Source organism: Pelomonas parva (assembly GCF_043555835.1).
GTDB classification, from domain to species: Bacteria; Pseudomonadota; Gammaproteobacteria; order Burkholderiales; family Burkholderiaceae_C; genus Pelomonas; species Pelomonas parva.
Genome location: NZ_JBIGHV010000006.1, coordinates 1 through 217,564, shown reverse-complemented (window position 1 = coordinate 217,564; position 217,564 = coordinate 1). Strand labels below are relative to the sequence as shown.

221 protein-coding genes, 7 tRNA genes, 1 pseudogene and 1 riboswitch (1 of these 230 cut by a window edge) are annotated in these 217,564 nt (G+C 69.5%); of the genes and pseudogenes, 98 read left to right on the top strand and 131 right to left on the bottom strand.

From position 1 onward, the window contains the following. A protein-coding gene (locus ACG00Y_RS17570) for an ABC transporter substrate-binding protein (protein WP_394481020.1) crosses the window boundary here: on the bottom strand, window positions 1-1,077 show its 5' portion. 708 nt of this gene lie to the left of the window's left edge; 1,077 of the gene's 1,785 nt are visible here — the first part of the coding sequence; it begins with the start codon at window positions 1,075-1,077; its stop codon lies off the left edge, out of view. A gap of 2 nt (window positions 1,078-1,079) precedes the next feature. Next, window positions 1,080-2,882, bottom strand: a complete 1,803-nt coding sequence (locus tag ACG00Y_RS17565) for an ABC transporter substrate-binding protein (RefSeq protein WP_394481018.1) — start codon at window positions 2,880-2,882, stop codon at window positions 1,080-1,082. A gap of 274 nt (window positions 2,883-3,156) precedes the next feature. On the opposite strand from ACG00Y_RS17565, the gene ACG00Y_RS17560 reads away from it, so the two are divergent. From ACG00Y_RS17560 to gshA, 8 genes are all read left to right on the top strand, one after another. Next, complete coding sequence (locus tag ACG00Y_RS17560; RefSeq protein ID WP_394481016.1) at window positions 3,157-4,095, top strand: ABC transporter permease; 939 nt, start codon at window positions 3,157-3,159, stop codon at window positions 4,093-4,095. Then, entirely contained in the window at window positions 4,092-5,117 is a 1,026-nt protein-coding gene (locus tag ACG00Y_RS17555; protein ID WP_394481014.1) for an ABC transporter permease, read from the top strand. Before ACG00Y_RS17560 ends, ACG00Y_RS17555 begins: the two co-directional genes overlap by 4 nt. 4 nt (window positions 5,118-5,121) lie before the next feature. Next, complete coding sequence (locus tag ACG00Y_RS17550) at window positions 5,122-6,792, top strand: ABC transporter ATP-binding protein (RefSeq protein ID WP_394481012.1); 1,671 nt, start codon at window positions 5,122-5,124, stop codon at window positions 6,790-6,792. A gap of 117 nt (window positions 6,793-6,909) precedes the next feature. After that, window positions 6,910-8,997 (top strand): GGDEF domain-containing protein, encoded by a 2,088-nt coding sequence (locus ACG00Y_RS17545; protein ID WP_394481010.1) that lies wholly within the window; start codon window positions 6,910-6,912, stop codon window positions 8,995-8,997. Then, window positions 8,994-11,030 carry a tetratricopeptide repeat-containing diguanylate cyclase gene (locus tag ACG00Y_RS17540; protein ID WP_394481007.1) on the top strand — a complete coding sequence of 679 codons (2,037 nt, stop codon included), beginning with the start codon at window positions 8,994-8,996 and terminating at the stop codon, window positions 11,028-11,030. The genes ACG00Y_RS17545 and ACG00Y_RS17540 overlap by 4 nt, the downstream gene beginning before the upstream one ends. Continuing rightward, window positions 11,027-11,998, top strand: coding sequence for a tripartite tricarboxylate transporter substrate-binding protein (locus ACG00Y_RS17535; protein ID WP_394481005.1), 972 nt, complete (start codon window positions 11,027-11,029; stop codon window positions 11,996-11,998). Before ACG00Y_RS17540 ends, ACG00Y_RS17535 begins: the two co-directional genes overlap by 4 nt. Before the next feature lie 4 nt (window positions 11,999-12,002). Then, complete coding sequence (locus ACG00Y_RS17530; RefSeq protein WP_394481003.1) at window positions 12,003-13,664, top strand: SulP family inorganic anion transporter; 1,662 nt, start codon at window positions 12,003-12,005, stop codon at window positions 13,662-13,664. Window positions 13,665-13,710: 46 nt separating this feature from the next. After that, window positions 13,711-15,204, top strand: a complete 1,494-nt coding sequence (gshA, locus tag ACG00Y_RS17525) for a glutamate--cysteine ligase (RefSeq protein ID WP_394481001.1) — start codon at window positions 13,711-13,713, stop codon at window positions 15,202-15,204. On the opposite strand, the gene ACG00Y_RS17520 is transcribed toward gshA, so the two are convergent. Both ACG00Y_RS17520 and ACG00Y_RS17515 read right to left on the bottom strand, forming a co-directional pair. Beyond that, window positions 15,201-16,730: a putative bifunctional diguanylate cyclase/phosphodiesterase gene (locus ACG00Y_RS17520; RefSeq protein WP_394480999.1), complete on the bottom strand. Its 1,530-nt coding sequence runs from the start codon at window positions 16,728-16,730 to the stop codon at window positions 15,201-15,203. The two genes, gshA and ACG00Y_RS17520, sit on opposite strands and share 4 nt — an antisense overlap. 184 nt (window positions 16,731-16,914) lie before the next feature. Beyond that, window positions 16,915-19,179 carry a diguanylate cyclase domain-containing protein gene (locus ACG00Y_RS17515; RefSeq protein WP_394480998.1) on the bottom strand — a complete coding sequence of 755 codons (2,265 nt, stop codon included), beginning with the start codon at window positions 19,177-19,179 and terminating at the stop codon, window positions 16,915-16,917. Window positions 19,180-19,266: 87 nt separating this feature from the next. Between ACG00Y_RS17515 and ACG00Y_RS17510 the strand changes: the two genes are divergently transcribed. Further along, window positions 19,267-19,926 (top strand): YecA/YgfB family protein, encoded by a 660-nt coding sequence (locus ACG00Y_RS17510; RefSeq protein ID WP_394480996.1) that lies wholly within the window; start codon window positions 19,267-19,269, stop codon window positions 19,924-19,926. Here the strand turns inward: ACG00Y_RS17510 and ACG00Y_RS17505 are convergent. After that, window positions 19,847-21,127, bottom strand: coding sequence for an Hsp70 family protein (locus ACG00Y_RS17505; RefSeq protein ID WP_394480994.1), 1,281 nt, complete (start codon window positions 21,125-21,127; stop codon window positions 19,847-19,849). The two genes, ACG00Y_RS17510 and ACG00Y_RS17505, sit on opposite strands and share 80 nt — an antisense overlap. Before the next feature lie 82 nt (window positions 21,128-21,209). Between ACG00Y_RS17505 and prsT the strand changes: the two genes are divergently transcribed. After that, on the top strand, window positions 21,210-23,996 hold the full coding sequence (gene prsT / locus ACG00Y_RS17500) for an XrtA/PEP-CTERM system TPR-repeat protein PrsT (RefSeq protein ID WP_394480992.1): 2,787 nt from the start codon (window positions 21,210-21,212) through the stop codon (window positions 23,994-23,996). On the opposite strand, the gene ACG00Y_RS17495 is transcribed toward prsT, so the two are convergent. Both ACG00Y_RS17495 and ACG00Y_RS17490 read right to left on the bottom strand, forming a co-directional pair. Further along, window positions 23,993-25,264, bottom strand: a complete 1,272-nt coding sequence (locus ACG00Y_RS17495; protein WP_394480990.1) for a D-amino acid dehydrogenase — start codon at window positions 25,262-25,264, stop codon at window positions 23,993-23,995. The genes prsT and ACG00Y_RS17495 overlap by 4 nt on opposite strands. A gap of 9 nt (window positions 25,265-25,273) precedes the next feature. Next, window positions 25,274-25,912 (bottom strand): LysE/ArgO family amino acid transporter, encoded by a 639-nt coding sequence (locus ACG00Y_RS17490; RefSeq protein ID WP_394480988.1) that lies wholly within the window; start codon window positions 25,910-25,912, stop codon window positions 25,274-25,276. 73 nt (window positions 25,913-25,985) lie between these two features. On the opposite strand from ACG00Y_RS17490, the gene ACG00Y_RS17485 reads away from it, so the two are divergent. After that, on the top strand, window positions 25,986-26,903 hold the full coding sequence (locus tag ACG00Y_RS17485; RefSeq protein WP_394480986.1) for a LysR family transcriptional regulator ArgP: 918 nt from the start codon (window positions 25,986-25,988) through the stop codon (window positions 26,901-26,903). A 174-nt stretch (window positions 26,904-27,077) separates the two neighbouring features. Next, window positions 27,078-27,299, top strand: a complete 222-nt coding sequence (locus tag ACG00Y_RS17480; RefSeq protein WP_394480985.1) for a hypothetical protein — start codon at window positions 27,078-27,080, stop codon at window positions 27,297-27,299. 141 nt (window positions 27,300-27,440) lie between these two features. Here the strand turns inward: ACG00Y_RS17480 and ACG00Y_RS17475 are convergent, their stop codons facing one another. From ACG00Y_RS17475 to ypfJ, 5 genes are all read right to left on the bottom strand, one after another. Further along, window positions 27,441-28,526 (bottom strand): nucleotidyltransferase domain-containing protein, encoded by a 1,086-nt coding sequence (locus ACG00Y_RS17475; protein ID WP_394480983.1) that lies wholly within the window; start codon window positions 28,524-28,526, stop codon window positions 27,441-27,443. Continuing rightward, complete coding sequence (locus ACG00Y_RS17470) at window positions 28,523-29,440, bottom strand: HprK-related kinase A (RefSeq protein WP_394480982.1); 918 nt, start codon at window positions 29,438-29,440, stop codon at window positions 28,523-28,525. The genes ACG00Y_RS17475 and ACG00Y_RS17470 overlap by 4 nt, the downstream gene beginning before the upstream one ends. Beyond that, the gene (locus ACG00Y_RS17465; RefSeq protein ID WP_394480980.1) at window positions 29,437-29,697 is read right to left on the bottom strand and encodes a hypothetical protein; all 261 of its coding nucleotides are present in this window, start codon (window positions 29,695-29,697) and stop codon (window positions 29,437-29,439) included. The genes ACG00Y_RS17470 and ACG00Y_RS17465 overlap by 4 nt, the downstream gene beginning before the upstream one ends. A 64-nt stretch (window positions 29,698-29,761) precedes the next feature. After that, complete coding sequence (locus ACG00Y_RS17460) at window positions 29,762-30,412, bottom strand: hypothetical protein (protein WP_394480979.1); 651 nt, start codon at window positions 30,410-30,412, stop codon at window positions 29,762-29,764. A gap of 160 nt (window positions 30,413-30,572) precedes the next feature. After that, window positions 30,573-31,448, bottom strand: coding sequence for a KPN_02809 family neutral zinc metallopeptidase (gene ypfJ, locus ACG00Y_RS17455; RefSeq protein WP_394480977.1), 876 nt, complete (start codon window positions 31,446-31,448; stop codon window positions 30,573-30,575). Window positions 31,449-31,575: 127 nt separating this feature from the next. On the opposite strand from ypfJ, the gene ACG00Y_RS17450 reads away from it, so the two are divergent. After that, the gene (locus ACG00Y_RS17450; RefSeq protein WP_394480975.1) at window positions 31,576-32,373 is read left to right on the top strand and encodes a head GIN domain-containing protein; all 798 of its coding nucleotides are present in this window, start codon (window positions 31,576-31,578) and stop codon (window positions 32,371-32,373) included. A 23-nt stretch (window positions 32,374-32,396) separates the two neighbouring features. Next, complete coding sequence (locus tag ACG00Y_RS17445) at window positions 32,397-33,038, top strand: hypothetical protein (protein ID WP_394480974.1); 642 nt, start codon at window positions 32,397-32,399, stop codon at window positions 33,036-33,038. Here the strand turns inward: ACG00Y_RS17445 and ACG00Y_RS17440 are convergent. Continuing rightward, window positions 33,013-34,677, bottom strand: coding sequence for an alkaline phosphatase family protein (locus ACG00Y_RS17440; RefSeq protein ID WP_394480972.1), 1,665 nt, complete (start codon window positions 34,675-34,677; stop codon window positions 33,013-33,015). The two genes, ACG00Y_RS17445 and ACG00Y_RS17440, sit on opposite strands and share 26 nt — an antisense overlap. Before the next feature lie 66 nt (window positions 34,678-34,743). On the opposite strand from ACG00Y_RS17440, the gene ACG00Y_RS17435 reads away from it, so the two are divergent. The 5 genes from ACG00Y_RS17435 to ACG00Y_RS17415 all read left to right on the top strand — a co-directional run bounded on the left by ACG00Y_RS17435 (window position 34,744) and on the right by ACG00Y_RS17415 (window position 38,576). Continuing rightward, window positions 34,744-35,457 carry a hypothetical protein gene (locus ACG00Y_RS17435; RefSeq protein ID WP_394480970.1) on the top strand — a complete coding sequence of 238 codons (714 nt, stop codon included), beginning with the start codon at window positions 34,744-34,746 and terminating at the stop codon, window positions 35,455-35,457. Continuing rightward, window positions 35,454-36,212 carry an enoyl-CoA hydratase/isomerase family protein gene (locus ACG00Y_RS17430; RefSeq protein ID WP_394480969.1) on the top strand — a complete coding sequence of 253 codons (759 nt, stop codon included), beginning with the start codon at window positions 35,454-35,456 and terminating at the stop codon, window positions 36,210-36,212. Before ACG00Y_RS17435 ends, ACG00Y_RS17430 begins: the two co-directional genes overlap by 4 nt. Window positions 36,213-36,306: 94 nt before the next feature. Further along, window positions 36,307-36,543: a hypothetical protein gene (locus ACG00Y_RS17425; protein WP_056266878.1), complete on the top strand. Its 237-nt coding sequence runs from the start codon at window positions 36,307-36,309 to the stop codon at window positions 36,541-36,543. Window positions 36,544-36,696: 153 nt separating this feature from the next. Further along, window positions 36,697-37,410 (top strand): 16S rRNA (uracil(1498)-N(3))-methyltransferase, encoded by a 714-nt coding sequence (locus ACG00Y_RS17420; protein ID WP_394480968.1) that lies wholly within the window; start codon window positions 36,697-36,699, stop codon window positions 37,408-37,410. Then, window positions 37,407-38,576, top strand: coding sequence for an MFS transporter (locus tag ACG00Y_RS17415; RefSeq protein WP_394480967.1), 1,170 nt, complete (start codon window positions 37,407-37,409; stop codon window positions 38,574-38,576). Before ACG00Y_RS17420 ends, ACG00Y_RS17415 begins: the two co-directional genes overlap by 4 nt. Here ACG00Y_RS17415 and ACG00Y_RS17410 read toward each other — a convergent pair. Further along, window positions 38,552-39,832, bottom strand: a complete 1,281-nt coding sequence (locus ACG00Y_RS17410) for a THUMP domain-containing class I SAM-dependent RNA methyltransferase (protein ID WP_394480965.1) — start codon at window positions 39,830-39,832, stop codon at window positions 38,552-38,554. The two genes, ACG00Y_RS17415 and ACG00Y_RS17410, sit on opposite strands and share 25 nt — an antisense overlap. A 58-nt stretch (window positions 39,833-39,890) precedes the next feature. On the opposite strand from ACG00Y_RS17410, the gene ACG00Y_RS17405 reads away from it, so the two are divergent. Next, window positions 39,891-40,760, top strand: coding sequence for an alpha/beta hydrolase (locus ACG00Y_RS17405; RefSeq protein ID WP_394480963.1), 870 nt, complete (start codon window positions 39,891-39,893; stop codon window positions 40,758-40,760). Window positions 40,761-40,795: 35 nt separating this feature from the next. Here the strand turns inward: ACG00Y_RS17405 and ACG00Y_RS17400 are convergent, their stop codons facing one another. Both ACG00Y_RS17400 and ACG00Y_RS17395 read right to left on the bottom strand, forming a co-directional pair. Continuing rightward, window positions 40,796-41,737 (bottom strand): alpha/beta fold hydrolase, encoded by a 942-nt coding sequence (locus ACG00Y_RS17400; protein WP_394480961.1) that lies wholly within the window; start codon window positions 41,735-41,737, stop codon window positions 40,796-40,798. 47 nt (window positions 41,738-41,784) lie between these two features. Continuing rightward, complete coding sequence (locus ACG00Y_RS17395; RefSeq protein WP_394480959.1) at window positions 41,785-42,141, bottom strand: hypothetical protein; 357 nt, start codon at window positions 42,139-42,141, stop codon at window positions 41,785-41,787. A 125-nt stretch (window positions 42,142-42,266) separates the two neighbouring features. Between ACG00Y_RS17395 and ACG00Y_RS17390 the strand changes: the two genes are divergently transcribed. Next, entirely contained in the window at window positions 42,267-43,097 is an 831-nt protein-coding gene (locus ACG00Y_RS17390; RefSeq protein ID WP_394480957.1) for an AraC family transcriptional regulator, read from the top strand. Here ACG00Y_RS17390 and ACG00Y_RS17385 read toward each other — a convergent pair. The 7 genes from ACG00Y_RS17385 to argS form a co-directional block, all read right to left on the bottom strand. Next, the gene (locus ACG00Y_RS17385; protein WP_394480955.1) at window positions 43,084-43,557 is read right to left on the bottom strand and encodes a hypothetical protein; all 474 of its coding nucleotides are present in this window, start codon (window positions 43,555-43,557) and stop codon (window positions 43,084-43,086) included. The genes ACG00Y_RS17390 and ACG00Y_RS17385 overlap by 14 nt on opposite strands. A gap of 12 nt (window positions 43,558-43,569) precedes the next feature. Continuing rightward, on the bottom strand, window positions 43,570-45,066 hold the full coding sequence (locus tag ACG00Y_RS17380; RefSeq protein ID WP_394480953.1) for an RNA polymerase factor sigma-54: 1,497 nt from the start codon (window positions 45,064-45,066) through the stop codon (window positions 43,570-43,572). Between the two features lie 8 nt (window positions 45,067-45,074). Next, window positions 45,075-45,845, bottom strand: a complete 771-nt coding sequence (gene lptB / locus ACG00Y_RS17375) for an LPS export ABC transporter ATP-binding protein (protein ID WP_394480951.1) — start codon at window positions 45,843-45,845, stop codon at window positions 45,075-45,077. Continuing rightward, the gene (lptA, locus tag ACG00Y_RS17370) at window positions 45,845-46,453 is read right to left on the bottom strand and encodes a lipopolysaccharide transport periplasmic protein LptA (protein WP_394480949.1); all 609 of its coding nucleotides are present in this window, start codon (window positions 46,451-46,453) and stop codon (window positions 45,845-45,847) included. The genes lptB and lptA overlap by 1 nt, the downstream gene beginning before the upstream one ends. 105 nt (window positions 46,454-46,558) lie before the next feature. After that, window positions 46,559-47,221 carry a thiol:disulfide interchange protein DsbA/DsbL gene (locus tag ACG00Y_RS17365; protein ID WP_394480947.1) on the bottom strand — a complete coding sequence of 221 codons (663 nt, stop codon included), beginning with the start codon at window positions 47,219-47,221 and terminating at the stop codon, window positions 46,559-46,561. 25 nt (window positions 47,222-47,246) lie between these two features. Further along, window positions 47,247-47,897 carry an SPOR domain-containing protein gene (locus ACG00Y_RS17360; protein WP_394480945.1) on the bottom strand — a complete coding sequence of 217 codons (651 nt, stop codon included), beginning with the start codon at window positions 47,895-47,897 and terminating at the stop codon, window positions 47,247-47,249. Continuing rightward, a complete protein-coding gene (gene argS, locus ACG00Y_RS17355; RefSeq protein WP_394480943.1) occupies window positions 47,894-49,600 on the bottom strand; it encodes an arginine--tRNA ligase in 1,707 nt (568 codons plus the stop codon). Before argS ends, ACG00Y_RS17360 begins: the two co-directional genes overlap by 4 nt. 71 nt (window positions 49,601-49,671) lie before the next feature. On the opposite strand from argS, the gene ACG00Y_RS17350 reads away from it, so the two are divergent. From ACG00Y_RS17350 to ACG00Y_RS17340, 3 genes are all read left to right on the top strand, one after another. Continuing rightward, window positions 49,672-51,009: a serine/threonine-protein kinase gene (locus ACG00Y_RS17350; protein WP_394480942.1), complete on the top strand. Its 1,338-nt coding sequence runs from the start codon at window positions 49,672-49,674 to the stop codon at window positions 51,007-51,009. 95 nt (window positions 51,010-51,104) lie between these two features. Further along, window positions 51,105-51,413 (top strand): PsiF family protein, encoded by a 309-nt coding sequence (locus ACG00Y_RS17345; protein WP_394480940.1) that lies wholly within the window; start codon window positions 51,105-51,107, stop codon window positions 51,411-51,413. A gap of 156 nt (window positions 51,414-51,569) precedes the next feature. Further along, complete coding sequence (locus ACG00Y_RS17340; protein WP_394480938.1) at window positions 51,570-51,824, top strand: glycine zipper domain-containing protein; 255 nt, start codon at window positions 51,570-51,572, stop codon at window positions 51,822-51,824. A gap of 222 nt (window positions 51,825-52,046) precedes the next feature. Here ACG00Y_RS17340 and ACG00Y_RS17335 read toward each other — a convergent pair whose 3' ends face one another. The 13 genes from ACG00Y_RS17335 to infA (ACG00Y_RS17275) all read right to left on the bottom strand — a co-directional run bounded on the left by ACG00Y_RS17335 (window position 52,047) and on the right by infA (ACG00Y_RS17275) (window position 63,975). Then, window positions 52,047-53,045 (bottom strand): peptide ABC transporter ATP-binding protein, encoded by a 999-nt coding sequence (locus ACG00Y_RS17335; protein ID WP_394480936.1) that lies wholly within the window; start codon window positions 53,043-53,045, stop codon window positions 52,047-52,049. Continuing rightward, the gene (locus ACG00Y_RS17330) at window positions 52,999-53,949 is read right to left on the bottom strand and encodes an ABC transporter ATP-binding protein (RefSeq protein ID WP_394480935.1); all 951 of its coding nucleotides are present in this window, start codon (window positions 53,947-53,949) and stop codon (window positions 52,999-53,001) included. The genes ACG00Y_RS17335 and ACG00Y_RS17330 overlap by 47 nt, the downstream gene beginning before the upstream one ends. Window position 53,950: 1 nt before the next feature. Then, on the bottom strand, window positions 53,951-54,865 hold the full coding sequence (locus tag ACG00Y_RS17325; RefSeq protein ID WP_394480933.1) for an ABC transporter permease subunit: 915 nt from the start codon (window positions 54,863-54,865) through the stop codon (window positions 53,951-53,953). 22 nt (window positions 54,866-54,887) lie between these two features. Next, on the bottom strand, window positions 54,888-55,208 hold the full coding sequence (locus ACG00Y_RS17320; protein ID WP_394480931.1) for a hypothetical protein: 321 nt from the start codon (window positions 55,206-55,208) through the stop codon (window positions 54,888-54,890). A 22-nt stretch (window positions 55,209-55,230) separates the two neighbouring features. Beyond that, a complete protein-coding gene (locus ACG00Y_RS17315; RefSeq protein WP_394480929.1) occupies window positions 55,231-56,244 on the bottom strand; it encodes an ABC transporter permease in 1,014 nt (337 codons plus the stop codon). Beyond that, window positions 56,244-57,176 carry an N-acetylmuramoyl-L-alanine amidase gene (locus tag ACG00Y_RS17310; protein WP_394480927.1) on the bottom strand — a complete coding sequence of 311 codons (933 nt, stop codon included), beginning with the start codon at window positions 57,174-57,176 and terminating at the stop codon, window positions 56,244-56,246. Before ACG00Y_RS17310 ends, ACG00Y_RS17315 begins: the two co-directional genes overlap by 1 nt. A gap of 116 nt (window positions 57,177-57,292) precedes the next feature. Further along, the gene (locus tag ACG00Y_RS17305) at window positions 57,293-58,081 is read right to left on the bottom strand and encodes a hypothetical protein (protein ID WP_394480926.1); all 789 of its coding nucleotides are present in this window, start codon (window positions 58,079-58,081) and stop codon (window positions 57,293-57,295) included. Then, on the bottom strand, window positions 58,078-58,914 hold the full coding sequence (locus ACG00Y_RS17300) for a pectate lyase (RefSeq protein ID WP_394480924.1): 837 nt from the start codon (window positions 58,912-58,914) through the stop codon (window positions 58,078-58,080). Before ACG00Y_RS17300 ends, ACG00Y_RS17305 begins: the two co-directional genes overlap by 4 nt. 257 nt (window positions 58,915-59,171) lie before the next feature. Beyond that, entirely contained in the window at window positions 59,172-59,720 is a 549-nt protein-coding gene (locus ACG00Y_RS17295; RefSeq protein WP_394480922.1) for a DUF2894 domain-containing protein, read from the bottom strand. Beyond that, complete coding sequence (locus ACG00Y_RS17290; RefSeq protein ID WP_394480921.1) at window positions 59,720-60,364, bottom strand: OmpA family protein; 645 nt, start codon at window positions 60,362-60,364, stop codon at window positions 59,720-59,722. Before ACG00Y_RS17290 ends, ACG00Y_RS17295 begins: the two co-directional genes overlap by 1 nt. Continuing rightward, window positions 60,357-62,906, bottom strand: a complete 2,550-nt coding sequence (locus ACG00Y_RS17285) for a coiled-coil domain-containing protein (RefSeq protein ID WP_394480920.1) — start codon at window positions 62,904-62,906, stop codon at window positions 60,357-60,359. The genes ACG00Y_RS17290 and ACG00Y_RS17285 overlap by 8 nt, the downstream gene beginning before the upstream one ends. After that, the gene (locus ACG00Y_RS17280; RefSeq protein ID WP_394480918.1) at window positions 62,906-63,580 is read right to left on the bottom strand and encodes a DUF3348 family protein; all 675 of its coding nucleotides are present in this window, start codon (window positions 63,578-63,580) and stop codon (window positions 62,906-62,908) included. The genes ACG00Y_RS17285 and ACG00Y_RS17280 overlap by 1 nt, the downstream gene beginning before the upstream one ends. 143 nt (window positions 63,581-63,723) lie before the next feature. Then, complete coding sequence (infA, locus tag ACG00Y_RS17275) at window positions 63,724-63,975, bottom strand: translation initiation factor IF-1 (RefSeq protein ID WP_394480916.1); 252 nt, start codon at window positions 63,973-63,975, stop codon at window positions 63,724-63,726. 248 nt (window positions 63,976-64,223) lie between these two features. Between infA (ACG00Y_RS17275) and ACG00Y_RS17270 the strand changes: the two genes are divergently transcribed. Together ACG00Y_RS17270 and ACG00Y_RS17265 are read left to right on the top strand one after the other, a co-directional pair. After that, on the top strand, window positions 64,224-65,762 hold the full coding sequence (locus ACG00Y_RS17270) for a DUF4331 domain-containing protein (RefSeq protein ID WP_394480914.1): 1,539 nt from the start codon (window positions 64,224-64,226) through the stop codon (window positions 65,760-65,762). A 20-nt stretch (window positions 65,763-65,782) separates the two neighbouring features. Next, window positions 65,783-66,337 (top strand): PEP-CTERM sorting domain-containing protein, encoded by a 555-nt coding sequence (locus tag ACG00Y_RS17265; RefSeq protein WP_394480913.1) that lies wholly within the window; start codon window positions 65,783-65,785, stop codon window positions 66,335-66,337. Window positions 66,338-66,514: 177 nt separating this feature from the next. Here ACG00Y_RS17265 and infA (ACG00Y_RS17260) read toward each other — a convergent pair whose 3' ends face one another. The 3 genes from infA (ACG00Y_RS17260) to ACG00Y_RS17250 all read right to left on the bottom strand — a co-directional run bounded on the left by infA (ACG00Y_RS17260) (window position 66,515) and on the right by ACG00Y_RS17250 (window position 67,362). Beyond that, window positions 66,515-66,781, bottom strand: a complete 267-nt coding sequence (gene infA, locus ACG00Y_RS17260) for a translation initiation factor IF-1 (RefSeq protein WP_394480911.1) — start codon at window positions 66,779-66,781, stop codon at window positions 66,515-66,517. Between the two features lie 75 nt (window positions 66,782-66,856). After that, on the bottom strand, window positions 66,857-67,081 hold the full coding sequence (locus ACG00Y_RS17255; protein ID WP_394480909.1) for a hypothetical protein: 225 nt from the start codon (window positions 67,079-67,081) through the stop codon (window positions 66,857-66,859). A 68-nt stretch (window positions 67,082-67,149) separates the two neighbouring features. Then, on the bottom strand, window positions 67,150-67,362 hold the full coding sequence (locus ACG00Y_RS17250) for a cold-shock protein (protein ID WP_394480907.1): 213 nt from the start codon (window positions 67,360-67,362) through the stop codon (window positions 67,150-67,152). Window positions 67,363-67,652: 290 nt separating this feature from the next. Between ACG00Y_RS17250 and ACG00Y_RS17245 the strand changes: the two genes are divergently transcribed. After that, a complete protein-coding gene (locus ACG00Y_RS17245; protein WP_394480905.1) occupies window positions 67,653-69,173 on the top strand; it encodes a GGDEF domain-containing protein in 1,521 nt (506 codons plus the stop codon). A gap of 8 nt (window positions 69,174-69,181) precedes the next feature. Here ACG00Y_RS17245 and ACG00Y_RS17240 read toward each other — a convergent pair whose 3' ends face one another. From ACG00Y_RS17240 to ACG00Y_RS17215, 6 genes are all read right to left on the bottom strand, one after another. Then, window positions 69,182-69,661, bottom strand: coding sequence for a DUF1203 domain-containing protein (locus ACG00Y_RS17240; protein ID WP_394480904.1), 480 nt, complete (start codon window positions 69,659-69,661; stop codon window positions 69,182-69,184). 90 nt (window positions 69,662-69,751) lie between these two features. Beyond that, the gene (locus ACG00Y_RS17235; protein WP_394480903.1) at window positions 69,752-70,633 is read right to left on the bottom strand and encodes an alpha/beta hydrolase; all 882 of its coding nucleotides are present in this window, start codon (window positions 70,631-70,633) and stop codon (window positions 69,752-69,754) included. A 61-nt stretch (window positions 70,634-70,694) separates the two neighbouring features. Beyond that, a complete protein-coding gene (locus tag ACG00Y_RS17230; RefSeq protein ID WP_394480902.1) occupies window positions 70,695-71,360 on the bottom strand; it encodes a type 1 glutamine amidotransferase domain-containing protein in 666 nt (221 codons plus the stop codon). A 130-nt stretch (window positions 71,361-71,490) separates the two neighbouring features. Beyond that, the gene (locus tag ACG00Y_RS17225) at window positions 71,491-72,780 is read right to left on the bottom strand and encodes a phospholipase D-like domain-containing protein (RefSeq protein ID WP_394480900.1); all 1,290 of its coding nucleotides are present in this window, start codon (window positions 72,778-72,780) and stop codon (window positions 71,491-71,493) included. Window positions 72,781-72,924: 144 nt separating this feature from the next. Next, a complete protein-coding gene (locus ACG00Y_RS17220) occupies window positions 72,925-74,151 on the bottom strand; it encodes a DUF418 domain-containing protein (RefSeq protein ID WP_394480898.1) in 1,227 nt (408 codons plus the stop codon). A 169-nt stretch (window positions 74,152-74,320) separates the two neighbouring features. Beyond that, window positions 74,321-75,238 (bottom strand): alpha/beta hydrolase, encoded by a 918-nt coding sequence (locus ACG00Y_RS17215; RefSeq protein WP_394480896.1) that lies wholly within the window; start codon window positions 75,236-75,238, stop codon window positions 74,321-74,323. Between the two features lie 96 nt (window positions 75,239-75,334). Here ACG00Y_RS17215 and ACG00Y_RS17210 point away from each other — a divergent pair, with 96 nt between their 5' ends. Continuing rightward, the gene (locus tag ACG00Y_RS17210) at window positions 75,335-76,276 is read left to right on the top strand and encodes an alpha/beta hydrolase (RefSeq protein WP_394480894.1); all 942 of its coding nucleotides are present in this window, start codon (window positions 75,335-75,337) and stop codon (window positions 76,274-76,276) included. A 25-nt stretch (window positions 76,277-76,301) separates the two neighbouring features. On the opposite strand, the gene ACG00Y_RS17205 is transcribed toward ACG00Y_RS17210, so the two are convergent. The 4 genes from ACG00Y_RS17205 to ACG00Y_RS17190 form a co-directional block, all read right to left on the bottom strand. Beyond that, the gene (locus ACG00Y_RS17205) at window positions 76,302-77,036 is read right to left on the bottom strand and encodes an HvfC family RiPP maturation protein (RefSeq protein ID WP_394480892.1); all 735 of its coding nucleotides are present in this window, start codon (window positions 77,034-77,036) and stop codon (window positions 76,302-76,304) included. Between the two features lies 1 nt (window position 77,037). Next, window positions 77,038-77,877: an HvfB family MNIO-type RiPP peptide maturase gene (locus ACG00Y_RS17200; protein WP_394480890.1), complete on the bottom strand. Its 840-nt coding sequence runs from the start codon at window positions 77,875-77,877 to the stop codon at window positions 77,038-77,040. Continuing rightward, window positions 77,874-78,098 carry a hypothetical protein gene (locus ACG00Y_RS17195; RefSeq protein WP_394480888.1) on the bottom strand — a complete coding sequence of 75 codons (225 nt, stop codon included), beginning with the start codon at window positions 78,096-78,098 and terminating at the stop codon, window positions 77,874-77,876. The genes ACG00Y_RS17200 and ACG00Y_RS17195 overlap by 4 nt, the downstream gene beginning before the upstream one ends. A gap of 78 nt (window positions 78,099-78,176) precedes the next feature. Continuing rightward, entirely contained in the window at window positions 78,177-79,286 is a 1,110-nt protein-coding gene (locus ACG00Y_RS17190; RefSeq protein WP_394480886.1) for a helix-turn-helix domain-containing protein, read from the bottom strand. Window positions 79,287-79,473: 187 nt separating this feature from the next. Here ACG00Y_RS17190 and ACG00Y_RS17185 point away from each other — a divergent pair, with 187 nt between their 5' ends. Continuing rightward, window positions 79,474-79,755 carry a hypothetical protein gene (locus tag ACG00Y_RS17185; protein ID WP_394480884.1) on the top strand — a complete coding sequence of 94 codons (282 nt, stop codon included), beginning with the start codon at window positions 79,474-79,476 and terminating at the stop codon, window positions 79,753-79,755. A 23-nt stretch (window positions 79,756-79,778) separates the two neighbouring features. On the opposite strand, the gene zwf is transcribed toward ACG00Y_RS17185, so the two are convergent. From zwf to ACG00Y_RS17145, 8 genes and pseudogenes are all read right to left on the bottom strand, one after another. Then, entirely contained in the window at window positions 79,779-81,242 is a 1,464-nt protein-coding gene (gene zwf / locus ACG00Y_RS17180; RefSeq protein ID WP_394480882.1) for a glucose-6-phosphate dehydrogenase, read from the bottom strand. A gap of 248 nt (window positions 81,243-81,490) precedes the next feature. Continuing rightward, window positions 81,491-82,162 carry a hypothetical protein gene (locus tag ACG00Y_RS17175; RefSeq protein ID WP_394480880.1) on the bottom strand — a complete coding sequence of 224 codons (672 nt, stop codon included), beginning with the start codon at window positions 82,160-82,162 and terminating at the stop codon, window positions 81,491-81,493. 186 nt (window positions 82,163-82,348) lie between these two features. Next, window positions 82,349-82,516, bottom strand: coding sequence for a putative toxin-antitoxin system toxin component, PIN family (locus tag ACG00Y_RS17170; RefSeq protein WP_394480878.1), 168 nt, complete (start codon window positions 82,514-82,516; stop codon window positions 82,349-82,351). A 100-nt stretch (window positions 82,517-82,616) separates the two neighbouring features. Continuing rightward, window positions 82,617-82,676: pseudogene (locus tag ACG00Y_RS17165) on the bottom strand (hypothetical protein); the annotation flags it as partial. A 7-nt stretch (window positions 82,677-82,683) separates the two neighbouring features. Then, window positions 82,684-83,004 (bottom strand): hypothetical protein, encoded by a 321-nt coding sequence (locus ACG00Y_RS17160; protein ID WP_394480876.1) that lies wholly within the window; start codon window positions 83,002-83,004, stop codon window positions 82,684-82,686. 262 nt (window positions 83,005-83,266) lie between these two features. After that, window positions 83,267-83,713: a putative toxin-antitoxin system toxin component, PIN family gene (locus ACG00Y_RS17155; RefSeq protein WP_394480874.1), complete on the bottom strand. Its 447-nt coding sequence runs from the start codon at window positions 83,711-83,713 to the stop codon at window positions 83,267-83,269. After that, on the bottom strand, window positions 83,697-83,939 hold the full coding sequence (locus ACG00Y_RS17150; protein ID WP_394480872.1) for a hypothetical protein: 243 nt from the start codon (window positions 83,937-83,939) through the stop codon (window positions 83,697-83,699). Before ACG00Y_RS17150 ends, ACG00Y_RS17155 begins: the two co-directional genes overlap by 17 nt. A gap of 167 nt (window positions 83,940-84,106) precedes the next feature. Continuing rightward, a complete protein-coding gene (locus ACG00Y_RS17145; protein WP_394480870.1) occupies window positions 84,107-86,035 on the bottom strand; it encodes a sigma-54-dependent Fis family transcriptional regulator in 1,929 nt (642 codons plus the stop codon). 279 nt (window positions 86,036-86,314) lie between these two features. Here ACG00Y_RS17145 and exaC point away from each other — a divergent pair, with 279 nt between their 5' ends. Beyond that, the gene (gene exaC, locus ACG00Y_RS17140; RefSeq protein ID WP_394480868.1) at window positions 86,315-87,838 is read left to right on the top strand and encodes an acetaldehyde dehydrogenase ExaC; all 1,524 of its coding nucleotides are present in this window, start codon (window positions 86,315-86,317) and stop codon (window positions 87,836-87,838) included. Between the two features lie 81 nt (window positions 87,839-87,919). After that, entirely contained in the window at window positions 87,920-88,303 is a 384-nt protein-coding gene (locus ACG00Y_RS17135; RefSeq protein WP_394480867.1) for a DUF779 domain-containing protein, read from the top strand. Between the two features lie 9 nt (window positions 88,304-88,312). On the opposite strand, the gene ACG00Y_RS17130 is transcribed toward ACG00Y_RS17135, so the two are convergent. The 9 genes from ACG00Y_RS17130 to ACG00Y_RS17090 form a co-directional block, all read right to left on the bottom strand. Then, entirely contained in the window at window positions 88,313-90,328 is a 2,016-nt protein-coding gene (locus ACG00Y_RS17130; RefSeq protein ID WP_394480865.1) for an alpha/beta hydrolase family protein, read from the bottom strand. A gap of 154 nt (window positions 90,329-90,482) precedes the next feature. Then, complete coding sequence (locus ACG00Y_RS17125) at window positions 90,483-91,133, bottom strand: hypothetical protein (protein WP_394480863.1); 651 nt, start codon at window positions 91,131-91,133, stop codon at window positions 90,483-90,485. 130 nt (window positions 91,134-91,263) lie between these two features. Further along, entirely contained in the window at window positions 91,264-93,207 is a 1,944-nt protein-coding gene (locus tag ACG00Y_RS17120) for a phosphatase PAP2 family protein (RefSeq protein WP_394480861.1), read from the bottom strand. A gap of 101 nt (window positions 93,208-93,308) precedes the next feature. Beyond that, on the bottom strand, window positions 93,309-94,586 hold the full coding sequence (locus tag ACG00Y_RS17115) for a glycerophosphodiester phosphodiesterase family protein (RefSeq protein WP_394480859.1): 1,278 nt from the start codon (window positions 94,584-94,586) through the stop codon (window positions 93,309-93,311). A gap of 80 nt (window positions 94,587-94,666) precedes the next feature. Continuing rightward, window positions 94,667-95,968 carry an MFS transporter gene (locus ACG00Y_RS17110; RefSeq protein WP_394480857.1) on the bottom strand — a complete coding sequence of 434 codons (1,302 nt, stop codon included), beginning with the start codon at window positions 95,966-95,968 and terminating at the stop codon, window positions 94,667-94,669. Between the two features lie 253 nt (window positions 95,969-96,221). Then, on the bottom strand, window positions 96,222-96,728 hold the full coding sequence (locus ACG00Y_RS17105; RefSeq protein WP_394480856.1) for a GrpB family protein: 507 nt from the start codon (window positions 96,726-96,728) through the stop codon (window positions 96,222-96,224). Further along, window positions 96,725-97,987 (bottom strand): glycoside hydrolase family 10-like protein, encoded by a 1,263-nt coding sequence (locus ACG00Y_RS17100; RefSeq protein ID WP_394480855.1) that lies wholly within the window; start codon window positions 97,985-97,987, stop codon window positions 96,725-96,727. Before ACG00Y_RS17100 ends, ACG00Y_RS17105 begins: the two co-directional genes overlap by 4 nt. After that, window positions 97,984-99,264 (bottom strand): MFS transporter, encoded by a 1,281-nt coding sequence (locus tag ACG00Y_RS17095; RefSeq protein ID WP_394480854.1) that lies wholly within the window; start codon window positions 99,262-99,264, stop codon window positions 97,984-97,986. Before ACG00Y_RS17095 ends, ACG00Y_RS17100 begins: the two co-directional genes overlap by 4 nt. Further along, window positions 99,261-100,142, bottom strand: a complete 882-nt coding sequence (locus ACG00Y_RS17090; RefSeq protein WP_394480852.1) for an N-acetylmuramic acid 6-phosphate etherase — start codon at window positions 100,140-100,142, stop codon at window positions 99,261-99,263. Before ACG00Y_RS17090 ends, ACG00Y_RS17095 begins: the two co-directional genes overlap by 4 nt. A 187-nt stretch (window positions 100,143-100,329) precedes the next feature. Between ACG00Y_RS17090 and bufA2 the strand changes: the two genes are divergently transcribed. From bufA2 to ACG00Y_RS17065, 5 genes are all read left to right on the top strand, one after another. Beyond that, window positions 100,330-100,584 (top strand): BufA2 family periplasmic bufferin-type metallophore, encoded by a 255-nt coding sequence (bufA2, locus tag ACG00Y_RS17085; protein WP_394480850.1) that lies wholly within the window; start codon window positions 100,330-100,332, stop codon window positions 100,582-100,584. A gap of 159 nt (window positions 100,585-100,743) precedes the next feature. Further along, window positions 100,744-101,565 carry an MNIO family bufferin maturase gene (gene bufB / locus ACG00Y_RS17080; protein WP_394480849.1) on the top strand — a complete coding sequence of 274 codons (822 nt, stop codon included), beginning with the start codon at window positions 100,744-100,746 and terminating at the stop codon, window positions 101,563-101,565. Continuing rightward, a complete protein-coding gene (locus ACG00Y_RS17075; protein WP_394480847.1) occupies window positions 101,562-102,341 on the top strand; it encodes an HvfC/BufC family peptide modification chaperone in 780 nt (259 codons plus the stop codon). The genes bufB and ACG00Y_RS17075 overlap by 4 nt, the downstream gene beginning before the upstream one ends. A 66-nt stretch (window positions 102,342-102,407) precedes the next feature. Continuing rightward, window positions 102,408-102,935 (top strand): peroxiredoxin, encoded by a 528-nt coding sequence (locus ACG00Y_RS17070; protein WP_394480845.1) that lies wholly within the window; start codon window positions 102,408-102,410, stop codon window positions 102,933-102,935. Continuing rightward, complete coding sequence (locus ACG00Y_RS17065; RefSeq protein ID WP_394481334.1) at window positions 102,935-104,311, top strand: amidase; 1,377 nt, start codon at window positions 102,935-102,937, stop codon at window positions 104,309-104,311. Before ACG00Y_RS17070 ends, ACG00Y_RS17065 begins: the two co-directional genes overlap by 1 nt. Here ACG00Y_RS17065 and ACG00Y_RS17060 read toward each other — a convergent pair. Beyond that, a complete protein-coding gene (locus tag ACG00Y_RS17060) occupies window positions 104,301-104,753 on the bottom strand; it encodes a hypothetical protein (protein WP_394480843.1) in 453 nt (150 codons plus the stop codon). The genes ACG00Y_RS17065 and ACG00Y_RS17060 overlap by 11 nt on opposite strands. 189 nt (window positions 104,754-104,942) lie before the next feature. On the opposite strand from ACG00Y_RS17060, the gene ACG00Y_RS17055 reads away from it, so the two are divergent. From ACG00Y_RS17055 to metW, 3 genes are all read left to right on the top strand, one after another. Beyond that, the gene (locus ACG00Y_RS17055) at window positions 104,943-106,502 is read left to right on the top strand and encodes a methyl-accepting chemotaxis protein (RefSeq protein ID WP_394480841.1); all 1,560 of its coding nucleotides are present in this window, start codon (window positions 104,943-104,945) and stop codon (window positions 106,500-106,502) included. A 4-nt stretch (window positions 106,503-106,506) separates the two neighbouring features. After that, a riboswitch (SAM riboswitch) is annotated at window positions 106,507-106,582 on the top strand. A 43-nt stretch (window positions 106,583-106,625) separates the two neighbouring features. Then, entirely contained in the window at window positions 106,626-107,792 is a 1,167-nt protein-coding gene (gene metX / locus ACG00Y_RS17050; RefSeq protein WP_394480839.1) for a homoserine O-succinyltransferase MetX, read from the top strand. Beyond that, a complete protein-coding gene (metW, locus tag ACG00Y_RS17045; protein ID WP_394480837.1) occupies window positions 107,789-108,364 on the top strand; it encodes a methionine biosynthesis protein MetW in 576 nt (191 codons plus the stop codon). Before metX ends, metW begins: the two co-directional genes overlap by 4 nt. Before the next feature lie 101 nt (window positions 108,365-108,465). Here metW and ACG00Y_RS17040 read toward each other — a convergent pair whose 3' ends face one another. Both ACG00Y_RS17040 and ACG00Y_RS17035 read right to left on the bottom strand, forming a co-directional pair. After that, window positions 108,466-109,284, bottom strand: coding sequence for an HDOD domain-containing protein (locus ACG00Y_RS17040; RefSeq protein WP_394480836.1), 819 nt, complete (start codon window positions 109,282-109,284; stop codon window positions 108,466-108,468). A gap of 37 nt (window positions 109,285-109,321) precedes the next feature. After that, window positions 109,322-110,083 carry a sulfite exporter TauE/SafE family protein gene (locus ACG00Y_RS17035; protein WP_394480834.1) on the bottom strand — a complete coding sequence of 254 codons (762 nt, stop codon included), beginning with the start codon at window positions 110,081-110,083 and terminating at the stop codon, window positions 109,322-109,324. Window positions 110,084-110,513: 430 nt separating this feature from the next. Between ACG00Y_RS17035 and ACG00Y_RS17030 the strand changes: the two genes are divergently transcribed. Further along, on the top strand, window positions 110,514-111,908 hold the full coding sequence (locus ACG00Y_RS17030) for a TIGR03790 family protein (protein ID WP_394480832.1): 1,395 nt from the start codon (window positions 110,514-110,516) through the stop codon (window positions 111,906-111,908). Between the two features lie 16 nt (window positions 111,909-111,924). Here ACG00Y_RS17030 and ACG00Y_RS17025 read toward each other — a convergent pair whose 3' ends face one another. After that, a complete protein-coding gene (locus ACG00Y_RS17025) occupies window positions 111,925-112,326 on the bottom strand; it encodes a hypothetical protein (RefSeq protein ID WP_394480830.1) in 402 nt (133 codons plus the stop codon). Window positions 112,327-112,376: 50 nt separating this feature from the next. On the opposite strand from ACG00Y_RS17025, the gene ACG00Y_RS17020 reads away from it, so the two are divergent. Further along, a complete protein-coding gene (locus ACG00Y_RS17020; RefSeq protein WP_394480828.1) occupies window positions 112,377-112,880 on the top strand; it encodes a CAP domain-containing protein in 504 nt (167 codons plus the stop codon). Here ACG00Y_RS17020 and ACG00Y_RS17015 read toward each other — a convergent pair. The 3 genes from ACG00Y_RS17015 to mnmA are packed head-to-tail and all read right to left on the bottom strand — an operon-like array spanning window position 112,858 to window position 115,828. Next, window positions 112,858-113,511: a response regulator gene (locus tag ACG00Y_RS17015; RefSeq protein ID WP_394480827.1), complete on the bottom strand. Its 654-nt coding sequence runs from the start codon at window positions 113,509-113,511 to the stop codon at window positions 112,858-112,860. The two genes, ACG00Y_RS17020 and ACG00Y_RS17015, sit on opposite strands and share 23 nt — an antisense overlap. Next, the gene (locus ACG00Y_RS17010) at window positions 113,502-114,713 is read right to left on the bottom strand and encodes a sensor histidine kinase (RefSeq protein WP_394480826.1); all 1,212 of its coding nucleotides are present in this window, start codon (window positions 114,711-114,713) and stop codon (window positions 113,502-113,504) included. Before ACG00Y_RS17010 ends, ACG00Y_RS17015 begins: the two co-directional genes overlap by 10 nt. After that, window positions 114,710-115,828 carry a tRNA 2-thiouridine(34) synthase MnmA gene (gene mnmA / locus ACG00Y_RS17005; RefSeq protein ID WP_394480824.1) on the bottom strand — a complete coding sequence of 373 codons (1,119 nt, stop codon included), beginning with the start codon at window positions 115,826-115,828 and terminating at the stop codon, window positions 114,710-114,712. The genes ACG00Y_RS17010 and mnmA overlap by 4 nt, the downstream gene beginning before the upstream one ends. A gap of 133 nt (window positions 115,829-115,961) precedes the next feature. Between mnmA and ACG00Y_RS17000 the strand changes: the two genes are divergently transcribed. Together ACG00Y_RS17000 and ACG00Y_RS16995 are read left to right on the top strand one after the other, a co-directional pair. Continuing rightward, entirely contained in the window at window positions 115,962-116,204 is a 243-nt protein-coding gene (locus tag ACG00Y_RS17000) for an AbrB/MazE/SpoVT family DNA-binding domain-containing protein (protein WP_394480822.1), read from the top strand. Further along, entirely contained in the window at window positions 116,201-116,602 is a 402-nt protein-coding gene (locus ACG00Y_RS16995; RefSeq protein WP_394480821.1) for a type II toxin-antitoxin system VapC family toxin, read from the top strand. The genes ACG00Y_RS17000 and ACG00Y_RS16995 overlap by 4 nt, the downstream gene beginning before the upstream one ends. On the opposite strand, the gene ACG00Y_RS16990 is transcribed toward ACG00Y_RS16995, so the two are convergent. Next, window positions 116,592-117,089 carry an NUDIX domain-containing protein gene (locus ACG00Y_RS16990; RefSeq protein WP_394480820.1) on the bottom strand — a complete coding sequence of 166 codons (498 nt, stop codon included), beginning with the start codon at window positions 117,087-117,089 and terminating at the stop codon, window positions 116,592-116,594. The two genes, ACG00Y_RS16995 and ACG00Y_RS16990, sit on opposite strands and share 11 nt — an antisense overlap. A gap of 85 nt (window positions 117,090-117,174) precedes the next feature. Here ACG00Y_RS16990 and ACG00Y_RS16985 point away from each other — a divergent pair, with 85 nt between their 5' ends. The 6 genes from ACG00Y_RS16985 (at window position 117,175) to ACG00Y_RS16960 (ending at window position 123,698) form a co-directional block, all read left to right on the top strand. Then, window positions 117,175-118,290, top strand: coding sequence for a Re/Si-specific NAD(P)(+) transhydrogenase subunit alpha (locus ACG00Y_RS16985; RefSeq protein WP_394480818.1), 1,116 nt, complete (start codon window positions 117,175-117,177; stop codon window positions 118,288-118,290). A gap of 2 nt (window positions 118,291-118,292) precedes the next feature. Continuing rightward, complete coding sequence (locus ACG00Y_RS16980; protein ID WP_394480817.1) at window positions 118,293-118,616, top strand: NAD(P) transhydrogenase subunit alpha part 2; 324 nt, start codon at window positions 118,293-118,295, stop codon at window positions 118,614-118,616. Beyond that, complete coding sequence (locus ACG00Y_RS16975; protein WP_394480815.1) at window positions 118,613-120,043, top strand: NAD(P)(+) transhydrogenase (Re/Si-specific) subunit beta; 1,431 nt, start codon at window positions 118,613-118,615, stop codon at window positions 120,041-120,043. The genes ACG00Y_RS16980 and ACG00Y_RS16975 overlap by 4 nt, the downstream gene beginning before the upstream one ends. Window positions 120,044-120,153: 110 nt before the next feature. Then, window positions 120,154-121,350 (top strand): Fic family protein, encoded by a 1,197-nt coding sequence (locus tag ACG00Y_RS16970; protein ID WP_394480813.1) that lies wholly within the window; start codon window positions 120,154-120,156, stop codon window positions 121,348-121,350. 93 nt (window positions 121,351-121,443) lie between these two features. Then, on the top strand, window positions 121,444-123,117 hold the full coding sequence (locus ACG00Y_RS16965; protein ID WP_394480811.1) for a long-chain-fatty-acid--CoA ligase: 1,674 nt from the start codon (window positions 121,444-121,446) through the stop codon (window positions 123,115-123,117). Between the two features lie 119 nt (window positions 123,118-123,236). Continuing rightward, complete coding sequence (locus ACG00Y_RS16960; protein WP_394480809.1) at window positions 123,237-123,698, top strand: hypothetical protein; 462 nt, start codon at window positions 123,237-123,239, stop codon at window positions 123,696-123,698. 15 nt (window positions 123,699-123,713) lie between these two features. Here ACG00Y_RS16960 and ACG00Y_RS16955 read toward each other — a convergent pair whose 3' ends face one another. Further along, window positions 123,714-124,274, bottom strand: a complete 561-nt coding sequence (locus tag ACG00Y_RS16955) for a thymidine kinase (RefSeq protein ID WP_394480807.1) — start codon at window positions 124,272-124,274, stop codon at window positions 123,714-123,716. A 157-nt stretch (window positions 124,275-124,431) separates the two neighbouring features. Between ACG00Y_RS16955 and ACG00Y_RS16950 the strand changes: the two genes are divergently transcribed. Continuing rightward, window positions 124,432-124,635 carry a hypothetical protein gene (locus tag ACG00Y_RS16950; protein ID WP_394480805.1) on the top strand — a complete coding sequence of 68 codons (204 nt, stop codon included), beginning with the start codon at window positions 124,432-124,434 and terminating at the stop codon, window positions 124,633-124,635. On the opposite strand, the gene ACG00Y_RS16945 is transcribed toward ACG00Y_RS16950, so the two are convergent. The 4 genes from ACG00Y_RS16945 to ACG00Y_RS16930 form a co-directional block, all read right to left on the bottom strand. After that, the gene (locus ACG00Y_RS16945) at window positions 124,632-125,996 is read right to left on the bottom strand and encodes an efflux transporter outer membrane subunit (protein ID WP_394480804.1); all 1,365 of its coding nucleotides are present in this window, start codon (window positions 125,994-125,996) and stop codon (window positions 124,632-124,634) included. The genes ACG00Y_RS16950 and ACG00Y_RS16945 overlap by 4 nt on opposite strands. 3 nt (window positions 125,997-125,999) lie before the next feature. Further along, window positions 126,000-129,191 (bottom strand): efflux RND transporter permease subunit, encoded by a 3,192-nt coding sequence (locus ACG00Y_RS16940; protein WP_394480802.1) that lies wholly within the window; start codon window positions 129,189-129,191, stop codon window positions 126,000-126,002. A gap of 88 nt (window positions 129,192-129,279) precedes the next feature. Next, window positions 129,280-130,494, bottom strand: coding sequence for an efflux RND transporter periplasmic adaptor subunit (locus ACG00Y_RS16935; RefSeq protein ID WP_394480800.1), 1,215 nt, complete (start codon window positions 130,492-130,494; stop codon window positions 129,280-129,282). 20 nt (window positions 130,495-130,514) lie between these two features. Beyond that, the gene (locus ACG00Y_RS16930) at window positions 130,515-131,303 is read right to left on the bottom strand and encodes an alpha/beta hydrolase fold domain-containing protein (protein WP_394480799.1); all 789 of its coding nucleotides are present in this window, start codon (window positions 131,301-131,303) and stop codon (window positions 130,515-130,517) included. 106 nt (window positions 131,304-131,409) lie between these two features. Between ACG00Y_RS16930 and ACG00Y_RS16925 the strand changes: the two genes are divergently transcribed. Beyond that, a complete protein-coding gene (locus ACG00Y_RS16925) occupies window positions 131,410-132,342 on the top strand; it encodes a LysR family transcriptional regulator (RefSeq protein ID WP_394480798.1) in 933 nt (310 codons plus the stop codon). A gap of 241 nt (window positions 132,343-132,583) precedes the next feature. Here the strand turns inward: ACG00Y_RS16925 and ACG00Y_RS16920 are convergent, their stop codons facing one another. Beyond that, on the bottom strand, window positions 132,584-132,742 hold the full coding sequence (locus tag ACG00Y_RS16920) for a hypothetical protein (protein ID WP_394480796.1): 159 nt from the start codon (window positions 132,740-132,742) through the stop codon (window positions 132,584-132,586). A gap of 136 nt (window positions 132,743-132,878) precedes the next feature. On the opposite strand from ACG00Y_RS16920, the gene ACG00Y_RS16915 reads away from it, so the two are divergent. Continuing rightward, the gene (locus ACG00Y_RS16915; protein WP_394480794.1) at window positions 132,879-133,625 is read left to right on the top strand and encodes a ubiquinone/menaquinone biosynthesis methyltransferase; all 747 of its coding nucleotides are present in this window, start codon (window positions 132,879-132,881) and stop codon (window positions 133,623-133,625) included. A 6-nt stretch (window positions 133,626-133,631) separates the two neighbouring features. Here the strand turns inward: ACG00Y_RS16915 and ACG00Y_RS16910 are convergent, their stop codons facing one another. The 6 genes from ACG00Y_RS16910 to trpE are packed head-to-tail and all read right to left on the bottom strand — an operon-like array spanning window position 133,632 to window position 139,274. Beyond that, window positions 133,632-134,333 (bottom strand): uracil-DNA glycosylase, encoded by a 702-nt coding sequence (locus ACG00Y_RS16910; protein WP_394480792.1) that lies wholly within the window; start codon window positions 134,331-134,333, stop codon window positions 133,632-133,634. Further along, the gene (gene trpC / locus ACG00Y_RS16905; RefSeq protein WP_394480790.1) at window positions 134,330-135,121 is read right to left on the bottom strand and encodes an indole-3-glycerol phosphate synthase TrpC; all 792 of its coding nucleotides are present in this window, start codon (window positions 135,119-135,121) and stop codon (window positions 134,330-134,332) included. The genes ACG00Y_RS16910 and trpC overlap by 4 nt, the downstream gene beginning before the upstream one ends. Next, window positions 135,121-136,155: an anthranilate phosphoribosyltransferase gene (trpD, locus tag ACG00Y_RS16900; RefSeq protein WP_394480788.1), complete on the bottom strand. Its 1,035-nt coding sequence runs from the start codon at window positions 136,153-136,155 to the stop codon at window positions 135,121-135,123. Before trpD ends, trpC begins: the two co-directional genes overlap by 1 nt. A gap of 3 nt (window positions 136,156-136,158) precedes the next feature. Then, a complete protein-coding gene (ltaE, locus tag ACG00Y_RS16895; protein WP_394480787.1) occupies window positions 136,159-137,205 on the bottom strand; it encodes a low-specificity L-threonine aldolase in 1,047 nt (348 codons plus the stop codon). Further along, window positions 137,202-137,786, bottom strand: a complete 585-nt coding sequence (locus tag ACG00Y_RS16890; protein ID WP_394480785.1) for an anthranilate synthase component II — start codon at window positions 137,784-137,786, stop codon at window positions 137,202-137,204. Before ACG00Y_RS16890 ends, ltaE begins: the two co-directional genes overlap by 4 nt. Then, the gene (gene trpE, locus ACG00Y_RS16885) at window positions 137,787-139,274 is read right to left on the bottom strand and encodes an anthranilate synthase component I (protein ID WP_394480783.1); all 1,488 of its coding nucleotides are present in this window, start codon (window positions 139,272-139,274) and stop codon (window positions 137,787-137,789) included. A 255-nt stretch (window positions 139,275-139,529) separates the two neighbouring features. On the opposite strand from trpE, the gene ACG00Y_RS16880 reads away from it, so the two are divergent. Then, a complete protein-coding gene (locus ACG00Y_RS16880) occupies window positions 139,530-140,129 on the top strand; it encodes a chalcone isomerase family protein (protein ID WP_394480781.1) in 600 nt (199 codons plus the stop codon). On the opposite strand, the gene gph is transcribed toward ACG00Y_RS16880, so the two are convergent. Further along, window positions 140,107-140,796 carry a phosphoglycolate phosphatase gene (gene gph, locus ACG00Y_RS16875; RefSeq protein WP_394480780.1) on the bottom strand — a complete coding sequence of 230 codons (690 nt, stop codon included), beginning with the start codon at window positions 140,794-140,796 and terminating at the stop codon, window positions 140,107-140,109. The two genes, ACG00Y_RS16880 and gph, sit on opposite strands and share 23 nt — an antisense overlap. 74 nt (window positions 140,797-140,870) lie before the next feature. Here gph and ACG00Y_RS16870 point away from each other — a divergent pair, with 74 nt between their 5' ends. Beyond that, window positions 140,871-141,365: a heme-binding protein gene (locus ACG00Y_RS16870; RefSeq protein ID WP_394480778.1), complete on the top strand. Its 495-nt coding sequence runs from the start codon at window positions 140,871-140,873 to the stop codon at window positions 141,363-141,365. Here the strand turns inward: ACG00Y_RS16870 and ACG00Y_RS16865 are convergent, their stop codons facing one another. Together ACG00Y_RS16865 and alaC are read right to left on the bottom strand one after the other, a co-directional pair. Further along, complete coding sequence (locus ACG00Y_RS16865; RefSeq protein WP_394480776.1) at window positions 141,366-142,322, bottom strand: TolB-like translocation protein; 957 nt, start codon at window positions 142,320-142,322, stop codon at window positions 141,366-141,368. It lies immediately after the preceding gene. A 55-nt stretch (window positions 142,323-142,377) separates the two neighbouring features. Further along, window positions 142,378-143,601, bottom strand: coding sequence for an alanine transaminase (gene alaC, locus ACG00Y_RS16860; RefSeq protein ID WP_394480774.1), 1,224 nt, complete (start codon window positions 143,599-143,601; stop codon window positions 142,378-142,380). A 94-nt stretch (window positions 143,602-143,695) separates the two neighbouring features. On the opposite strand from alaC, the gene ACG00Y_RS16855 reads away from it, so the two are divergent. Continuing rightward, on the top strand, window positions 143,696-144,604 hold the full coding sequence (locus tag ACG00Y_RS16855) for a carbohydrate kinase family protein (RefSeq protein ID WP_394480773.1): 909 nt from the start codon (window positions 143,696-143,698) through the stop codon (window positions 144,602-144,604). 7 nt (window positions 144,605-144,611) lie between these two features. Then, entirely contained in the window at window positions 144,612-145,535 is a 924-nt protein-coding gene (locus ACG00Y_RS16850) for a pseudouridine-5'-phosphate glycosidase (protein WP_394480771.1), read from the top strand. Here ACG00Y_RS16850 and ACG00Y_RS16845 read toward each other — a convergent pair whose 3' ends face one another. The 3 genes from ACG00Y_RS16845 to ACG00Y_RS16835 form a co-directional block, all read right to left on the bottom strand. After that, window positions 145,536-146,009, bottom strand: a complete 474-nt coding sequence (locus ACG00Y_RS16845) for a low molecular weight protein-tyrosine-phosphatase (RefSeq protein ID WP_394480769.1) — start codon at window positions 146,007-146,009, stop codon at window positions 145,536-145,538. It lies immediately after the preceding gene. A 3-nt stretch (window positions 146,010-146,012) separates the two neighbouring features. Beyond that, on the bottom strand, window positions 146,013-146,705 hold the full coding sequence (gene rpe / locus ACG00Y_RS16840; protein WP_394480767.1) for a ribulose-phosphate 3-epimerase: 693 nt from the start codon (window positions 146,703-146,705) through the stop codon (window positions 146,013-146,015). A 66-nt stretch (window positions 146,706-146,771) separates the two neighbouring features. Further along, window positions 146,772-147,380, bottom strand: coding sequence for a TetR/AcrR family transcriptional regulator (locus ACG00Y_RS16835; RefSeq protein ID WP_394480766.1), 609 nt, complete (start codon window positions 147,378-147,380; stop codon window positions 146,772-146,774). Between the two features lie 142 nt (window positions 147,381-147,522). Between ACG00Y_RS16835 and ACG00Y_RS16830 the strand changes: the two genes are divergently transcribed. From ACG00Y_RS16830 to ACG00Y_RS16820, 3 genes are all read left to right on the top strand, one after another. Beyond that, window positions 147,523-148,386: a fasciclin domain-containing protein gene (locus tag ACG00Y_RS16830; protein ID WP_394480765.1), complete on the top strand. Its 864-nt coding sequence runs from the start codon at window positions 147,523-147,525 to the stop codon at window positions 148,384-148,386. 89 nt (window positions 148,387-148,475) lie between these two features. Then, on the top strand, window positions 148,476-149,405 hold the full coding sequence (locus ACG00Y_RS16825) for a fasciclin domain-containing protein (RefSeq protein WP_394480763.1): 930 nt from the start codon (window positions 148,476-148,478) through the stop codon (window positions 149,403-149,405). A 59-nt stretch (window positions 149,406-149,464) separates the two neighbouring features. Continuing rightward, a complete protein-coding gene (locus ACG00Y_RS16820) occupies window positions 149,465-149,917 on the top strand; it encodes a fasciclin domain-containing protein (RefSeq protein ID WP_394480761.1) in 453 nt (150 codons plus the stop codon). A gap of 7 nt (window positions 149,918-149,924) precedes the next feature. Here ACG00Y_RS16820 and ACG00Y_RS16815 read toward each other — a convergent pair whose 3' ends face one another. Continuing rightward, on the bottom strand, window positions 149,925-150,536 hold the full coding sequence (locus ACG00Y_RS16815; RefSeq protein WP_394480759.1) for a DNA-3-methyladenine glycosylase I: 612 nt from the start codon (window positions 150,534-150,536) through the stop codon (window positions 149,925-149,927). Further along, window positions 150,533-151,258 (bottom strand): substrate-binding periplasmic protein, encoded by a 726-nt coding sequence (locus tag ACG00Y_RS16810; RefSeq protein WP_394480757.1) that lies wholly within the window; start codon window positions 151,256-151,258, stop codon window positions 150,533-150,535. The genes ACG00Y_RS16815 and ACG00Y_RS16810 overlap by 4 nt, the downstream gene beginning before the upstream one ends. Before the next feature lie 70 nt (window positions 151,259-151,328). Here ACG00Y_RS16810 and apaG point away from each other — a divergent pair, with 70 nt between their 5' ends. The 3 genes from apaG (at window position 151,329) to mltA (ending at window position 155,027) form a co-directional block, all read left to right on the top strand. Continuing rightward, a complete protein-coding gene (apaG, locus tag ACG00Y_RS16805) occupies window positions 151,329-151,703 on the top strand; it encodes a Co2+/Mg2+ efflux protein ApaG (RefSeq protein WP_394480755.1) in 375 nt (124 codons plus the stop codon). A 159-nt stretch (window positions 151,704-151,862) separates the two neighbouring features. After that, window positions 151,863-153,845, top strand: a complete 1,983-nt coding sequence (locus ACG00Y_RS16800) for a site-specific recombinase (RefSeq protein ID WP_394480754.1) — start codon at window positions 151,863-151,865, stop codon at window positions 153,843-153,845. A 189-nt stretch (window positions 153,846-154,034) separates the two neighbouring features. Beyond that, entirely contained in the window at window positions 154,035-155,027 is a 993-nt protein-coding gene (mltA, locus tag ACG00Y_RS16795; protein WP_394480752.1) for a murein transglycosylase A, read from the top strand. On the opposite strand, the gene ACG00Y_RS16790 is transcribed toward mltA, so the two are convergent. Further along, window positions 155,017-155,298 carry a DUF427 domain-containing protein gene (locus tag ACG00Y_RS16790; RefSeq protein WP_394480750.1) on the bottom strand — a complete coding sequence of 94 codons (282 nt, stop codon included), beginning with the start codon at window positions 155,296-155,298 and terminating at the stop codon, window positions 155,017-155,019. The two genes, mltA and ACG00Y_RS16790, sit on opposite strands and share 11 nt — an antisense overlap. Window positions 155,299-155,324: 26 nt before the next feature. Between ACG00Y_RS16790 and ACG00Y_RS16785 the strand changes: the two genes are divergently transcribed. The 4 genes from ACG00Y_RS16785 to ACG00Y_RS16770 are packed head-to-tail and all read left to right on the top strand — an operon-like array spanning window position 155,325 to window position 156,840. Beyond that, complete coding sequence (locus ACG00Y_RS16785) at window positions 155,325-155,576, top strand: hypothetical protein (RefSeq protein ID WP_394480749.1); 252 nt, start codon at window positions 155,325-155,327, stop codon at window positions 155,574-155,576. Further along, entirely contained in the window at window positions 155,573-155,953 is a 381-nt protein-coding gene (locus ACG00Y_RS16780) for a c-type cytochrome (protein WP_394480747.1), read from the top strand. The genes ACG00Y_RS16785 and ACG00Y_RS16780 overlap by 4 nt, the downstream gene beginning before the upstream one ends. Before the next feature lie 13 nt (window positions 155,954-155,966). Next, the gene (locus ACG00Y_RS16775) at window positions 155,967-156,614 is read left to right on the top strand and encodes a glutathione S-transferase family protein (RefSeq protein ID WP_394480745.1); all 648 of its coding nucleotides are present in this window, start codon (window positions 155,967-155,969) and stop codon (window positions 156,612-156,614) included. Between the two features lie 4 nt (window positions 156,615-156,618). Further along, window positions 156,619-156,840, top strand: a complete 222-nt coding sequence (locus ACG00Y_RS16770; protein WP_394480743.1) for a DUF7661 family protein — start codon at window positions 156,619-156,621, stop codon at window positions 156,838-156,840. A 1-nt stretch (window position 156,841) separates the two neighbouring features. Here ACG00Y_RS16770 and ACG00Y_RS16765 read toward each other — a convergent pair whose 3' ends face one another. The 11 genes from ACG00Y_RS16765 to ACG00Y_RS16715 all read right to left on the bottom strand — a co-directional run bounded on the left by ACG00Y_RS16765 (window position 156,842) and on the right by ACG00Y_RS16715 (window position 166,734). Then, window positions 156,842-158,542, bottom strand: coding sequence for an NAD(P)/FAD-dependent oxidoreductase (locus tag ACG00Y_RS16765; protein WP_394480742.1), 1,701 nt, complete (start codon window positions 158,540-158,542; stop codon window positions 156,842-156,844). An 82-nt stretch (window positions 158,543-158,624) separates the two neighbouring features. Continuing rightward, window positions 158,625-158,789 (bottom strand): hypothetical protein, encoded by a 165-nt coding sequence (locus ACG00Y_RS16760; protein WP_394480740.1) that lies wholly within the window; start codon window positions 158,787-158,789, stop codon window positions 158,625-158,627. Window positions 158,790-158,845: 56 nt separating this feature from the next. Next, a complete protein-coding gene (locus ACG00Y_RS16755; protein WP_394480738.1) occupies window positions 158,846-160,933 on the bottom strand; it encodes a putative bifunctional diguanylate cyclase/phosphodiesterase in 2,088 nt (695 codons plus the stop codon). Window positions 160,934-160,949: 16 nt separating this feature from the next. Continuing rightward, window positions 160,950-161,318, bottom strand: a complete 369-nt coding sequence (locus ACG00Y_RS16750; RefSeq protein ID WP_394480736.1) for a methylglyoxal synthase — start codon at window positions 161,316-161,318, stop codon at window positions 160,950-160,952. A gap of 106 nt (window positions 161,319-161,424) precedes the next feature. Then, entirely contained in the window at window positions 161,425-162,051 is a 627-nt protein-coding gene (locus tag ACG00Y_RS16745) for a hypothetical protein (RefSeq protein WP_394480735.1), read from the bottom strand. 22 nt (window positions 162,052-162,073) lie between these two features. Then, on the bottom strand, window positions 162,074-162,520 hold the full coding sequence (locus tag ACG00Y_RS16740; protein ID WP_394480733.1) for a DUF6326 family protein: 447 nt from the start codon (window positions 162,518-162,520) through the stop codon (window positions 162,074-162,076). 25 nt (window positions 162,521-162,545) lie between these two features. Next, window positions 162,546-163,175, bottom strand: a complete 630-nt coding sequence (locus ACG00Y_RS16735) for a class I SAM-dependent methyltransferase (RefSeq protein ID WP_394480731.1) — start codon at window positions 163,173-163,175, stop codon at window positions 162,546-162,548. Between the two features lie 32 nt (window positions 163,176-163,207). Continuing rightward, a complete protein-coding gene (locus ACG00Y_RS16730; RefSeq protein ID WP_394480729.1) occupies window positions 163,208-164,134 on the bottom strand; it encodes a LysR family transcriptional regulator in 927 nt (308 codons plus the stop codon). Between the two features lie 10 nt (window positions 164,135-164,144). Next, window positions 164,145-165,029, bottom strand: coding sequence for an EamA family transporter (locus tag ACG00Y_RS16725; RefSeq protein ID WP_419964750.1), 885 nt, complete (start codon window positions 165,027-165,029; stop codon window positions 164,145-164,147). Window positions 165,030-165,070: 41 nt separating this feature from the next. Further along, window positions 165,071-166,189: a diguanylate cyclase gene (locus ACG00Y_RS16720; RefSeq protein WP_394480728.1), complete on the bottom strand. Its 1,119-nt coding sequence runs from the start codon at window positions 166,187-166,189 to the stop codon at window positions 165,071-165,073. Window positions 166,190-166,251: 62 nt separating this feature from the next. Next, window positions 166,252-166,734, bottom strand: a complete 483-nt coding sequence (locus ACG00Y_RS16715; protein WP_394480726.1) for an Lrp/AsnC family transcriptional regulator — start codon at window positions 166,732-166,734, stop codon at window positions 166,252-166,254. A 217-nt stretch (window positions 166,735-166,951) separates the two neighbouring features. Between ACG00Y_RS16715 and ACG00Y_RS16710 the strand changes: the two genes are divergently transcribed. The 4 genes from ACG00Y_RS16710 to ACG00Y_RS16695 all read left to right on the top strand — a co-directional run bounded on the left by ACG00Y_RS16710 (window position 166,952) and on the right by ACG00Y_RS16695 (window position 173,138). After that, complete coding sequence (locus ACG00Y_RS16710; protein ID WP_394480725.1) at window positions 166,952-170,491, top strand: indolepyruvate ferredoxin oxidoreductase family protein; 3,540 nt, start codon at window positions 166,952-166,954, stop codon at window positions 170,489-170,491. 55 nt (window positions 170,492-170,546) lie between these two features. Continuing rightward, window positions 170,547-171,320 (top strand): substrate-binding periplasmic protein, encoded by a 774-nt coding sequence (locus ACG00Y_RS16705; RefSeq protein WP_394480723.1) that lies wholly within the window; start codon window positions 170,547-170,549, stop codon window positions 171,318-171,320. 34 nt (window positions 171,321-171,354) lie between these two features. Continuing rightward, a complete protein-coding gene (locus ACG00Y_RS16700; RefSeq protein ID WP_394480722.1) occupies window positions 171,355-172,155 on the top strand; it encodes a substrate-binding periplasmic protein in 801 nt (266 codons plus the stop codon). A 71-nt stretch (window positions 172,156-172,226) separates the two neighbouring features. Then, window positions 172,227-173,138, top strand: a complete 912-nt coding sequence (locus tag ACG00Y_RS16695) for a DMT family transporter (protein ID WP_394480720.1) — start codon at window positions 172,227-172,229, stop codon at window positions 173,136-173,138. Here the strand turns inward: ACG00Y_RS16695 and ACG00Y_RS16690 are convergent. The 3 genes from ACG00Y_RS16690 to ACG00Y_RS16680 are packed head-to-tail and all read right to left on the bottom strand — an operon-like array spanning window position 173,119 to window position 176,968. Beyond that, window positions 173,119-175,224, bottom strand: a complete 2,106-nt coding sequence (locus tag ACG00Y_RS16690; protein ID WP_394480719.1) for a TRAP transporter large permease — start codon at window positions 175,222-175,224, stop codon at window positions 173,119-173,121. The two genes, ACG00Y_RS16695 and ACG00Y_RS16690, sit on opposite strands and share 20 nt — an antisense overlap. Further along, window positions 175,221-175,799 carry a TRAP transporter small permease subunit gene (locus tag ACG00Y_RS16685; RefSeq protein WP_394480717.1) on the bottom strand — a complete coding sequence of 193 codons (579 nt, stop codon included), beginning with the start codon at window positions 175,797-175,799 and terminating at the stop codon, window positions 175,221-175,223. Before ACG00Y_RS16685 ends, ACG00Y_RS16690 begins: the two co-directional genes overlap by 4 nt. Window positions 175,800-175,846: 47 nt before the next feature. Continuing rightward, window positions 175,847-176,968, bottom strand: a complete 1,122-nt coding sequence (locus tag ACG00Y_RS16680; RefSeq protein WP_394480715.1) for a TRAP transporter substrate-binding protein — start codon at window positions 176,966-176,968, stop codon at window positions 175,847-175,849. A gap of 238 nt (window positions 176,969-177,206) precedes the next feature. On the opposite strand from ACG00Y_RS16680, the gene ACG00Y_RS16675 reads away from it, so the two are divergent. The 6 genes from ACG00Y_RS16675 (at window position 177,207) to ACG00Y_RS16650 (ending at window position 181,759) form a co-directional block, all read left to right on the top strand. Beyond that, window positions 177,207-177,743 carry a cytochrome b gene (locus ACG00Y_RS16675; RefSeq protein WP_394480714.1) on the top strand — a complete coding sequence of 179 codons (537 nt, stop codon included), beginning with the start codon at window positions 177,207-177,209 and terminating at the stop codon, window positions 177,741-177,743. A 13-nt stretch (window positions 177,744-177,756) separates the two neighbouring features. Next, the gene (locus ACG00Y_RS16670) at window positions 177,757-178,290 is read left to right on the top strand and encodes a YceI family protein (RefSeq protein ID WP_394480712.1); all 534 of its coding nucleotides are present in this window, start codon (window positions 177,757-177,759) and stop codon (window positions 178,288-178,290) included. A gap of 45 nt (window positions 178,291-178,335) precedes the next feature. Next, window positions 178,336-178,902, top strand: coding sequence for a YceI family protein (locus tag ACG00Y_RS16665; protein ID WP_394480710.1), 567 nt, complete (start codon window positions 178,336-178,338; stop codon window positions 178,900-178,902). 224 nt (window positions 178,903-179,126) lie between these two features. Beyond that, complete coding sequence (locus tag ACG00Y_RS16660; RefSeq protein WP_394480708.1) at window positions 179,127-180,518, top strand: sensor histidine kinase; 1,392 nt, start codon at window positions 179,127-179,129, stop codon at window positions 180,516-180,518. After that, window positions 180,515-180,919, top strand: coding sequence for a hypothetical protein (locus ACG00Y_RS16655; RefSeq protein WP_394480706.1), 405 nt, complete (start codon window positions 180,515-180,517; stop codon window positions 180,917-180,919). The genes ACG00Y_RS16660 and ACG00Y_RS16655 overlap by 4 nt, the downstream gene beginning before the upstream one ends. A gap of 18 nt (window positions 180,920-180,937) precedes the next feature. Further along, window positions 180,938-181,759 carry a LytR/AlgR family response regulator transcription factor gene (locus ACG00Y_RS16650; protein WP_394480705.1) on the top strand — a complete coding sequence of 274 codons (822 nt, stop codon included), beginning with the start codon at window positions 180,938-180,940 and terminating at the stop codon, window positions 181,757-181,759. 148 nt (window positions 181,760-181,907) lie between these two features. On the opposite strand, the gene ACG00Y_RS16645 is transcribed toward ACG00Y_RS16650, so the two are convergent. Together ACG00Y_RS16645 and soxR are read right to left on the bottom strand one after the other, a co-directional pair. After that, window positions 181,908-182,684: a ferredoxin--NADP reductase gene (locus tag ACG00Y_RS16645; protein ID WP_394480703.1), complete on the bottom strand. Its 777-nt coding sequence runs from the start codon at window positions 182,682-182,684 to the stop codon at window positions 181,908-181,910. 70 nt (window positions 182,685-182,754) lie between these two features. Next, window positions 182,755-183,210 carry a redox-sensitive transcriptional activator SoxR gene (gene soxR / locus ACG00Y_RS16640; RefSeq protein WP_394480702.1) on the bottom strand — a complete coding sequence of 152 codons (456 nt, stop codon included), beginning with the start codon at window positions 183,208-183,210 and terminating at the stop codon, window positions 182,755-182,757. A gap of 57 nt (window positions 183,211-183,267) precedes the next feature. On the opposite strand from soxR, the gene ACG00Y_RS16635 reads away from it, so the two are divergent. The 4 genes from ACG00Y_RS16635 to ACG00Y_RS16620 are packed head-to-tail and all read left to right on the top strand — an operon-like array spanning window position 183,268 to window position 185,835. Then, window positions 183,268-184,254, top strand: coding sequence for a questin oxidase family protein (locus ACG00Y_RS16635; protein WP_394480700.1), 987 nt, complete (start codon window positions 183,268-183,270; stop codon window positions 184,252-184,254). Window positions 184,255-184,284: 30 nt separating this feature from the next. Continuing rightward, a complete protein-coding gene (locus ACG00Y_RS16630) occupies window positions 184,285-184,860 on the top strand; it encodes a helix-turn-helix domain-containing protein (protein WP_394480698.1) in 576 nt (191 codons plus the stop codon). Further along, window positions 184,857-185,381 (top strand): GNAT family N-acetyltransferase, encoded by a 525-nt coding sequence (locus ACG00Y_RS16625; RefSeq protein ID WP_394480697.1) that lies wholly within the window; start codon window positions 184,857-184,859, stop codon window positions 185,379-185,381. The genes ACG00Y_RS16630 and ACG00Y_RS16625 overlap by 4 nt, the downstream gene beginning before the upstream one ends. 19 nt (window positions 185,382-185,400) lie before the next feature. Next, window positions 185,401-185,835 carry a DUF4265 domain-containing protein gene (locus tag ACG00Y_RS16620; protein ID WP_394480696.1) on the top strand — a complete coding sequence of 145 codons (435 nt, stop codon included), beginning with the start codon at window positions 185,401-185,403 and terminating at the stop codon, window positions 185,833-185,835. Between the two features lie 18 nt (window positions 185,836-185,853). On the opposite strand, the gene ACG00Y_RS16615 is transcribed toward ACG00Y_RS16620, so the two are convergent. The 3 genes from ACG00Y_RS16615 to ACG00Y_RS16605 all read right to left on the bottom strand — a co-directional run bounded on the left by ACG00Y_RS16615 (window position 185,854) and on the right by ACG00Y_RS16605 (window position 189,545). After that, window positions 185,854-188,157: an ATP-binding protein gene (locus ACG00Y_RS16615; RefSeq protein WP_394480695.1), complete on the bottom strand. Its 2,304-nt coding sequence runs from the start codon at window positions 188,155-188,157 to the stop codon at window positions 185,854-185,856. A 95-nt stretch (window positions 188,158-188,252) separates the two neighbouring features. After that, on the bottom strand, window positions 188,253-188,534 hold the full coding sequence (locus ACG00Y_RS16610) for a BTH_I0359 family protein (protein ID WP_394480694.1): 282 nt from the start codon (window positions 188,532-188,534) through the stop codon (window positions 188,253-188,255). Between the two features lie 123 nt (window positions 188,535-188,657). After that, window positions 188,658-189,545 carry a DUF3108 domain-containing protein gene (locus tag ACG00Y_RS16605; RefSeq protein ID WP_394480693.1) on the bottom strand — a complete coding sequence of 296 codons (888 nt, stop codon included), beginning with the start codon at window positions 189,543-189,545 and terminating at the stop codon, window positions 188,658-188,660. 33 nt (window positions 189,546-189,578) lie between these two features. Between ACG00Y_RS16605 and ACG00Y_RS16600 the strand changes: the two genes are divergently transcribed. The 5 genes from ACG00Y_RS16600 to ACG00Y_RS16580 all read left to right on the top strand — a co-directional run bounded on the left by ACG00Y_RS16600 (window position 189,579) and on the right by ACG00Y_RS16580 (window position 194,189). Next, window positions 189,579-190,352 (top strand): fumarylacetoacetate hydrolase, encoded by a 774-nt coding sequence (locus ACG00Y_RS16600; RefSeq protein WP_394480692.1) that lies wholly within the window; start codon window positions 189,579-189,581, stop codon window positions 190,350-190,352. Then, the gene (locus tag ACG00Y_RS16595; RefSeq protein WP_394480690.1) at window positions 190,349-191,290 is read left to right on the top strand and encodes a nucleoside hydrolase; all 942 of its coding nucleotides are present in this window, start codon (window positions 190,349-190,351) and stop codon (window positions 191,288-191,290) included. The genes ACG00Y_RS16600 and ACG00Y_RS16595 overlap by 4 nt, the downstream gene beginning before the upstream one ends. A gap of 116 nt (window positions 191,291-191,406) precedes the next feature. After that, the gene (locus ACG00Y_RS16590; RefSeq protein WP_394480688.1) at window positions 191,407-192,399 is read left to right on the top strand and encodes a diguanylate cyclase domain-containing protein; all 993 of its coding nucleotides are present in this window, start codon (window positions 191,407-191,409) and stop codon (window positions 192,397-192,399) included. Between the two features lie 44 nt (window positions 192,400-192,443). After that, complete coding sequence (locus ACG00Y_RS16585) at window positions 192,444-193,121, top strand: DUF4197 domain-containing protein (protein WP_394480686.1); 678 nt, start codon at window positions 192,444-192,446, stop codon at window positions 193,119-193,121. A 93-nt stretch (window positions 193,122-193,214) separates the two neighbouring features. Further along, complete coding sequence (locus tag ACG00Y_RS16580; RefSeq protein WP_394480684.1) at window positions 193,215-194,189, top strand: ProQ/FINO family protein; 975 nt, start codon at window positions 193,215-193,217, stop codon at window positions 194,187-194,189. Here ACG00Y_RS16580 and ACG00Y_RS16575 read toward each other — a convergent pair whose 3' ends face one another. Then, entirely contained in the window at window positions 194,190-195,569 is a 1,380-nt protein-coding gene (locus ACG00Y_RS16575) for a leucyl aminopeptidase family protein (protein WP_394480682.1), read from the bottom strand. It abuts the gene before it with no gap. A gap of 152 nt (window positions 195,570-195,721) precedes the next feature. On the opposite strand from ACG00Y_RS16575, the gene ACG00Y_RS16570 reads away from it, so the two are divergent. The 5 genes from ACG00Y_RS16570 (at window position 195,722) to ACG00Y_RS16550 (ending at window position 199,858) form a co-directional block, all read left to right on the top strand. Next, window positions 195,722-195,904 (top strand): hypothetical protein, encoded by a 183-nt coding sequence (locus ACG00Y_RS16570; RefSeq protein ID WP_394480681.1) that lies wholly within the window; start codon window positions 195,722-195,724, stop codon window positions 195,902-195,904. A gap of 137 nt (window positions 195,905-196,041) precedes the next feature. Beyond that, window positions 196,042-196,617 carry a hypothetical protein gene (locus ACG00Y_RS16565; RefSeq protein ID WP_394480679.1) on the top strand — a complete coding sequence of 192 codons (576 nt, stop codon included), beginning with the start codon at window positions 196,042-196,044 and terminating at the stop codon, window positions 196,615-196,617. Then, window positions 196,614-197,159 (top strand): tRNA-uridine aminocarboxypropyltransferase, encoded by a 546-nt coding sequence (locus ACG00Y_RS16560; RefSeq protein ID WP_394480678.1) that lies wholly within the window; start codon window positions 196,614-196,616, stop codon window positions 197,157-197,159. Before ACG00Y_RS16565 ends, ACG00Y_RS16560 begins: the two co-directional genes overlap by 4 nt. A 9-nt stretch (window positions 197,160-197,168) precedes the next feature. Then, window positions 197,169-199,250: a protein-disulfide reductase DsbD family protein gene (locus tag ACG00Y_RS16555; protein WP_394480676.1), complete on the top strand. Its 2,082-nt coding sequence runs from the start codon at window positions 197,169-197,171 to the stop codon at window positions 199,248-199,250. 2 nt (window positions 199,251-199,252) lie between these two features. Then, window positions 199,253-199,858 carry a redoxin domain-containing protein gene (locus ACG00Y_RS16550; RefSeq protein ID WP_394480674.1) on the top strand — a complete coding sequence of 202 codons (606 nt, stop codon included), beginning with the start codon at window positions 199,253-199,255 and terminating at the stop codon, window positions 199,856-199,858. Between the two features lie 3 nt (window positions 199,859-199,861). On the opposite strand, the gene ACG00Y_RS16545 is transcribed toward ACG00Y_RS16550, so the two are convergent. Then, a complete protein-coding gene (locus tag ACG00Y_RS16545) occupies window positions 199,862-200,569 on the bottom strand; it encodes a PEP-CTERM sorting domain-containing protein (protein WP_394480672.1) in 708 nt (235 codons plus the stop codon). Between the two features lie 96 nt (window positions 200,570-200,665). Continuing rightward, complete coding sequence (locus ACG00Y_RS16540; protein ID WP_394480670.1) at window positions 200,666-201,580, bottom strand: glutaminase; 915 nt, start codon at window positions 201,578-201,580, stop codon at window positions 200,666-200,668. Window positions 201,581-201,613: 33 nt separating this feature from the next. Here ACG00Y_RS16540 and ACG00Y_RS16535 point away from each other — a divergent pair, with 33 nt between their 5' ends. The 8 genes from ACG00Y_RS16535 to ACG00Y_RS16500 all read left to right on the top strand — a co-directional run bounded on the left by ACG00Y_RS16535 (window position 201,614) and on the right by ACG00Y_RS16500 (window position 209,634). Beyond that, window positions 201,614-202,507, top strand: coding sequence for a class I SAM-dependent methyltransferase (locus tag ACG00Y_RS16535; protein ID WP_394480668.1), 894 nt, complete (start codon window positions 201,614-201,616; stop codon window positions 202,505-202,507). Between the two features lie 31 nt (window positions 202,508-202,538). Further along, complete coding sequence (locus ACG00Y_RS16530) at window positions 202,539-203,069, top strand: RNA polymerase sigma factor (RefSeq protein ID WP_394480666.1); 531 nt, start codon at window positions 202,539-202,541, stop codon at window positions 203,067-203,069. Then, complete coding sequence (locus ACG00Y_RS16525; protein WP_394480664.1) at window positions 203,066-203,644, top strand: hypothetical protein; 579 nt, start codon at window positions 203,066-203,068, stop codon at window positions 203,642-203,644. Before ACG00Y_RS16530 ends, ACG00Y_RS16525 begins: the two co-directional genes overlap by 4 nt. Then, window positions 203,641-205,263 carry a serine hydrolase domain-containing protein gene (locus ACG00Y_RS16520; protein WP_394480662.1) on the top strand — a complete coding sequence of 541 codons (1,623 nt, stop codon included), beginning with the start codon at window positions 203,641-203,643 and terminating at the stop codon, window positions 205,261-205,263. Before ACG00Y_RS16525 ends, ACG00Y_RS16520 begins: the two co-directional genes overlap by 4 nt. 69 nt (window positions 205,264-205,332) lie before the next feature. Then, a complete protein-coding gene (locus ACG00Y_RS16515) occupies window positions 205,333-205,785 on the top strand; it encodes a (2Fe-2S)-binding protein (RefSeq protein WP_394480660.1) in 453 nt (150 codons plus the stop codon). Then, on the top strand, window positions 205,782-207,833 hold the full coding sequence (locus ACG00Y_RS16510; RefSeq protein ID WP_394480658.1) for a xanthine dehydrogenase family protein molybdopterin-binding subunit: 2,052 nt from the start codon (window positions 205,782-205,784) through the stop codon (window positions 207,831-207,833). The genes ACG00Y_RS16515 and ACG00Y_RS16510 overlap by 4 nt, the downstream gene beginning before the upstream one ends. Continuing rightward, window positions 207,830-208,786: a helix-turn-helix transcriptional regulator gene (locus tag ACG00Y_RS16505; protein ID WP_394480656.1), complete on the top strand. Its 957-nt coding sequence runs from the start codon at window positions 207,830-207,832 to the stop codon at window positions 208,784-208,786. Before ACG00Y_RS16510 ends, ACG00Y_RS16505 begins: the two co-directional genes overlap by 4 nt. Before the next feature lie 80 nt (window positions 208,787-208,866). Continuing rightward, window positions 208,867-209,634, top strand: a complete 768-nt coding sequence (locus tag ACG00Y_RS16500) for a hypothetical protein (RefSeq protein ID WP_394480655.1) — start codon at window positions 208,867-208,869, stop codon at window positions 209,632-209,634. Window positions 209,635-209,637: 3 nt separating this feature from the next. On the opposite strand, the gene ACG00Y_RS16495 is transcribed toward ACG00Y_RS16500, so the two are convergent. The 14 genes from ACG00Y_RS16495 to ACG00Y_RS16430 all read right to left on the bottom strand — a co-directional run bounded on the left by ACG00Y_RS16495 (window position 209,638) and on the right by ACG00Y_RS16430 (window position 217,219). Then, on the bottom strand, window positions 209,638-211,086 hold the full coding sequence (locus ACG00Y_RS16495; protein WP_394480653.1) for a serine/threonine-protein kinase: 1,449 nt from the start codon (window positions 211,084-211,086) through the stop codon (window positions 209,638-209,640). Between the two features lie 19 nt (window positions 211,087-211,105). Next, window positions 211,106-211,978 carry a c-type heme family protein gene (locus ACG00Y_RS16490; RefSeq protein ID WP_394480651.1) on the bottom strand — a complete coding sequence of 291 codons (873 nt, stop codon included), beginning with the start codon at window positions 211,976-211,978 and terminating at the stop codon, window positions 211,106-211,108. Window positions 211,979-212,126: 148 nt separating this feature from the next. After that, window positions 212,127-213,344, bottom strand: a complete 1,218-nt coding sequence (locus ACG00Y_RS16485; protein WP_394480650.1) for an RtcB family protein — start codon at window positions 213,342-213,344, stop codon at window positions 212,127-212,129. Between the two features lie 50 nt (window positions 213,345-213,394). Further along, window positions 213,395-214,531: a slipin family protein gene (locus ACG00Y_RS16480; protein ID WP_394480648.1), complete on the bottom strand. Its 1,137-nt coding sequence runs from the start codon at window positions 214,529-214,531 to the stop codon at window positions 213,395-213,397. A 424-nt stretch (window positions 214,532-214,955) separates the two neighbouring features. Next, a tRNA-Ala gene (locus tag ACG00Y_RS16475) sits at window positions 214,956-215,023 on the bottom strand. A gap of 193 nt (window positions 215,024-215,216) precedes the next feature. Continuing rightward, on the bottom strand, window positions 215,217-215,777 hold the full coding sequence (locus ACG00Y_RS16470) for an HNH endonuclease (RefSeq protein ID WP_394480646.1): 561 nt from the start codon (window positions 215,775-215,777) through the stop codon (window positions 215,217-215,219). A gap of 46 nt (window positions 215,778-215,823) precedes the next feature. Beyond that, window positions 215,824-215,896 (bottom strand) — tRNA-Gln (locus ACG00Y_RS16465). A 39-nt stretch (window positions 215,897-215,935) separates the two neighbouring features. Next, a complete protein-coding gene (locus tag ACG00Y_RS16460; RefSeq protein ID WP_394480645.1) occupies window positions 215,936-216,112 on the bottom strand; it encodes an SEC-C metal-binding domain-containing protein in 177 nt (58 codons plus the stop codon). A gap of 57 nt (window positions 216,113-216,169) precedes the next feature. Next, window positions 216,170-216,245 (bottom strand) — tRNA-Asp (locus ACG00Y_RS16455). A 101-nt stretch (window positions 216,246-216,346) separates the two neighbouring features. Further along, window positions 216,347-216,422 (bottom strand) — tRNA-Trp (locus ACG00Y_RS16450). Between the two features lie 9 nt (window positions 216,423-216,431). Next, a tRNA-Glu gene (locus ACG00Y_RS16445) sits at window positions 216,432-216,506 on the bottom strand. A 12-nt stretch (window positions 216,507-216,518) separates the two neighbouring features. Further along, window positions 216,519-216,604 (bottom strand) — tRNA-Cys (locus ACG00Y_RS16440). Window positions 216,605-216,609: 5 nt separating this feature from the next. Further along, window positions 216,610-216,686 (bottom strand) — tRNA-Arg (locus ACG00Y_RS16435). Between the two features lie 353 nt (window positions 216,687-217,039). Then, window positions 217,040-217,219 (bottom strand): hypothetical protein, encoded by a 180-nt coding sequence (locus tag ACG00Y_RS16430; RefSeq protein WP_394480644.1) that lies wholly within the window; start codon window positions 217,217-217,219, stop codon window positions 217,040-217,042. Window positions 217,220-217,564 lie beyond the last annotated feature (345 nt).

Here is a 217,564-nt window from a genome sequence, read left to right as displayed (position 1 = left end):
CAGGCCGATGGCGCGGCGCAGCGCGACCTGGTGCGGCGCCAGGCCGCCGACGATGGCGTCTTCCATGTTGAAGAACAGCAGGAAGACTTCCGAGCCCAGCGTGCGGTGCAGTTTCATGTCCTGCTGGGCGAGGTTGGGCGCCAGCTGGCTGTTCGGCGCGGCGATGCCGACGAAGGGCTCGGGAATGCGCTCCAGGAAGTCGTGCTCGCCGCCGACGAAGCTCAGCCAGCGCGGCTGGTCCTCGGCCAGGATGCTGATCTCCACGCGGTCGATCATCGGCAGGCGCCGGCCCTTGAAGCGGGCCAGCAAGGCCTGACCCTCGGCGTCGTCGGGCAGCGGGTTGGCGTCGTAGGTGCGCTCGCGGTAGCCGGGGTTCTTCTCCAGCACGATGAGGCTGCCGCGCCGCCATTGCTTGAGCATGAAGGGGCCGGTGCCGACCGGGCGGGCCATGGTCTGGTCGCCTGCGGCCTCAATGACCTCGCGCGCCACGGCGCCGAACAGGTCGGACAGCGCGATCTCCTGCAGGAAGCGCGGGTTGGGCTTATCGAGCTGGAAGCGCAGCGTGTAGCGGTCCAGCAGCTGCAGGCCGGCGATGGGCTTGTCGTAGTCGAAGTCCTGCTTGGCCTTCATCGCCGTTTCGCGCGCCGCCTTCAGGCCCGTGATGTGCGAGCCCTCCACCGTGCTCCAGGCCGGGCTGGCCACCTTGGGGTCGGCAAAGCGCTTGAAGCTGTAGATGTAGTCGGCGGCGGTCAGCTCGCGCTTCTTGCCGCCGAAGGCCGGGTCATCCTGGAAGTAAATGCCCGGCTGTACGCGCGCCGTCCACTGCGTGTAGTCGGCGTTGGGCGTGGGCAGCTCGACGGCGGTCAGGGGTTTGAGCTGGACCGGTCGCTGCAGGTAGTCGTAGGTGACCAGGGCCTCGAACAAGTGCCCCGTGACCGTGCGCGAATAGAGGTCCAGGATTTTGGCCGGGTCGAAGCCGGTCTCGGCGACGCGGAAGGCGTAGCGCAGCGTCTTGGGCGCTGGGTCTGCCTGCGCCGCGCTAACCGTCAGACAGAGTGCAATCAGAAGCGCGCGCATGTTCAACGCTCCGCCGCGTTCTTCGCGGCCATGTCCACGTCCACGTACTGCCAGAAATCGCGGCGGAAGATGTTGCGCTCGGCGCCGATGACCCAGGGGTGGCTCAGGTCCGTCCAGATGCGGTGGCCGCTGACCTTGTAGGGCATGTAGGCCACGGCCAGCCGGTTGGCTGCGTCCATGGCCTGCTGGCGCTCGGGGCCGTTGGGCAGCACGGCCTGCAGCTCGTACAGGCGGTTGAACTCAGGCAGGTCGAAGCGGCTGTGGTTGGCCTGGCCGGCGTTGGGGCCGTAGCCCAGGGCCAGGTGGTAGGCGGCGTCCGGCATGGTCGCCACCCAGGCCAGGTTCCACATCTGCAGCTTGCCGCTGCGGCTGGCCTTGACGTTCTCGGGGAACTTGGCCTGCTTGAAGGCGATGCGGATGCCGACGGCGCGCATCGCCTTCTCCATCAGCTCGTCGAGCACGCGGTAGTCGGCCGTGGGCTGGGTGGCGCGCACCAGGCTCAGCGGGCTGCCGTCGGGGCGCTCGCGCCAGCCGTCGCCGTCTCGGTCCTTGAAGCCGTGCAGGTCCAGCAACGCCTTGGCCTTGGCGACGCTGTGCTCGCTCATCTCGGTCTTAAGGTCGGCCCGGTAGCCCCAGGTGCCGGGCGGCATCAGGCCCTGGGCCGGCACCATCTGCCCCTTGCGCGCCAGGCGGATCTCGCGGTCCACGTCATAAGCCAGGCCGATGGCGCGGCGCAGCGCCACCTGGGCTGGCTCGTAGCCGCCCACGACCGGGTCGGTCATGTTGAAGAAGGTGAAGCCGATGTCCGGGTTCGGGTAGCGGTTCATGTGGATGTTGCGCTTGGCCAGATTCGGGGCCAGCTGGCCGTTGGGCGCGGCGACGCTGGTGAACTCGAGCGGCACCTCCTGCATGTAGTCAGCCTCCTCGTTCAGGAAGGACAGCCAGCGCGGCTGCGGCTCTTCGATGATGGCGACCTCCAGCCGGTCGATCATCGGCAGCTTGCGGCCCTTGAACTTGGCCGCTGCGGCCTGCAGGTGCGGGCGGTTCGCGGGGGCTTCCTCGTTGTAGAACTCGTCGCGGTAGGCCGGGTTCTTCACCAGCACGATGCGGCTGGAGCGCCGCCATTCGTCGCGCTTGAGCATGAAGGCCGCCGTGCCCACGGGATGCTCGCCGACCCGGTCGCCGTAGAACTCCGCCACTTCCCGGGCCAGCGCCGCCGCCATCGGATTGGCGAGGTTGTTGATGAAGCGCGGGTCGGGCTTGGCGAGCTTGATCTGCCAGGTGTATTTGTCCAGCACCTTCAGGCCCTCGACCGGCGTGTCGTAGTCGAAGGCGGTCTTGTTCTTCAGCGCCTTCTGGCGCAGTTCGCTCAGGCCCAGCAGGCCGGCGTTCTCCAGGATGTAGAGGTTGGGGCTCTTGGTCTGCGGGTCGTAGTGGCGCTTGAGCGAGTAGACGTAGTCGGCCGCCACCAGTTCGCGCTTGGCGCCCTTGAAGGCCGGGTCGTCGTGGAAGTACAGGCCCGGGCGCACCTTGAGAGTGAGGGTCTTGAAGTCGGCCGAGATCTCAGGCAGCTCGCAGCCCGAGGGCTCCAGCTTGTAGGGCCGGGCCAGGTACGCCCAGCGCACCGGAGCGTCGAACATGCCGGTGATCAGCGTGTTGGAGTAGCTGTCGGAGACCTTCGCGGGGTCGAAGCTGGTGATGTCGCTGCGGAAGGCATAGCGCAACACCTTGGCCTCGGTGCTCGACTGCACCGGCGACACCGCCAGCAAACCCGCGGCCAGCGCCGCAACCATGACCTTTTTCATCCCGACTCCAGAACCAAGCAAACGCGCCGCAGCCCGGTGTGGGCCTGCGGCGCAGCGGGGCTGAGTGTAGGCAAAGGCGGCCAGGCTTCGCCGCCGGAATAGCCCGGGTGCCCGGCTCGCGCATTGACAAATTCCGCGGCATCTCTGGCTAACCCCAGCCGGGCGAGGCCTTCATGTCGCCTAGACTCCGGTACCGCGTGCCCTGCGTTACGCATTCATGAACCCCGCCCAGGCGGGGTTTGCTTTGTAGGTTGTTTGAAGAAGGGGCCGCCCGATGACGGCTTATCTGATCCGGCGCCTGTGGCAAATGGTTCCCACCTTGCTGGGGGTCGTGCTGCTGGTGTTCTTCCTGTTCAAGTTCTTCGGCGGCGACCCCGCCGAGATCCTGGGCGGCCTGGCTGCCACCGAGGAGCAGATCAACGCGATCCGCGACCAGCTCGGCCTGAACGAGCCCTGGTGGGTGCAGCTGGGGATCTTCCTCAAGCAGATCGTCACCTTCGACTGGGGCAAGAGCTGGGCCACCAACGAGCCGGTCGCGCAGCTCTTCATGAGCCGCATGCCGGCCACGCTGACGGTGATGGTGCCCATCCTGCTGCTGGAAGTGCTGCTGGCCATCCCGCTGGCCATGGGCGTGGCCTATGTGCGCGGCAGCCTGACCGACCGCGCGGTGATGATCTCCACCACCATCGCGGTGTCGATCTCGCTGCTGGTCTACGTCATCGTCTTCCAGTACTTCTTCGCCTTCCGCCTGGGCTGGTTCCCGGTGCAGGGCTGGAGCGACTCGTTCTGGACCAACCTGACGACCTACACGCCGCTGCCGGTCATCGTCGTCTCGCTGGTGGCGCTGGCGCCGCAGACGCGGCTGTACCGCAGCTTTTTCCTGGATGAGCTGGGCCACGACTACGTGCGCACCGCGCGCGCCAAGGGCCTGCCCGAGAAGACCGTGCTGATGAAGCATGTGCTGCGCAATGCGTTGATCCCGATCATGACCAACGTCTCGGTGCTGCTGCCGGGCGTCTTCGTCGGCAGCTTCCTGATCGAGGTGTTCTTCTCCATCCCGGGCCTGGGCCGCGAGATCCTGCTGGCCGTCAACCGCAGCGACTACCCCGTCATCCAGGCCTTCGCCATCTACCTTGCCGCCATCACGATGCTGGTGAACCTGATCACCGACCTGCTCTACAGCCTGGTCGACCCCCGCGTGGTGCTCAAGTGAGCGCCGCCGCCAAGCAATCCCGGGGCGTCTGGGCCCTGGCCTGGACGCGGCTGAAGGCCGACCGTGTCGGCATGGTCTGCCTGTGGATCGTCGCCGCCTTCATGGTGCTGGTCGCGCTGACGGCCATGGACGTCGTGGCCGGCAACTGGCAGAAGGAGATCGGCGTGCCGAATGCGCCGCCGCATGTCGTCGGCCCCATGCCGGCGGAGGCGGTCGGTGCCATCGAGGCGCCCAAGGGCCCGAACGTGGACCTGTCCGACATCGACCCGCTGGCGCCCCGCTACGCCGAGTGGGAGGCCGCCGCCAGCAAGTACAAGACCGAGGAGATCACCCGCGCCGAGACGCTGCCGCTGGGCGCCGACCGCCTGGGCCGGGACATCCTGCAGAAGGTGCTCAAGGGCGCCGAGGTCAGCATCGTCGTCGGCCTGCTGGCCGCCCTGGTGGCCACATTCATCGGCACGCTGCTGGGCGCCGTCTCCGGCTTCTTCGGCGGCAAGATCGGCGACCTGCTGGAGTGGGTCTACAACGTCTTCACCGCCATCCCGTCCATCCTGCTGATCTTTGCGTTCGCGGTGATCTTCGGCCGTGGCGTGATGTCGGTGGTGCTCATCCTCGGCCTAACCGGCTGGACCGGCATCTACCGCCTGGTGCGCGCCGAGTTCATGAAGCACCGCCAGCGCGACTATGTGCGCTCCGCCGAGGCCATCGGCGCCAGCAGCGCGTCGCGCATGTTCAAGCACATCCTGCCCAACGTCTCGCACGTGGCGCTGGTGCAGCTCAGCCTGCATGTGGTGAGCTTCATCAAGAGCGAAGTGATCCTGTCGTACCTGGGCCTGGGCGTCAGCGTCGACCAGGTGTCCTGGGGCACTATGCTGTCGGAGGCGCAGAGCGAGCTGATCCTGGGCTACTGGTGGCAGCTGGCGGCGGTGACGGTGACGATGGCGGTGTTCGTGACGGCGTTTGCGCTGTTCACCGATGCGTTGCGCGACGCCCTCGATCCCAAGTTGCGCGGTCTGGAGTAAAGCGATGTTGTTGTCCATCCAAGACCTCAAGGTCGCCTTCCGCCTCGGCAAGGAACACGGCGAGCAGCAGCGCGCGCTGGCCGTCAAGGGCGTCAGCTTCGACATCCCCGAGAACAGCACGGTCGCCCTGGTCGGCGAGTCGGGCTCGGGCAAGTCGGTGACGGCCATGTCCATCCTCAACCTGCTGCCGACGAATGCCGAGCGCAGCGGCCGCATCCTGTTCCAGGGCCGCGACCTGCTGCAGGCGTCCCAGAGCGAGCTGCTGGCCGTGCGCGGCAAGGAGATTGCCTGCGTCTTCCAGGACCCGATGAGCTCGCTGAACCCGGTCTTCACCGTGGGCCAGCAGCTGGTCGAGCCGCTGATCACGCACCTGCGCATGTCGGCCAAACAAGCCATGGTGCGCGCCGAGGAGCTGCTGCACGAGGTCGGCATCCCTGAGCCCAAGCGCCGGCTCAAGGCCTACCCGCACGAGATGAGCGGCGGCCAGCAGCAGCGCGTGATGATCGCCATGGCGTTGGCCTGCGAGCCCAAGCTGCTGATCGCCGACGAGCCCACCACCGCGCTGGACGTGACCATCCAGCGCCAGGTCATGGAGCTGATGGGCAAGCTCAAGGACAAGCACCGCATGTCCATGCTCTTCATCAGCCACGACCTGGGCGTGGTGGGCGAGATCTCCGACCATGTCGTCGTCATGCGCCACGGCGAGATCCGCGAGAAGGCGCCCGTCGCCGACATCTTCAACGCGCCGCAGGACGGCTACACCAAGGCCTTGCTGGCCTGCCGCCCGTCGCTGAGCGAGAACCCGGCGCGGCTGATGGTCATCGACGACCACATCGCCGGCAAGGCGGCCGACAACGACCACCGCGCCAAGGACACCGACGCGCCCGTGATCCTGCAGGTGCGCGGCCTGCGCAAGAGCTTCTGGCTCAAGGACGGCCTGTTCGGCAAGAAGGAGTTCAAGGCCGTCAAGGGCGTGAACTTCGACCTGCGCAAGGGCTACACGCTGGGCGTGGTGGGCGAGTCCGGCTCGGGCAAGACCACCATGGGCCTGACGCTGCTGCGCCTGCACGAACCTACGGGCGGCCAGGTGATGTTCGACGGCCGCGACCTGCTGACCCTGGGCCGCGCCGACTGGCTGCAGATGCGCCGGCGCATCCAGGTCGTGTTCCAGAACCCCTATGCCTCGCTGAACCCGCGCTTCACCATCGGCCAGACGCTGCGCGAGCCGATGGAGATCCACGGCATCGGCAGCAGCACCGCCGACCGCGAGGCCCGCGCCGTGGCGCTGCTGAACAAGGTGGGCCTGGACGAGACCGCGATGCACAAGTACCCGCACGAGTTCTCCGGCGGCCAGCGCCAGCGCATCGCCATCGCGCGCTGCCTGACGCTGCAGCCCGAGGTGCTGGTGCTGGACGAGGCCGTGTCGGCGCTGGACGTGTCGGTGCAGGCCCAGGTGCTCAACCTGCTGAAGGATTTGCAGGACGAGTTCGGCCTGAGCTACATCTTCATCAGCCACGACCTGGCCGTCGTCAAGTTCATCTCCGACGAGGTGCTGGTCATGCAGAACGGCGATGTCGTCGAGCAGGCGGCCACGGCCGAGCTGATTGCCGCGCCGCGCGAGGACTACACGCGCAAGCTGCTCGGCGCCGTGCCGCGCGGCTACATCGCCAGCTGAGCGCAGCGCCGCAGCGTGTAATCTGACCGCTCCTGGGCGAGGGCGGGTCCCCGGGTGACCCGAACCGCGCTGAAATGAGCGGCTTCGGGACCACGAACTCCCGTGTTTGCCGCTGCGATGCACCCCCTTCCGGCCCTTCGTTCCATGCTCTGCTCGGCGCTGGCCGTGCTGTGGCTGGCCGCTTGTTCACCGGGCGGCGATGGCGGCCCGGCGGCGCCGGCCGGTGCGACGGCGGACGACGGCCTGACCCTTGAGCTGGACCGCGTCGAACGCGCTGCCCGCGCCAAGCCGGCCGAGCTGGAACAGGCGCTGCGCGCCCGCGGCGACGCGTTGCCGCCGGGCAGCGCCGCGCGGCTGGATGTCGTCGCCCTGCGCGGCATCCTGGCGGCGCTGTCGCGCGACCGGGCGCTCGGCGACCAGCTGGCCCAGCAGTTGCGCGACTGGCCGGCGCCCGCGCTGCGCGCCAATGCCGCCGTGGCGGCCGCCACCGTCAGCGCCGAGTACCTGCGCTCGCACGGCGACCTGCGCGAAGCGCGCAAGCTGCTGACCGGTGTCGACACCGCGCTGCTCAACACCGCCGGCCCGGTGCACCGCTGGCGCCACCACCTGCTGCTGGCCGCCGTTCACAGCGACGCCGGCGAGCTGGATGCCTCGCTGACCGAAGGGCATCTCGCGCTGCGGCTGGCGCAGCAGACCGGTCAGCCCTGGCGCATCGCGCTGACCCTCGTCGACCTGGCCTTCACGACGCTGCGCGCCGACACGCCGGCGCGCGCCAGCCAGCTCGCCGACCAGGCGCTGGCCGAGGCCGGGAAAGACCCCGACCCGATGACGCTGACCCAGGCCCACACGATGCGCGGCATCGTCCATGCGGACGACCCGGACAGCGGCATCACGCTGCAGGCCTATGCCGACGCGCTGGACTACGCGGCCAAGGCCGGCGCCGACTCGGTGCGCGCCCTGGGCTTGATGAACTTTGCCGACTACCACCTGCGCCAGGGCCGCGCCGCCCGCGCGCTGGAGCTGGCCGAGCAGGCGCTGCCGCTGGCGCGCGCCACGCGCCACACCAGCGTCGAGAGCGGCGCGTTGCTGAACATCGGCCTGGCCAAGATCGCCCTGGGCCGCGTGGCCGATGGCCGCGCCCAGGCGCGCGCGGCCATCACGCGGGACGAGGAGCTGGGCGCCGCCGCCTACGCCTCCGACGGCTGGAAGGAGCTGGCCGGCTACCTGGAGCGCGCCGGCGACCTGGGCGGCGCTGTGGCGGCCTGGCGCGAGCACCGCCGGCTGGTCGACCGCGTGCTGCGCGACGAGACGCGCCAACTGCTGCTGGAGGCGCAGGAGCGCCAGGACGCCGAGCAGCGCGCGCGCGACATCGAGCTGCTCAACCGCGACAACGCGCTGAAGGCCGAGGAGGTCCACCAGCGCAACCTCGCGCTGACGCTGTGGGCCGCGCTGGGCGGCTGCGCGGCCGTGTCGCTGGGCCTGCTGTACCAGGCCTTCCGCCGCGTGCGCCGCACCAACCAGGCGCTGGCGCGCAGCAACGCCTCGCTGAAGCGCCAGAGCGAGACCGACACGCTGACCGGCCTGTCTAACCGCCGGCACTTCCTGAGCGCCATCGGGCGGCTGAGCGGCCCGCAGGGGCTGTCGGCCACCGTGCTGCTCATCGATGTCGACCACTTCAAGCGCATCAACGACAGCCTGGGCCATGCGGCCGGCGACGCCGTGCTCGTCGAGCTGTCGCGGCGGCTGCGCGAGGCGGTGCGCGACGACGACCTCGTCGTGCGCTGGGGCGGCGAGGAGTTCCTCATCGTCGCCCAGGCGCGCGAAGGCGTCGCCGCGCCGCAGCTGGCGCGCCGGCTGCTGGACCTGGCCGGCAGCGCGCCCGTGCTGCATGAGGGCCGGCGCATCGCCGTCACCGTGTCCATCGGCTTCGTCAGCCTGCCGCTGGCGCCGCACGGCCTGTGCCTGCCTTGGGAGCGCGCCATCGACCTGGTCGACACCGTGCTGTACCTCGCCAAGGCGCATGGCCGCAACAAGGCCTACGGCGTCGAGCGCCTCGAGGCCCGGGACGTGCTGGCCGCCGCCGAGCTGACAGCCCGGCTCGAAGCCGCCTGGAGCGACGGTCTGGTCGGCCTGACGGCGATCGCCGGGCCGGGCGCCGGTGCTGTCGCCACCGTTGCCGGGCCGCTGCGGCCCGCTCCCGCATGAAGGCCGCGCTGCTGGCCTGGCTGCTGGCGGCGGGCGCGGCCTTCGCCGAGCCGCCTGCCGAGCCGGCGAACGAGGATGCGCTGCTGCACAACATCAGCCGCCGCGCCTTCGACGACCCCGGCGCGATGCTGGCCGAGCTGTCCCAGCGCCAGCCGACCGCGCCGACGCCGCCGCGCGAGGCCGCCTGGCTGTTCGCCCGCGGCCGCGTGCTGCTGGCCGCCGGCCAGGCCGAGGCGGCCGACGCCGTGGCCGGCCAGCTTGCGGCACATGCCGAGGGCGCGGACCTCGGCTGGCTGCTGCGCGCCTTCATCCAGGAGCGTGCGGGCAAGCCGGCCGGCGCACTGGCCACGCGCGCGCTGGCGGGGCTGGACAAGCGCTGCCCCGTCGGCGACGAGGCCCGCGCCGTGCGCGAGCTGGGCTGCGACTTCCGCGCCGCCTGGGAGGCGCTGCGCCTGCTGCAGCGCGAGCAGGCGGGCCAGGGCGCCTTGTTCGATGCCGAGGCCACCTCTCGCCGCGCGCTGGCGCTGGCCCGCGCCGGCGGCGACCGTCACATCGCCGCGCTCAGCCTGGGCCAGCTCGCCGCGCTGCAGCAGTCGCTGGACCAGCTCGACGAGGCCCGCGACACGCTGCGCGCCGCGTTGGCCGAGGCCGAGGGTGACCCCGTCGCCGGCGCCCGCGTGCGCAACAACGAGGCGGTCGTCGAGCGCCGCTCCGGCAACCTGCCGGCCGCCCGCGCCGCGCTGGAGGCCGGCCTGGCGCTGGCCGAGCAGGCCAACGCGCCGCACCTGATGGCCTTGCTGCGCTCCAACCTTGTCGACGCCTACATGCACCAGGGCCTGCTGCAGGAGGCCCTGGCCGCCGGCCGGCTCGCGCTGCCAGCGCTGCAGCGCTTCGGCGATCGCACCTACGAACGCAGCCTGCACCACAACTTCGCTGTCGCCCACATCAAGCTGCGCCAGTTCGACGCGGCTCGCCAGGAGCTGGCCCGGGTGGCCGAGCTCGCCGTTGACCCGGCCGAGCTGGTGCCGCGCGCCCGCGAGCTGCGCGAGCTGGGCGAGACCTGGGCCGAGGCCGGCCAGCACAAGGAGGCGCTGGCCGCCTTCCACGGCGAGCGTGACCTGAATGCGCGCGCCAACGAGCGCAACCGCGCCAGCGCGCTGGAGGAGCTGCGCCGCAAGTACGACAGCGCCGCCCGGCAGCGCGACCTGGAGCTGCTGGCCCGTGACGGCCAGCTCAAGGACCGGCAGCTCGACAACCGCCGGCTCGCGCAGCAGGCCGGCTTCGCCATCGGCGCGCTGCTGCTGCTGTCCACGGTGCTGATCGGCGTCACGCTGCTGCGCATGCGCCGCGCCCAGGCGCAGCTCACCGCCAGCCAGCAGCTGCTGCGCGCGCAAAGCCAGCGCGACCCGCTGACCGATCTGTCCAACCGCCGCCACTTCCTGGCCGTCATGGAGCAGCGCGCCCGTGAGACCGGCCTGGAGGGCTTCCGCGGCGCGCTGCTGATGATCGACATCGACCACTTCAAGAACGTCAACGACCGCTTTGGCCACGTTGCCGGCGACGCCGTGTTGCTGGAGGTGAGCCGGCGCATCCGCGCCGCTGTGCGCGCCAGCGACCTGGTGGTGCGCTGGGGCGGCGAGGAGTTCCTCGTCTACGCGCCCGAACTGCCCGGCGCCGACCTGACGGAGCGCGCCGCACGCGTGCTGCACGGCATCGGCGGCGAGCCCGTCCAGACCGCCGAAGGCCCGCTGCGCGTGACCGCCTCCATCGGCTTCGCCAGCTTTCCGCTGGGCGGCGCGGCCAGCCCGGGCAGCCCGGCGACGGCCGGCCTGCGCCTGCACTGGGAGCAGGCCGTCAACTGGGTCGACATGGTGCTCTACAAGGCCAAGGCCGAGGGCCGCAACCGCGGCGTCGGCATCGCCGCCGTCGAGGCGCCCGACGCCGACACGCTGGCCGCCATCCTGCAGGACTTCGATGCCGCCTGCCTGCAGGGCCAGGTGCGCCTGCATGCCTTGCCGGGGCCAGCGGCATGAAGCGGCGCAGCACCCTCGTCGCGCTCGCCAGCCTGCCTGCCATGGCGCAGCCGGGCAGGCCGCTGCGCATCGTCGTGCCCTATGCGCCGGGCGGCGCGTCGGACATCGCCACGCGGCTGCTCGCGCCCGAGTTGCACAAGCGTCTGGGCCAGGCCGTCGTCGTCGACAACCGGCCCGGCGCCGACGGCAACATCGGCAGCGCCGAGGTGGCCAGCGCCAGCGACGGCCACACGCTGCTGATGGGCAGCGTGGGCACCCATGTCATCAACCCGCTGCTGGCGCGCCGCCTGCCGTATGACGCGGTGAAGGACTTCGCGCCCGTCAGCCTGGTCGCGACGGTGCCGCTGGTGCTGGTCGTCAACCCGGCCGTCGCGCAGCGGCTGGGCATCCGCCGGCTGGCCGACCTCGTCCTGGCCGCCGCCGCCGCCCGGCCCGGCCGGCTGCACATCGCCTCCGGCGGCAACGGCACGGCCACCCACCTGGCCGGCGAGCTGTTCAAGCGCCTGAGCCAGACCTATCTGCTGCACTTCCCCTACCGCAGCACGATGTCGGCGCAGCAGGACGTCATCGCTGGCAACATGGACCTCATGTTCGACCACCTGCCCGCCGCGCTGCCGCAGATCCGTGCCGGCAGGCTGCTGCCGCTGGCCGTCACCAGCGCGCGGCGCAGCCCCAGCCTGCCCGAACTGCCGACGGTGGAGGAGGCCGGCGGCGCGCTGCTGCGGGGCTACGAGGCGAGTGCGTGGATAGGCTTGTTCGCCCCCGCCAACCTGGCTGCCGAGCCGCTCGCCCGGCTGCAGCGCGACACGGTGGCCGCGCTCGCTGACCCGGCGCTGCGCGAGCGCATGACGGCGCGCGGCCTGCTCGTGCACGGCAGCGGTGCCGCCGGGCTGGCGGCGCTGATGGCGGCCGAGACGGCGAAGTGGTCGCGCGTCGTGCAGCTCTCCGGCGTCAAGGTGGACCGCTGATCTCATGAAAGCCACCTGGCGCGCCGACCTCATCGCGGGCGCTGTCGTCGCCGTGCTGCTGATCCCGCAGAGCCTGGCCTACGCGATGCTGGCCGGCCTGCCGCCGCAGGTGGGCCTGTACGCCAGCCTGCTGCCGCTGCTGGCCTATGCCGCTTTGGGCTCCAGCCCCGTGCTGGGTCTGGGCCCGGTGGCCGTGCTGGCGCTGATGATCGCGCAGGCGCTGGCAGGGTTGCCGGCCGGCGTGTCGGCCGAGGCCGGCGCGCTGGTGCTGGCGGCCGAGGTGGGTCTGCTGCTCGCCGCAGCGGCACTGCTGCGGCTGGACGCGCTGTCCAGCCTGCTGTCGGTGCCAGCGCTGCGCGGTTTCGAGAACGGCGCCACGCTGATGATCGCGGCCAGCCAGTTGCCGGTGCTGCTGGGCAGCGCGGCGGCCGGCTTCACGTTGCCGGCGCTGGCCTCGTCGGCCGTGCACGGCGGCATCGGCTTCACGAGCGCGGCCTGGGGTGCGGCGGCCGTCGCGCTGCTGCTGCTGTCGCGCCGGGCCGGCTCGCGGCTGCTGGCGCGGCTGGCGCCACTGTTGTTGCTGGTCGTGGCGATGGCGCTGGCGGCCTTCACGCCGGCGGCCGACGGTGTCGCCCAGGTCGGCGCGCTGCCGGCACTGGCCTTGCCGCTGGCCCTGCCGCCGCTGGACGCCGCGCTGTGGCTGCACCTGCTGCCGTCGGCCGCCCTGGTCGCGCTGATGGCCTTCGTGTCCAGCCTGGCGGTGTCGGAATCGCTGGCCCAGCGCCGGGGCGAGAAGCTGCTGCCGGCGGCCGAGCTGCGTGGCCTGGCGGCGGCCAATGTCGTCGCGTCGCTGAGCGGCGGCATGCCGGTGGCGGGCAGCTTCTCGCGCAGCATCCTGCTGCACGAGGCCGGTTCGCAAAGCCGCTGGACGCTGGTCTTCGTCGCCGTCTTCATGGCGCTGGCCCTACTGCTGCTGGCCGCGCCGCTGGCCTACCTGCCCAAGCCGGTGCTGGCCGCAACCATCGTCGTCGCCGTCATGGGCGGCTTCACGCTGCGCCACTACGGCGAGGCCTGGCGCTATGCCCGCGCCGAGGGCTTGCTGATGGCGGCCGTCACGGCGGCGGTGCTGCTGTGGAGCGTCGGCGCGGCGCTGGCCATCGGCGTGGCCGGCTCGGTCGCGCTGCTGATCCAGCGCACCGCCCAGCCACACGTCGCCCGCATCGGCCGCGTGCCGGGCACCCAGCACTTCCGCAACGTCGAGCGCTACGCCGTCGAATGCCAGCCCGAGGTCGTCGGCCTGCGCATCGACGAGAGCCTGGTGTTCACCAACGCCCGCGGCCTGAGCGACGCCGTGCTGGCCCGCGTGCGCGAGCACCGCGCCAGCGTCGGCCAGCCGCAGCGCGTGCTGTTGCTGATGGCGCCGGTCAACCACATCGACGTGTCGGGCCTGGTGGCGTTGCAGGCGCTGCACGCGGCACTGCAGGCCGAGGGGCTGAGGCTGGAGTTCTCCGAGGTCAAGGGCCCGGTGCTGGACCGGCTGCGGGCCGTCGGCTGGCTGGAGCGCCACGACGTGTCGCTCTACCTCAGCCACCACGACGGCATCCAGGCCGGTGAACATGCCCTGAGGCCCAGCCAGGCCGACCACGACGCCCCCGGGCAGCTGTAGCCGCGTTCTGATACCGTTCCGGCCCAGCTAGCGGTCCCCGGACGCCATGAACAACAAAGAGACTCTGCTCGGCATCCGCCGGGGCATCGAGAAGGAAAGCCTGCGCGCCCTGCCCGGGGGCGGCCTCGCCTTGACGCCGCACCCGATCGCGCTCGGCTCGGCGCTGACGCATCCGCACATCACGACCGACTACAGCGAGTCCCAGCTCGAACTGATCACCGGCGTGCATGCCGGCGTGGAGGACTGCCTGCGTGAGCTGACCGAGATCCACCAGGCCGTCTACCGCGCGCTGGCGGACGAGCGCCTGTGGGTCAGCTCCATGCCTTGCGGGCTGCCGACCGACGAGACCATTCCGCTGGGCCGCTACGGCTCCAGCAACGTGGGCCGCGCCAAGAGCATCTACCGTATGGGCCTGGGCCAGCGCTACGGCCGGCGCATGCAGACGATCTCGGGCATCCACTACAACTGGTCGCTGCCCGGCGTGTCAACCGATGGCTACTTCGGTGCCATCCGAAACTTCCGCCGCGAGGGCTGGCTGCTGCTGTACCTGTTCGGCGCCAGCCCGGCGCTGTGCGACAGCTTCGTGCAGGGCCGCGAGCACGGCCTGCAGCGGCTGTCCGACCACAGCCTCTACCTGCCGCACGCCACCTCGCTGCGCATGGGCCGCCTGGGCTACCAGAGCGACGCGCAGGCCAGCATCGCCGTCACCTACAACTGCCTGGAGAGTTACGCCGCCTCGCTGCAGGACGCGCTCTCCCGGCCCTACCCGGCCTATGAAGCCATCGGCGTGCAGACGCCCGGCGGCGACTACAACCAGCTCTCCACCAGCCTGCTGCAGATCGAGAACGAGTTCTACAGCACCATCCGCGCCAAGCGCGTGATCCGCTCCGGCGAGCGGCCGCTGCATGCGCTACGCGAGCGCGGCGTCGAGTACATCGAGGTGCGGCTGATGGACCTGGACCCCTTCGAGCCTATCGGCATCGGCGCCGACGCCGTCCGTGTGCTGGATGCCTTCCTGCTGCATTGCCTGCACAGCCCCAGCCCCAGGGACACGCCCGACGAGATCGCTGCCAACTCGCGCAACCAGCACCGTGTCGCCGCGCGTGGCCGCGAGCCTGGGCTGGTGCTGGAGCACTGGCAACGCGGCCAGATCGGCCTGCAGGACTGGGCCGCAGAGATCCTCGCCGGCTGCAGCGCCCAGGCCGAGGCGCTGGACGCGGCCCACGGCGGCAGCGCCTACCGCGCCGCGCTCAAGCGCGTGGCCGAGCGGCTGCAGCGGCCGGATCTTTGCCCGTCGGCGCGCGTGCTGGCGGTCATGGACCAGGACTTCGACGACAGCCACATCGGCTTCATCCGCCGCCAGAGCGACGCCACCCGCGCGGCCCTGCTGGCGCTGCCCTTCCCCGACGCGCTGCAGCAGCGCTTCGAGAAGATGGCCGCCGACTCGCTGGCCGAGCAGGCCCGCATCGAGGCGGCCGACACGCTGGACTTCGAGGCCTTCAGGCGCTTCTATGTCGCGCCGGAGCGGATGGCGGTCTAGGTCGTTTCTGCGGCCAGCACCGAGTCGCTGAAGTCCAGCCGCCCCTCGGGGTCGTGCGGGCGCATGGCCCATTCGGCCAGGGCATCGGCCGGCATGGGCCGCGCGAACAAATAGCCCTGCAGCTTGTCGCAGCGCTTGGCGCGCAGCACGGCCGCCTGGCCCTCGGTCTCGACGCCTTCGGCCACCACCTCCAGCCCCAGCGCATGGGCCAGTTCGATGACGGCGCGAACGATGGCGCGGGCGTCGGCGCTGGTCTCCAGGTCCTGGATGAAGCTGCGGTCGATCTTGAGCTGCGACACCGGCAGGCGGCGCAGATAGGCGAGGCTGGAATAGCCGGTGCCGAAGTCGTCGATGGACAGCGCCACGCCCAGCTCGCCCAGGCGTTGCAGCACGCGCTCGGTGGCGCCGGCGTCTTCCATCGCGACCGATTCGGTGATCTCGCAGCTCAGCTGCGAGGCGTCCAGGTGGTGGCGCTGCAGCGCTTGCTGCAGCCGCTGCAGCAGCGCCTCGGGCTGGCGCAGCTGCTGCACGGACAGGTTGATCGCCACGCGCAGGCGCAGCCCCTGGTCGCGCCACTCGGCGATCTGCCGGCAGGCTTCGTCGATGACCCAGCCGCCCAGCGGGACGATGATGCCGAAGCGTTCGGCCACCGGGATGAAATGGTTGGGGCCGATGGCGCCGCGCCTGGGGTGCTGCCAGCGCAGCAAGGCCTCGACGCCCAGCACGCGCGCGGTGTCGCCGGCCACCTTGGGCTGGTAGTGCAGGGCGAGGCCGGCGCCGCCGTCTTCCAGCGCGGCGCGCAGGTCGCGGGCCAGCTCCAGCTGGTCACGCACGCCGTCCTGCATGTGGGCTTCGAAGAAGGCAAAGCCGTTGCCGCCGCCGCGCTTGACGGCCTGCGCGGCGGAGTCGGCCTGGGCGATGAGGGCGCGGCCGGGCACGTCGGGGCCGCTGTGCAGCGCGATGCCGATGGACGCCGACAGCCGCAGCACCTGGTTGATCTGGCTGACCTGTGCGTCGGCGCCCAGGTTGACCGACATGGGCACGGCCAGCGAGTCCAGCAGGCGCTGGGCGATCTGGGCCAGCACGGCCTCGCCAGTCTCGCCCTCGATGAGCACGACGAACTCGTCGGCGCCGAGGCGGGCCAGCGTGTCGTGGCCGCGCGCCTGGGCCTGCAGCCGAGTCGCCACCTCCAGCAGCACGGCGTCGCCGGCGGCATGGCCAAAGGCCTCGTTGACCGGCTTGAAGGCGTCCAGGTTGAGCATCAGCAGCGCCAGGCTGGCGCCGTCGCGGCGGCCGCGCGCGAGGGCATGGCTGATGCGATCGTCCAGCAGCTGGCGGTTGGCCAGGCCGGTCAGTGGGTCACGCAGCGCGCGTTCGCTGAGTTCCGTCGTGGCGGCCTGCTGCGGCCGGCTGGCGCGGCGCTGGCTGCGTGCGCCCAGCGTCAACAGCAGCGCGAACATCGCGACGGTCAGACAGGACAGCACGACGACCGCAGGGTCGAAGCGCAGCGCAAGAAGATCGGGCATCCCGCCAGTATGGGAGCGCTACAACGGTGCCGACCCGCGCGGGACGCCGTGGCCGTGAAGGGCTGACGTTGTGCGCAAAAAAAGAGACCCGGTCAGCGGGCTGCCGGGTCCTCAAGCCCTCGGGTGAGGGCGTCGTTGGGAGAGGTCACTGTAGGAGGCGTCGCTGGCGTCAGGTGGGCAATATTCACGGCTGCGCGAGGTCGGGCGTCGTGGCCATCACGACCTGGTTTCTGCCACCGGCCTTGGCCTGGTAGAGCGCCTGGTCGGCGGCGTTGATCAGCAGGCCGCTGGTGGTGGCCGCCGTGGGGCAGGCGCTGACGGCGCCCAGGCTGATCGTGACGTGCGCCGCCGCTTCGGAGCCAGCATGCGGGATCGCCAGCCGGGCCACCGCCTCGCGGACGGTGTTGGCCACCGTTTGCACCCCGGCTGCGTCGGTCTCCGGCAGCAGCAGCACGAACTCCTCACCGCCGTAGCGCGCGATGACATCGCGAGGGCGCCGGGCCGCGCTTTGCAGCGCCTGGGCCACGCGGGTGAGGCATTCATCGCCCTGCACGTGCCCGTAGTGGTCGTTGTAGCGCTTGAAGAAGTCCACGTCGCACAAGATCAGCCCCAGCGGCAGCCCGCTGCGCTGGTGCTGGGCCACCTCCGTGGCGATGGCCTGCTGGAACGCCGCGCGGTTGGCGATGCCGGTCAGGCCGTCCACGAAGGCAAGGCGGCGCAGCTCCTGGTTGGCCGCGTCCAGGGCTTGCTCCGCGCGCCGGCGCACGTCGACCTCGCGTTCCAGCTGTTCGGTGCGCCGCTGCACCTTGGCTTCCAGTTCCGACGCGTGCGCTTCCAGCGCGGCGCGCTGGTGCTGCTGATGCAGGGCGGCACTGAGCGCGCCCGAGAAGCCTTCGTGGTCCAGGTCCCAGTCGCGCGGGGCTTCGAACAGGATGAGCCCGTACTCGCCATCCGCACAGCACAGCGGGTAGACGAAGAGGTGGCCGCTCGCGAGCTCATGGGCCAGGCTGTCCGGTAGCAGCCGGGACGCGAGATAGGGCTCGTCGTCATCCACATGCGCGGCGGGCGATGACGCGAGCCGCAGCCGCGCCAGCCGGCGCGTGCCGGGTGCGGCCGGCTCGTAGGTCGCGAGGAAGTACCTCGCCAGGCCCAGGTTCTTGATGTACCAGGCGCAGCCGTCCAGCACCGAGGGCAGGTCTTCGCGGCTGCCGATCAAGGCCACGTTCTCGCTGGCGAAGCGGTCGTGCCGCAGCTGATGGAAGTGCCCCAGCCGGTACGCGAAGTGCTCGAACGCCGAGAAGACGGGATACATCTGCGCCAGCAGCCCGTTCAGCCGGCCGCGCCCGGTTTCGTCGAGCGAGCGGGCGACGCGCTCCGCCGCCCGCTCCACGTCGGTGCGCAGCGCCTGCTGGTCGTCGCCGCGTCCCAGCGCGTCCGCCAGCCGGGTCTCCCATTCATGCCGCAGCGCCGCGGCCTGGGCGGGGCCGCGCACGGCCTGCAACAGCTCGGCCTCCAGCGACGCGACGCGTTGCGCTTCCTCGCCGTCCTCGTCATCCCCCCGGCTCATCAAGCCGCCCAGCCACTGCGAGACCGGCGCCCCGCAGGACCGGCGCACCTGCAGTTCCGTGCCCAGCACGACCCGCTCGGCGGTGTGCGCCTTGCCCTCCACCAGGTCCAGCAGGTGCTCCGCGGCACAGCGGCCGATCTTCTCCAGCGGCTGGCGCACCGTGGTGAGCGGCGGGATGTTGAACTGCGCGTCCACCGTGTCGTCGAAGCCCGTCACGGCCACGTCCTCGGGCACGCGGATGCCGGCGTGCTGCAGCACTTCGATGACGGCGAACGCCATAGGGTCGTTGAGGCAGACGACGGCATCGAAATCCCGCGATCGGTCGACGATGCGCTGCATGCCGTCGCGGGCGTCGGCGGACCAGAAGCCACCGTAGGCGACGTGGTCCTCGCGCAGGTCGATGCCGTGTTCGGCCAGCGCGTCGCGCACCGCCCGCTCGCGGGTCTCCGAGTCGGGGTGGCCGCGCAGCCCGCTCATCAGCACGAAGCGGCGACGGCCGCAGGCGGTGATGAGGTGGTCCATCACCTGCTTCATGCCCGCCCGGTCGTCCACCACGACACGGGGCACGCCGGGCACGTCGCGCGCCATCAGCACCAGGGGCTTGGCCGACACGGGCGCGAGGCGCCGCAGCAGCTCGGCGTCCGACACGTACTTGCCCACCGTGGAGGCCAGCACGAGGGTGCCGTCGTGCAGGTTGGCGTCGATCTGGCTGTAAAGCTGGTTGGCCAGGCCGCGGCCCCAGTCGGGCGTGTCGAGCTCCTTGCCCACGTAAAGCGTGGTGGCCACGCCCCGTGCTTCCAGCACGTCCAGCACACCGGCGATGACGCCGCGGTGGTACGGGTAGTAGGCGTCGACGATGACGGCAACGCTACGGCAGTTCATCAGCGATCTACGCTCCCTGGTGCGCCCGGCATGCCCGGTTGCTCGGCGGCGATGATAAGGACAGGCCGCGCTGTCGATAATCCCGCCATGTCAGCCCCCCAGCACCGCGCCGATCAAGCCCTCTCCGAAGCCGACCTGGAGCGCCTGCAGGCGCTGCTGGACGCGCTGCCCGCGCCGCTGGAGCCACTGGATGTCAGCATGCTGGACGGTTACCTGTGCGGCGTGCTGCTGCAGCCCGAGGCCGTGCCGCTGGAGCGCTGGCTGCCGCCGCTGCTGGACAGCGAGGGCCGCCCGCTGCCCCAGCGCATCAACGACGAACTGATCGCGTTGCTGCGGCGCCGCCACAAGGAACTCAACCTCGCCATCGTCGGCCGGCAATGGTTCGACCCCTGGGTGTTCGAGCTGGACGAGGAGGCCAGCCCCAGCGAGACGGTGCTGCCCTGGGTCGCCGGCTTTGCCCATGCGCTGGACGCCCACCCGGCGCTGATGAAGCTGCCCGAGGAACCGCTGCTGGAGCCGCTGGCGGCCCTGTACCTGCACCTGGACCCGGACGACCTAGAAGACGCCGACACGCTGTTGGAGGAGATCGAGTCGCTGGAGCCGCCGGTGGACCTGGAGCAGGCGGTGGAGGGCCTGGTCAGCGCCGTGCTGATGCTGGCGGATGTCTCTAGACCGTTGAAGCCCCAAACAGCCGCTGGGCGTGCAGGCCCAGGCCGGTCGCGACCGAGGCAAACCGGTCGCCGGTGACGCGCGCCGCCGCAGGGAAGCCCGCAGCCATGCCGTCCACCAGCAACCGCAATCCGGTCGAGCCGCCGGTGAAGTAGAGCGCGTCGATCTGGTCGGCCTGCAGCCCCGCCAGTGCCACGGTCTCGTGCGCTGTCGAGATGATGCGGTCCAGGTCGGCCCGCAGCGCGTCCACGGCCAGGCGCTCGCTCAGCGGCAGCACCAGGCCGGGCTCGACATGGCCCAGGTCCACCGTCGTGTCGGCACCGCCCGAGACGGCGATCTTGGCGCCCTCGGCGCGCGCCGCCAGCTCGTGGCCCAGGCGCTCCTCCAGCACGGTCATCAGCCGCGCGTGCTGGCGCACGTCGCTGAACCACTGCTTCATGCCGCGCCATTCGGCCACGCGCAGCGGCGCATAGCAGGTGTTGATGAGGTGCCAGGTCGCCAGGTCGAAGTAGATGCCGCTGGGCACTTCGCGGCCGCTTGGTCCGGTGGCGCGGTAGCCGAACTCTGGCAGCAGGCCGGCCAGTTCGATGTGGCGGTCGAAGTCCGTGCCGGCGATGTGCACGCCATGGCTGGCCAGGATGTCGTCGCGCCGTGCCAGGCGCTGCATGCGCTCGGGGCCGACGCGCACGATGGAGAAGTCGCTGGTGCCACCGCCGATGTCGGCGACCAGCACCAGCTGCTCGCGCGTGGCCTGCTGCTCGAAGTCGAAGGCCGCAGCGATGGGCTCGTACTGGAAGTGCACCTCATGAAAGCCCGCCGCGCGCGCGCAGGTTTCGAGCTGGGCCTGGGCCGCTGCATCGCGCTCGGGCTCGCCGTCAACGAAGAACACCGGCCGGCCCAGCACGGCGCGCGCCGGTTCGCCGGCCAGGCGGCGCAGGCGCTTCAGGTAGCCGGCGACGATGTCCGAATACCTGGCGCCGCGGCCGCCGCCGACATCGGTGGTCTGGTCGATCAGTGGCGAGCCGAGGATGCTCTTCATCGAGCGCATCAGCCGGCCGTCATGGCCATCGACATAGGCCGCCACGGCGGCGCGGCCGAAGGCGCGCGGCGGGCCGTCGGCGTCGTGCCGGCCTTCGGCGAAATAGAAGACGGCCGTGGGCATGGTGCGCTGGCCGGGCTCCAGCTCGATGAGGCGCATGGCGCCTGCGGCGTCGGGGACGGCGACTGCAGAATTCGACGTGCCGAAGTCGATGGCGCAGAAGCTGGACGGGGTGCTCATGACATCTTGCCGGCCCTCGGGCCAGCCCTGAGAAGGGCGGGAGATTCTAGGAACACAATCGCGCGCCTGTTTTGGAGACACGATGAAGACGCGCCTTTTCGCACCGATCCTGCTGGTCGCCACTCTTGCCGCCTGCGGCCAGCGCTCCGAGCAGGACATGCTCGCTACCGCGCAAAAGCACTTCGAGCAGAAGGACCCGGCCAGCGCCGTCATCGAGCTGAAGAACCTGCTCCAGAAGAACCCCGAGAACGCCACCGGCCGCCATCTGCTGGGCAAGGCGCTGCTGGAGGCCGGTGACATGGCCGGCGCCGAGATCGAGCTGCGCCGCGCCTGGGAGCTGGGCGCGCCGCGCGACGTGCTGGCGCCGCTGCTGGCGCAGACGCTGCTGCAGTCGGGCCAGTCGCGCAAGCTGATCACCGAGTTTGGCGACCAGAGCCTGGCCGATCCCAAGGCCATGTCCATGCTGCTGCAGCAGCTGTCGATGGCCTATCTGACCCAGGCGAATGTGACCGAGGCCAAGGCCACTGCCGTGCGGGCGCTGCAGCTGACGCCCGAGGATGAAGGCGCGGTCATCGTCAGCGCGCGCACCAAGCTGGCTGCCGGCTTCCCCGACGAGGCGCTGGAGGCGCTGGACGGGCTGCTGTTCCGCTCGCCCAAGGCCCACAAGGCCTTGCAGCTCAAGGCCGAGGTGTTGCTGGCCCGCGGCAAGGTCGACGAGGCCGAGCCGCTGCTGACCCAGGTGCTGGCGCTGGAGCCCAACGGCTTCGACGCGCGCTCGCTGCTGGTGCGGCTGGCCTTTGGCCGCCAGCAGGTGGACGCGGCGGCCAAGCTCATCGAGGGCATGCCGCCGGCCCTGGCCAAGCAGCCGCGCGGCCGCTTCCTGAAGGCCCAGCTCGCGCTGGCCCGCAACGATGCCGCCAAGGCCCGCGAGCTGGCGCTGCCGCTGCTCAAGCTCATGCCCAACTACCTGCCGCTGCTGCGCCTGGCCGCCGGCGCGCACCAGCAGCTGGGCGAGCTGGCCGAGTCGGAGAACCTGCTCAACCAGGCGCTCAAGCTCACACCCGACGACCTGGGCCTGCGCCGCCAGTTCGCCGGCCTGCTGCTGCAGCGCCGCGCGCCGGCCAAGGCGCTGGAGGCGCTGCGCCCGTTGCTGGACAGCGGCAAGGCCGACGCGGAGACGCTGCTGCTGGCCGGCAAGGCGCAGCTGATGCAGGGCAATTTCGAGGCGGCCGACCAGGCCTTCGGTGCTGCCGCCAAGCTTCGCCCCGAAGATGCCAAGACCCAGGCCGCGCTGGCGCTGACGGCCATCGCGCGCGACTCCGCCACGCCCGGCGGTGCGGGTCGTGCCAAGGCCGACGCGGCGCTCACGCAGCTGCGCGACATCGCCTCCAAGGACGACAGCGGCAACTACGACCTGATGCTGGTCAATGCGCTGATCCGTCGCCAGGACTTCCCTGCCGCGCTCGCGGCCATCGACAAGCTGGCGCCCAAGATGAAGGACAGCGCCGTGCCGGCCGCGCTGCGCGGCCGCATCCACCTCGTGCGCAAGGACACGCCCGCCGCGCAGGCCGCGTTCGAGGCCTCGCTGAAGGCCGATGCCGCCTACCTGCCGGCCGTGCTGGGCCTGGTCGCCATCGACGTGCAGGCCAAGCGAGCCGACGCTGGGGTCAAGCGGCTGGAGGGCTTCATCGCCCAGCAACCCCGCTCGCCTCAGGCGCGCCTGGCGCTGGCCGAGCTGCTGCTGCAGACGCGGGCGCCGGTCGAGCGCGTGACCGAGGTGCTGAGCACCGCCGTGCGCGAGGAGCCGAGCGAGGCGGGCCTGCGCCTGGCGCTGATCGATCACCACCTGCGCCTGGGCAACAGCACTGCTGCCGCTCAGGCCGCGCAGGAGGCGGTGGCAGCCCAGCCGCTCAACCCCGACCTGCTGGAGCGCCTGGCGCGCACCCAGCTGGCGGCGGGTGACCGCGCCCAGGCCGCCAAGAGCTACTCGAAGCTGACCGCGCTGGCGCCGGCACGTGCCCATGGCTGGCTGGGCCAGGCGCAGCTGCGCTTCATGGACAAGGACTACGCCGGCGCCGAGCGCGAGGTCAAGCGCGCGCTCGACGCCGAGCCCGGCTCGGCCGTCGCCCAGCGCCTGCTGCTGCAGCTTGCGCTGCGCCAGGGCCGGGTGGACGAGGCCCTGGCCGGCTTGCGCGAGCGCCAGAAGAAGCATCCGCAGGAAGCCTTCGCCTACGTGCTGGAGGCCGACATCGAGCTGAGCCGCCAGCGCCCCGACGCCGCCATCGCGCTGTTGCGCAAGGCCGTGGCACTGCCCGAGCCGGGCGATGCCGCGCCGCGCCTGATGGCGGTGCTGCTGGCCAACAAGAAGCGCGACGAGGCGCTGGCCTTCGAGAGCCAGTGGCGGGCCGCCCGCCCCAAGGACACCGCCTTTGCCGCTGCCGCCGCCGACCTGCTGCTGACGCGCGGCGACTTCGAAGGCGCGCTGAGCCGCTACGAGGTGCTGCTCAAGGGCGCGCCGGATGCGCTGCCGCTGATCAACAACGTCGCCTGGCTGCGCAGCAAGACCGGCAAGCCCGGCGCGCGTGCGCTCGCCGAGCGGGGCCTGGAGATCAAGCCCGACTACGCGCCGCTGCGCGACACCTATGCCACCGTGCTGGCCGGCGAGAAGGCTTACGACAAGGCCGTCACCGTGCAGCGCCAGCTGATCGCCGACCAGCCCAACGACCCGAGCTTCAAGTTCAACCTCGCGCAGCTGCTGATCCAGGCCGGCGACAAGCCGGCGGCCAAGGCCGAGCTGGAGAGCCTGGCCAAGCTGGGCGCGAAGTTCTCGCAGCAGAAGGATGTCGAGGCGCTGCTGAAGACGCTCTAGCCGTAGAAGCCGAAGGCCATCTCCGGCCGGCGGCCCGCCATCAGCTCGGCCAGGGCCCGGCCCGAGCCCGCGCCGTGCGTCCAGCCCAGCGTGCCATGGCCGGCATTGAGCCACAGGTTGCGCGCCTTGCGGCTGCGGCCGATGTAGGGGATGTTGGTCGGCGTGCTCGGGCGCAGGCCGGCCCAGAAGTTCGGCTCGCGGGTGTCGGCCACGCCGGGGAACAACTCCTCGTAACGCTTGACCAGCGCGGCGCAGCGCACGCGGGCCGTGGGTGAGTCCAGGCTGAGGTCGAAGCCCGACAACTCGGCCGTGCCGGCGATGCGGACATGGTCGCCCAGCCGCGAGATCGCGATCTTGCGGCTGTCGTCCAGCAGGCTGACGACGCTGGCGGCTTCGGGTCTTTTCAGCCGCAGCGTGGCCGAGTAGCCCTTGGCGGGATAGATGTTGAGGTGCTCGCCCAGCGGCCTCAGCAGCTCCGGCGTGTAGGAGCCCATCGCCGCGACGAAGGCATCGGCCTTGAGCGTCTGGCGCTGGCCGCTGCGGGTGTGGGCGATCTGCACGGCCTCGATGCCGTCACCAGCGCGCTGCAGGGCCAACACGTCGTGCTCGTACAAGAACTGCGCGCCGCGTTCCGCGCACAGCCGGGCCAGCTTCTGCGTGAAGACCTTGGCGTCGCCGCTCTCGTCACTGGGCGTGAACGTGCCGCCGCAGACCTGGCCGCTGAAGCCGGCCAGCGCCGGCTCCACCTTCAGCACCTCCGCCCGGTTCAGCACGCGGCGGTCCACGCCGTGGCGGCGCATGATCTCGGCGCCGGCCGCGCCGTTGTCGTAGTCGGCCTGGTTGGAGAAGAAGTGCAGGATGCCGCGCTCCAGCCGGCAGTACTCGATGCCGGTGCGCGCGACCAGTTCCTTCAGCGAGGCGTGCGAGTAGCGGCCCAGCTGCACCAGCTCTTCCACATTGCGCTCGAACGCGGCGTTCGTGCACTGCATCAGGAAGGCCAGGCCCCAGCGCCACTGGTTCGGGTCCATCGTTGGGCGGAACAGCAGCGGCGAGTCGTCTCGCAGCAGCCACTTGGCCACCTTGAAGGGCGCGCCGGCATTCGCCCAGGGCTCGCAGAAGCTGACCGAGATCTGCGCGCCGTTGGCGAAGCTGGTCTCCAGCGCGGCGTCGGGCTGGCGGTCGACGACGACGACCTCATGGCCTTCGTCCAGCAGATACCAGGCGGTGGCGACGCCGATGATGCCGGCACCAAGAACGACGATCTTCATGTGGGGCGCCTAGAGCGGTTGCAGGAGCAGTTGTAAACCGAGGCCGGTCATCAGCAAAGCGACCAGGCCATCGACGACACGCCAGGTGTGGGCGCTTTGCAGCCGGGGCGCTGCGGCCGCCGCACCGAAGCCCAGCAGCGCAAACCACATCGCCGACGCGACGGCCGCCCCGGCCGCGAAGGCCGCGCGCAGGTCCGGCGGCTGGCGCGCGCCCAGGCCGCCGAGCAGCACGACGGTGTCCAGGTAGACATGAGGGTTCAGGTAGGTGAGGGCGAAGGCGGTCGACAGCGTCGCGCCCAGGCTGCTCGCAGCGCCCGTCGCCTGCAGGCCCGCCGCCGGCTGCCAGGCGCGCCGCGCCGCCAACACCGCATAGCCGAGCAGGAAGGCCGCGCCGCCGAAGCGGAAGACCTCCAGCAACAGCGGGCTGCCCTGGATCAGCGCGCCCAGGCCGAAGACGCCCAGCGCGATCAGCAGCCAGTCCGACAACGTGCAGACGGCGACGACGGCGCCGACATGCTCGCGCTTCAGGCCCTGGCGCAGCACCAGCGCGTTCTGCGCGCCGATGGCCAGGATCAGGCCTGCGCCCATGGCCCAGCCCTGCGCGAAGACGGCGGGCGTGGTGCTGGTGGCGAGGTCGGCGGCGGGCATCCGGCGATTCTCATCAGCGGCCGTCTTTTCATGAAGCGACATTCATATTGATCGCAATACATTAGCAAGTCTTATGAATGAGTTCGACCCCGCCGCGCTGCACTGCCTGGCCGCCCTGGCCGACGAGCAGAGCTTCGAGCGCGCCGCCCAGCGGCTGTCCATCACCCAGAGCGCCGTCTCGCAGCGGCTGCGGACGCTGGAAGCGCAGGTGGGCCAGCCCCTCGTCGTGCGCTCCCGGCCGCTGCGGCTGACCGAGGCTGGCAAGGTGCTGCTGCGCTTTGCCCGCCAGTTGCAGGCGCTGCGCGTGGACGTGGCCCGCGAACTCGGCGAGCGCGTCGCGCCGCAGTCGCGCCTGGCCATCGCCGTCAACGCCGACAGCCTCGCCACCTGGGTGCTGCCGGCGCTGGATGCGCTCGTCCAGCAGGGGTTGCGCGAAGGCTACGGGCTGGAACTGGTCGTCGATGACCAGGACTTCACCCATGACAGCCTGCGTCAGGGCGCCGTGCTGGGCTGTGTGACGACGGTGGCCGAGGCGCTGCAGGGTTGCCGCGTGCAGCCGCTCGGCGTCATGCGCTACGTGGCGGTCGCCAGTCCCGGCTTCCTTGCCACGCAACTGCCCGACGGCCTGCACGCCGGCAACTTTGCCGACACCCCCTTCCTCGTCTTCAACCGCAAGGACGACAGCCAGGTGCAATGGGTGACCCAGGCCTTCGGCGTGCGCGCGCCGCGCCTGCGCGAACGCTTCGTGCCGTCCAGCGAGGCCTATGTGAACGCCGCGCTGATGGGCTGGGGCGTGGGTGTGGCACCCGACATCCAGGTCCGGCCCTTCGTCGACGCGGGCAAGTTGGTCGTGCTGAGGCCCGATGTCGGTGTCGATGTGGCGCTGTTCTGGCACCAGTGGCAGTTGCAGGGGCGAGGCGCCTTGCTGGACCAGATCGGCCAGGCACTGGCCGCCGGCGCACGGCAGGCGCTTGGTGCACGCGAGTCGTGATGCAAATCCGCGACAGAGCCGATGCCTATTGGCCTGTCGACCCACCCTGAACGTGTGGTAATCACAGCAGAGGCAATATTTACTGACAGTTGCGGTGTTCCGTTGTCACACGAATCCCGCACACTGACTTCACTGAGCCGACGCGTCTGTCGGCAACACCCAGCGAGGTTTGTCATGCGATTCGTTCCAGCGCTGCGTTTTTTCCGCCGTGACGCTGCCGTTCGCAGCGAACCGGACCCCGCCGACCTCGGCACGGCCTTCGGCCTTGATGCCTGTCTGGACGGTGGTGGCATCAGCGAATACCGCAGCCAGCCGCCCAGCGACATGCTTGAGTCGCAATCCGGCCGCACGCTGCAGGATTCCCCGCTCGGCTGGCTGTCCCGCCGGCCAGCCTGAGGCCTCTGGATACTGACCCGGCTCTCCGCCAGCGAGCGGGACACTGCGAGCAGCGCGCCTATGCCGGCGCACGCGCTCCCAGCATGAACCAGTCGGCGAGGTGGAACTCGTAGATCATGGAAAAGGGCTTGGGGCGGTCCATCAGCGGTTGTCGTCCAGGGGCCGGGTCTGCGGGCGCCGCAGCGCCTTGTGCAGCAGATGGTAGGCCAGCAGCGGCAGCGGCATGCGCAGCCAGTGTGAGCGAACGTAGAGGGCGCGGCAGCACCAGGCTGTCCAGGCATCGGCGGCGCTGGCGTGCATGGGACGCAGTACGCGGGCGTAGATGAAGTCCAGCGCGCGCTCACGCCAGGTCGCGGAGCGGCCGGCGCCGCTCTGCCTCAGCATCTCGTCAGGAATCGGCGTCAGAAGCTCCTGCCTGCAGTAGCGCAGGGCGAGGCGCAGCGGCTGTTCAAGCCCATGGTCCTGCGCGCGCGCCAGCAGGTGATGCCAGAAACCAGGCTGAGTCGAGAAATGCCGCATCAGCAGGTCCAGGTCGCTCAGGTCGCGCAGCAGGTTGTCCGGCTCGCCCTCATGGAAGAGATGGGCGGCGCTGTGCAACACCATGTCGACCGGAGCAAGCACGTGGATGCCTGGAAAGCCCGGCAGCTCCAGGCTGTCGCGCAGCAGAGCGGCCGCATCCACGTGGCTGCGGCTGGTGGGCGGCAGGATGGTGTGATGCATGTCCAGCGCCGTGCCTCGGAAGAGGTGCATCAGCGGTGGCAATTCATGCATCCAGCGGCGGTAGTAGCGCTGGTCGTAGGCGTCTTGCGTGTCGCCGCTCCAACCGTTCAGTGCCAGCAGCGACTCGGCCTCTTCCAGCACCTGGCGCGGAAGCAGAATGTCCACGTCCGAGAACACCCGACCCCTGGCGGCGGGCAGGCCGGCCATCACATAGGCGGCGCCCTTCAGCAGGACCAACGGCACCTGCAAGGGTTGCAGCACGGTGAGCAGGGTTCTGACTTCGTAGCGGACCGACAGATGCTGGCGGTCCGCCATCGCTGCCGCTGATTGCAGGTGATTCGCCGGCCGTCCAGGCATGTCGACGCCGGCCGTGGTGAGATGGTGGTGCAGGCGCCCGAGCAGGTTGGCATGCCGGGCCTGGCGGACCAGCACATCCCACTGCGGCAGCGACAGGCCCCGCGCCGTGCCCGCATCGCGCAACACGCTCGTCAGCAGTGACGGCGTCATGGGTGGCTGCGGGCCAGGCCGTCGAAAACCTGCATGGCCTCTTCGAGATTGCCGTAGCGGAAGCTGAAATGCTCGCAACGCGCGGTCAGCTCGCCCACCGTCTCGAAGCCCTGGCGGCCGAGGACGGCGTAGTTCATCGCGTTGTCGGCGATCTGCAAGAAGGCTTGGCCGCGGGGCATAGGTTCAAGTGTCGCCGCTGCGCCGGCCTCGTACTTCGGCAGCACCATCCAGCACGGCCGTGCCGGCCTGCTGCCGGCCTGCACGCTGGCGGTCGGCGGTGCCATCAGCGCGACCGTGCCCTTGGCGGTGTCGTGCACCGGCCGCGTCAGAAACGCGTCGGGCGCAAAGCGCTTGATGACGTCGATGGATGCGTTCTTCAAATTGACCGGCCGGGCCAGGCCCCAGACGCGGCCGGCGTTGAAGTCCACCAGCGTCAGCTCATCGCTCAGCAGCCGCCAGCCGCGATTGACCAGGGCGGCACATAGCGTGCTCTTGCCCGAGCCGGGAGGCGCAGGCAGGATCACGGCAAGGTCGTCCCGCGCTACGCAGGCCGCGTGCAGAACAAGCAGGTGATGGCTGTAGGCCGTGACACACCAGTTCAGACCCCACTCCAGCATCGGCAGTGCCTGTGCACTCGGCAGGGGCGTGAAGGGCGTGACGCCATCGGCGAAGAACTGCACCTGGGGCCGCAGCCAGCGGCGCAGCCCCGGCGTGGCTGTGACCTGCACATAGAAATCGACCATGGCACCCTCGGGCACCAGTTCATGCTCGCCGTAAAGTGTGGCGAGCTCGGCGGCGATGTCAGCGACATCGGTGCGCAGCGAACAGTTGAACGGGCCGGTCACCAGCCGCAGCCCCGGGCCTGCGAGCAGGGCCTGAAATGCCGGGCGTTCAAGGTCTTTAACCTTGTTCAAACGGCCTCACTAGGGTGGATCAAACCCGTGTTGACCAGTTCGGCCACCGCCGCATCGACCAGTTTGGCGGCGGCTCGCGGGTCGGTGCCTGGCTCCTCCACGGCCAATACTTGCTCCACAAGGCAGGCCGAGGTTAGGCTTTGCGGGCTTGCCTGGGCGAGCAGTTCAAGCAGGAAGCGGGTCAGCGGAGATAGAAGCCTGGTCTCTGCGGTTACCGGGTCAAAACAGATCGTGCCGTCCGGGAAGTCCCTGGACAACAGGCCGAGAGAAGACGAACTGGCAACCCAACCGGCTTGCGCGGTACTACCCGCCGACATCGACTCAGGCAGGCGCCTGGCTCGTCAGGAACCTCAGATAGCCGATGACCTGAGCCTTGTCCCACTTCTGCGTCTGGTTGGGCACCGTGTAGCCGGCGGTGGTCGCCACGGCGGCATTCCACATGTCGCGCAGCGTATTCTTCGTGGGGAAGTTGCTGCCGTTGCTGTGAGCCCAAGCCGTCACGTAGCAGGCCATGAACAGGCCTGTGTCTGACGTGTCCCCAGTGTTCATCCATGCGCCCACCGTGGTGCCGCTGTAGCTGCCGCGGGTGATACCCAGGTCCGACAGCAACTTGCCACTGTGAATCGTCAGCACCTGGCCATTCTTGGTCCTGTAACGGTGTTCGTAGATGGTGTTGCCGTAAGCATCCTTGCCGTTGGCAGTCTTGGTGGTGCGCGGTTTCCAGACGCTCGCAACTTCCGACGGGTCGGCGCAGTTCTTGGGGCCACGGCTGGCGTTGCCGGACACGGTGAAGCCTGACGGCAGCTTGCAGGAACAGGCAATGACGGAGGCCGGCTTCAACGCGATCAGCGTCGGCCCACCGATCATGCTGGCGCGCAGCAGGTTGCGGCGGGCCTTGGACACACCAGACGCGACAGCCGCAGGCTGCGCTTCAGGCATCTGCTGTGGGGCGCGGGAGGTGTGTTCGCTCATGACAGTGGGCCTTGTGGAGCCGTTTTGCTCTGTTCTGGGATGACGCCGATGCTAGTTGAGGGCTCGGCGAATTGAACGGAAGTGTTTCACACAAACCCTTGCGAGCGCCATCCGGCGCCCCCTTGATTGGGTGGACGGTTTTAGGGGCTTTTTTACGGGGTCAGAGGGCGCCTGACGAAAAGCTGTCACACGCCTTCAGGTCGCCCGCCTCCAGCCCGCGCTTGAGCCAGCGCACCCGCTGCTCGCTGCTGCCGTGCGTGAAGCTCTCGGGCACGACGGTGCCGCTGCCGCGCTTTTGCAGCGTGTCGTCGCCGATCTGCGCGGCGGCGTTCAGCCCCTCCTCGATGTCGCCCGCCTCCAGCCAGCCCTTGCCGCGCTGCGACAGCTTGGCCCAGACGCCGGCAAAGCAGTCGGCCTGCAGCTCCAGCTTGACGCTCAGCGCGTTCATCTCGCGCTCGGAGACGCGGCCGCGGGCGCGGTCCAGCTTCTCGGTCGTGCCCATCAGGTTCTGCATGTGGTGGCCCACCTCGTGGGCGATGACATAGGCCTGGGCGAAGTCGCCCGGCGCGCCCAGGCGCTCGCGCAGCGTGTCGAAGAAGCCCAGGTCGATGTAGACCTTGCGGTCGGCCGGGCAGTAGAACGGGCCCATGGCCGCCTCGCCGGTGCCGCAGGCGGTGGGCTCGCTGCCGCGGAAGACGCGCAGGCGCGGCATCTCGTAGGCCTGGCCGCTGCGCTGGAAGTAGGCGGTCCAGACGTCCTCGGTGTCGGCCAGCACGACCTTGACGAAGCGGTAGGCCGGGTCCTGCGCCTGTGAGTCCCCGGCCGGCGCCTGTTGCGCGGCGGGCGGCGCGCCGCCATCCAGCGCGCCCAGCAGCGTCAGCGGGTTGATGCCCAGCACCCAGGCTGCCAGCAGCGCGATGACGATGCCGCCCAGCCCCAGGCCGCCGCGTCCCGTGGGCAGGCCGATGCCGCGCCGCCTGCCGCCGCCGCGTGCGTCCTCGACGTTTTCGCTTTCCCGCTGGCCTTCCCATTTCATGCCGGTCTCCTGCTGGTCGGCGCATCCTACGGCCCAGCGCCGCGGGTCTGCAGTCCGTCGCCTGCAGCAGGCAATGCACGTGCCGCCTGGCCACACTGGCGCCCATTGCCGAACTTGGAGCCTCCAGATGAAACGCCGACTTGCCCTGCTGACCCTGACGGCTGCCTTCGCCACCGGCGCGGCGGCGGGTGACGACGACTGGCGGCTGCGCATCAAGAAGGAGCCCAACGGCTGGACGGCCAGCTTCAGCGGCCCGATCGAGTATGGCAGCGGCAAGAGCCGCATCAGGGGCTCCGGTGTCAAGGTCGAGAAGACGCGGGCGCTGGCCGCCTTCACGAAGCTGCGCATCGACGGCCCCTTCGATGTCAGCCTGGTGCAGTCCGGCAGCGACCAGGCCGTCGTCGTCGCCGACGACAACATCGAGCCGCTGATCGAGACGGTGGTGGAGGGCGACGCCCTCGTCGTGCGCATGAGGCGCGAGGCCGGCTTCACGACGCGGCTGCCGCCCACCGTGCGCATCGATGCGCGCGCCTTGCAGGCCGTGGCCATCCAGGGCTCCGGCGACCTGACGGTCGAGGGCTTCAAGGCCGAGCAGTTCAGCCTGAGCATCGTTGGTTCAGGCGACGTGCAGCTCGGCCTTGTCGAGCTGCGGGAGCTGGCCGTCAGCATTAGCGGCTCGGGTGACGTGCGGGTGGCCGGCCGCGCCGAGCAGCAGCAGTGGAAGGTGCACGGCTCCGGCGACGTGGACGCGCGCGCGCTGGCCGGCCGCGCGGCACGCGTCGAGCTGCACGGCTCGGGCGACGTGGCGGTGGGGGTCACCGAGCAGCTGGACGTGCAGCTCAGCGGGTCGGGCGACGTCAGCTACGCCGGCCGGCCGCAGTTGCGCCAAAGCGTCAGCGGTTCGGGCGAAGTGCACCGCCGTTGAGGCGCTGGGTTCCAATCGCCCGCGTGAATGCGAGTGATCTCTGGTGGCAGGCGCAGGCCGACGGCCCGCTGCTGCTGGCCCTTTTCGACGCCGATGGCCGGCTGCTGCAGGCCAATGCGGCCTTTCGCCGTGCCTGGGCGCTGGCCGAGGACGACCATCCCACGCGGGACGAGATCGGCGAGGCGGCGCTGGCAGCCGGTATCGGGCCGGCGGAGGCGCCCGTGGGCCGCGCGCTGGCCGCACCCGGCGGCCGCGAGGAGTCCTGGCGCGACGGCCGGCGGCTGTGGTGGGTGGAGCAGCCCCTGCCTGGCGGCGGGCGAGCCTGCACGGGTGTGGACATCAGCGCGCTGGCCCGCCCGCGCCCGCCGGCCGGCCAGTTGCTGTCGGCCCAGGCCGGGCTGGAGCTGCTGCAATCGCTGCTCAGCGACGCACGCGCCTGGCCGCTGTGCGTGGCCACGACCGCGCCGGGCGCCGCAGCTGACGCGCTGTTGGCGCGCATCCGCAGCGAGGATGGCTGCGCGCGGCTGGAGGACGGCCGGCTGCTGTTGATGCTGCCGTCCACCGGACCGGCCCAGGCGGCGGCGCTGGTCGAGCGGCTGGGCGGGCTCAGCCTGACCGAGGCGCAGTGGGGCGAGTCGGCTACCGAGCTGCTGCTGAGAGCCTGAGGTCGCGCCCCTGGGACTGCGCCGGCGCGGGCAGGCCCGCGATGGCGGCCAGCGTGGGCGCCAGGTCGGCGACCTCGACGCGGGCCTGCTCCTCGCCCCGGCCGACGTAGCTCGGGCCCCAGAACAGCAGCGGCACGTGCGTGTCGTAGCGGTGCGGGCTGCCGTGGGTACTGCCGCCGGGGCGGTAGCTGTGGATCCAGTTCGCCTTCAACACGATCTGCAGCTGCGCGGCGCGCGTGGGGTCGAAGGACTTGCGCATCGCGTCCAGGTAGGGCGTGGCCGTGTCGCTGCCCAGCAGCTGCTCGCGGGTGAAGACGGCTTCGACGGCCGGCAGCTTCAGCAGTTCCTCGCGGGCGGCGGCCTGCACGTCAGCGAAGTTGAGGCCGCGTGTGGCGGCGAGCTTCTCGTCCAGCAGCAGGCCGGCGGCGGAGAAGTCGCGCGCCAGCCGGTCGACACCGAACTTGGCGGCCAGCCCGGTGTTGATGATGGCTAGCGACGGCGACGAGCCGAAGCGGCCGGCGTCGCGGCCCTGCGTGGCGGCCCACTCGGGCGTGTCGGAGAAGCCGTGGTCGGCCGTCAGCGCGAGCACGTAGTTGCCGGCACCCACTTCCTGGTCGAGGAACTGGAAGAAGGCCTGCAGATGGCGGTCCAGGTGCAGCGTGTGGTCGTGCGAGAGGCGCGACTCGGGGCCGAACGCGTGGTTGACGTAGTCGTGGCTGGACAGGCTGACAGACAGGATGTCCTGCACGCCGCGCTGCCCCAGCTTCTCATTGCGGACGGCGGCGCGGGCGAAGGCCAGCGTCAGCTCGTCGCCGAAGGGCGATGACAGCAGGTTGCCGTAGAAGCGCGCGCCGGGCGCCTCCATCTTGTCGCCGATGACGGCGGGCAGGCGGTTGCCGTTGCTGCTGGCGACCTGCCAGGACTGGCCGTCGGGTACCGACCTGGCATAAGCAGGCTCGGGAAGCAGCGGCGCCCAGGTCTTCTTGAAGAAGGCATCGGCGGGCTTGGCCGCATTGAAGTCCTTCACCCAGGCCGGCAGCGCGGCCATGTAGTAGGTGCTGGACGAGAACTGCCCGGTCTCGCCCATGTACATGTAGGCGGTGCCCTTGTGGCCTGCCGGCAGGATGGCGCCGCGGTCCTTGCCCGAGATGCCGATGACCCGCGACTCGGGCGAGCGCGTGCGCAGCACGTCGCCCAGCGTCTCCACCTTCAGGCTGCGCGGGCTGGTGCCGGCCAGCGGTGCCGTGGGGTTGTCGAGGTAGGTGTGCGCCGTGTCGCCGGTGTTGTAGACCGGCTGGAAGGTGACCGGGTCGCGCCACTCGTTGCTGATGATGCCGCTGCGCTGCGGGTGGGCGCCGCTGAGCATCACCGCGTGGCCAGCCGCCGTGACCGTGTGGCCGTGGCCGTAGTGCGCCTCGGCGAACCAGCGGCCGCGGTCCAGGAAGCGCGCGAAGCCGTCGGGTGCGAGCTGGTCGCGGTAGGCGCTGACCTGCCGCATGGGCAGGCCGTCGACGACGACGAGGACGAGCAGCTTGGGCACCTTCGGCGGGGCGGCCGGCGCCGGCGGCGTTGCCGTGCAGGCATTGATGAAGGGCAGGGTGGCAAGGGCCAGGCCCAGCAGGCGGCGACGTTCGAGCATCGGCATGACGTGTTTTGTGGCGACGTGAGGCGCGAGCTTACGTCGTCACAATCGGCGCGTACCGACATGGCCGACACCGACGACTTCGATCCCGCCCGCGTCCTCGACGGCTGGCGCCCGCCTGCGCCGGCGTCGGTGGACCTGGACCTGGGCCGGCTGCTGGACAGCGGCCGCGCGGCCATCGACGAGGCCAAGAAGGCTCGGCTGCAGGCGCGCGGCTATGCGATGGGCGACGTGCAGGACGTCGACCTGCCGACCGTGGCGCCGCTGCCGCCCGTCAACGACATCCCGCCGCTGAACCTGCCCGCCACGCGTTCGCGCGCCGATGCCCGCGTGCTCGAGCGCTGGCATCCCGGTGCGTGGACGGCGCTGGCGCGCCGCGTGCGCGGTGCCAGCAGCGAGGTCGTGCAGACGCCGCGCGGCCCGCAGGTCGAGAACCATGCGCCGCAGTGGCTGTGCGCGCTGTGGCCGCCGCAGGGACTGGACCTGCCGCTGCTGGGCCGCTGGCCCGAGCTGGCGATGCTGGTCAGCGCCGAGACGGCTTTCGGCGCGCTGCACCAGCTGCTGCCTTCGCTGCCGCCCGGCGCCTCGCTGTGGCCGGCGACGCTGGAGGTGGACTGGGCGCTGCTGGCCGACCTCGTGCGGCACCAGGACGCGCGGCTGCGCCCTGCCCAGGCGCAGGCGCTGCGTGAGCTGGCCGAGGCCGAGCGCAGCGCCAGCTTCGCGCGGCTGAACGACGGCTACGCCTGGCGCGACCGCGCCGCGCGGCGGCGGGCATGAGCGGCCAGGCGCCGCTGATGGCGATTGCCGACGGCGTGGCACGCATCACGCTGCGCCGGCCGCGCCAGGCCAACCGGCTGTCCAGCGACGACCTCGCCGCGCTGCAGGACATGCTTGCCGAGGTCGATGCGAACGTCGCTGTGCGTGTACTGGTGCTGGCCGGCGAAGGTCGCTATTTCTGCAGCGGCTTCGACCTTGGCGCGCTGGGCGCCATCGACGCCGGCGCGCGCTTCGGCGAACTGGCCGATGCGTTGGAGGCGGCGCGGCCCATCACGGTGGCGCGGCTGCATGGCGGCGTCTACGGCGGCGCGGCCGACCTGGCGCTGGCCTGCGACTTCCGCCTCGGCACGCCGGCTGTCGAGATGTTCGTGCCGGCGGCGCGCATCGGCCTGCACTTCTATGCGGGTGGCCTGCGCCGCTTCGTCGACCGCCTGGGCCTGGCGGCGGCCAAACAGGTGCTGCTCGCGGGCCGCACGCTGGATGCGCCGGCGCTGCTGGGCTGTGGTGGCCTGGACCAGCTGCTGCCCGACGCCGACGCGCTCGATGCGGCGCTCGCAGTGCTGACGGCCGAACTGCTGGGCATGGCGCCGCTGGGCCTGCTACCGATGAAGCAGCATCTGAACGCCATCGCCGCCGGCCGGCTCGATGAAAAGCGGCTCGCGGCCGACATCTTGAAGGCCCGCGACTCGGCCGATCTCGTCGAAGGCCAGGCCGCCTGGGCGGCCAAAAGGCGAGCGAATTTCAAGGGGTGTTGAAAGCCCTAGCCCGGGCACGCCGCGCATGGTGGAAAATGCAGCTTCTGCGCGCTCCCGTGCGCGCCACTTCTCTACACTCTTCGACAGGACCAGCGTGGCCAAAGAAACCACCAAGACCACCATCGAAGCAGATGGTCTGCGCTATCGCTCCAAGGCTCCCGGTTCGCCCTTCGCGGCCACCTCCTCCTTCGGCGCCGCAACCATGTCCTGCTTCCTGTGCGGCAAGCATCGCCCCCGTGCGATGCTGAAGTCCAAGAAACTGCTCGGCAAGTCGCAGCCGGTGTGCTCGCCGTCCTGCAAGGAGCTGGACGCGCAAATCGCAGCTAAATGAGCCCCTCGTTCAGGCTTGCCGCTGAACGCGTGCAAGCCTGACCGGTCCCCCCGAGGGGACGGCGATGCTCGCGGGGCGTGCCCCGCTCGCACATCGCCAGACGGGCCGGCTTGGGAGCGGCCCGGCGCTCGGCCCGAAAAAGGCACTACGGCCTTGCCTCGATTCTTTGTTGATACCCCGCTCGTTGAGGCCGGCGAACTTGTTTTGCCGGCGGGTGCTGCACGCCATGTGCAGGTGCTACGGCTTCAGCCAGGTGATTCGCTGACGCTGTTCGACGGCAGCGGGCCGGAATGGCGGGCCGAGGTCACGGCGATGGGGCGCAGCGAGGTGCGGGTGAACCTGCTCGCCGCCGAGCAGCCGCAGCGCGAGCTTGCTCGTGCGGTAACGCTGGCCGTCGTCATGCCGGCCAATGACCGCATGGACTTCCTCGTCGAGAAGGCCACGGAGCTGGGTGCTTCCGCACTGCAGCCGCTCGTGGGCGAGCGCTCGGTGCTGCGCCTCTCGGGCGAGCGGGCCGACAAGAAGCGCGCGCACTGGCAAGGCGTGGCCATCGCGGCTGCCGAGCAGAGCGGGCGCACGGTGCCGACACGCATCGACCCCGTCTTGTCACTGGCTGCGTGGCTGGCGGCGTTGGCTGCGCCTACAGACGACGAATGGCGCGGTCTGCTGAGCCCGCGCGCCGCCGCGCCGTTGGCGGCGTTCCCGCAGCAGCGGGCGCTTTTCCTGAGCGGCCCCGAAGGCGGCCTCAGCGACGCCGAGGAAGATGCTGCCCGCGCCCGTGGCTTCGCCGCGATCTCGCTCGGCCCCCGCATCCTGCGCGCCGACACGGCGCCGCTGGCCGTCCTTTCCTGGCTGGCCTTGTCATGAACGGGAGGCTCGCGCTGCTCGTGCTGGCGCAGGGCCTTTTCCTCACCAACAACATCTGCCTTATCGCCATCAACGGCCTCGTCGGCCTGGCGCTGGCGCCCGAGGCCTGGATGGCGACGCTGCCCATCTGCGCCTACGTGGCCGGCGGCGCGCTGACGGCGCGCCTGGTGGGCCGGCACCAGCTGCGCTTCGGCCGGCGGCGCGGCTTCCAGATCGGCCTGTTGGTCGCCATCGTCAGCTCGGCGCTGGCGCTGTGGAGCGTCGTGCAGCAGCAGTTCTGGGGTGTCGTCGCGGCCACGCTGGTGGGCGGCTACTACAGCGCCAACGCAGCGCTGTATCGCTTCGCGGCGACCGAAATCGTCGCGCCCGACAAGCGCGAGGCCGCGATCTCCTGGGTGCTGGGCGGCGGCTGCCTGGGCGCCTTCATCGGCCCGCTGCTGGCGCGCGAAAGCCAGTACCTGTTGACGGCACCATTTGCCGGTGCCTACCTGCTGCTGATCGGCGTGGCCGCGGTGGGCCTGGTGCTGATCTCGTGGATCGACTTCCCGCCGCTGGCCCGGCCCGCGCCCGGCGCCGGCGGCCGGCCGGGCGCGGAGCTGCTGCGCCAGCCGGTCTTCATCGTCGCGATGGCGGCGAGTGCGCTCGGTTACGGCGTCATGAGCCTGCTGATGGCCGCCACGCCCATCGCGATGGGCCAGTGCGGCCTGCCCTTCAGCGACGCCGGCTGGGTGCTGCAGTGGCATGTGCTGGGCATGTTCGTGCCGAGCTTCTTCACCGGGCCGCTGATCAAGCGCATCGGCGTGTTGCCTGTCATGTGGATGGGCGTGGCGCTCAACGCCGGCTGCGTTGCCTTCGCGCTCAGCGGCCAGGACCTGGACCATTTCCTCGGCGCCCTGGTGCTGCTGGGCATCGGCTGGAACTTCCTTTACATCGGCGGCACGACGCTGTTCACGCAGGCCTATCGGCCCGAGGAGAAGACGCGCGCGCAGGGCCTGATGGACACCGGTGTCTACACGGTGATGACGCTGACGTCGTTCTCTTCCGGTGCGCTGGTGACGACGGGGGGCTGGCAGTGGATGAACCTGGCCAGCCTGGTGCCCATCGGCCTGTGCGCGCTGGCGCTGGCCTGGTTGGGCCTGCGTCAGGCGCGCGCGTCGTCGGCCTGAGCGTCCCCGGCCGGCTTGCGCGCCGAGCCCTTGATGAGGTCGAAGCGGAACAGCCGGCATTCGATGGGGCCGTTCCACATCGGCACGCGGCGGGCTTCCTTCAGCCGCATCTTGCTCGGCAGCTTCATGTCGGGGCTGAGCATCCAGGCCGTCCAGCCGGCGGGGTTTTCGGTGTACTGGCGCTTCCAGTGCGACGCCAGGCGCGGGAAGAAGTCGTCGCCCGCATCCAGCTCCTCGGAGCCGCGCGCGTCGCGGGACATCGCCGCCTTGCCACGCACCTCGATGCGCTCGCCGTAGGGCGGGTTCATGACGATGCTGCCGGCCATGCCCTCGGGCAGTTGCGGCGCCGGCCGCTCCAGCGCGTCGCCACCGTTGAACTGGATGTACTGGGCCACGCCGGCGCGCTCGGCGTTGCGGCGCGCGAAATCGACCATGCGGAAGGCCACGTCGCTGGCGTAGATGGGCACCTTGGGTGCGTGCACGCGGGCGCGGGCAGCTTGCGCCATCTCGCCCCACGCAGCCTTCAAGGCCGGGGTGGAGAACGGGATCTGGCGCTCGAACGCGAAGCGGCGCAGCAGGCCGGGTGCCGAGTCGCAGGCGATCAGCGCGGCCTCGATGGGGATGGTGCCGGAGCCGCAGCAGGGGTCGTGCAGCGCGCTGTCACCGCGCCAGCCGGCGGCGGCCAGCATGGCGGCGGCCAGCGTCTCCTTCAGCGGTGCATCGCCCTTGTCGACGCGCCAGCCGCGCTTGAACAGCGGCTCGCCGGAGGTGTCGACATAGATCGCCGCGCGCTCGGGGCCGACGTGCAGCAGCACGGGCAGGTCGGGCGAATGCGTGTCCACGCTGGGGCGCTCGCCGGTGTGCTCGCGCAGCTGGTCGCAGATCGCGTCCTTGATGCGCAGCGTCGTGAAGTTCAGGCTCTTCAGCGGCGAGCGCTGGGCGATGGTGTCGACGCGGATGGTCTCGCGCGGCGTGATCCAGTCGCGCCATTCGACGCGGCGGGCCAGCGTGTAGAGGTCTTCCTCGTGGCGGTAGGGGCCTTCGATCAGCTCGATGAGCACGCGCTGTGCGAGGCGGCTTTCGAGGTTGATGCGCATCACGTCTTCCAGGCCGCCGACCAGGCCGCAGCCGCCGCGCAGCGGCTCCACCTTGCTGCGCACGCCGGGGGGCAGGAAGCGTTTCAGCTCCTCCTCCAGCAGGGGTTCGACGCCACCGGCGCAGGAAACGAACAGGGAGAGTTTGTTGGGCAGGCTCACGGCGCGATTGTCGCCGCGCCTAAACTGGACAGCGTTATCCCAAAATTCGAGACAAGCCATGAAGCGATTCGTCCTGACCCTGGCCTTGCTGTTCAGCGCGCTGCAGGCGCAGGCTGCCGACCCGGCGCCTGCCTACCCGCCGCACACCATTCCCAACACGCTGCTGCGCGCGCTGCCCAAGAACGCTGATGGCCGCACGTATCAGCTGCACATCCACCTGCCGGCCTCCTTCGCCAAGGAGCCCAAGCGGCGCTACCCGGTGCTCTACGTGACCGATGGCTACTGGGACTTCGCGACCATCGTCAGTTCCTACAACAACCTGGCCTACGACAAGGTCGTGCCGGAGTTCATCACCGTGGGCCTGGGCTATGCGGGCGACAACCTCGACTACGGCGCCATGCGCAACTGGGAGCTGTTGCCGATTCGCCAGAACCCGCTGGCCACGACCACCGGCAACGCCGACAAGTTCATCGCCTCGCTGGAGAAGGACATCTTCCCGCTGCTGGAGCGCGAGTACCGCGCCGACCCGGCGCAGCGCTTCCTCGCCGGCAGCTCGCTCGGCGGCCTGTTCACGCTGCACGCGATGTACACCAAGCCGCAACTCTTCCAGGGCTACATCGCCGCCAGCCCGGCCATCGTCGTGGGCGGTGACTGGATCATCGGCCAGGCCAAGGCCTATGCCGCCTCGGGCAAGCCCATCAAGGCGCGGCTGTACGTGACGGGTGCCGAGGCCGAGTGGCCCGCCTTCCTGGCCGGCATCAAGCGCTACCAGGCGCTGCTGCCGGAGCTGAAGCATCCGGAGCTGGTCTGGCAGAACCGCACCATCGACGGCGAGCGCCACGCGGGCACCAAGGCGGAGAGCTACACGCGCGGCATGCGCTTCGTGTTCGAGCCGCTGGCGCCGGAGACGGGCAAGTCTAAGGACTGAAGCCATCCGGCCGAGGGCCGGATGGCCGGGCAGCATCACTGGCGGACGAAGTCCAGCAAGTCCTGGTTCAAGCGGGCCTTGTGCGTGTCGGTGATGCCGTGCGGGCCGCCGGCGTACTCGATCAGGCGGGCGCCCTTGACCAGCCTGGCCGTCGCGCGGCCCGTGGTCTCGATGGGCACGATCTGGTCGTCCGCGCCGTGGATGACGAGCGCCGGCACGTTGACCTTCTTCAAGTCATCGCGGAAGTCGGAGTTGAAGAACGCGTCGATGCTGTCGTACGTGGCCTTGGACCCGGCCTGCATGCCTTGCGCGAAGAAGCTGTCCACCAGGCCCGATGACACCGCAGCACCCGGGCGGTTGAAGCCGAAGAATGGGCCGCTGGCGATGTCCTTGTAGAGCTGGGCCCGGTTGTCCAGCGAGGCCTTGCGCAGGCTGTCGAACACGGCGGTGGGCACGCCTTCCGGATGGGTGGGCGCCTGGCCCATCATGGGCGTGATGGCGCCCACGAAGACCACCTTGGCGACGCGCGCGGTGCCGTGGCGGCCCACGTAGCGGGCCACCTCGCCGCCGCCGGTGGAGAAGCCCACCAGCGTCGCGCCCTTCACGCCCTTGGCGCGCAGCACGGCGTCCAGGTCGTCGGCGTACTGGTTCATGTTGTTGCCGGTCCAGGGCTGGCCCGAGCGGCCGTGGCCGCGGCGGTCGTGGGCGATGACGCGAAAGCCGTGCTCGGCCAGGAACTGCATCTGCGACTCCCAGCTGTCCGAGCTCAGCGGCCAGCCATGGCTGAAGACGACGACCGGACCGTCCTTGGGCCCCCAGTCCTTCACGTACAGCGGTGTGCCGTCAGCGGCGGCGACAAACGGGCTGGTGGCGGCGGTGCGGGCCTGGGTGGCCGGTGCGGCTGCGGCGGTGGTCTGGACGGCAAGGCCGCCGGTGGCGAGGGTGGCGGCAAGGGCGAGGCGGGTGATGGCGTTCATGGCAAATCTCCGACAAAGGTTGGGGTAGGGGACAGAAGAAGGGGGGCTCAGGCCTTGGTGGCGACGCGGGCCGCCTCGCCGCGGCGGGCGGCGTACTCGGCCACCAGGGCGGCATAGCGCTCGCCTTGGCGCAGGGCGGCATAGCGTTGACGGGCCAGTTGCAGGGCGGGCGTGTCCTGGCCGGTTTCAGCGCTGGCACGCTCGGCGGCCGCCAGGCCGGACTCCTGGTAGATCCTCAGGTCGGCCAGCACTTCGGCCCGCGACACGGTCGACTGCGTGCTGACGCTGACGCCGGATTCGGGGTCGGTCACGAACGACGCGGCATGCACCGGGCCGGCAGCCGCGATGGCGGCGCCGAACAGCAGTTGGAAGACGGCGCGGTTGAAGCTGGATTGACGGGTCATGGCGGGCTCCTGCGTAGACGGTGGTGAAGGGGCGGTGGATGTGTCTCTCGACAGGACGAACTTTGCCGGGGACGTCCGTACTGTTGATGCCTTATAGTGCGGTTATCTTTGCATTTCGTACAAGCATGGCCGACCGACTCGCTGCCTTGTTCACTCACTTCGCCGTCCGGGCCGAGACCTTCCAGTCGGGCCCGCTGTGTGGCGTCAACAGCCTGGAGCCCCAGGCCGGGCGCGGCCAGCTGCACCTCGTGCGCGAGGGGGGCGTGGAAGTCCATCACGGTACGGCTGCGCCGCTGCGCATCGACGAGCCCAGCCTGTTGCTCTATCCGCGGCCGCTCGCCCACCGTTTCGTCACCGACCCCAGCTGCGGCGCGCAGTTCCTGTGCGCCCACATGGGCTTCGATGGCGGCGCCGGTCACCCCATCGCGGTCGCGCTACCCGACTGGGTCTGCCTGCCCCTGGCCGGCCTGCCCAGCTGCGAGCCGGTGCTGACGCTGTTGTTCGCCGAGGCCGAAGCCACGCACTGCGGCCGGCAGTTGATGCTGAACCGCTTGTTCGAGGTGTTGCTCATCTGGGTGCTGCGCGAGCTGATGAGCCAGGGCCGGGTCGAGTCGGGCATGCTGGCCGGGCTGGCGCACCCACGCCTGCGCGGCGCGCTGGTGGCCATGCACGACGCACCGCAGCGCGACTGGCCGCTGGAGGCGCTGGCGGATGCGGCCGTCATGTCACGCACGGTGTTCGCCAACACCTTCCGCGACGTGGTGGGCTGCACGCCCGGCGCCTACCTGCAGCGCTGGCGCATCGGCCTCGTGCAGAAAGGGCTGCGCGAGGGCCGCGCGCTCAAGCACCTGGCGGCCGATGTGGGCTATGGCGGCGAGGCGGCCCTGTCGCGGGCGTTCCGCACGCACACCGGGCAGTCGCCACGCGAGTGGCGCAAGGCAGCTAGCGCGCCCTGACCACCCGCGCCTGGAAGGGCACGCCTTCGATCTCCAGGAAGTACGCGCCCAGCACGCCTCGGTGCACGATGGCCTTGGGGTCTTGCAGGTCATACAGCGCCTCGCTGTCGTCGGCGATGCGCCAGACCTGCCCGTTCTCCAGCTCGATGCGCTTGTTGGGCCCCCAGCCCTGGAAGCGGCCCCGGATGCGGCTTTCGATGCGTTTCAGCTCCGCTGCGGCGGCCGGCGTCCTGACGCTTTCCTGGCCGAACTTCGCCGCCGGGTCCACCACGGCCGCTGGCGCGGCAGCGGGTGCGACAACGGCGGGTGCTGTCGGCAGGGCCACGGCGTCATAGCAGGCCAGGCGGCGCGCCGCGTCGGCCAGCTGGCGGCAGGCCTTCAGGTCACCGGCGATGTTCTGCGCCTGGGCGGCCGTGGTGAGGATGGCGAGGGCGAGGGTGGACGCAAGGCGGATGGACATGTCGTTTCCCGATTACAGCGCCTTGCGCAGGTTCGCCGGCGCGATCTTCATCGCCTCGCGGTACTTGGCCACCGTGCGCCGCGCGCACTGGATGCCCTGCTCATCGAGCATGGCCGCCAAAGCGCTGTCGGACAGCGGCTTCTTGATGTCCTCGGCGGCGACGAACTGCTTGATCAGCGCCCGCACCGCCGTGCTGGACGCCTCGCCGCCGGCCTCGGTGCTCAGCCCCGAACCGAAGAAATACTTCAGCTCGAAGGTGCCCCAGCTCGTGGCCATGTACTTGGCGGTCGTCACGCGCGAGATGGTGGACTCGTGCAGGCCCAGCTCGTCGGCGATCTCGCGCAGCACCAGCGGCTTCATGGCCAGCTCACCATGCGTGAAGAAGCCGCGCTGGCGCTCGACGATGGCCTGGCTGACGCGCAGGATGGTGTCGAAGCGCTGCTGGATGTTCTTGATGAACCAGCGCGCCTCCTGCAGCTGGCCGCCCAGCGGCGAGTTGCTGATGCCGCCGCGCGTGGCGCGCAGTGCGTTGGCGTACAGCTCGTTGATGCGCAGCTTGGGCGCCACCTCGGGGTTGAGCATGACGCGGAACTCGCGGCCCACCTTGCGCACGATGACGTCGGGCACGATGGCCGCAGACGCGCCCTGGCCGAAGCGGCGGCCGGGCTTGGGCTCCAGCTGCGTGATCAGCCCCTGGGCCTCGCGCAGCGTTGCCTCGTCGGCGCCCGTCTCGGCCATCAGCCGGCGCATGTCGCGGCGCGCCAGCAGTTCGAGGTGGCTCTTGCAGATCTTCAGCGCGACGACCTGGGCCGGGCACTTGGGGCTAGCACGCAACTGCAGCACCAGGCATTCGGACAGGTCGCGCGCGCCGATGCCGGCCGGGTCCAGGCTTTGCAGCAGGCGCAGCGCGATGCGCAGGTGGTCCAGCAGTTCCTCGACGGCCTCCGCATCGTCGGCCGGCGCCAGCGCGGCGGCGATCTCGTCGATCGTGTCCTCCAGGTAACCGTCCTCGTTCAGCGACTCGATGAGCACCTGCACGGCGATGCGGTCCCCGGGCGACAGGCTGAGGCCGGCGAGCTGCTCGGCGAGGTGGGCGGCCAGCGTGATCTCGGCGGACTCCTGGCTCTCGCGCTCGCCGTCGTCGTCATTGCTGCCGGGGCTGCTGCTGGGCAGCTCGCGGATGCCGTCGAAGTCGTCCCGTTCGGTACCGTTCTCCCAGTCCTCGCGCTCGGTGCCGCCAAAGTCCTCGGCCTGCAGCTCGGGCGTCTCGCTGGTCTCGGCCTCGCCGCTGGCCGTCTCGCCAGATGACTCGGCCGGCGCATTGGCGGCCAGCTCCGGCGTGCTGACGGTGAATTCTTCCTCGGTCTCCAGCAGCGGGTTGGTGGCGAGCATCTGCTCGACTTCCTGGTTCAGCTCCAGCGTGGACAGCTGCAGCAGCCGGATGGATTGCTGCAGCTGGGGTGTCAGCGCAAGGTGCTGACTGAGGCGGACTTGGAGCGTTTGCTTCATTGCGCCGGTTACATACGAAAGTTTTCGCCGAGATAGACCTTGCGCACGTCGGCGTTGGCCACGATCTCGTCGGGCGTGCCTTCGGCGAGCACGGCGCCCTCGCTGATGATGTAGGCGCGGTCGCAGATGCCCAGCGTCTCGCGGACGTTGTGGTCCGTGATCAGCACGCCGATGCCGCGGCCCTTCAGGAAACCGATGATGCGCTGGATCTCCAGCACCGCGATGGGGTCGACGCCGGCAAACGGCTCGTCCAGCAGGATGAAGCGCGGCTGCGTCGCCAGCGCCCGGGCGATCTCGACGCGGCGGCGCTCGCCGCCGGACAGCGCCGGCGCCGGGCTGTCGCGCAGTCCGTCGATGGACAGGTCGTGCAGCAGGCCGTTGAGCAGCTCGTCGATGCGCGCCTTGCTCAGCGACTTGCCGCGCTCGTCCACCTGCAGCTCCAGCACCGCGCGGATGTTCTGCGCCACGGTGAGCTTGCGGAAGATCGAGGCCTCCTGCGGCAGATAGCTCAGGCCCAGCCGGGCGCGTGCATGGATGGGCAGGCGCTGCACCTCGGCGCCGTCAATGCGGATGACGCCGGCGTCCGAGCGGACCAGGCCCACGATCATGTAGAAGCTGGTCGTCTTGCCGGCGCCGTTGGGGCCCAGCAGGCCGATGACCTGGCCGCAGTCGACGCGCACATGCACGTTCTTGACGACCTTGCGCACGCCATACGTCTTGGCCAGACCCTCGGCTTCGAGGCGGCTGCCGCAGGCGGGGGTGGCGGACACGTCGCCCATCACGACGGCTTGCCCGGCTGCAGCGTCGTGGACGGCTTCAACGGCAGCGCAGCGGGCGGCGCCGAGGCGGCATCGTCGGCCGGCTCGGCACGGGGCATCATGACGATGCGGTGGCGGCCATTCGGGTTGGGCGAGGCGGCGCCGCCTTCGAAGGACAGCACCTCGGTGCGGCTGTTGTAGATGATGATGGCGCCCGTCACCTCGGTCTCGACGCTGGTGCCCTTGGTGCTGCGCACGCGGGCATTGCCGATGAAGCGGACCGTCTCGGTGCGGGTGTCGTATTCCAGCTGGTCGGCCACGCCCTCGACGGCCTCGCCCGGCACGTCGCGGTTCTGGCGGAAGCTGACCGGCTGGCCGGTCGCGCCGTTGGCATAGGCCTGCACGTAGCCGTCACTGGTCTCGCGCACGTCGACCTTCTCGGCGCGCAGCAGCAGGCTGCCCTTGGTGATGATGACGTTGCCCACCAGCTCCAGCCGCTGGTTGACGTTGTCGATCTTGCCGGGCTTGTCCGACGAGAACACAAACGGCTTCAAGCGGTCGGCCTTCTCCGCCAGCGCGGGCGCGGCGGCGAGGGCGATGGCGAGCAGGAGGGGCAGACGCTGGGGCATGGCGGCACGGAAGTTGCAGGCCATTCTATGGGCCTGCCAACGTCCGCAGCCTTTCCGGCGCGGCAAGTCAGTCAGGAAACTTTGCCGCTTCTGCGGGATTCAGCGTCAGGCCTTGCGGCGCACGCGCTGGATCAGGAAGTCGGTGTACTGCAGCGCGCGTTGGCCCAGCTCGTGCTCGGGCAGGCGCTGGCCCGCGCCGGCCATGCTGGGCGAGGTCAGGAAGCGGCCACCGACGCCAAGCGCGGGCACACCGTCGATGCGGTAGGCCTCGGACAGCTTCTCGGCCTGGGTGCACTTGGTCTGCACGCCGAAGGAGTTGTAGGCGTTCTGGTACTTGGTCGCGTCCACGCCCAGGTTGGCGAGGAACTTGGCCTGGCTCTTGGCGTCGTCCAGCGCCAGCCCCTGCTGGTGCATGGCGGCGAAGATGGCCGGGCGGGTCTGGGCTTCCTGGCCCAGGGACTCCAGCGCATAGAACATGCGCTGGTGGATCTTGACGTTGGCGCGGAAGGCCACGTGCACCTTGCGGAAGTTCACGTCGGCCGGCAGCCGCTTGGCCCAGCTTTCCACCAGCGACTCGAAGGCATAGCAGTGCGGGCAGCCATACCAGAAGAACTCGACGATCTCGATCTTGCCGGGTGGCGTGGGCAGCGTCTGCGGCAGCACGTTGTAGTGGCGGCCCTCGACGGGGCCGCCCTGGGCGAGGGCGGAGCCGGTGGCGCCCAGGATGGGTGCAGTGGCGACGAGGGCAGAAAAATCGCGGCGCTTCATGGCGTCAGGGTCCTTGGCTTGAGAGTCAGCGTTGTACACGAACGAGATTGGCCTCGAAGCCCGCACCCTCAATCTTGCGCTGCAGGTTCTCGGCCTCGTCCCGGCTGTCAACGGGCCCGAGGCGCACGCGGTAGACAGTGCGACCGTTTTGTTCGCGCTCCATCAGCTTGGCGGTGAAGCCCTGGATAGCCAGCTTGGCCTTCTGCGCCTCGGCGTCCTCGGGGCGGGTGTAGGCGCCGGCCTGCACGAAGTAGATGTAGGCGTCGGCGCCGGGCGTGGCGGCGGTTTCGGGCTTGGACGCGGCCGGCTTGGGTGCTGCAGCCGGCGCCGGCAGGGCCGCCGCAGCGCTGGCGGCGGCCACGGCGGCGCTGGCCGTCGTGGTGGCCGGCGGCGGGGCGGTCAGCGGTGGCGGCGCGTTGACGACGCCGCTGGCGCTGCGCGCGGCCTTGCCGGCCAGCGGCGCGTTCGGGTCCCAGTTGCGGTTGCGCTCGGCCTCGGCGGCGTCATGCTCGGCCGTGCGCTGCGGCACCTTGTTGACGAAGGGGATGGGCACCTTGGTGATGTACAGGGCCACGCCCAGGGCCACGGCCAGGCCGATCAGCAGGCCGACGATCAGCCCGAGGACGAAGCCGCCTTTCTGGTTCTTCTGGCCGGCGGGTTTGGAGGCAGCAGTCATTCGGTCTCCGTGGTGTCGGGAATGTCGCGGTTCATCTGTTCGGGCGCGCTGACGCCCAGGAGCCCCAAGGCATTGGCCAGCACCTGGCGCGTCGCGGCCAGCAGCGCCACGCGGGCGCGGCTGAGCTCCGGCGCCACGCCGACCACGCGCTCGGCGGCGTAGTAGGAGTGGTAGGCGCCGGCCAGGTCGCGGGCGTAGAAGGCCACGTCGTGCGGCGCCAGGCCGGCGGCGGCGCCGGTGAGCATGTCGGGGTAGGCGGCGAGCTTGAGCATCAGCGCCTCTTCCGTCGGCGCAGTCAGCAGGCGGGTGTCGGCGCCGGCAATGCTCGCCTCATCGCCGCCCCATTTGCGGATCACCGAGCAGATGCGCGCATGGGCGTACTGCACGTAGAACACCGGGTTCTCGTCGTTCTGTTTCAGCGCGACGTCGATGTCGAAGACGAACTCGGTGTCGGCCTTGCGGCTGATCAGGAAGAAGCGCACCGCGTCGCGGCTGGTCCAGTCGATCAGGTCCCGCAGCGTCACATAGCTGCCGGCGCGCTTGGAGATCTTGACCTCCTCGCCGCCCTTCATGACCGTGACCATCTTGTTCAGCACGTACTCAGGGAAGCCCTGAGGGATGCCGAGACCCACTGCCTGCAGGCCGGCGCGCACGCGGGCGATGGTGCCGTGGTGGTCCGTGCCCTGGATGTTGATGCACTGCGTATAGCCGCGCTCGAACTTGTTGATGTGGTAGGCCACGTCGGGCACGAAGTAGGTGAAGCCACCGTCCTTCTTGCGCATGACGCGGTCCTTGTCGTCACCGTAGTCGGTGGTGCGCAGCCACAGCGCGCCGCCTTCCTCGTAGGTCTTGCCGCTTTCAACGAGGCGCTCGACGGTCTTCTCCAGCTGGCCGCCCGCGTAGACGCTGCTTTCCAGGAAGTAGTTGTCGAACTTCAGGCCGAAGGCCTGCAGGTCCAGGTCCTGCTCGTGGCGCAGGTAGGCGACGGCGAACTGGCGGATGCTGTCGAGGTCGTCGATGTCGCCCGACGCGGTGAACTCGCGGTCGTCGGCCTTGACAGTTTCCTTCTTCAAGAAGGCGTCGGCGATGTCCTGGATGTAGTCGCCGTTGTAGGCCGACTCGGGCCACTCGGCATCCCCGGGCTTGAAGCCCTTCAGGCGCATCTGCGTGGAGTTGGCCAGCGTGGCGATCTGCACGCCGGCGTCGTTGTAATAGAACTCGCGGGTCACATCGTGGCCCTGGCTCTGGAAGACCGAGCAGATCGCGTCGCCCAGCGCGGCCTGGCGGGCATGGCCCACGTGCAGCGGGCCGGTCGGGTTGGCGGAGACGAACTCCACCATGACGTGCTTGCCGGTGGCGGCGCGGTGGCCGAACTTGGCGCCGGCGCTCAGCACCTCGGCCACGACGGCCTGCTTGGCCTCGGGCTTCAGGCGGATGTTGATGAAGCCGGGGCCGGCGATCTCCAGCGCCTGCACCCATTGCTGGAAGGCGGGCTGGGCTTCGAGCGCGGCGACGAGGCGGGTGGCCAGTTCGCGCGGGTTGGCCTTCAGCGGCTTGGCCAGTTGCATGGCGGCCGTGCAGGCGAAATCGCCATGGCTGGCCTGCTTGGGAGATTCGAACGCGGCCACGGCGTTGGAGCCCGGGGCGATTTGCTGCAGAGAGTCGGCGAGTGCGGTGAGCAGTGCCTGCTTGGCTTGGATCATGGGGCGGGATTCTAGGAGGCGGCCTCCGGGGGCACGGTCAGCGCGCCCGTGCCGCCCGTATCATGCCCCGCGTGACCGCTTCCGCCGACGATCTGCCCGCCCACATCGGCCGCTACCAGGTGCTCAAGCGCCTGGGCGAGGGCGCCACCAGCGACGTGTTCCTGGCGCGCGACCCCTTCCAGGCGCAGGACGTGGCCATCAAGCGCATGCGCAGCTGGGCGCCGCCCCCGGACGCGCCCGCCAGCGACTTCAGCAACCGCTTCTTCAGCGCCGAGGCGGCACTGGCCGGGCGGCTGAACCACCCCAACGTCGTCGCCATCCTCGACGCCGTCGCCGAGGACTCCTCGCCCTACCTTGTCATGGAGTACGTGCCCGGCGTCACGCTGAAGCACTTCTGCCGCAGCGACCGCCTGCTGGCGCTGGACCAGATCGTGGAACTCGGCTTCAAGTGCGCGATGGCGCTGGGCTATGTCTACCGTCAGGGCGTCATCCATCGCGACGTGAAGCCGGCCAACCTGCTGGCGGTGCTGGACGGCGCCGGCCAGGTGGTCGACGTCAAGGTCAGCGACTTCGGCTCGGCGCTGAACCTGCATGCGGACTCAACGCAGATCCACCGCGTCGGTTCGCTGGCCTACATGCCGCCGGAGCAGATCGAGGGCGCCGACGTGGACTGCCGGGCCGACATCTACGCGCTGGGCGCCGTGCTCTACCACCTGATCGGCGGCCGCCCGCCCTTCGACGCGCCGCACCAGATGGCGTTGATGCACCAGATTTACCACCAGCCGCCGCTGCCCCTGGTCGACCAGCGCCAGGGCGTCAGCGAGGCGCTGGATGCCGTCGTGCAGAAGGCGCTGGCCAAGGGGCCGCACGACCGTTTCCCCGACTGGGAGAGCTTCGCGCAGGCGCTGTCGGCGCTGGTGGCCAGCCAGCAGGTGCCGCTGAACCGCCTCGGCGAGGTGCGCGACTCGGAGCGCTTCAACATGCTGCGCAGGCTTGAGTTTTTTGCCGACTTCGGCGACGTGCAGCTCTGGGAGGTGGTGCGCCGCGCGCGCTGGAAGCGCTACCCGTCCGGTCACGCGCTGTTCAAGCGCGGTCAGGAGGGCAACAGCTTCCACATCATTGCGCAGGGCGAGGTGCAGGTGTTCCGCGAAGGCCGGCTGGTGGCGACGCTGGGGCAGGGCACGTCCGTTGGCGAGATGGCCTACCTGGCGCCCAACCCCGACCTGCGCCTGCACAGCGCCGACATCAAGGTCACCGATGAGTGCACGACGATCTGCTTCACGCCGGAGTCCGTCGCCCAGCTCAGCCCCGAATGCCAGCACCGCTTCGACCGCGGCTTCATCCGCGTGCTGGTGCGCCGCCTGCATGCGGCCCATGAGGCGCTGGCCCACCCGCGCCGCATCCTCTAGTCGACTGACAACCGGGCGTTAGATCGCTTGGCAGCGCCCGGCGGTCATGCTTGAATCTTCCGGCCCCATCACCCTCCTAGAGGAAGGAGTTCCAGATGACACGCTTCACTCTCGCCATCGCGCTGAGCTTTGCCGCCCTGAGCGCCCAGGCCGCCGACCCGGCGCCCAGCGCCCAGCAGTCCAAGATGGCGACCTGCAACAAGGACGCCGGCGACAAGAAGGGCGACGAACGCAAGGCCTTCATGAAGGAGTGCCTGTCCGCCAGGCCGGCTGCCGCCGCTGCGGCTGCGAGCGGCATCACGCCGCAGCAGCAGAGGATGAAGACCTGCAATGCCGACGCCAAGGGCAAGACCGGCGACGAGCGCAAGGCGTTCATGAAGCAGTGCCTGAGTGCCAAGACCTGAGCTTGCCCGCCCCGTCGAAGAGCCGCCTGCCCGGGCGGCTCTTTGCTTTGCGGCTGTGCGGCTTCGTCTGACACAGGATCGGCGAAGCGGCCTGCACCGAGCGATGAGCGCAGCGCCCAAAGTAGCTTCATGACCAACCACATCCAAGAAGCTGCCATGAACACCAGCCAAACCCAAGTCGAATCCGGCGCCACCTACTGGCGCGTGATGGTCGTCTCCCTCGCCGCCGCGGCGACGCTGGCCTTGACTGCCTGCGCCGGCATGTCGGCGCGTGAGACCAGCACCGTCGTCGGCGCCACTGCCGGCGCCGTCATCGGCGGCGTGGTGACCGGCACGACCGCCGGTGCCGCAGTCGGCGCTGCAGCCGGTGGCGTCGTCGGCAACGAAATCGCGAAGAAGCGCAACCGCTGAGTCATCTGCCCCTCGCCCAGTCTTGCCGCGCTGAACGCGGGCAAGCCTGGTCGGTCTTGCAGACCGCGCAGCCGGCGGAGCGGCTGCTCTTCGGTAGGCACGACAAGTCCACAGGACTTGCCGTGTCCGGCCTCAGTCCCGAGGGGACGGCGATGCATGCGGCATTGAGCCGCAAGCACATCGCCTGCGTGCCGGCTTGGGACGGCCCGGCGCCGGTCCGCGTTAAACCGCGTGGCAGGCCACGCGCCTGCCGTCCACATCGCGCAGCAACGGCACTTCCTCGCTGCAGCGCGGCATGGCCAGCGGGCAACGCTTGTGGAAGGCGCAGCCGCTGGGCGGGTTGAGCGGGCTGGGCAGCTCGCCGTGGATGACGATGCGCTCGCGCCGGTCCGCCTTGCGCAGGGCCGGTGTGGCGCTCATCAGGGCCCGCGTGTAAGGGTGCAGCGGCGCGGCGAACAGCCGGCGCTTTTCGCCGATCTCCACCGCCGCGCCCAGGTACATCACCATCACTTCGTCGGCCACATGCTCCACGACCGACAGGTTGTGCGAGATGAACACATAGCCCGTGCCGAACTCTTCCTGCAGGTCCATGAAGAGATTCAGGATCTGGGCCTGGATGGAGACATCCAGCGCGCTCACCGGCTCGTCGGCGACGACGATGCCCGGATTCAGGATCATGGCCCGCGCGATGGCGATGCGCTGGCGCTGGCCGCCCGAGAACATGTGCGGATAACGCCGCAAATGCTCGGGGCGCAGGCCCACCTTGGTGGCCAGCGCTTCGACCCGCTCCTGACGCTCGGCGGCGGAGAGCGGCGTGTTGATGAGCAGCGGTTCGGCCAGCGTCGTGGCGATGGTCTTGCGCGGGTTCAGTGACGCGAACGGGTTCTGGAACACCATCTGCACGTCGCGGCGCAGTGCCTTCAAGGTCGCCTTGTCGGCCGTTGCGGCGTCCGTGCCGCGGATCTTCAGTGACCCGCGCGTGGGCGGCTCGATCAGCGTCAGCTGGCGGGCTAGCGTGCTCTTGCCGCAGCCGGATTCGCCGACGACCGCCAGCGTCCTGCGAGGTGCCAGCGTGAAGCTGACGCCATTGAGCGCTTTCACGGTGGCCTTGGGCTGGAAGAGGCCGCGGCTGACGGCGTAGTGCTTGGCGAGGTCGGTCGCCTCAAGGAGGAGTTCAGACATGATCTGGCTCCTCGACGGGATAGAAGCAGCGCACGCCATCAGCAAGCGCCGGGCGCTCAGCCACGCAGCGCGGCTGCACACGTGGGCAGCGCGGCGACAGCAGGCAACCCGACGGCCGGTCGATCGCGCCAGGGACGATGCCTGGCAGCGCGGACAGGCGTGTGGCGCCCTTGTTGTGCTCGGGGATCGCGGCCAGCAGCGCGTTCGTGTACGGGTGGCGCGGCGCGTCGAAGAGGTCCGGCACCGGGCCGGTCTCGACGATCTGGCCGGCGTACATCACCGCGATGCGCTGGGCCATCTCGGCGACGATGGCCAGGTCGTGCGTGATCATGATGAGTCCCATGCCCTGCTCGCGTTGCAGCTTGAGCAGCAGCGCCATGATCTGGGCCTGGATGGTCACGTCCAGCGCGGTGGTCGGCTCGTCGGCGATGAGCAGCTTGGGGCCGCAGGCGATGGCCATTGCGATCATCACGCGCTGGTTCATGCCGCCGGAGAGCTGGTGCGGGTAGGCGCTGGTGCGGCTGGCGGCGTCGGGGATCTCGACGAGGTCCAGCAGTTCGACGACGCGCTGCTTGGCAGCCCTGCCGCTCAGGTTGAGGTGGGCCTTCAGCACTTCGGCGATCTGTGCGCCGACGGTGTAGCTGGGGTTGAGGCTGGTCAGTGCGTCCTGGAACACCATGGCGACGTCGCGGCCGATCAGGGCGCGTCTCTCGCTTGGCGAGAGTTTGAGCAGGTCGCGACCCTGGAATTCGAGGGCGTCGGCGGTGACTTTGCCGGGCGCGTCGATGAGGCCCATCAGCGCGAGCATGGCGACCGATTTGCCGGAGCCGGATTCGCCGACGATGCCCAGCAGTTCGCCCGCGTCCACGGTGAGATCGACGCCGTCGACGGCGGGGAAGTTGCCGAAGTGGACGCGGAGGTTGCGGATGTTCAGAAGGCTCATCTCACGCCACCTTCTTCAACTTCGGGTCCAGCGCATCGCGCAACCCGTCGCCCATCAGGTTGATCGCCAGCACCGTCACCAGAATCGTCAGCCCCGGCAACGTGACGACCCACGACGCCCGCGTGATGTAGTCCCGCGCGGACGAGAGCATCGTGCCCCACTCTGGCGTCGGCGCCTGCACGCCCAACCCTAGAAAGCCCAGCCCCGCCGTCTCCAGAATCGCCGAGGAAAAGCTCAAAGTCGCGTTGACGATCAACGGCGCCATGCAGTTGGGCAGCACCGTGATGAACATCAGCCGCCACACGCCTGCGCCGGCCACGCGGCTGGCCGTCACATAGTCGCGCCCGATCTCGGCCAGCGCCGCCGCGCGCGTCAGCCGCACATAGCCCGGCAGCGCGCCGATGGCGATGGCGATGACCGTGTTGACAAGACCTGGCCCCAGGATGGTGATGACGCAGATGGCCAGCAGCAGTGACGGCAGCGCCAGCACGATGTCCATCACCCGCATGATCGCCGGCGACAGCCAGCGCTGGAAGAACGCCGCCAGCAGCCCCAGCAGCACTCCGGGCAGCAGCGACAGCAGCACCGACGCTAGGCCGATGCCCAGCGACACCCGGCCGCCGTGCAGCAGCCGGCTCAGCATGTCGCGGCCCAGCTCGTCCGTGCCGAGCAGGAATCGCGCATTGCCGCCCTCGGCCCAGACCGGCGGCGTCAGCATGAAGTCGCGGTACTGCTCGATGGGATCGTGCGGCGCGATCAGCGGGGCGAACAGCGAGGCCAGCGCGATCAGCGCGAAGACGATCAGGGCAGCGAAGGCGCCCCGGTTGGCGGTGAAGCCAAGCCAGAACTCGCGCAGCGGGCCGGGTGGGGCCGCAGTCACGTCTGGTATGGGCTCGGACACAGATGCGGGGTTCATGGTCATGGAAGAGCGCCCAGCCTCAGCAGATCAGTTCGCCAATGTCGACAAGGTCGTCCGGCTCAAGCGCAAACGCCAGATCGCGTTTCGGGCAGATTTCCTGGTCGCCGCGCAGCACATGGACGTCGACCAATTGCATGCTGCCGCTTTTGAGATCCAGGTACTCGAAATACTTGTTCGCAGCCTCGGCGCCTGCGATGCGCGGGTCCTGGCATTGGACGATCCTTGCGTGGAAGCGGGCCTCGTAGTCACGGAGTGCCGCACCCAGCGTGGTGGCATCGGTGGCGACTGCCAAGTCCAGGTGCGGGCATGGCGAGCCTGTGTAGGTAAAGCGCGAGTTCATCGGACCGCAGAGCAGTGGCATCTCAATGCCCCCCGCCCCGAATCCGCGGATTCACCACCCCATACAAAACATCCACGATCAGGTTCACCCCGATGAACGTCAACGCCGAGATCAGGATGCCCGCCTGCACGACCGGATAGTCCCGCCGCGCGATCGAGTCGATTAGCCACTTGCCGATGCCCGGCCACGAGAAGATGGTCTCCGTCAGCACCGCGCCCGCCAGCAGGCTGCCGGTCTGCAGGCCCACCACCGTCAGCACCGGGATCAGCGCGTTGCGCAGCGCGTGCACGACGACCACGCGCGTCGGCGACAAGCCCTTGGCGCGGGCCGTGCGCACATAGTCCTCGCGCAGCACTTCCAGCATCGACGAGCGCGTCATGCGCGCCACCACGGCCAGCGTGCTGGTGCCCAGCACCAGCGCCGGCAGGATGAGGTGCATCAGCGCCGACTTGAACGCGCCTTCTTCGCCACTCAGCCAGGCGTCGATCAGCATGAAGCCGGTCACGCGCGCCGGGTCGTACTCGATGCCGATGCGGCCGCTCACCGGCGTCCAGCCCAGCTGCACCGAGAAGAACATGATGAGGATCAGCCCCCACCAGAACACCGGCATCGAGTAGCCCACTGTCGCCAGCCCCATGACGCCCTGGTCCAGCAGCGAGCCGCGCTTGAGCCCCGCGCTGACGCCCAGCAGCAGCCCCAGGCCGACCGCAAAGATCAGCGCCGCCGTGGCCAGCTCCACCGTTGCCGGGAACAGCGCCGCGAACTCCTTGCTGACCGGCTCGCGGCTCACCAGGCTCTGGCCCAGGTCGCCCTGCAGCAGCTTGCCGACGTAGTCCGCGTACTGCACCGGCAGCGGCTGGTCCAGGCCCATGCGCTTGACGAGCATCGCGTGGGCCTCAGGGTCCAGCCGGCGCTCGCCCATCATGACCTCGATGGGGTCGCCGGGCACGAGGCGGATCAGGCCGAACGCGACCAGCGTGATGCCGATCAATGTCGGCACCAGCGTGGCCAGGCGTTTGAGCAGGAAACCCAGCATCACCAGCGCGACGTGTAGGGGCGGGTCTCACCCTCGCCCGCGCCGCTGACGCGCATCGCGCTGGGCGTGGCCGCCACGTCGATCAGCGCGGCCGTCTCGGCGTCGACCATGCCGGAGATGTCGCGCGGCCGGTACTTCATCTGGAAGGTGGACACGACCGACTGGGTCAGCGCATCCATCTGCCCCGAGCGCGACACGTTGTAGCCGATGCGCGCCAGCCGCTCCTGCAGCCAGGCCACGTCACGCGGCGCCACCTCGTGCTCCAGCATCTTCAGCGTCACCAGCGGGCCGTCCGGCCAGGGGATGAGACCGGCGTCGGCGAGCTGCTTCCAGGGGAAGTTGGGGCCGGGGTCCTGCTTGCGGCCGGGGGCGATGTCGGCGTGGCCGATGATGCGCTCGGGCTTGACGTTATGGCGCAGCTGGATGTCGCGCACCAGCGCGATGACCTCGTCGACCTGCGCCTGCGGGAAGGGCGCGTAGACGCGGCCGCCGGGGCCGTCGACATAGCCGGCGTTGACGATTTCGATGCCGATGGACGAGGAGTTCAGGTTGGCGTGGCCGCCCCAGAAGCTCGCGCCGGCATGCCAGCTGCGGCGGTTCTCGTCGACCAGCGCGTAGCTGATGGCCGGGTTGTCGCGCACCAGGTAGTGGCTGGACACCTGGCCGCCGGTGGTCAGCACCTTCAGCGACTTCTCCCAGTCCAGCACCGTGTAGTGCAGCACGATGAAGAGGCTGCGGCTGTCCTGGTTCTGCGAGGTGTGGCTGCGGTCGATCTGCGGCGCGCGGATGGCGCCGGACGGGGTCAGCAGCGGCGGCGGGGCGGCGGCGGGCGGGCGTGGCGCGGCCGGTGAAGGCGTGGGTGCAGGCCCGCTGGCGCAGGCGCCGAGCAGCAGCGCCAGGCCGGCGGCGAGGACGCGGGCGGTCAAGGTCATGGGCCGGATTGTTGCAGCGCACACGCGGCCGCCGGCCGCTCCTCAACCCGGCGATGCCATGACCGACATCGCAGCGGGTATGCCGGCAGGTGATGGCCGGCTGGCACCCCGCGCGTTCAGGTCAACTCGGCCAGCAGCCGCGCCCGGTCCGCCGGCAGCAGCCCGGGCGCCCGGGCCAGCAGCGACGCCACCCGCTCAGGCTCGATGTCGTGCAGGCTGCGCGCCAGCGCCTGCCAGGCCTGCCAGCGGCGTTCGGGCGTGGCGATGCGGGCCACCAGGTCCATCGCCTCGTAGGGGGCATGGCGGGCCAGTTCGTCGCCGCTGGCGTGCCGGGCGATGGCCTCGTCCAGCTCGGGCTGGGGCGCGTAGGAGCGCAGCCAGTCGCGCGCGGCAGGGCCGTCCTGGGCGGTCCAGCGCAACAGGGCTTCTTCCAGCAGCGCCTGGCGCTCGGCGCCTGCGGGCAGGCTGCCGGCAAAGACGGTGGCCGAGCGGGCGTCCTGCTGCAGCCAGCGGTCGTGCAGCGGCGCCAGCAGATGGGCCTGGCCGGGCGTGGCGAGCGCCCAGCGTGCGGCCTGCTCGGGGGCGGCCTCGGCCCAGCGGGCCAGCAGCTGTTGCAGCAGTTGCTCGCGGGTGTCGGCATCCAGCGGCGCGCGCTGCAGCGCCAGCACGGCCTGGGCGAACTCGCGCTGCTCCATCCAGCGCGACAGTTGGGGCGCATCCGGCAGCGGCGCTTCGGTGTTGTCGCCCACGGGTGCCGCCAACCCGATCATCTGCAGAACCGGGCTGGGCGCCACCTGCGGGCTTGCCGCCGCAGCCGGCTCGGCGGCCGGTCGCCCGAGGGCGAGGGCCCCCAGGCCGGCCGCGGCCGTCAGCAGCCAGGCAAACTGACGGACGCTGCGCTTCACTTGAACACGCAGGCGCGGGCGATGTTGCTCGCGTTGGTGTCCTTCACCGGCTCATTGCCCGAGCCGGTGCCGACGAAGGCCTCGCACTTGGCCTTGGAGCCGCTGTAGACCAGGTCGGTGATGGTGGCCACGTCGTACTTGCCGGCGATGCCCGACTTGCTGTCGTAGCTGCTGTTGACGCCGATGCCGGACGAATTGACCGTGCCCAGGCGCACGCCCGTCACCGTCACCTTGCGGGCGTACTGCGTGGAGCAATTGCCGCAGGAGCGCACCAGCTTGCCGATGTTGTTGGCGTAGAAGTCCTGCACCACCAGCGTGCCGTCGCTGTTGTGCTGGAACAGCTTGTCGGCCGCCTTGAAGGCCGCGCCGCCGCTGATGGTCAGCTTGCTGGTCACGCCGCTGAGCTTGCGCACGGTGGCGCCGTCCTCGCCCACGTCGGCCCAATAGACGTTGGTGATGTTGCACACGCCGTAGCAGTGCACGCCGTCGGCGCCGCCGGCGGCCAGGTTGGTGCCGGTGCCGAGCGAGCCGTCACCGATGACGACGTTCTTCACCGTCGAGCCGTTGTTCAGCTTGAACATCGGGATCTGGCCCTCGCTCTGCGTGCCCTTCATGTTGGACGCGGTGCCCACCAGGCAGACCCACTTGCCGTACTTGGCCACGCCGTCCCAGGTCGTGCCGGCGGGCACGTCGATGGTGGCGCTGACGTTGACCTTGGTGCAGGCGGGCACGGTGCGCACGCCCGGCGCGGCGGCCGCGCTGCCGGCCACGGCCACCAGTGCCAGGCCCAGGAACCCGCGCCACAGGCGGCGCGCCATTGAGAAACCGTTCATTGCTTGTCTCCAGTCTTTGCTGTTGAGGTCAGCAGCCGTGAGCCCGGCTGCGGGCGTCAGCGCAACGGCAACGAGTCCTGGAGGCGGCCAACAGGCAAGGGCAAGGCGGGGGAGTTAGACAGCGGCTCCGGCCCGTCGGTCATTGACGGTCGAGGGTTCCAAAACGGCGTCTTGCGCCAAACGGAACGCACTTTCATTCTTTTGGAACAACGTTCCAATAAGTGCTTTCCTGAGGCTGCTTCAGGCGGCGCCGTGTTTCAGCGCTTGCGTGGCACGGGCTTGCGGGCGGCGGGCCGGGCTGCGCGCGCGGGTTTCTCGGGCTCGGCGGTGGCCTGCAGCGGCGCCAGCGCGGCCAGCGTGTCGAGCTGGGTCAGCAGGCGTTGCAGGTAGTCGGGCGACAAGTCCTTGAGCTGCTGCAGCGCCCGGCTCACCAGCACCTGGCTGTTCAACGGGCCCAGGTGATCGGGCACCGGCGCGCTGACCTCGGCCATGCGGCGGGTCAGCCGCAGCGCGCTCCAGGTGCGGCGGTGCAGTTGCACGGTGCGCAGCTCGGGGCCGGCATCCGCCTGCAGCCGTGCCGTCAGCTCGGCCAGCGGGCCGGCTGAAGCGGGTGCGGGCTGCGCAGTGGCGGGCGTGGCGGCGTGTGCCTGCGCGCGCTCCACCAGCCGGGTCACCAGGCGCTCGCGCAGCGCGCCCTGCGGCTGCCGCGCGGCACGGCGGGCCAGGCCCTCCAGCACGCGGCGGCTGACCGGGTCGGACGTGGGCTGTGCCTGCAGCCAGGCCTGCGGGTCGTCGAGCGCGTTCATCACGGGGCCGATGCCACCGCGCGACGCGGCCGGGGGGTGGGTGCGATCTCCACTCGCCGGTTCAGCGCACGGCCGGCCGCCTCGTCGTTGGACGCCACCGGCTGCTGCGGCCCGAAGGCGGCGGCGAACACGGCGTCCGGCGGCAGGCCCTCGGCCATCAGCGCCCGCGCCACGTTGAGCGCGCGCTGGGCCGACAGCTCCCAGTTGTCGGCGAACTTCTGGCTGCTCACCAGCCCTCGGTCGTCCGTGAAGCCGCTGACCATCAGGATCTCGTCGCGCTGGGCGAGGTAGGTGCGCAGCGGCGGCGCCAGGCTCTTCAGCAGCGCGCGACCGTCGGCGTGGAGCTGGTCCGACCCGGTCGCGAACAGCACCGCGCCGCTGATGCCGATGCGCCCCTCCACCAGCGTGATGCGCCCGTCCGCCAGCGGCCCGGCCAGCGCCCGCTCCAGCGCCTCGCGGCGCGCCTGTTCGGCCTGGCGCTGCTGCACCTCGGCCTCCAGCTTGTTGGCCAGGTCCAGCTGGCCCACCAGCGCGGCGGCCAGCACCAGCACGAAGGCGCCCAGCACGCCGGCCATCAGGTCGCCGAAGGCCGCCCAGGCGGGCGCGCCAACGCCTTCCTGCTCCATCTCCAGCTGGTCATCCATTGGCAGCCGCCGTCGTCTGCAGCGCGTCCAGCACCTGTTTTTGCGAACCCAGGCACAGGTCGATGACCTCGCGCGCCTGCGCCACGTAATAGCCCAGCTGCTCGTCACTGCGCGTCATCGTCTGGCCCAGGCGCTCCTCCAGCGCGGCCAGGTGCTGCACCAGCTGCGTGTTGGCGCCCTGGAACTGCTCCACCGCCGCGCCAAAGCCCTCGCCCAGGCTGCCCATTTCGGCGGCGCTGGCGGCGATGGTGGTGGCCGCGTCGGCGAGCGCCTGGCCGGTCGCGCCGGCCTGCTCGGTGAAGCGCAGGCCCAGCGCTTCCAGCTGGGTGGCGGAGCTGCCCACCAGCGTGTCCACCTGCGACGCCGCGCCGGCCAACATCGTGTCGATCGCCGCGCGCTGCTCGCCGGCCGCCTGCTGCAGCGAGGCCAGCAGCGTCGATACCGTCTGCATGAGTTCCGCGCGCTCGGCCAGCGCGGCGCGGTCCTGGGCCTGACTTTGCGCCAACTGCTCACGCAGCGCAGCCACCACCTCGACGGCGGCGCGCGGCGCCTCGCCGGCAGCCTGCAGCAGCGCGCCGGCTTCGCTGAGCGTCGTCTTGGCTTGCGCCTCGGTCTGGGCGACCAGTTCGCGCGTGTGCTGCAACAGGCCGTCGGCCAGCTGCTGTTGCTGGGCCAGCTGCGCGGCGCCTGCGGCCTGCAACTCGGTGCGCCAGGCGGCCAGGCGCTCGGCGTCATGGGCCGCGTGGGCCGATTGCAGCTGCGTGTGCGCAGCGGCCAGCGCGCCGACGGCGGCCTGCGTCTGCGCAGCGAAACCAGCCGTCAGCTCGGTCAACGCGTCCTGCGCGCGCTGGCCGCTGGCCGCCAGCAACTGCTGCGCGGCCTCTCGCTGGGCGGCCAGCAGTTGCTCATTGGCGGCGCGCTGCTCGGCCAGCGCCAGCGCTTCGGCGCGGGCCTCGGTGCGCGCTTGGGCATCCAGCTCGGCCTGCATCGCCGCGTGGCGGGTCTGCGTGTCGGCGATGCGGTCCAGCAGGTCTTTCGTCTGCGCCGCGAAGCCAGTGCTCAGCTCGGTCAGCGCCTGCTGCGCGCGGGCGCCGCTGTCGGCCAGCAGCTGTTGCGCCGCCTCGCGCTGGGCGGCGAGCAGTTGTTCGTTGGCGGCACGTTGCTGGGCCAGCGCTTCGGCCTCGGCCTTCGCGTCCGCCCGGCGCTGGGCGTCCTGCTCGGCTTGCGACTGCTGCTGGCGGGCTTGCGCCTCGGCCACGCGGTCCAGCAGGTCCTGCGTCTGCGCGGCAAAGCGCTCGGCCGCGTCGGCCATGGCCTGTTGGGCGGCGCTGCGTTGCTGCGCCAGCGCGTCGACCTGCGCCTGCAGCGCGGCGGCGCGGGCGGCGTCGGCCTCGGCCTGGGCAGCCAGCAGCGCTTGTGCATCGGCGGCGGCACGTTCGGCAAGACGGTCAACGGCCTGCTGGGTCGCGCGGCCGGTGTCGGCCAGCAGCTGCAGCGCGGCCTCGCGTTGCCGCGCCAGGCCTTCACCTTGGGCGCGGGCGGCGGCTTCGCCTTGCTGTGCGATCTGTGCGGCGCCGGCCTCGAAGCGCGTGCTCAAGGCCGTGAGCTGCTCGCCGACCTGCGCGCCGACGCGCTCGTGCAGGGCCGCAGCCTCGCGGGCGATGCCGGCCATCGCGGCCTCGGCGGCGGGCTGGATGGCGGCGCCGGCCAGGCGGGCGGCGTCCGTCAGGCTGGTGCGCAACGTCGTGTCCACGCTGGCGGCGAGCTTCTCGTAGGCCTTGCTCGTCTCGCCGTGGAACTGCGCGTTCTGCGCGGCGAGCTGGTCGGCCATCGCTTGGGCGAAGGTCTGCAGCTGGGCGACGAGTTCGAACTGGTTCTGGCGTGCAGCTTCAGTCGCGGCAGCCTCGGCCGCCTGCTGCTCGATGGCGCGCCGGTGCGCGGCCGTCAGCGGGCGCAGCCGGCCCAGCAGCGCCACGTCCAGCCGGGCGCCGACGGCGGCGCGCTCGCGGCGGGCCAGCGCCACCATCAGGCCCAGCATGGCCGAGCCGGCCACGCCGGCCACGCTGGCGCTGAAGGCCAGGCCCAGGCCTTGCACAGGCGCGCCCAAGGCGTTGCGCAGCGCGGCAAGGTCGGCCGTCTGGCCCAGCGCGCTGGCCGTGCTGCTCAGCGTGATGACCAGGCCGATGAAGGTGCCCAGCATGCCCAGCAGCACCAGCAGGCCGGCTAGTGCCGGCGCCAGCGCCAAGCCGGGCAGCGCCACGCGCAGGCCGTCCAGGCGCTGCTGCACGCTGGCCCGCAACGTGGCTGGCACGGTGCCGACCCAGTCGTCACCCGGTTCGACGGCCAGGGCGGCATCCAGCTCCCGGCCCGCGCGGCGGAAGGCGCGCAGCTCCAGCACGCCCAGCACGAAGAAGGCCGCGATCAGCAGCGTCATCGCCAGCGCCACCGGGTGGTGGCGTGCGGCGGCCAGCGCGGCGCCGGCAATGCCCGCGAGGCCGGCGGCCAGTGCGAGGGGGTAGAGGGCGTGCAGGAAACGGTTCATCAGCAGTCAGCTTGGTTCAGCGCCTCAATGAGGCCCAGCACCGGTTGCAATCGGAGGTCCAGCTCGGCTCGCAGCGCGCGCTGCAGGTCGGCCCAGAAGCGTTGGCGCCAGTGGCGGGGGTCGGCGGCCTGGTGGGCCTCGGCGCGTTTCGTCAGCAGCGCGGGCAGGCCCGTGAGGGCCTGGCGCTCGTGCAAGACGGCGGTGCGCTCGAACACGGCGTCCAGTACTGCCAGCCGCGCCAATGGCCCCGAGGCCTCGGCCATGCGCGGCCGCAGCCGCTCGCGCAGCGTGGCGATGCGCGCGGCCATGCTGCGCTGCTGCTGCGCGTGGTGCAGGCGAAAGGGCGCCAGCAGGTCGGCCAGCGGCACGCCCTCGGGCGCGGGCTCGGCCGCGTCCTGCGCCAGCAGCGCGTCGTCGAAGGCGGCGGTCAGGTCGGCCTGCAGCCGGTCCAGCGCGGCAGCGGCCCAGTCCTGCGCTTCGCGGCGGGCGGCGACGTTGGCCTCAGCCGATGGCGGCGTGGCCAGCAGCTGCGACAGGCCGATGGCCTCCGCCCAGCCCAGCCAGCCGCCCAGCCGCTCGGCCACGGGCGCGGTGCGCACCGGCGCCACGCCCCATTGCAGCAGCAGCCGGGCCAGGGGCTCGGCGGCGGGAAGCTGCGCGGGGACTGCGGACATGGGCACGGGCGCTCGGGCGCAGCGCGCGCGAGCAAAAGGGCGAGAGTTTAGTGAACCCTGCGGCGGGCCCCGCCGCGCGTCCGGCGCGCGGCATCACCCGTCAGGGCTCACCGGTGGCCCGGTGCCTTGCTGTCAGCAGGTGTTCAGTAACGCTGGCCCGGCGTGGTGCGCGGCGTGCCGAGGTGGCGGAACGTGATGCGGCCCTTGCTCAGGTCATAGGGCGACATCTCCAGCGACACGCTGTCACCCGCCAGGATGCGGATGTGGTGCTTGCGCATCTTGCCGCCGGTGTAGGCGATGACTTCGTGGCCGTTCGTCAGCTTCACGCGGAAGCGCGAGTCGGGCAGGACTTCGTTGACGACACCCTGCATTTCGATCAGTTCTTCTTTAGCCAATGGAACTCCGGTCGTGACGGGACGCAAAAGGCTAGCACGACTCGCAAGACGGGGGAACCGTTACGCAGTGCCTGCCCACCCGGATGCGCGGGTTCACACGTCGTGTCTTCGAGCGTCAGCCGGCAACGCGCCCTTGCATCCGTTTGCGCCCGCTCACGTAAGCCTCTTTGCGGCCGTCATGGCTGAAGGCCGCGCTCGCAGCCGGCATGTCGCCAGGCGGCGAGACCCCTTCGCCAGGAGCGCCCATCATGACCCTGCCACCCCTGCACCGTGCCTTGCTGTCCACCGCCTGCGCCGCGGCGCTCGCCAGCCTGGCGCTGCCTGCCGCGCACGCCTCCAGCCACCGCGAGGCGCCGTCCATCACCGGCGCGCCGCGCATCGACGGCACGGACTTCTACATGTTCCGCAGCTACGAGTCCGGCCGCGCCGGCTACGTGACGCTGATCGCCAACTACCTGCCGCTGCAGGACCCCTACGGCGGCCCGAACTACTTCAAGCTCGACCCGAATGCGCTGTACGAGATCCATGTCGACAGCAACGGCGACGCCAAGGAGGACGTGACCTTCCAGTTCCAGTTCAAGAACCTGTTGAAGGCGATCGCGCTGCCCATTGGCAACCAGATGGTGCCCATCCCGCTGACACAGGCGGGCCAGGTCACGGCGCCCAATGCGGTGGCGCTGAACGTCAACGAGAAGTTCACGCTCAACGTCGTGCGCGGTGACCGCCGCACCGGCACCAGCACCACCGTCACCAACCCCAAGACCGGCACGCCACTGTTCGACAAGCCCAGCGACCACATCGGCGTCAAGACGCTGCCCGACTACGCCGGCTATGCCGCGCAACATGTCTACAGCGTCGACATCCCGGGCTGCGGCGCCAGCCGCGTGTTCGTCGGCCAGCGGCAGGAGAGCTTCGCCGTCAACCTGGGCGTCATCTTCGACCTCGTCAATGCGCCCGTCGGCGTCATCACCGACCCGGCCCTCATCAACGCCGCTGCCGCCAATTCCATCCAGGGCAAGAACGTCACGTCGCTGGCCGTCGAGGTGCCCATCGCCTGCCTGACGCAGGGCGGCGAGACGACCATCGGCGGCTGGACGAGCGCCAGCGTGCGCCAGAGTCAGCTCGTCAACGCCAACCCGCCGAGCGGCTACAACACGGCCATCACGCACGGCGGCGCCTGGGCGCAGGTGTCGCGGCTGGGCATGCCGCTGGTCAACGAAGTCGTCATCGGTCTGCCGGACAAGGACAAGTTCAATGCCTCGGTGCCATCCAAGGACGGCCAGTTCGCCACCTATGTGACCCACCCGACGCTGCCCGCGCTGCTGGAGATCGCGCTGGCCCTGCCCGGCGTCGCGCCGACCAACCTGCCGCGGCTGGACCTCGTCACGACCTTCCTCACCGGCATCCCCGGCGTCAACAAGCCGGCCAATGTCGTCGCCTCGGAGATGCTGCGGCTCAACACCGCCATCGCGCCGACCCCGTTCGCGCAGCAGCAGCGGCTGGGCATCGTCGGCAGCATCCTGAACGGCGCCAGCGACTTCGCCGGCTACCCCAACGGCCGCCGCCCCAAGGACGACATCGTCGACATCTCGCTCGTCGCCGTCATGGGCGGGCTGTGCGTGGCCAACGGCAATGCCAATGCGCTGGGCTTCGGGGCGGAGTGCAACCCGAGCAAGGTGCCGCTGGGCAGCACGACCTTCAAGCTGCATGACGCGGTCGACCAGGCCGTCGTGCCTTTGTTGCCGGGCTTCCCGTACCTGAACACGCCCAACCCGGGCTCCAACTGAACCCAGAGCGAGGACGCATCATGAAACTCAAACTTCTCGCAGCCAGCGTGCTGCTCGGCCTGGCCAGCGCGGCGCAGGCAGCGCCGGTGCGCTTCGACAACCCCGGCGTGATCGACATCGACGCCGGCAACGTTGCGACCTACACCGAGGGCGGCTTCACGCTGTCGGGTCAGGCGGCGGACTATCTGCTGCTGGACGACGGCGCCGGCAACGGCTGGCTGGTCGGCGGCTTTCTGGGGGCGGGCCCGCTGACATTGCGGCCGGCAGCGGGCGGGCTCTTTGGCCTGGCCAGCCTGGACTTCGGCTACTTCGACCTCGGCGACACACCGGGCGAGTTGGCCATCACGGGCCTGCTGGACGGCCAGCAGGTGGCGATGCAGACGCTGGCGCTGGGCGCGATGACCACGACGCAGTTCGACAGCCAGTGGCTGGGCTTGAGCGAGGTCAGGTTCAGCGCCACGTCGGGCTTCCAGCTCGACAACATCTCGGCGGTGCCGGAGCCGGGCAGCGTGGCGCTGCTGGCGGTGGGTCTCGGTGGGCTGTGGGTCAGCCGGCGGCGGAGCACGCCGGCCTGACCAACGCGGGCGGCACGATGCATGAATTTGCGTTCGGGCCGAGCGCCGGGCCGCTCCCAAGCCGGCCCGGTGGGCGATGTGCTTGCCGGTAGATCCGGCAAGCATCGCCGTCCCCTCGGGGGACCGACCAGGCACGCCCGCGTTCAGCGGCGCAGGACTGGGCGAGGGGTACTTGTTTCAGCGGCGCTGGCCGCCCGGTGCGCCCATGCCCGGGCCGGTGCGGCCGGCCAGGTGGCGGAAGGTGATGCGGCCCTTGCTCAGGTCATAGGGCGACATCTCCAGCGACACGTTGTCGCCGGCCAGGATGCGGATGTGATGCTTGCGCATCTTGCCGCCCGTGTAGGCGATGACCTCGTGGCCGTTCGTCAGCGTCACGCGAAAGCGCGAGTCGGGCAGCACTTCGTGCACGGTGCCCTGCATCTCAATGAGTTCTTCTTTGGCCATGTCTGGGCTCCGTGTTTGATTTGATGAGGAGAGCCGGGCACGTGACGCGCCGGCCCTGGTTGCAGCCGGCGAAGGTCAATGGCAATGCGCCCAGGCCAGGCCGTGGGCCTTGGCGTAGTGCAGAGCCGCCTGCTGGCTCGTGAAGCACGGCGTGAACTGCAGGATGCGGTCCACGCTGGCCATGCCCCGGCCGGAGCGGATGGACACGACGGCGTCAAAGCCGCCGCCATGCCGCGGCTGGGTCATGGGGGAGACGACGTAGCGCCCCACTTCGATGTTGTTGTTGTTATTGATGTTCAAGTTCTTCTTCTTGTTGTGACCGCGGCTCCCCGAGGGGCGCCGCGGTGGTTGCGCGTCAGCGCAGCAGATCAGAGCGAGCGGATGTTCGACGCCTGCAGACCCTTGGGGCCTTGCTTGGTCTCGAATTCAACCTTGGCGCCTTCGGCCAGCGAGCGGAAGCCGCCGCTGTTCTTGATTTCGCTGTGGTGGGCGAACAAGTCCTTGCCGCCGCCGTCAGGCGTGATGAAGCCGAAGCCCTTGCCGTCGTCGAACCACTTCACGGTGCCGAGTTCTGTTGTCATGGTGTTTCCTTGGAAAGTTGGAATGGATGGAACCCTCCGCGGGCGAAATGCCGTGCGGAGACAGAAACACTCAAGAACACTCACCGGGAGTTTTGCTGAAGCGAGCCGCTCGCGAGAACGGGCCAGGGGGTGGCCGGCGGGGCTGCAGTGAAGACCTTGAGAAAACGGTCTTGCGCGAATCTATGGCCCGCAATGTACCACCGACGCCGCAATCGCCTTGGCGAGCCAAGGCCAAACCCGGGATTGCCGCACGCAGACGGCCGGCGCCTGCGGCCGCAGAATCGCTCGCCATGCCCACCCCCGCCTCCCGCCTTGACGCGCCGCTTCCCTTGCCCGAGGCGCTTGGCGACGCAGGCGCCGACTTGCAGCTGGAGCCCCAGCTCGCCCAGCTCAAGCGCGAGTTCATCGAAGACCTGTGGCAGGGCATGTGCGTCGTGGCCTTGATTGGCGTGCCGATCTCGGTGTCGCGCTCGGCCATCAGCGGCTGGTTGCCGGTCTACACCTCGCATGTGGTGCTGGCGGTGCTGGTGGGCGCGGTGTTCCTGCTGCGCGGGCGGCTGTCCTACCACGCGCTGTCGGGCCTGTTCCTGGGCCTGCTGTGGGCCGTGGGCTTGCCGGGCGTGTTCTCGTTCGGGCTCATCTCGGCCAGTACCTTCTGGCTGGTGCTGAGCTGCTACCTCGCGAGCACCCTCTACTCGACGCGCGTGGGCCTGGCGTTCGCGCTGCTCACCGGCCTGGCCATCCTCGCGGCCGGCACCGGCTTCGTCAGCGGTCGGCTCAACACCGCCATCCCCGAGGCGGTCTACCACCGCCAGATCAGCGCCTGGCTCACGCTGCTGGTGGCCACCGGCGCCTTCCTGTTCCTGAGCCTGCGCTCCATCGGCATGCACCAGCGCGCCGTCGTCGACCTGATGGCCCACATCCAGGCCAAGAGCCGCGAGGTGTCTGACCTCTACGACAACGCGCCCTGCGGCTACCACTCGCTGGGCGCCGACGGCCGGCTCGTGCGCATCAACCAGACCGAACTGCGCTGGCTGGGCCTCACCGCCGCGCAGGCGCTGGGCCGCAGCTATGGCGACTTCCTGACCCCCGCCAGCCGCCAGCGCTTCCGCGAGCGCTTTCCCCAGCTGCTGCAGACCGGCCACCTGCAGGACACCGAGTTCGAGCTGCTGCGCGCCGACGGCAGCACGCTGCCCGTGCTCGTCAGCGCCACGGCCGTGCGCGACCAGCAGGGGCGCTTCGTGCGCAGCCGCACCACCGTTTTCGACATCACCGAGCGCAAGAAGCTCGAGCAGCGGCTGGACCAGCTCGCCCGCACCGACGCGCTCACCGGCCTGGCCAACCGGCGCGACTTCAACGACCGCGCCCAGGCCGAGCTGGCTCGCTGCCGGCGCCTGGGCAAGCCGCTGTCGCTGCTGATGGTGGACATCGACCACTTCAAGCTCGTCAACGACCGCCACGGCCACGCCGTGGGCGATGCCGCGCTGCGCCAGCTGGCCGACAGCTGCCGCCACGCGCTGCGCGAGATCGATCTGCCCGCCCGCCTGGGCGGCGAGGAGTTCGTGGCCCTGCTGACCGAGACCACGCTGCCCGACGCGCTGGACGCCGCCGAGCGCCTGCGCCGCCACATCGCCGCGCTGGAAGTCGCGCCGCAGCAGCCCGGCCCGCCGGTGCGGCTGACCGTGTCCATCGGCGTGGCCGAACTGACGGCCGTCGACCGCAGCCACGAGGACTTGATGCGCCGGGCCGACCAGGCGCTCTACGCCGCCAAGCGCGAGGGCCGCAACCGCGTCGTGGCGGCGGCGGTCTGAGGGGCGCGTCAGCCGCGCTCCACGCGGCACTGGAAGCAGTTGAACTTCGAGCGGATGTGCACATAGGCCACGTCCTCACGGGCCAGGATGCTGCGGCAGGCGTCGGCCAGTTCGGCGCCGGGCACGACGCGGCCGGTCTCGTAGACGATCCAGTCATTGGCCCCATAGCCGCGCACGAGCGCCGGCGCCAGGTGGGCGAACCACGCGGGCAGGTGGTCGGCCTCGTAGCGCTCGCAGTCGGCCTGGTGCAGGAAGACGGGGCCGGTCTCGGCATAGGGCTGCGGCGCGCTGAACGGCCGATAGGCCAGCACGAGCTTGGTGTCGCCGTCGGCAATCAGCTGCAGGCAATGCCGGCAGGGGTTGCCCAGGCCGCGCGCTACTGACGTGAGTGGCGCCTGGCCATGGGCGTCATGCCCGCCGCTGCGCAGCGCCTGCGCGTGCTCGGTGGGGATGCCTCGAACGATGAACCTGGTCTGTGCGGCTTGCATGCGGCCCTTTCGGTTGCGGAATGGGCGGCATTGCAGCAGCGACGGGGCCGGCGCGCTGGCCGGGAACGGACATGGAGTTCGCCCGCGAGATCAGCGCGCAGGCGCGTCGTTCACGAAGCCGGCCACGTCGTCCAGCACCGGCGCCAGACCGCGCAGCGGCCGGCCGAAGGCACCGATCAGCGTCATGTGGCCCACGCGGTCGTAGCGCTGCAACGTGACCGGCACGCCCGCCGCCTGCAGCCGCGCGGCCAGCGCGGCCGAGTTGCGCTGCGGGTCGACCAGCTCGTCCTTGGCCGCCACGCCCAGGAAGCTGCGCGGCGCGCCGGCGCCCGCATGCGTCAGCGGCTGCGTGCCCTCGGGGTAGTTGGGGTGGAAGAACACCGGTTTTGCATCGGGGTTCTGGATGGGCAGGAAGTCATACGGCCCGGCCAGCCCGACAAAGCCCGCCAGCTCGCGCGGCGCATGGCCCGTGGGCGCCAGCCAGCGCGCGTCCAGCGCCAGCATGGCCGCGTTGTAGGCGCCGGCGCTGTGGCCCATGACGAAGACGCGCCGCGGGTTGCCGCCCAGGCCCTGCGCATGCGACAGGCCCCAGGCCAGCGCGGCCGCGCTGTCGTGCAGGAAGTCGGGGTAGCGCACCTCGGGGTAGAGGCGGTAGTCGGCCACCAGCGTCAGGATGCCGCGCGCCGCCAGCGCCTCGCCGACGAAGACATAGCTCGCCCGCTCGCCGTTGTTCCACGAGCCACCGTAGAAGAACACCACCACCGGCCAGCCGCCGGCCGGCGCTGAACTCGCCGGCGTGTAGACATCCAGCTGCTGGCGCGGGTGCGAGCCATAGGCCACGCCGGTCGTGCGCGAATGGGTGTCGTTCGGCGCCAGCGTGTTCAGCGCCGTCACTGGCGAGCAGGCGGCCAGCGTGGCGAGCACGGCCAGCGCCAGCAGCAGCGCAAGGGTTGTCGATTTCAGCAGCGGCATGGCGGGCTTACGCAGGGCAGGTTGAACTGGATGTGTCGGCGCATGGATGCCGGCCACTGCCTCAACGATCGTGGAGCGCCGCCACCAGGGCCTCCGCCACGCCTTCGCTCGAGTTCGGGTTCTGGCCGGTGATCAGGTTGCCGTCTTCTTCGACGTGGCTGAGCATGGGCAGCAGCGCGGAATGGAAGTCGGCACCGGCTGCCTTCATCTCGTCTTCGAGCAGGAAGGGCACGACGTCCTTCAACCGCGCCAGGAACTCCTCGGCGTTGGTGAAGCCCGTGGCGCGGCGGCCCTCGAAGAACGGCCGGCCATCGGCGCGCCGGGCATGCACCAGCGCGGCCGGGCCGTGGCAGACGGCAGCGATCACCTTGCCCGCCGCGTCGTGACGCGCCACCAGCGCGTGCAGCGTCGCGTCCCTGGCCAGGTCCACCATCGGGCCGTGGCCGCCGGGGATGAAGATGGCGTCGAAGGTCTCGTCCTGCACGGACGCCAGCGTCACGCTGTGCCGCAGCGCCTCCAGCGGCCTTGCCCACTGCTCGCGCTGCTTCTCGTCCGGTTCGGTTTTCGGGTCCAGCGGCACCGCGCCGCCGTGGGGCGACGCCACCGTCACGGTGATGTCGGCCTCGATGGCGGCGAGGTAGGGCACGGCGAATTCCTCCAGCCACAGGCCGGTCGGATGGTCGGGCGCGAGCTGGGTGGTGCTGGTGGTGACGAAGAGGGCGCGCATGAACGGCTTTCAAAGTGACGAACCGGAAATCTAGGATGCCGCTCGCCGCGGCCGTGTAGGCGCCGACGCCGCCTGCGCGCGCGCCAAGGCCTGCATCGCCCGGGCCTCCTGCCGTTTGCCGCGCGGCCTGTCAGAGCTGGGCGTGCAGCAGCAGCGCTGCGCGCTCCAGCAGCCGCTCGGTCCACGGGCGCCTGCGCCACTCGTCGGCCGTGATGCTGCGCGCCTTGGCCCAGTCGGCCTCGAACACCTGCTGCTGGATGCGGCCGAACTCGGCGTTCAGCACGTTGAGGTTGGCCTCGTCGTTGAGGCGGAACGAGCGGTTGTCGAAGTTCGTCGAACCCACCGACGCGAAGATGCCGTCGACGACGAAGCCCTTCACATGGAACATCGTCGGCTGGTACTCGGCGAACTCGATGCCGGCATCCAGCATCGGCCCCCAGCTGCCACGCGACGCGTGGCGCACTGCCTTCGCGTCGATGTGCCCGTTGGGCGTCAGCACGCGTACCTTCACGCCGCGTTTGGCTGCGTCGATCAGCGTGCGGATCGTCAGGTCGTCCGGCACGAAATAGGCGTTGGACAGGTCGATGCTCTTGCGCGCCGCCGTGATGGCCAGCAGGTACATCAGCTGCATGCTCTCGCTGCCGCCGCTGGGCGAGCTGCTGAACATCTGCGCGTCGTGCGGGCCGGCCGCCTGCAGTGCCGGGAAATAGCGCTCGCCATGCAGCACCCGGCCCGTCGCGCGCATCCAGTTGTCCAGGAACACCGACTGCATCTGCGCCACCACCGGGCCCTGCACGCGGTAGTGCGTGTCGCGCCATTCCGTCTTGTCGCGCGCGTTGCCGCGCCATTCGTCCGCGATGCCCACGCCGCCGGTGAAGCCCAGGCGCCCGTCCACCACCAGCAGCTTGCGGTGCGTGCGGTTGTTCATCTGGCGCCAGTTGCCGAAGCCCGGCTCGTGGAAGCGCACGCACTCCACGCCGGCCGCCTTCATCTCGTCCACCAGCGCCGCGTCCATCTTCAGGCTGCCCACCCAGTCCAGCAGCACATGCACCTTCACGCCGGCGCGGGCGCGCTCGGCCAGCGCGTCGACGAACTCGCGGCCGATGCTGCCCGACCAGTAGATGTAGGTCTCGAAGGTGATCGTCGTCTTGGCCGAGCGGATGGCCGCCAGCATGGCCGGAAAGATCTCGTCGCCGTTGAGCAGCGTCTCGACTTGGTTGCCCGGCACGATCTGCGGGCCCAGCAGGGCGCCCAGCGCGCGGCGGAACTCCGCGTTGTCGGTCTCGTACAGCTTGGGCAGCTGGTGCTCGATCTTCTTTTCCTGCCCGGCCAGGTTCTGATAGACGAACACGCCCAGCATCGTCAGCGCGAAGGTGGCCAGCATGGCCACGAGGTAGGAAGACTTGCTGCCCTTGCGCATGGATGTTCTTCGCAAACGGCCCGCCCATTGCGCGTGCCGGCCCGTATTGGCGAAGCCGGCACCCCGCCGGCCTCAGGGCGCTGATGGTAGGAACGAACCGCAGTGCGCGTCGTAGGCGGAGACGCCGCCCGCAGCGCCGGGCGGTCAGCCTTTGACCAGAGGCTGCCACTTGAAGAAGGTCGCCGAGCGCCACAGCCACTCGACGGGGCCGTAGTGGAAGCGGCCCAGCCACCAGCGGCTGAAGGCGATCTGGAACGCAAAGATGGCTAAGCAGATCAGCACGTTCACGGCCGGCGAGGTCTGGGCGAACAGCGCCAGGCCGAAGCTGTAGAAGATCAGCAGGCCGAAGAGCGTCTGGGTCAGGTAGGACGTCAGCGCCATCTTGCCGACGTCGGCCAGCGGCGCGAGGCGCCGGGCCCAGCCGGGCCGTGCCATCAGCAGCGCGATGCCGCTGATGTAGAACACGGTGCACGCCGCGTTGTAGGCGTCGATCGCGAACTCGGCGGCGAAGTACGGCCAGCCGCGGTCCTCCAGCTTGAGCGAGAGCGCCATGGCGGCGCCGCCAATCACCAGGCCCAGCAGCAGGCTGACGAGCATGACCTGCCACGAGCGCTTCCAGATGGTCTTGACGGTGGGCAGCATGGCCTCGGCCTTGTCGAACCAGCCGAGGCGCCCGACGAGCATGCCCAGCAGGAAGAAGCCGAAGGTGATCAGGAGACGGCCGCTGGTGAGCTGGTAGTCGATCTTGGTGCCGAACGCTTGCAGGTTGCCCAGCAGCATGTCGACGAAGCCGCTGTTCTTGACGAACTCGAAGTAGGCGGCACCCTCCTTGACGGGGTCGCTGGCGATGAAGTCGACCTTGCCGGTGCGCAGCAGCGCCACCAGCTCGAACACCTTGGTGGGCAGGTTCAGCACCAGCACCGCGCCCAGCACCAGCAGCGCCTTGTTGCTGAGGTGCCGCGCAAAGATCAGCAGGAAACCCAGCGGCACATAGATGGAGAGGATGTCGCCGCGCCACAGCATGTGGTGGACGGCGGCGATCAGCCCCAGGAGGGCCAGACGCCAGCCGAAGCGCAGCGCCACGTTGTCGCCGTGCCTGGCGAGGTTGTTGATCTGGATGGTGAAGCTCAGGCCGAACAGGAAGGCAAAGACCGAGAAGAACTTGCCCATCACGAACAGCACATTCACGCCGAAGGCGATGCCGGTCGGGACGCTCTGGAACCTCTCAAACAACTCCTGCGGCAGCGGGCCCGCCGTGTACCAGGCAACCATGTGGGCGTAGAGGATGCCGAACAGCGCAAAGCCGCGCAGCACGTCGACGGTGATCAGGCGCTCGTGGGGCGGCGTGGCGAGTGGGCGTGTCGGGGCCATGGCATCCAGGGTTGGGCGCGCGTGAGGCGGGCGCGGGCGGGGTCAGTCCTTGACCCGGCGGCACCGTATCAGCGGGCTTCGTGCCGAGCAGCGCGTGTTCGACGAACTGCACAACCGCAGGGACGGACTGCAGATCCGCCGCCATGCTGCCGGCCCCGTGCGGCCCTGCTCAACGGAACAGCCGCTGCGCGAAGTGGAAGAGGTTCTCCGCCCAGCTGTCGCGGTCGTGGCCGTACTCGTCCACGTGCCAGATGTGCGGGATGCCGCGCTCCTTGAGCGCGCGGTGCACGCCCTGCGACACGTTGATCAGCCCGTCCTTGTTGCCGCAGGACAGGTAGAGCAGCGCAAGCTGGTGGCGGGCGGCGTCGGGCGCGGGCAGCAACTGGTCGGCCGGCCGGGTGTTGGGCGCGGACGAGAAGCCGCCCACCCAGGCGAAGCGGTCCAGGTGCGCCAGGCCGAAGTTCAGCGCCTGGCCGCCGCCCATGGACAGGCCGGCCATTGCGCGCTGCCGCTGGCCGCTGGCGACGGCGTACTTCGCTTCCACGGCGGGGATCAGGAACTCCAGCAGATCGCGCTCGAACTTCGCGAACCCGGCCGCGTTCTCCGGCGTGAACACCCGGTCCGGCGGCGGCGCGCGGTCGTCCGCCAGCGCGCGGCCGTTGGGCATCACGACGATCATCGGCATGGCCTGGCCGGCGGCGATCAGGTTGTCGAGCACGGCCGTGGCGCGCACATAGCCCAGCCACTCCTGCTCGTTGCCGCCGATGCCGTGCAGCAGGTAGAGCACGGGGTAGCGCTGCTCGGCCGAGTAGCCCGCAGGCAGGTAGACGCTGGCCTTGCGCTGCGTGCCGGTCACGCCGGACGCGTAGCTGAGCTCCTCGACGCGCCCGGCCGCCACGCCGGCACGCGCATCGGCAAAGCCGGCCGGCGGCGCGGGTTGGGTGCGCACGTCGTCGGCCGCGAGCGTGATGGGGCGGGCGAAGTTGGCGCGGGCCCGGTCGGGGGTGGCCTCCTCGACGCCCTGCGCTGCGCAGGCGGCGGACAGGGTCAGCAAGGCGATGGCGATGAGGGGGTGGGTGCGGTGCATGGGAGGGGTGGGGGTGAGGTCGGCGTGATCATCGCTTGGGCTTGCACCCCGCGCTATCGTGCGCGCACCCTTCAAAGCCATCTCCGGGACCGCACGATGCAACACCGCCTTGCCGCCATCGCTTTGCACCTCGCCGCCCTGCTCGGTAGCACTGCCAGCCACGCCGAGGAAGACCGCGCCGCACCGCGCCGCTACCTCAACACCGCCTTTGCCGAGCATGTGCGCCACGGCAACCTGGTGTTTGCCGAGAACCTGAACAACCTGGACGGCAAGGTCGAGAAGCTGACGATGCGCGTCTTCGAGCCCAAGGGCGACACGGCAGCGAAGCGCCCGCTGCTCGTCCTCACGCCCGGTGGCGGTTTCGTGCGTACCGAGGACTTCTGGATGGACGACTTCGGCGAGGAACTGGCGCGTGCCGGCTACGTGGTGGCCGTCCACCGCTACCGGCTCTCCGACAACATCAACGGGCCGGCCAAGTTCTATGACGCCCTCTTCAAGGCCACGTCGGACCAGAAGGCCGTCATCCGCTACTTCCTCAAAGACGCCGCCGGCCCCAACCGCTTCCGCGTCGACGTGGACAACATCTTCATCGGCGGCCACTCCGCCGGTGCCATCACGTCGATGTACACGGCCTACCTGGATGCCCGCAGCAAGCTGCCTGATGCAGGCAGTGCCGCGCTCAAGGCCAACGGTGGCCTGGAGGGCAACAGCGGCAACGAGCAACAACAGAAGTTCAAGCTGCGCGGCGTCATCAACCTCTCCGGCGCGGTGGTCGATCTCGACATGCTCGACGCCGGCGAGCCCGCCCTGCTCGGCATCCACGGCGACAAGGACGACGTGGTGCCGCTGGGCTCGAACGCGGCCGGTCTGCATGGCTCCGCCACTCTCCACAAGCGCGCCCAGTCGCTGGGCATCAAGAGCGTGCTGCAAGCCGTCGAGGGCGGCGACCACATCGACCCCGCCGACCCCAAGCGCTGCCCCGAGTGCCTGCCGCTGATCAAGCGGTTCATGTTCACCACCATGCAACGCCCTCGGTAGGCCCGAAGATTCAATCCATGGCCAGTTATTGATAAAAAAGAACTTCCCTGTCGGCCAGCGAGGCCAATATGTCTTGCATCCTGGCCAGCACCAGGTCCTGCGAATGAGCACCTAGCTCGCCAGCGAGTCGCTGGTATTGCTGCAGGTGAGTGATGCCCTCATGCGCTTGCAGCAGCTGAACCATGCGCAAACTCAGGCTGTCTGTCGCCAGGACTTCAACGTCATCGTTTCTGTTTCTATACACCAGCAAGTGGTTGGGGCCATGGTCGCGCCTTGTTGGCAAACCATGCTCGTCGAGCATGTGAACGGGATACGAGTACGTCAACCCGACCGCCAGCGGCGAAGCTCTCCATAAAGAGTTTTCCGTAGGCGCCGCCGCATCTTGACGCTCAGGCAGATGAGCGTCGGCAATATAGAGTGCGAACTGAATCCACTCAAAATGCGCCACCTCGACGATAGACGGCTCGTCGGTCGCGAGCGGCTTGCGCACGTGCATCAGGTAGGCCAGGAACTCCTCGCCCATCTCATGCAAATAGGGCGTCCGTAACGTGCACTCGCTGATGAACTCGCGCATCATCAAATCCCATCGGGGCTCTTGGATGACGCGCTTGGTGACCGGAAACATATCCGCGACGGCTTGGCTGATGTTTTTGTAGACGGAATCCCGGTATATCTCCTGGCGCCTGCCCCTGGGCGTGCCCGCATCTCCTCTGCGCAAATAGTCCGTGAAAGCAAGTTGGGTCAGCTGAAAAGGCTTCATCTCATCTCGCCCCGGCTTGCGCTTGAGTCTTCATTATTTGATCCAGCTCATCGAGCAGCGCGCCCAGCGGCGGGATGTTGTGTTCACGCTCCAAGAGCGTTGGCTTCACCCCGAACGATGCATAGGCGGCGCGCAACAAATTCCAGACCTCTTGCGCCACGGGTGCCCCGTGCGTGTCGACGTAGAAGCTCTCTCGTTCGGCGTCGTGACCAGCAATATGGATATAGGCGGTTCTGTCGCCTTGCAAACCGCGCAGGAATTGATAGGCGTCGTAGCCATGATTCGCGCTGTTCACGAAGAGGTTGTTGACGTCCAGGAGCAGCGCGCAATCTGCCTCGCTCAAAACTGCATTGATGAACTCGCATTCCGACATTTCCTGCGCGGGCGCATGGTAGTAGGAAGCGTTTTCTATGGCGATTCGCTCGCCAAGAATGTCCTGGGCTTGCCGTATCCGCGCCGCCATGTGATGAACGGCGTCTTCCGTGAACGGGACCGGCAGCAATTCATGCAGTTGCCCGCCATCGCTTGAATAGCTGAGATGCTCGCTGTAGTAGCGGATCTTGTGGTCGCGCAGAAAACACTTGATGGCCTGCAGCAACTCAAGGTCAAGAGGCGCGGGGCCGCCTAGTGAAAGTGACAGGCCGTGGCATACGAATGGAAACTTTTCGGTGTAGGCGCGCAGTTGCTTGCCGAGGCGGCCGCCCACATTGATCCAGTTTTCGGGTGCAATCTCCAGAAAATCGATGCTGCCCACGTCAAGGTGGGCCAGGCGATCCATTTGGCTCCGGTGCAAGCCTAGGCCTGCACCGTTGATCGGCGCCGAAAAGCGTTCAGTCGTCACTGTTGACCGCAAACCCCAGACGGCAGTTGACGATGCTGTCCAGCGCGAGCGCGCTTTTGGTCGGCCTCCCGTTTTTCGGTGGCCAGGCGAGCAGCTTCTTCGGACGACAGATTCTGCTTGTCGGATTTCTCCGCCGGGTTGGCGCACGCGGACAAGACAACCGTCGCCACAAAGGCCGCATTGACCGCCACTGCCAGTCGGCTGGAAAACAACTTTTTCATTCAATGTCTCCTGGTTTGAACCCCTCACGGAAACAGGGGCAGGAGGCAGTCTCGAAGCGGATGACGTGCGGCGTCGTCTCAGCGGATCGGCTCGGCCGCCGGCAGGTTCAGCCGCCGCCATTCGGACGGCGTCATGCCGCCGATCTTGCGGAAGGCCGTGTTGAAGGTGGACTTGGAGTTGAAGCCGGCGGCGAAGGCGAGGTCGAGCAGCGTGGCCGCGCGGTTGGCGGGGTCGGCCATCAGCCGCTGCACCTGAGTCACGCGCAGGTTGTTGATGTAGTCGAAGAAGTTCAGCCCCAACCTGTCGTTCAGATACTGGGACAGCAATTGCGGCGAGGTGCCGATGCGTTCGGCCAGGTCGGCCAGCGTCAAATCGCTTTCCAGGAAATCCTGGTGGCGAGATACGCGGTCCGCGAGCCTTTGGCCGATGGTGGCGGCCAACTCCTGATTCATGCCGGAGCGCGCATATTTCGGCGACTCGGCCTCGGCGGCGGGCGGGCAGGCTGATTCGACAGGCGGGCTGTCTGCGGCAACGCCGGGTTGCGTGAAATCGGCACCCGGCACGAATACCCCGGCATGGCGCAGCCCGAACCAGCCCACGAAATACAGGATCAACACCCTGTTCAACAAGAGCAGCCAATCCCAGACGCCGTGGAACAAGGCGGCGAGAACCCAGTTCAACATGATCGCCACCACCAGCAAGCTCAACCAGCTGAGCCAGGTGAGATCCCGATTCTTCAGGGACGAGTAGTTCTGCAGCAGCTGCCGGCGGTAAATCTGCAACCGGATCACCGCGGCCACGGCATAGCCCGTGGCCATGACCTCGCAGGCGATGAAGAACGGCCTGAAATCGAAGGGGATATCGAAAACGCTGTGGCGGATGAGCAGGCCCAACTCCACCAGCAACGGCAGGAAATGCCAGGCCTGCCGCCGGCCGTTGCCAAGCCCGATCATGCTTCGCACATAGCAGTGATAGAACGGGCCGACAGCGGCGACAGGCCAGTCCAGCAAGCCGAACCACTCGGGATGCGCCCGGTAGGCCGGCGTGCTGGCAAACGACAGCAGCGACAGCGAGAGCACGCACATGCCCAGCCAGAAGTTCGCGGCTCGCTGGCGCCGCAGGGCCAGCAGCGGAACTGCCATGAAGGCGCCGAGCACGGCGGCGCAAAACGAAAGGATCTCGGGCATCGTGGCGTCGGTCGGCGGGCTCGCCGGTTCGGGGTCGCAAATCTACCCAATTTGGCAACTGCGTCCGCCGGCATCGGTTGCCGCATTCCCTTCACCCAACCTACCGGCCTTGAAGGGGTTGACGCGCATCAAGAAGGCCGCCCGTCGCTCGGCACATGCTGGGCCACCGTCACCAGGAAGGCCTGCCATGCATGTCTACGCCACCGTTCCCATCCTGCTGCTGGCCCTGGCCGGCTGCGCCGCCACGGCGCCCACACCGTCGGCGCACTCGGCTCATGACGGGGCCGGTGCGCCCACCGAGGCCGCCGCCGGCAAAGGCGGCGGCATGAAAGGCAGGATGGACGAGATGTGCAGCAAGCACGCCGCTGAACCCGGCCGAGCGGCCAGTGCGCCGGGCATGATGGCCAAGCATTGCCAGGCCAGGGCGGAGGCTGCGGCGGGGGCGGCTTCGGGGGCCCATTCCCATTGAACGGTGCTCACAGCACCGGTTTCTCAGCCCCCCGCCTTGTTCGGGCTGCGCCAGGCCCGCTCGAAGGGCAGCCGCCACGCATGCGGGGCGATGAGTTGGTGGACGGACTTCGGGCCCCAGCTGCCGGGTTCGTACAGGCGCACGGGCGGCGGCGACTCCAGCAGGGCGGTCGACACCTCCCACAGGCGCTCGATGCCCTCGGCGGTACAGAACAGCGTGTGGTCGCCCTTCATGGCGTCGAGGATCAGGCGTTCGTAGGCCTCCAGCACCTCGCCGGCCAGGCCGGTGTCGTGCATGGCGAACTGCAGGCTCAGCTTGTCGAGCCGCATGCCGGGGCCGGGGCGCTTGCCGTAGAAGCTCAGGCTCATCTTGCTGGCATCGGCGAGGTCGAAGGTCAGGTGGTCGGGCCCCTGCGCACCGACGCCGCTGCCGGGCGGGAACATGCTCTTGGGCGGCTCGCGGAAGGCGATGGAGATGATGCGCTGGCCCTCCGCCATGCGCTTGCCGGTGCGCAGGAAGAAGGGCACGCCCGCCCAGCGCCAGTTGTCGATGTAGCACTTGAGGGCGATGAAGGTCTCGGTCTCGCTCTGCGGGTCCACGCCGGGCTCGTCGCGGTAGCCGCTGTACTGGCCACGCACCACGTCGGCGGGCTGGATGGGCAGCATGCTGCGGAAGACCTTGTTCTTCTCCTCGCTGATGGGCTCGGGCTCCAGCGAGGTGGGCGGCTCCATGGCCATGAAGCCGAGGATCTGGAACAGGTGCGTCACCACCATGTCGCGGTAGGCGCCGGTCTGCTCGTAGAACGCACTGCGCTGCCCCAGGCCCAGCGTCTCGGGCACGTCGATCTGCACGTGGTCGATGAAGTTGCGGTTCCAGATCGGCTCGAACAGCCCGTTGGCAAAGCGGAAGGCCAGGATGTTCTGCGCCGGCTCCTTGCCCAGGAAGTGGTCGATGCGGAAGACCTGGTCTTCGGCGAACACCTCGTGCACGGCGCGGTTGAGCTTGACGGCACTCGCCAGGTCTGTGCCGAAGGGCTTCTCCATCACGATGCGCGCATGGGCCACCAGGCCGGCTTCGCCCAGCACCTTCACGGCCGAGAGGGCCGCGTTGGGTGGCACGCTCAGGTAGTGCAGGCGCTCGCTTTCGCCGCCAATGGCGGCTTCGGCGCGCGCGGCGGCCTCGGCCAGGGCGGCAGGGCCGGCCGCGAGCGGCACGTACTCCAGCTTCGCGGCAAACGCGGCCCAGTCGGCGTCAGCCACCGGGCGATTGAAGAACTGCGCCAGGGCCTGCCGCGTCAGCGCGCCAAAGGCGGCGGTGTCCATGTCATCCAGCGACACGCCGATGATCCGGTAGTCCGGCAGAAAGCCCGCCGTGCACAGGTGGAAGAGCCCCGGCAGCAGTTTGCGCTTGGCCAGGTCGCCGGTGGCGCCGAACAGCACCACCACCTGAGGTAAGCGCGGCCCAACGCCGGGGGAAATCTTTGCCATGTTCGAGGTGCTCCTGCGGTCAGCCACAACGCAGGAAGGGCTAGCAAAGATCGAACCACGGGGCGGCTCGGCGCAGCGGGGCGCAGGTTCGGGGGGCAGGTCTCAAATCCATGTTCCGGCGAGCCCATCCTGGGGTGGTGGCATGGAATGGTCGCACCTCGGGAGGGTTTAGGTTTTTGGACCCCGAACCGCCGCGAACCCCTGCTGACCCCGAACCCGCACGCGTAGCGCGGGCCGCGCAGCGGCCCCTACTTGAGCATTGCCTTGCGAAGACGCAGAGCAGCGGGATGGTCGGGTACTAGATTGAGTGCGCTTTCCAGGGCCGTGAGGGCCTCGTCCCGATCCTTCTGCTTGTTGTACTGATCCGCCGCCTTGACGAACCATTCAGCAGCGGCCAGTTTCGACGGCGTAACGCCGAAGCCGTTTTGGTAGAGCCGAGCAATATTGAAGGTGGCGTCGGCGATTTGGGCGTCCGATGCTCTTTTGAACGCGGGCATCGCGCCTTGCCAGCACTCTTTCGCCTGCTTTGCCCATGAATCGCCAGTCTGCTTGTCAAGCTTGACGCAGTAGTCCCACTGACGAACGGCGAAATAGAACGAGGCGTAGGGATCGCCAGCCTCACCGCGCTTCTGCAGCACCGTGCTGTACGAGATGGCGCGCATGTCGTTGTCATCCATGCTGAAGACGGCGGCCATCATCTCTTCCGGCTTGGTGAGCAACGACATCCGGAACTTCTTAGCCACGTCCAGGCGCTCAAGCTCCTTGTACAGCTCCAACGTTTTCAGCGCCTTGCCATCCCGTTCGTAGCCGTCGTATTTGGCCTTCGCTTCAAGGGCGGCAGGGCTGTTCGGGTCGTACTTGAGGTCTTGTGCCTGAGCGGCGAAGGCGACTGCAAGGAGGGTCAGCGCGGCGATCTTCATGCGCCGAGTATTGCAGTCCGCGCGGCTTACGCGTAGAGGCCAAGCATGGCCATGAAGGTGTAGGAGACCGTCAAGATCACGGCCAGGGCGGAGGGTCTCAAATGCTAGGGCCCTGCCCCCTAGTGGGACTCCCGCCTATCCAACCTGGCTTGGCGCCCGTCTCCGTCTGCTTCCGGTCCCCGGGGCCTATTGCTGACGCAGTCCCAACTGCTGCAAGGCCTGGGCGGGAGTGAGGATCGGGATGTCATCAAAGCGCTGTAGCGAGAGTAGATCGTCGTCGCCCGAGACGATGCAGGCCGCACGGGCACTGCGGGCGAGGGCGAGGAGCTTGTCGTCGTCCGGGTCTCGGCACACCGGCTCGTTCAGGGCGCCGGCTCATGGACCTCAGCCAGCGCCGCACCCGCTGCAACTCCACCAGCAGGGCCGAGCTGCTCAGCAGCGTCAGCCCGCCCGCCTCCAGGTGCAACAAGAGCGCGTGCGGTGGGCCGTGCCACAGCAGCCCGGCCAGCAACACATTCGTGTCAATGACCGCGCGCACGCTGATCCCGCGGCCCTTGCTCCTGCTGCGCCTCCTCAAGCGCGGCGGCGCCTTCGGCTTGCTGAGCCAACGCCGCGCGGTGCTCGGCGCGAGCGGCCTTCACTTCCGCATTGATCTCATCCATTGACATCGGCGCGATGCCCGCTGCGGCCACCCGGTCCGCCAGTTGCATCAACTCGCGCGCCGCCTGCTGGCGATCCAGCGCATCGGCGAGCAGCCGCTGCAGTGCCTGTGGCGTCAACAGCCCTGCATCACGCGCGGCGCGGGCCATCGCATCCGGCAAGTCAATCTGAATGGTCGTCATGCTCAAGCCTCCTGCTATTCGGCGTCGAATATTGACCTTGCCCCGCCACCGATCAGCCAGGAGGCTATCGCGGGGGCCCGGGGCCAAGTCTTTATTCTGAATGCCTAACTTGAACTCCACAGATCCAGCCTGGCCTGCGCTTCCCCTCTTCTTCAAACAAGAAGCCTCGGCCAACCTCTTCTAGCCGCTGAGGAGCGGGGTTGCGAGGGGACGGGGCCGAAGAGCGGCCCGTCGGTGAGCGGGTGCGTCGACGCCGGCTGCGTCAGGTCTTGCCCGTTCCCCCTGGCTCGCCTGATGCCGCGATGCGCAACAGCGCCTCGGCGGTGGACACGATGGGGATGCCTTGGAACTGCTTGAGGTCCAGCAAATGGGCGTCGCCCGAGACGATGGCATCGGCGCGGGCGGCCAGGGCGGCGGCCAGCACCTGATCGTCCGCCGGGTCGCGCACGATGGTGGGCGCGATGGCGGCCGGTGTGACGAGCGTGACCAAGGCCGCATAGCCATCAAACACATCCGCCACCGACAGCCCTCGGCGGGCCAACTGCCCGACGAACTTCTCCCGCATGAGCACGCCTTGCAACTCCGCGAGCAGCGCCGCGCTGCTGAGCAACTCCACGCGAGTGGCCTCGGCCGCATCGATCAGGCGCCCCGGCGTGCCGCCCCACAGCAGCCCCGAGAGCGCCGTGTTCGTGTCAAGAACCAGCCGCACGCCGCTGCTCCGCCCGGTAAGCCTCGATCTCGGCGCCGACTTCCTCGGGCGTCATCGGCGCCAGTGGCTCGGCCGCCAGCGCGGTACGCGCCGCCTGCATGCGCTCCAGCCGCTCGGCACGCAACTGCTCGCGCAAGATGCGCTCCATCTTCTGCGGCGAGAGCAGCCCCGCCTGCGCGGCCTCCTGGGCCAGCGCGTCCGGCAACGTGATCTGAATCGTCGTCATGCTCAAGCCTCCTGCTATTCGGTGTCGAATATAGATCGCCCGCCCAGCCACCGATCGGCCAGCAGGCTATCGGGCTTTGGGCCAGGGGGCCGCGGGCAATTGTCTCGATCGGAAGACGGCGGCGGGCTGACTGCTGCGCTCAAAGCTAGAGCCCTCCACCGCGAGTGCTACCCGCGCAGCCGCCTGTACAGCGTATTCCTGCTGACCCCCAGCCGCCGCGCTGCTTCAGACATATTGCCGTCCACGGTCGCTAGCGTTTCGCGGATGCGGGCCTCGGCCAATTGGCGCAGGTCGCCGCACTGGGGTGCCGCTGACACCGACTCAAGGCTGGCGGCGCCCGGCGCTTCACGCACCTCTTCCCCCACCAGCCCCACCGTCACCACGTCCTCGCCGTCGTCGAGCAGCGCCATCCCCGTCCTCACCACATTCGCCAGCTGCCGCACATTCCCCGGCCAGCGGAAGCGGCTGAACAGCGCCATCACCTCGTCATCCACTCGCAGCGCCCGCTCCGGCGCCTCGGCCTTCAGCAGCCGGGCGACCAGCTCAGCCAGGTCCGACCGCTCCCGCAGCGGCGGCAGGCTCAGCGTCAGGCCGTTGAGGCGGTAATACAGGTCTTCGCGGAAGCGCCCCGCCGCCACTTCGTCCTTCAGCCGCTGGTGCGTGGCGCAGAGCAGGCGGAAGTCCACCGCCACCGCCGCGCCGCCGCCCAGCGGCGTGACCTGGCGGTCCTGCAAAACACGCAGCAGCCGCGCCTGCATCGCCAGCGGCATGTCGCCGATCTCGTCCAGGAACAGCGTGCCGCCGTGGGCTTCGCGGATGCGGCCGGGGGCGCCGTGGCGGTTGGCGCCGGTGAAGGCGCCGGGGCAATAACCGAAGAGTTCGGCTTCGATCAGCGTCTCGGGCAGGGCCGCGCAGTTGACGGCGACAAAGGGCTTGTCGCGCCGCGCGCTGCTGCTGTGGATGGCCTTGGCGAGCAGTTCCTTGCCGGTGCCGCTTTCGCCCTGCAGCAGCAGCGGGATGGCGGGTTTGTCGAGCAGCTTGCGGGCGCGGGCCAGCAGCGCGCTGAAGGCGGCGTCGCCGGTGTCCAGCGCGGCCAGCGCGTCGCGCGGGCGCCAGGGCGCGTCGGCGGCAGGTGCCACGGGCGCGGTGCGGGCGGTGGGCGTGCTGCGGCGCAGCGTCTGGCCGGCCTCCACGCGCAGCCACAGCGGCGTGGCGCCCGGGCGCGGCAGCGCGCGCGGCGCGGCGCCCAGCGCCAGCAGCGCGCGCAGGTCCAGCCCCAGCACGCGCTCCACGGTGGCGGCGCCGATGTCCTGGCGGGTCAGGCCCAGCAGCTCCAGCGCGGCGGTGTTGGCGCCGGTGACCCAGCCGTCTTCGCTCAGCGCCAGCAGCCCCTCTGTGACGGTGCCCAGGCCCTCCATCTGCGCGTGCAGGCGCAGGTGGAGGCCGGCGCGGAAGCGGTCCAGGAACAGCTGGTGCTCGATCATGCGGGCGCCGCTGCGGGCCAGGGCCAGCGTGTGGCGGTGGTAGCTGCGGCGGTCGCCGGAGATGTCGAGCACGCCGAGCAGCTGGCCGGCGGGGTCGGCAATCGGCGCGGCGGCGCAGGTGAGGAAGCCGTTGCGCGCCAGGTAGTGCTCCCCGGCGTGCACGACGACGGGGGCGCCCTCGGCCAGCGCGGTGCCGATGGCGTTGGTGCCACGCCATTGCTCGCTCCACACGGCGCCGGGGCGCAGCGCGACGCGGGCGGCGCGGTCGGCAAAGTGGGCGTCGTCACCGGCGGCGTGCAGCAGCAGGCCGTGGGCGTCGGCCAGCAGCACGAGGCTGTCGCTGCCCTGCACCTGCTCGTTCAGGAAGGCCATGACCGGCCTGGCGTGGGCCATCAGCGCGTGGCGGTGCTCCAGCGCGCGGGCGAGCTGGGCGGCGCTGGCATGGGGCGCGCCTTGCGGGCGGCCTTCGGGCGCGAGGCCAAAGTCGCGGCAGCGCGCCCAGCTGGCCTGCAGCGGGCCGGCGATGAGGCCGCTGGCGACGGCGCCGGTGTCCAGCCATTGGCGGCGGGCCAGGCGGATGCGCTCGGGCGGGGTGGGGGCGGGCGTGGCCATGGTGTCTCCTGCGCGGCCGTCGAGCGGCTCTGAGGCGCAAAGCTTGCGCCAGGACGCGGACGGTAGCCTGACGCGCTTGGCCGTCAAGCGGCTGTGCCGGAATGGCACGTTGTGCAACGCAGGTGTTCCATTTCGGGACAGTGCAGGCGCGGCGCAGGCGAGTTTTCAACGCGCCGCCGGTGCGTCGTCTGCGCAAGCGGCGCTGGCATGGGCATTGCGCTGATGGAAGCGACCCGGCCGTTCAGCGCTGGGCATTCAACCGATTCGGAGACAAAGCCCATGACCGTTTACGCCGCCCCCGGCACCGCCGGCGCCAAGATCGCCTACAAGCCCCGCTACGACAACTTCATCGGTGGCAAGTTCCAGCCGCCGGTGGACGGCCAGTACTTCGACGTGATCTCGCCGATCAACGGCAAGGTCTACACGCAGGCCGCGCGCTCCACCGCCGCCGACATCGACAAGGCGCTGGACGCCGCCCACGCCGCCGCCGCCAAGTGGGCCGCCGTGCCCGCCGCCGAGCGCGCCAACGTGCTGCTGCGCATCGCCGACCGCATCGAGCAGAACCTGGAGCTGCTGGCCTATGCCGAGACCGTGGACAACGGCAAGCCCATCCGCGAAACGCTGAACGCCGACATCCCGCTGTGCGTGGATCACTTCCGCTACTTCGCCGGCTGCGTGCGCGCGCAGGAAGGCGCGTTGAGCGAGATCGACCACAACACCATCGCCTACCACTTCCACGAGCCGCTGGGCGTCGTCGGCCAGATCATTCCCTGGAACTTCCCCATCCTGATGGCGGCCTGGAAGCTGGCCCCGGCGCTGGGTGCTGGCAACTGCGTGGTGCTCAAGCCGGCCGAGAGCACGCCGATCAGCCTGCTGATCCTGGTGGACCTGATCGCCGACCTGCTGCCCCCCGGCGTGCTGAACGTCGTCAACGGCTTCGGCCGCGAGGCCGGCATGCCGCTGGCCAGCAGCAAGCGCATCAACAAGATTGCGTTCACCGGCTCCACCGCCACCGGCCGCGTCATCGCCCAGGCGGCGGCCACCAACCTGATCCCGGCCACGCTGGAGCTGGGCGGCAAGAGCCCGAACGTCTTCTTCGAGGACGTGATGGCCGAGGACGACGCCTTCCTGGACAAGGCCATCGAAGGCCTGGTGCTGTTCGCCTTCAACCAGGGCGAGGTCTGCACCTGCCCCAGCCGTGCGCTGATCCAGGAAAGCATCTACGACAAGTTCATGGAGCGCGCCGTCAAGCGCGTGGCGGCCATCAAGCAGGGCAACCCGCTGGACACCGACACCATGATGGGCGCGCAGGCCTCGGCCATCCAGATGGACAAGATCCAGACCTACCTGGCGCTGGGCAAGGAGGAGGGCGCCAAGGTGCTGATCGGCGGCGAGCGCGCGCACCTGGGCGGCGACCTGGCGGGCGGCTACTACATCCAGCCGACGCTCTTCCAGGGCCACAACAACATGCGCATCTTCCGCGAGGAGATCTTCGGCCCGGTGCTGGCCGTGACCACCTTCAAGGACGAGGCCGAGGCGCTGGCCATCGCCAACGACACGCCCTACGGCCTGGGCGCCGGCGTGTGGAGCCGCGACGGCAGCCGCGCCTACCGCATGGGCCGCGGCATCCAGGCCGGGCGCGTGTGGACGAACTGCTATCACGCCTACCCGGCGCACGCGGCGTTCGGCGGCTACAAGGAATCCGGCATCGGCCGCGAGACCCACAAGTCCATGCTCGACCACTACCAGCAGACCAAGAATCTGCTGGTCAGCTACAGCCCGAACGCGTTGGGCTTCTTCTGATCGCGGCGCCCTGACCGGGCGTTCGTGAACGGCAGATCATGGGGCGGCCTCGGTCGCCCCGCTTTCATTTCGAGGTTGAGCATGACCGAACCCATCCCGCGCGTGCAGGCCAGCGAGGCGGCGCAGGCGTTGATCAGCCAGCTGCGCCAGCAGAACGGCGAGCTGCTGTTCTACCAATCCCACGGCTGCTGCGCCGGCAGCGCGCCGATGTGCTTTGCCGTGCACGAGCTGCCACTGAGCGCCGACGATCGGCTGCTGGGTCGCCTGGGTGGCGTGCCCGTCTACGCGAGCAGCGCGCAGTGCGACTACCTGGCCGGTCTGCAGATGACGCTGGACGTGGCGCCGGGCAACAGCGGCAGCTTCGGGCTGGAGGACGGCTCGGGCCAGCATTTCGTGGCGCACTTCCGGCTGTGGACCGACGACGAGCTGCCGCTGCTGGCGCCGATCACGCCGGTGCCGGGCTGAAGGCCGTCTTCACGGCGCGGCGGGCTGCAGGTGCTTGCCGAGGAAGTTCTCCACCCGCTTGGCGAAGTCCAGCCGCGTGCTCATTTGCTGCCAGCCGTGGCCCTCGTTCTCGTACTCCACGTACTCGGGCGGGTTGCCGGCCTTGGTCATGGCGTCGCGCAGCCGGCGGCCGTGGTCCTTGGGCACGCGCAGGTCCTCCGCGCCGTAGGCCAGCAGCAGCGGCGCCTTGATGCGCGCGGCCTGGTGCACGGGCGAGACCTCGATCAGCCGGGCGGCCTCCTTCTTGGGGTCGCCGATGAGGTCGGGATAGGCGTGCTGGCGGGCAAAGCCGTGCAGGTCGTCGACGACGAAGAAGCCGCCTTCCAGGTGCAGCATCAGGTCGGCCACGCCCACCCAGCTGACGCCGCAGCGGAACAGCTCGGGGTGGCGGATCAGGCCCATGGCCGTGGCGTAGCCGCCGTAGCTGGCGCCCATGACGCAGGCGCGGTCGGTGGCGAGGCCGGCCTTGCGCGCCCACAGCAGCGCGTCGGCCAGGTCGTCCTGCATCGTCAGGCCCCATTGCTTGAGGCCCGCCTTGAAGTGCTCGGCCCCATAGCCCTGGCTGCCGCGGAACTCGGGCTCGATGACCAGGTAGCCGCGTGAGGCCAGGAACTGCGCCATCGGCTCCCAGCGCCAGTAGCCGTTGCGCACCCACGGCCCGCCGTGGGCCAGCACGACGACGGGCGCCGGCTTGCCGGGTTCCACGCCTTGCGGCAGCGTCAGCCACACCGGCAGGTCGCTGCCGTCGCGGGCCTTGATGCGCTGGAAGTCCACGCTCGCCATCTGCTGCGCCTTGATGCCGGGCATGACGACGGAGACGTTCTCCCAGCGCTTGCTGTCAGCGCGATGGAGCAGGTAGCGGCCGGGGTCGCGGTCGTTGTAGGAGTGCACCAGCGCCACCATGTCCGGCGCGCCGCAGCGGCGGCAGGAGATGCTGTTGACGCGGCCGGGCAGGCGCGCGTCCGTCTCTTCCTGGAACTTCTTCATCGCCGGGTCGGTCCAGACCGTCACCTGCGAATCGGCCTGCAGGCTCACGCCCAGCACGCCCTGGCCGGGGTCGCCGTGCAGCAGCCAGCCGCTGAAGTCGAAGCCCGGTGCCTGCACGATGGGGCGCTCGGCGGGCTTGCCGGTGGCGAAGTCGAAGGTGGTCAGCACCGCCTCTCGGGCGGGGCCGCGCGGCTCGGTCACGTAGAGCTGGCCGTCGTCGGACACGCCCATCACCGTGAACGGCGGGTCGACGAGCTTGAAGCTGGCCAGCTGCCGCCATTGCTCCGCGCCCGGCGCCAGCCAGTGCAGCACGCCACGGCCCTCGTCGTCGTAGAGGCTCATGGCCACGCGCGGCTGGCCCTTGCTGTCGAACAGCCACTGCATCACCCGCTCGGGGGGCTTTGGCATGTCCATCTTGCGCACCAGGCCGCTCTGCACGTTCAGCCACTTGGGCTCGATGCGGCGCAGCTGGAAGTCCAGCTGGCCGACGACGACTTCGTCGGCCCGCACGCCGGGCTGCTGCCGGGGCACGGCGAGCAGGCCATGGTCGTAGCGCAGGGAGTCGGACTGCTGCAGGCAGGTCTGGATCTCGCTGCAGATCAGCTCGGTGGTCTTGCCGCTGGCCACCTCGACCGCGTACAGGCCCGGCAGGTGGGTGGTGTGGCGCGCCGGCTCGATCTTGCCGAGGCGGAACAGCAGACGCTCGTCGTTCACCCAGTCGAACCAGACGACGTCCTGCTTGGCGAAGAAGGCCACCACCTTGGCGGGCTCGCTGCCCTGCAGGTCCACCACCAGCAGCGCGGCGCGGCGGTTGTCGTGCACGCGGGTGATGCCGACGTAGCGGCCGCTGGGCGAGAGCTTGACCTCCAGCACGGCCGGGTGGCGGAAGAAGGTCTCGGCCGGCAGCAGCGGTTTGTCGGCCGCCCCTGCGGGCGCGATCCCGGTCAGCGCCATCATCACCACGACCGCGCACGACCGCGCCCAATGAAGCCAACCCATGCTCGCCACGTCAGTCTCCTTGCTTTTTGTGGCGCGGATTATGGGTGGAGAGATAGCGCTGTCCCCTGGTGAAAATCCCCTGCCTGCGGGGCGCCAATGACAAGGGCCGCCTGTTGGGCGGCCCTCGTTGATACCGGTCAAAAGCCGGGGTGTATCAGCGGCGGCGCCGTGCCAGCGGCACGGCGGCCAGGGCCGCGAGCGCCAGCGGCAGCGAGCCGGGCAGGGGCAACTCGTTGCCGGGCGCGCGCATGGCCACGCGCAGGTTGTCCAGCGCGCTCTCCTCGTTGCCACCGTCGCCCTCGTGGGCCTCGGTCCAGCGAAACGAAGTGATGGCGAAGTCCGAGATGACGCCGACGAAGATCGGCGAGCCGTCGCCGCCGGAGAGGAGGATGTCCTCGGTGCTGCCGTCGCTGAACAGGAAGGACAGCAGGCCCTGATCCACTGCAGTGGTGTCGTTCCCAGGGATGGACTCGAAGCTGGCGATGTCCAGCGCAGCCGCAAGGAAGGGCAGTGCGTACTGTCCTTCAAAGTAGCCGTTGCCCACCTGGCGGGCCGGGCCGAAGGCGCTGGCGGTCTTGTCGGCGCCGAACACCTCGACCGGGCCGATGTTGCTGCTCAGCGTGACGCCGGGCAGCACGGCCACGCCGGTCAGGTCGGTGCCGTTGGCGTAGCCGGAGAAGTCCTGCAGTTGATCGGCGCTGCTGAGGGCCGCCTGCCAGCTGGCCAGGCTGGTGTAGACGGTTACGGTGGCGGCGTTGGCCACGCCAAGGGCTGACAGGGCGAGGGCGATGAAGGTGCGGCGCATGGCGGTCTCCGTGGGAATGGGTGCGCCATTGAGCTACCAGGGCCCTGCGGCGCCCACCCCAAGGACTTGGGGGCACCCCCACGGATGCAGGCGCGCGGCCCTCAGGTGCCCGCCAGGCCGACGCCGCCGGTCAGCCGCGGCGGCGGCGGGCCAGCGCGCCGACCAGGGCCAGGCCGCCGATCAGCAGCGCCCAGGTCTGCGGCTCGGGCACGGCGCTTATCTGCAGCGCGACGCCGGTGTCGCCGTAGGTCAGCGTCGTGCGCCACTGGCTGGCGTCCAGGCCTTGCAGTTCGACGCTGTCGAAGCGGCCGCTGACGGCCTCGCCGAAGAGCTGGTAGCTCGAAGCCAGCGGCGTGCCGCCGGCCAGGTTCAGGCGCAGCGTGCCGTCCAGCTGGATGCTGCCGCCCACCATCACGGCGGCGCCGAGGGCGTGGGCGGGGTCGACGACGAACTCGAACGTGGCGCCGTCGGCCAGCGTCAGGTTGCCGCCAATCTGCAGGCTGCCGGGCGCGTAGTCCACCAGCGTCGCGCCGCCGGCCACGCTGACGTTGCCCGTGCCCAGCGCGTGCGTCGATGCAGCGATGAGTTCGCCGCCCTCGACGCTGACGCCGCCGCTGAAGCTGTTGTGGCCGGTCAGCGCCAGGCTGCCGTCGCCCTGTTTGACCAGGCCGCCGGCGCCGTCGATGTCGTTGTGCCAGGCGTCGCGTGCGGCCATGCCGCCGTCGGCCTTGTTCATCGTCACGGTGACGGTGCTGTCGAAGCGGCCATAGCCATCGCCGGCGGCGTACAGGTTGAGGCGGCCCCAGCCCTCGGCGTCGTCGGTCAGCGCGTGGCCGGAAGCGATGGCCGTGGTGCGCAGCACTTCGCGGCGCTGCTCGGCGCTGAGGTAGTTGAGCTTGGTCTCCAGCAGCACCTCGGCGACCTTGGGCACGACGGCGGCGGCGCCGGTGGCGTCGGTCGTCGGCAGGCCGTAGGTCATGCGGAAGGTGTAGAGGTCGCGGTTGGCGCGGTTCGCGGCCACGGCGGCGGCGCCCAGGCCGTCGAAGCGGCCCGTGCTGGCGCCGGCCATCAGCGCTGCGCCCTGGGCGCGGGCCTCGGCCTTCAGCGTGGCGTTGCCGGCCTCGTATAGCTTCGCGGCGGACAGCGCGGTGCCCAGCATGCGGCCGCCGATGACGTCCAGCGGCAGATGCTGGCCGGCGACGATGCGCAGCTCGCCCATCTCGGAGGCGTTCAGCATCAGCGCCGAGAAGCGCTCCGGCGCGGCATAGGCCAGCGCGATGCTGGCCAGGTAGGCCGCGTTGGTGTGGCCGCTGACGAAGCCGCCGTCGCTGGCCGGCGTCGTGCTGCGCACGGCCATCAGCGAGGGCGCGACGACGACGCTGCTGTTGTAGTCGGGGAAGTTGGTCAGCGCGGTCGAGGTGTTAGGCGTGCCGTCGGCCAGCACGCTGGTGTAGTAGCCGGTCGCCTCGGGGCCGCTGGTGCTGACCGTCGCGCCGTCGTCGTTCAGCCGCCAGGGGCGCGGCGAGTTGAAGTAGCTCTTGGACGGGTTGGACGAGGTGTTGCTGCCGCGCAACGTGTTCACCAGCGTGACCATCTTGCCGACGGTGGCCGAGCCGGTGTTGCCGGCGCCGTTGCTCTTGTCGTCGTACTTGGCCGTGTTGGCCAGGCCCAGCGAGTTGATGGTCGTGAAGGCGCCCGCTGCGGTGCGGAAGGCGTCGGCCCGGTCGCCCAGGCCGGCGATGGCCGAGAAGCTCTGGTGGCGGCGGTCGTTGTAGTAGGCGGCCAGCTCCTGCTCGGCCGTGCGGTTCTGTGTGACCTGGATGACGTAGGCCTGGTTGGCCGCCAGCACCGGCGCGCCCAGCGCCGTGGCGGCGCCGTTGTTCCAGGTGCTGCCTGTCGTCCACAGCCGGCTGTAGCCCTGCAGCATGTGCACGGCGGCATTGCTGGCGACAGTCTGGTTGGCCGTCGTGTTGCTGTTGTAGCTGTCGACGAAGACCGAGACATCGGCCTGGGCGGTGGCGGCCAGCGCGGCCAGGCTCAGCAGGCAGAGGCGAAAGGTGGGGGCGAGGGACATGGTGCTGCGTCGCCGGGAAGGCGCTGAATGACGGGGTGCGTCATTGCAGCGCCAGCCGGTGACACGGTCATGAAACGGCGTTTCGATACGCCGCGCTCAGCCTACTTCTGCCCGGTGCAGTTGGCGTAGAAGCTGGTCGTGGCCGGCCAGTCCGAGAACACGCCCAGCACGCCGACCTGCTCGGCCAGCACGTCCAGCACGCGGAAGACATCGCCCTCGCGCTTGATGGCGCTGTCAAACGTCTGGAAGTAGAAGCCGTTGCCGCCGTCGGCCAGGATGCCGCTGCGCTCCAGCGTCCACGTGATGATGTCCAGGCCAGCGGCCTTGGCATCGCGGGCGTAGGGCGAGGGCAGGAGGTTGCCGCTGGTGTCGGCCGTCAGCAGCGCGAACAGCGGCGGCGCGACGATGCGGATGCCGGCGGCGCGGTAGGCCTTGAGCTGCTCGGCGGTGGGCAGGTCGGCCACGACGTTAGCGTCGTCCAGGTAGACGGCCTGGCGGCCGTAGGCGGGCTCGTTGCGCACCCAGTACAGCACGTCGTTGATGTCGAAGCTCTGCGGCCACAGGTCGCGCGGCTGCACGCCAGCGGCCTTGTGCTCGTCGATCATCTTCTGCGCGTAGGCGGCCTGGCTGAAGCCGTCGAAGGGCATGGCGACGCTGGGCGACTTCAGCTCGGGCGTCATCTTCACGCCCAGCTTCTTGAACAGCGCGATGGCTTCCTTCAGCGTCAGCAGCGTGCCGCTGGTGGGGCCGGCGTGGATGTCGGTGCGCCAGTTGGCGGTACCGGCCTGGTACTCAGCGACCGTGCGGCCGCGCGGGTTGAAGGCGTCCATCTTGCCGCGCAGCGTCTTGAACTCGGCCAACGTCAGCTCGCTGGTGCGGCATTCGGCGGCGGCCGGCGCGACGAGGGTGCCGGCGGCGTCGAACTGGGCCGGCGTGAAGGGCTTGATGCACTTGTTCGCCAACGGCGTGGACAGGATGTTGGTCGTCGTGTGCAGGTCGTTCTGCGCATGGCGGCAGACCAGCTCCTTGTCCTTGGTGAAGGTCACGTCGCACTCGACGATGCCGGCGCCGGTGCGCGCGGCGGCTTCGTAGCTTTCCTTGGTGTGCTCCGGGAAGAGCAGCGGCGCGCCGCGGTGGCCGATGGAGAACAGCGTCGGCTTGTAGTCGTCGCGCCTGGCGGCGCAGTGCTGCAGGCGCTTCTTCAGCGGGCCGTCGCTCATCTCCTCGACGAGGAAGAAGGGGCGCGGGCCGAGCTGGACATTGACGCTGTCGCGGTCGTTGCCATGTCCGCGGCGGTCGCCGTCGTAGCCGTTGGCGCAGGCGGGAAGGCTGGCGGCGCCGAGCACGAGCAGTGCAAGGCGGGTGAGGGTGCGGCGCATGGGCTGTCTCCGTTGTGAGCAGCCGCACGCTAGGCCGGGGCCGTGAAGCCGCCGTGACAACGCAGCTTTGCGTTAGGGGGTCAGGTCGGGTGACCGTTGTCCGGCTTGCGCGGGAAGGGCGCGAACATCGCGCCGAGCACCGACGGGATGGCCGCGAACATGACGACGATGAAGTAGGTCTTGTAGCCCAGGTAGTCGGCCAGCGGGCCCGAGATCATCTGCGTCGGCACCAGCGTCAGGTTCATGATGGAGTTAGCAAACGCGTAGTGCGTCATGTGGAACCGACCCGGGGAGATCTGCTGCATCATGTACAGCATGTTGGCGACGAAGCCGAAGCTGTAGCCGAACTTCTCCAGCGTCACCAGGCTGGCCACGGTCCAGAACGAGAGCGAATGCCCCGGGCCCGCCAGCTGTGACAGCACGACGAAGGCCAGGTGCGGGATGTTCAGGCACAGCGCCATGAAGATCAGCGTGCGGCGGTTCAGGCCGTACTTGGCCATGAAGGCGCCGCCCAGCAGGCCCGCGCCCAGGCTGACGACCGTGGCGATGGTGCCGTCGATCAGGCCCTTGTCCTTCAGCGACAGGCCCACGCCGCCATGCTCGGGCGAGGCCTGCAGGAACAGCCCGCCCTCGATCAGCAGCAGGCCCTCGGAACTGCGGTACAGGAAGACGAACATCAGCATGCCCCAGATGCTGTCCTTCTTGAAGAAGTCGACGATGGCCTCGCCGAAGCGGGCGAACGCGGCCTTCATGCTGACGGGCCGGTCGCCGATGCTGCCGGTGGGTAGCACGAACCAGTGGTACACGGCCAGCAGCGCCAGCGTCGCCGCCGACATGGCGATGGCCCAGCTCCAGGCGGCCGTGGTGCTGTAGCCGTGGTCCTCCTTCAGCGAGCCCGCCAGCCAGACGACGGCCGCCGTGCCGAACAGCCGGCCGACGTTCCAGAACACACCCTGCACGCCGATGTACTTGGCCTGGCCCTTCTCGTCCAGCGACGTGATGTAGATGCCGTCGACGCAGATGTCCTGCGTGGCCGAGCAGAAGGCCAGCACCCACAGCACGGCGATGGTGATCTGGAAGTAGTTGGGCAGCGGCAGTGCCACGGCGATGCCGCACAGCAGCACGGCCATGATGACTTCCATCCACAGCACGAAGAACTTCTTCGTCTTGAACATGTCCAGGAAGGCGGCCCACAGCGGCTTGAGCGACCAGGCGATGCCGATGCTGGCGGTGGCCAGCGTGATCTCGCCGTCGGAGTGGCCCAGGTCTTTCAGCATCGTGCCGGTGACCCAGATCACCAGCGCGAACGGGATACCCTCGGCGAGATAGGACGACGGAACCCACGTCAAGGGGTTGCGGATGCGGGCGGGGCTGCTGCTCATGCGGAGTAACCGGGTGAAATTTTTCGAGCCCGGAGACCGCCGGGCGAGGTGACGCGTGGCCCAGTTGGACAACGTTGTCATTTTCGCCTGGTCCAGTGCCCCGGGAGCCGCAAGTCCGCGCGCCTCGAAGGCAGCCACGGCAAGCGTGCCGGCATGCTAGGTTTGAAACCGGCCGTTGCTCATCCAGGCTTACGCGAGTGCGGCGAGGGCGCTGGCCCCCGCAGGCGCGGGGTCGACGGCGGGCTGGCGCGCTTCAGTGGGCGCCCAGCACGGCGCGGACGAACGGGCCCTTGGCCTCCGTGTAGGCCGCCTTGTCGTGGGCGTGCCGCGTCGCCAGTTCGCGCTTGAGCGCCGCATAACGTGCCGCCAGTGCGGCGTCGGCGCGCAGCGCGTCGCGAAACGCCAGCTGGTCGCGCCAGAACGCGCTGCCGCGCACGACGGCATGCAGGTGGACGCGCAGCTGCGCTGGGCCCGCGTCACGCGTGAAGTAGCGGCGCTCGGGCAACTGGGCTTCGTGCTCGGGGCGGTAGCGGTAGCCCAGGGCGGCCAGCGCTTCGCGGTGCGGGGCGATGTCGGCCAACTGCGTCACGCCCAGCAGCAGGTCCAGCACCGGCTTGGCGCACAGGCCCGGCACGGCCGTGCTGCCGATGTGCTCGACCCAGCAGGCCGTGCCGGCGAACGCCTCGCGCAGCGCCTGGGCCACGGCGTCGAACTGCGCCGGCCAGCCAGCATCGGCGTCGACGAGCAGCACTTCGCTCACGACGCGCCGCGCGCTGCGTAGGGCCCGGTGCGCAGCACGTCGGCGACGCCGCGCCGGTTCTGTGCCAGCGCGGCCATGCTGAAGTGGATGTGGCCGCTGCCCGGGGCCAGTCGACGGATGCTGTCGATCTGTCCGACGATCTCGTCTGGCTGCCAGCTCTGCGGCGTGGCGTCGATGCGGCTGGTGAACAGCCCGGGGTGGATCGGGCGGCCGAGCGGGTTCAAGGCCTGCCAAGCCTGCAGCAGCGGCTCGAAGGCCTGAGCCGTTTGCGCGCGCGGCCAGTAGAGCTGCGGCGCGAGGTAGTCCAGCCAGCCCTCGCGCAGCCACAGTTCCACGTCGGCGTAGAGCTTGTCGTACTGGCTGAAGCCGGTGATGCCGGGCGGGCGCAGGTCGGGCCGGGGCAGGCCGAAGGGGCTGATGCCCAGCCGCGTGCCGGGGCGGGTCTCGTGCACGACGGCATACAGCCGCTGCACGAGGCGGTTGACGCTGTAGCGCCGCCAGTCGGCGCGCGCCAGGGTGCCGCCGCCGACGAGGTACTTCTGCCAGCTCGGCTCATCGGGGAAGTCGATGTCCGCCTTGGCGGCGTCCTGCACCGGGTAGGGGTAGAAGTAGTCGTCGATGTGAATGCCGTCGACCGCGTAGCGCGTCAGCAGGTCGCGCACGACGGCCAGCGTGTGCTCGGCGGCGGCGGGCTCGCCGGGGTCTATCCAGAGCTGGTCGCCATAACGCTTCACCCAATCGGGCTGGGTGCGGCTCAAGTGCGTGGCGGCGGGCGCGGACTTGGCCGTGCTGTGGCGGGCGCGGTAGGGGTTGAGCCAGGCGTGCAGCTCCAGCCCGCGCAGCCGTGCCTCGGCCAGCCAGGTGGCTAGCGGGTCGTAGCCGGGGTGCTGGCCCTGTGTGCCGGTGAGGTACTCGCTCCATGGCTCCAGCGCCGATTCGTACAGCGCGTCGGCGCCGGGGCGCACCTGCAGGATCAGCGCGTTCAAGCCCACCTGCACGGCGATGTCGCAGAGGCTGCGGATCTCGGCCTGCTGGGCCTCGGCGCTCAAGCCCTTCTTGCTGGGCCAGTCGATGTTGGCCACGGTGGCGACCCAGGCGGCGCGCCATTCGCGGGGTGGCGGGGGCGGTAGCGCGGTGGCGGCCGGGGTCTGCGCCGGCGTGGGGGCTGCCTCTGGAACGGGAGCCGGTTCAGAGGGCGGCGTCGCGCAGGCCGCGATCAGCGGTACGGCGGCCAGGCCCAGCAGGTCGCGGCGCTTCATGGTGCGTCCTCCGTCTTCTTGCCAAAGCCTTCGGGCACCCTGATCAGCGCGGTCATCACCAAGCTGGGCACCGTCGCCACCAGCACCCACACGAAGAACGGCACGTAGCCGATCGCGTCCTGCAGCCAGCCGCTCCACATGCCGGGGATCATCATCCCGAGCGCCATGAAGCCGGTGCAGATGGCGTAGTGCGCGGTCTTCTGCGGCCCGTCGGCCACATGGATCATGTACATCAGGTAGGCCGTGAAGCCCAGGCCATAACCGAACTGTTCCACGGCAAGCGCGGCGCTGATGACGGCCAGGCTGGTCGGGTGCGTCATGGCCAGCAGCAGGAAGGCCACGTTGGGCACGTGCATGGCGGCCACCAGCGGCCACAGCGCCTTCTTCAGCCCGACGCGGGAGATGACCCAGCCGCCGCACAGCCCGCCCAGCGTCAGCGCGATCAAGCCCACCGTGCCGTAAGCGATGCCCACTTCCTTCGTCGACAGGCCCAGTCCGCCTTGCTCGACGGGGTCCAGCAAGAAGGGCGAGGCGAGCTTGAGCAGTTGCGCCTCGGGGAAGCGGTAGAGCAGCAGGAAGCCGAGGATGACGAGGATGCCGGGCTTCCTGAAGAAGCTGGCGAATACGGCGAAGAAGTCGGCCACCAGCCCGCGCGCGGCGGCGCGGCCGGGGCCTGGCACGTCGGCCGCCGGCCTGGGCAGCACGAACGCATGCAAGGCCGCCAGCACGGCGAACAGCCCGGCCAGCCCCCAGAACACCGCGCTCCAGGCCGTGACGGCCGAGCCGGTGCGCTCGGTCAGCTCACCGGCCAGGTAGACGAGGGCGCCCTGACCCGTGATGTTGGCCAGCCGGTAGAACGTGGAGCGCACGCCGACGAACGCCGCCTGGCTGTGCTGCGGCAGCGCCAACATGTAAAAGCCGTCGGCGGCGATGTCGTGCGAGGCCGAGGCGAAGGCCATCAGCCACAGCACGGCCAGCGACAGCTGGAAGAACTTGTCGGTCGGGATGGTCAACGCCACGCCCGCCAGCGCCGCGCCGACGAAGAACTGCAGCACCGCGATCCAGCTGCGCTTGGTGCCGAACAACTCGGCCAGCGGCGACCACAGCGGCTTCAGCACCCAGGGCAGGTAGAGCCAGCTCGTGTAGAGCGCGATGTCGGTGTTGGAGATGCCCAGGTTCTTGTAGAGCACCACCGACAGCGACATCACCACCACATAGGGCAGGCCTTGCGCGAAATAGAGGCTGGGAATCCAGGCCCAGGGCGAGCGCGTACTCATGCGGACAGGGCGCGGCTGACGCTGCCCTCGGCGGCGTCCAGCAGTGCGCGCGCTTCAGCGGCGCTGATGCCACGCTTGAGCATGACGAGCGCCGTCTTCACGTGGTTGTCGCACTGCGCCAGCGCCGCCTGCGCCTGTGCCTCGCTCGCGCCCGAGGCACGCACCGTCAGCGCCACCGCCCGCTTCACCAGCTTCACGTTGGTCGCCTTCAAGTCCACCATCAGGTTGCCGTAGACCTTGTGCAGCTTGACCATCAGCGCCGACGAGAACGTGTTCAGCGCGATCTTCTGCGCCGTGCCCGCCTTCAGCCGCGTGCTGCCGGAGATGACCTCGGCGCCGGTGTCGAGGAGGACGCCGATCTCGGCCTGCAGCGCCACCGGCGCGCCGGGGTTGTTGGCGATGCCGATGGTCAGCGCGCCCGCCGCACGCGCGGCTTCGATGGCGCCCAGCACATAGGGCGTGCCGCCCGACGCGGCCAGCAGCAGGGCCACGTCGTTGGGGCCGGGGTTCAGCGCGGCGAGGTCAGCGGCGCCTTGTGCGCGGTCGTCCTCGGCGCCCTCGACGGCCACGAACATCGCGCCCTGGCCTCCGGCGATGACGGCCACGGCGCGCTCGCGCGGCCAGGAGAACGTCGGGTACAGCTCCACGCTGTCCAGCACGCCCAGCCGGCCCGAGGTGCCGGCGCCCGCGTACAGCAGGCGGCCCCCGGCGCGGATGCGCGGCAGCGCGGCGTCCACAGCGGCGGCCAGTTGCGGGGCGGCGGCCTTGACGGCCGCGACGGCGGCGGTCTGGTCGTCAATGAAGGCATCCAGCAGCGCCGGCGTGGCGTAGCTGTCCAGGTCGGGATGTCGTGTGCTCGGGGTTTCGGTGTTCAGCATGGGAGGCGCGGCCAGAAAGGGGCCGGTCAGCCGCCGGACTCTATCGCCAGCCCTAGGCCCCCGACGAATGCTGAGCGCCATTGCAGCCATAACGGCAGGTCATCAGAATCTGCGTGCCGGCTGCAAGGAGCCGGCCACGACCTGTGGTGAACCCGATCTGAACCACTTCCTCTTTTGGAGACCCGCCATGAACGCATCCCTCAAGACCGGCCTGGGCATCGCCGCCGCTGCCGCCGCGCTGTTCGCAACCGCCGTGCCCACGACCGCGATGGCGGCCGACGGCGCGGTCAAGTGTTCCGGTGTCAACAGCTGCAAGGGCAGCTCCGAGTGCAAGACCGCCAAGAGCGGCTGCAAGGGCCAGAACGGCTGCAAGGGCCAGGGCTGGGTGCACAAGAAGTCGGCCGACGAGTGCACCAAGGCAGGCGGAAAAGTCGAAAAGTGATCCGGCTGATCTAGCCACCCGACGCCGCCCCCTGGCTCGCCTCGGCGCGGCGTTTCAATCTCAATGCAACCACAGAGGCGCTGAGGCACAGAGTTTTTCGGCTTGCCCGGTCTTCTCCGTGGCTCTGTGCCTCTGTGGTTGCATATGTTTTGACGCCACATGACCCACATCCAAGGTTTCGGCCTCGGCCTGCGCGTCGAGCACTACGCGGCCTTCGAGGCCGGCGTCGATGCGAGCGTGAAGCCCGACTGGCTGGAGATCATTTCCGAGAACTACCTCGTGCCCGGCGGCCCGCCGCTGGTGCACCTGGAGCGCATCCGCGCCGACTACCCGCTGGCCATGCACGGCGTGTCGCTGTCCGTCGCCGGCCCCGCGCCGCTGGACCTCGCCTACCTCCACGAGCTGAAAGCCCTGGCCGACCGGCTGCAGCCCGGCTGGGTGTCCGACCACCTCTGCTGGAGCGCCGACGCGCACAGCCAGTTGCACGATTTGTTGCCCGTGCCGCTGACGCGCGCCGCGCTGGACCACGTTGGTGGGCGCATCGCCCAAGTGCAGGACGTGCTCGGCCGGCCGCTGGTGCTGGAAAACGTGTCCAGCTATGTGCGCTTCGCAGCGGACGAGATGACGGAGTGGGACTTCATCGTGCAACTGCTGCAGCAGACCGGCGCGCGCCTGCTGCTTGACGTCAACAACGTCTACGTGTCCAGCCGCAACCATGGCTTCGACCCGCTGGCCTATCTCGACGCCATGCCCGCCGAGCGCGTCGCGCAGGTCCACCTCGCCGGCCACGAGGACCGCGGCGACATCGTCATCGACACGCACGACCACCCGGTTAGGCCCGAGGTCTGGGCGCTGTACCAGCACGCGTTGAAGCGCTTCGGCGCCGTGCCGACGATGATCGAGCGCGACGACCACATCCCGCCGCTGCCCGACCTGCTTGACGAACTCGCCATCGCCCGCCGCCTGGCCGCCGCGTCATGAGCGTCATCCAGCAACAGCAGCAACTCGCCGCCGCCATCCGCGACGGCGCCGACGCCACCGGCCTGCTGGCCGGCGACTTCACACTGGGCCTGGACGTCTATCGCCACGCCTACCGCGCGCGTCTGGCCGAGGCGCTGGCCGACAACTACACCGTGCTGGCCCGCGCGCTGGGCGACGAGGCGTTCGACGCGCTGGCCCAGGCCTACATTGCCGCCCGGCCCAGCCGCCACCCATCCATCCGCTGGTTTGGCCATGAGCTGGCCAGCTTCATGGCCGAGGCCAGCGATGACCTCGTGCCCCACGCCTGCCTGATCGACTTCGCCGCCATGGACTGGGCGCTGCGCGGTGCCTTCGACGCGGCCGATGCGCCGCTGCTGGACCCCGCCACGCTGGCTGCGCTCGACCCCGACGACTGGGCCGGCCTGGTGCTGCAGCTGCACCCCAGCGCCCGGCGCGTGCGCCTCGGCCATGCCATCGAGCCCGCCTGGCGCCGCCTGCGCGAGTGGGCCCCCGAGTCAGGCGACAACCAACCCGACCTGCCGGAGCCCCAGCCGCACGAACACCTCCTGCTGGCCTGGCGCCAGGCGGGCGAGACGCGCTGGCGGTCGCTCGAACCGCTGGAGGCTGCGCTGCTGCAGGCCGTGTTCGAGGGCGCACCCTTTGCGATGCTGTGCGAGCGTGCTGCCGAGGAATTGGGCGATGCCGAAGCCGCCGCACCGGCCGTCATCGGTGCGCTGCAGCGCTGGCTTGCCGACGGCCTGTTACGCGCAACTTGACCGACTCGCGTGATGGGGCATGGCCGCTTGGCTATCCTGCGCCCACCCGATCACCCGAGGTTCACCATGTCCCGACCCCTGACCGCCCTGCTCACGGCCCTGCTCATCCCCACCGCCCAGGCCGCCTTGAGCGTCGGGGCCGCCGCGCCCGACTTCACGACCGAAGCTGCCGTCGGCGGCCAGCCGTTCAAGTTCCGCCTGGCCGACGCGCTGAAGAAGGGTCCGGTGGTGCTGTACTTCTATCCCAAGGCCTTCACCAGCGGCTGCACCGTCGAGGCGCATCAGTTCGCCGAGGCGACCGACAAGTTCGCGGCCGTGGGCGCCACCGTCATCGGCATGTCCAACGACAACATCGAGACGTTGAAGAAGTTCAGCGTGGAGGCCTGCCGCAGCAAGTTCGCCGTGGCGGCAGACGCGGGCGGCAAGGTCATCAAGGATTACGACGTGGCGCTGAAGATGGTGCCGGGCACGATGGCCGACCGCGTCTCCTACTTGATCGGCAAGGACGGCAAGGTCGCCGCCGTGCATGCCAGCATGAACCCCGACGGCCACATCGACGCGATGCTGAAGGCCGCGCAGGCATTGAAGAAGTGATCGCGGGCCTCGACGCGGCGGCGCTGCTGGCCGCCTATCGGTCCGGCGAGTTGTCCCCCGTCGAGGTCGTGCGGGCCCTGCTCGCGCATGCCGCCAGTCGCGAAGGCGAGTTGCACGCGCTGTGCGCCGTCGATGCCGACACCGCCCTCGCGGCGGCGCGCGCCAGCGAGGCCCGCTGGCGCGCCGGCACCGCGCTGGCGCTGGACGGCGTGCCCGTCACGCTGAAGGAAAACATCGCCGTCCCCGGCGCGGCCTACCGCCTGGGCACGGCCGCCACGCCCGAGGGCGCCGAGGCCGACTTCGAGGCCCCGCCCGCCGCCCGCCTGCGCGAGGCCGGCGCCATTGCCTGGGCGCGCACCACCATGCCCGACTACGGCATGCTCAGCTCCGGCCTGTCCAGCCTCTACGCCGAGCCGGCGCGCAACCCCTGGGATGTGCGCATGACGCCGGGCGGGTCGAGTGCCGGCGCCGCCGCTTCCGCTGCGGCCGGCTATGGCCCGCTGCACCTGGGCACCGACATCGGCGGCTCCATCCGCCTGCCGGCCGGCTGGTGTGGCCTCGTCGGCCTGAAGCCCAGCCATGGCCGCGTGCCCATCAAGCCGGGCTATGCCGGCCGCGTCGCCGGGCCGCTGACGCGCACGGTGGCCGACGCCGCGCTGATGCTCGCCGCGCTTGCCCGGCCCGATGCACGCGACCCGACGCAGCTGCCGCCGGGTCAGGTCTTGCCCCGGCCTGTCGAGCTGCGCGGCCTTCGTGTCGGCCTGATGCTGGACGCCGGCTGGGGCGATGCCGTTCAGCCCGAGGTCGAGGCCGTCATCCGCGCCGCCGCGCTGGCCTTCGAGCAGGCCGGCGCCATCGTCGAGCCGCTGGCCGGCTTCACGACGCGCGGCATGGCCGACGGCATGGACCGCTTCTGGCGCATGCGCTCGTGGCTGGACATCTCGGCGCTGCCGCCCGAGCGGCGCGCCAAGGTGCTGCCCTACATCCTCGACTGGGTGGCCGCCGCAGCCGGCTACGACGGCTCAGCTGTCTTCCACGGCTACAGCCAAATGCAGGCGCTTCGCGAGGCTGCCAACGCGGCCTGCGAACCTTTCGACTTCGTGCTCTCGCCCGTCGCGCCGATGCCCGCCTACCCGGCCCACCTGGCCAGCCCGCTGCACGACCCGGCGCGGCCCTTCGAGCACATCGCCTTCACGCTGCCCTTCAACATGAGCGAGCAGCCGGCGCTGGCCATCAACGCGGGTTACACGTCGGCGGGCTTGCCGATCGGCCTGCAGATCGTCGGCCGCCGCTTCGACGATGCCGGCGTGCTGGCGCTGGGCGCTTTGTGGGAGCGTATGCGCCCGCAGCAGCGCGCCTGGCCTTTCACGGCCTAGCTGGAGGCTCCTGCGCTGGCAGGCCGGCGGCGATCAGGTCGGCATTGACCAGCGCCCAGGCGGACTCGAAGGTGTCGGCCCGTCGCACCGGCCGGCTGCGGCGCCAGATGTCCATCAGCGCCGGCAGGCGTTCGATGCCGGCAATGCCCCGTGGCACGAGAAATACGGTCGAGATGGCGACGATGCCGTGCCGGGTGAAGCTGTCGATGCTGGCGCGAAGCGCGGCCAGCGCGTCGGCTTCCATCTTCAGGTTGGCGCGGATCTCCAGCAGGTCGGCGAAGCGGCGGTCCACCGGCAGCCGCTTACCCGCCAACGCGATGGCGCGCTTCGTGGCCGTCATCAGCTCGGCGTCGAAAGGGCCTTCGGCGACCGACATCATCACGCGACCGTGCACGCCGACGCTGACGCGACCGAAGCTGGCGCGGGCAGTGGGGTGGCGCAAGGTTGGCGAGTTAGGTTCAGGGCTCATGCTGTGCCGGGATTTTGCACGCCGCGACGGCAGGTTCATGCCAGTTCGACCTGCTGCGGTACCCCGGAATCAGGGGTCGCGGCCTCAGGGTGCTGCCGGCTTGCGCGCCGGGCTGTGCGCGGGCGATCATGGCAACACAAGCAGACCGCAAGGAGACGCCCCATGGACCTCGCCACCTGGATGCGCAGTTTCACCATCCGCACCCGCATGCACGGGGCCATTGCGATGGTGTTGCTGATGTTCGCCGTGCTGGGCCTGACCGGCTTGCTGGGCGGCCGGCAGCTGATGGCGCTCAATGTCGACGTGACGACCTACACCGTGCGCGACCTGCAGCAGCTCAGCGCCGTCCGCCAGGCGCTGGCCGACGTGCGGCTGGAGGAGAAGCAGATGGTCATCGCCTACGAGGACGCCGACCAGGTCAAGCAGTTCCGCCAGCGTTGGGACGCCGCCGCCGGGCGGCTCGCGACGGCGCTGCAAGGCCTGGCGCAGGGCCGGCGCGACGACAACAAGGCCGTGGCCGCCGAGGCCTTGAAGTTCCTGCAGGACTACCGCAGCGGCGCCCAGCCGGTGCTGAGCCAGATCGAGGCCGGCGGCTTCGACACCGGCAAGGTGGCCGACCGCATGCTCAATCGGCCCAAGGCGGCGATGGCCGAGATCGAGCAGCGCGTGGAGCGCCTGGCCGGCCTCATCGACGAACAGGCCAAGGCCACCGAGGCCGAGTTCTCCGCCGAGATGCGCCGCATCGCCTGGCGCTCGGCGGCGGTGCTGGGCGTCGTCATGCTGCTGGTGGTGCCGCTGACGCTGATCAACTCCGCCACCATCACCAGCCCGATGCGCTATGCCGGCACGCTGGCCCAGTCCATTGCTGGCGGCGACCTGAGCAACGACATCCGCATCGTCGGCCGAGACGAGGCCGCCCAGTTGCTGCGCGCGCTGGATGCGATGCAGACCAGCCTGCGCGAGCTGGTGCAGCAGGTCCAGACCTCGGCGCGCAGCATCGAGACGGCCAGCGACGAGGTGGCCTCCGGCAACACGGACCTGAGCCAGCGCACCGAGCAGGCGGCCGCCAGCCTGGAGGAGACGACCAGCTCGATGGACGACCTGACCAGCGGCGTGCGCCACGGCGCCGACGCCGCCGGCCAGGCGCGCCAGCTCGCCGCAGGCGCGGCCGAGGTGGCGCGGCGCGGCGGCCAGGAGGTGTCCGAGGTGGTCACGACGATGGCACAGATCAACGACAGCTCGCGCCGCATCGTCGACATCGTCGGCCTCATCGACAGCATCGCCTTCCAGACCAACATCCTCGCGCTGAACGCGGCGGTGGAGGCGGCGCGCGCGGGCGAGCAGGGCCGCGGCTTCGCGGTGGTGGCCAGCGAGGTGCGCGCGCTGGCCCAGCGCTCGGCCGGTGCGGCGCGCGAGATCAAGACGCTGATCGGCGCCAGCGTGGAGCGTGCCGAGGCCGGCGCCCGCCTCGTGCAGCATGCGGGCGCGACGATGCAGGAGATCGTCGAGCAGGTGCAGAAGGTCAGCGACATGATCGGCGAGGTGGCCTCGGGCGCGACCGACCAGAGCGCCCGCATCGGCCAGATCAACGGCGCCGTCAGCCAGCTCGACCACATGACGCAGCAGAACGCGGCGCTGGTGGAGCAGTCCGCCGCAGCGGCCGACAGCCTGCGTCAGCAGACGCAACTGCTGGCCGGCGCGGTGGCGCAGTTCCGCACTTAGAATCCTCACCCATAGCGCCGATTTGTTCCGGATTGCGGGCGCTTTATAAATGCCGCTAAACAGGGCGCTTCGATCAACCGGCGTCCAGCAAGTGGCGCCGGTTTTGTTTTTTTGGAGTGGGCCATGACGGGCCGAAGCGTCGGCGACGTGTCGCCGCAGAGTTTCCATTTCGACGAGCCGCTGCCGTTGCGCAGCGGGGCCAGCCTGCCGGCCTACGACTTGATGGTCGAGACCTATGGCCAGCTCAATGCCGAGCGCAGCAACGCGGTGCTCGTCTGCCACGCGTTGAACGCCAGCCATCACGTGGCCGGCACCCATGCAGGCCAGGCCAAGAGCGAAGGCTGGTGGGACAACCTCATCGGCCCGGGCAAGCCGCTCGACACCGACAAGTTCTTCGTCATCGGCGTCAACAACCTGGGCTCCTGCTTCGGCTCCACGGGCCCCATGCATGTGAACCCGGCGACCGGCCGGGCCTGGGGTGCGGACTTCCCCGTCGTCACCGTGCAGGACTGGGTGGACGCGCAGGCCCGCCTCGTGGAGCGCTTCGGCATCCTGAGGCTGGCGGCCGTGCTGGGCGGCTCGCTGGGCGGCATGCAGGCGCTGGACTGGGCGCTGCGCTACCCCGAGCGCGTCGCCCACTGCATCGCCATCGCGACGGCGCCCAACCTGTCGGCGCAGAACATCGCCTTCAACGAGGTGGCCCGCCGCGCCATCGTCACCGACCCCGATTTCCACGGCGGCCACTTCTACGAGCACGGCGTGGTGCCCAAGCGCGGCCTGCGCGTGGCACGCATGATCGGCCACATCACCTACCTGTCCGACGATGTGATGGCCGAGAAGTTCGGCCGTGAGCTGAAGAACGGCGCGCTGGGTTACTCCACGCAGGAGATCGAGTTCCAGATCGAGAGCTACCTGCGCTATCAAGGTGACAAGTTCAGCGACTACTTCGACGCCAACACGTATCTGCTGATCACACGCGCGCTGGACTATTTCGACCCGGCGGCCGAGCACGGTGGCGACCTGACGCGCGCCTTCGCCACGGCGCGGGCCAAGTTCCTCATCGCCAGCTTCACGACCGACTGGCGCTTCTCGCCGGCGCGTTCGCGGGAGATCGTCAAGGCGCTGCTCGACAACCGCCTGGACGTGACGTATGCGGAGATCGATGCGCCGCACGGCCACGACGCCTTCCTGCTCGACGACCCGCGCTACCACGGCGTGCTGCGGGCCTACTTCGAGCGCGTCGCCGGCAACCTGTGCCCGGCGCTGAACATCAAGGGACTGGCCGTATGAGCTTCGACCCTGCCATCGCGGCGCTGGTGCCGGCGGGTTCCCGCGTGCTGGACCTCGGTTGCGGCACCGGCGAGCTGCTGGCCCACCTCATCCAGCACAAGGGCTGCAGCGGCTACGGCGTGGAGCTGGACGACGCCAACCTGCTGGCCTGCGTGAAGCGTGGCGTCAACGTCATCCAGCGCAACCTGGAGGAGGGCCTGGCCATCTTCGAGGACCAGAGCTTCGACGTCGTGCTGCAACTGGAAACGCTGCAGAACCTACGCAATGCCGAGGCCATGCTCAAGGAGACGGCGCGCGTGGGCAAGCTGGGCATCGTCAGCTTCCCCAACTTCGCGCACTGGCCCAACCGGCTGCAGGTGCTGTTCGGCCGCATGCCGGTCACGCGGGCGCTGCCCTACGAGTGGTACGACACGCCGAACATTCGCGTCGGCACCTTCGCCGACTTCGGCGTGCTGGCGCGCAAGAACCGGCTGAAGATCCTGGACAGCTTTGGGCTGCAGAACGGCGGCGTCGTGCGCACGATGCCCAACCTGATGGCCAGCGTGGCGGTGTTCAAGTTCGAAAGAGAGTAGGCCGGCAGGCGGGCGGGTCGCGACCCGCCGTTTCGGGGCGGGCTACGGAATTTGTCGACGGGTTGGCGCCACCCAACGGCGGGTCACGACCCGCCCTACGCTCAGCGGCCGTGTTCCTGGGCCGCCAGGAGCTGCTCGTTCACACGCCGCGCCGCGCGCAGCACCAGCGTCTCGTCCAGCTGTGCCTGTGGCGCGATCTGGCTGGCCACCTCGTCCAGCTGCTCGCCCTGGTTCAGCAGCGCCCAGGCCACCGTGGAGATGGCGGCCACGCTGCGGCGGGCCAGGCTTTCGGGCATGGTCAGCGTGGCCTGGATCTCGACATGGTGGCGCACGCTGGCCACGGCCGCAGGTGCCAGGCCCCAGCTCTCGCACAGTGCCGCGCCCAGCGCGTCATGGCTGACGCCGAAGGCCGTCTTCTCCAGCTCCACCAGTTCCGCGTCGCGCGGCGCCGCGCGCAGCATGGCGGGGTAGTGCGTCGGCGCATGGCGGTACAGCACCGCCTTGCCGCATTCCTCGAACAGGCCGGCCGAGTGCGCGGCCCAGGGGTCCACGCCCAGCATCTGGCCCATGCGGCCCATCAGCAGGCCGCGCTGCGAGGCGCGGGCCCACACCGACTCCAGCTCGGCTGCGGCCGGGAAGGCGGCGCGCAGGCCCATCTCGAAGGTGATGGCAGCCACCTCGCGCATGCCCAGGTAGGTCAGCGCCTGGTGCACCGTCTGCACGCGGCCGCGCAGGCCGTACAGCGACGAGTTGACCGCCTTCATGACGGCCGCCGCCAGCGCCATGTCCGTTTCGACCAGCGCCGACATGGCCTGCAGGTCGATGTCCTCGGCCGCCATCAGCAGCGATAGCTTGACCAGGACCTCCGGCTGGGTCGGGATCTCGATGTCCAGGTTGCGCAGTTGAGGATCGACGGGCATGGTGATTTGGGGGGCGCGGGGGATGCCAGATGGTAGATCAGCGGAAGAAGGCGTCCCAGGCTGTTTTGAGGATGAGGGCGGCCACGACGACGACGAAGACGCCGCGCACGAAGCCGGCGCCGTGCTTGAGCGCCAGCCGTGTGCCGACCAGGCTGCCGATGACATTGGTGACGGCCATCACGGCGGCCACGTGCCACCAGATGTAGCCCTTGCTGACGAACAGCGAGATCGCGAACGCATTGGTCAGCAGGTTCATCAGCTTGGCGGTGGCCGACGCATGGAGGAAGTCATAACCCAGCAGTCGCACGAACAGGAAGACGAAGAAGCTGCCCGTGCCGGGGCCGAAGAAGCCGTCGTAGAAGCCCACCGCCAGCGCGATGGCACCGGCCACAGCCGTCTCGGCGTGGCCCGTGAAGCGCGGCCGGTGCTCGCGGCCCAGGTCCTTCTTGGCCAGCGTGTAGGCCAGCACGGCCAGCAGCACGAAGGGCAAGGCCTTGCGCAGGCCGTCGGGATTGACGAGGGTCAGCACCCAGGCCCCGGCAAAGCTGCCCGCGCCGGCCAGCACGGCTGCGGGCATCAGGCGCCGCCACGGCAGGTCCACCCGCCGCACGTACTGCCGCGTGGCCCAGGCCGTGCCCCAGATGGCGGCGGCTTTGTTCGTGCCCGCCAGCGTGGCCGGCGCGGCCGTCGGGAAGGTGCTGAACAGCGCCGGCAGCAACACCAGCCCCCCGCCACCCGCCACCGCATCGATGAAGCCCGCGAGCAGCGAGGCGAGGGCGACGATAGCGAGTTCGAGCATCATGAATTCCGTAGTCGGCGGCCGTCGTGCCCCCGGGCCGAGCGCCGGGCCGCTCCCAAGCCGGCCCGTCTGGCGATGTGCGAGCGGGGCACGCCCCGCGAGCATCGCCGTCCCCTCGGGGGACCGACCGGACTTGCCCGCGTTCAGCGCGGCAAGCCGGGCGAGGGGCACCAATAAAAACGGCCACCAAGGGGTGCCTTGGTGGCCGGTCAGATTGTCTTCGGGGTTACGAAGCAACCGTTGTTTGTCTCCTCACAACCCGCCCGGCGGCTCTGGACTTGGAGCCCCGAACCGCGTCGAGTGAAGAGAATGTAGTTGCCCCGCTGCGGTGCATAGAACTGGGGTAAGCCCGGGTTCTCGCCACGCGAAACGGCGTTATCGCCCCAGGATGGTGCAGGCGAACGACCGGCGACCGCGTCAGAATGCCGCCATGAGCCGCCCTTTCCGCCTGCCTGCATCGCTTGGCCTGATCGTGCTGACCGCCTGCGGAGGCGGTGGCGGCGGGGCCGGCGGCACGGGGTCGACAGGGGGTGGCTCGGGCGGCGCTGGCATAGGGCAGACGCTCACGCTGACGCTGCCCGCCAGCGGCCTTGCGCCGGCCGATCTGGCCGTCATCGTGGCCGAGGGCGATGCCGTCAGCGAGGCCGCCGGCGCGGCCTATGTGGCGGCGCGAGGCGTGCCGGCGGCGAACGTCATACGACTCAGGGTCAACACCAGCAGCGACACGATCACGGCCGCCGAGTTCGCGTTGCTGAAAACCAACGTCGATGCGCAGTTGCCCGCCGGCATCCAGGCCACGCTGCTGGCCTGGGGCGCACCGAGCCGCGTCGTCGGTGCCTGCAGCATGGGCATCACGAGCGCGATGACGCTGGGCTTCGACACGCGCTGGTGCAACCCGACGCCGGCCACCAACGTGTGCGCGACCACGGCGGCGTCTCCGCTGTACGACAGCGAATCGCGCCGCCCGCAGGCCGACCTGCAACTGCGCCCGTCCATGCTGCTGGGCACGACGACGCTGGCGGCCGCCCAGGCGTTGATCAACCGCGGCGTCGCTGCCGACGCGACGCTGCCGGCCGGCGAAGGCTGGCTGGTGCGCACGACCGATGTCGACCGCAGCGTGCGTTGGACCGACTTCCAGCCGCTGCCTGCCGCCTGGGGCAGCGCGCTGAAGCTGAACTACGTCGACAACAGCGCCGGCCCGGCCACGGCCAACTCGCTGTCGGGCAAGAGCGACGTGTTGTTCTACCTGACCGGGCTGGCCAACGTGGCCAACCTGTCGACGCTGCAGTTCCGCCCCGGCGCGCTGGCCGACGCGCTGACCTCCTACGGCGGCGTGCTGCCCAACGGGGCGGGCCAGATGCCTATCACCGCCTGGCTGACTGCCGGCGCCACGGCCAGTTACGGCACCGTCGAGGAGCCCTGCAACCTGCAGCAGAAGTTCTCGCGCGCCTCGGTGCTCATCGACCACTACTGGCGCGGTGCCACCGCCATCGAGGCCTACTGGAAGGCCGTGCAGTGGCCGGGCCAGGGCTTGTTCGTCGGCGAACCGCTGGCCCGGCCGTTCCGCGACACGGCCAGTTTTGCCATCGTCGCCGGCGAGTACCAGATCAGGACGCGCTCGCTGCGCCCGGGCAGCCGCTACACGCTGCAATACCGGCTGAACGGCGGCAGCAGCTGGACGACGCTGGCCACGTTCACCGGCGCACGCGGCCAGGTGCTCGACGGCCGCGCGCCGCTTCCGCCGGCCGACGCCGTGCAGATCCGCTGGCAGGGCCCGTGCGCAGACAACGCCGCCAGCGCCTGCACGCTGGCCCAGTCTCCCTGACCCGGCGCGGGCGCTGTCAGCGCGCCAAGGACTGTGTGGCCAGCCGGCAGCGGCTCGCCACGCAGGCCGCGCCGGGGTCGGTCACCAGGGCGCAGTTGGAGCGCATGCCGCTGGCCTCGTTCTCGCGCCGCTGCGCTTGGGCCTGCCGGGCCGCCAGCGCGGCCAGGCGCGTGGCGTCCGTGCCTTCGGTCGACCAGGCCAGATAGCCTGCCGGCCCGCCGCAGGCCTTGGCGCCTACGGCCAGGCTGCGGCATTGGGTGTCGGTGCGGCAGGCGGCCGGGCCGATCAGCTCGCGCAGTTCGCGGCCCAGCCGGACGGACTCGCTCTCGGTGGGCGCCGGCGGTGCGGCGGGCGTCTGCGCGCAGCTGGCGAGCGCGGCCCAGGCGAGAAGACAGGCGAGGAGGCGGTGCGGTGTCATGGCCGCATGGTGGGCCGACGGTCCACGCTTGGCAAGGCTAGGATGCCTGTATGCGTGTGCTGCCGTTGTCGCTGCTGGGCCTGCTCGTCATGGCGCCGACCGTGCTGGCGGCAGATTGCCAGCCCGACGCGGAAAGTGCGACGCGGGTGCTGAACGCGCTGCGCGCCCAGGCCCAGCGCTGCGGCGAGCGCACCTGGCCGGCGGCGCCCGCGCTGCGCTGGCATGCCACGTTGAGCGAAGCCGCCCTGCGCCATGCCCAGGAACTGGCCGCCTTCGACCGACTGACTCACGCCAGTACCAATGGCGCCACGCTGCGCGCGCGGCTGCGCGAGGCGGGCTATGCGATGCGCGTGTCGGGCGAGAACCTGGCCGGCGGCCCGGAGACGCTGGACGAGGCGCTGGCCCAGTGGCTGGGCAGCGCCGCGCATTGCGAGAACCTGATGGCGGCCGACTTCGAGGAGTTCGGCCTGGCCTGCGTGTCCGGCCCGGGAAAGCTGCAGCGCTATTGGGTGCTGCAGCTCGCGGCTCCCGCTAGATCCAGCCCAGGTCGATAGCGCGCAGCACCGCCTGCGTGCGGTCGCGCACGCCCATCTTGGAGAAGATGGCCGAGCAGTGGTTCTTGATGACGCCTTCGCTGTTGCCGAGCAGGCTGGCGATCTCGGTGTTGCTGCGGCCGCTGGCGACCAGGCGCAGCACCTGCAGCTCCTTCGGGCTCAGTGGGTCCGGGTGGTCGGCCGCCGTGAAGGCGCGCTCGCCGCCGCGGGCCTCCATGCGCGTGGTCAGCGACGGCCGCAGCGCCGTGCCGCCAGCATGCACGTCGCGCAGCGCCTGGGCCAGCGTCTCGGGGCTGATGGCCTTCAGCAGGAAGCCCTTGGCGCCGGCGCGCACGGCCTCGTCGAAGGCGGCCGTGTCGTCGAAGGTCGTCAGCAGCAGCACCGGCAGACGCAGCGCGCGCGCGGCCAGCGCGCGGATCAGGCCGACGCCGTCCAGCCGCGGCATGCGCATGTCGGACAGGATGACATCGGGCATGGCCTCAGCGGGCGCGGCGGCCAGCCACTCCAGCGCCTCGGCGCCGTCGTTGGCCTCGCCGACGACCAGCATGTCGTCATGCAGCGCCAACAGCCCCTTGAGGCCCTCGCGCACCAGTTGCTGGTCCTCGACCAGCAGGATCTTGATCACACCCATCGTGGACATCTCAGCTCGATTCGAAACCCCGGGCCGGTACGCGTCACGCGCATCTGCCCCCCCAGTTCTGTCATGCGCTCGGCCATGCCGGACAGGCCATTGCCTACCCGGCTTTCATGCCAGCCGGGCGCGCCCCGGCCATCATCGTCGATGCTGACGGTGATCTCGTCGCCGTCGCCCTGCAGCTCCACCTGCACCCGGCGCGCGCCGGCGTGGCGCACGCTGTTGGTGACGCCTTCCTGCACGCAGCGCAGCAGGGCATGCGCCGCGCGGGGGCCAAGGTCACGCGCAGCGTCGCCCAGCGACAGCTCGATGCGCGTGCTGGCGATGCCCTCGGCCAGCGCCAGCAACGCGGCGGACAGGTCGATGCGCTGCGAGCTGCGCTGCTGCGAGACGGACTCGCGCACATCGGCCAGCAGCTGCGCGGCCACGTTCTGCGCGCGGCCCAGCGCCTGACCGGCGCCGCCTGCGTCTGCCCGCGCCAGCAGCGCGCCGCCCAGCTGCAGCTGCAGGTTCAGCGCCGTCAGGTGGTGGCCCATCAGGTCGTGCAGCTCGCGGGCGATCTGCATGCGCTCGCTGTAGCGCATCTGCTCGGCCAGCAGGTGCTCGCCCGACAGCTGCTCGGCCAGCACCGCTTGCAGCCAGCGGCGCTTCTCGGCCTCGGCGGCGGCCATGCGCCCGAGGCCGAAGGCCAGGCCGTGCAGGGCCAGCATGGAGCTGAGCATGCCGAACTGGTCCAGCCAGGCGGTGGTGGACGCGTAGACGTAGATGCCGGTGTTCAGCAGCACCTGCGCGGCCGCGAAGCCCAGCGCCAGCCGCGCCGGCAGCACGACGGCGGCCAGTGCCGTGACGAGAAAGGGCAGGCCCGGCGTGACGCCGAAGGCCAGCAGGTCGATGAGCAGCAGCCAGGCCAGCCGCCGGTTCGTTGTCGTCGGCCCCTGGCCCTGGCTGGCCAGGCGCCACATCAGCGCCGCGAAGGCCAGCAGCAGACCGACGCAGATCAGCAGCAGCCGGCGGTCGCTCGCGTCGCCGCCGAACTGCCGCCACAGCCAGGCGACCAGGCCGTCATAGGGTTCGGTGCGCGCGCCCAGCAGCGCCGAGCCGGCGCTGACCAGTTCCATCGCGCAGACCACCAGCGCCGCCAGCCGCAGCACGACGCCGGGTTCGGCGAGGCGCGCGAGCAGCCTGTCCAGCTTGGTCATTCGGCGAGGGCTTGCGCGATGACACCGCCGCCCAGGCAGACGTCGCCGTCGTAGACCACGGCGCTCTGCCCCGGCGTGACGGCCCATTGCGGCTCGGGGAAGCGCAGCGTGAGCTGACCCGCCGCGTCGAAGCCGACGCTGCAGCGCGCATCCGCCTGGCGGTAGCGCGTCTTGGCGGCAGCTTCTGCGACGGCGGGCGCGCGGCCGGCGACCCAGCTCAGGTCGTCGGCGACGAGGGCCGGGCTCAGCAGCAGCGGATGGTCATGGCCTTGCACGACGACGAGGGTGTTGCGCTCAAGGTCCTTGGCGGCGACGAACCAGGGCTCGTGCTCGCCACCGCCACGCGGTGCGCCCTTGTCCTTGACGCCGCCAATGCCCAGGCCCTGGCGCTGGCCCAGCGTGTAGAAGCTCAGGCCCACGTGCTCGCCCAGCTTGCGGCCGCGCTCGTCCTTGATGGGGCCGGGCTGGTGCGACAGGTATTTGTTCAGGAACTCGCGGAACGGGCGCTCGCCGATGAAGCAGATGCCGGTGGAGTCCTTCTTCTTCGCGTTCGGCAGCGCGATCTCGGCGGCGATGCGGCGCACCTCGGTCTTGGGCAGGTCGCCAACCGGGAACATCGTCTTGCTGAGCTGAGCCTGCGACAGCCGGTGCAGGAAGTAGCTCTGGTCCTTCAGCGGGTCCAGGCCTTTCAGCAACTGGAACTCGCCAGCAACTTCACGGACCCGCGCGTAGTGCCCCGTGGCGATCTTCTCGGCGCCCAGCCGCATCGCATGGTCCAGGAAGGCCTTGAACTTGATCTCCGCGTTGCACAGCACGTCCGGGTTGGGCGTGCGGCCGGCCTGGTACTCGCGCAGGAAGCTCTCGAACACGCGGTCCTTGTATTCGGCCGCGAAGTTGACGTGCTCGATGTCGATGCCCAGCACGTCGGCCACCGAGGCGGCGTCCAGGAAGTCCTGGCGTGTCGAGCAGTACTCGTCGTCGTCATCGTCTTCCCAGTTCTTCATGAAGATGGCGATGACCTCGTGGCCTTGTTGCTTCAGCAGGTGGGCGGTGACGGCCGAGTCGACGCCGCCGGACAGGCCGACGACCACTCGATGCTTTTTCTCGGAACTCATGGGCGCGATTGTCCCAAACGCTGGTTCGGCCCGCAGTCCTGCAGGCTCATGTCCACTTCGCTGCATCCGCGGGCTGGTTATGTCGAGCGCGGTGTACTACGCTGTCGTTCAACGTAATACTCAAGCCGGCGCCATGGACACCACGCTGACGATCAAGGGGCAGGTCACCATCCCCAAGCACATCCGCGAGCAGTTGCGCCTGGAGCCCGGCGCGAGGGTGCGCTTCAGCGTCAATGCGGCGGGCGAACTCGTCATCCAGCCCGCTCTGCCGGCCCGCAAATCCGCGAAGCCGCGAGACCGCTTCGACGCCGTGCGCGGCAGTGCCGATGTGCCCTGGCGAACCGATGACTTGATGAAGCTGCTGCGCGACGCATGACGCTGCTGGTCGACACCAACGTCCTGATCGACGTGGTGCAGGACGACCCGCAGTGGGCCGAGTGGTCCATCGGCCAGTTGCGGGCACAGAGCCAGTTGCATGAGCTGGCCATCAACCCGGTCATCTATGCGGAGCTGTCGCTGTCGTACTCGACGCTGGAGGCCTTGGAAGAGGCCGTCGCCGGCATGCGGCTGCAATTGCATGAGCCACCGCGTGCGGCGCTCTTCCTGGCCGCCAAGGCCTTCGCCCAGTACCGCCGGCGTGGCGGCGCCAAGGCGCAAGTGCTGCCGGACTTCTTCATCGGTGCCCACGCCGCCGTGAAGCGCTGGCCGCTGCTGACGCGCGATGCGGCGCGTTTCGCCACCTACTTCCCGACCGTCGAGCTGATCAGCCCTTGACCAGTGGCGCCTGCAGCGAGGCATGGCTGTAGACCGCCTCCAGCGGCAACCGCCGGCCGGCCGTGTGGTCGCGCACGCATTGCAGCACCAGCGGGCTGCGGTGCCGCTCCGCGCAGGCGGCCAGCTCCGCCTCGCTCAGCCACAGCGTGCGGCGGATGCCCTCGTCCAGCACGCGGCCGGCAATCTCTTCGCCGACGGAGCCGCTGAAGGCGAGGCGCACATAGGTCACATCCTCTAATCGCGCCGGCCGCAGGAAACGGGCGAGGTAGACGCCCAGAAAAGCCTCCGGCACAAAGGCCCGCATCGTCTCCTCCAGCGCCTCACGGACGACCGCCTCGATCGGGCTTTCGCCCAGCTCCACATGGCCTGCCGGGTTGTTCAGCATCAGGCCTTCGGGGGTTTCTTCCTCGACCAGCAGGTAGCGCCCGTCGCGCTCAATCACCGCCGCGACCGTGACGCTGGGGCGGAACCTCTCTGTGGCAACCATGCTTCTTCCTCTCGCATTCCCGCTCCGGGCGGGCCCGGGCATTGTGTAAGCTGCCTCGCAACCCCAGCCCCCGACAGGAGCTTTCATGCAGATAGGCGTCCCGCGCGAACGCGCGGCCGGAGAGACCCGTGTGGCCGTCACACCCGAGACGGCCAAGAAGCTCAAGTCCCAGGGCCACAGCTTGCGCATCGAGTCGGGCGCGGGCGTCGCCGCCAGCGTGACCGATGCTGCCTACGAGGCGGTTGGCTGCGAGATCGTCGACCAGGCTGCCGCGTTGGCCAGCGAATTGGTGCTGAAGGTGCGCGCACCTGGTGCCGACGAGCTGGCGCTGATGAAGCCCGGCACGGCGCTTGTGGGCATGCTGAACCCCTTCGACCGCGACGGCCTGACGGCGATGGCAGGCGCGGGGCTCACGAGCTTCGCCCTCGAGGCTGCGCCACGCACGACACGCGCGCAGAGCATGGACGTGCTGAGCAGCCAGGCCAACATCGCCGGCTACAAGGCCGTCATGATCGCGGCCGACAAGTACCAGCGCTTCTTCCCGATGCTGATGACGGCAGCTGGCACCGTGAAGGCGGCGCGCGTCGTCATCCTCGGCGTCGGCGTGGCGGGCCTGCAGGCCATCGCGACGGCCAAGCGGCTGGGCGCCGTCATCGAGGCCAGCGACGTGCGGCCCTCGGTGAAGGAGCAGGTCGAGTCGCTGGGCGCCAAGTTCATCGACGTGCCCTACGAAACCGCCGAGGAGAAGGAGGCGGCCGAGGGCGTCGGCGGCTACGCCCGCCCCATGCCACAGAGCTGGCTGGACCGGCAGAAGGCCGAAGTCGCCAAGCGTGTCGCGGCGGCGGACATCGTCATCACGACGGCGCTTATCCCCGGCCGCGCGGCGCCGGTGCTGGTCACCGAGGAGATGGTCAAGGCCATGAAACCCGGCTCCGTCCTCGTCGACATTGCCGCGCCCGCGGGCGGCAACTGCCCGCTGACCGAAGCCGGCAAGACGGTGACCAATCACGGCGTCGTCATCGTCGGCGAGACCAACCTGCCGGCGCTGGTCGCGGCCGATGCGTCAGCCCTCTACGCCCGCAACGTGCTGGACTTCCTGAAGCTCGTCATCACCAAGGAGGGCACGTTCAACGTGCCGCTGGATGACGACATCGTCGCGGCCTGCCGCGTCACGCAAGACGGCCAAGTCACGAGGGCATGACCATGGAAATCGTTGACCCCACCATCATCAACCTCATCATCTTCGTGCTGGCCATCTACGTGGGCTACCACGTCGTCTGGACGGTGACGCCCGCGCTGCACACGCCGCTGATGGCCGTGACCAATGCGATTTCGGCCATCGTCATCGTTGGCGCCATGATGGCGGCGGCGCTCACCGAGACGCCGTTCGCCAAGGGCATGGGCGTGCTGGCCGTGGCGCTGGCGGCGGTCAACATCTTTGGTGGCTTCCTCGTCACGAGGCGGATGCTGGAGATGTTCAAAAAGAAGGACAAGAAGCCGGTCGCCGAGAAGGAGGGCAAGGCATGAGCCTCAACCTCGTCACGCTGCTCTACCTGATCGCCAGCGTCTGCTTCATCCAGGCGTTGAAGGGCCTGTCGCACCCGACCACGTCCATCCGCGGCAACCTGTTCGGCATGACCGGCATGACGATTGCCGTGTTCACCACCGGCGCTCTCATCGTCAAGCTGGCGGGCGAGGGTGCGAGCCTCGTCGGCCTGGGCTGGGTGCTGCTGGGCCTGGTTGTCGGCGGTGGCTACGGCGCCTGGCGGGCCAAGACCGTCGAGATGACCAAGATGCCCGAGCTGGTCGCCTTCTTCCACAGCATGATCGGCCTGGCGGCAGTCGCTATCGCCGTGGCGGCGGTGGCGGAGCCGGCGGCCTTCCGCATCGCCGCGAAGGGCATGCCCATTCCCGGCGGCAACCGCATCGAGCTGGCGCTGGGGGCCTTCATCGGCGCCATCACCTTCACCGGCTCCGTCATCGCCTGGGGCAAGCTGTCGGGCGGATCAAAGTTCCGCCTGTTCCAGGGCGCGCCGGTGGTCTTCAAGGGCCAGCATGCGCTGAACGCGGTGCTCGGCCTGGCGGCGGCCTTCTTCGTGTTCGGCTTCTGGCACTCGCAGTCGGACATCGACTTCTGGCTCATCGTGCTGCTGGGCTTCGCGCTGGGCGTGCTGCTCATCATCCCGATCGGCGGCGCGGACATGCCCGTCGTCGTGTCGATGCTGAACAGCTACTCGGGCTGGGCGGCAGCCGGCATCGGTTTCTCGCTGAACAACAGCATGCTGATCATTGCTGGCTCGCTGGTGGGCAGCTCGGGCGCGATCCTGAGCTACATCATGTGCAAGGCGATGAACCGCTCGTTCTTCAACGTCATCCTGGGCGGGTTCGGCGGCGAAGCCACGACGGCTGCAGCCGGCGGTGCAGCGCAGCGCAACGTCAAGAGCGGCAGCGCGGACGACGCGGCCTTCGTGCTCGGCAACGCCGAGAGCGTCGTCATCGTGCCGGGCTACGGCCTGGCCGTGGCACGCGCGCAGCATGCGGTGAAGGAACTGGCCGCCAAGCTCACCGAGAAGGGCATCACCGTCAAGTACGCCATCCACCCGGTGGCCGGCCGCATGCCGGGCCACATGAATGTGCTGCTGGCCGAGGCCGAGGTGCCCTACGACCAGGTCTTCGAGATGGAAGACATCAACGGCGAGTTCGGCCAGGTCGACGTGGCCATCATCCTGGGCGCCAACGACGTCGTGAACCCCGCCGCCCATGTGAAGGGCAGCGCCATCTACGGCATGCCCATCCTGGAGGCCTACAAGGCCAAGACCATCATCGTCAACAAGCGCTCCATGGCCGCCGGCTATGCGGGCCTGGACAACGAGCTGTTCTACATGGACAAGACCATGATGGTCTTTGGCGATGCGAAGAAGGTCGTGGAGGACATGCTGAAGGCGGTGGAGTAGCTCCAGCTTTGATATGGTGGTCGCATCGACCAGCTTGTTAAACAAATTGGCCGATAAATTGAACATGGTGTTTAATTCAGCCCGCTTGTTCAAAGTTCTGGAGCTGATGCATGGCCGATCAACCCCTGCGCGCCGGCCGCTGGATGCAGCAGCCCACGGGCTATCGGGCCTTTGTCCCAGCGCCCCTGCCGCCCGACCCGCCGCTGCTGATCGACGGGCCGCTGCAGACCCTGCTGTCGCAGGCTGATCGGGACCTGGGTCGACTCGACGCGCTCGCCACGCTGCTACCCAATCCCGACCTTTTCGTCGCCATGTACGTGCGGCACGAGGCGGTGCTTTCGTCACAGATCGAGGGCACGCAGAGCACCCTCGAAGACGTGCTTGCCTTCGAGACCGACGCGATGGAAGCCGACACGCCCAAGGACGTCGAAGAGGTCGTCAACTACGTCCGAGCGATGAACCATGGTCTCGCGCGGCTGGCGGAGTTGCCGTTGTCGCTGCGGCTGCTGCGCGAGATTCATGCGGAACTCATGCAAGGCGTGCGAGGCGGCGACAAGTCGCCAGGAGAGTTCCGCACAAGTCAGAACTGGATAGGCGGCAGCGGCAGCAGCCTGCGCAACGCCGCGTTCATCCCACCGCCACCGCACGAAGTCACGCCAGCGTTGGGACAGCTTGAGCGCTTCATGCATGGCAGTCGGGAAGAGCTGCCGCTGCTGGTGCGCTGCGCTTTCGTGCATGCGCAGTTCGAGACCATCCACCCTTTCCTGGACGGCAATGGCCGCGTAGGCCGCCTGCTCATCACGCTGCTGCTGTGCGCCGAGGGAGCGCTGTCGCGCCCGCTGCTCTACCTGTCCTTGTTTTTGAAGACTCATCGGGCCGAGTACTACGACCGCCTCACCGCTATCCGCAGCCAGGGGCACTGGGAGCCATGGGTCGGGTTCTTCCTGCGCGGAGTGAGCCAGACCGCCCGTGCAGCCACGCAGACGGCGCGCGACATCGTGCAGATGCGCGATACCCATCGCAGCGCAGTCGCGAAGAACGCCCGTGCGCTGGCACTGCTGGACCGGCTGCTCGTGCAGCCCAGCGTGTCTGCCCCTCGTGCTGCCGAATGGCTGCAGTGCAGCTTCCCGACCGCGCTCAAGCTGCTCACCGACTTCGAGTCGCGGGGCTGGCTGCGCGAGGTCACCGGCTACGGCCGCAATCGCCAATGGCGCTATCAGCCGTACCTGGATCTGTTCCATCGCGAGGCTGTCGATGCATCGCTCGCCGAGGCCGCAGCACCGCAAGTGACGGGCAGCGCGTTCTAGGCACGGTCCCCCTAGCGCGCTATCGAATCCCCTGATCGGTGCACTGTCAGCCATCGGTCAGAATCGCCCGCACCCCACAAGAGGAGACAGGCCATGGAGCCGATCTGGCTGAAGCATTACCCCGCCGAGGTGCCGCGCGAAATCAACACGGCGCTCTACCCCAGCCTCGTCGACCTGCTGGACACCGCGTTCAAGAAGCACGCCGCCCAGCCCGCCTACCTGATGATGGGCAAGCGCATCAGCTTTGCCGAGGTCGACACCGCCTCGCGCGCGCTGGCCGCCTACCTGCAGACGCTGGGCCTGGAGAAGGGCGACCGCGTCGCGCTGATGATGCCCAACCTCTTCCAGTACCCGGTGGCCGTGGCCGCCGTGCTACGGGCGGGTTATGTCGTCGTCAACGTGAACCCGCTGTACACGCCGCGCGAGCTGGAGCACCAGCTCAAGGACTCCGGCGCCAAGGCCATCATCATCATCGAGAACTTCGCCTCGGTGCTGCAGCAGGTGCTCAAGAGTGTGCCGACCAAGCACATCATCCTGGCGGCCATGGGCGACATGCTGGGCCTCGTCAAGGGCAGCATCGTCAACTACGTCGTGCGTAAGGTGAAGAAGATGGTGCCGGCCTTTGAGCTGCCCGGCGCCGTGCGCTTCAACGATGCGTTAGCGAAAGGCCGCAGCGCGACCTACCAGGCGCCCAAGCTGGGCCCGGATGACATCGCCGTGCTGCAGTACACCGGCGGCACGACCGGCGTGTCCAAGGGCGCGGTGCTGCTGCACCGCAACCTGGTGGCCAACATCTTGCAGAGCGAGGCCTGGTATCAGCCGGCGCTCAAGAAGATCCCCAAGGGCGAGCAGGTCGTCACCATCTGCGCGTTGCCGCTGTATCACATCTTCGGTTTCAACACGAACATGATGCTGTCCATGCACATGGGCGGCGCGAACGTGCTGGTGCCCAACCCGCGTGACCTGCCGGCGATGTTCAAGGAGCTGTCGCAGCACCGCTTCCACAGCTTCCCGGCCGTCAACACGCTGTTCATGGCGATGGCCAACCATGCCGACTTCGGCACGGTCGACTGGAGCAAGCTCGTCATCTCGGTGGGCGGCGGCATGGCCGTGCAGCAGGCCACGGCCAAGCTGTGGCTGGAGAAGACCGGCTGCCCCATCGTCGAGGGCTATGGCTTGTCCGAAACCTCGCCGTCGGCCACCTGCAACCCGACCGACAGCACGGCCTACAGCGGCACCATCGGCCTGCCGATGCCGCTGACCGAGCTGAAGCTGCTGGACGACGACGGCCATGAAGTGCCGCTGGGCGAGCGCGGCGAGATCGCCATTCGTGGCCCGCAGGTCATGGCCGGCTACTGGCAGCGCCCGGACGAGACCGCCAAGGTCATGACGGCCGACGGCTTCTTCCGCACCGGCGATGTCGGCACCGTCGATGAGCGGGGTTACTTCAAGATCGTGGACCGCAAGAAGGACATGATCCTCGTCAGCGGTTTCAACGTGTACCCGAACGAGGTCGAGGATGTGCTGACGCTGATGCCCGGCGTGCTGGAATGCGCGGCCGTCGGCGTGGCGGACGCCAAGGCCGGCGAGGCCGTGAAGGTGGTCATCGTGAAGAAAGACCCGAATCTCACCGAGGCCGATGTACGGGCCTATTGCGAAGCCAACCTGACCGGCTACAAACGCCCCAAGATCGTCGAGTTCCGCACCGACCTGCCCAAGACGCCCGTAGGCAAGATCCTGCGCCGGGAGCTGCGGGACAAGACCTGATCGCCGTTCTTTGACCCGACCCGCGTGCGGTGTGTCCGCAGCGGGGGGACGCCTCCACCGTGCTCGATCTGCTGCATTCCAAAACTGAAGCTGGCCGCGCTGAAATCCGGGCGCGCGCCGTGCCGTTGTCTCGCGCTGCACGCAACCTGCTGCTCGTGCTGGACGCGAGCAAGCCGGCCGGCGAGTGGCTGCGCCTCGTGACCGGCGCGACCGAGGCCGATCTCGAAACACTGCGTCAGCAGGGCCTGATCGCGCCCCAGGGCGGCGCGCCTGGTGGCACTGCGCCGCCGCCAGCACCGACACCCGCGAAGGCGCCTGCCTCGAGCGCGCCAGCGCCTGCCGCAACCGCATCCGCTGGGGGCTCGCTGCTGCTGGACCGGGCCGCCCTCTACACCTACCTGAGCGGTGCGGCCACCAAGTTGCTGGGCCCCTTCAAGGGCTATGCCTTCGCGCTGGAAGTCGAGCGCGCCGACAGCCTGTCCGACCTGCAGGCGCTCGCGCTGCAACTCGTTGAGCGGGTGCAGAAGGCCAAGGGCGACGCCGCCGCTACGGCGCTGAAGGACACGTTGGGCCTGCGCTAGGAGCCCGTCAGGCCCCTACCCCTGTCGGAAGCAGCGACCGCAGACCGAGCGGTAGCGCGCATTGCCGCCGATCTCCACCTGTGCGCCCTCGGTGACCTTGCGGTTGTTGGCGTCCACGCGCATGTTCATCGTCGCCTTGCGGCCGCAGTCGCAGATGGTCTTCATCTCGTCCATCTCGTCGGCCAGCGCCAGCAGCGTGGCCGAGCCGGGGAAGAGTTCGCCCTGGAAGTCCGTGCGCAGGCCGTAGCAGATGGCCGGCAGGTTGCGCAGGTGGGCCATCTCGTGCAGCTGCTGCACCTGCAGCTTGGTCAGGAACTGCGCCTCGTCGATGAGGATGCAGGCGATGCCCGGGCTGGCGGTCATCAGCGCCTGGAAGTCGGTGCCGGCGTCGAACTGCTCGGCATCGCGCTGCGGGCCCAGGCGCGACGTGACGAAGCCGTGCCCGTAGCGGTCGTCCAGCCGGGCCGTGAAGATGCGCACGCGGTGGCCGCGCTCCTCGTAGTTGTGGGCCACCTGCAGCAGCGCGGTGGACTTGCCGGCGTTCATCGCGGCGTAGCGGAAAAATAGCTTGGCCATGTCGGGGTCGGGTTCGGGGCCACATTGTCCTTGGCGCCAGACCCCGCGCTTGCGGGTAGGGGAAGCCCGTGGTTTCAGGCCGAACTGCGGGCTTGCGAGCTAGCGCTGTCATACGCGGTGTGCATCAATGCACACTTCGTCCTGAACCGTGCGAAGAATGAGCAAAGATTCCGTGACGGCGGTCCGTCAAGATGGCCTTCGCTACCAGTCGAAGGTGGGCGGCTCGCCCTTCCTCGGCAGCGGCCACACCCGCTCCTGCTTCAAGTGCGGCAAGCACCGCTCCCCTGCGAGCCTTCAGTCCATCCGGCTGCTGGGCCGCAACGAGGTGGTCTGCAAGCCGAACTGCAAGACCTTGCCTTAGGCTCCCGTCCAGCCGCCGCCCAGCGCGCGGATCAACCCAACTGTGGTCTGGTACTGGGCCGAGCGCACCTGTAGCGCGGCGCGCTTGTTGGCGAGCTCGCTGCGGCGTGCGTCCAGCAGTTCGAGCTGGCTCACCAGGCCGTTGCGGTAGCGCGTGTCGGACAGGCGCAGCGCCTGGCTGGCGGCGCTGACGGCGCGTGCATTGGCTTCGCCCTGCTGCTGCAACAGCGACAGCGCGCCGAGCTGGTCTTCCACGTCCTTCAGCGCCAGCAGGAACTGCTCGCGGAAGGCTATTTGCGTGCCGTCGAGCTGGGCTCTGGCCGCATTGACGCCGGCTTCGCGGCGGCCGCCGTCGAAGATCGGCAGCGCCGCCAGCAGGCCGACGCCCCAGGTGCTGGCGCCGCTCTTCAGCAGGTTGGACAGCTCGCTGGACACGCCGCCGCCCTGCGCCGTCAGCGCCAGGCTGGGCCACCACGCGGCTTGTGCCACGCCGACGCGGGCCTGCGCGGCCTGCAGCTGGCTTTGCGCGGCGGCGAGATCCGGGCGGCGTTGCAGCAGCTCGCTCGGCAGCCCGGCGGGTACAGTGGGCAGTGCGGTGGACCACGCGACGGGCGCCAGGCGGAAGTTGGAGGCCGGTTCGCCCAGCAGCACGGCCAGCGCCGTTTCCAGCTCCAGGCGGCGGCGGTCCAGCGCGAAGGACTCGGCTTCGTTGGCGGCCAGCTCGGCGCGCACGCGGGCCACGTCGAGGTCGGCCACGTCGCCGGCCCGTGCGCGCTTCTCGGTCAGCGACAAGGTCTCGCCGTAGGCGGCGACGGTGCCGCGGACGATCTCGCGCTCGGCGTCCAGCGCGCGCAGCGCCAGATAGCCGCGGGCGACGTTGGCCTGCACCAGCAGGCGGGCGTCGGCCAGCAGTTGCTCGCGGGCACGCACGTCCAGCGCGCTGGCATTGCGCTCGTGCAGCAGGCGGCCGCCCAGGTCCAGCTCATAGGCCAGGTTCAGACCGGCGTTGTATTGCGTCGTGCCTTGCGCGCCAGGCTCAGCGGCGCGGCCGGCGCCGGCGGCGACGCCGACCTGGGGCAGCCGCGAGGCCTCCGCGCCGCCCAGCGCCGCGCGGGCCTGCGCCAGGCGGTTGGCGGCTGCCTGCACGCTCGTGTTGGCCGCCATGGCGCGGCCGACGAGGTCGTCCAGCACCGGGTCGGCAAAGGGATGCCACCAGCTGGCGGTCAGCGCGGGAGCGTCGTTAGCGGCCGTGGCCTTGTAGGCGGCGGGCGCCTGCAGCAGCTGGGCCGGGTCGACGCTGCCGACCGAGGCGCAGCCCGCCAGCAGCAGCGCTGCAAAAAGTGGGGTCAGGTTCAATTTCATGAATCACTCTCCTTGCGGAAGGGCGGCGGCCGGGTGGGCGACTTGCCCGCCGTGATGGCGCAGCGGCGCATTGCCGGTGAGGCGGCGCACGATGACGTAGAACAGCGGCGTCAGGAACAGGCCGAAGACGGTCACGCCGATCATTCCGGCGAACACCGCGATGCCCATGGCCTGGCGCATCTCGGCGCCGGCGCCGGTGCTCAGCACCAGTGGCAGCACGCCCATGACGAAGGCCATCGACGTCATCAGGATGGGCCGCAGCCTGAGGCGCGCGGCCTCCAGCGCGGCCTGCACCGGCGTGCGGCCGGCGAACTCCAACTCGCGCGCGAACTCGACGATCAGGATGGCGTTCTTTGCACTCAAGCCCACGAGCACGATGAGCCCGATCTGCGTGAAGACGTTGTTGTCGCCGTGGCTCATCCAGACGCCCGTCATCGCTGCCAGCAGGCCCATGGGCACGATGAGCAGGATGGCGATGGGCAGCGTCAGGCTTTCGTACTGCGCCGCGAGCACCAGGAAGACCAGCAGGATGGCCAGCGGGAACACCCAGGCGCCCGAGTTGCCGGCGATCTTTTCCTGGTAGGTCAGGTCGGTCCACTCGAAGCCGACGCCCGGGGGCAGCGTCTCGGCGGCGATGCGCTCGACGGCGGCCTGCGCCTGGCCCGACGAGAAGCCGGGCGCGGCGCCGCCGTTGATGTCGGCGGCCAGGAAGCCGTTGTAGCGCATGGCGCGCTCGGGGCCGAAGCTGGGCTTGACCTTCATCACCGCCGACAGCGGCACCATCTCGCCGCTCGCCGAGCGCACCTTCAGCGCGCCGATGTCCTCGGCGCGGGCGCGGTAGGCCGCGTCCGCCTGCACGCGGACCGAGTAGGTGCGGCCGAACTGGTTGAAGTCGTTCACGTACAGGCTGCCGAGGTAGATCTGCATCGTCTCGAACACGTCCGTCACGGCCACGCCGAGCTGGCGGGCGCGGGTACGGTCGAGGTCGGCAAACAGCTGCGGCACGTTGACCTGGTAGCTGGAGAAGAGACCCGCCAGTTCCGGTGTCTTGCCGGCCTCGGCCATGAAGGCCTTGACCGCCTGGTCCATCACCTCGTAGCCCACGCCACCACGGTCCTGCAACTGCAGCTTGAAGCCACCCGTCGTGCCCAGGCCCTGCACGGGCGGCGGCGGGAACATGACGATGAAGGCGTCCTCGATGGCGCCGTACTGCGCGTTCAGCGAGCCGGCAATCGCGCCGGCCGACAAGTCCTTGGTCTTGCGTTCGTCGAAGGGCTTGAGCGTCGCAAACACGATGCCCGAGCTGGAGCTGTTGGTGAAGCCGTTGATCGACAGGCCGGGGAAGGCGACGGCGTGTTCGACGCCGGGCGTCTTCAGCGTGATGTCGGTCATGCGGCGGATGACGTCCTCGGTGCGGTCCAGCGTGGCGCCGTCGGGCAGCTGGGCGAAGCCGATCAGGTATTGCTTGTCCTGCCCTGGCACGAAGCCGCCGGGCACCGCCTTGAACAGGCCCGCCGTGGCCGCCACCAGCGCGAGGTAGATGACCATCATCAGCGCCTTGCGCGACATCAGCGTCTTCACGCCGCGGCCGTACTTCTCGGAGCTGCTGGCGAACAGGCGATTGAAGCCGGCGAAGAAGCGACCGAAGACCTTGTCCATGCCGCGCGTCAGCGCGTCCTTGGGCGCGTCGTGGCCCTTCAGCAGCAGGGCAGCCAGCGCTGGCGACAAGGTCAGCGAATTGATCGCCGAGATCACCGTCGAGATCGCGATGGTCAGCGCGAACTGCTTGTAGAACTGGCCCGTCAGGCCGGTGATGAAGGCCAGCGGCACGAACACCGCCACCAGCACCAGCGCGATGGCGATGATGGGGCCGGAGACCTCGCGCATGGCGCGGTAGGTCGCCTCTCTAGGCGAGAGGCCCGATGCGATGTTGCGCTCCACGTTCTCCACCACGACGATGGCGTCGTCCACGACGATGCCGATGGCCAGCACCAGGCCAAACAGGCTCAAGGCGTTGATGGAGAAACCGAAGCCGTGCATGACCGCGAAGGTGCCGACGATGGACACCGGCACGGCCAGCAGCGGAATGATGGACGCGCGCCAGGTCTGCAGGAACAGGATGACCACCAGCACCACCAGCGCGACGGCTTCGAGCAGCGTGTGGACGACGGACTCGATCGAGGCACGGACGAACTGCGTCGGGTCGTAGACGATGGTGTAGTCCACGCCCTCGGGCATCAGCGCCTTCAGCTCTTCCATCGTCGCGCGCACGTTCTTGGAGATGTCCAGCGCGTTGCCGCCCGGCGCCTGGAAGACGGGCACCGCGACGGCAGGCTTGTTGTCAAGCAGCGAGCGCAGCGCGTATTCGCTGGCACCCAGCTCCAGGCGGCCCAGGTCGCGCAGGCGCGTAACGGCTCCGTTGGCGCCGCTCTTGACGATGATGTCGCCGAACTCCTCGACCGACTGCAGCCGGCCCTGCGCATTGACCGACAACTGCAGGTCAATGCCCTGCAGGCCGGGCGATGCGCCGACCACGCCGGCCGCCGCCTGCACGTTCTGGCTGCGGATGGCGGCCACCACGTCGCTGGCCGACAGGCCGTGCTCGGCCACCTTCTGCGGGTCCAGCCAAATGCGCATGGAGTAGTCGCCCGCGCCGAACAACTGCACCTGGCCCACGCCCTGGATGCGCGCGAGGCGGTCCTTGACGTTGAGCAGCGCGTAGTTGCGCAGATAGGTCATGTCGTAGCGGTCGTTGGGCGAGGTCAGGTGCACGACCATGGTCAGGTCGGGGCTGCTCTTGACCGTCGTCACGCCAAGGCGCTTGACCTCCTCGGGCAGACGCGCCTCGGCCTGCGAGACGCGGTTCTGCACCAGCTGCTGGGCCTTGTCGGGGTCGGTGCCGAGCTTGAAGCTGACGGTCAGCGTCATCAGGCCGTCGGTGGTCGCCTGGCTGCTCATGTAGAGCATGTCCTCGGTGCCGTTGATGGCCTCTTCGAGGGGCGTGGCCACCGTCTCGGCGATGACCTTGGGATTGGCGCCCGGGTACTGGGCACGCACGACGACCGAGGGCGGCACGACATCGGGGTATTCCGAGATCGGCAGCGCGCGTATCGACAGCAGGCCGCCGATGAAGATCAGCACCGACAGCACACCCGCAAAGATGGGCCGGTCGATGAAGAATTTGGAGAAGTTCATGTGCTTCTTTCTGAAGGCAAAGCCGTCCCCGCAGGCCGGTGAAAACCGGCCTGGTCACAGGGCTTGCTACGGAGGGTGGGGCGCTAGATCAGGAAGTCTTTGCAGCGGCTTGCTGTGCGGCCAGCTCGGGCTTGGCGTCCATCGCCACGTCCTTGGGCGCGAGCACCGAGCCCGGCCGCACGCGCTGCACGCCGCCGACGACGACGCGCTCGCCGGCCTTCAACCCAGTGGTCACGACACGCAGGCCGTTGACGTTGGCGCCCAGCGTCACCGGCCGCCACTCGGCCTGGTTACCCTGGCCGACGACGATGACATAACGCTTGTCCTGGTCGGTGCCCACGGCGCGTTCGTTGACGAGCAGCGCCGCCTCGTTCTTTGCCTGGCCCATGCGCAGCTTCGCGAATTGACCCGGCATCAGCGCACCGTCCTTGTTGTCGAACACGGCGCGCACGCGCAGCGTGCCGCTCCTGGCGTCCACCTGGTTGTCGACAAGCTGCAGGCGGCCGGTGCTTGCCTTGTCGCTGCCGGCCAGCATCTCGACGGGAATGCGCTCAAGGCCGCGGCGCTCCGTCGCACCGCTCGGCAGCGAAGCCAGCGCCTCGCGCACGACCTTCTCGTCGGCATCGAAGCTGGCGTAGATAGGGCTGACCGACACCAGCGTGGTCAGCACCGGCGCACCGGCACCGGCGGCGACGAGGTTGCCCTGCGTGACTTCGATCTTGCCGACGCGGCCGGCCACCGGGGCACGCACCTGCGTGTAGCCCAGACTCAGCTGCGCTGACTGCAGCGCCGCCTGCGCCGCGCGCAGGTTGGCGGCGGCCTCGCGTGCGGCGTTGTCCTTCTCGTCGAACTCGCGACGGGCCACGGCGCGGTCTTCCCACAGCGCCTTGGCGCGTGCGGCCTCGCTTTGCGAATAGGTCACGCGCGCCTGGGCCGCAGCCACCTGCGCCTCGAAGCGGGCCACTTCGGCCTGGTAGGGCGCGGGGTCGATGGTGACGAGCAGGTCACCGGCCTTCACAAGGCTGCCCTCGCGGAAGTGGATCTGCTGCACGGCGCCCGACACGCGGGCGCGCACGTCCACGCGCTCGACGGCTTCGAGCCGGCCGGAGAACTCGTTCCAGGCGGCCACGTCCTGGCTGACGACTTGAGCGACCGAGACCGGTGTGGCCGGCGGCGCGGCGGGGCCGGCGTTGGCCTGCGCGGGCTGGCCGAACTGGCCGAAGCCGATGGCGCCAAGGGCCAGCAGACCAACGGCGCCGGCAATGACAGCGGTGCGGCGGTTGAGGAAAGAGGCGGACTGCATTTCGTGTTCTCCCAGGGGTTTCAAGCAGAAGGTGATGCGAGCGCCTGGCGCGTGGCCTGGCTCAGGAATTCGTGGATGGGCGCGAGCACATAGCCCGTTGCGATGGCCGGCAGCGTCAGCTCCCTGGCGACGCCGCCGTGCTCGCGCAGTGCGGCGGCATAGCGGCGCGATTCGTCGTTCAGCGGATGGCCGGCGACGCTGAGGATCAGCGCCGGCGCCAGGCCCGCCAGGCGGCTGGCGTTCAGCGGCGCGGCGTAGGGGTGGTCGGCGCGCGTGCTGTCGCCGAGGTAGGCCTGCCAGCCCTTGGCGTAGATGCACTCGCAGCCGCCGCATTCGCCTTCGCGCATGGAGGCGCTGCCCAGCACCGGGTCCAGCATCGGCGAGATCAGCAGCTGGCCAGCGAGGTGCGGCGCGCGCTGGTCACGCGCCATCAGCGCCAGCGCGGCGGCGATGTTGCCGCCGGCTTCCTCGCCGGCCACGAACAGCGCGGTCTGCGCGCTGCCGGTCAGCTTCGGCGCCTTGGCGGCCACGGCTTGCAGCGCCTCGAAGGCGGCGGCCAGGCCGGCCGGGAAGGGGTGGGCGGGGGCTAGTGGGTAGTCCAACGCGACGACGTCGGCGCCGGCCTCGGCCAGCAGCCGGCTGCGCGCGGCGGCGGCCTCGGTTGCGCAGTCGGTGAAGGTGCCGCCGTGCAGGAACAGCAGCAGCGCGCGTCCGCCGCCGTCCAGCGGGCGTTGGGCGGCGTAGTGCTGGGCTGTCAGGCCGGGAGCAGGGCCCAGGCGCAGCGGGGAAGGAATGGCGATCTTGTCCATGACCCGAAAGATAGAGATTGATGTCCCATAGATAAACGACCTGCAAACGGACTCACTTTTCCCCTGCGTGGAACAATCTTGCTTTCCGCATCCCTTTGGCACGCCCATGGACCGACTCACCGCGATGCAAGCCTATGTCCGGGTCGTCGAGGCCGGCACCTTCACCAAGGCCGCCGACTCGCTGGACCTGCCCAAGGCCACGGTGACGCGCCTGATCCAGACGCTGGAATCGCACCTGCGCACCAAGCTGCTGAACCGCACGACGCGCCGCGTCACGGTCACGCCCGACGGCGCCGCCTATTACGAGCGCGCGGTGCGCCTGCTGGGCGACCTGGAGGAGCTGGAAGGCAGCATGAGCCAGGCGCGCGTGACGCCGCGTGGCCGCATCCGCATCGACGTGCCCGGCGTGGTGGGGCGGGAAATGATCATTCCCCACCTGCCGGATTTCTACGCCAAGTACCCGGACATCCAGATCGAGCTGGGCGTCAGCGACCGCACGGTGGACCTGATCAGCGACAACATCGACTGCGTCATCCGCGGCGGCGACCTGACCGACCAGAGCCTGGTGGCGCGGCGCATTTCGGAGTTCCGCTTCATCACCTGCGCGACGCCCGAATACCTGCGCCGCCACGGCACGCCCGCGCATCCGCGCGAGCTGGGCGAGGCGCCGCACCGCATGGTGGGCTACTTCTCGGCGCGCAGCGGCAAGGTCATGTCAGACACCTTCCGCCGGGGCGACGAAACGGTGGAGGTGGTGGGCAACCACGTCATCGCGGTCAACGACGCCAATGCCTACCTGAATGCCGGCCTGGCCCACCTGGGCGTGGTGCAGGTGACCTGCTTCATGGCCGCGCCGCTGATCAAGAGCGGCGAGCTGGTGCGTGTGCTGGAGGAGTGGGACGCCGAGCCCATCCCGGTCTACGTCGTCTACCCGCCCAACCGCCACCTCAGCAGCAAGTTGCGGGTGTTCGTGGACTGGGTCGTCGAGCTGCTCGGGCGCGAGGCGCTGGGCGGGATGAATCTGCGCTGTACGAACTAGGCCTAGACCCGACGGTTGACCGCTTGCTACTCACCGAAGGTCTTCGCGCGTCAACACCTTGTTCGTTGCGGGGCGTTCAACACTTCGAAGATCGCCGCTGCACATCCGCGGGTCCGGCGCTTCGGGCCACTGGCTGCGTTGCTCCTCCTTGTGAGCGGGAGCCCACTGCGTCGTCGCGCCTTGCCAGCCACCCGCCTCGCCAGCCCCTCGGATGCGCCCAACCGCCGGATCTAGGCCGCGCTCAGGCTTGCTCGGGCTCCGCCGTCGCCACCAGTGCGGGGGCGAAATCAGCCGTGGCGGGCGCCGGTGCGCTGATGGCCAACAACATGCCCGCCGCCAACGCCACGACGGCCGTCGCGGCGGTGATGAGCGTGAAGAGGGGGCGGGCGGTGTTGTTCATGGTGACTCTCCTGGGCCGGCCGCCCTCGTCAGGTATGGGGTGTGCCGACAGGTTGTCACTTTAGGAATTGCGGGCCGGGAGAAAAAGCGGGCGAGGGAGAACGGCGAGTTGCTGGGAACGGAACAATGCAGGCCAAATGAAGCCCGACAACGTCTCCTCTTGGGAAGTCAACGCAGCGGAGTTCGCTTGGCAGGCGGACGATGTGTTTGGCCGCATCGCCGGCCGCTACGACCGGTTGTGCGATCTGTTCAGCCTAGGCATCCACAGGCTGTGGAAGCGGCGCGTGGCGCAGGCCATCGCCCGCGAGACCTGGGGCACTTTGCTGGACGGCGCCACCGGCACGGGCGACATCATCCTGCGCGTGTTGCCGCAGGTGGTCGGCCAGCGGCGCACGATCATCGCGTCGGACATCAGCGCCAAGATGCTTGCCATCGCGGCGCACCGTCTCGGCGGCCACCGCGACTCGGTGGACTTGAGGCAACTCGACGCCGAGGCCATGCCGACGATTGCGAGCGGCAGCGTCGATGCCTATTCGATGTCGCTCGCGCTCAAGATCTGCAATCGCCGGCTGGCGATGCAGGAGGCGTGGCGCGTGCTGCGCCCGGGTGGGCGGTTGATCGTGCTGGAGGCGTCCAACATTCCGTGGGCGCCGTTGCAGCGGGCCTACCTGCTCTACATGTCGCTGTGCATGCCGCTGCTGGGCTGGCTGGCGACGGGTGGCGACGCGTCGGCCTACAAATACCTGTTACACGGTATCCGCGATTTCCCGACCGCCGAGGCGCTTGCGCAGGAGCTGCGCGTGCAAGGCTTTGAAGATGTGGCGTTCGAGCGCCTGTCGCTGGGCATCGTCGCCATCCACACGGCCCGCAAGCCTTCGCTGTAGCCGGCGTCAGTCGGCCTGCGGTTTGGGCGCGGCCGGGCGGCCCCGCCCACGCTCTTCCAGCCAGGCCTTGGCCGTCGAGAAATGCCCGCAGCCGATGAAGGGCCGGGGCGGCTTCAGTGCCGACAGCGGCGACGGGTGGTTGGCCTTCAGCACCAGATGGCCTTGGCCGGCGGCCTCGATCAGCGGCGCCTTGGCCTGGGCGTAGGCGCCCCACAGCATGAACACCTTGGGGGCCGGGTCTTGCGCCGCTGCCTTGATCAGCGCGTCGGTCAGCGCTTCCCAGCCCTGGCCCGCATGGCTGGCGGGCTGGCCGTCTTCCACGGTCAGCACGGCGTTCAGCAACAACGTGCCGCCCTCGGCCCAGCGCACCAGGCTGCCGTTGGGCGGGAAGGGTTTGCCGAGGTCGCGCTGGATCTCCTTGAAGATGTTGCGCAGGCTGGGCGGCAGCGGCACGCCGGGCGGCACGCTGAAGCTCAAGCCCTCGGCCTGGCCGGGGCCGTGGTACGGGTCCTGGCCGAGGATGACGACGCGGGTCTGCGACAGCGGCGTCAGCGTCAGAGCGCGCAACGGCTCGGGCGGGTAGATGGTGGCGCCGGTGGCGGCGCGTTCTTCCAGAAAGGCTTCGAGCCGCTGACCTGCAGGCGAGGCGGCCCAGGCTTCGACGACCGGCAGCCAGTCGGTGCTCGGCAGTCGCAGCGGGAGCTTCATGCGAACAGCGTCGCCAGCGCCGCGCCAGGATCTGGCGCGCGCATGAAGGCCTCGCCGACGAGGAAGGCGTGCACGTCGGCGTCGCGCATGCGCTTCACGTCCGCCGCGCCGAGGATGCCGCTCTCGGTCACCAGCAGCCGGTCTGCCGGCACGCGCGGCAGCAGGCCCAGCGTGGTGTCCAGCGTCACGTCGAAGGTGCGCAGGTTGCGGTTGTTGATGCCCACCAGCGGCGTCTTCAGCGTCAGCGCGCGGTCCAGCTCATCGCCGTCATGCACCTCCACCAACACGTCCAGGCCCAGCGCATGGGCGGCGGCTTCGAGGTCGGCCATCTGCGAGTCGGCGAGACATGCGGCGATCAGCAGGATGCAGTCCGCGCCCATCGCGCCGGCTTCCATGACCTGGTACTCGTCGACCATGAAGTCCTTGCGCAGCACCGGCAGTTCGCAGGCGGCGCGGGCTTGCTGCAGATAGGCGACGGAGCCCTGGAAGAAGCGCTCATCGGTCAGCACGCTCAAACACGCCGCGCCGTTGCGGGCATAGGTCTCGGCGATCTCGGCGGGGCGGAAGCCCTCGCGCAGCACGCCCTTGCTGGGGCTTGCCTTCTTCACCTCGGCGATGACGCCGGCGTGGCCCGCCGCGATCTTGCTGCGCAAGGCGCGCTCGAAGCCGCGCTGCTGGCCCTTGCGGCCCTCGGCTTCCTCGCGCTGCGACGCCAGCGAGCGCTTGTGCTTCGCCGCCGCGATCTCTTCCCACTTGACCTCGACGATCTTGTTCAGGATGTCAGCCATCAGCTCTTCCCCAGCCCTTGCGTCGCCTTCACGAAGGCATCCAGCTTGGCACGCGCCGCGCCGCTGTCCAGCGCCTGGCGGGCGCGGGCGATGCCGTCGGCCAGCGTCGGCGCCACGTTGGCGGCGTACAGCGTCGCGCCGGCGTTCAGCAGCACGATGTCGCGCGCCGGGCCGGTCTGGCCGTCCAGCACGCCGATCAGCATCTGGCGCGACTGCTCGGGGCCTTCCACCTTCAGGCTGCGGTTGCTGGCCATTGCGAAGCCAAAGTCCTCGGGGTGCACCTCGTACTCGCGCACGGCGCCATTGCGCAGCTCGCCCACCAACGTCGTCGCGCCCAGTGAGATCTCGTCCATGCCGTCCTTGCCGTAGACGACCAGCGCGTGCTCGGCGCCCAGGCGCTGCAGCACGCGTACCTGGATGCCGACGAGGTCGGCGTGGAATACGCCCATCAGGATGTTGGGCGCGCCAGCCGGGTTGGTCAGCGGGCCCAGGATGTTGAAGATGGTCCGCACGCCCAGCTCGCGGCGCACCGGCGCGATGTTCTTCATCGCCGGGTGGTGGTTGGGCGCGAACATGAAACCGATGTCGCACTCGGCGATGCTCGCGGCCACCTGGCGCGGCGTCAGCTGGATGTTGGCGCCCAGCGCCTCCAGCACGTCGGCGCTGCCGGTCTTGCTGCTGACGCTGCGGTTGCCATGCTTGGCCACCTGCGCACCGCCGGCTGCGGCGACGAACATCGAGCAGGTCGAGATGTTGAAGCTGTGCGCGCCGTCGCCGCCGGTGCCGACCACGTCCACCAGATGAGGCAGCGGCCCCAGCGGCACCTTGTTGGACAGCTCGCGCATGACCTGCGCGGCGGCGGTGATCTCGCCGATGGTTTCCTTCTTCACGCGCAGGCCGGTCAGCAGCGCCGCCGCGATGACGGGCGACATCTCGCCGGCCATGATGCGGTGCATCAGCGTCAGCATCTCGTCGTGGAAGATCTCGCGGTGCTCGATGACGCGGGTCAGGGCTTCGTTGTCGGTGATGGGCATGGCTCAGGCTTCCAGGAATTCGCGAGCAGAGGCGATGGCGTGGTCGATACCTTCGGCATCGACGTCCAGATGGGTCACGAAGCGCAGGCCGATCAGGCCGGTGGCCAGCACGCCGCGCGCCTTCAGGTGCTCCAGCAGCGCGGGCGTGCGGCCGTCGCTGACCTGGGCGAAGACGATATTCGTCTGCGGTGGCGTGACCGTGACACCGGGCAGCGTGGCCAGCCCTTCGGCGAGCCGTTTCGCGAGCGCGTGGTCGTCGGCGAGGCGGTCGACGTGATGGGTCAGCGCATGGTCGGCAGCCGCCGCCAGCAGGCCCACCTGGCGCAGGCCGCCGCCCACCATCTTGCGCACGCGGTAGGCCTTGGCGATCAGGTCGCGCGAGCCCACCAGCATCGAACCGATGGGCGCGCCCAGGCCCTTGCTGAAGCAGATCGAGACGGAGTCGAACGCCCGCGCCAGGTCGCCCACGCTGCGGCCGGAAGCCACAGCCGCGTTGAACAGGCGCGCGCCGTCCAGATGCGTGGCCAGGCCACGCGCACGCGCCAGCTCGCAGGCGGCGTTCGTGTACTGCGTGGACAGCACCTGGCCACCCCAGGTGTTCTCCAGCGCCAGCAGCCGCGTGCGCGCGAAGTGCACGTCGTCCGGCTTGATCGCCGCGGCGATGTCTTCCAGCTTGAGCGTGCCGTCGGGCTGGTTGTTCAGCGGCTGCGGCTGGATGCCTCCCAGCACCGCCGCGCCGCCGCCCTCGTAGCGGTAGGTGTGAGCGAGCTGGCCGACGATGTACTCGTCGCCCCGGCCGCAATGGGCCAGCAGCGCGCAGAGGTTGCTCTGCGTGCCGCTGCTCATGAAGAGGGCGGCCTCCTTGCCGAGCAAAGCGGCGCCGCGCTCCTGCAAAGCGTTGACGGTCGGGTCGTCGCCGAAGACGTCATCGCCCACCTGTGCGGAGGCGATGGCCGCCAGCATGGCCGGAGTGGGCTTGGTGACCGTGTCGCTGCGCAGGTCGACGATGGCTGGCTCGCCACCGCCAGACGACGGGGCGTAGTCGCTCACGGCCGCAACTCCAGGAAGTTGCGCAGCATCGCGTGCCCATGCTCGCTGAGGATGGACTCGGGGTGGAACTGCACGCCCTCCAGCGGCGTGGCCGTGCCGGCCAGTTCGCGGTGGCGCACGCCCATGATCTCGCCGTCGTCGCTGCGCGAGGTGATCTCCAGCACCGCAGGGCAGGTCGCTTCCTCGATGACCAGGGAGTGGTAGCGGATGACGCTGAAGTCCTTGGGCAATCCGGTGTAGACGCCGCGCTGGTCGGTCGAAAGCAGGCTGGCCTTGCCGTGCATCTGGCGCTTGGCGCGGATGATGCGACCGCCCAGCGCCTGGCCCATGGCCTGGTGGCCCAGGCACACGCCGAGCAGCGGCTTCTTGCCGATGAAATGCTGGATGGCTTCCACGCACACGCCCGCCTCGTTGGGCGTGCAGGGGCCGGGCGAGAAGACGATGTGGTCGGGGTTCAGGGCCGCCATCTCGGCGACGGTGATCTCGTCGTTGCGGACAACCCGCACGTCGGCACCCAGCTCGCCGAAGTACTGGACCAGGTTGAACGTGAAGCTGTCGTAGTTGTCGATCATCAAGAGCATTTAGAAGCCCTCCTCAACCAGTTCGGCGGCGCGCAGCAAGGCGCGTGCTTTCGCTTCCGTCTCTTGCCATTCCAACTCAGGCACCGAGTCAGCCACCACACCGGCCGCCGCTTGCACATACAACATGCCGTTCTTGATGATGCCGGTGCGGATGGCGATCGCCAGGTCCATGTCGCCGGCAAAGCTCAGGTAGCCGCAGGCACCGCCGTAGATGCCGCGCTGCACGGGCTCCAGCTCGTCGATCAGCTCCATCGCCCGCACCTTGGGCGCGCCCGTCAGCGTGCCGGCGGGGAAGGTGGCCTTCAGCACATCGAGCTGGCCGACCTCGGGGCGCAGCACGCCCTCGACGTTGGAGACGATGTGCATGACGTGCGAGTAGCGCTCGATGGTGAAAGCCTGCGTGACCTTGACGCTGCCGGTGCGGGCGATGCGGCCGATGTCGTTGCGGGCCAGGTCGATCAGCATCAGGTGCTCGGCGCGCTCCTTCGGATCGGCCTGTAGTTCGGCCTCCAGTGCCAGGTCGCGCTCCGGCGTCGCGCCGCGCGGGCGGGTGCCGGCCAGCGGGCGGATCGTGACCTTGCGGCTGCCGTCGCTGGCGTGCTCCTCGCGCACCAGGATCTCGGGGCTGGCGCCGACGATCTGGAAGTCGCCCAGGTCGTAGAAGTACATGTAGGGGCTGGGGTTCAGCGCCCTGAGAGCCCGGTACAGCGCGATGGGCTCGGCCTTGTACGGCTTGGAGATGCGCTGGCCCACCTGCACCTGCATCAGGTCGCCGGCGGCGATGTACTCCTTGGCCTTGGCCACGGCGGCCAGGTAGTCGGCCTTGGCGAAGCCGCGCGTCACCGCGTGCGCCTCGGTGCGCTGCACGCGCGGCACGCTCACCGAGTAGGTCAGCTTGTCGCGCAGCAGCGAGAGCTTTTTCTTGGCGCGGAAATAGGCCTCGGGCTGGCGCGGGTCGGCCCAGACGATGAGGTACAGGCGCCCGGACAGGTTGTCGATAACGGCGACCTCTTCGGTCAGCAGCAGCACGATGTCCGGCGTGCCCAGGCTGTCGCCCTTGTGGTCGCGGTCCAGGCGCTTCTCGATGGCGCGCACGGCCTCGTAGCCGAAGTAGCCCGCCAGGCCGCCGCAGAAGCGCGGCAGGCCGGTGGGGATCTTGGGCTTGATACGGTCCTGGTAGGCGGCGATGAAGTCCAGCGGATTGCCCTCGTGCGTCTCGACGATCTGGCCGTCGGTCAGCACCTCGCAGTGCTGGCCCGTTGCGCGGATCAGCGTGCGCGCCGGCAGGCCGATGAAGGAGTAGCGCCCGAAGCGCTCGCCGCCGACCACCGACTCCAGCAAAAAGCTGTTGCGGCCATGGCCGGCACCGGCGCAGAGCTTGAGGTAGAGGGACAGCGGAGTTTCGAGATCCGCAAAGGCCTCGCTGATCAGCGGGATGCGGTTGTAGCCCTCGGCGGCGAGGCTCTGGAATTCGATTTCAGTGATCACGGCGTCAAACCTTGAATGGACAGCTTCAGGGCTTGGCGTGCAGCCCGAACGGGCAACGCGAGTGAGAGCGCGTCAGGGCGCGCCAAGCGGCATCAAACGGCGGTGGCCCAGGGACGCCAGGGCCAGGCTCCCCGGTCGCTCGACCCCGTGATGTGCTTGCGCGTGATGAACATGATGCGGGCGAGTGTATTTCAAGCCGGGCCATACTTCGTGCCGCGAAGGCGCCGTTATTGCGCCACGAATACGGAGACGGACATGCGTGCATTCATCGTCGCGGCCCTGTTGGCTGCGGGCAGTTTGAGCGGAGCAAGTGCCTGGGCCCAGACGGTCGAGGTGGCGAATGTGAAGTACGAGCCGGGCATCGACCTGGCCGGCCAGAAGCTGCAACTCAACGGCGCCGGCGTGCGCTACAAGTTCGTCGTCAAGGTCTATACGGCCGGGCTCTACCTGACGACCAAGGCCGGCACGCCGCAGGAGGTGCTGGCCGCGCCGGGCCCCAAGCGCATCCATATCCACATGCTGCGCGACATCGACGGCAATGAGCTGGGCCGGCTGTTCACCAAGGGCATGGAGGACAACGCGCCGCGCGAGGAGTTCGTCAAGTCCATCAACGGCGTGCTCAAGCTCAGCGAGATCTTCGCCAGCCGCAAGCAGCTCAACAACGGCGACAGCTTCTACGTCGACTACGTGCCCGGCCTCGGCTCGACCGTGTTGCTGAACGGCAAGCCCATCGGCGAGACCATCAAGGAGCCCGAGTTCTTCACGGCGCTGCTGCGCATCTGGCTGGGCGACAAGCCGGCCGACGCGGCGCTGAAGGATGCGCTGCTGGGCATCAAGAAGGAACGCCGGCGCTGATCGCGTCCAGCCGGTCCACATGCTGATGGGCCGGAACGGCGCGGATGTCCTCGCCGTGGTTGTAGCCGTAGGTCACCAGCACCAGCGGGCAACCGGCCGCGTGCGCCGCCTCGGCATCGTTGCGTGAGTCACCCACCATCCAGGTCGCCGACGGCGGCGTGCCCAGCGCTTCGCAGGTCTTGAGCAGCGGCAGCGGGTCGGGCTTCTTGCGCGCGAACTCGTCGCCACCGAAGACGTGCTGGAAGTAGCCGTCCAGCCCCTTGCGCTTGAGCAACTCCCGCGCGGGTGCGCCGGGTTTGTTCGTCAGCACCGCCAGCGGGATGCCCCGCGCGCGCAGCGCTTCCAGCCCTTCGACGACGCCGGGGTAGATGGCCGCGTGCTCACCGTTCACTGCCGCGTAGTGCTGCTGGTAGAGCAGCCAGGCGCGCTCGAACAGCTCGGGCTGAGTCCCCATATCAGCGCCCACATGGGCCAGCGTCGTGCGCACCAGGTGCTCGCTGCCGCGGCCGATGGTGTGCTCGATGAAGTCGCGCGTGACGCCCGGCAGGCCGAGGTCAGACAGCACGAGGCCCAGAACGGCGACGAAGTCGCCCAATGTGTCGACCAAGGTGCCGTCGAGGTCGAGGATGCAGGCCTGCATGGGTGGGTGGAGGTGGGGAGAGGACATCAGGTTGATCACGTCATGAAACACCGGCTCACTACTATCCGCCATCTGCCACTCCGCAAGATGCAACTGCCAACATGGACAAGACCTTGAAAGCGCCCGCGACCGTCGCCGCCTGTGCGGCGCAAGAAGCTGCCCTGGTCTTCGACCGCCTCAACGCGGCAGACGCGATGGCCATCGGCCAGGCCATCCTCGCCCTGTCGCTGGAATGGTTTCCGGGCCGGCCCATCGCCATCCACATCGAGACGGAAACCCACCCGCTGTTCGTCTACTTCATGGACGGCACGACGGCCGGGAATGCCGACTGGGTCAACAAGAAGAAGAACGTCGCCCGCCGCTTTGGCCACAGCTCGTGGATGGTGCGGCAGCAGTTCATCGAGCGCGGCGTGGACTTCAACAAGGACACGGGGCTGGACCCGGAACTGTTCCGCGCCGAGGGCGGCGCCGTGCCGCTGATGATCCGCGGCAAGGGGCGCATGGGCATGCTGGTCGTCTCGGGCCTGGAGGGCTGGGAAGACCACGTGCTGGCGGTGGGCGGGCTGGAGCTGTGGCAGAGCAGGAACGTGGGCTAGTTACGTTCCTGACGAGCCGGTGACTGTGGCTCCTTCGCCCGGGTGAAGCGAGAGCCGCTGGGCCCGGCACTCGGCGTCGTTCTTGATGACGTAGATCGCGCGCTCGCCGCCCAGTTTCTCGATGGCTGCATGAAAGACGATGGTGCTGCCGTCGCTGGAAATCGAGAGGTTCACGAGGTCGACCCACTTGCCTGCGACGTCGCACCTCTTGCGTGGCCCATTGAACAGCGACAGGCCCGCCGCGTAGTAGCTGTTCCGGTCATTGACGGTGAAAAGTTCGGTCCGAGCGCAGACCCACGGATCACCATCGGCGCAGCGCATCACGAATGTCGATGGCGTGAGCAACTGATTGATGCCGCTTGGGACATCGCCGTGAACGGTCAGGAATGAGGTGGGACTCGTCGGAACGGTTTGAAAGAGATTCCCGCCCACGGCACTGATCGGCGCTCCGCGGCGAAGGAACGGCTGCAGGCTCAACTGGCGGCCTTGGCCGTCGCGCAGCCGTTTCCAGGTGCTCGCGTTGCCATCCGATTCCAGGAAGACGTGGTCGCTCTGGCGGGTCTCCTTCGCGAAGGCCAGGCCGAACTGGTTCTTGTAGAGGGATGTCTGGTGGCCGGAGGTCAGGTGGACTTTGAGCAGTTCGCCGCGGCCCTGTTCATGGGTTGTCACCAGCAGATGCTGTTTGTCTTCAGTGAATTCAATGGATCGCAGGTTCGACGGCACCAGCAGCTTCCGCCGCGATGTCACGACCGCGCCGTCCAGCTCCAGCAATCGGCCGTGCGGTGCGCCTTGGTGATCGTTCCAGAACGCGAACAGCCGCTTCCCGTCGGGGCTGATGGCGAGCTGCGTGCTTGCGGGGAAATCGCCGGCGTACGGGGGCTGACTGGCACAGCCGAACAACGCCAGCAGGGCCACGCTCGTGGACTGGGCAACCTTGCGCGCTAACTGTGATGGCATGCGATTTCCTCGTGCAGCAAGAGCCGGGGCGCAGGTCGCCTGCCCCGGCGACGGGTCAGGCTTTCAATAGCCCATCCGCCTTGAACATCGCCTTGATCCCCCGCACCGCCTGCCGGATGCGCGACTCGTTCTCGATCAGCGCGAAGCGCACATGGCCATCGCCGTGGTCGCCAAAGCCGATGCCGGGCGACACGCAGACCTTGGCCTTCTCCAGCAGCTGCTTCGCGAACTCCAGCGAGCCCAGCGCGCGGTAGGCCTCGGGGATGGGCGCCCAGATATACATGCTGGCCTTGGGGCAGTCGACCTGCCAGCCGGCTTCAATGAGCCCCTTGTAGAGCACGTCGCGGCGGCGCTGGTAGCTGGCGCAGATGTCCAGCACGCACTGTTGGTCGCCTTCGAGTGCAGCGATCGCCGCGACCTGCAGCGGCGTGAAGGTGCCGTAGTCGTGATAGCTCTTGATGCGGGCGAGTGCAGCGACGAGGTCGCGGTTGCCGACCATGAAGCCGATGCGCCAGCCGGCCATGTTGTAGCTCTTGCTGAGCGTGAAGAACTCGACCGCCACGTCCTTGGCGCCGGGCACCTGCATGATGCTTGGTGCCACATAGCCGTCGTAGACGATGTCGGCATAGGCCAGGTCGTGCACGACGAGGATGTCGTGCTTCTTGGCCAGCGCCACGACGCGCTCGAAGAAGCTCAACTCCACGCACTGCGCCGTCGGGTTCGATGGGAAGCCGAACACCATCATCTTGGGCTTGGGGTAGCTGCCACGGATGGTCTTCTCCAGCTCGGCGAAGAAGTCGACCTCGCTGCTGACCGGAATCGCGCGGATGTCCGCCCCGGCAATGACCGCGCCGTAGATGTGGATGGGGTAGCTCGGGTCGGGCACCAGCACGGTGTCGCCGCGGTCCAGCGTCGCCAGCATCAGGTGGGCCAGGCCTTCCTTGGAGCCGATGGTGACGATGGCCTCGCTGTCCGGGTCGATGGCCACACCGTAGCGGCGCTGGTACCAGTGCGAGATCGCGCGGCGCAGCCGCGGGATGCCCTTGCTGGCCGAGTAGCCGTGCGTGTCGGGCCGCTGCGCGACCTCGGTGAGCTTGGCGACGATATGAGCCGGCGTGGCCCCGTCGGGGTTGCCCATGCTCATGTCGATGATGTCTTCGCCGCGCCTGCGGGCCGCCAGCTTCAGCTCGGCGGTGATGTTGAAGACGTAGGGCGGGAGGCGGTCGATGCGCGCGAAACGGCGCTTGCCGCCGGAGGCGGAAGAGGAGGGGGAAGTCATTGGCAGTGTCACGTGAGCGCCCGGAACCGTCCGAGCGACGTGGGCGGCTTGGCGCCGCACCGGGGCTGACTGTATCGGTTCCTAGAATGCGGCGATGACAGCCCCAGCCGCCCCCATCGTCTGCATTGGCGGCTTCAACGTCGACCGCAAGCTGCGCCTGCTGGCCGATCCGCTGGACGGCTCGTCCAACCCCTGCGAGGCGCATGAGACGCCCGGCGGCGTCGTGCGCAACGTGGCCGAGAACCTGGCCCGCCTGGGCCTGCCCGTGGCGCTGATCGCGGCGGTGGGCGACGACGCGGGCGGTCGCATGCTGCTGGAGCAGGCCGCGCGGGTGGGCATCGCCACCGAGGCCGTGCTGAAGCTGCGCCGGCAGGTCAGCGACAGCTACACGGCCGTGTTGTCGCCCGACGGTGGCCTGCACCTGGGCCTGGCCGCCATGCCGCTGGTGGAGAGGCTCAACCCGTGGGCGCTGGAATCCAGCAAGGCTCTGCGCGCGAGCGCGGCGCTGGTGGTGGCCGACGGCAACCTGCCGACCGACGCCTGGCCGCTGCTGCTGGGCGAAGCGCAGGCCAGTGGCATCCGGCTGGTCGGCGTGGCCGTGTCGGAGGCGAAGATGGACCGCCTGCCCGAAAGCCTCACCGGCCTCTACCTGCTGATCCTGAATGCCGGCGAGCTGTCCACCGTGGCCGCGGACCCCGCCGAGGCCTTCGCGCGGCTGCATGCGCGCGGCGTCGGCTGCGTGCTGGTGTCGCGTGGCGAGCGCGGCCTGCTGCTGAGCCAGGCCGCGCGCGGGTCGCGCGAATGGCCGGCGCCGCAGGTCGACGTCGTCGACGTGACCGGCGCGGGCGATGCGCTGGCGGCGGGCGTCTGCGCCGCGCTGCTGAGCCACCCGGACGATGCCGACGCCGCCGCCCGCCTGGGCCTGGACCTGGCCGCGCTGACGCTGCAGACCGAGGACAGCGTGCACCCTGAACTGAACCCGAACTTTCTCAGCGACCGCTGAACCACCGATGAACGACCTGATCCAACTCTCGCCCGAAGTCGCTGCCGCCCGCGCCGAAGGCAGGCCCGTCGTGGCGCTCGAATCCACCATCATTGCCCATGGCATGCCCTGGCCGCAGAACCTGGAGACGGCCCGCGAGGTGGAAGACGTCATCCGCGCCGAGGGCGCCGTGCCGGCCACCATCGCCGTCATGGGCGGGCGCGTCCGTGTCGGCCTGACGGAAGACGAGTTGCGCCAGCTCGCCCAGGCGCCCGACGCGATGAAGCTCAGCCGCCGCGACCTGCCCTATGCCATCGCCACCGGCCGCCTGGGCGCCACGACGGTGGCCGCGACGATGATCTGCGCCCACCTGGCCGGCATCGAGGTGTTCGTCACCGGCGGCATCGGCGGCGTGCACCGCGGCGGGCATGAAAGCTTCGACATCTCGGCCGACCTGCAGGAGCTGGCGCGCACGCCGGTGGCCGTGGTCTGCGCAGGCGCCAAGTCCATCCTGGACCTGGGCCTGACGCTGGAATACCTGGAGACGCACGGCGTGCCGGTGCTCTCCATCGGCCAGGACAACTTCGCCGCCTTCTTCACGCCGGACAGCGGCCTGAAGGCCGACTGCCGCATGGACGAGGCGCGCAGCCAGGCGCGTTTTATTCGCGCAAAGTGGGCGTTAGGTCTGGCGGGCGGAGTGGTCGTCAGCAACCCGGTGCCGGCGGCCCAGGCCATGCCGCGCGAGGAGATCGACGCGATCACGACGCAGGCGCTTGCCGAGGCCGCGCAGCAAGGCGTGCAGGGCAAGGCTATCACGCCCTTCCTGCTGGCGCGCATCAAGGCGCTGACGGGTGGCCGCAGCCTGGCGACCAACATCGCGCTGGTGCGCAACAACGCGGCGGTGGGTGCGCGGCTGGCGCTGGCGCTGGGTGACGAGCGCCCGAAGACCTGATCAACCCAGCTTCAGCCGCCCCTCGCGGCTCTCGGTCAGCAGCCGCTGGGCGGCGCGCTCGATCATGCCGATGACCACGTCGAAGCCCTGGGGCGGGCCGAAGTAGGGGTCGGGCACGTCCTGGCCGGCCAGTTCGGGCACGAAGTCGGTCAGCAGCCTGATTCGGGCGTGGTGTTCGGGTGCCGCCTTCGCGCGCAGCGCATCGGCGTGTTCGGCTTCCATCACCAGCACCAGGTCGTAGTCGCCCAGGCTCTCGGGCTCTGCGCGGCGCGAGCGCCATTTGCGCTCCAGGCTGTATTTGTGCCGCGCCAGCGCGGCGGCGGCGCGTGCGTCCACCGGCCCGCCGCGCGGGTCGGCGTGCACGCCGGCCGAGACGATGGTCTTGAACACATCGCCCAGCTTGGCCTTGAAGATGGCCTCGGCCATGGGCGAGCGGCAGATGTTGGCGGTGCAGATGAGCAGGATGGAAGCCATGGCTCAGGCTTTCGCAAGTTCCGTGCGCATCGCGGCTATGACGGCTTTGTAATCAGGCTTGCCGAAGATGGCCGAGCCGGCGACGAAGGTGTCGGCGCCCGCCGCAGCAATCTCGCGGATGTTGTCCACCTTCACGCCGCCGTCGATTTCCAGGCGGATGTCGCGACCGCTCTTGTCGATGATCTCGCGCGCTCGCTTCAGCTTGGCCAGCGCGCTGGGGATGAAGCTCTGGCCGCCAAAGCCCGGGTTCACGCTCATCAGCATGATGAGGTCCACCTTGTCGATGACCCACTCCAGCACGTCCAGCGGCGTGGCGGGGTTGAAGACGAGGCCGGCCTGCTTGCCTTCGCCCTTGATGAGCTGCAGCGTGCGGTCCACATGGGCGCTGGCCTCGGGGTGGAAGGTCACCAGGTCCGCACCCGCGCGGCAGAAGGCCTGGGCCAGGCTGTCGACCGGCTGCACCATCAGGTGCACGTCCAGCAGGGCCGGCGTGCCGTCGGGCTTGACCGCGTGCTTGCGCAGCGCCTCGCAGATCATCGGCCCGAAGGTCAGGTTGGGCACGTAATGGTTGTCCATCACGTCGAAGTGAATCCAGTCGGCGCCGGCGGCCAGCACGTCGCGGACCTCCTCGCCCAGGCGGGCGAAATCGGCGGACAGGAGGCTGGGGGCGATGCGGTAGGTGGGAGCGGCGGCCATGGGCCGCGATTTTAGGAGGCTGTCGGGCTTGGGGCTGGCGCACCCAGCCCCAAGCCCGACAGCCTCCTAAGGCCCCAGGCCCTTGAAGCAGCTCGCCACCAGCCAGTCGACGATCTGCGCGTCGCTGTAGTTGCCGCCGGCGCGCATGACGCCCAGCACCGGGTCGCAGGCGCGGGCGAACAGCGTGTAGAGCACCAGCTCGGGCGGCAGTGCCGGGTCAAGCTGGCGCTGGGCCTGGGCCTCGGTGATCCAGCTGCCCAGCTCGTCGGAGACCTGCATCAGCCGCTCCATGTAGGCCTTGTTGCCCACCAGCGTCGCGCGCAGCGTCGAGTCCTGCGCCGGCAGCAGCGGCATCTGGCCGGCCAGTTGCTGCTGATAGGCCCAGCGCGCCACGCCCTGCAGCCGGCCCAGCGCGTCCAGGTCCAGCGCACGCAGCCGCGCCAGCTCGTCCTGGGTGCGCGCCAGCACCTGCACCATCGCCGCCGCCGCCAGCTCTTCCTTGGATGTGAAGTGCTTGTACAGGCTGGCCTTGGCGATGCCCACGTCGGCGACGACCTCGTCGACCGTCATCAGGTCGAAGCCCTTCTCGGCCAGCAGCCGGCTCACCGACGCCACGATGGCGTCTTCTCGAGCCTGCAGCACTTGTTCTCGAAACCTGGGGCGTGGCGTCGTCATGGGAGTGATTCTAGACGGCTTCGTTACAAGCGAGACTGTCTGAGTCAGTTTTGAATCGACAAGTAATGAAATAGACCACAAAGTTGACAACGTGAACTGTGTAGTTCAAATTTGCGCCTGACGAGTTTTTCGCGAGGGCGCGATGCTGAACTGGATTCGAGAGCTGGCACTGCCGCCGATGGCCCGGTTGATGCCGCACGGCGCGGGCGGTGCATCGCCTGTTGCTGCGGCGGGGCCGACGCTGGACTGGCTGGCGGTGGCCGCCGCGCCGCTGCAGGCGCTGGCGCGCGGCCCGCAGCGGGTGACGCTGTTCGCGCCGACGGACGCGGCACTGCGCCAGGCCGGCGTGTCGCCGCAGCATCTGCCGCCGGTGGGGCTGCAGCAGTGGCTGGCGCGCCATCTGAGCGTGGTGGACGACCCGACGGCGGCGGTGCTGCCCATGCTGGACGGTAGCCTGCTGCGACGCGATGCCACGGCAAGCTGGCGCGACGCCAGCGGCCAGCGAGTCGTCGAGCTGCGCGCCGAATCCGGCCCGGGCGACCTGCGCCTGCTGTGGGTGGACCGCCCGCTGCAGCCGGCCTCGGCCAGCCTGTGGCAGCAGATCGCAGCCGAACCCGGTCTCGGCCGCTTCGCTGACGCGCTGGAGCGCACCGGCCTGGCGCCGCTGCTCGGCTGCACGGGGCCGTTCACCGTGTTTGCACCTTCTGACGCCGGGCTGGACCGCGCCGCCGCCAGGCTGGGCCTGAGCCGCCGGGCGCTGTGGTCCGACAACGCGCAGCTGGGCCGGCTGCTGCGCCAGCACGTGGTGCCGGGGCGCTGGGCCAGCCTGGAACTGCCCTGGGGCGGCCAGTTGCGTAGCTGGGCCGATGCGCCGCTGCACCTGTCTGCGCTGGGCCATGTCCGCGCCGGTGGCGACCTTGCCCAGCCGCTGGCCGTCGGCAGTGACCAGCCCTGCAGCAACGGCGTGCTGCACCGGCTGCACGACGTGCTGCTGCCGCCGGACTGAGCGGCCGGCGTTTCACCGTTTCCCTCCCTCCGGGGCCGCTCTCGCTGCGGCCCCGTGGCTTCCTTCGCTCAATTACAGGAGACCTTCCCATGTGGACCACCTGGCTTCAACGTCTCGGCATCAGCCTGTCCATCAGCCTGCTCGCGGCCTGCGGCGGCGGTGACGACCCCGATCCCAACGTCGTGGAAGTGGCTCAGCGCGACGCCAACTTCAGCGTGCTGGCCGAGGCCGTCGTCGCGGCCGACCTGGCGGGCACGCTGTCCGGCCCCGGCCCGTTCACCGTCTTCGCGCCCACCGACGCCGCCTTCGCCGCACTGCTGACCGAGCTGGGCGTCTCCAAGGCGCAGCTGCTCGCCGACAAACCGCTGCTGCGCACGGTGCTGCAGTACCACGTGCTCGGCAGCAAGGTGGAGCGGTCCGCTGTGCCGCTGGGCAAGCCCATCACGCCGCTGGAAGGCGGCATCTTCAAGATCGACTCGGTGGGCGGCAACCTCGTCATCACCGACGGCCGCAACCGCACCGCCCGCATCACCGCGACCGACGTGGCGGCCACCAACGGCGTGGTGCATGCCATCGACAAGGTGCTGCTGCCGGCCGACAAGACCGTTGTCGCCACCGCGCAGGCGTTGCCCGACTTCAGCATCCTCGTCGAGGCCGTCGTGGCGGCCGACCTGGTGCCCACGCTCAACGGCACCGGCCCCTTCACCGTGTTCGCGCCCACCAACGCCGCCTTCGCCAAGCTGCTGACCGAACTGGGCTTGACCAAGGAACAGCTGCTGGCCGACAAGCCGCTGCTCACCAAGGTGCTGACCTACCACGTCGTGGCCGGCCGCGTGCTCAAGGCCGACGTGCCGGTGGGCACGCCCATCACCACGGTGCAGGGCAACACCTTCACGGTCGACGCCACGCTGGCCATCACCGACCGCAACAGCCGCAAGGCCGCCATCACGGCCACCGATGTGCTGGCGCGCAACGGCGTCATCCATGTGATCGACACCGTCATCCTGCCCACGCTCTGAGTTCCTCCCCCCGGCGAGCCTGGCTCGCCTTGTCCTTCCCACCTGAAAGTCCAACCACCATGAAGAAGTTTTTTGCACTGACCGCCCTCTCGCTCGCCGCCCTCGGCGCCCAGGCCAAGGACATCGTCGACACGGCCGTGGCCGCCGGCAGCTTCAAGACGCTGGCCACCGCGCTGCAGGCCGCCGGGCTGGTCGACACGCTCAAGGGCCCGGGCCCGTTCACCGTGTTCGCGCCGACCGACGCCGCGTTCGCCAAGATCCCCAAGGCCGACCTCGACGCGCTGCTCAAGGACAAGGCCAAGCTGACCGCCGTTCTGACCTATCACGTCGTGCCGGGCAAGGTCATGGCCAAGGACGTCAAGGCCGGCAAGGTCAAGACCGTCCAGGGCAGCGAGCTGACCATCACGACGATGGGTGGTGTGATGGTGGACAACGCCAAGGTCACCGCGACGGACATCGCCGCCGACAACGGCGTCATCCACGTCATCGACTCTGTTGTGATGCCGAAGTGATCTTGAGTTACGCGGGGCGCTGAAACGCCTCACGCTGCCGCTGGGCTTCGGCCCAGTGGTGGCAGCCCGGCTGATGGTCGTTGATCAGCCCCATGGCCTGCATCAGCGCGTGCATCGTCGTCGGGCCGACGAACTTCCAGCCGCGCTTCTTCAGGTCCTTGGACAGCGCCTCGGAGCCCGGCGACTGCGACAGGTTGTGGGCCACCGAGTTCTTCGGCGGCTCGAAGCGCCACAGGTAGGCGCCCAGCGAGCCGGTCTCGGCCACCAGGTCCACGCAGCGCCCGGCGTTGTGGATGGCCGCCTCGATCTTGCCCCGGTGGCGCACGATGCCGGGGTCGGCCAACAGCCGGGCCACGTCCGCCGCGCCAAAGCGGGCGACCGCGTTGAAGTCGAAGCCCGCAAACCCCGCGCGAAAGGCCTCGCGCTTGTTCAGGATGGTCCGCCACGACAGGCCGCTCTGGAAGCCTTCCAGGCACAGCTTCTCGAACAGGCGGAAGTCGTCGGCCACCGGCCGGCCCCATTCCTCGTCGTGATAACGCAGATAGGTGGCGTCGCCAGGAGCGGCGGCGCACCAGGCGCAGCGTGGCCGGCCGTCGGGGGGGAGATAAAGAGGCTTCATCGGTACTTGTCGCCAATCTGCCGCAGCACACCGTCGCGCTCCAGCTTGCGCAGCGCCTGCGTCAGTCGTTCCTCGACGGCCGCCGGCAGGTCGGCGCGCATCGCCAGGAACTGCGGCTCTTCCTGGAACACGGCACGGCCGATCTTCATCCGCTCGCCCAGCCCGCTGTCGGCGATGTGGTGCCGCAGGTTGATGTCCTGGCCGTACATGACATCGGCGCGGCCCATGTTCAGCATCTGCAGCGCCTCTCGCTCCGAGCCCACCTCGGCGATGGCCACGTCTGCCGCCAGCAGGTGGCGCGCGATGGCCGTGCCGCGCGCAACCAGCACACGCTTGGCGCGACTGGCGGTGGCCAGCTCCGCCAGCGTGTCGAGATGACGCGTGTCGTCGGCGCGCTGCACGACGACGTGGCGAATGACGTACAGCGGCACCGGCGCGTAACGCCACTGCCGCTCGCGCTCGGGCGACTTCAGCAGGCAGAAGAAGGCGTCCACCTGGCCCTCGGCCAGCAGGCGCTCGACGCGCTTGAGCGGCACATGCTGCGCCAGCCCCGTGAAGCGCAGGCCAGGCTCCGCTTTCTCGACCGCGCGCAGAATCTCCATGCACAGCCCCGGCTTGTGCGGCCTGCCGGTAGGGTCGTACTTGACGGCCGCACCGGCCTGCTGAACGGTACGCAGGCTCATCTCCTGGGCCGGCGCAGCCAGGCACAGGAAAGCGGTCAACAAGCCGAGCCAGCGTTGCCCCGGCATCACGCACCCTCAGTCATCCGAAGAGCATAGCGACAATCACCCCATGCCCAACCCCAGTTTCAGCTGCAGCGTCGCCGTGCAAGCCTTGCCCGAGCAGACCCACCTCGAGCAAGGCCTGTACGCCTTCAGCTACACCGTCACCATCGAGAACACCGGCGATGTGCTGGCCCAGCTCATCGGCCGGCACTGGGAGATCACCGATGCGCGCGGCCAGGTGCAGGTCGTCGATGGCCTGGCCGTCGTCGGCCACCAGCCGGTGCTGGCCCCCGGCCAGAGCTTCCAGTACAGCTCCTGGGCCCAGATCGGCACGCCGCAGGGCTCGATGTGCGGCCGCTTCCTCTGCGTGACCGAGGGCTGCGAGATCTTCCATGCCGAGGTGGCCGAGTTCCTCCTGGCCGACAGCGCGAGCTTGCATTGAAGCCCCTCGCCCAGTCTTGCGGCGCTGTACGCGCGCAAACCTGGTCGGTCCCCCGAGGGGACGGCGACGCTCGCGGGGGGGCCCCCGCTCGCACATCGCCTGACGGGCCGGCTTGGGAGCGGCCCGGCGCTCGGCCCGCGAGAACCGTGGACAAACAAGGTGTCTAGTCGGAGCTGGGACCTCACCGCGCTGCTGAACGCGGCCGACCCGCAGGCCGCGCTGGCCGAGCGCAACCTGTGGCTGGCGCGGCTGCTCGAATGGCTGCGCCACGCGCCGCGCGAGGAGGTGTCCGGCGGCCTGGGCACGCCGCTGCCGCTGGTGCGCCTTAAGCACCTGCTCAATGTGCTGGAGCGCCACCCCGAGCATGCGCGCGCCTTCGCGGGCGTCATCGCCGGCGTGTGGAACGATGTTGACGCCGTCAGCCTGTTCGCCGAGGTGGGCTTTGCGCCGCGCATGGCGCTGTGGGGCGAGTTCCTCGGCCGCCTGCGCCGCCGCCTGCTGCCGCAGACGACCGACACGCGCGACCTCGCGGCGCTGTTCGAGCTGTTGTTCGGCGACGAGAACGACGAGGACTGGATCGCCGCCATCGACGACGAGTTGCTCGGCCGGCTGAGCCTGCTGTTCGCCGCCGCGCCCGACGGCGGCTGGCGTGTCGAGGCGCGCGCGGCCATCACCGTGCTCATCAGCAACGTGCACGCCGCCGGCCTGGCCGGGCCGTTGCGCGTGCGCATGGACGAGGCGCTGTTGCAGGACAAGCCCTTTCACCAGCTGCCCGCCGCCTGGGCCGCCGTGGAGCATGCGCAGGCCGGCGCGGAGGTCGACCGGGCCGCGCAGGCGTCGGCGATGCAGTACCTGCATGCACTGCTCGACGGCTGCCGCGCGGCGGCGCTGACGGTGCCCGAGCACCTGGAGGTCCACGGCGTGTCGGTCGACCTGATGTTCGCCGTCGAGCAGCTGACTGCGCGGCTGGACCGCATCGAGGCGCTGCTCGCCTGCCTGCTGTCGCAGCAGCCGCAGCGCGAGCTGCTGCGCCTCGTGGCCGGCCTCGTGCACGTCGTTCACGAACGGCGCAGCCTGCGCACGCTGTTCGCACGTCACTACTCGCTGCTGGCCCGCAAGGTGGCCGAGCGCAGCGCCGAGACCGGCGAGCACTACATCACCCGCAACCGCGCCGAGTACCGCGACATGCTGCAGCGCGCGGCGGGCGGTGGCGCCGTCATCGCCGGCACCACCTTCGCCAAGTTCTTCATTGCGCTGCTGGGCTTCACGGCCTTCTGGGGCGGCTTCTGGGCCGGCGTGAACTACGCGCTGAGCTTCGTCGTCATCCACCTGCTGCACTGGACGGTGGCCACCAAGCAGCCCGCCATGACGGCGCCAGCCCTTGCCGACAAGCTGCTCGTGGTCGACAGGGACGACGGCCTGCAGGGCTTCGTCGACGAGGTCGCCCACCTCGTGCGCTCGCAGGTGGCCGGCATCATCGGCAACCTCGCCGTGGTCGCCCCGCTCGTGCTGGCCGTGCAGGGGCTGTGCTGGCTGGCCTTCGGTGCGCCGCTGGTGGGTGAGAAGGACGCGCATTACGTGCTGCATTCGCTCAGCCTGTTCGGGCCTTCGCTGCTGTTCGCCGCCTTCACCGGCACGCTGCTGTTCGCGTCCAGCCTCATCGCCGGCTGGGTGGAGAACTGGTTCGTCTTCCACCGCCTGGACAGCGCCATCGCCTGGAACCCCGGCATCGTCGCGACGCTGGGCCAGGCGCGCGCACAGCGCTGGTCGCATTGGTGGCGGGCCAACATCTCCGGCCTGGCGGCCAACATCAGCCTGGGCCTGATGCTGGGCCTGGCGCCAGCGCTGCTCGGCTTCATCGGCCTGGACCTGGAGGTGCGCCACGTCACGCTGTCCACTGGCCAACTCGCCGCCGCCGTCGGTGCGCTCGGTTACGGCGTCATGGCCACCTGGGCCTTCTGGTCCTGCGTGATCTGCATCGCCGGCATCGGCGTGCTCAATCTCGGCGTCAGCTTCTTCTGTGCCTTCAAGGTGGCGATGCGCTCGCGCGGCGTCAAGCTGGCGGACCGGCGGCGCGTCTACGCCGCCATCCGCGCCCGGCTGCGGCACCAGCCCTTGAGCTTCCTGATTCCTCCGCGCTAATCGTCCTTGCGCTCGCCGTTCTTGCGGCCCGAGAACATGGTCCACCAGATGATGAAGACGATGATCAGCAGTGCGCCGAGGGCTTCGAGGAGGAGCAGCAGCATGGCAGGGTGGGCGCGTGGGGGACTGGCCGCGATTCTAGGAATGCTGGCGGCCTGCTCCGCGCCGCCGCTGCATCCGCAGCGTCCGGTGGCCCCGTCGCCTCAGCCTGTCGCACAGCGCTGGGTCGCCGTGGACTGGCAGGACCTGCCCGGCTGGGGCAGCGACGAGCTGCTCGCCGCCTGGCCCGCGCTGCTCGGCAACTGCCAGCGCCCCGCCGCCGGCTGGGCCGAGTTCTGCGCCCGCGCCGCGCTGCAGACGCCCGCCGACGCGACCGAGGCGACGCTGTTCCTGATGAAGCATCTGCGGCCCTGGCGCGTGGCGTCAGGCAGTGGCGACACCGGCTTGTTGACCGGCTACTTCGAGCCCCAGCTCCCGGCCAGCCGCACGCGCCAGGGCGCCTTCCAGTGGCCGCTGCATGCGCTGCCCAGCGACCCGGCGCTGCGCCGCCTGCCGCGCCGCGACATCGACAGCCACCCGCGCTTCGCGGCGCTGGAGCTGGCCTATCTGGACGACCCCTTTGCGCTGCTGCAACTGCAGATCCAAGGCTCGGGCCGCCTCGTCATGCGTGATGCGACCGGCGCCGAGCGCATCAGCCGCGTCGCCTTTGCCGGCCACAACGACCAGCCCTTCGAGTCCGTCGCCCGCACGCTGCTGGCGCGCGGTGAGCTGCGTGACGCGAGCTGGAAGGGCCTGAGCGACTGGGCCCGCAACAACCCCGCCAAGGTGCGTGACGCGCTGGCCGTCAACCCGCGCATCGTCTACTTCCGCGAGGAGCCGCTGACCGACGCCGGCCAAGGCCCGCGCGGCGCCCAGGGCGTGGCGCTCATGCCGGGCCGCTCGGTTGCCATCGACCGCTCGTTCATCGCGTTAGGCACGCCGTTGTGGCTGGACAGCACCGAGCCGCTGTCCACCACGCCGCTGCGCCGCCTGGTGCTGGCGCAGGACACGGGTGCCGCGATCCAGGGCGCCGTGCGCGCCGATCTGTTCTGGGGTTGGGGCGACGAGGCCGCGCTGCAGGCCGGCCGCACGAAGCAGCCACTGCGGCTGTGGGCGCTGCTTCCTCAAGGCGTTACTCCGTGACCTTCACGCCCTTCCAGAACGCATAGCGGCCCTTGATCTCGGCCGCCGCAGGCAGCGGGTCGGCGTAGTACCAGACGGCGTCCGCGTTCATCTCGCCGTTGACGAACAGGCTGAGGTACTGCGCCTGGCCTTTCCAGTGGCAGCCGCTGCGGTGGTTGGAGAAGGTTGTGTACTCCTTCTTCAGCGACTCGGGCGGGAAGTAGTGGTTGCCTTCGACGACGACCGTGTCGTCGCTTTCGGCGATGGTCACGCCGTTCCAGACTGCTTTCATGTGGGGTCTCCTTGAGAATGGCCTCGATGAGACGCTATCACTCCCACCTCGGCCGCGACATCGTGATGACATCGGGCAGCGCCCGCGACCTCACCCCCGGCCAGTTCGGCCTGCTTGCGGTGGACGGCGGCGCCGGCGGCTGGTCGGTCGTGCACAAGGGGCCGGAAGGCGAGGTTGTCGAACTGAACAACGAGATGCACTTCGAGACGCCTGAGGACGCGCTGGCGTTCGTGAAGGAGCTGATCGACATGATGGCCACCGGGGGTGAGCAGCCATGACGCCGCAGGCCGTTGCGCTGGCGTTGCTGCTGCCCGCCATGGCGCCGTGGGCCGTGGCAGCGGGCGACGCGGCGGCCGGCCGCAAGGTTTTCGCCTCCTGCGCCAACTGCCATGCCGTGGGGCCGGCTGCGCGCCACGCCTTCGGTCCGCACCTGAACGCATTGGTGGGTCGCAAAGCCGGGTCGTCGCCGGGCTATGCCTATTCCGCCGGCATGAAGGCCTCGCGCCTGGTTTGGAACGAGGCCACGCTGACCGCCTTCCTGCGCGACCCAGGCGCCGTCGTGCCCGGCACCAAGATGCGCTACTGGGGCCTCGGCATGAACCAGCGCAAGGTGGCGGACCTGCTGGCCTATCTGGCCGCCACTCAGGGCGGATGAAGGAGCCGATGTCATGCACCACCCCCATGCCCCACTGACCCTCTACGGCGCCGAAGCCTCCGGGGCGGTCGCCGTCGAAGCCGCGCTGACGCTGCTGGGCCTGCCCTACACGTTGATCGAAGGCGCGACATGGGCCGAGGAGGCCGCGCGCGATCGCGTGGCCACCAGCAACCCGATGCGCCAGATCCCGACGCTGGTCATGCCCGATGGCGAGGTCATGACCGAGAGCGCGGCCATCCTGATCTACCTGGCCGACCTGGACCCGGCCGCTTCGCTGGCCCCGGCGCCCAACGATCCGAAGCGGCGGCAGTTCCTGCGCTGGATGCTCTATGTGTCATCGGCCATCTACTCGCTGCACTGGATCAAGCCCGACGTGAGTCGCATCGGCGCGCCGCAGGCAGCGTGCGAGTCCGTCATCGAGGCCGTGCACGAGCGCATCGCCTTCTGCTGGGCCAACATGGACGGCCAGCTCAACCCCGGCCGCTACCTGCTCGGCGACGAGCTGACCGTGCTGGACCTGTACGTGGCCGTCGTGTCTCGCTTCGGCCCGTGGCGGGAGCGGTTTGCCGAGGTGGCGCCGCGCATGCTGGCGGCGGTTCACCATGTCGACGCGGAGCCGAGGTTGGCGGCGTTGTGGGCCGCGCGGTTTCCGGAGGATTGATACGGTGATTTCCGAACGCTTCAACGTCTTTGGCGGCCTGTTCGATATCGAGCGAACCGGCGGCGGTTGGTCCGTGCTGTCTGTCGGCAACGACGGCAAGCGCTCGCCGGCCCACTTCGTCATCCCGGAGTTGGTCGCCGACGATGAACTGGAGCAGTTCCTGTTCGACCTGTTCCATGAGCAGGCGGGCTACAAGAAGGGCGGGATCTTTCGCGTTCAGCGCTAGATCAAACCTGCCCACCCGCCTTGGACCCCTTGCCCTGCAGCACCGGCGCATCCGGCATGCCGAGCAGGTCCGCCGCCAGCGCCTCGGCCACCTCGATGCCGTCGACGCCGGCGCTCATGATCCCGCCCGCATACCCGGCGCCTTCACCTGCCGGGAACAGCCCGCGCACATTGACGCTCTGGTAGTCGCGCCCGCGGTTGATGCGCAGCGGCGATGACGTGCGCGTCTCCACGCCGGTCAGCACCGCGTCCGGGCGGTCGAAGCCGCGGATCTGGCGGGCAAATGCCGGCAGGGCTTCGCGGATCGCTTCCAGGCAATACGTCGGCAGCGAGCCGTTGCCCTTGGCCTGCAGGTCCGTCAGCGTCACGCCCGGCTTGTAGCTCGGCACCACGTCGCCGAAGGCCTTGCTGACCTGGCGCTTGATGAAGTCGCCCACCAGCGAGCCCGGTGCCAGGTAGCCGCCGCCGCCCAGCTCGTAGGCGCGGCTTTCCCAGAGGCGCTGGAAGGCCATGCCGTCCAGCGGGTTCACGGGGCTGCCGTCGCGCTTGCCGTCCTGCCGGTAGTCCTCGGGCGCCAGGCCCACGACGATGCCGGCGTTGGCGTTGCGCTCGTTGCGCGAGTACTGGCTCATGCCGTTGGTGACGACGCGGTGCTCTTCGCTCGTGGCGGCCACCACCGTGCCGCCGGGGCACATGCAGAAGCTGTAGACCGAACGGCCGTTCCTGGCGTGGTGGACGAGCTTGTAATCGGCCGCGCCCAGGATGGGGTTGCCGGCGTTGGCGCCGAAGCGGGCCGCGTCGATCAGGCTCTGCGGGTGCTCGATGCGGTAGCCGATGGAGAACGGCTTGGCCTCCATGTGCACGCCGCGCGCATGCAGCATCTGGAAGGTGTCGCGGGCGCTGTGGCCTAACGCGATGACCACGTGGGTGGTGTCGATCTGCTCGCCGGATTCCAGCGTCACACCTCGCACGGCGCCGTCCTCGATGAGCAGGTCGGTCATCTTCTGCTGGAACCGGATCTCGCCGCCCAGCGCCTCGATGTCGGCGCGCATCTTGATGATCATGCTGACGAGGCGGAAGGTGCCGATGTGGGGCTTGCTGACGTACAGGATCTCGTCCGGCGCGCCGGCCTTGACGAACTCGGTCAGCACCTTGCGCGTCAGGTGGCGCGGGTCGGTGATCTGGCTCCACAGCTTGCCGTCGGAGAAGGTGCCGGCGCCGCCCTCGCCGAACTGCACGTTGCTTTCGGGGTGCAGCTTTTGCTCGCGCCACAGGCCCCAGGTGTCCTGCGTGCGTTCGCGCACGGACTTGCCGCGCTCCAGCACGATGGGCCGCAAGCCCATCTGCGCCAGGATCAGCGCGGCGAACAGGCCGCAGGGGCCGAAGCCGACGACGACGGGGCGCGGGCCGGTGTGCTCACCCACCTGGGCCAGGAAGTGGTAGCCGGTGTCGGGCGTGGGGCGCACCTGGTGGTCGCCGGCAAAGCGCGCCAGCACGGTGGCTTCGTCGACGCCATCGGCCAGCTTGCAGTCCAGCGTGTAGACGAGCTGGATGTCGCTGCGCTTGCGCGCGTCGTAGCCACGGCGGAAGACGTGGATGGTGGCCAGCTCGGCGTCGGTGAGCTTGAGCCGCGCCAGCACGGCGGGGCGCAGCGCGCCTTCGTCATGGTTGAGCGGCAGGCGGAGTTCGGTGATGCGGATCATGGTTTGGTCGATATCTAGCCGACAAAAACAAACAGGCCCCGCAGGGCCTGTGTGGTGAACCTTCAGGCGGTCAGCCCGAAGATCAGCCCGAATGCGGGCGCTTGCCCGGGTTCTTCTTGGAACGGGTGTGGGCACCGCGCTCCAGGCTGCTCAGCTGGCCCTTGCCGGCGGTGAAGGTCACGCCCTTGGGGGCTGCGGGACGGGGGGATGCGCGGCGGTCCGCTTCGGTAACGATCTTCTTGCCCATGATGGCTCCAGTAAAACTAGCCCACAACAGGGGCAAAACTACGAAAGGCGCGGATTTTAGCCTGCGGACGCGAGCCAGCCCTCGAAGGCCGTCAAGTCCATCGGTTTGGCCAGCAGATAGCCCTGCAGCTGGTCGCAGCTGCAGCCCTGCACGACCGCCAGCTCGGCCTCGTTCTCGACGCCCTCGGCCGTCACCGTCAGGCCCAGGCCCTGGCCCACGCCGACGATGGAGCGCAGCAGTGCCTCGCGGCGCGGGTCGGTGTGGACGTCCTGGATGAAGCTGCGGTCTATCTTCAGTTCATCCACCGGCAGGTGCTGCAGGTAGGCGAGGGACGACTGGCCGGTGCCGAAGTCGTCGATGGCCAGGCGCACGCCCCAGGCCTTCAGTGCATGCAGCACGGCGATGGGGTCGGTGCCGCTGGACATCAGGCCGGTCTCGGTCACCTCCAGCTGCAGCTGGCCAGGGTCCACGCGGTACTCGGCCAGCATCGCGGCCAGCCGCGCGGGCAGGGTCTGGTCCTGGATGTCCAGCGTCGAGATGTTGACGGCGATATAGATCGGCGCGAGACCGGCCGCCTCGCGGTCGGCCAGCGTGTGCACCGCGCGGTTCAGCATCCAGTCCGTGATCTGGCGGATGCGGCCGCTGCGCTCGGCAAAGGGGATGAAGTCGGCCGGCGGCAGCCAGCCGCGCTGCGGGTGCTGCCAGCGCACCAGCGCCTCGGCGCCGACGATGCGGCCGGTCTTCAGGCAGCGCTTGGGCTGCAGGAACTGGCGCAGCTGGTCCTGCTGGATGGCGGTGTGCAGGTCGGACAGCAGGCTCAGGTGCAGCGTGCGCGCGGCCTCGGCGCCGGGGTTGTAGACCGTCACGGCCTGGCGCAGGCGCTTGGCCTCGAACATGGCCTGCTCGGCGCGGCGCAGCAGCGTCTCGGTGTCGGCTGCATGCTCGGGCCAGTGCGCCACACCCAGCGACACCGACAGGTCCAGCGACTGGCCCTGCCATGACAGCTTGTGCTCCACCTCCTCGCGCAGCTGCACGGCCAGCGCCGCGCCGTGCTCTGCGCGCAGCACCGGCGACAGCGCGGCAAACGTGCCGCCGGCCAGGCGCCCGTAGGCGGCCACGCCCTCGAACAGCGCGCCGAGCTTGTCGGCCGCGCCGCGCAGCAGCGCATCGCCGGCATCGAAGCCCAGCAGGCTGTTGACGGCCTTGAGCCTGTCCACGTCGATGCAGATCAGCACGGCCAGCTGCTCGCCCTCGGGCAGGCTGGCCAGCAGGCGGTCGCCGTCGGCGATGAAGCGGGCCCGCTGCGGCAGGCCGGTCAGCAGGTCCACGTCGGCCAGGCGGCGCAGCTCGGCTTCGCGCTCGCCGACCGCGACGGCCATGGTGTTGATCGCAGTCGCCATGTGGCCCAGCTCGTCGGCGCCGTCGACCTCGATGCGATGGCCGTACTGGCCCTGGGCGATCAGCTCGGCGCCGTCCTCGGCGCGCTTGAGCGGATTGACGATGGAGCGCGTGACGCCCACGGCCAGCAGCGCGCCGGCGACGAGGGCGGCGGCGCACAGCACCAGCACGCCGGTGCGGTCGACGTCGATCTGCTCGCGCAGCTCGCGCGCCTTGGCCGTGCCGGCGCGCTCCTCGCTGGAGGCGAGCTGCTGGATGGCGCCGACGAACTGCGCCAGCGTGAACTCGGTGTCGCCGCCCAGCAGCGCCCGTGCGGCCGGGAAGTCGTCCTGCTCGATGAGCAGGCGCACCTCCTCGTAGCTGGTGCGGTACTCGGCCAGGCGCTCGCGCGCCTCGGCCAGCCGGGCGCTGCGCGGCCCCGGCGGCAGCACGAGGGCCAGGCGCTGCATGGCGTCGTCCAGCCGCGAGTTGGCGGCCTCGATCTCGGGGTAGGAGGCGATGCGCAGCTCGTCGTCCGGGCTCATCAGCACCAGCAGCTTGCGCGCCACGGCCTCGGCGTTGCGGTTGATCTCGTTGACGGAGTCGCGGACGGCGGCCTGCTCGTCGACGATCTGGTTCAGCGTGTCGGACAGCCCCGTGAGCCGGTGCAGCGACAGCGCCGCCAGGCCCAGCAGCAACAGCAGCAGCACCGCGAAGGCCAGGCCCAGCCGGGTGCGGATGCGCAGCCGGGACAGCCGGCGTTTCATGCCGGCGCCGTCACTTTCATTTCGCGGCCCACTGTCCCAGAAGCAGACGCGCGGTGGCCACGTTGGTGGCGCAGGGCACGTCGTGCACGTCGCAGGCGCGCACCAGGGCGTTGATGTCGGGTTCGTGCGGCTGCGGCGTCATCGGGTCGCGCAGGAAGACCACGCCGTCCAGCTCGCCAACCGCCAGCCGCGCGCCGATCTGCAGGTCGCCGCCCAGTGGGCCGCTCAACATGCGCTCGATGACCAGGCCGTGCGCCTCGGCCAGGCGGCTGCCCGTGGTGCCGGTGGCGATCAGCTGGCAGCGCCGCAGCAGCGGCAGGAAGTCGGCGGCGAGGGCGATCATGTCGTCCTTCTTGCCGTCGTGGGCGATCAAGGCGAGTCTCATCGGGCGGGGCGGATGTTGCAAAGCGGCCACCTTACACGCAGTCCGCAGCGGGCGGTGCGAAGTAGTTGGCAGTTCGGGGAGCAGGCTCCCTTCGCTGTTGTTCCGCTCAGGGCTGAATCGACACGCGCAGCTGCAGCTCGCGCTCCGGCTGGCCGGCCGCGTCGCGGCTGCTGACGGTGCCGGCTGGCGCCGGGGCTGCCGTGCCGCCCGAGCGGGCCGCCGTCTGCCAGCGCCCCATCGGCAGGCTCAGCGTGGACTGGAAGCCTTTGCCGCCGTCCTCCACGTCGAAGGTCACGCGCACCGGCGCCGCGCCACCGGGCCAGGTCGGCGTGACCATGAAGCTCTGCGTGACCTGGCGCTGCTGCGCCGTCGGGCTGGCGTAGATGCGCCGCGTGGCACCGCTGGGGGTCAGCTCGACGGTGGTGTCCAGCCACTGCAGCGGGTCGCGCGTCGTCAGCCGTGCGCTGGCGCGTTCGCCGTTCTGCACCAGCAGGCGATGCGTCGGCACCGACACGGCAGGCACCGTGGACGTGACGACCCCGGGCCCGCGTGGCGACACCGTGCCCGCCGTGCCGACGACGACCGCACCGTCACGCACGCCGGCCTGGGCCGCGGGCGGCAGGGCGCTGTCCACCCAGCGCAGCTCGACGAGCAGCTGGATGTCCGGCGGCGCGGCGCTGGCCAGGGCGGGCAATGTCAGGAGGAGCAGGGCGGACAGATGGCGGCGTTTCATGATGCGCGCCAGCATAGGCGCCTCACGGCCCGCTGCGTGGCCAGGCCCAGGCGCGGTAGGCGATGAAGGTCGTGAGCGACACCTCGATGACGGCGAAGTAGACGTAGTACGCCCAGGCTTGGGTGACAAAGGCCATGACCAGCGTCAGCAGGATGACGACGGTCATCAGCGAGCCCGACACCATGTTCGCCCATCGATTCGCCCGGGCATTCAGTGTCAGCGACGCCAGCACCATCAGCGCCGGCACGGACATCAGCACGGCCACGCCCAGCTTCAGCCCCTGGGTGATCGGGCCTAGCGGCCCCATGTTGCCTTTGAGGATCTCGCCCAGCAGCCACTTGTCATAGAGCCCGAGGATGTCGGCATAGATGTAGCAGAACATCGCCGTGACCCAGAGCGCCGAGAGCTGCGCCTTGATGTCGACCCGGGTGTCTTGCAGCACTGCTGCCGTCGTATCGATGGCTTTCACGTCTTTCCTCGTTGTTGCTGGAGATTCACACCGGCCGGCGCGCGACGATGAAGGCAATGGAGCGCTTGGCGCCCACGTCGGGCTGGCGCAGGTCGACGAAGCCGGCATCGCGAATCTCGCGCGCCAGGCGCTGGCTGTCGAAGCCGTCCACGTGAGGTGCCTTGCCCAGCCAACGCATCGTCCGCAGCACCGGTTTGAGCAGCGGCCAGCTCCAGCCCAGGCAGGTCGTCGACGACACGAAGTAGCCGCCGGGCTTCAGCAGCCGGTGCATCTGGCGCAGCGCGGCGGGCCGGTCCGTCACCAGGTGCAGCAGGCTGTAGGCGCAGACGACATCCAGGCTCGCGTCGGCGAACGCGCTCAGGCCGGCGCCCAAGGCGCCCAGGTGGAATTCGACGTTGCGCACCTGCTCCGTGGCCGCCTTCTGGCGGGCGATGTCGATCATGCGGCTGGAGGCATCCAGTCCATGCACCGCCTGCGCGTGCGGGGCCAGGCGCAGTGCCAGCGAGCCGGTGCCGCAGCCGATGTCCAGCACGACGCTGTGCTGGCCGATCAATGACGCGGTGACGTCGATCTTGCGCTCGAACGACTGCGGGTTGGCGACGGGCTGGCGGGCGTAGCGTTCCGCGATGCCGTTCCAGAACTCAGGATCTGCCATGGCCAAGACTGCCGTGAAACACGGCGGCGATGCTAGGCGGGCTGCGCGCCGTCGGGGCGGTCTGAATCGGCACCGGCCGGGTGCGAAAAGCAGCCACGGCGGCCGTCGAAGAGCGGCTGCTGGTCTGCGAACACCTGCGCCACATGCCGGCGGACGGTGCGGATGCGGGCGTTGTCGCGCAGGTCGGGATGGCTGAGCAGCCACAGGTCGGCCACGTGGCGGATGTCGGCCTGGGCGAGCCGCAGCAATTGCGGCTCGCCGTCGCCCACATAGGTCGGCAGCATGACCAGGCCCAGGCCTGCGTGGGCGGCGTCCACCATCAGTTCAAGCGATGAGAAGACACCCCAGCAAGGCAGGTCGGCATGGCTGGACTGGGCGACCAGCGCCGCCTGCGCGTCGGCAGGCTCGAAGCCCAGCCAGCGCGTTGGCAGGCGGTCCGCATGCGCCCGCGCCGCATAGTTGGCGATCACCAGCGGCACGAGCGGCTGCGCAATCAGGTGGCTGGGTGGCTGCACGCCGCAGCGCAAGGTGCGCACGGCGATGTCGGCCTCGCTGCGGCTCAGGTCGAAGGCGCGGGTGTCCACGTTGATGGCCAGTTCGATGCCGGGGTGCGCCGCGCACATGTCGCGCAGCCCGGCCAGCAGCAGGCGCGCCACGTAGCCGTCGCAGCAGGTCAGCGTGACGCGGCCGGCCAGGCGCTCGTCGGCGCCCGCCACACCGCGCGCGAGCGCCGCCATCTCCTGTTCGACGCGTTCGGCGCCCGGCAGCATCTGCTCACCCGCCGCGGTGAGGACATAGCCGTCCCGGGTGCGATCAAACAATCGCGTGCCGAGTTGCGCTTCCAGCGCCTCCACGCGCCGCAGCACCGTCGAGTGGCTGACGCCCAGGCAGCTGCCGGCAGCCCTGACGGACTTCATGCGCGCCAGCGTCAGGAAGTGGAGGATGTCGTTCCAGTCCATGGGCCGCAGCCTACCGGCTGCGCCGGAGCAGCTGCGGCCCGAACAGGTTGATTGCCAGGCCGGCCATCACCAGCGCGGCGGCGGCCAGCTTCCAGCCGGGCAGCGCCTCGGCCAGCAGCAGGGCGCTGGCGCCCATGCCGAAGATGGGCACCAGCAAGGCCATCGGCACGATGCGCGCGGCCGGGTGGCGGGCCAGCAGCCAGCTCCAGCAGCCGTAGCCGAACAACGTGTTGGCAAAGCTCTGCCACAGCACGGCCACCCAGGTGCCGGCGTCGGCGGCCACGAGCGCCGTCGTGACGCGCTCGGGCCCGTCGACCAGCAGCGCCAGCACCAGCAGCGGCGGCACCGCGAAGGCGCTGCTCCAGACGACGTAGGCGAGCATGTTCACTCGCCCCGCGCGCTTGCCGACGATGTTGCCGCAGGCCCAGGAGAAGGCGGCGGCCAGCACCATCGCCAGGCCCAGCGGCGTGGTCGTGCCGTCCGTGTGCAGCACGATGACGGCGATGCCGCACACGGCCAGCGCCAGGCCCAGCCACTGCGCGGCCAGCACGCGCTCGCCGGCCAGGCGCACGGCCAGCAGCAGCGTGAAGAACACCTGCGTCTGGATGACCAGCGAGGCCAGCCCCGGTGAGATCTCGCTGCGCATGGCGAGGTACAGCAGCCCGAACTGGCCCACGGCCACGAACAGGCCGTAGCCCGCCAGGTTGCGCCAGCCGACGGCCGGCCGCGCCAGGAAGAAGCAGGCCGGCACGAAGGCGATGGCAAAGCGCAGCACGGCGAGCAGCATGGGCGGCAGGGTGTCCAGCGCGTACTTGATGACGACGAAGTTGCTGCCCCAGATGGCGACGACGGCGAGGGCGAGCAGCAGGTGGCGCAGGGGCAGGTGGGTGGTCATGGGTTCAGGTGATGGCGGGCGGCGCGAGGTGCCGCCCGGGCTCATGGGCCTTCGCAGATGCGGTCGCGGCCCTCGGCCTTGGCCTGGTAGAGCAACTGGTCGGCGCGCTCCAGCGTTTGCGCCAGGGTATCGCCTCGGCGGTGGCCGGTCAGGCCGATGGAGACCGTGACCGAGACCGGCATGCCGCTGCCCATGTCGATGCGCTGCGCGGCGACCTGCAGGCGCAGCCGCTCCATGCCCACCAGCGCCAGCGGCATGGCGGTGTCGGGCAGCAGCACGAGGAACTCCTCGCCGCCCCAGCGGGCGATGACATCGGTGGCGCGCAGCGCCGCCTGGCCGGTCTGGGCGAAGGCGCGCAGCACGGTGTCGCCTGCCGCGTGGCCGTGCTGGTCGTTGATGCGCTTGAAGTGGTCCAGATCCAGCACGGCGATGCAGAAGTCGTGCCCTTGACGCAGCGAGCGCAACAGTTCCTGGTCCATCAAGGCCTGCATCTGGCGGCGGTTGGGCAGGCCGGTGAGTTCGTCGCGTGTGGCGATGGCGTGCAGCTGCGCCAGCGCGCGGGCCAGCTCCTGGCGCTGGTCGGCCAGGCGGTGGCGGATGCGGCTCAGCCGCGCCGTCAGCACGGCCACGGCGGGCAGCATGCAGGCCAGCATCAGGAAGTGGATGCGCTCGAATTCCGCTGGGTAGGCCTCGGGCCGCAGCCAGGACATGGTGGCCATGACGGCGCCGAAGAGGACCAGTGCGTAGGCCGCGAGGCCGTAGGCGCTGCGCGCGCGCAGCTGGAACATGCCGAACATCTGTACCAGCGTCAGCACCGGAAAGACGGCGCCGCGCAGCGGGCCCACCTGCGCATAGGCCAGCGCGGCGGCGCTGAGCGCGAAGGCGATCTGCACGGTGGTCAGCGAAGGGTCGGCAAAACGCAACGACCAGCCGCTGCGGATGGCGGCGTAGACGAGCGCCATGCCGCCCACGGCGTAGACCGTCCAGGCCCAGGTGAGCGCGCCGGCTTTGCCCTGCGTGAGGGCCACGCCGTGATGCAGCATGACGACGCTGACGGCCATCAGCAGCATGGCCAGCGAGGTCTGACGCAGGCGCAGGCGCTGGGCGGGCTCAGTGCCCAGCCATCGATCGCCCAGCCTGCGGAGGTGCGACTTCGCCATGGCCGCAGCCTAACGCGATCGCCGTGCCAGGTCTTGCTGTTTGGCGGTGCGCGCGGGCGCGGTCATCCGCCAAGGTGGCCGAGCGGCAGCACGCCGCTGGCCTTGACCTCGCCGAGCGAGAAGCTGGTGTGGATGTCCTTCACGTTGGGCAGCTTTAAGAGCGTGTTGATGGAGAAGCGAGAGAAGGCGTCCAGGTCGGTCACCATGACCTGCAGCTCGAAGGTGCCGGTGCCCGAGATGTAGTGGCAGGCGATGACCTCGGGCAGCAGGCGGATCGCGTCCTCCAGCGCCTTGGTGGCCGTGGCGGCGCTGCGCTCGGCGTCCACGCGCACGAAGGCCAGCACGCCCAGGCCGATCTTGCGGCGGTCGATCTCGGCGCGGTAGCCGGTGATGTAGCCCTGCTCCTCCAGCCACTTGACGCGCCGCCAGGTGGGCGCGGCCGACAGGCCGATGCGCTGGGCCAGCTCGGCGTTGGACTGGCGGGCGTCGCGCTGCAGTTCGGCCAGGATGGCGATGTGGTAGCGGTCGAGGTCGGCGGAACTCATGGTTTGCCCTTGGCGACGAATCAGCGATGTGAATTGAATTGAATTCTGCTTGATTGCGAAAGGATCTTGCCGTGTGCGCATGTTCTGAGCGCAAACGGGAAAGCACCCGTTACCCCCGTTTCCCTACACTGACCGGCCCGGCCATACTGGCCACACGCCCGCGCGCCAGGCCCCACAAGGGCCACCACGCCGAGCTGCCAATCAGGAGCTAGATCCGATGAACGCCCCCCTGCCTGAGCACGTCCTGCGCGCCCTTCAAACGGTCTCGCTCGACGACAAGTACGCGCTGGACTCCGGCCGAGCCTTCATGAGCGGCGTGCAGGCGCTGGTGCGACTGCCCATGCTGCAGCGCACGCGCGACGCGCTGGCCGGTTTGAATACGGCGGGCTTCATCAGCGGCTACCGCGGCTCGCCGCTGGGCACTTACGACCAGGCGCTGTGGGCGGCCAAGAAGCACCTGGCCAAGCAGCACATCGTCTTCCAGCCGGGCGTGAACGAGGAGCTGGGTGCGACGGCCGTGTGGGGCACGCAGCAGCTGGACCTCTTCCCCGAGAAGGCCAAGTTCGACGGCGTGTTCGGCCTCTGGTACGGCAAGGGCCCGGGCGTGGACCGCTGCATCGACGTGTTCAAGCACGCCAACATGGCCGGCACGTCCAAGCATGGCGGCGTCATCGCCATTGCGGGCGACGACCACATCGCCAAGAGCTCGACGGCCGCCCACCAGAGCGACCACGTCTTCAAGGCCGTGGGCTTCCCGACCTTCTTCCCGAGCAGCGTGCAGGACATCCTCGACATGGGCTTGCACGCCTTGGCGATGAGCCGCTTCTCGGGCCTGTGGGCGGGCATGAAGACCATCCAGGAGATCGTCGAGAGCTCGGCCTCGGTCAGCGTCGATCACGACCGCGTCAACATCATCCTGCCCGAGGACTTCCAGATGCCGCCCGGCGGCCTGCACATCCGCTGGCCCGATCCGCCGCTGGAGCAGGAGGCGCGGATGATGAACTTCAAGTGGTACGCGGCACTGGCCTACATCCGGGCCAACAAGCTCAACCACAACGTCATTGAGGGGCCGAACGATCGCTTCGGCCTCATCACCAGCGGCAAGGCCTTCAACGACACGCGCCAGGCGCTGCACGACCTGGGCCTGGACGACGACACCTGCCGCCGCGTCGGCATTCGCCTGCACAAGGTCAATGTGGTGTGGCCGCTGGAGGCGCAGATCACGCGCGAGTTCGCCAAGGGCTTGCAGGAGATCCTGGTCGTCGAGGAGAAGCGCCAGATCATCGAATACCAGGTCAAGGAAGAGCTCTACAACTGGCGCGCCGACGTGCGCCCCAATGTGCTCGGCAAGTTCGACGCCGGCGACGCCGAGGGCGGCGAGTGGAGCGTGCCCAACCCCAGCGAACACTGGCTGCTGCGCCCGCAGGCCGACCTGACGCCGGCCCTCATTGCCCGCGCCATCGCCAAGCGGCTGAAGAAGCTGGGCGTGGACGCCGACATCCGTGCCCGCCTGGATGCGCGCATGGCGGTCATCGACGCCAAGGAGGCCGCGTTGAAGTCCGAGGAGCAGACCGCCGGCGGCGCCGACCGCACGCCCTGGTTCTGCTCCGGCTGCCCGCACAACACCAGCACCCGCGTGCCGGAAGGCAGCCGCGCGGTGGGCGGCATCGGCTGCCACTACATGGTCACCTGGATGCCCGGTCGCAAGACGGCCACCTTCACGCAGATGGGCGGCGAGGGTGTGCCCTGGGTGGGCCAGGCGCCGTTCACCGACGAGAAGCACATCTTCAGCAACCTCGGCGACGGCACCTACTTCCACAGCGGCAGCCTGGCCATCCGCCAGAGCATCGCGGCGGGTGTGAACATCACCTACAAGATTTTGTATAACGACGCGGTTGCGATGACCGGCGGCCAGACCGTGGGCGAGCGGCCCGAGGGCCACACGGTGCTGCAGATCATGAACAGCGTGATCTCCGAGGGCGTGAAGAAGCTGGTCATCGTCACCGACGAGCCGGCGAAATATGAGGGTGTCGCCCTGGCGCCGGGGGTCACGGTGCACCACCGCGACGAGCTGGACGACATCCAGCGCCAGTTCCGCGAGATCGAGGGCACCTCGGCCATCATCTACGACCAGACCTGTGCCACCGAGAAGCGCCGCCGCAGGAAGCGCGGCAAGCTGGTGGACCCGGCCAAGCGCGTCGTCATCAACGAGCTGGTCTGCGAGGGCTGCGGCGACTGCTCGGTGCAGTCCAACTGCCTGTCGGTCGAGCCGGTCGAGACCGACTTCGGCCGCAAGCGCCAGATCAACCAGAACAGCTGCAACAAGGACTACTCCTGCGTGAAGGGGTTCTGCCCCAGCTTCGTCACCGTCGAGGGCGGCGAGCTGAAGAAGCCCAAGAAGGAAGGCCGCAAGAGCCCGTTCGACGCAGCGCTGCCGATGCTGCCGATGCCGGTGGTGCCCAACCCCGAGAAGGCCTGGGGCATCGTCGTCGGCGGCGTGGGCGGCACGGGTGTCATCACCATCGGCCAGCTGCTGGGCATGGCGGCCCATCTGGAAGGCAAGGGCGTCATCACGCAGGACGCGGCGGGCCTGGCGCAGAAGGGTGGCGCGACCTGGAGCCACATCCAGATCGCCAACGAGCCCGAGGCCATCTTCTGCACCAAGGTCGGCACCGCAGAGGCCGACCTCGTCATCGCCTGCGACGCCATCGTCGCCGCCAACAAAGCCACGCTGGCCGTCATGCGCGAGGGTCGCACCTATGTCGCGCTGAACACGCATGGCTCGCCGACGGCCACGCTGGTCAACGACGCGAACTGGCGCTTCCCCGGCGCGGCCTGCGAGGCGGCGGTGGGCAATGCGGTGGGCCGTGACCACCTGGGTTCCTTCGACGCCGAGGAAGTGGCGGTCAAGCTGGTGGGCGACTCGCTCTACACCAACCCGCTGATGCTGGGCTACGCCTGGCAGCAGGGCCGTGTACCGCTGAGCTACGACGCGCTGATGCGCGCCATCGAGCTGAACGGCGTGCAGGTGGACAACAACAAGGTCGCGTTTGAGTGGGGCCGGCGCTGCGCGCATGATTTGCCGGCCGTGCAGGCGCTGTATGCGGCGCAGCAGGTCATCCAGTTCGTCAAGCGTCAGGGCCTGGACGAGATCGTCGCCAAGCGCGTGGACTTCCTGACGGGCTATCAGAGCGCAAGCTATGCGGCCGAGTACAAGGCCTTCGTGGAGAAGGTGCGCGCGGCCGAAGTGCCGCTCAACTCTAGCCGCTTGACCGAGGCCGTCGCCCGCTACCTGTTCAAGCTGATGGCCTACAAGGACGAGTACGAGGTGGCGCGCCTGCACACCGACGCGGCCTTCACGGCCAAGGTCGCCGGCATGTTCGAGGGCGACTACAGACTGGTCCACCACCTGGCGCCGCCGCTGCTGGCGAAGAAGAACAGCAAGGGCGAGCTGGTCAAGCGCCCGTTCGGCCCCTGGATTCGCCCCGCCTTCGGCCTGCTCGCCAAGCTCAAGGGCCTGCGCGGCACGGCCTTTGACGTGTTCGGCTACACCGAGGAGCGCCGCATGGAGCGCCGCTGGATCGCCAACTACCGCGCCGGTGTCGACAAGGCGTTGGCCGGCCTGTCTGCCGAGACGCTGCCCACCGCCGTCGAGCTGGCGCGGGTGCCCGAGGACATCCGCGGCTACGGCCATGTGAAGGCCCGCCACGAGACGGCGGCACGGGCCAGGTGGGACGCGCTGCTGGCCAAGCTCTGAGCAACTGCATGGCAGGCTCAGGTGAGGCGTGCGCGCCTCACCTACAGTGCCGGCCATGCGCCGCCGCCTCACCCTGCAATTAGGTCTGCTGCCCGGGTGGCTCGCGGCCGCCCCGGCCGAGCCGCTGCTGCTGCGCTCCGCTGCCCAGGCCGGGTTCGCGCACAAGTACAACCCGGGCGCCCCGGGGCCGCAGGGCTTCTGCATCGACTACATCCAGGCGCTGAAGCGCGTCGATGCGGGGCTGGACTTCTCCGGCCTGCAGCAGATGTTGCCGACGCCGCGCATCGAGCAAGACCTGGCGGCCGGCCGCATCGACGTGTTCTTCGCCATGCTGAGGACACCCGAACGCGAGGCGCTGTACCGCTTCGTCGACAGCCCGCGGCTGTATGCCATCCACCACCAGGTGGCGGTGCTCACGTCGGACGCGCAGGCCGAGCAGGTGCGCGGCTTTGCCGACCTGCGCGCGTTGCGCGGCGAGGGGCGCGTTCTCACCACCAAGGGCAGCGGCTATGCCGACTTCCTCAGAGGCGAGGCCGGCCTGGACGTCGATGACGGTGCGACCAGCCTGGAGCAGAACCTGCGCAAGCTGCTGAGCGGCCGGGCGCGCTTCCTGTACGACTCGGAGTCGCTGCTGCAGCGCACGATACAGGCCATGGACTTGCAGGCGCAGGTGCGCATCCTGCCGACCGTCTTCCGCCGCCAGGACCTGCTGCTGGCCTACACGCCCGGGCTTCCGGCGCAGCGCCTGGCCCGCGTCGTCGCCGCGATGCAGGCGCTGGAGGCCAACGGCGGCGCGGCCAGGCTGAGGGCGGCCTACGGGCTGCGTTGACCTTAGCATCGGGCCTCACCCGGGAGTTGCCACCGTGCCGCATCGTCCATCGCTCGTCCTGCTGGGTCTGGCCGCTGCGCTGGCGGCCGGGTCCGCCGCTGCCGATCGCACCGTGCGCGGCTGCGCGCATCCGGCGGCCCAGCCCATGAGCTGGGCGCACCAGGGGCAGCTTCACGGCGTCTGCGTCGAGGCGGCGAAGCGCGCGTTCGCGGCGGCGGGCTGGACGCTGCGGGTCGACGACGTGGGCCCCTGGTCGCGCTGCCAGGCGCTGGTCGAGCGCGGACAGGTCGATGCCATCGTCTGCGCCTTCGACACCCCGAGGCGGCGCGAGTACGCCGCAGTGGTCGAGCCGGCGCTGGCGCGCAACGAGGCGGCGCTGTTCGTGCGCCGTGACAGCCGCTTGCGGTTCGAGCAATGGTCCGACCTGAGCGGGCTGCGCATCGGCGTGGGGCACGGGGTCAGCCTGGGGAGCGAGGTCGACCGCCAACTGGCCCGCCACGCCCGGGTGGACAACGCGCTCAGCGAGACGATGAACCTGCGCAAGCTGCTGGCCGGGCGGCTGGATGCGCTCGCCACGGCGCGCGAGGCCGGCGAGCAGATGCTGCGGGCGCACGGCTGCGAGCAGCAGGTGCGGGTGCTGCCGCGCACGCTGGGCGGCGCGCCGCTGTACCTGCAGATAGCGCGTCAGTCGCCCGCCGTCGCGGCCTTGGCCGGGGTGCGCGGCTACCTGCAGCGGCCCGAGTACGCCGCCGAGCTGCAGCAGCTGCACGCCCAGCAGGCCGAGCTTTACCGCCGCCAGAACCCGGCGCCGCTGCAAACTTCCTGCAAGCCCTGAGCGGCGCGAAAGCCAGGCTTCACCAGTCAAGAGACGGGGCGCCGGCGCCCGCGCCTAGACTGGGCCGCGTCATGCCCGCCGCTCCGCCGCCCCAGACCGCCTCCAATCGCCGCTGGCTGGGGCTTGCGCTGGCCGTGCTGGGCGCCATCGGCTTCTCCGGCAAGGCCATCATCGTCAAGCTGGCCTACCGGCACGGCGTGGACCCCATCACGCTGCTGATGTGGCGCATGCTGCTGGCGCTGCCGTTCTTCCTGGCCATGGCCTGGTGGGCGGGCCGGGGCAAGCCGGCGTTGACGCGCCGGGACTGGCGCGACATCGGCGTGCTGGGCTTCAGCGGCTACTACCTGGCCAGCTACCTGGACTTCGCCGGCCTGGCCTATATCTCGGCCAGCCTGGAGCGCCTGATCCTGTACCTCAACCCGACGCTGGTGCTGCTGATCTCGGTGGTGTTCTTCAAGCACCGGTTGCAGGCGCGGCAGGTGATTGCGATGGCGATCAGCTATGCCGGCGTCGTCGCGGTGTTCGCGCACGAACTGAGCTTCGACGGCGCCAACACGGCCATCGGCACGGCGTTGGTGTTCGCCAGTGCGGTCAGCTATGCGATCTACCTGGCGCTCAGCGGCAAGGTCGTGCAGCGCCTGGGGTCCATGCGCCTCGCGGGCCTGGCCAGCAGCGTGGCCTGCGCGCTGTGCATAGCCCAGTTCCTGCTGCTCAAGCCGCTGTCCGCCGCCGCCGTGCCCGAGCTGGTGCTGTGGCTGTCGCTGCTCAACGCGACGGCCTGCACGGTGGCGCCGGTGCTGATGGTGATGCTGGCCATCGCCCGCATCGGCGCGCCGCTGTCGTCGCAGGTCGGCATGGTGGGGCCGATGAGCACGCTGATCATGGGCGTGCTCGTCCTGGGCGAGCCGATGAACGCATGGATCGCCGTCGGCACGCTGCTCGTGCTCGGCGGCGTCACGCTGGTCAGCCGTAAAGCACCTTAGGCAGCCACAGGCCGATGGCGGGCCAGAGGTAGAGCATGACGATGGCGATGACCTGGATGGCCATGAAGGGCAGCATGCCAACGAAGATCTGGTTCAGCGTCACATGCGGCGGGGCGACGCCCTTCAGGTAGAAGGCCGCCATGGCCACCGGCGGGCTCAGGAAGGCGGTCTGCAGGTTCAGCGCCACCAGCAGGCCGAAGAACAGCGGGTCCACGCCGAAGTGGTCCAGCAGCGGGATGAAGATGGGCATGAAGATGACGATGATCTCCGTCCACTCCAGCGGCCAGCCGAGGATGAAGATGATCATCTGGCTGAGGATCAGGAACTCGGTCTTGCTGAGGTTCATGCCCAGCACCCATTTCTCCACCAGGTCCTGCCCGCCCAGCAGCGCGAAGGCCGCCGAGAAGATGGCCGAGCCGACGAACAGCCAGCACACCATGGCGCTGGTCTTGGCGGTCAGGAAGACCGACTCCTTCACTTCGGTCTGCAGCCGCGCCTGGCGATAGGCCATCAGCGCCCACAGCAGGATGCCGCCACCGGCGATGGCGCCCAGGGCCGGGCTCACTGCAGTTGCGGTGAGCCCCTCCTTGTGCGCCACATACCAGGCGATGCAGCCCAGCAGCGGCAGCCACAGCAGCAGCCAGACGATGAAGACCGGCCGGCGCTGGCCGGGCTCGCGCTTGTGGATGACCGAGTAGATGGCTGCCAGCACATAGCCGCCGAAGGCGCCCACGGCTGCCGCCTCGGTGGGCGTGGCCAGGCCGAAGACGATGGAGCCCAGCACCGCCAGGATCATCACCAGCAGCGGGAAGAAGCTGGTCAGCAGCAGCTTGAAGATCTCCAGGCGCTGGAAGCTGAGCATCGCGTAGAAGGCAAACAGGCAGGCCGCCGAGACGGCCCAGCCCACCCAGCCGTTGCCGCTGGGTGCCGGCGCGCTGGCCGCTTCGGCTGGCGGCTCGGCGATGTCCGCTGCGGCAGGCTCGTTGGCGACGGCTTCGGCGCCTGGAGGCTCGGCGACGCCGGCCTCTTCTTCACGCGGCGGCTCGGCCAGCCCGTCTGCTTCCGCGGGAGGCTCGGCCAGGCCGCCTTCGCTGGGCTGAGGCGCCTCCACGCCCATGGCCTGCGGCGCGTCGGCCGACGGCAGCTCGACCGCCCTCGGATTGTGCGCATGCAGCCAGCCGACGCCGGCGATCAGCAGCACCAGGGCCACCGGCAGCAGGGCCACGCCCAGCTGCCGTAGCACCGGGGCCTTGTCGCGCTCGCGGCCCAGAGCCTGCAGCAGCGCCGGCAGGGCCAGCCGCACGCGGCCCCCGCTGAGGCGCGCGGCCAGGCCGGGCAGGTCGACATGGCGGGCCTCGGCCGACAGCGGCGGCATCAGCGCCGGCTTGAGCTTGGCCAGCACGACCACGTAGAGCACGTACAAGCCCGCCAGCATCAGGCCGGGGAAGAAGGCGCCGGCATACAGCTGCACCACCGACACGCCCGCCGTGGCGCCGTAGACGATGAGCATGACCGACGGCGGGATCAGGATGCCCAGACAGCCGCCGGCCGTGATGGCGCCGGCCGACACGCGCACGTCGTAGCCGCCCTTGAGCATCTGCGGCAGCGCCAGCAAGCCCATCAGCGTGACGACGGCGCCGACGATGCCGGTCGCGGTGGCGAAGATGGCGCAGGTGAAGATGGTGGCCACCGCCAGCGAGCCGGGCACGCGGGCCATGGCCAGGTGCAGGCTCTTGAACAGCTTGTCGATCAGGTTGGCCCGCTCGACCAGGTAGCCCATGAAGACAAACAGCGGGATGGAGATGAGCACGTCGTTGCCCATCACCTTGAAGGCGCTCTGCACCATCAGCGCCATCATCTTGCCGGTGTCGAAGTCGTAGGCCAGCCAGGTGAAGAGCATGCCCATGCCCATCAGCGTGAAGGCGGTGGGGAAGCCCAGCATGATGGCCACGACGACCAGCGCCAGCATGGTGAGGCCAAGGTGGCCGCGGGTCAGCTGCTCGGCACTGAGCAGCACGAAGCCCGTGCCGGCAATGATGAGCCCCATCAGCACGAAGCCGAACCAGAGTTCCTTGCGGATCTTCATGACCGCGCTCCGTCTGCGTGGACCATCTGCTTGAGCTTGTCGACGTCGACCTCTTCGACGTCCTGCTCACGGCTGGGCCAGTGGCCCTGCTGCAGGCATTGCACGCAGCGCACGATCTCCACGACCCCCTGCAGCAGCAGCAGGCCGCCGGCCAGCGGAATGACGGCCTTGAAGGGGTAGACCGGCAGCGGTGTGGCGCTGAAGGTGGACTCGCGGATGGCCAGCGCATCCTGGAAGAAGGTCCAGCCGGCCCACGTCAACGCGACGATGCCGGGCATGAAGAACACGATGTAGAGCAGCAGGTCGATGGCCGCCTGCGTGCGCGGCCTGAAGAAGCCGTAGAGCACGTCGCCGCGCACATGGCCGGCCTTGGCCAGCGTGTAGGCGCCGGCCATCATGAACAACGTGCCATAACCCATCAACTGGGCGTCCAGGTTCCAGTCGTGCGGCGTGTTGAGGATGTAGCGGGAGAACACTTCCCAGCTGATCAAGGCGGTCAGCGCCACGATCAGCCAGGCAAAGGCCTGGCCTATCCAGGTGGACAGGCGGTCCACGGCGAGCAGCAGTTTTTTCATGTGCGGTCAGGAAAAAGGGGCGCGAGGCCCCTTGGTGTCACCGGGTGTCAGGCCTTCTTGGCCGGGGCCCGGAAGTAGTGATTCCAGGCCATCTTGTAGTCCACCGTGTAGTCGTTCTGCCAGCCGCCCGCGCGCAGGGCAAAGGCCTTCTGGCTGTCCAGCACCTTCTTGAACAGCGGGTTCTCGGCGGCCTTGGCTTTGGTGACCTTGTCCCAGGCGGCCAGCTGGGCGCGCAGCACGCTGTCGGGCGTCTTGTAGAACTTCACGCCGGCCTTTTTCAGCTCGTTGTAGTCGGTGCTGTTGCGCTCGATGGCCTTCCAGCTCATGTCGGCGCTGGCGGCCTGCACGGCGTAGTCGATGACGGCCTTCAGTTCGGCCGGCAGGCCGTCGTACTTCGCTTTGTTGAACAGGATCTCGAACTGCTCGCCGCTCTGGTGGAAGCTCTGCAGCATGCAGTTCTTGGCCACGTCGGCAAAGCCCAGCAGGCGGTCGGACGACGCATTGTTGAACTCGGCCGCATCGATCAGGCCGCGGTCCAGCGCCGGCACGATCTCGCCGCCGGGCAGCGGGTTGACCGCTGCGCCCAGTTCCTTGAACACGTCGACCGCCAGGCCGACGGTGCGGAACTTCAGGCCCTTGAGGTCTTCCGGCTTGCCGATGGGCTTCTTGAACCAGCCCAGCGGCTGCGTGGGCATGGGGCCGTACAGGAAGGACACGACATCGATGTTCAGCGCCGCATAGATCTCGGCCAGCATGGCCTTGCCGCCGCCGTAGTTGTGCCAGGCCAGCAGCATGTTCGGGTCCATGCCGAAGGCCGGGCCCGAGCCCCACAGCGCCAGCGCGGTGTTCTTGCCGTAGTGATAGGCCACCACGCCGTGGCCGCCGTCCAGCGTGCCCTTGTTGACGGCGTCCAGCAGCTGGAAGGCCGGCACCACCGAGCCGCTGGGCAGCACCTCGATCTTCAGGCGGCCGCCGGCCATGTCGTTGACCTTCTTGGCGAAGTCCTGGGCGTACTCGTGGAAGATGTCTTTCGCCGGCCAGGTCGACTGGAAGCGCAGGCTGGTGGTCTGCGCGGTCGAGATCATCGGCATGGCCAGCGCGCCGGCTCCGGCCGTCGTGGCGGCGGCTGTCTTGATGAAGCGACGACGTGCACTGGGTTTCTGGGTCATGGGCTTGTCTCCAATTTGAAATATTTGACTGCGCCTTCAACGAATCGTGCGGCTGGGCGCCCCGCCGACGTGCCCGACTGTCTGGCCGCGCCCTTGTCCGGCGCAACTGGGTCAAACCCAGTGGTGCGGCGGGTCATTTCAAAAGCAGGGCGAACAGGGGCGATTCAAAATCGCTGAACAATGGCGACAACCCGGGTGAACCGCCCGCCGGTCAGCGAGGAACACACTGCGAGCCATGATGAGCACTGCCACCCGCTACACCCCCGTCGCCGTCGTGCTGCACTGGCTGATGGCGCTGGCCATCATCGGCACCTTCAGCGTCGGCTTCTACATGGCCGACCTGGCGTTCTCCATGACGCGGCTCAAGCTCTACAACTGGCACAAATGGGCCGGCGTCACCATCCTGGCGCTGGCCGCCGTGCGCCTGCTGTGGCGCCTGACGCACCGCCCGCCGGCCGACCTGCCCATGCCCGCCTGGCAGGCGCGCGCCGCACATGCCACGCACACGCTGCTCTACGTCACCTTCTTCGCCGTGCCGCTGCTGGGCTGGGCCTACAGCTCGGCGGCGGGCTTTCCCATCGTCTGGTTCGGCGTGCTGCCGCTGCCCGACTTCGTGCCCAAGGACAAGGCGCTGGCCGACACGCTGAAGGAACTGCACAAGTTCGCCGCCTACGGCTTGGCCCTGCTCGTGCTGGCCCATGTCGGCGGCGCCCTCAAGCACCGCTTCATCGACCGCGACGGGCTGCTGGCCCGCATGTCGCTGCGCCGCTCCTGAACAGGAATCCCACATGACCAAACTTCTCTCTGCACTGCTCCTTGCCGCTGCACTTGTGCCTGCCCAGGCCGCCACGCTGCAGCCCGCCAAGAGCGACCTCAGCTTCACCTTCAAGCAAATGGGTGTGCCGGTCGACGGCAAGTTCACCAAGTTCGACGCTCAGCTCGACTTCGATCCCAAGAAGCCCGAGGCCGGCAAGATCGCCTTCACGGTGGACCTGGGCAGCGTGTCGCTGGGCGACGCTAGCTTCGATGCCGAGGTCGTCAAGGCGCCGTGGTTCGACACCAAGCGCAACGGCAAGGCCACATTTGTGTCCAGCGGCATCAAGCCCACCGGCGCCGGCAAGTACGACGTGGCCGGCAAGCTGACCATCAAGGGCGCCGTGCGCGACATCGTCGTGCCCATCATGCTCGCCAATGGCGTTGCCTCGGGCGCAGTGCCCATCAAGCGTCTGGACTTCAAGATCGGCGACGGCGAATGGGCCGACACCTCGGTCGTCGCCAACGATGTCACCGTCAAATTCAAGCTGTCCTTTGCCGGCATCTAAGCTGGTCTTTCACTTTTTCCTTCCCCACCCCCGGAGCCCTCACCCATGAAGAATGCCCTGCTGCTCACCGCCCTGCTCGCCGCCGTTGGCGCCGCCCAGGCCCAGAGCGCCACCTACGCCATCGACCCGACGCACACGCAAGTCGTGTTCGAAGCCAAGCACTTCGGCGTCAGCACCAACCGCGGCCGCTGGGACAAGAAGGAAGGCACCGTCACGCTGGACAAGGCCGCCAAGACCGGCAAGGTCGAGTTCACCCTCGACATGGCCTCCATCTCCACCGGCATCGGCCCCTTCGACGGGCACCTGAAGAGCAAGGACTTCTTCGCCGCCGAGGAGTTCCCGACAGCCAAGTTCGTCGGCGACAAGTTCACCTTCAGTGGCGACAAGCTCGCCAGCGTGGCCGGTGAGCTGACGCTGCGCGGCGTGACCAAGCCGGTCACGCTGACCGCCTCCAGCTTCGGTTGCTACGAGAACCCGCGCCTGAAGCGCGAGGTCTGCGGCGGCGACTTCGAGGCCACCATCCTGCGCAGCCAGTGGGGCATGAGCTACGGCCTGCCCGGCATCCCGGACAGCGTGCGCCTGCTGATCCAGGTCGAAGCCATCAAGCAGTAAGCGCTGCCGACCTCCCGCTCACGAGCCCGCTTCGGCGGGCTTTTTGCTGGGCGGAAGGCGCTATCCGTGACGTATTCCCGCAGGCGTCACACGGGCGTCACGCCACGGCTAGCGGCCTGTCGGGCATCCCTGCAGTTCGTCACCCGCACCGGCCGGCGCGTCGCTCCGGCGCCACGCCGCCTTGAGCGCCTGCTTACAGTGGCCCCAACGACAAGAAAACGGCCATGAGTACCTCCTTCACCCCCAGCCCCCAGCAGAAGCTCTGGCTCGAGCGCTGGCAGCGCTTTTCCGCCGCAGTGCTGCGCTACTTCCATGCCTACGCCGGCTGGCTTGTTGGTATCAGCTGGAAGCGCTTCGTGCTGTTGTCACTGGCGCTGCTGATCGGTATCAATGTGCTGAAGAACCTGCCGCCCTTCACCTGGCGCATCAGCGAACAGGTCGAGGAGCAGGACCCCGGCGACGCGCGCCGCCAGCTCAAGAAGGCGGCCGAGAAGGCCAAGCAGGCGGCCGAGCAGGCCAGGAAGGCCGCCAAGAGCGTGCCCTACGAGGTGAAGATCGACGAGCGCGGCGTGCACATCCGTCCCGTGCCGGCCGCGTCCGGCGCCAGCGCCGCCGACGGCGCCGCTCCCGCCATCGAGATCGACTTCCCAAAGAGCGCCAAGCCCGAGGACATCGGCGCCGCGCTGGACGAGGCCAAGGACAAGCTGCAGCAGCTCAAGCACGACGCCGAAGAGGTGCGCCAGGCGCAGGAGCAGGCCGCCGACGCGCAGCGGGCGCTGGAGGAAGCGACCGCCGAGTTCAGCGAGGCGAAGGCCGAGTCCCGCCGCAAGATCACCGTCATCCGCATGGGCGACTCGCTGGTCGACCTGGCCATCCTGTGGGTGCTGGCGTCCGCCGTCATCAAGGCGATGTACAAGGGCCGCATCCAGGCCGAGGTGAAAGCCGCCCAGGCCACCGAGACGGCCGAGAGCGAGGCGCTGAAGCGCCAGGTCGTCGAGGCCCGCATGGCCGCGATGCAGGCCCAGGTCGAGCCGCACTTCCTGTTCAACACGCTGGCCAGCATCGACCACCTCATCGAGACCGACCCGCCGCGCGCCAGTCAGATGCAGAAGAACCTCATTGCGCTGCTGCGGGCCTCCATGCCGACGATGCGTGAGGCCAATGCCAGCGGCGCGGTGCGCGACCTGGGTCGCGAGCTGGCCGTCATCCGGCCCTATCTCGAAATCCTGAAGGTGCGCATGGAAGAGCGCCTGCAGACCGAGATCGACGTGCCCGAGGGCCTGCTGTCCGCCGAGTTCCCGCCCATGATGATCCAAGGCCTGGTGGAGAACGCCATCAAGCACGGCCTGGAGCCCAAGGCCGAGGGCGGCAGCCTCAAGGTCAAGGCCGAGATCCTGCACGGCAAGCTGGCCGTGACGGTCGCCGACACCGGCCTGGGCTTCGGCCGCGCCGCCACCAGCGGCACCGGCGTGGGCCTGGCCAACATCCGCGAACGCCTGCAACTGCTGCACGGCAGCAAGGCCAGCGTCACCGTCACCGAGAACCAACCCAGCGGCACGGTCGTCACGATCACCGTGCCCTACCGCAGCCGCAACGACGAAGGAGTCGCATCATGAAGACCTTGTTCAAGATCCTGTTCATCGCCACCGGGCTGATGGTGCTGATGGCGATGTTTGGTGGCTTCGCGCTGCTCAACCACCACGGCTCCGACATGCACATCGTGCTGAACGACGACGAGCTGTTCTTCGGCGGCAGCGACTTCGGCGACTGGCTGGGCGCCAGCATCGGCCTGTTCGTCGCCGGCCTGGTCTGCATCGTCGTGCTGCCGCTGGTGCTGCTGCTGGGTGTGGCCTTGCCGCTGCTCATCGTCGGGGGTGTGCTGACGCTGATCGTCGGCGGCCTGCTGGGCGTCGGCGCGCTGCTCGGTTCGCCGCTGATCCTGCTGGGCCTGCTGCTCTTCATCGTGCTGCGCAACCGCCGCCGCGCGAACAGCGCGGCGCGCAGGGAGCCGGTTTGAGCTAGTAGCATCGTCGGCATGAGCAATGCACCCATCCGCGCCGTTCTGGCCGACGACGAACGCCTGATGCGCGAACAGCTGCGCAGCCGCCTCACCGAGGTCTGGCCCGAGCTGGAGATCGTCGCGGAGGCCAAGAACGGCCTCGAAGCGGTCGAGCTGACGCGAGAGCACAAGCCCGACCTCGTCTTCCTCGACATCCGCATGCCCGGCCTCACGGGCGTGGACGCGGCCCGGCAGATCGCCCAGCTGCCCGAGGACGACGACTGGCTGGTGCCCGAGATCGTCTTCATCACCGCCTACGACCAGTACGCGGTCGAGGCCTTCGAGCAGGGCGTGGCCGACTACGTGCTGAAGCCGGCAGAGCGCGAGCGCCTGCAGCTGACCGTGGCGCGCATCAAGAAGCGCCTGGCCCAGCGCGAGGCGCCGTCAGCCGACTTCAGCGACAGCGCCCCGGTGCCGCTGCAGCAGCTGCTGCACAAGCTGTCCGGCCAGATCAACCCGTCCGCCAAGCCGCAGTACCTGCAGTGGATCCAGGCGACGGTCGGCCAGGCCATACAGATGATCCCGGTGGAGGACGTGCTGTTCTTCATCAGCGACGAGAAGTACACCCGCGTGCAGACGGCCAAGGTCGAGGCCTTGATCCGCAAGCCCATCAAGGAGCTGGTCGACGAGCTGGACCCGCAGCTCTTCTGGCAGATCCACCGCTCCACGCTCGTCAACGCCCGCGCCATCGACGGCATCACGCGCGACTTCCGCGGGCGGCAGCTGGTGGGGGTGAAGGGGCTGACGGAGAAGCTGGAAGTCAGCCGCAGCTATACGCACTTGTTCAAGGGCATGTGACTGCGCCTTGAGTGCGGGCCGAGCGCCGGGCCGCTCCCAAGCCGGCCCGCAGGCGATGTGCGAGCGGGGCATTCCCCGCGAGCATCGCCGTCCCCTCGGGGGACCGACCAGGCTTGCCGCGTTCAGCGCGCAAGCCTGGGCGAGGGGCTCACTTCTCTACAAAGGCCCGCTCGATGACGTAGTCGCCCGGCGTCGTCGTGCTGCCTTCCTTGAAGCCGCGGATGTCCAGCATCTCCTGCATGTCCTTCAGCAGCGCCGGGCTGCCGCACAGCATGATGCGGTCGTTCTCCGGGTTCAGCGGCGGCAGGCCCAGGTCGGCCTGCAGCTTGCCGGTCTGGATCAGGTCGGTGATGCGGCCCATGTTCTTGTAGGGCTCGCGCGTCACGGTCGGGTAGTACAGCAACTGCTCGCTGGCGAACTCGCCGAGGAACTCGTGCTGGTGCAGGTCCACCGTGAGGTGGTCGTGATAGGCCAGCTCGGCCACCTCGCGCACGCCGTGCACGATGACGACCTTTTCGAAGCGCTCATACGTCGCCGGATCGCGCACGATGCTGATGAAAGGCGCCAGGCCCGTGCCGCTGCCCAGCAGGTAGAGGGTCTTGCCCGGCAGCAGGTAGTCGATCAGCAGCGTGCCCGTGGGCTTGCGGCCGACGACGATCTTGTCGCCCGGCTTGATGTGCTGCAGCTTGGACGTCAGCGGGCCGTCCGGCACCTTGATGCTCAGAAACTCCAGCTGCTCCTCGTAGTTGGCGCTGACGATGCTGTAGGCACGCAGCAGCGGTTTCCCGTTCTCGCCCTTCAGGCCAATCATCGTGAAGTGGCCATTGGAAAAACGCAGGGCCTGGTCGCGCGTCGTCGTGAAGCTGAACAGGCGGTCGGTCCAGTGGTGGACGGTCAGGACGGTCTCTTCGTGGAAGGCACTCATGGGCGGTGTTCTTGACGGGGTTAACCCCGGGATTTTCGCCTGGAAGTGATATTCGGTCGTCGCCTAAGGGTCAACCGTTCGTTTCGATGCGCAGAAGCCTCGCTCCGACGCCCTGGCCGCCGGCCTTGTCCTCGGGGTTGTAGAGCGCGCAGGCCTTCAGCGACAGGCAGCCGCAGCCGATGCAGCCCGTCAGTCGCTCACGCAACTGCTGCAGCGCGGCGATGCGCGCATCCAGCAGCGGCGCCCAGCTGGCGGACAGTCGCGCCCAGTCGGCCTTGGTGGGCGTGCGCCCATCGGGCAGCGTGGCCAGCGTGGCCTTGATCTGCGGCAGCGTCAGCCCGACTGTTTGAGCCGCACGGATGAAGGCGACACGGCGCAGTGCATGGCGCGGGTACTGCCGGTGGCCGCCCGAACTGCGGCTGCCGGTGAGCAGCCCCTCGGCTTCGTAAAACCGCAAGGCACTTGTCGCGACGCCCGCGCGCTGGGCCAACTGGCCAATCGTCAGCAGCGTGGTGCTTGACTTCAAGTTCACTTCAACTTCGAGCATGGCGGCCATGTTCCCACGGACGAGGTTCCCGTGCTGATGAAAACCATTGCCCCCGCCAGCATCGCCCAGCTGCACCACCTGCTCGACGCCGGCCAGGCGCTGTCCGCCACCTACCGCGGCCAGATGAGCAACCATCTGCCGATGGCCCAGCAGGCGCTGCTGGAGCTGGGCGCATCGGCCGCGCGGCTGCAGGCCTTCACGGAGGCCGGCGAAGCCCCGCTGGAGCCGCGCATCGCCGCGCGGCCGGCGCGCATCACTATCGAGAGCGACCTGGGCCGGGCGGACAGCGACGCCGCCTGGCGCGCCCACTTCACGGCGCGCATCGCCGAGTTGGGTTCGGGTGCCGCGCTGCTCGAGGCGTTGGCGCTGCTGCTGCCCGGCACCGGCGCCATCGCCTTTCACGGGCTCATCCGCACGGGCCACGCCGTGCTGGCCGGCCACGAGGGCGAGCTGGCCGCTGGTCTGGCGCACTGGGCATCGCACTTCATGCCGCTGGCGACGACCGATGACGGCCCGCCGCTGGACCTGCCCGACTGGCTGCAGGCGCTGGCGACGCTGCCGCGCCCCGCCTACCCAAGCAGCACCCTCATCTCCGGTCGCATGCAGGCCTGGCGCGGCTCACCCGATTTCGCCGCCATCGCCGGTCGCCTGCGCCACGGCCCCGACACGCTGCGCGAGCTCGCGCTGCTCGCCGCCCGCACCTACGCCGCCACCCGCAACTTCACCGTGCTGCACCTGCTGACGGCCAGCCACGCGATGAGCGTGCTGCAGCCTTGGTGGCCGACGCCCGACCTTGCGCGCGGCTTCAGCGTCGCCGCCGCAGCCGGCCTGCTCGCCAGCGGTGCCACGCCGGCCTTGACGCTGGACCGCCCGCTCAGCCGCCCCTGGCCGGCGCTGGTCGCCGCGGCCTGCGCCCAGGACGACGCCCACGTCATCAAGCTCACCCACGCCGCCTGGCGCCTAGGCCGGCGCTGGCCCGACCCCGCCTGGCGCCGCGCCGTCGAGCGCGCCATTCCAGTTTGATGGAGGATTGTTTCCAGTAAACTGGATTGCATGACCAAGGACAACATCACCGAGCTCATAGGCCGCCGGCTGCGCGAGCTGCGCGCGGCGGCCGACCTGTCGCTGGACGCGCTGGCGCACAAGAGCGGCGTCAGCCGCTCCAACATCTCGCTGATCGAGCGCGGCCAGAGCAGCCCCACGGCCGTCGTGCTGGACAAGCTCGCATCGGCGCTGGGCGTCAGCGTCGCGTCGATGTTCGAGGTAGGCCCCGCGCCCGCAGCGCCGTCGCCGCTGGCTCGCGTGGCCGACCAGCCGGTGTGGAGCGACCCCGCCTCGGGCTACATCCGCCGCAACGTGTCGCCCCCCGGCGTGTCGCCGCTGCAACTGGTGGACGTCATCTTCCCCGCCGGCCAGCGCGTCGCCTTCGAGACCTCCGAGCGCGACACCGACATCCACCAGCTCGTCTGGATGATCGACGGCGTCATGGAAATCGCCCACGGCGCTGAGCAGTGGCAGCTCAACCCGGGCGACTGCCTGGCCGTGCGCCTGGACGCGCCCATCCGCTTCCACAACCCCGGCAGCAAGCCGGCCCGCTACCTCGTCGCCCTCACCGGAGCCCGGCCATGAGCGTTGTTGTCATCCGCGAACTCGACGCCGCCGAGGCGCTGGCCCGCGTGGTCGAACTGGCCGAGGTGCTCCGCGATTGCGTCGAAGGCGGCGCGTCGGTCGGCTTCATGCTGCCGCTGGCTTCAGGGCGCCCGGAAGCCTTCTGGCGCAAGGTCGCCGCGGGTGTCGCGGCCGGCGAGCGCCACCTTTTCGTCGCTGAGGACGAGGCCGGCCGCATCTGCGGCACGCTGTCTCTCGTTGTCGACATGCCGGACAACCAGCCGCACCGCGCGGACGTCAGCAAGATGCTGGTCCACCGACGCGCCCGCCGCCAGGGTCTGGCCGAGCGGCTGTTGCGTGCGCTGGAGGCGAGGGCGCGTGAGCTGGGCAAGACGACGCTGGTACTGGACACCGTCACCGGCAGCGATGCGTCGCGGGTCTACGAGCGGCTGGGGTGGCTCAAGGCGGGGGATATTCCAAACTACGCGTTGATGCCGGATGGGCCGTTGTGTTCGACAACCTACTATTTCAAGCCCATCTGACGGCCCGACGCGAGCGATCATGGAAATGCTGCTTTTTGCCTTGGATGTTGACGATGGCTGGCCGCCTGTTGCGGCAGAAGGCGTTTGGTGTGAGCGAGACGGAGACTTGTACTCACTCAAGAACGTTCCGCTCTTCATCCGTGGTCTTGCGGTCGGCGATGTGTTCCGCGCCCAGCATGACCCTGTCAACGGGCAGATTTTCGAGTTCGAACTGGTGAAGTCGTCAGGGCACTCACTGGTTCGGGTGTTGAACAACGATTCCCTTGACTTCTCACTGCCGGAGAAGCGACTGCTCGAAATGGGATGTTCGTTAGCTACCTTCGAGAAGTTCTCGATGTTCGCCATCGATGTGCCCGCAGAGGTGGGGCGCGATGAGATCAACGCGATAGTTGATTCGCTCGAAGAAGAAGGTTTTGCGCTGGCGTTCCCGGTCTGGCGGCACGAACCCGCTTAGTGCGGGCCGCGACCCGCACTACCTGAAGCCGATGCCGCGCCTCTCGCGGACCTCCGGCTTCGCCCGATGCTCCGCCTCCAACTGAGCCAGGAACTCATCCGGCGTGAAGGCCTCGCCGAGGATCTCGACCTGATGCCTCACGGCCGCGAAGTCGCCATGCGTCAGGCAGTCCATCGCCAGCAGTCGTGAGCGCTGCTCATCGTCCGGCGCAACCCCCGCCTCGCGCTCGAACATCGTCACTCGCTGCTCTGGCTTCAATGCCTTGAACCGGATCTTGAACGCGAAGCGCCGCAGCGCCGCCTCGTCCAGGTCGTCGAAGAGATTGGTCGTGCAGATGAACAGCCCGCTGAAGCGCTCCATGCCGGCCAGCATCTCGTTGACCTCACTCACCTCGTAGTTGCGCTCCGCCCGCTTGCGGCTGCGGAGGAAGCTGTCGGCCTCGTCCAGCAGCAGCACGGCGCCTTCGCTCTGCGCCGTCTCGAACATGCGCGCCATGTTCTGCTCGGTCTCGCCGACGAATTTGCTGGCGATGTCGCTGGCGCGCTTGACCATCAGCGGCCGGCCCAGCGCCTGCGCGATGTGCTCGGCAAGGGCCGTCTTGCCGCTGCCGGGCGGGCCGTAGAAGCACAGCTGGCCCCGGCCCTTGCGCTGCAGCGCCTCGACGATGCGCGGGATCTCGAAGCGGCTTTCGCAGTTCAGCAGGTCCAGCGCGTAGCTCGTCACGCAGGGCCGCGCGACGCTGCCGCCGTCGTCGCGGCCCAGCGCCTTGTCGGCGTTGAGCAGTTGGCGCTCGATCAATTTCTCGGCGTCATCCGCCGCACCGGCCAGTTGCGCAAAGCGCACGGCGGTGCGGATCTGCGCCGGGGTGAGCCCCGGCCGCTCGGCCAGCTTGGCGACAAAGGCCTCGCTGACGACGACCTCGCCCAGGGACTTGGCCACCAGGCCGCGCCGCGCGCCGGGCGGCGGTGACTTCAATTCAAGGTGGTACTGGAAACGGCGCCGGAAGGCCGGGTCGATCTGCTCGATGCGGTTGGTGACCCAGATGACCGGCACGGGGTTGGTTTCCAGGATCTGGTTGACCCAGGCCTTGCCGCTGACCGAGTTGCTTAACGCCCCCTCGGCGCTGGCGTCCAGCCGGCTCAGCAGCGAGGCCGTGTCGCTGGACAGGGGAGGGAACACGTCCTCCACCTCGTCGAACAGCAGCGCGACATTGGCGCTGGCCTTCAGGAAGACCTGGCTGATCTGCAGCGAGCGGTAGCGGTCGCGGCCGGACAGCGAATTGCCGTCGCGGTCGGCGTACTCGACCTCGTACAAGTCCAGCCCGGCGGCGGCGGCGGCCACCTTGGCCAGCTCGGTCTTGCCGGTGCCGGGCGGGCCGTAGAGCAGCACGTTGACGCCGGTGGCATGCGTCGCCACGGCCCGGCGCAGCAGGCCTTGCAGCAGGTCGAGGTCTTCGGCGACGAACTGGAAGTCGCCGCTGGCCAGCGCGCTCGGCGTGGCCGGCCGGGTGAACACGGCCATCAGGTCGTGCGGGCCCTGGTATTCGCGCATCAGCACCGGCGGCAGCTGGTCGCTGACCTTCATCAGGTCGGCCAGGTCGGTGATGTTGTGCTCGGAGATCAGGTTCTCGACCATGCCGATGCGCTCCAGCCGCGAGCCGGCACGCAGCGCCTCGGCGACTTCGCGCTCGTCGACACCGGCCACCGCCGCGATGGCCGCGAAGGCCTCCTGCGCCGTGTTGACCTTGAACTCCACCAGCGCCCCGCGCAGCTCGCGCTGGTAGCGGGCCAGCGTGCCGTACAGCAGGATGGCGCGCTCGGCCGGGTTCAGCTGCAGCAGCGTGCCCAAAGCGGCGATGTTCTTCTCCACCAGCGTGGACTCGCGCTTGAGCTGGCGGTCCAGGTGTTCGCAGGTGGTGGCCAGCAAGGCCATCATGTCCTTGGGCGCGTCCTTGACGTATTCATCGAGGTAGAAGAACAGCGTGCCTTCGGAGAAAGGGCCGCTCCACTGGCCGAAGCGGTCGAGGAAGGCCTCGTCGGACAGCGCCTCATGACCGCGCCACAACTCGTTGCCGGTGCAACGCTGGGCCAGGTAGGCGCGCAGCCTCTGCAGCACGCGCGTGGGCCACACGAGGTGGCGGCCGGTGAAGGACAGCAGGCCGTTGAAGTCGCGCCGCAGGTTGAAGCGGCCGGCGTGCCGCACAGTCAGTGTCAGCACAAACTGCGAGCACATCCGGTCCAGCACCGGGGCGCTGTCCAGGCCGGGCGAGGGCAGCACGGTGCCGGCTGCCCGGAATGTCTGTGCGGCGGCTCGCTTCACCATCGAATGGGCTCCTTGCGCGGCCTGCAGCGGCCGGCGTTGACCCATCTTGTATCAGGGTTGGCGGCAGATCAACGTCAAAACCGCCCCCTAAACGTTCAGTGCATCACGACCGGCTGCTGGCCCATCACGGCGTAGCGCTCGATGAAGGTGTCCAGTTCGTCCTCGGAAGGCTCGCCGCCGTCGATGAGGGCTTGCACGCCCTGCTGGAAGGACTCGGCCAGCGCGCCCTCGATGAAGATTTCCTTGCGGGCGAACTTGTCGACGATCTCGAAACCACCGCGGTTGATCAGCGGCCCCGCCTCGACGGCCTGGGGCACGTCGGTCGGCACGTCGAACTGGACGACGATGAAGCTGTCGGAGTTGTAGAGCATGTGCATGGCGTTCTCCCTGGTGCTTCAACTGCGGGTGGGGCCTGGGGTTTCAAGCCCTGGTGGGTACAGATACTGGCAGAACCGGGGTCTGATCGGGTCAACCCCGGCGCCTGCATCATGTAGGAAGCGTCAGGAGTTCACGTCGACCAGGGTGATTTCATACCCCCGCGTCTCGGGGTCGCCCTGGCGCAGCCGCACGGGCCAATAGCCGCGCGCGGGGTCAAGCCACAGATCGATGCCCGGGTCATACGGCCCCAGCGATTGGCGGCGCAGATGGATCATGCCGGCGTCATTTGGCCCGGCGTCGACCGCCTCGAAGGTCCATTCACGCAGCTCTCCGCGCAGGCCGGCCACCCAGATGCGCCAGCGGCCGCCCGGCGCCGGGGCGGCCTGCACCAGCGCGGCCAGTTGCAGCCACCAGGAGAGGCGGTCCTGCGCGCCATCGGGCAGCGCGTGCTGCGCCGGGCTGGCCGAAAAGCTGACGCGTCGGCCGTCGGCGTCGAAATTGACGGCCTGGCGGTCCCGGCCGTCGCGCTGCAGCGCGAAGCGCTCGGGCGCCAGCCCGGTGCCGCCGGTGCGGCCCAGGCTCTCCCAGGCGGGCAGCGCGCGGTCGCCGATGCGCCGGCTCAGTCGCAGGCTGTAGCGGCCATCGGGCTGGGGCTGCCAGTCCAGCAGTGCCTCGCCGTCCTGGCCGCCCTGGCGCAGGCGGTAGCGCCAGGCGGCCGGGCCGGCCAGGCGCAGCGGCGGTGAGTCGGCCGCAGCTGCGTCGACAGCTTGCGGCGCTGCCAGCTTGCCCGGGTGGGTCGAACGCGGCCGGGCCGTGGGCGGGGTCGCGGCCGCAGGCTCGGGCAGCGCCACCGACACGGTGGGCGGCAGCAGGCGCGCGATGCTGACCGCCTGCGCCGGCCGGGGCGCGTCCACGCGCGTGCGCTCGCCACCCAGCAACACCGCATGGGCGAGCACGCTGGCCGCCAGCGCCAGCCAGGCGGCTCGGGGCAGGGCGGGGCGGATGGGCATCGCACAATGCTGCCATCACCCGCATCTCCCGCCATGAAACTTGCCAGCTACGCCGACGGCTCGCGCGACGGCCACCTCGTCGTGGTGTCGCGCGACCTGACCCAGGCCCACTACGCCACCGGCATCGCCACCCGCTTGCAGCAAGTGCTGGACGACTGGGGCTTCATCGCGCCGCAGCTCGAGGACCTGGCCGTGCAGCTCAACCACGGCAAGCTGCGCCACGCCTTCAACTTCGAGCCCGACAAGTGCCTGGCGCCACTGCCGCGTGCCTATGGCTGGGCGGTCGTCGATGCCGGCGGCGGCGTGCGTCGCGAGGCGGGCAGCTTCGCGTCGCCGCACCAGCCGCTGCGGGCCGCCGCGTGCTGTGAGCCGGCGCTGGCTGCCATCGCCGGCGACCTGGCTGCTGCCAGCGATGCCGCAGCGGCGCTGGACGCGCTGCGCCTGCTGGGCTTCGCCATCGACTGGCGCATCGACGGCGAGCTGATCGCCACTCAGGCTGCGCCGGTGGTCGTCACGCCCGACGAACTGGGCGACGCCTGGGCCGCCGGCCGCCTGCAGGCCCGGCTGCATGCCTTGCACAACGGCGCCAAGCAGGTGCCCAGCGACGTGGCCGCCGCGCCCGGCGAAGCGCTGGCCCGGCTGGCACGTCTGCGGGCCCTGCGCGCCGGCCAGGTGGCGGGCGTGGCCCTGGGCGCGCTGGACCTGAGCCTCGCCCCAGGCGACAGCCTGCACCTGGACCTCAAGACCGCCGCCGGCACCAGCCTGTTCGGCGCCATCGACCTCGACATCGCTCCGCCCGCCCCATGACCCCTTTGCCGATCATCATCGACACCGACCCCGGCCAGGACGACGCCATCGCCCTGCTGCTGGCCGCCGCCAGCCCGGAGCTGGAGCTGCTGGGCGTGACCACCGTCGCCGGCAACGTGCCGCTGCGGCTGACCACGCTCAACGCCCGCAAGGTCATGGAGCTGGCCGGCCGCGCCGATGTGCCCGTCTGCGCGGGCGCCGACCGGCCGCTGGACGTGCCCCTGGTCACCGCCGAGCATGTGCATGGCGACACCGGCCTGAACGGCGTCGACCTGCCCGAGCCCGCGCTGCCGCTGGACCCGCGCCACGCGGTCGACTTCATCATCCAGACGCTGCGCGAACGCGAGTCCGGCACCGTGACGCTGTGCCCGCTCGGCCCGCTGACCAACATCGCGCTGGCGCTGCGCCAGGCGCCCGACATCGCGCCGCGCATCCGCCGCATCGTGCTGATGGGCGGCGGCTTCTTCGAGGGCGGCAACGTGACGCCAGCGGCGGAGTTCAACATCTACGTCGACCCGCAGGCGGCGCACGAGGTCTTCACCAGTGGCGTACCCGTCACGATGGCGCCGCTGGACGTCACGCACGAGGCGCTGACGACGGCCAGACGCATCGAAGCCATCCGTTCGCTGGGCAACCGCGCTGGCGCCGTCGTGGCCGCATGGATGGAGTTCTTTGAGCGCTACGACGAAGAGAAGTACGGCCAGGACGGCGGCCCGCTGCACGACCCCTGCGTCATCGCCTGGCTGCTGCGCCCCGAGCTGTTCACCAGCCGCGACTGCAACGTGCGCGTCGAGACGCAAAGCGAGCTGACGCGCGGCATGACCGTCATCGACTGGTGGGGCGTGACCTGCCTGCCCGCCAATGCCCAGGTGCTGCGCCACGTCGATTCGGACGGCTTCTTCGCGCTGCTGACCGAGCGGCTGGCCCGGCTTGGCTGACGAGCGCTCTTCAGGGAGCAAACCCCTGTCGACGCCGTTTCTGTCGAATGTGAAAATTCACGACCTTGGGTTGTGAGCCGGACAGAGCGTGGCGCTCTGCCGGGTGGGAGAAATCGTTGCCGAGCCGAGAAAAACTGCTGGAGGTGATCGCCATCCAGACCGAGGTGACCCGGTTGGGCCTGGATCTGGGCGGCGTCATGAACCTGGTCGTGCAGCGCACGCTCAGCCTGGTCGGGGCCGATGGCGGCGTCGTCGAACTGGCCGAGGGCGAGGACATGGTCTACCGCGCTGCCGCCGGCATGGGCAGTGGTGCCGTGGGGCTGCGGCTCAGGCGCGGTGCCAGCCTGTCGGGCCTGTGCGTGCGCGACGGCCGGGCGCTGCGTTGCGACGACGCACTGACCGACCCGCGCACCGACCGCGCCGCCTGCGAAAGGCTGGGCGTGCGCTCCATGGTCGTCGTGCCGCTGCGGCATGGCGGCGAGACGGTGGGCGTGCTGAAGGCCCTGTCGGCCCGGGTCGCGCACTTCGATGAGCGCCATGTCGTGCTGCTGGACATGCTGTCCGAGCAGGTCGGCGCGGCCATGTATTTCGCGAGCCGCTATGCGCCGCACGAACTCTTTCACAAGGCCACGCACGACGGCCTGACCGACCTGCCCAACCGTTCGCTGTTCCTGGACCGGGTGCGCTCCTCGCTGGCGCAGGCCGTGCGCGACGGCAAGCCGCTGGCCGTGCTGATGCTGGACATGGACGGCCTCAAGCCCATCAACGACCGCTTCGGCCACCGCACCGGCGACGCGGCGCTGCAGGAGTTCTCGCGCCGGCTGAGTGCTGGCGTGCGTCAGTCCGACACGGCGGCGCGGCTGGGCGGCGACGAGTTCGGCGTGTTGCTGCGCCCGCTGGCGGCGGAGGGCGGGTTGGAGGCCACGCTGGGTCGGCTGGCCCAGCAGATCAACGGCAGCTTCGAGTTCGAAGGCCGCCTGCTGCGCGTGGCTGCCAGCGTGGGCGCCGCCTGCTTCCCCGAGGACGGCGCCGATGCCGCCCAGCTCATCGAGCTGGCCGATCAGCGCATGTACGGCCACAAGCGAGCCCTTCAACACGCAGCGGCATGACTCCGGGCGGTGGCAAGATCGCCGCAGTTTGACCGGAGACCGCCATGCAACGTCGCATCATCCTCGCCAGCGCCCCCACCCTTCTGCTGCTGCAGCGCCCGGCTTGGGGCTTGAACCTGACCGAGGGTGACGCCAACGCCGGCATCCGCACGGCGCTGGAGCGCGGCGCCGTCGCCGCCGTGGCGCTGCTGGGCCGGCAGGACGGCTTCCTCGGCAACCCGCTCGTGAAGATCGAGCTGCCCGGCTACCTGAAGGACGCGGCCAAGCTGCTGAAAGCCACTGGCCAGGGCGCCCGGCTGGGTGAACTCGTCACCGCCATGAACCGTGCCGCCGAGGCCGCCGTGCCGGCGGCCAAGCCGCTGCTGGTCAGGGCCGTGAAGGACATGAGCGTGGAGGACGGCTTGAAGATCCTGCGTGGCGGTGACGATTCGGCGACGAACTTCTTCGCCGGCAAGACCCGCGAGCCGCTGCACGCGCAGTTCCTGCCCATCGTCACCAAGGCCACCGAGAAGGTGGCGCTGGCCGACAAGTACAACGCCGTCGCGAAGAAGGCCTCGGGCTTCGGCCTCGTGCGCGGCGACGACGCCAACATCCAGCAATACGTCACCGGCAAGGCGCTGGACGGCCTCTTCCGCCTCATCGGCGAGGAGGAGAAGAAGATCCGCCGCGACCCGGTGGGCACCGGCAGCGCGATCCTGAAGAAGGTGTTCGGTTCGCGGTGAACTGACGCTGCTGCGGTAGGGGCCCCAGCGGACCGGCTACATCGCCGACAATCCTGGCCCTTGCCTGTTTGCTGCTGCCTCGGTGGCTTTGCGATGAATTCCGATCTTCCCGATCCCGTCACTCCGTCCGAAGAGCCGGCAGCCGCTGCGCCCGCGCCCGAGGCCACGCCCGAAATCGAGAGCCCTGCCGAGAGTTCTGCCGAGGCTGCGGCTGAAGCCGCACAGCCCGCCGCAGCCGCACCGTCCGCGCCCGCTGCGGACGCCACGGCCGAGCTGAAGGCGCTGTTCCCCGCGCTGTTCACCGGCCGTCCCAAGCCCGTCAAGCTGCGCGTGCAGGCCGACATCCAGGAGCGCGCGCCGGGCAAGTTCAGCAAGGCCCAGCTCAGCGCCTTCCTGCGCCGCCACACCGGCAGCACCGGCTACCTGATCGCGCTGACCCAGGCCAAGACCCGCTTCGACCTCGACGGCAACCCCGCCGGCGAGATCAGCGAGGAGCACCTGGCCGCCGCCAAGGAAGAGCTGGCCCGCCGCAAGGCCTTGCAGCAGGAGCGCCAGCAGGCCGAGCAGGAGAAGCACCAGCTGGAGTTCCAGCAGCGCCGCAACCGCGCGCAGCTGCTGTGGGATTTCGAGCGCACGACGCTGACCGAGGCCAACTTCTGCGTGCTCAAGGGCGTGGTGGCCGAGGAGCTGCCGGGCCTGCTGGAGATCGCGCGCAAGGAGCGCGCCGAGGCACCGCCCGAGCCGCCGCGTGAACAGTTCCGTGAAGCGCGCCGCGATGACCGTCGCCCCGGTGGCGGCCGTCCCGAGGGCCGCGGCCCTCGTCGCCCGGACCAGCGCTCGGAAGGCCGGCGCGACCAGCCTCGTGGCGAGCGTCCCCCGCGTGGTGATCGCCCGCCGCGTCATGAAACTGGCCGCCCGCCGCAGCCGGGTGGCAAACCCGCGCCTCAGCAGATCGAGCAGCCCGTCGCGTCCCAGATGGCTCAAGCCCTCCAGGCCGCCACCCGGGCTGCCAAGGCCGAGCCGGCCGCCGATCAGCAGCCAGCCGCCAAGGAACAGGCGCCCGATTGATCAGGCGGAATACCGCTGTTCCAGGTAGGCGAGCAGGGTGCGCAGGGTCTGCGCTTCGCCGCCCACCGGCCGCCCCGGGCGGGCCGCGTCGTTCCAGGCGAACAGGTCGATGTGCAGCCAGTCCTGCTGGGGCGGCAGGAAGTCTTCCAGGAACAGCGCTGCGTTGATCGCGCCGGCCAGTGCACTCTTGCCCGTGTTGACGAGGTCGCCGATCGAGCTCTCGATGCCTGCGTGGTACGGCGCCCACAGCGGCATGTGCCACAGCGGGTCGTCCAGCTTCAGGCCCAGGTCCACCAGGTCGCGCGCCGTGTCCATGTGCTTGGCGAACAGCGCCGGCAGCTGCGCGCCCAGGGCGACGCGGGCGGCGCCGGTCAGCGTGGCCAGGTCGATGACGAGGTCGGGCTTGCCTTCGGCCGCATACGCCAGCGCGTCACTCAGCACCACCCGGCCCTCGGCGTCGGTGTTGCCGATCTCGATGTGCAGGCCCTTGCGCGTCTTGATGACGTCGCCCGGCCGGTAGGCATTGCCCGAGATCGAGTTCTCCACCGCCGGGATCAGCAGCTGCAGCTGCACCGGCAGCTTCAGCGCCATGATGAGCGTGGCCAGGCCCAGCGCGTTGGCGGCGCCGCCCATGTCCTTCTTCATCTGGCGCATGCCGTCGCCGCCCTTGATGTTCAGGCCGCCGGTGTCGAAGCAGACACCCTTGCCGACCAGCGCCAGCCGCGGGTGCTTGGGGTTGCCCCAGTTCAGTTCGATCAAGCGAGGTGAGCGCATGCTCGCGCGGCCAACCGCATGGATGCTGGGGAAGTTCTTCTTCAGCAACGCATCGCCGACCGTCTCGCTGTACTTGGCACCGTATTGCTGGGCCAGCAGCTTGGCGGCGGCGGCCAGCTCGGCCGGGCCCATGTGCTCGGCCGGCGTGTTGACGAGGTCGCGCGTGGCCGTGATGGCGGCAGCCACGGCCAGGCCGCGCTCGGCATCGGCGCCGGGCTTGAGCCACAGCGTCGCCGGTTCGCGCTTGGCCGGCTTGTAGAGGTCGAAGCGGTAGCCGCCCAGCTCCCAGGACATGGCCGCGCTTTCGGGCAACAGCGCCAGGCCGGCGTCGTCCAGCCGGTAGTCCCCGGCCGGCAGCGCCAGTGGCAGGCTGCTCAGCGCGAAGGGGTGGGCCGCGTGCGCGACACCGGCAAAGACCTGGGCCAACCGGCCGTCGGCGCCCGGCAGCAGCGCGTGGCTGTCGGCCGCGCCGACGAAGCCGACGGTGGCCAGCCAGGCGCGGGTGGCCTCAGGCAGGCCGGGCGCCAGCGCCTGGAAGGCAGCGCGGTCGACGACGGTGATGGGCGTAGCCTTGGCCGGGGGAGATTTCTTCAGCTTGACGGTCATCGGTCAGCTCCTGGAGTTCGAAGCGGGCATTGTCGGGACCTGGAAGTGCAAACAAGTGTGAACGGCCTGTCAACCGCACCTGGGAACCTGGCGTTGTGCCTCCCAATCGCGCAGCACTCTGTGCGAGACGGTCGAAAGGCCAGACAGCCACCATGAAGATCCAGACCCGCCAGGAACATTCGCACCGCCGCCTGCCCGTGCCCGAGATGGCCCATGCCTGGAGCGCCGAGGAATCCGTCGAGAAGGGCCGCAAGCACGAGGCCTTCGACACCGGCTTCTACAGCGGCGAGCGCCGTGGCCTGGCCCGGGCCCAGCGCTTCGACCGCAAGCGCTGACCGCCGGCTCGGCCCGGTAACCCCCTTCCCAGCCCGCCGTCCGGCCCCGGACGGCGGGTTTCCTTTTGTGTCGTTCTGCCCGTTGCCGTCACTCTCTCGCCGCCGGCCGCGCCGGCTGGCCGGCGAGAATGGCCGTCATGAAAGCCGCCCGCCGCTCCATCGCCTTCATCTCCGGCGCCCTGCTGTTCTCCATGTGCATCGGCGCCGCCATGAAATACGCCAGCATTGGCCTGCCGCGTCATGTCTATCTGTCACTGGGCGGCCGCAACAGCCTGCAGGTCATGCTGGGCGAGGCGCTGGCCATCGTCGCCGTGCTGTTCGTGGTGGCGCTGGTCTGGGGCTATCTGACGCTGCGCCCGGAGCGGCGCCGCCACCGCCCCTATGTCTCCTGGATGATGGCCGGCGTGGGCACGGCCTGGGCCGGCTGGCTGATCTACGGCGCCTTCACCTTCGCGCTGGAGCCGCGTTCCTACTCGGCGCCGCTGCAGACCATGCTGCTGTCGTCCAGCGCCGCGCCGCTGTTCGGGTCCCTGAACGTCCTCGGCGTGGTCGGCGGCGTCTGGCTGGCCGGCATGCTGGCGACGCGCAAGCAGCTGAGCCTGCCCACCACCCGCTCGCGGCGCCGGCCTAGCAAGAGCGCGGCTGCCGCCGAGGCGGAGCATGACAGCGTGCTGTCCACGCTCGACCCGCACGCTGCCCTGCCGCCGCGTTGAGGGCCTGCCCGCGCTGCGGGCGCCCGCCGCCCACCTGCCTTTGCGCGACGCTGCCCGCACCGCCCATCGCACACCGCACCGAGCTGCTGATCCTGCAGCACCCCGCCGAGTCCGGCCATGCGAAGAACACGGCTGCCTTCCTGACGCTGGGCCTGCGGGCCGCCCGGCTGCTGCGCGGCGAGACCTTCGATGCCGCGCTGGCCGGCCCCGGCACGGCGCTGCTCTACCCCGGTGAAGCCACCGCGCCGCCGCCGGCTGAGCTCACGCGGCTGATCCTGCTGGACGGCAACTGGCGCCAGAGCCGCCGCCTGCTGGCCGCCAACCCCTGGCTGGCCGGGCTGCCGCAGGTGAGCCTGCCCTTGCTGCCCAGCCGCTACGCCATCCGCCGCGCTCACCGGCCCGGGCAACTGTCGACGCTGGAGGCCGGCCTGCATGCGCTGGCGCTGCTGGAAGGCGAGCCGGAACGCTTCGAGCCGCTGTGGGCGGCGTTCGACGCTTTCATCAAGGCCGGCCTTTACAGAAGGGAAACGGGGATCACCTAGCATTTCGGGATGCCCTCGTTCCTGCGTTCCCTTTTTGCCGCCCTGCTGGCCGCGCCGCTGCTGGCCCTGGCCGCCCCCCCGGAGGCGGCTACCGACCATGTCAAGGCCCGCCTCGTCGCCAGCCAGGCCGCCGTCGCGCCGGGCCAGCGCTTCACGGTGGCTCTGGAGCAGGACATCAAGTCGCACTGGCACACCTACTGGCTGAATCCGGGCGATTCCGGCCAGGCCACGTCCATCGCCTGGACCGGCGCCGAGGCCGGCCCCATCCAGTGGCCGACACCCGCCGTCCAGCCCATCGGCCCGCTCGTCAACTACGGCTACGAAGGCCGCGTGGCGCTGCTGGTCGACCTGACCGTGCCGGCGGATGCCCAGCCCGGCGGCCGCTTCCAGCCCGTGGCCGAGGTGCGCTGGCTGGTCTGCAAGGATGTCTGCATCCCCGAGCAGGTCACCCTGGGCCTGGACCTGCCGGTGGCCGCGCGGGGTCAGGCCGGTGCCGATGCCGCACAGATCGACGAGTGGCGCGGCGCCATCCCGAAGCCGGCGCCGTTCGCGGTTCAGCTCAAGCCGGCGGCGCAGGGCGTGCAGCTCAGCGGGCCGGTGGCAGGCGTCACCAAGGCCTATTTCTTCGCCGACACCTGGGGCGCCGTCGCCCATAGCGCGCCGCAGGCACTGAAGGCCGAGGGCGGCGGCTGGGCGCTGGAACTGCCCGCCGGCGACGACCCGGTGAAGCCAGGCCAGCCGCTGTCCGGTGTCATCGTGCTGACGACGGCCGCTGGCCAGCAGGCCTGGACCGTCTCCGCGCCCATGCCCGAGGGTGCCGGCAAGGGCCCCGGGCCGGCCGACCTCGCCGCGCCAGCCGCCGCTGCGCCCACGGCCGCGCCGGAAAGCGACCTGGGCGTGCTGACGGCGATGGCGCTGGCGCTGGTCGGCGGGCTGATCCTGAACCTGATGCCCTGCGTGTTCCCGGTGCTGTCCATCAAGGCGCTGGCGTTGGTGGGCGGTGGCAACCACAAGGCCGAGGGCCTGGCCTACACGGCCGGCGTGCTGGCCAGCTTTGCACTGCTGGCCGCCGTGCTGATTGCGCTGCGGGCTGGCGGGCAGCAGGTGGGCTGGGGCTTCCAGTTCCATTCGCCGGTGTTCGTGGGGGTGGTGGCCTACCTGCTGTTCATCGTCGGCCTGAACCTGTCCGGCCTGTTCGACATTGGCGGCGGCTTCACCGGCGTCGGCTCCAACCTGGCCGCGCGGCAAGGGCTGGCGGGCAGCTTCTTCACCGGCGTGCTGGCGGCCGTCGTCGCCACGCCGTGCACGGCGCCGTTCATGGGCGCGGCGCTGGCGTTCGCGCTGGCGCAGCCGGCGGCGGTGCTGCTGGCGGTCTTCCTGGCGCTGGGGCTGGGGCTGGCGCTGCCCTTCCTGGTGCTGGCCTTCTGGCCGGCCGCGCAGCGCTGGCTGCCGAGGCCCGGTGCCTGGATGGACAAGTTCAAGCAGTTCCTGGCCTTCCCGATGTACGCGGCGGTGGTCTGGCTGCTGTGGGTGCTGGCGCAGCAGGCCGGGCCGGACGGCGTGGCGTTGGCGCTCATCGGTCTGGTGCTGATCGCCTTCGGCCTGTGGTGGCGCAACGCCAGCGGCGCGAGCACGTTGGGCACCGTGGCGGCGGTGGCGGGCGTGGTGCTGGCGCTGGGTCTGTCCGGCGCGATCAAGCCGGTCGATGCCGCCACGCCTGCGGCGTCGGCGGCCCACGAGGCCTACAGCGCCGAGCGCGTCGCCGAACTGCGCGGGCAAAACAAGCCGGTGTTCGTCAACATGACCGCGTCCTGGTGCATCTCCTGCCTCGTCAACGAGCGCGTGGCGCTGTCGCGGCCCGAGGTGAAGGACGCCTTCGCCAAGGCCGGCATCACCTACCTGAAGGGCGACTGGACCCGCGAGGACCCCGCCATCACCGCCGTGCTCAAGGCCCATGGCCGCTCCGGCGTGCCGCTCTACCTCTACTACGCACCGGGCGCCGACCAGGCCCAGGTGCTGCCGCAGATCCTTACCCCCGGCCTCGTCATCGAGGCGATTTCCACCCCCACCAACCCCGCTCCCAGGAGTTAGCCATGACCTTGCTTCGCCGCAGCCTGCTCGCCGCCGCCCTGATCGCCCCGGCCCTGGCCCATGCCGCCGCCAACGTCGACGCCCCTGCACCCAGCTTCAGCGCCATGACGGCGGACGGCAAGACCGTTTCGCTGGCCGACTTCAAGGGCAAGACCGTCGTGCTGGAGTGGACCAACCACGACTGCCCCTACGTGAAGAAGCACTACGGCGGCAACATGCAGAACCAGCAGAAGGCCGCTGCCGCGCAGGGCGTCGTCTGGCTGCAGGTGATCTCCTCCGCACCCGGCCAGCAAGGCCATGTGGACGGTGCCACCGCGCAAAAGCTCAACGCCGACCGCGGCGCCGCGGTCGCCGCGACGCTGCTGGACCCCAAGGGCGAGATCGGCAAGGCCTATGGCGCGCAGACCACGCCGCACATGTATGTCATCGCGCCCGATGGCAAGCTGGCCTACAAGGGTGGCATCGACAGCATCGCCACTGCCAAGGCCGACGACATCGCCAAGGCCGACCCCTACGTGACCCAGGCGCTGGCCGCCGTGGCTGCGGGCAAGAAGGTCGAGAAGGCGTCGACGCGGCCTTACGGCTGCAGCGTCAAGTACGCGAGCTGACAGTCAGTCCCGACGCTGGCGGCGCCGCGCCGCCAGTGCGATGCCGGCCATCCCCAGCGCCATCAGCGCGGCGCTGGCAGGCTCCGGCACCGGCGCCGCGACCTGGCCGATGGCGAGGTGGTTCATCGCGAAACCGTAGGCCGGGCCGGTGATTTCCACGCGGTCGAAGGCCGTGGCCGAATGGGCGCCGATGAAGGTCACGCCCGAGTTGCCCTGCCAGCCGGCCGAACCGCTTGCCGAAACGCTGCCCAGCAATACATCGTCCGCATACAGGCGCAGCGTCATGACGTAGCCGCCCGTGATGTTGCCGATCGCCCCGGCGCCGAAGTCGTGCAGCGGGGTGGCGAAGTCCAGGCGAACCCCTTCGATGCCGCTGGCGAACAGCAGGTTGTCGTACCAGGCGAAACCGGGGCCGTAGAACGCCGGCGTGGTGCGCACGAGGCGCGCGTCGCTGCCGGCGTACATCTGGCTGGCCGTGAAGCCGACCGCGCCGAAGCTGCCGGTGAACGTCGTGTACGAGCCCGGCGCGAGGGCCGAGAAGTCGTAGACGGCCGTCAGCGGTGCCGCATCGGGCAGGGTGGCCACCTGGGCACTGGCGGCCAGAGGCGCCAAGGCCAGGGTGGCGAGCCACTGAGCGGCACGGCGCAGGCCGTGGGGTCGGGTCTTGCTGCGGGCAGGCAGGCAAGGGAGGGCGGCAAATGTCGTGGTCATGGAAGCTCCAGTTGGGGTGGTCGACATCCATAGACGCAGGGCGCCGCGACGAAACGGCGCACGAGGAAATCCGCTGCCCCGCAGTCAAGGGGGGTGCTAGAACACCGACAGCCCCGTCTTCGCGACGAACAGCTCCAGCGCCTGCCGCCCCAGCAGCGAGTTGCCCGTCGCGTCCAGCGCGGGCGACCAGACGCACAGCGTCAGGCGGTCGGGCACCACCGCGACGATGCCGCCGCCCACGCCGCTCTTGCAGGGCAGGCCGATGCGGAAGGCGAACTCGCCGGCCGCGTCGTAGGTGCCGCAGGTCAGCATCAGCGCATTGACGCGCCGCGTCTGCGCGCTGCTAAGCACGGGCACGCCGGCCAGCGGGTGGCGGCCGTCGCGGCACAGGTAGCCGGCGGCGCAGGCCACCTGCTCGCAGGTCATGGCAATGGCGCATTGCTGGAAGTAGACGTCCAGCACCGTGGCCACGTCGTTGTCCAGCGTGCCGAAGCCCTTCATGAAATTGGCCAGCGCGGTGTTGCGAAAGCCCGTGTCGGCCTCGGACTGCGCCACCTCCGCGTCGATGCGGATGGGCTCGCCGCACAGCCGGCCCAGCAGCGCCAGCAGCTCGACGTTGGCATCGCCCAGCGACACGAGCCGGTCCGCCACGGCGATGGCGCCGGCATTGATGAAGGGGTTGCGCGGGATGCCGCGCTCCGTCTCCAGCTGCACCAGCGAGTTGAACGGGCTGCCCGAGGGCTCGCGGCCGATGCGGTCCCACAGCGCCTCGTCCAGCGAGCGGATGGCCAGCGTCAGCGAGAACATCTTGGACATGCTCTGGATGGAGAACGGCACGGCGCTGTCGCCGGCCTGCGCCACCTCGCCCTCGCAGGTGCGCAGCGCGATGCCGAACTGCAGCGGCGACACGCGGGCCAGTGCCGGGATGTAGCTGGCGACCTTGCCACCCGAGGTGCCGAGCAGCGGACGCAGCTCGCTGTTGATCTGGTCGAGGATGAGTTGGAGATCCATGACGCGGATTCTGGTGCCGGGACAATCGTGCTGATGCAAGCCCTGCTCGACGCCATCGCCACGCTGGCCTTCCCAACCGACGCCCAACGCCTCTTCCACGGCCGGGGCGGCCTGTTTCCCGGCTGCGAGCACCTGACGCTGGACGCCTACCCGCCCGTGCTGCTGCTCACCAGCTTCGAACCGCTGGCCGAGGAAGCGCTTGCCGCCATCGGCGCAGCGATCACCGCGCGCTGGCCCGAGGCGCCCTGGGTCTACCAGTGCCGCCAGGAAGGCGGCCGCACCGAGACGCGGCTGATGGCCGGTGCCGTGCCCGAGCCGCACGTCGTCACCGAGGCGGGTGCGCGTTACGTGGTCCACCTGCTGCGCGGCCAGAACCACGGCCTCTTCCTCGACATGGCCGAGGGCCGGCGCTGGGTGCGCGAGCAGGTGCAGCCGGGTGACAAGGTGCTCAACCTGTTTGCCTACACCTGCGCGTTCTCGGTCGTCGCGCTGCAGGCCGGCGCGGCCGAGGTCGTCAACGTCGACATGGCCGCAGGCGCGCTGGCGACGGGCCGCATCAACCATGAACTCAACGACGTGAAGACGGGCGCCAAGTTCCTGGCCCACGACATCTTCAACTCCTGGGGCAAGCTGACGCGTGGCGGGCCCTACGACCTGGTCATCTGCGACCCGCCCAGCTTCCAGAAGGGCAGCTTCGTCGCCACCAAGGACTATGCGCGGCTGGCGAGGCGGCTGCCCGCGCTGCTGGCGCCGGGCGGGCGGGCGCTGCTGTGCCTGAACACGCCCAAGCTGGGTGAGGCCTTTCTGCGCGAGGCGGTCGAGCAGAACGCGCCCGAGCTGCAGTTCGCCGGGCGCCTGGCCAACCCGGCGGCCTTCGAGGACCAGTCGGCCGACCGCAGCCTGAAAGTGTTGATGTACCGGCTGTAAGAAGTTCCGCGGCGCCGTCACTATCTGCTGCATGACCGCGACAACGCCGCAAGACCAGCTGTACCGCCAGGCCATCGCCGCCCATGGCGGCGAGCTGGCACGCTGCTGCTTCGGCTACGAGCGCGACCCGGCCCTGCGCCAGGAGCTGCAACAGGAGCTGCACCTGGCGATCTGGCAGAGCCTGGCCGGCTTTCGCGGCGACTGCTCGCTGCGCACCTGGGTCTACCGCGTGGCGCACAACGTCGGCGCGCGGCATGTGCAGCAGCACGCGGGCAAAACCAAGATTAGCCAGATGCTGGAGCTGGACGAGATCGTCGAACTGGCCGACGAGCGGCATGACCCCGGCCACACCGAGCGGCGGCTGGACCTGCAGCGCGTGCTGGCGCTGGTGCACCGCTTGGCCCCGCTGGACCGTGAGCTGATGCTGCTCTACCTGGAGGAGCTGGACGCCGCCAGCATCGCCGACATCACCGGCCTGTCGGCCCGCAACGTCGCCACCAAGATCCACCGCATCAAGGCGCTGCTGGCCAGCCAGATGAACGCCACGAGGAGCCCGCGATGAACACGCATCTGCCTGAGGACGATGCACCCGGCTTGTGGCGCGCGCAGGCCGTGCCGCCGCTGCAGCCACTGCCGACCGAGCAACTGGCCGAGCAAGCCGCCAAGCTGCAGCGCAGCGTGTCGCGACGCAACCGGCGCGAGACCGTCGTTGCCGTGCTCATCGCGCCGGTGTTCCTGTTCTACGCCTGGGTCTTCCCGCACTGGCTCACCAAGCTGGGCGCGCTGCTCTGCGTGGCGGGCCTGGGTGTGCTGCTGTGGCAGCTGCATCGCCGCGCTGCGGCCCGACCGCTGCCCGAGGTGCTGGCCGGTAGCCTGCTGAGCTTCCACCGCAGCGAACTGGCTCGCCAGCGTGACGCGCTGCGCTCGGCCTGGCTCTGGTACGTGGCACCGCTGGTGCCGGGCATGGTGCTGTTCCTGTGCGGCCGGCAGATCGAGATCGGCGTCTGGCAGCCCGGCGTGTTCGCTTTCGTCGCGCTGGTGACGGGAGGCGTCGTGCTGCTCAACCTCTATGCCGCGCACAAGCTGCAAGGCCAGATCGACAAACTGGACCAATTGACCCGAGAGGACAAGCCATGAAACGCAAACTGCTGACCGCCCTGCTGTGCCTGCCCGCCCTGGCCGCCGCGATGCCGGACAGCGACGCCGCCGTCGAGCGGATGCTAACGACACGTTTAGACGGCGACCGCAGCGGTGCCTGCGTGCAGGCTGCCGTCATCGACGCGGGCAAGGTCTGGCGCGCCAGCCGCTGCGCCGGCACGCGCAAGGACGGCGCACCGGCGCCGGATGCGGCCTTCGAGATCGGCTCGGTCACCAAGACCTTGACCGCCGCGCTGGTGGCCGGGCTGGTCGACCGCGGGCGCTGGTCGCTGGACGACCCGATCGCTCGCCATCTGCCCGAAGGCACGGCCGTGCCACGCCAGGGCGAGCGCCAGATCCTCGTGCGCGACCTGCTGACGCACGGCAGCGGCCTGCCCGCGTTGCCGCCGGGCTTCCAGCCCGCCAACCCGGCCGATCCGTATGCGTCGCTCACCGAGGCGCAGTTGCTCGCTGCATTGCAGAAGGTGCAGCTCGCGCGGCCCATCGGCAGCCAGGCCGAGTACTCCAACTTCGGCATGATGGTGTTGTCGCTGGCCGTGGCGCGCAGCCTGGGCGGCGACCTGGAGGCCGCGTTGCGCGAGCAGCTCTTCAAGCCGCTGGGCATGTCGACGGCCTACGTGACCAAGCCCACCGGCGCCGCACCCGCCCCCGGCCATCTGCCCGACGGCACGTCCGCGCCGGCCTGGGGCAGCGCGACGAACCTGGCCGGCGTCGGCATGGTCAAGGCCACGCTGGCCGACATGGTCAGCTACGCGCGCGCCCAGCTGGGCGACGGCCCGCCGGCGCTGGTCGCCCAGCTGCGCCGCACGCAGCAGCCGTTGGCACATGGTTTCGGCATGAACTGGATGCTGCGCAACCTGCAAGGCCGTGCGCTGGTGATGCATGAGGGTGGCACCGGCGGCTTCTCGTCGCTGGTACTGCTGGAGTCGGCGGCCAAGCGCGCTGTCGTGGTGCTGGCCGACACGGCGCTGACCGACCTGGGTGGCCTGGGCGACATCGGCAGTGCGCTGCTGGGGTTGCAGACGCCGCTGCAGCCGCGCCGTGCCGTCGAGGCGCCCGCAGCGCTTCGCAAGGCCCTGGCCGGCGAGTACGAGCTGGCCGGCATGCGCCTGAAGATCTGGGAGGCCGACGGCCGGCTGATGGCGCAGGCCAGCGGCCAGGGCGCCATCGAGCTGCGCCACGACAGCCGGGGCGACTTCTACCCGCTGGGTCTGTCAGCCCTGCTGCGCCCCGAGCCGGCCGCCAGTGGCCAGCCGGTCGCGCGCTTCTCCTGGCACCAGATGGGCGGCACGATGGAAGGCCGCCGCGTGGGCCTGGTGGAGGCGCCGCCCACCATCACCAACCCCGCCTGGCGCGACTGGGCGGGCGAGTTCCAGCTGGCACCGCAGTTCAGTCTGAAGGTGTTCGAGCGCGACGGCAAGCTGATGGTGCAGGGCAGTGGCCAGCCGGCCATTGCGGCCGAGGTGACGGGCACGGACCGCATCGCGATCAAGGCGGTCGGCGCTGACGTCGAGTTCGAGCGGGGTGCCGACGGCAAGGTCGTGGCGGCCGTGCTGCGCCAGGGCGGTCAGACGCTGCGCGGGGTCAAGAAGCCGTAGCTGGCGCAATTCTTCTATACCGCCTCGCCGCCGCTGACGATGCTCCGGCCACTTCACCAAGGAGTGGTCATGGACCTTCAGATCAACGGCCGGCGGCACGCGGTGGCGGCGGAATGGCGGGACGAATCGCTGCTGCATGTGCTCAGGGAGCACCTGGGCCTGGTGGGCACAAAGTTCGGCTGCGGCATGGGCCTGTGCGGTGCCTGCACGGTGATGCTGGACGGCGTGGCCACGCGCAGCTGTGTGCTGCCGGTCAGCGCGGCGGCCGGGCATGAGCTGACGACCATCGAGGGGCTGGCCGGCGCAGACGGCACGCCGCACCCGCTGCAGCGCCAATGGCTGGAGCACCAGGTGCCGCAGTGTGGCTATTGCCAGGCCGGTCAGCTGATGAGCGCGGCAGCGCTGTTGAAGCAGAACCCGCGCCCTGACGCCGCCGCGTGCGAGGCGGCGATGGCCGGCAACCTGTGCCGCTGCGGCACGCAGCAGCGCATCCGTGGCGTGCTGATCCAGGGGCTCGCATGAGCGCTGTACTCACCCGCCGCGGGGTGCTGCAGCTGTCCGGCGCCGGCTTGACGGTCGCGCTGTTCGCCGGCTGCGCGCTGCCCGTCATTCCCAAGCGGCCCGCACCCAACCTGGACGACGCGCTGGGCTGGATACGCCACGAGGCCGGCCGCTACACGCTGTGGCTGCCGCGCGTCGAGATGGGCCAGGGCGTGCTGACGGCGCTCAAGCAGATCGCCTGCGCCGAGCTGGGTGTGGGCTGGGATGCGGTGGACGTGAAGCTGCCTGGCACGGGTGACATTGCCCGCGTGAAGGCCACCGTGGGCAGTGACTCGATGAAGGACTTCGTGCTGCCTCTCGCCCAGGCCTGCGCACTGCTGCGCGAGGCGGTGGCGTGCGGTGGGTTTGCTTCGGCGGACGACCCACCGCCCGCGCTGCGCTGGCCCACTGCGGACCGGCCGGACCTGCGTCGCCCACCGCTGGAGCAGGGCGAGGCCATCGTCACGGGCCGGCCGCTGTTCGTGGCCGACGTGCGCCGGCCCGGCATGGTGTTCGGCCGCGTGCTGTACGCACCGCAGTCGCCCGAGTTCGCGTCGTCGCCACGTGCCTTCGACGAAGCCGCCGCGCGGGCACAGCCGGGCTTTGTCGCCCTGGTGCGTGACGACTTGCTGGAGCAGGGCCAGGCGCTTGGCCTCGGCATCGTTGCAACGACGCCCGGCGCGCTGGACCGCATCGAGCGCGCGCTGGCCGTGCAATGGCAGGCGGAGGAGATCAAGGCCGACTGGCGCGAACTGCTGGACATCGACACCCGGCTGGCCAGCGACCCGCGCCTGACCCATGCCGTGCACGATGACACCGTGCCGCAGGCCGGCGCCTGGGATGTGGACCTGCGCTTCGACATCCCGCCCGCCGCCCACGCCGCCATGGAGCCGCGCGCGGCCGTCGCCGAGTTCGCACCCGACGGCAGGCTGCAGCTGTGGGTGGGCAGCCAGGACGTGTTCTACCAACGCGACGTGGTGGCCAAGCGCCTGGGCCTGGACGACGACCAGATCACCGTGCACAGCCATCGCGTGGGCGGCGCGTTTGGCGGCAAGACCATCTGCACCGTCGAGCTGGAGGCCGCCGTGCTGGCGCGCGCGGCCGGTCGGCCGGTCAAGGTGCAGTGGACACGGGCGCAGGAGTTCGCCCAGGGCTTTCACCGTGCACCGTCCAGTCATCGCGTTAGGGTGCGGCTCAAGGACGGCCGGCTGCAGCACTGGTGGCATGGCTTCGTCAGCGCGCACATCCTGTTCACCAACGCGGCCATGCCGCCGTGGATGCAGGCCGTCAGCCGCTTCGTGGGCGATGCCGGCGTGGCGCGCGGCGCGAAGCTGCCCTACCGCGCCGCCGTCCGCGAGACGCGCTTTGCGCTGCAGCGGCTGCCGGTGCTGGCCGGCCCCTGGCGCGGGCTGGGCGCAGGGCCCAACCATTTCGTCACCGAGTCGGTCATCGACGAATGCGCCCGCCTGGCCGGGCAGGACCCGCTGGCCTTCCGGCTCGCCCACGTCGAGGACGCGCGGCTGGCGCGCGTGCTGAGGCGTGTCGCGCAGATGGCGGGCTGGTCCGAAGGCTCGCGCTTGGGCCTGGCCTGCGGCATCTACAAGGATATGAGCTATGCCGCCGTCGTCGCCGAGGTGGCCGTCGCCGCCGACGGCGCCGTGCGCGTGACGCAGATGTGGTGCGCGCATGATTGCGGCCGCGTCATCAACGCGAGCCAGGTGCGCGCGCAGTGCGAGGGCAACCTCGTCTGGGGGCTGGGCATGGTGCTCGTCGAAGCGTTGCGCTTCGACGGCGGCAACGTGGCGGCGACCAGCTTTGCCGACTCGCCCATCCCGCGCTGGGGCGATATCCCGGCCCTGCACATCGACCTGGTCGACACGGGTGAGCCGCCCACCGGCGCCGGCGAGACGGCCATCGTCGCGGCCGGCGCGGCTATCGCCAATGCCATCCGCGCGGCGGGCGGCACCCGCGTGTTGTCGCTGCCCTATCGGCCGGCGCCGGACGGGCGCCGCAACAATGCGGGCCTGTGACCCTGCCCGCCGTGCCACCGGATTTCGCCAGCGCCGCCATGCTGCGCGTGCTCGCCCAGGGCATGCGCGAATTGGGCCTGTCGCCGCCCGCCGCGACGCCTGAAGGTGCGACCGTGGACCTGGGCGCCAAGCGCGCGCTGCTGACCCACGCCGTGCAGGCGGGCGGCCTGGACTGCCTGGCCCTGCTCGGGCGCGGCCTGCACCGCTTCACGCACGAGCCCATCCATCGCGCGCTGGCCACGGCCCGCGATGCGCGTGACCTGTTCGAGCGCTGGGCGAGGCTGGAGCGCTACATCCACTCGCGCCACCGCGTGCAGGTCGTCGCCGTAGTCCCGCGCGAAGCCCGGCTGCGCCACGTGTCGCTGCGCGCCGGGGCGCCGCCACATCCGGCCGAGGACCTGGTGGTGCTGGGCGTGCTGGTGGCCTTTCTCGAGGCCTGTGGTCACCGGAGTCTCATGGCCTGGGCCGGCGCGGCGCGCGTCTATCCCGACTGCGACGGCGACGCGCTGGCTCGTGCCGTCGAGCAGCGCACGAGTCACGAATGGCGCATCGCCTGGGCCGCACAGGTCGAGCCGCCTGCGCTCGAAGCCGCCGCGCCGCATCGCCTGGCGCCCGACGAAGCCTGGCCCGACGGCGTCAAGGCGCTGTTCGACCGCCTCGTCGCCCGCCTGCCCGCCGCGCCCGGCATGGACGCGCTGGCTGCCGAACTGGGCCGCGCCCGCCGCAGCCTGCAGCGTGAACTGCAGCAGCAGGGCACGGGCTTCCGGCCGCTGCTCGCCGAGGCCCGCTACCGCGCGGCGGGCTGGTGGCTGCTGCACGGCGGCAGCGCGCTGGCCGAGATCGGCTTCCTGTGCGGCTATGCGGACCAGTCGCATTTCACCCGCGAGTTCCGCCGCAGGAGCGGCATGACGCCGGCCGACTACCGGCGGGACTTCAGGGCAGCCAAAGCATGACTGGCGCCGGGCGAATGACTCGGGCACCTTATGCCGCGCTTGCCTGGGCTACGCTGGCGCGACACCAATCGGAGTGATGCATGTGGGTGTTGCACATCTTGGCGGGCCTGTCAGCCCTCGTGCTCGGCCTGAGCTCGTTTGATGCCTACCAGCACGGCAGGCTCTCGCTGGGCGGCGCTTTCGTCGGCGTTGTTGCTGGTGCGCTGATGCCCTATGGCGCGGCGGTGATCTGGGCGTTGCTGGTCGTTCCCGTGGGTTTCTCGGGCGCGGCCATCCGCAAGCTCGCCCGGCGTGCGCATGGAGGTTCAAGGCCAGCAGGCGCCGACGCGAACGCGCAGGGAATCTGGCTGAAGGCATTTCGTGAGGACTGCCTGATCCGATACTGCCCGTCGTCCGGGGAATGGCAGCTCGATGCCGATGCTGGACCTGGCAGGCCTGAGCCAAGTGAAGCCGGCTGCGGCGATCTGAGGCGTGTCGGGCTAGTGACGCGCCGGACCTGCTTTGTTGCGCTGTTCGTCGACGAGGGCGGCCGTCTATGCCTGCATCTCGACGGACATCCCTTCGATCTTTCCGACGGACTCACACGCGTAAAGCGCCGTGGCTGGATACCGTTCATCAAGACCTTCGAGGTCTGGCATCGGGAGCAATTGGCTTTTCATTGCCACTACGCCTGGGCCGACCTGAACGAGTGGCCCGACGACGAGGATGTCGACATCTTTCTGAGCATCGCAGCGCTCACGAACGATGCGACTCGGCGGGAGCGATTGGCGTGGTTCTGGACGCAGAGGCGAGCGGGCGTGCCGATCACCGAACTCGTCGCGTGGGAGCAGAGGCCGCAGCAGGGGTAGGCGTCAGCCCAGCCGCCCCAGCTCCTTGAGCAGCTTCTCCCGCGCCGCCGCGTCGCTCACCGCCTCCGCCAGCCGGTTGAAGAACACCGCCCGGCTGTCCGTGCCGCTGGCGGCGCGCTTGACCAGCACCTTGGCGATGGGCCCCACATGCTGGGCCAGCAGCGGCACGGCCTTCTCCATCACCGCGTCGTTCAGCGGCCCGCCGATGGCCGTGCCGCTGCCGGCCGACCCGGCCGACCCCCTGGACCCCGGCGCCGCGCCGCTGGTGCCGCCCGCCGTCTTCACGCTGCCGCCGGTCACGAGGCTGGCCTGGCCCAGGAAGGCGTCCCGCGCACGCGGGTCGGTGACCTGCTCGGCCAGCCGGTTGTACAGCTCGTTCAGGTCGTGGCAGTCGCGGGCCGCGCGACGCACCAGCACGCTGGCCAGCGGCCCGACGTAGCGGGCCAGCGACTGCTCGGCCTGCGTCAGCTGGGCCTTGTCCCAGTGCGAGGGCACCGGCGTGCCGGCCGAGGCGGTGCCCGTCGACGGCGGCGCGAAAGTGGGCGGCGACAGCGGCGGCCGGGCCGGGCGGGGCGGGGCCATCAGCAGGGTGCGCTCCCAGCTGCTGTCGTCGATGCTGCGGCCCACGCCGTCGATCAGCGCCTGCTTGAATTCCTCTGCGCTCGCGAAGCGCTCCTCGGCGCGCTTGGCCAGCGCCCGGGCGATGATGGCGTCGAACCAGCCGGGGCGGTCGGCGCCTTCGACCATGGACGGCGGCTCGGGCAGCTCGTTGACGACCTTGTACATGAGCGCCTCGGTCGTGCCCGCGAAGGGCGCGCGGCCGGTGAGCAGCTGGTAGAGCACGACGCCGGCGCCGTAGATGTCGACGCGCCGGTCCATGGGCTTGCCGAGGAATTGCTCGGGCGCCATGTGACTGGGCGTGCCCACCATGTAGTGCGTCTGCGTGAGGCTCTGCGACTCGATGCGGGCGATGCCGAAGTCCGCCACCTTGAGCCGCCCCCCGGTCGTCATGATGATGTTGGCAGGCTTCACATCGCGGTGCCAGACGCCCTTGTCGTGCGCATGCGCCAGCGCGTCCAGCAGCTGGCTCATGATGCCGGGGATGTCGGTGTCGGTGAAGCGCACCTTGGCGCTCAGGTAGCTGGCCAGCGAGCGGCCCTCGACGAACTCCATCGCGATGAAGGCGACCTGCTCGGTGCGGCCGAAGTCGTAGACGGCGACGATGCCCGGGTGGCCCAGCCGGCCGGCGGCCTGGGCCTCGTTGCGGAAGCGCGAGGCCGGCGCGCCGGGGCTGTCGTCATCCGCATCGAGGTTGGTGCGGATGGTCTTCAGCGCGACGGTGCGCTGGATGTCGGGGTCGAAGCCCTTGTAGACGACGCCCATCGCGCCTTCACCGAGGACCTCGGTGATGCGGTACTTGCCGAGCTGAGTTGGGTGCTTCGTCGTTGCCATGGAATGGGATGAGCCGCGGTCAGGCGTCCAGCAGCTTCATCGCCTGCACGACGCTGGCGCGCATGCGCGAGAAGGAGTCGGACAGCGTGGCGATCTCGTCGCGGCCCGAGGTCTTGAACTCGGGCGCGTCCAGGTCGCCCTGGCTGACGCGGTCGGCCAGCGCCGACAGCCGCGTGACGGGGCGCACCACCAGCATCCACACCATCAGGTTCAGCACGATGCCGACGACGACGAACACGCCCACGAGCGAGCTGATGAAGACCTGGAAGACCTTGTCGGCGCGCTGCAGCGGCACGCCCAGCGGCACCGAGACGATCTGCGCACCGATGACCTCGTTGAGGTTCCAGCCGAAGCCGTTGGCCGGCCCGTACTTGGCCACCATGGTGGCCGGCGCGGCGTCCACGCTGCTGTGGCAGGCCAGGCAAGCGGGGTCGGTGATGCGCAGCGGGCGGGCGATGTACAGCGACGGGCCGGCCGGCGTGTCGCGCGTGCCGACGGTCTCCTTCAGGTCGGCGGCGCTCCTGAATTGACCCACGATGTCGGCCTCCCAGCTGGTGGCACGGTCGCGCGGGTTGGTGGGGTTGAGCGTCGCCTCCTTGTAGGCGAACTCGGGGTGCTTGGCCAGCAGCGTGCCGAGCACCTCGGTGGCGGAGTAGCTGGGCACCGTCTGCGGCAGGAACTCATGCGCCATCTGCGCGTCCAGCAGCGGCTTGATCTGTGTGTTGGTGTAGGCGCGCACGGCCAGCGCCTTCTCCATCAGCATGCGGGCGCTGCCGACGACCTCCTGCTGGGCGTTGTCCTGCAGCAGCTGGCGTGCGATGTAGCCACTGACGGCGATGCCCAGGCTCATGACGAGCAGGTAGACCAGGTTGAATTTGACGAGCAGTTTCATGGCGACCTCGTAGGGGCGGCAATGTTAGTGCCGGGCCGTGTCCACCGGCCTTCGTGAATGCTCGCGTGCGGGGTGGCGACGGGCCATAAAAAAGGGCGCCCGGCCGAAGCCGGGCGCCCTGACGCGGTGCAAGTGGGAGCCAATCCCGTCAACCCTTGATGCAAACCACCTGCTTGAGGGTGTGGACCACGTCCACCAGCTCGGCCTGCGCGGCCATGACGGCGTCGATGTCCTTGTAGGCCGCGGGCGTCTCGTCGAGCACGTCCTTGTCCTTGCGGCACTCGACGCCCTCGGTCGCGGCGCGGTGGTCGGCCAGCGTGAACTGGCGCTTGGCGTCGCCGCGGCTCATCACGCGGCCGGCGCCGTGCGAGCAGCTCTCGAAGCTGTCCGCATTGCCTTTGCCGCGCACGATGTAGCTGCGCGCACCCATGCTGCCTGGGATGATGCCCAACTGCCCCGCCTTGGCGCTCACGGCGCCCTTGCGGGTCAGCCAGACCTCCTGGCCGAAGTGGGTTTCCTTCTGCACATAGTTGTGGTGGCAGTTCACCGCCTCGATGTGGGCCTGGAAGTTCTTGTGGATGACGGTCTTGGCGGCCTCGATGACGCGCTTCATCATCACCTCGCGGTTGGTGGCTGCGAACTTCTGCGCCCAGCCCACGGCGCGCACGTAGTCGCCGAAGTAGCGGCTGCCTTCCTCGAAGTAGGCCAGGTCACGGTCCGGCAGATTCGCCTGATGGCGCAGCGCGTCCTGCTTGGCCAGCTCGATGAACATCGTGCCGATGAAGTTGCCCACGCCGCGCGAGCCCGAGTGCAGCATGAACCACACGGCGCCCGCTTCGTCCAGGCAGACCTCGATGAAGTGGTTGCCACTGCCCAGCGTGCCCAGGTGCTGGAGGTGGTTGGTCTTGGCCAGCTTGGGGTAGTCGCGGCAGAGCTCGGTGAACTCGCGCTCCAGCTGCGCCCAGGCCGTGTTGACCGAGCCGGGTGGCTTCTGCCAGGCGCCGGGGTCGCGGCTGCCGGGCTGGCGACCGTGGGGCACGGCCCGCTCGATGGCCGAGCGCAGGGGGCCGAGGTTGTCGGGCAGGTCCTCGGCCCTCAGCGTGGTCTTGCAGGCCATCATGCCGCAGCCGATGTCCACGCCGACGGCCGCCGGGATGATGGCCTTGACGGTGGGAATGACCGAGCCGATGGTCGCGCCGATGCCGAAGTGCACGTCCGGCATCGCGGCGATGTGCCTGAAGACGATGGGCAGGCGGGCCGCGTTGTGCAGCTGGCGCTTGGCCGAGTCTTCGACCGGCACGCCCTGCGTCCACATCTTCAGCGGCACGCCGCCGGGGACGTCTTCGTGAATGTGTTGATGTTCCATGGTTGTTCTTTCTGAAATGAGGCCCCGCCGGTTTCCCGTCAGGGCCGTGCTCAACGGAGCTTCACCAGCCCGTTGAGCACCTGGTCCAGACCTCCGAACACGGAGATCTTGTCGATGCGCTCGGCCACGCGTTCCAGCGTTTCCAGCTCCTTCAGGCGCAGGGCGACAGGGTTGTCCTCCATCACCTTGGCCGTGTTGAGCAGGGAGCGCGTCGCCGCGGTTTCCTCGCGGCGGCGGATCACGTTGGCCTCGGCCGCCTTGCCGGCCTCCACCACCTGGGCCAGGATGGTTTTCATCTCGCCCGGCAGCACGATGTCCTTCACGCCCACGCCGTCAAGCTGCAGGCCGTAGCCGGCCAGCTTCGCGGTGACCTGGGCGGTCACGACTTCGTCGATGACCGACTTGTTCTCCAGCAGCTCGTCCAGCGTGCGCGTGCCCACGGCCGCGCGCAGGCCGAACTGCAGCTCGCGGTAGAGGTGGTCGGCCGGCTTGGCCAGTTGCTCGAACGCGCGCAGCACGTCGATGTAGCGCCAGGTGGCCGACAGGTTGAGCCGAAGCGCCACCTTGTCACGGGTCAGGATTTCCTGGCCCGTGACTTCGAGCGCTTGCAGACGCAGGTCCACCAGCTCCACGGCGACGTTGCGGTTGAACTTCCAGAAGGCGTAGGCACCTGCAGTCAGCAGGCGCTCCACCTTGCCGTCCACGCGCAGCAGGCCGGCGCCGGTTTCCGGCACCTCGACCTGCAGCACGCAGGCCAGGCCGGTCACCGCACGCGGGCGCAGTTGCGGCTGCGCCAGTCGTGCGGCCAGGGCTGCAGGCAGCTCGGCAGACGCGCGCAGGTCGATCACCTCGACCTGCACGTCCACCAGGCCGCGCCAGTACAGGCGCCGCGTGGCGGGCGGCAGCACTTCGACGAGCACGCCGTTCTCGGTGCGCAGGCCCGCCCCGTGCTCGTTCAGCTCGACGCGCAGGAACTCCGCCTCGACCACCTCGGGCTCCTTGGCCAACAGGTAGTCGGTCAGCGGGTGCACGAACGCCGGCTGGCTGATCGCGAAGAGCTCGACCTTGAGCTCGTCCAGGCCGGCGAACAGCCAGTGCGTGCCGGGTTGCAGCACGCGCTCGAAATCGCCATTGCGCAGCAGCAGGCCGCGCTCGTTCTTCTTCACAGTCACACGCTTGATCGTCATGGTGTTCTCCTTGTGGTGACGCGTGGTGAGGAAATGCAGACGCAGCCCTGCCGCGGTGCGGCGCGCCCTGGTTTGGGATGGGCCGCAAGGCGCAAACCGCAGCCATAGCGCGGGCTATGGCGAGGATTTGCAACGCGGCGGACCGCCCAAAGCAGGGGGGCGCTGCGCGCGGAAGGGCTGGGTCTGCGTTTCCATAGGGTGCCGTTACAGCAGCCCGTGCGGACGTCGGATGCCAGGGTCTGGAAGCACGGTGCGCGTAGAACGACTCCTTGTTAGAAGGCGCTTTCGGCTGGCCGTGATTGCAGCGCCCCGCTTGCCCGGCGCGCGAGCGCGGGCCGCTGATGCGCGGGTCCGGCCAAGGCCGTGGCGCACGTTCGGCGGGGTGGTCTTGCGACCGGTTTTGGATTGGCGTGAAAGGCCAAGCTTGGAGCGGGAGTCGAACCCGCGACAGACGAATTGCTAGTTCGTTGCTCTACCCGACTGAGCTATCCAGTGGTCGTGAAGTTGGGAATCGAACCCAATGCCTTGCGGCCCAACCCTGCTTCACGGGGCATCCGTCGATTCCGGCAGGCGCGGCATACGCCGAGACGACGGGCGGACCCGGTCCGGCGCACCGGTGGGGCTTTGGAACCCCAACCTGTGAGCGCTCTGCTTTCCTCGGCAGATTCGTTGGCGCCTGGGCTTGTCAGCTCAGGCGCGATCCTCTCGGCAGGCGCGCGGCCAGCCAGTCGTGCACGTCGGCGCGGATGTGCCGGCCCTTCAAGATGAAGTCCTCGAAGCGGCTCGGCACGAAGGGCGCAAACAGCAGCGGCATGCGGGCCTCGTCCGGCGTTCGGTCGGCCTTGTGCGAATTGCAGGCGCGGCAGGCCGCGACCGTGTTCATCCAGCTCAGGCGGCCGCCACGGCTGGCGGGCACGATGTGGTCTACCGTCAGCACGCGGGCGTCGAAACGCTCGCCGCAGTAGGCGCAGGTGCAGCGGTCGCGCTTGATGACCTTGGCCTTGCCGTAAACGGGCGTCAGCTCGAAGAGGTTGATCCTGGACGCGCCGCGAAGCGCCACGATGGCCGGCACCTCCAGCCGCGACTGGCGGCCCGTGGCGCTGTTGAAGCCGCCGCGCAGCACGGCCAGCGGCTCGGTCCCGGCCGACCAGACGATGGCGCCGGTGGCGACCAGGCTGGCAGCCTGCTCCACCGAGATCCAGGCCTGGGGCAGGCCGGTGATGTCCAACTGCAGAACGTCGTGCATGGCGGCCTCCTTTCCTTGGGCTGGGCACGGTGGATGAAATGAGGGGCAGGGGCGGCAGGCCTTGAACCTGCAACCGACGGCTTCAAAGGCCGTTGCTCTGCCGATTGAGCTACACCCCGGCTGATGGATGGCGAGCTAACGCCGATAGTGATGACGGTTCACGCCGTCAAAAGCAGCCGCTGCTGAGGCAGCAGCGCTTGAAACGACCTCCGGGCGCCGCAAGGGCAGGGGTCGTTGCGGCCGAGCTTCTCCACCAGTTCCTTGTGGCCATGCACAACGCGGTCGCCGCGCTTGACCTGGGTTTCAGACGGGAAGCCCTTGCGGCGCTTGCTCATCGGTTCGAAAGCTGTGGCTGGGGTTCTTCTTCATGATGTGCTCCTCGGTTGAAGACGTGGCGCCGCCAGCGGGTTCCGACCCCGCGACCTCCGGTTCGACAGACCGGCGCTCTTCCATCTGAGCTATGGCGACATGGACTGAAAAGGTTGTCGGTAACGGGTTCCGACGCCGCCCAATCGTTGCGGCCGGTTTGCGCCCCTCGAAGCGTGAGTTCGCCGAGAGGCTTCGTTGAATGGCTGGCCATGCAGGACTTGAACCTGCAACCTTCGGCTTTGGAGGCCGTTGCGCTGCCAGTTGCGCCAATGACCAAGAGGGTATTGGTGCCCCGTGCGAGAGTCGAACTCGCCTCTTCAGCTTGAAGGGCTGAGGACCTCACCGGAAGTCCAACGGGGCTGGGTGATGAAATGGACTCGACGCTCGGATTCAAACCGAGGAGGGCATGCGCCAGCGGCTTTGCAGGCCGCCGCCTTCGATCGCTTGGCTACGTCGAGATGGGTGGTGCCTCGTGAAGGACTCGAACCTCCAACCCCTGGCTTCGTAGGCCAGTGCTCTATTCCATTGAGCTAACGAGACAAGAAAGAAAGCTGCCATCTCGGCTGTGTCCACACGCGACGCGGCTGGTTTGCGCAAACCAGAGATGCATCGCTGCACGCGACAGGCGGCCGCCCGAGCGCACATGCACACCGGGCCGGCCGATGCTTGTGCGTGGGCACACCCGAGATGGGGCAGGGCGGCCGAGGACGAACCTCGGCGCCTGCCGGTTGTGAGTGCCGAGCCGATGTGTTCGGCCGGTACTCGATGCAGGTTGTGAAAGAGCAGGCGCTGCGCGTGCGCAGCGGCGCCGAGGCAGCCCCGGCGGCGAAAGCAAAACAAAAGGCCCGGTTCCTTGCGGAAACCGGGCCTCAGAAGAGCGTGGAAGGGCGGCGTCAGCCGGGACCTTCTCCCGATGGGTGGGTGTCATCACGTTCACGACCGCAGTCGTGGGCATAGGCGACCGATGCGGGCTTGCCCGCCAGTTGCCATCCCTGAACCTGGGTCAACGGCATGGCATCGCACCGACTCAGGGAGCCGGTGAGGTCGATGACGTTGAAGAGATGGCGGTTCATGGCAGGAGGCGAAGCGTTTCGGTCGTGGTTGGTGTTGATGGGGTGCCCAACGGCTGTTGAGCGAATCCATGCATTGTGAAAACTGTTCACGCCTTGGTCAAGCGCGGCGCACCACCTAGAATGCATGTGAAGTGTTTTAACAACACTCAGCCAATCGCCTTCATCACGTGTCCAGCCCCGCCACCATCCGCCGGCTCAACGCCCTCGCGCTGTTTCAGGGCTCTGTTGAATTTCAAGTGGGTTGCTGGGCGTGCGGGTTGATCGAGTGGAAGTCGAGCTTGCCCGCGATCAGGAAGATGACCGTCTTGATGGTCGACAGCCGTGTGAAGCCACGCGCGCGTCGCT

Bases quoted from the DNA above. Each gene is read 5' to 3' on its own strand.
- ACG00Y_RS16575 (WP_394480682.1), bottom strand. From the start codon at position 195,569: ATGACCGTCAAGCTGAAGAAATCTCCCCCGGCCAAGGCTACGCCCATC.
- ACG00Y_RS16820 (WP_394480761.1), top strand. From the start codon at position 149,465: ATGAAGAAGTTTTTTGCACTGACCGCCCTCTCGCTCGCCGCCCTCGGC.
- ACG00Y_RS16705 (WP_394480723.1), top strand. From the start codon at position 170,547: ATGCGCCGCCGCCTCACCCTGCAATTAGGTCTGCTGCCCGGGTGGCTC.
- alaC (WP_394480774.1), bottom strand. From the start codon at position 143,601: ATGACTTCCCCCTCCTCTTCCGCCTCCGGCGGCAAGCGCCGTTTCGCG.
- ACG00Y_RS17320 (WP_394480931.1), bottom strand. From the start codon at position 55,208: ATGAACTCGCGCTTTACCTACACAGGCTCGCCATGCCCGCACCTGGAC.
- ACG00Y_RS17235 (WP_394480903.1), bottom strand. From the start codon at position 70,633: ATGCCGCTGCTGAAATCGACAACCCTTGCGCTGCTGCTGGCGCTGGCC.
- ACG00Y_RS16870 (WP_394480778.1), top strand. From the start codon at position 140,871: ATGGACAAGACCTTGAAAGCGCCCGCGACCGTCGCCGCCTGTGCGGCG.
- ACG00Y_RS16675 (WP_394480714.1), top strand. From the start codon at position 177,207: ATGAGCACTGCCACCCGCTACACCCCCGTCGCCGTCGTGCTGCACTGG.
- ACG00Y_RS17315 (WP_394480929.1), bottom strand. From the start codon at position 56,244: ATGCTGGGTTTCCTGCTCAAACGCCTGGCCACGCTGGTGCCGACATTG.
- ACG00Y_RS16865 (WP_394480776.1), bottom strand. From the start codon at position 142,322: ATGCCATCACAGTTAGCGCGCAAGGTTGCCCAGTCCACGAGCGTGGCC.
- ACG00Y_RS17300 (WP_394480924.1), bottom strand. From the start codon at position 58,914: ATGAACGGTTTCTCAATGGCGCGCCGCCTGTGGCGCGGGTTCCTGGGC.
- bufB (WP_394480849.1), top strand. From the start codon at position 100,744: ATGACCCACATCCAAGGTTTCGGCCTCGGCCTGCGCGTCGAGCACTAC.
- mnmA (WP_394480824.1), bottom strand. From the start codon at position 115,828: ATGAGTTCCGAGAAAAAGCATCGAGTGGTCGTCGGCCTGTCCGGCGGC.
- ACG00Y_RS17185 (WP_394480884.1), top strand. From the start codon at position 79,474: ATGCATGTCTACGCCACCGTTCCCATCCTGCTGCTGGCCCTGGCCGGC.
- ACG00Y_RS16480 (WP_394480648.1), bottom strand. From the start codon at position 214,531: ATGACGATCAAGCGTGTGACTGTGAAGAAGAACGAGCGCGGCCTGCTG.
- ACG00Y_RS17535 (WP_394481005.1), top strand. From the start codon at position 11,027: ATGAAGCGGCGCAGCACCCTCGTCGCGCTCGCCAGCCTGCCTGCCATG.
- ACG00Y_RS16655 (WP_394480706.1), top strand. From the start codon at position 180,515: ATGAAGACCTTGTTCAAGATCCTGTTCATCGCCACCGGGCTGATGGTG.
- ACG00Y_RS17075 (WP_394480847.1), top strand. From the start codon at position 101,562: ATGAGCGTCATCCAGCAACAGCAGCAACTCGCCGCCGCCATCCGCGAC.
- ACG00Y_RS16545 (WP_394480672.1), bottom strand. From the start codon at position 200,569: ATGACCACGACATTTGCCGCCCTCCCTTGCCTGCCTGCCCGCAGCAAG.
- ACG00Y_RS16690 (WP_394480719.1), bottom strand. From the start codon at position 175,224: ATGAAGATCCGCAAGGAACTCTGGTTCGGCTTCGTGCTGATGGGGCTC.
- ACG00Y_RS17515 (WP_394480998.1), bottom strand. From the start codon at position 19,179: ATGAACTGCCGTAGCGTTGCCGTCATCGTCGACGCCTACTACCCGTAC.
- ACG00Y_RS16650 (WP_394480705.1), top strand. From the start codon at position 180,938: ATGAGCAATGCACCCATCCGCGCCGTTCTGGCCGACGACGAACGCCTG.
- ACG00Y_RS16715 (WP_394480726.1), bottom strand. From the start codon at position 166,734: ATGAGTTCCGCCGACCTCGACCGCTACCACATCGCCATCCTGGCCGAA.
- ACG00Y_RS17110 (WP_394480857.1), bottom strand. From the start codon at position 95,968: ATGAGCAGCAGCCCCGCCCGCATCCGCAACCCCTTGACGTGGGTTCCG.
- ACG00Y_RS17380 (WP_394480953.1), bottom strand. From the start codon at position 45,066: ATGAAGCAAACGCTCCAAGTCCGCCTCAGTCAGCACCTTGCGCTGACA.
- ACG00Y_RS16730 (WP_394480729.1), bottom strand. From the start codon at position 164,134: ATGGACTGGAACGACATCCTCCACTTCCTGACGCTGGCGCGCATGAAG.
- ACG00Y_RS17480 (WP_394480985.1), top strand. From the start codon at position 27,078: ATGCGATTCGTTCCAGCGCTGCGTTTTTTCCGCCGTGACGCTGCCGTT.
- ACG00Y_RS17020 (WP_394480828.1), top strand. From the start codon at position 112,377: ATGCGTGTGCTGCCGTTGTCGCTGCTGGGCCTGCTCGTCATGGCGCCG.
- ACG00Y_RS17210 (WP_394480894.1), top strand. From the start codon at position 75,335: ATGCAACACCGCCTTGCCGCCATCGCTTTGCACCTCGCCGCCCTGCTC.
- ACG00Y_RS16585 (WP_394480686.1), top strand. From the start codon at position 192,444: ATGCAACGTCGCATCATCCTCGCCAGCGCCCCCACCCTTCTGCTGCTG.
- ACG00Y_RS17540 (WP_394481007.1), top strand. From the start codon at position 8,994: ATGAAGGCCGCGCTGCTGGCCTGGCTGCTGGCGGCGGGCGCGGCCTTC.
- ACG00Y_RS17505 (WP_394480994.1), bottom strand. From the start codon at position 21,127: ATGAGCACCCCGTCCAGCTTCTGCGCCATCGACTTCGGCACGTCGAAT.
- ACG00Y_RS17120 (WP_394480861.1), bottom strand. From the start codon at position 93,207: ATGTCCCTCGCCCCCACCTTTCGCCTCTGCCTGCTGAGCCTGGCCGCG.
- ACG00Y_RS16830 (WP_394480765.1), top strand. From the start codon at position 147,523: ATGCTGAACTGGATTCGAGAGCTGGCACTGCCGCCGATGGCCCGGTTG.
- ACG00Y_RS16955 (WP_394480807.1), bottom strand. From the start codon at position 124,274: ATGGCCAAGCTATTTTTCCGCTACGCCGCGATGAACGCCGGCAAGTCC.
- ACG00Y_RS17115 (WP_394480859.1), bottom strand. From the start codon at position 94,586: ATGCGCCGCACCCTCACCCGCCTTGCACTGCTCGTGCTCGGCGCCGCC.
- ACG00Y_RS17310 (WP_394480927.1), bottom strand. From the start codon at position 57,176: ATGACCTTGACCGCCCGCGTCCTCGCCGCCGGCCTGGCGCTGCTGCTC.
- ACG00Y_RS17230 (WP_394480902.1), bottom strand. From the start codon at position 71,360: ATGCGCGCCCTCTTCGTCACCACCAGCACCACCCAGCTCGCGCCCGAC.
- ACG00Y_RS16825 (WP_394480763.1), top strand. From the start codon at position 148,476: ATGTGGACCACCTGGCTTCAACGTCTCGGCATCAGCCTGTCCATCAGC.
- ACG00Y_RS17565 (WP_394481018.1), bottom strand. From the start codon at position 2,882: ATGAAAAAGGTCATGGTTGCGGCGCTGGCCGCGGGTTTGCTGGCGGTG.
- ACG00Y_RS16580 (WP_394480684.1), top strand. From the start codon at position 193,215: ATGAATTCCGATCTTCCCGATCCCGTCACTCCGTCCGAAGAGCCGGCA.
- ACG00Y_RS16660 (WP_394480708.1), top strand. From the start codon at position 179,127: ATGAGTACCTCCTTCACCCCCAGCCCCCAGCAGAAGCTCTGGCTCGAG.
- ACG00Y_RS16850 (WP_394480771.1), top strand. From the start codon at position 144,612: ATGAACGACCTGATCCAACTCTCGCCCGAAGTCGCTGCCGCCCGCGCC.
- ACG00Y_RS16935 (WP_394480800.1), bottom strand. From the start codon at position 130,494: ATGCAGTCCGCCTCTTTCCTCAACCGCCGCACCGCTGTCATTGCCGGC.
- ACG00Y_RS16780 (WP_394480747.1), top strand. From the start codon at position 155,573: ATGACGCCGCAGGCCGTTGCGCTGGCGTTGCTGCTGCCCGCCATGGCG.
- ACG00Y_RS16495 (WP_394480653.1), bottom strand. From the start codon at position 211,086: ATGGCAACGACGAAGCACCCAACTCAGCTCGGCAAGTACCGCATCACC.
- ACG00Y_RS17175 (WP_394480880.1), bottom strand. From the start codon at position 82,162: ATGAAGATCGCCGCGCTGACCCTCCTTGCAGTCGCCTTCGCCGCTCAG.
- trpC (WP_394480790.1), bottom strand. From the start codon at position 135,121: ATGGCTGACATCCTGAACAAGATCGTCGAGGTCAAGTGGGAAGAGATC.
- ACG00Y_RS17285 (WP_394480920.1), bottom strand. From the start codon at position 62,906: ATGAACCGTTTCCTGCACGCCCTCTACCCCCTCGCACTGGCCGCCGGC.
- ACG00Y_RS17190 (WP_394480886.1), bottom strand. From the start codon at position 79,286: ATGCCCGAGATCCTTTCGTTTTGCGCCGCCGTGCTCGGCGCCTTCATG.
- ACG00Y_RS17325 (WP_394480933.1), bottom strand. From the start codon at position 54,865: ATGAACCCCGCATCTGTGTCCGAGCCCATACCAGACGTGACTGCGGCC.
- gph (WP_394480780.1), bottom strand. From the start codon at position 140,796: ATGTCCTCTCCCCACCTCCACCCACCCATGCAGGCCTGCATCCTCGAC.
- ACG00Y_RS16920 (WP_394480796.1), bottom strand. From the start codon at position 132,742: ATGAACAACACCGCCCGCCCCCTCTTCACGCTCATCACCGCCGCGACG.
- ACG00Y_RS16550 (WP_394480674.1), top strand. From the start codon at position 199,253: ATGACCTTGCTTCGCCGCAGCCTGCTCGCCGCCGCCCTGATCGCCCCG.
- ACG00Y_RS17215 (WP_394480896.1), bottom strand. From the start codon at position 75,238: ATGCACCGCACCCACCCCCTCATCGCCATCGCCTTGCTGACCCTGTCC.
- ACG00Y_RS16845 (WP_394480769.1), bottom strand. From the start codon at position 146,009: ATGGCTTCCATCCTGCTCATCTGCACCGCCAACATCTGCCGCTCGCCC.
- ACG00Y_RS17135 (WP_394480867.1), top strand. From the start codon at position 87,920: ATGACCGAACCCATCCCGCGCGTGCAGGCCAGCGAGGCGGCGCAGGCG.
- ACG00Y_RS16620 (WP_394480696.1), top strand. From the start codon at position 185,401: ATGGAAATGCTGCTTTTTGCCTTGGATGTTGACGATGGCTGGCCGCCT.
- ACG00Y_RS17100 (WP_394480855.1), bottom strand. From the start codon at position 97,987: ATGAAGCGCCGCGACCTGCTGGGCCTGGCCGCCGTACCGCTGATCGCG.
- apaG (WP_394480755.1), top strand. From the start codon at position 151,329: ATGCCCAACCCCAGTTTCAGCTGCAGCGTCGCCGTGCAAGCCTTGCCC.
- ACG00Y_RS17360 (WP_394480945.1), bottom strand. From the start codon at position 47,897: ATGACTGCTGCCTCCAAACCCGCCGGCCAGAAGAACCAGAAAGGCGGC.
- ACG00Y_RS16990 (WP_394480820.1), bottom strand. From the start codon at position 117,089: ATGGTTGCCACAGAGAGGTTCCGCCCCAGCGTCACGGTCGCGGCGGTG.
- ACG00Y_RS17390 (WP_394480957.1), top strand. From the start codon at position 42,267: ATGGCCGACCGACTCGCTGCCTTGTTCACTCACTTCGCCGTCCGGGCC.
- ACG00Y_RS17495 (WP_394480990.1), bottom strand. From the start codon at position 25,264: ATGAAGATCGTCGTTCTTGGTGCCGGCATCATCGGCGTCGCCACCGCC.
- ACG00Y_RS17095 (WP_394480854.1), bottom strand. From the start codon at position 99,264: ATGAGTACGCGCTCGCCCTGGGCCTGGATTCCCAGCCTCTATTTCGCG.
- ACG00Y_RS17400 (WP_394480961.1), bottom strand. From the start codon at position 41,737: ATGAACGCCATCACCCGCCTCGCCCTTGCCGCCACCCTCGCCACCGGC.
- ACG00Y_RS17405 (WP_394480963.1), top strand. From the start codon at position 39,891: ATGAAGCGATTCGTCCTGACCCTGGCCTTGCTGTTCAGCGCGCTGCAG.
- ACG00Y_RS17205 (WP_394480892.1), bottom strand. From the start codon at position 77,036: ATGAAGCCTTTTCAGCTGACCCAACTTGCTTTCACGGACTATTTGCGC.
- ACG00Y_RS16915 (WP_394480794.1), top strand. From the start codon at position 132,879: ATGAAGCCCGACAACGTCTCCTCTTGGGAAGTCAACGCAGCGGAGTTC.
- ACG00Y_RS16910 (WP_394480792.1), bottom strand. From the start codon at position 134,333: ATGAAGCTCCCGCTGCGACTGCCGAGCACCGACTGGCTGCCGGTCGTC.
- ACG00Y_RS17415 (WP_394480967.1), top strand. From the start codon at position 37,407: ATGAACGGGAGGCTCGCGCTGCTCGTGCTGGCGCAGGGCCTTTTCCTC.
- ACG00Y_RS17550 (WP_394481012.1), top strand. From the start codon at position 5,122: ATGTTGTTGTCCATCCAAGACCTCAAGGTCGCCTTCCGCCTCGGCAAG.
- ACG00Y_RS17475 (WP_394480983.1), bottom strand. From the start codon at position 28,526: ATGACGCCGTCACTGCTGACGAGCGTGTTGCGCGATGCGGGCACGGCG.
- ACG00Y_RS16890 (WP_394480785.1), bottom strand. From the start codon at position 137,786: ATGCTCTTGATGATCGACAACTACGACAGCTTCACGTTCAACCTGGTC.
- ACG00Y_RS17145 (WP_394480870.1), bottom strand. From the start codon at position 86,035: ATGGCCACGCCCGCCCCCACCCCGCCCGAGCGCATCCGCCTGGCCCGC.
- ACG00Y_RS16500 (WP_394480655.1), top strand. From the start codon at position 208,867: ATGTGGGTGTTGCACATCTTGGCGGGCCTGTCAGCCCTCGTGCTCGGC.
- ACG00Y_RS17450 (WP_394480975.1), top strand. From the start codon at position 31,576: ATGAAACGCCGACTTGCCCTGCTGACCCTGACGGCTGCCTTCGCCACC.
- ACG00Y_RS17035 (WP_394480834.1), bottom strand. From the start codon at position 110,083: ATGCTCGAACTCGCTATCGTCGCCCTCGCCTCGCTGCTCGCGGGCTTC.
- ACG00Y_RS17530 (WP_394481003.1), top strand. From the start codon at position 12,003: ATGAAAGCCACCTGGCGCGCCGACCTCATCGCGGGCGCTGTCGTCGCC.
- ACG00Y_RS17150 (WP_394480872.1), bottom strand. From the start codon at position 83,939: ATGACGACGATTCAGATCACGTTGCCGGACGCGCTGGCCCAGGAGGCC.
- ACG00Y_RS17090 (WP_394480852.1), bottom strand. From the start codon at position 100,142: ATGCTGAACACCGAAACCCCGAGCACACGACATCCCGACCTGGACAGC.
- ACG00Y_RS17545 (WP_394481010.1), top strand. From the start codon at position 6,910: ATGCACCCCCTTCCGGCCCTTCGTTCCATGCTCTGCTCGGCGCTGGCC.
- ACG00Y_RS17130 (WP_394480865.1), bottom strand. From the start codon at position 90,328: ATGGGTTGGCTTCATTGGGCGCGGTCGTGCGCGGTCGTGGTGATGATG.
- ACG00Y_RS17070 (WP_394480845.1), top strand. From the start codon at position 102,408: ATGTCCCGACCCCTGACCGCCCTGCTCACGGCCCTGCTCATCCCCACC.
- ACG00Y_RS17010 (WP_394480826.1), bottom strand. From the start codon at position 114,713: ATGACCAAGCTGGACAGGCTGCTCGCGCGCCTCGCCGAACCCGGCGTC.
- ACG00Y_RS16610 (WP_394480694.1), bottom strand. From the start codon at position 188,534: ATGCACATGCTCTACAACTCCGACAGCTTCATCGTCGTCCAGTTCGAC.
- trpD (WP_394480788.1), bottom strand. From the start codon at position 136,155: ATGCCCATCACCGACAACGAAGCCCTGACCCGCGTCATCGAGCACCGC.
- ACG00Y_RS17435 (WP_394480970.1), top strand. From the start codon at position 34,744: ATGGCCGACACCGACGACTTCGATCCCGCCCGCGTCCTCGACGGCTGG.
- prsT (WP_394480992.1), top strand. From the start codon at position 21,210: ATGAAGACGCGCCTTTTCGCACCGATCCTGCTGGTCGCCACTCTTGCC.
- ACG00Y_RS16595 (WP_394480690.1), top strand. From the start codon at position 190,349: ATGACCCCTTTGCCGATCATCATCGACACCGACCCCGGCCAGGACGAC.
- ACG00Y_RS17245 (WP_394480905.1), top strand. From the start codon at position 67,653: ATGCCCACCCCCGCCTCCCGCCTTGACGCGCCGCTTCCCTTGCCCGAG.
- ACG00Y_RS16880 (WP_394480781.1), top strand. From the start codon at position 139,530: ATGCGTGCATTCATCGTCGCGGCCCTGTTGGCTGCGGGCAGTTTGAGC.
- ACG00Y_RS16760 (WP_394480740.1), bottom strand. From the start codon at position 158,789: ATGGGCAAGAAGATCGTTACCGAAGCGGACCGCCGCGCATCCCCCCGT.
- ACG00Y_RS17330 (WP_394480935.1), bottom strand. From the start codon at position 53,949: ATGAGCCTTCTGAACATCCGCAACCTCCGCGTCCACTTCGGCAACTTC.
- ACG00Y_RS17280 (WP_394480918.1), bottom strand. From the start codon at position 63,580: ATGTCCGCAGTCCCCGCGCAGCTTCCCGCCGCCGAGCCCCTGGCCCGG.
- metW (WP_394480837.1), top strand. From the start codon at position 107,789: ATGAGCTTCGACCCTGCCATCGCGGCGCTGGTGCCGGCGGGTTCCCGC.
- ACG00Y_RS16710 (WP_394480725.1), top strand. From the start codon at position 166,952: ATGAACGCCCCCCTGCCTGAGCACGTCCTGCGCGCCCTTCAAACGGTC.
- ACG00Y_RS17485 (WP_394480986.1), top strand. From the start codon at position 25,986: ATGAATGAGTTCGACCCCGCCGCGCTGCACTGCCTGGCCGCCCTGGCC.
- ACG00Y_RS16635 (WP_394480700.1), top strand. From the start codon at position 183,268: ATGAAAACCATTGCCCCCGCCAGCATCGCCCAGCTGCACCACCTGCTC.
- ACG00Y_RS16555 (WP_394480676.1), top strand. From the start codon at position 197,169: ATGCCCTCGTTCCTGCGTTCCCTTTTTGCCGCCCTGCTGGCCGCGCCG.
- ACG00Y_RS17000 (WP_394480822.1), top strand. From the start codon at position 115,962: ATGGACACCACGCTGACGATCAAGGGGCAGGTCACCATCCCCAAGCAC.
- ACG00Y_RS16630 (WP_394480698.1), top strand. From the start codon at position 184,285: ATGACCAAGGACAACATCACCGAGCTCATAGGCCGCCGGCTGCGCGAG.
- ACG00Y_RS16775 (WP_394480745.1), top strand. From the start codon at position 155,967: ATGCACCACCCCCATGCCCCACTGACCCTCTACGGCGCCGAAGCCTCC.
- ACG00Y_RS16950 (WP_394480805.1), top strand. From the start codon at position 124,432: ATGAGCAAAGATTCCGTGACGGCGGTCCGTCAAGATGGCCTTCGCTAC.
- ACG00Y_RS16965 (WP_394480811.1), top strand. From the start codon at position 121,444: ATGGAGCCGATCTGGCTGAAGCATTACCCCGCCGAGGTGCCGCGCGAA.
- gshA (WP_394481001.1), top strand. From the start codon at position 13,711: ATGAACAACAAAGAGACTCTGCTCGGCATCCGCCGGGGCATCGAGAAG.
- ACG00Y_RS17195 (WP_394480888.1), bottom strand. From the start codon at position 78,098: ATGAAAAAGTTGTTTTCCAGCCGACTGGCAGTGGCGGTCAATGCGGCC.
- ACG00Y_RS16525 (WP_394480664.1), top strand. From the start codon at position 203,066: ATGAACACGCATCTGCCTGAGGACGATGCACCCGGCTTGTGGCGCGCG.
- ACG00Y_RS17520 (WP_394480999.1), bottom strand. From the start codon at position 16,730: ATGCCCGATCTTCTTGCGCTGCGCTTCGACCCTGCGGTCGTCGTGCTG.
- ACG00Y_RS16790 (WP_394480750.1), bottom strand. From the start codon at position 155,298: ATGAAAGCAGTCTGGAACGGCGTGACCATCGCCGAAAGCGACGACACG.
- ACG00Y_RS17220 (WP_394480898.1), bottom strand. From the start codon at position 74,151: ATGGCCCCGACACGCCCACTCGCCACGCCGCCCCACGAGCGCCTGATC.
- ACG00Y_RS16515 (WP_394480660.1), top strand. From the start codon at position 205,333: ATGGACCTTCAGATCAACGGCCGGCGGCACGCGGTGGCGGCGGAATGG.
- ypfJ (WP_394480977.1), bottom strand. From the start codon at position 31,448: ATGAAATGGGAAGGCCAGCGGGAAAGCGAAAACGTCGAGGACGCACGC.
- lptA (WP_394480949.1), bottom strand. From the start codon at position 46,453: ATGCCCCAGCGTCTGCCCCTCCTGCTCGCCATCGCCCTCGCCGCCGCG.
- ACG00Y_RS16470 (WP_394480646.1), bottom strand. From the start codon at position 215,777: ATGCACGACGTTCTGCAGTTGGACATCACCGGCCTGCCCCAGGCCTGG.
- ACG00Y_RS16530 (WP_394480666.1), top strand. From the start codon at position 202,539: ATGACCGCGACAACGCCGCAAGACCAGCTGTACCGCCAGGCCATCGCC.
- ACG00Y_RS16980 (WP_394480817.1), top strand. From the start codon at position 118,293: ATGGAAATCGTTGACCCCACCATCATCAACCTCATCATCTTCGTGCTG.
- ACG00Y_RS16815 (WP_394480759.1), bottom strand. From the start codon at position 150,536: ATGAAGCCTCTTTATCTCCCCCCCGACGGCCGGCCACGCTGCGCCTGG.
- ACG00Y_RS16570 (WP_394480681.1), top strand. From the start codon at position 195,722: ATGAAGATCCAGACCCGCCAGGAACATTCGCACCGCCGCCTGCCCGTG.
- ACG00Y_RS16540 (WP_394480670.1), bottom strand. From the start codon at position 201,580: ATGGATCTCCAACTCATCCTCGACCAGATCAACAGCGAGCTGCGTCCG.
- ACG00Y_RS17055 (WP_394480841.1), top strand. From the start codon at position 104,943: ATGGACCTCGCCACCTGGATGCGCAGTTTCACCATCCGCACCCGCATG.
- argS (WP_394480943.1), bottom strand. From the start codon at position 49,600: ATGATCCAAGCCAAGCAGGCACTGCTCACCGCACTCGCCGACTCTCTG.
- ACG00Y_RS16430 (WP_394480644.1), bottom strand. From the start codon at position 217,219: ATGAACCGCCATCTCTTCAACGTCATCGACCTCACCGGCTCCCTGAGT.
- ACG00Y_RS17240 (WP_394480904.1), bottom strand. From the start codon at position 69,661: ATGCAAGCCGCACAGACCAGGTTCATCGTTCGAGGCATCCCCACCGAG.
- ACG00Y_RS16765 (WP_394480742.1), bottom strand. From the start codon at position 158,542: ATGATCCGCATCACCGAACTCCGCCTGCCGCTCAACCATGACGAAGGC.
- ACG00Y_RS16940 (WP_394480802.1), bottom strand. From the start codon at position 129,191: ATGAACTTCTCCAAATTCTTCATCGACCGGCCCATCTTTGCGGGTGTG.
- ACG00Y_RS16520 (WP_394480662.1), top strand. From the start codon at position 203,641: ATGAAACGCAAACTGCTGACCGCCCTGCTGTGCCTGCCCGCCCTGGCC.
- ACG00Y_RS17335 (WP_394480936.1), bottom strand. From the start codon at position 53,045: ATGGCGTGCGCTGCTTCTATCCCGTCGAGGAGCCAGATCATGTCTGAA.
- ACG00Y_RS16600 (WP_394480692.1), top strand. From the start codon at position 189,579: ATGAAACTTGCCAGCTACGCCGACGGCTCGCGCGACGGCCACCTCGTC.
- metX (WP_394480839.1), top strand. From the start codon at position 106,626: ATGACGGGCCGAAGCGTCGGCGACGTGTCGCCGCAGAGTTTCCATTTC.
- ACG00Y_RS16485 (WP_394480650.1), bottom strand. From the start codon at position 213,344: ATGGAACATCAACACATTCACGAAGACGTCCCCGGCGGCGTGCCGCTG.
- ACG00Y_RS17460 (WP_394480979.1), bottom strand. From the start codon at position 30,412: ATGAGCGAACACACCTCCCGCGCCCCACAGCAGATGCCTGAAGCGCAG.
- ACG00Y_RS16925 (WP_394480798.1), top strand. From the start codon at position 131,410: ATGGACCGACTCACCGCGATGCAAGCCTATGTCCGGGTCGTCGAGGCC.
- bufA2 (WP_394480850.1), top strand. From the start codon at position 100,330: ATGAACGCATCCCTCAAGACCGGCCTGGGCATCGCCGCCGCTGCCGCC.
- ACG00Y_RS17015 (WP_394480827.1), bottom strand. From the start codon at position 113,511: ATGGGTGTGATCAAGATCCTGCTGGTCGAGGACCAGCAACTGGTGCGC.
- ACG00Y_RS17225 (WP_394480900.1), bottom strand. From the start codon at position 72,780: ATGCGCAAGGGCAGCAAGTCTTCCTACCTCGTGGCCATGCTGGCCACC.
- ACG00Y_RS17490 (WP_394480988.1), bottom strand. From the start codon at position 25,912: ATGCCCGCCGCCGACCTCGCCACCAGCACCACGCCCGCCGTCTTCGCG.
- ACG00Y_RS16735 (WP_394480731.1), bottom strand. From the start codon at position 163,175: ATGGCAGATCCTGAGTTCTGGAACGGCATCGCGGAACGCTACGCCCGC.
- ACG00Y_RS16720 (WP_394480728.1), bottom strand. From the start codon at position 166,189: ATGGCGAAGTCGCACCTCCGCAGGCTGGGCGATCGATGGCTGGGCACT.
- ACG00Y_RS16460 (WP_394480645.1), bottom strand. From the start codon at position 216,112: ATGAGCAAGCGCCGCAAGGGCTTCCCGTCTGAAACCCAGGTCAAGCGC.
- ACG00Y_RS16945 (WP_394480804.1), bottom strand. From the start codon at position 125,996: ATGAAATTGAACCTGACCCCACTTTTTGCAGCGCTGCTGCTGGCGGGC.
- infA (WP_394480911.1), bottom strand. From the start codon at position 66,781: ATGGCCAAAGAAGAACTCATTGAGATGCAGGGCACCGTGCACGAAGTG.
- ACG00Y_RS16930 (WP_394480799.1), bottom strand. From the start codon at position 131,303: ATGGACAAGATCGCCATTCCTTCCCCGCTGCGCCTGGGCCCTGCTCCC.
- ACG00Y_RS16685 (WP_394480717.1), bottom strand. From the start codon at position 175,799: ATGAAAAAACTGCTGCTCGCCGTGGACCGCCTGTCCACCTGGATAGGC.
- ACG00Y_RS16665 (WP_394480710.1), top strand. From the start codon at position 178,336: ATGAAGAATGCCCTGCTGCTCACCGCCCTGCTCGCCGCCGTTGGCGCC.
- ACG00Y_RS16490 (WP_394480651.1), bottom strand. From the start codon at position 211,978: ATGAAACTGCTCGTCAAATTCAACCTGGTCTACCTGCTCGTCATGAGC.
- ACG00Y_RS16855 (WP_394480773.1), top strand. From the start codon at position 143,696: ATGACAGCCCCAGCCGCCCCCATCGTCTGCATTGGCGGCTTCAACGTC.
- ACG00Y_RS16680 (WP_394480715.1), bottom strand. From the start codon at position 176,968: ATGACCCAGAAACCCAGTGCACGTCGTCGCTTCATCAAGACAGCCGCC.
- rpe (WP_394480767.1), bottom strand. From the start codon at position 146,705: ATGGCCGCCGCTCCCACCTACCGCATCGCCCCCAGCCTCCTGTCCGCC.
- exaC (WP_394480868.1), top strand. From the start codon at position 86,315: ATGACCGTTTACGCCGCCCCCGGCACCGCCGGCGCCAAGATCGCCTAC.
- ACG00Y_RS16510 (WP_394480658.1), top strand. From the start codon at position 205,782: ATGAGCGCTGTACTCACCCGCCGCGGGGTGCTGCAGCTGTCCGGCGCC.
- ACG00Y_RS16835 (WP_394480766.1), bottom strand. From the start codon at position 147,380: ATGACGACGCCACGCCCCAGGTTTCGAGAACAAGTGCTGCAGGCTCGA.
- ACG00Y_RS16755 (WP_394480738.1), bottom strand. From the start codon at position 160,933: ATGAAACGCCGGCTGTCCCGGCTGCGCATCCGCACCCGGCTGGGCCTG.
- ACG00Y_RS16625 (WP_394480697.1), top strand. From the start codon at position 184,857: ATGAGCGTTGTTGTCATCCGCGAACTCGACGCCGCCGAGGCGCTGGCC.
- ACG00Y_RS16975 (WP_394480815.1), top strand. From the start codon at position 118,613: ATGAGCCTCAACCTCGTCACGCTGCTCTACCTGATCGCCAGCGTCTGC.
- ACG00Y_RS16750 (WP_394480736.1), bottom strand. From the start codon at position 161,318: ATGAGACTCGCCTTGATCGCCCACGACGGCAAGAAGGACGACATGATC.
- ACG00Y_RS17365 (WP_394480947.1), bottom strand. From the start codon at position 47,221: ATGAAGCGCCGCGATTTTTCTGCCCTCGTCGCCACTGCACCCATCCTG.
- ACG00Y_RS17430 (WP_394480969.1), top strand. From the start codon at position 35,454: ATGAGCGGCCAGGCGCCGCTGATGGCGATTGCCGACGGCGTGGCACGC.
- ACG00Y_RS17560 (WP_394481016.1), top strand. From the start codon at position 3,157: ATGACGGCTTATCTGATCCGGCGCCTGTGGCAAATGGTTCCCACCTTG.
- ACG00Y_RS16565 (WP_394480679.1), top strand. From the start codon at position 196,042: ATGAAAGCCGCCCGCCGCTCCATCGCCTTCATCTCCGGCGCCCTGCTG.
- ACG00Y_RS16670 (WP_394480712.1), top strand. From the start codon at position 177,757: ATGACCAAACTTCTCTCTGCACTGCTCCTTGCCGCTGCACTTGTGCCT.
- ACG00Y_RS16985 (WP_394480818.1), top strand. From the start codon at position 117,175: ATGCAGATAGGCGTCCCGCGCGAACGCGCGGCCGGAGAGACCCGTGTG.
- ACG00Y_RS16615 (WP_394480695.1), bottom strand. From the start codon at position 188,157: ATGGTGAAGCGAGCCGCCGCACAGACATTCCGGGCAGCCGGCACCGTG.
- ACG00Y_RS16695 (WP_394480720.1), top strand. From the start codon at position 172,227: ATGCCCGCCGCTCCGCCGCCCCAGACCGCCTCCAATCGCCGCTGGCTG.
- ACG00Y_RS17250 (WP_394480907.1), bottom strand. From the start codon at position 67,362: ATGACAACAGAACTCGGCACCGTGAAGTGGTTCGACGACGGCAAGGGC.
- ACG00Y_RS17265 (WP_394480913.1), top strand. From the start codon at position 65,783: ATGAAACTCAAACTTCTCGCAGCCAGCGTGCTGCTCGGCCTGGCCAGC.
- ACG00Y_RS17510 (WP_394480996.1), top strand. From the start codon at position 19,267: ATGTCAGCCCCCCAGCACCGCGCCGATCAAGCCCTCTCCGAAGCCGAC.
- ACG00Y_RS16970 (WP_394480813.1), top strand. From the start codon at position 120,154: ATGGCCGATCAACCCCTGCGCGCCGGCCGCTGGATGCAGCAGCCCACG.
- ACG00Y_RS17125 (WP_394480863.1), bottom strand. From the start codon at position 91,133: ATGCGCCGCACCTTCATCGCCCTCGCCCTGTCAGCCCTTGGCGTGGCC.
- ACG00Y_RS17025 (WP_394480830.1), bottom strand. From the start codon at position 112,326: ATGACACCGCACCGCCTCCTCGCCTGTCTTCTCGCCTGGGCCGCGCTC.
- ACG00Y_RS16605 (WP_394480693.1), bottom strand. From the start codon at position 189,545: ATGCCCATCCGCCCCGCCCTGCCCCGAGCCGCCTGGCTGGCGCTGGCG.
- ACG00Y_RS17345 (WP_394480940.1), top strand. From the start codon at position 51,105: ATGACACGCTTCACTCTCGCCATCGCGCTGAGCTTTGCCGCCCTGAGC.
- ACG00Y_RS17395 (WP_394480959.1), bottom strand. From the start codon at position 42,141: ATGACCCGTCAATCCAGCTTCAACCGCGCCGTCTTCCAACTGCTGTTC.
- ACG00Y_RS16645 (WP_394480703.1), bottom strand. From the start codon at position 182,684: ATGAGTGCCTTCCACGAAGAGACCGTCCTGACCGTCCACCACTGGACC.
- ACG00Y_RS17030 (WP_394480832.1), top strand. From the start codon at position 110,514: ATGAGCCGCCCTTTCCGCCTGCCTGCATCGCTTGGCCTGATCGTGCTG.
- ACG00Y_RS17385 (WP_394480955.1), bottom strand. From the start codon at position 43,557: ATGTCCATCCGCCTTGCGTCCACCCTCGCCCTCGCCATCCTCACCACG.
- ACG00Y_RS16725 (WP_419964750.1), bottom strand. From the start codon at position 165,029: ATGACCACCCACCTGCCCCTGCGCCACCTGCTGCTCGCCCTCGCCGTC.
- ACG00Y_RS17160 (WP_394480876.1), bottom strand. From the start codon at position 83,004: ATGACGACCATTCAGATTGACTTGCCGGATGCGATGGCCCGCGCCGCG.
- ACG00Y_RS16745 (WP_394480735.1), bottom strand. From the start codon at position 162,051: ATGAAACGCCGCCATCTGTCCGCCCTGCTCCTCCTGACATTGCCCGCC.
- lptB (WP_394480951.1), bottom strand. From the start codon at position 45,845: ATGGGCGACGTGTCCGCCACCCCCGCCTGCGGCAGCCGCCTCGAAGCC.
- ACG00Y_RS16535 (WP_394480668.1), top strand. From the start codon at position 201,614: ATGCAAGCCCTGCTCGACGCCATCGCCACGCTGGCCTTCCCAACCGAC.
- ACG00Y_RS16785 (WP_394480749.1), top strand. From the start codon at position 155,325: ATGAGACGCTATCACTCCCACCTCGGCCGCGACATCGTGATGACATCG.
- ACG00Y_RS16995 (WP_394480821.1), top strand. From the start codon at position 116,201: ATGACGCTGCTGGTCGACACCAACGTCCTGATCGACGTGGTGCAGGAC.
- ACG00Y_RS17340 (WP_394480938.1), top strand. From the start codon at position 51,570: ATGAACACCAGCCAAACCCAAGTCGAATCCGGCGCCACCTACTGGCGC.
- ACG00Y_RS17295 (WP_394480922.1), bottom strand. From the start codon at position 59,720: ATGAACGCGCTCGACGACCCGCAGGCCTGGCTGCAGGCACAGCCCACG.
- ACG00Y_RS17270 (WP_394480914.1), top strand. From the start codon at position 64,224: ATGACCCTGCCACCCCTGCACCGTGCCTTGCTGTCCACCGCCTGCGCC.
- ACG00Y_RS17040 (WP_394480836.1), bottom strand. From the start codon at position 109,284: ATGCCCGTCGATCCTCAACTGCGCAACCTGGACATCGAGATCCCGACC.
- zwf (WP_394480882.1), bottom strand. From the start codon at position 81,242: ATGGCAAAGATTTCCCCCGGCGTTGGGCCGCGCTTACCTCAGGTGGTG.
- ACG00Y_RS17290 (WP_394480921.1), bottom strand. From the start codon at position 60,364: ATGGATGACCAGCTGGAGATGGAGCAGGAAGGCGTTGGCGCGCCCGCC.
- ACG00Y_RS17440 (WP_394480972.1), bottom strand. From the start codon at position 34,677: ATGCTCGAACGTCGCCGCCTGCTGGGCCTGGCCCTTGCCACCCTGCCC.